Here is a 227,537-nt window from a genome sequence, read left to right as displayed (position 1 = left end):
ACAGTGATCCTCGAGGCTGTGCACACCCACGCCAAACGAGTGGGAGCGCCCGTCGCGCATCAGGCGTACCGCGACCACTCGCCGGAGCAGATCAGGCCGCGGGATGTGGGTCTGCCCCGGCGTGAGAGAGGCACCGGCCGGCCCTCCAAGAAGGAACGCCGCCAACTGGAGCTGCTTCGCGGATACACCAAGAGGTACGGCCCGGATCAGTAGACTGTCGCGCATGTCTGACAAAGTTGCTCTAGGACCTGCCGACCAGCTGCCCGCCGGCGAGGTGATGCTCGCTTCGGGCAAGGACACCGGCTACGGCGAAGACATTGCGGTGGTGCACGCGGCCGAGGGAGGCTACTACGGCCTCGACGACGAATGCTCCCACGAGGCTGTCTCGCTCTCGGACGGCTTCGTCGAGGAGGGTGTGCTGGAGTGCCCCATGCACGCCTCCGGCTTCTGCCTGAAGACGGGCGTGCCGGAGACTCCTCCGGCGCTCGAGCCGGTCAGGACTCACCTGGTCACGGTGGAGGACGGCGTCCTCTACCTTCACCCCGGCACCCCGCACCCGGAGTCGGCCCAGGCTTAGCCGAAGCGGGCGTCCACTGCGTCGCCGTGCGCCGGCAGCCCCTCCTCGTCGGCGAGGCGCCGCACGTGGGCGCTGACCATGCCCAGACCCTCTCTGCCGTAGTGGACCACCTGCTGGGACCGCATGAACGCCGTGACGTTGAGCCCTGAGGAATAGCGCGCCGCGCCGCCGGTGGGCAGAATGTGGTTCGACCCGGCGCAGTAGTCGCCCAGGGAGACGGGCGTGTAGGGGCCCACGAAGATCGCGCCGGCCTCAGTGATCCGCTCCGCTACCCGGGCGTCGTCGCCCGTCATGATCTCAAGGTGCTCGGCGCCGTAGGCGTTGGCCACCGCGATCGCGGCGTCCAGGTCATCCACCACCAGCACCGCAGACTGCGAGCCTGTCAGCGAGGAGCGGACACGCTCGGCATGCTTCGTGACCGCGGCGCGCGTCTCCACGTGCTCGATCACGCGCTGGGCCAGGCTCTCCGAGGGGGTGACCAGCACGGCGGCGGCGAGCTCATCGTGCTCGGCCTGAGAGATGAGGTCGGCTGCGATCAGGTGGGCCGGGGCCGTCTCGTCGGCCAGCACCATGATCTCGGTCGGGCCGGCCTCGGAATCGATGCCCACCGCGCCCTGGACGGCCCGTTTGGCCGTCGCGACGAATATGTTGCCCGGCCCGGTGATGAAGCTGACCGGGGGGCAGTCGAGCTCGCCCGCCTCGCTGCGCGCCCCGTAGGCCAGCATCGCGATCGCCTGGGCGCCTCCGGCCGCGTACACCTCATCGACGCCCAGCAGGTGCGCCGCCGCGAGGATCGTGGGGTGCGGCCACCCCCCGGAATCCTTCTGGGGCGGAGAGGCGATCACCAAAGATTCGACGCCCGCCACTTGGGCCGGAACCACGTTCATCACCACTGACGACGGGTACACCGCCTGGCCGCCCGGCACATAGAGTCCCACGCGCGCCATCGGCACCCACCGGTTGGTGACCCTGGCGTCGGGCCCCGGGGTGATCACGGAGGCGGCGGGCAGCTGAGCGGAGTGCACCTCCCGGGTTCGGGCGATGGCAGTCTCCAGGGCCTCCCGGATCTGGGGGTCAAGGGCTGCTGCAGCCTCTGCGAGCACCTCCGCGGGGACCCTCAGGGCACTGGGCCTGACCCCGTCGAAGCGTTCCGCGAAGTCCATCATGGCTGCGGTCCCGCGCGTGCGCACCTCCTGCAGAATGGGCGCCACAGCGTCCGTGGTGCCGGTGATGTCCGTGCCGGCGCGCGGGAGCAGCTCGGAGTCGGGGCTGAGCGTCAGCGATGAGACGGCGGTGCCGCGCAGGTCTTTGAGGGTCAGCAACGAATCTCCTGGGACGTGGCAGGGCGGGGTGATCAGAATCATTGTTCCAGCATTCGTGTGTTCTTTCCGCCAGCGACAGCGCCGTGGCAGGATGCAGCCATGCTGAATGCCGATCCGAACCTGACCTCTGCGGGGGCTGCGCCCGGCGAAGGCGGCGAGCCCGATGTGCTCGACGAGGCCGTCACCCAGATGGAGGAGCACGTCCCCGAGCAGTTCGAACAGATCGTCTCCGAGGCGGGACCTCTCATGGGGGTGCTGCTCGGCGCATCGATCGTCGCGCTCTTCGCCGCTGCTGTCACGCTGACGATCCACGCGGTCTTCAAGCAGATCTTCCGCAGAAAACCCGCCGTCCGACGGGCGGTCAGCCGAACGCGGCTGCCTCTGTTCTGCGTGCTGCTCTTCTCCGGCTCTGCCCTGAGCGTCTACTTCGCCCTTGACGCATGGTGGCAGGGCCCCGTCTACGTGGCACTGCTCATCGCGTTCATCGTCAGCGTGGCGTGGTGGGCGCTCAGGGCCGTCCAGGTGGTCAAGGCGATCATCCTGTCCAAGTACGTGGGGGAGGACGAGCCCGACCCGGAGGACCGTCGAGGCCGGCGCGTGCAGACCCAGGTGGACCTCATCGGCAGGATCCTTGCTGCGATCATCATCACCGTCGCCGTGGCCGCCGTGCTGCTGCTCAACGAGAATCTGCGGGGTCTGGGCGCCGGTGTGCTGGCCTCAGCAGGTGTGGTCTCTGTGGTGGCAGGCCTGGCCATGCAGTCCACCCTGTCGAACGTGATCGCCGGGATCCAGCTGGCCTTCACAGACTCAATCAGAGTGGGCGACGTGATCGTCATCGAGGGAAACTTCGGCAACGTCGAGGAGATCACGCTCTCGGCCGTCGTGGTGAAGTCATGGGACGGGCGCAGATTCATCTACCCCAGCGCGCACTTCGTCGCGACCCCCTTCGAGAACTGGACCCGCGTGGGCACTGAGCTGATGGGCACCGTCGAGCTCGATGTGGACTGGAGGGTGCCGATGGACGCCCTGCGGCAGCGTCTGAAGGAGACCGTGGGCGCCAGTGAGCTGTGGGACGGCGATACGTACAACCTGCAGCTGACCGAGGCCACGGAGGGCCACGTGCAGGCCCGTGTGGTCGTATCTGCCCGCAACTCCGCGGATCTGTGGGACCTGCGGTGCCTGATCCGTGAGGATCTCGTCAGCTTCATCCGCACTGAGCACCCCTACGCGCTGCTCACCCAGAGGATGCTCTACAGCAGCGAGGAGGCGCTCACCGCAGTGCCGGACAGCAGCCGGAGCGAGACGGCGCCGGAGATCCAGTCGGCTCCCCCCACCCCCAGCGAGGGCGTGGGGCTGTTCACCGGGTCGATCAGCGCCGTTCAGCGCAGCAGGGACCTGGTCGGACCTGGAGAGGACGCCTACCGCGAGCGCAAAGAGCGCCAGGAGGACCAGCACAAGGAGTAGCGGCCCATCTGCTCATCGGGCGGGGCCCGTCCCGGCCTCCCCAGGAGCTCAGGATCGGTCGGCGCGCGGGGATGAGTCCTTCTCCGACTCGTCCGTGCTCTCCTCAGAGCTGTCCTGCCCAGGGATTCCGACTCCGCGCTCGGTGACCCAGTGGACCACCCGGTCAGGCACGAACCGCAGGCCGGTGGTCAGCGCGCGGTAGTGGGCCGAGGGCACCGACTGGGCTGCGCCCTGGGCGTTGTCGGTCAGCGCCTGGCGCACCACGTCGTCGGGCTCGAGCCACATCCATTTCTTCGCGCCTGCGATGTGGATTCCGCCGCGCTCGTGGAACTCGGTGCGGACCAGCCCCGGACAGACGGCAGTGATGAGCACGCCGTCGTGCTTGTGCTGCTGGTGAAGGGCCTTGGAGAAGTTCAGCATCCACGCCTTGGCCGCGGAGTAGGTGCCGGTGGGGGTGAAGGCGGCGACCGAGGCGACGTTGATGATGCGGCCCCCGCGCCGTGCCACCATGTGGCGCAGGGCCGTGTGGGTCAGCTCCATGGTGGTCTGGACGTGCAGCCGCACCAGCCCGCGCTCGGCATCCAGGCTGCTTTCGATGAACGGCTCTCCCAACCCGTGCCCGGCGTTGTTCACCAGCACGTGAACAGGGTTCGATTCGTCGCTGAGGCGTTCCTGCACGGCAGCGACACCGTCTTCGGTCATCAGATCCGCGACGATGGTCTCGGCGTCGGTGTCATAGCGGCGGCGCAGGTGCTCGGCCTGCTCGGTGAGCTTGTCCTCCCGACGAGCGACGAGCACCACTCCGTACCCCTGCGAGGCCAGCTGGCGGGCGAATTCTGCCCCCAGACCGGCGGTTGAACCTGTGACGAGTGCGGTATGAGATGCCATAGGTCCATCGTAGTGGCCTCGGCTAGGGTGGTGGGCGAACAGGCCGCCGTCAGGCGGCGCCCGAGGCGAGGAGAGCAGCTGTGGCTGAGGACAAGCAGGAGACGTTCGGAACCGAGCATTCCACCAAAGGCGCATACGTCACCGGCGGTGAGTTCACCCGGGACACCAACTACATCGAGGACCGTGTGGTCCGTGATCCTGACGCCGTGAGCTCGGCCCCGGAGGAGGAGTCCTCGAAGATCGGGGATCCGAGGATCGGAGGCCTGACCGCTGATGCGCAGGCGTGGCCGGTCGAGCCCGGAAGGTACCGCCTGGTCGCCGCGCGGGCCTGCCCCTGGGCGCACCGCACCATCATCATTCGACGGCTTCTCGGCCTGGAGGACGTGCTGTCCCTGGGGACGCCTGGACCCGTGCACGATGTGCGTTCGTGGACATTCGACCTCGACGAGGACGGCCGGGACCCCGTCCTGGGCACCGAGCGTCTGCGGGAGAACTACTTCGCCCGCTTCCCGGAGTATCCGCGCGGCATCACCGTCCCGGCCCTGGTGGACATTCCCAGCGGCGGAGTCGTGACGAACAACTACCCGCAGCTGACCTTCGACCTCTCCACGCAGTGGTCGGAGCATCATCGCGAGGGCGCGCCGAACCTGATCCCCGATGAGCTCATCGACGAGATGCTCCCGGTGATCAGGCGGATCTTCACCGAGGTGAACAACGGCGTGTACCGGGCTGGGTTCGCCGGCTCCCAGAAGGCCTACGACGAGGCCCACGACCGGCTGTTCGAGACTCTGGACTGGTTGGAGGAGCGTCTGGCCACGCGCCGCTACCTCATGGGGGACCACATCACAGAGGCCGACGTGCGTCTGTTCACCACGCTTGTCCGCTTCGACCCCGTCTACCACGGGCATTTCAAGTGCAACCGGAACAAGCTCGCCGAGATGCCCAACCTCTGGGGCTATGCCCGGGACCTCTTCCAGACCCCCGGCTTCGGCGACACCGTCGACTTCGACCAGATCAAGGCCCATTACTACGAGGTCCACGAGGACATCAACCCCACTCAGATCGTGCCGAAGGGCCCGGAGCTGAGCTCGTGGCTCTCGGATCACGGACGCGAGAACCTGGGCGGCGCACCGTTCGCCGAAGGCGCCTCGGCCCCGGGTCCAGTCGCCCCGGAGGAGCAGCCTCCGGGCGCGAACCCGCTCCACTCCTGAGTCGGAAGTGCTGAGAAGAATCACGGCCGTGCACGCACTGTGCGGGCCACGCAGCGGAGGAATCATCGATACAGGGGAGGACCAATGTCAGCGAAGGATGAGCTGAGCGGACCGTTCAGCCGGCGGTTCGTCGCCGTCGGAGACTCGTTCACCGAAGGAGTGGGGGACATCGATCCCTCGAGCCCCAATGGGGTGCGCGGATGGGCGGACCGGGTCGCAGCGCAGCTGATCAGCAACGACCCCTCCTGGGGGTACGCCAATCTGGCTGTGCGCGGTCGGAAGCTGGAGCAGGTCATTGACGGGCAGCTCGACGCAGCTGTCTCGCTCAACCCCAGCCTGGTGACGATGTATGCCGGCGGCAATGACATCCTGCGGCCCGCGGTGAACCTGGACGCGCTGATGCAGCGCTACCGCTGGGCTGCGGAGCGGCTTGCCGACACCGGTGCCCGGGTCCTGCTGTTCACCGGCTTCGACTCCGGGAAAGCTCCCATGTTCAGGGCCACCCGCGGACGGACCGCCATCTACAACGAAGCGGTGCGCAAGATCGCATCCGATCTCGGCCTGGACCTCGTCGACTTCTGGCACATGAAGCACCTCCAGGACTGGCGGTACTGGGACGCGGATCGGCTGCACCTGTCCATCGAGGGGCACATCGTGATGGCCAAGGAGGTCCTTCGCGTCCTGGGCGAGCCCGACGAGATCGACGAGCCGGAGATGGAGGAGAAGCCGCCTGCGGCGCTCCACCGGCAGGTCTACGACGAGCTGACCTGGACCAGGGACTACCTGGCTCCGTGGGTGCGCCGCCGGATCACACGCAGATCCAGCGGGGACCACCTCGACGCGAAGTACCCCACGCTCACCTCAAGGGTCTGGTGACCCGGAGGCCCGCAGCTCACAGGACAGCGCTGAGGGTCTCCTCCCACAGGCTCAGGGCGTGATTCACTTCGTCCTCGCTCACGACCAGGGCTGGGATGAAGCGGACGTTCTGACCGTGCATGCCGTTGGTCAGCAGCAGCAGCCCGTTCTTGGCCGCATGCTGGTGAGCTCTGGAGGCGGCGGCGCCGTCCGGCTCCCCGTCCTTGTCGGTGAATTCCACGGCGAGCATCAGGCCGAGTCCGTGCACCGCAGTGACGGCGTCGAACTTCTCTGCAATCTCCTCCAGTCCTGCTTTGAGCTGGGCGCCCCGGGCCGCGGCGTTGGCCACCAGGCCCTCCTCCTGGATGACCTCCAGGGTGGCGACCGCCGCTGCGCAGGCGACGGCGTTGGCCCCGTACGTGCCGCCCTGCGAGCCCGGCCATGCCTTGGACATGACAGCCTCGGAGGCTGCGATCCCTGAGATCGGGAAGCCTGATGCGATTCCTTTGGCGAACATCTGGATGTCGGGGGTGAGGCCGAAGTGCTCCTGGCCCCAGAAGGCGCCGGTCCGGCCGAAGCCGGTCTGGACCTCGTCGACCACCAGCAGGATTCCGTGCCGGTCGGCCCTCTCGCGCAGCCCGGCGAAGAACCGCTCATTGCCGGGGACGTAGCCTCCCTCACCCAGCACCGGCTCGACGAGGAACGCGGCCGTGTCGGCCGGGTGGGACTGAGTCTGCAGGACGAGGTCCAGCTCGCGCAGCGCGAAGTCCGTGGCCTGCTCCGCGTCCCAGCCGTAGTGCCGGTAGTGGGCAGGGTTCGGGAAGGGAGAGACGACCACACCGGGCATCAGCGGAGAGAACCCGGCCTTGAACTTGGTGCCCGAGGTGGTCATGGAGGCCGCACCCACGGTCCGGCCGTGGAAGCCTCCCTGGAAGACCACGATGTTGGGCCGTCCCGTGGCCTGGCGGGCCAGGCGCAGGGCGGCCTCTGCGGCCTCCGAGCCCGAGTTTGAGAAGAAGATGGAGTCCAGCCCGGCAGGCAGCACCTCACCGAGCGCCGCGGTGAGACGCTGGAGCGGCTTATGCATGATGGTCGTGTACTGGCCATGGATCAGGCTCCCGACCTGCTCCTGCGCTGCGGCCACGACTTTGGGGTGGCAGTGTCCTGTGGAGGTCACGCCGATCCCCGCAGTGAAGTCCAGGTGCTTGTTCCCTGCTTCGTCGTAGATCCATACGCCCTCGCCGCGGTCGGCGACGACGGGGGTGGCCTGCTTGAGCTGGGGCGAGAGCTGCGCCATGTTCGGCTCCTCAATAAACGCGGGGAAAGGGGGCGTGCGGTGCTACGGTAGCACCACCCGTAAACTGTTAACAGTTTCGTGCACAGGCTTTCCCCACCGATCAGGAGGCTCACTGGTGAGTGCACCTGCCGTCGCGTCCGCAGGCGCGCACGCTTCGTCCGAGCTCCTCCACCACCTGCACCGGGCAGGGATTCCCAGCGCGGACGATTCGCCCCTGACCCGCGGCATGTACGCAGCGGACGCGAGCCTCTACCGCGTGCTGCCCCAGGCGGTCGCTCGTCCTCAGCACATCGACGAGGTGCACGCAGCCCATCAGGTCGCGACGGAGCTGGGCGTTCCGCTGACGATGCGCGGTGCTGGCACCTCCATCGCCGGCAACGCGGTGGGGGAGGGCATCGTTCTTGACCTGCGCGATCTGAAGCAGATCGTCAGCATCGACCCCGAGCTGGGAACGGCCACCGTGCAGCCCGGTGTGGTGCACGCGGATCTGCAGCGGGCCGCGGCGCCTCACGGACTGAGGTTCGGCCCCGATCCGTCCACCCATTCGCGCTGCACCATCGGCGGCATGATCGGCAACAACGCCTGCGGCTCCCGGGCCCTGGGCTATGGGCGCACCGCGGACAACATCGAGGCCGCGACCGTGCTGTTCGGCAACGGGGAGATCGGCAGCTTCGATGCGCGGGTGGGCGGCGCCCAGGGCCGGACGGCCGTGCGGCTGCTGGAGCTCGCCGAGGAGAACCTCGGGCATATCCGCACGCGCTTCGGCCAGTTCGCCAGGCAGGTCTCCGGCTACAGCCTTGAGCACCTGCTTCCGGAGAACCGGGGCCGAGTGGAGCGGTTCATGGCAGGCTCGGAGGGCACCCTGGGGACGATTCTGGAGGCCACGGTGAACCTGGTCCAGGACGACCCGGGCAGGCGTCTGATGGTTCTGGGATTCCCTTCGGTGGCGGAAGCAGCCGACGCTGTGCCGCACATCCTTGCCGCTGGCGACGGCCGCCTGATCGCCTGCGAGGGCATGGATTCCCGTCTGGTGGCGCTGGTGCGCGGGGCCGGCAAGCGCGTCCCCACCCTTCCCCGAGGGGAGTCCTGGCTGTTCGTGGAGGCTGCCGGCGACGGTGCGGGCAGCGTCCTCGACGCGGTCCGCACGGCCTCCGAAGCCGTCGGCCATCGCGCGATCGACGATCCGCGAGAGGCTGCCGCCCTCTGGAAGATCCGCGAGGACGGGGCGGGCCTGGCGGGGATCAGCCTCGAGACTCCGGCGCATTCGGGGTGGGAGGACGCGGCGGTTCCTCCTGAGCATCTGGGCAGCTGGATGCGTGAGTTCGAGGGTCTGATGGTGGAGTTCGGGCTGCAGGGCTACCCCTACGGCCACTTCGGCGACGGATGCATCCATTGCCGCATCGACTTCCCCTTCCAGCACGGCGACCCCGGCAGCACCGGAGTCTTCCGGGAGTTCCTCGCCGCCTGCGCCGAGCGCCTGGCCGTCTACGGGGGCTCACTGTCGGGCGAGCACGGCGACGGACGGGTCCGTTCGGAGCTGCTGCCGACCATGTACGCGGCTGAGTCGCTGGACCTCTTTGCCCAGGCGAAGGAGATCTGCGACCCGCAGAACCTGCTGAACCCCGGAATCATCGCCTCCCCGGAACCGCGAGGCAGTGAGCGGGTCGGCATCGCCTCACCGTTCGAGAGCCTGAAGCCGACACAGCCGAAAGTCAGCCTGCCCTTCCCCGGTATGCGGATGACGCACGACGCCGGCGATCTCGGCGCAGCGGTGCACCGCTGCTCAGGCGTGGGCCGCTGTGTGGCGCCCAAGGCCGCCGGGGTCATGTGCCCCAGCTATATGGCCACCCGGGAGGAGAAGGACTCCACGCGCGGCCGCGGCCGCATTCTCCAGGAGGCTATGGACGGCTCCCTGGTGCATGGCCTGGCCGACCCGGCCGTGCACGAAGCCCTGGATCTGTGCCTGTCCTGCAAAGGATGCGCCTCGGACTGCCCCGCCGGGGTCGACATGGCCGCCTACAAGGCCGAAGCGCTCCACCAGACCTACGACCGCGACGCAGAAGGACGTCCCAAGCGGCGTCTGCGGCCGCGCAGCCACTACGCGATGGGCCGCCTGCCCCAGTGGGCGGCGCTCACAGCCCCCGCGGCGCCGCTGGCCAACCTCAGCATGCGCATTCCGCCGGTCGCAGCGCTGGTCAAGTGGGCGGCGGGCATCGATCAGCGGCGCGGGGTGGCAGCCTTCGCCCGCAGGACGCTGAAGGCCGCGGAGAGGAAGAGGTCGGGCGCGCTCGCCGCCCCGGCGGACGTCTACGTGTGGGCGGACTCGTTCACCGACCACTTCTTCCCCCAGTCCGGCCACGCCGCCCTCGAGTTCCTTCGGTCCCAGGGCCTCAATGCCCACGTCATCCAGAAGAAGGGATGCTGCGGCCTGCCGTGGATCACCACCGGCCAGCTGGACCAGGCGAGGGCGCGCATCGAAGAGGCCGTGGAGATGCTCGAGCCCTACGTGAGCTCAGGCGTTCCGGTGATCGGCATGGAGCCCAGCTGCCTGGCCACCCTCCGCTCCGATGCCCGTGAGCTGACGGATGCTCCCGCCGCGGGCGTGGTCGCCGACGGCGTTCTCACATTCTCCGAGCTGCTCGCCCGGCTGCTCGAGGAGGGCCGCATCGAGCTGCCTGACCTGTCAGGGGTCGACGTGGTGGCCCAGCCGCACTGCCATCAGGAGTCGATCATCGGCTGGGACGCTGACCAGATGCTCCTGGAGAAGGCCGGTGCCGTCGTGACCAAGGTGTCGGGGTGCTGCGGACTCGCAGGGAACTTCGGCATGGAGAAGGGGCACTACGAGACCTCGGTGGCGGTGGCCGAAACGTACCTTCTGCCGGCCCTGCGCGCGCAGCAGGGGCGTGAGGACGCCCCCCGCCGCGTGGTGCTCGCCGACGGAATGTCCTGTCGGGTGCAGCTTGACGACTTGGCGGATGCTCCCTCCCTGCACCTGGCTGAGCTGATGGCAGGTGCAGGCCGGTGACCCTCGAACCCGCAGCGCTGCTGGCATCGCCGCCGCTGGGCGCTCGGCTTGCCCGGCAGCTGAGGCTCCAAGTCCTCGCCGGGGACCTTCCTCCGCACGCACACCTGGTCGAGTCCCGCCTGGCCCAGCAGTACGGGGTCAGCCGGGGCCCGGTGCGCGACGCGCTGAAGGAGCTGGAGCACGAAGGCATCATCTACTCCGCCCGTCAGGGCCACCGTGTCGCCCAGATCGCCCGGCAGGACGTCGACGAGATCTTCGCCATTCGGCACATGGCCGAAAGGACTGCGATCGAGTCTGGGCTCGCCGCAGAGGCCGACTGGGCTCCGTTGGAGCAGAGGGCCGCGGAGATGAAGGCTGCGGCCCTGCGCGGGGACCAGCCCGCCTTCGCCGAAGCGGACCTGAACTTTCACCGCTCAGTCCTGCAGATCGGCGGCGGCAAGCGGCTCCAGGCCGTGTGGCACCTGTTCGAGCCGACCCTGGCTGCGCTCTTCACACTGAACCCCCACCCCGGAGAGAATCTGGCAGTGAGCGCAGAGGACCACGCGGCGCTCCCCAGGATGCTCCAGACCGGCGACGACCGATGGCGCCTCTGGCTGGAGCAGCATCTGGAGAGCGCTCGCCTGCGCTTCCTCGACACCGTGCCAGCACCCGACACCACCCCTCAGGAGACCCCCGCATGAGCGTACCGATCACAGCCGACCGTGAGAACGAAGTCGTCCAGGCCGCCCCCACCCAGCTTTTCATCGACGGTGAGTGGCGGGATGCGCGGCGAGGGCGCACCCTCGAGGTGTTCGACCCCTCCACGGGCAGAGTGCTGACCCGTGCGGCGAATGCTTCCCCCGAGGACGGCTGGGACGCGCTGAAGGCGGCCGAGGCGGCGCAGAAGGGCTTCGAGCGCACGCCTCCCCGTGAGCGCGCCGAGATGCTGATGAACGCGTTCCGGCTCATGCATGAGCGCAAGGACGACCTGGCCCTTCTGATGACCCTGGAGATGGGCAAACCGCTGGCTGAGTCGTACGGCGAGGTGAACTACGCCGCCGAGTTCTTCCGGCACTTCGCCGAAGAGGCCACGCGCATCAGCGGCGGATACCAGACGGCCCCCGCGGGAGGGTCGCGGTTCCTCATCCACAAGCAGGCGGTCGGGCCCTCGATCCTCATCACCCCCTGGAACTTCCCCCTCGCGATGGGCACCCGCAAGCTCGGCCCTGCCATCGCCGCCGGCTGCACCAGTGTGCTGAAGCCGGCCGAGCTGACGCCGCTGTCCATGCTGGCGCTCGCCGACATTCTCCGCGAGGCGGGGGTCCCGGCCGGAGTGGTCAACATTCTGGTCACCTCCTCCGCAGGCGAGGTGATCGAGCCGCTCATCCGTTCGGGCATCGCCCGCAAGCTCAGCTTCACCGGATCCACCCCCGTCGGCCGCAGACTTCTGGAGCAGTGCTCCGAGAAGGTCCTTCGCACCTCGATGGAGCTCGGCGGCAACGCGGCGTTCGTGGTCTTCGAGGACGCTGACCTGGACAAGGCTGTCGAGGGCGCTGTGCTGGCGAAGATGCGCAACTCAGGCGAGGCGTGCACGGCGGCCAATCGCATCTTCGTCCACTCCCAGGTGATGGACGAGTTCTCCCAGAAGCTCGCGGAGCGTCTCGGACGGATGAAGACGGGCCGCGGAGTCGATGAGGAGACCGCTGTCGGCCCCATGGTCGACGCGCGTCAGCGCGACAAGGTGGCTGAGCTCGTGGAGGACGCTGTGAGGTCCGGGGCGAAGGTCGTCCTCGGTGGGGAGCCGGCCGCGGGTGAGGGGTACTTCTACCCGCCGACGGTGCTGACCGGCGTTCCCGAGGGCGCGCGCATGTGGTCCGAGGAGATCTTCGGACCGGTGGCCCCGCTGACGCCGTTCGACGATGAGAAGGAGGTCATCGACCGGGTCAACGACACCGAGTACGGCCTGGTCAACTACGTCTTCACCGAAAGTCTGAACCGGGCCCTGCGGGTGGCCGAGCAGGTGGAGTCGGGCATGGTCGGGATCAATCAGGGGGCTGTCTCCAACCCGGCGGCGCCCTTCGGCGGGATCAAGGAGTCGGGACTGGGCCGCGAGGGCGGCGACACCGGCATCGAGGAGTTCCTGGAGACCAAGTACATCGGGATCGCGATGTAGCCGCACTGCCTAAGGCTGCTGGCTGACTCTGGCCTGCAGCAGCTCAAGGAGGCGTCGGACGGCGGGAGCGCTGTCCGACGCCTCCTTGGTGCGCACGGCCAGCACGCGGTGCAGGCCGGGCTCGTCCAGCGGGAGGGCCTGCACCCCGCTCACCATGCCGGCGACGGTCTGCCAGGACAGCTGCGGCATCACCGTGATGCCGACTCCGGCCTCCACGCATGCGACGGCGGCGGCATAGTCCTGCGTCTCGATCCTGAAGTCGGGTGCCAGGCCCACCCCGGCGCAGGCCTGCATAAGGATCTTGCGGTTGGGCCCGCGCGTGTAGTCGTTGTCGACCCACACTTCGCCGCGCAGGTCCTCCAGCCCGATGCGCTCTCGCCCAGCGAGGCGATGCCCGGCGGGGAGCACGGCTGCATAGGAGTCCTGCATCAGCTCCGTCGTGCGGTAGCCGGCACGGTCCGCCACGTCCGGGTGCCGGACGAATATCTCCGCGTCCGGCTCCCAAGCGGCCGCCTCCTCCAGATCCCAGAGGCGCATCGTAATGCGCAGCTCCGGAAACTCCGAGGAGATCGCGGCCACCAGCGCCGGGATCCATGCGACTCCCACCGAGACGAAGTGCGAGATGAGCAGGGATCCGGTGCGTCCCTGCTGCAGGTCCGCTGCCAGTCCCTGCAGCTTCCCGGCTTCTCGCAGCAGCCGCTCTGCCCGGACCGAGAGCTGCCGCCCGGCCGCCGTCACGGCGATGCCTCTCCCGCGCCGCTCCAGCAGGGTCAGCCCGGTCTCTCGCTGCAGCGCCTGCATCTGCTGGCTCGCGGCCGCTCGGCTGATGCGCAGATTGTCTGCGGCCGCACTGATCGACTCTTCGGCGACGACGGCGAGAAAAGTGCGCAGGCGGCCTACGTCGGGGTCGAAGCTGGGCATCCCACTACTGTAAAGCAATGCTTGACAGTACGTGCGAAAAGTTTGCTTGTGCATGTTTCAGCCTGTCGGAACGATGGGCCGGGACCCCATTCCCATCCTGAAGGAGGAGCCGCCATGCCCAAGCCCACCATCCTCACGTGTGCGCTCACCGGCGCCGGCGACACTGCCGGCAGATCCGAGCACGTTCCCGTGACGCCTCAGCAGATCGCCGAATCAGGCATCGAAGCTGCCCGAGCAGGTGCCTCGGTGATCCACATTCACGTCCGCGACCCCGAGACGACGCAGGGCTCTCGCGAGACAGCGTTCTACGAAGAGGTGGTGGCTCGCGTCCGTGCATCCGACGTGGATCCGGTCATCAACCTCACGGCAGGCATGGGCGGAGACCTCGCCATCGACCCCTCCAGCCCTGCGGAGAGCCTGGGCCGTGTCGAGGGGACCGACCTCGTCTCCGGGTTGGAGCGGCTCAAGCATGTGGAGGTCATCCGACCGGAGATCTGCACCCTGGACTGCGGAACCCTCAACTTCGGCGACGGCAGCCAGATCTACGTGGGCACCCCCGAGATGATCCGGCAGGGCGCCGCCCGGATCAGGGAGCTCGGCGTGAAGCCGGAGCTGGAGCTCTTCGACACCGGCAATCTGTGGTTCGCCAACACCCTCTTTCAGGAGGGCCTCCTGGCCGACCCGCCCATGTACCAGCTGTGCATGGGCATCCCCTACGGCGCCCCCGCCGATCCGGGACTGCTCGGCGCCATGGTGAACATGGTGCCAGAAGGTGTGGAGTGGACCAGCTTCGCCATAGGCCGCAATCAGCTTCCGTGGGTGGCCCAGTCGGTGCTTCTCGGCGGACACGTGCGCGTGGGGCTCGAGGACAACCTCTACCTGCGCAAGGGCGTCAAGGCCACCAACGCACAGCTCACCGCAGAGGCCGGCAGAATCGTCGACTCACTCGGCCGGAAGGTCGCGTCGCCGAATGAGGCGCGCGAGATGCTCGGGCTGGAGGTGCACTGATGACTCGCACCCCAGAAGGCTCTCCCGCCCCTGATGAGGTCACCGCCGTGTGCTGCGCCGGCGCCGGAACCATCGGTGCCGGCTGGGCTGCATACTTTCTCGCGCGGGGCTTCCGGGTCAAAGCCTGGGACCCGTCCCCGGAGGCCGAGGCCAAGCTTCGCCGGCTGATCGACGCCGCCTGGCCCGCGCTGACCGAGCTGGGGCTGCACGAGGACGCTTCTCGGGAGGGTCTCAGCTTCCACACGGACCTCAGGGAGGCCCTCGAAGGCGTCCAGTTCGTTCAGGAGTCGGCGCCGGAGGTGCTGCAGCTCAAGCAGCAGCTGCTGGCAAGGCTCGACGCTGCGGCGGATCCGGGCATCGTCATCGGCTCCTCCACCTCCGGATACTCGATGACGGAGATGGCGCTGAACGCTGAGCGTCCGGAGCGGTTCGTCGTGGGCCATCCTTTCAACCCGCCCTACCTGATTCCCCTGGTGGAGGTGGTCGGAGGTGAGCGCACCTCCGCTGAGGCGGTCCAGTGGGCGGCTGACTTCTACGAGCGCATCGGCAAATCAGTGATCACCATGGACCGTGAGGTGCCCGGCTTCATCGCCAACCGGCTCCAGGAGGCCCTGTGGCGGGAAGCCCTGCACATGGTGGACAACGGTGAGGCCACGGTGGAGCAGATCGACCGATCCATCACCGAGGGTCCCGGGCTTCGCTGGCCATTCCAGGGGCCCATGCTCACCTTCCATCTGGCCGGCGGCGAGGGCGGCATGGCGCACATGCTGGACCATTTCGGACCGTCCCTGAAGTCTCCGTGGACGCGACTGGACGCTCCTGAGCTCACGGAGCGGCTGCGGGACGATGTGGTGGATGGCTGCACGGTCGAAGATGCTCGTCCTGTCACCGAGCTGATGCAGGAGCGGGACCGCGGGATCATCGCCCTGCGTCGCATGATTGAGGGGATGCGCCGTGGACCTTCCTGAGTACCGCACGGCGGTCCGTGAGGAGTGGATCGACTACAACGGGCATCTCTCAGAGGCCTACTACGTGCTGGTCTTCGGCTTTGCCACCGACCAGGCGATGGAGGCCCTCGGGATGGACGCCGCCTACCGGCAGCGCGAGGGTGCTTCCCTGTACACCGTCGAGACCCACGTGCGGTACCTCCAGGAGGTGCCGCAGGGTGCCGGGCTCGCTGTCCGCACAGCGATCGTCGGCACAGGGGACCGCAAGCTCCACCTCGCCCATGAGATGCACGACGACTCCGGCCGCCTCGTGGCGACCGAGGAGATGCTCGGCGTGCACGTGGGCGGGGAGCCTGCCGGCGCTCAGCCTTTCCCCAGCGAGGTGCGGGAGCGTATGGCGATGTGCGGGAGCGGCCGGCCGGATTGGGTCGGCAGAGCAGTGCGCATGTGAGGTGGTCCTGGCCGGACCTGTGCGTGGGAAATAAACCCGCGAGGCACGGCGTTCCGTTCGTGTCAGAGCAAAGTTGAGTCGGGTCGGCTCAAGTCGAGTTGACACTCCCATTCCCGGGATGAAAACTTGAGCTCGTACCGCTCAATACATGGTTGAGTCTCTTCGAAAGGAGCCCGCACATGGCACGTGCAGTAGGAATCGATCTGGGTACCACCAACTCCGTGGTCTCCGTGCTGGAGGGCGGCGAGCCCGCCGTCATCGCAAACGCCGAGGGTGCGCGCACCACCCCCTCAGTCGTCGGCTTCTCCAAGTCCGGCGAGGTCCTCGTGGGCGAGGTCGCCCGCCGTCAGGCCGTCTCCAACCCGGACCGCACATACGCCTCCATCAAGCGCCACATGGGCACTGACTGGAGCACCGAGGTCGACGAGAAGAAGTACACCCCGCAGGAGATCAGCGCCCGCACGCTGATGAAGCTCAAGCACGACGCCGAGTCCTACCTCGGCGAGGACGTGACGGACGCCGTCATCACCGTCCCCGCATACTTCAACGACGCCGAGCGTCAGGCGACCAAGGAGGCAGGCGAGATCGCCGGCCTCAACGTCTCCCGCATCGTCAACGAGCCCACCGCAGCAGCTCTTGCGTACGGGCTGGACAAGGGCAACGAGGAAGAGCTCATTCTCGTCTTCGACCTCGGCGGCGGCACATTCGACGTGTCCCTGCTCGAGGTGGCCAAGGACGAGGACGACTTCTCCACCATCCAGGTGCGCTCCACCGCCGGCGACAACAGGCTCGGCGGCGACGACTGGGACCAGCGCATCATGGACTGGCTCGTTCAGCAGGTGAAGCAGAAGGAGGGCGTTGACCTCTCCAAGGACTCCATCGCCGTGCCTCGCCTGAAGGAGGAGGCTGAGCGTGCGAAGAAGGAGCTCTCCTCCGCCACCTCCGCCACGATCAACATCCCCTACGCCACCCAGAACGACGGCGTCCCGGTGCACGTGAACGAGACCCTCTCCCGCGCCAAGTTCGAGGACATGACCTCGGACCTGCTCGAGCGCACCAAGAAGCCGTTCAACGATGCGATCACCGAAGCCGGCGTGAAGATCAGCGAGATCGATCACGTCATCCTCGTCGGAGGCTCGACGCGTATGCCCGCAGTCGCAGATCTCGTCAAGCAGCTCTCCGGCAAGGACGCGAACAAGACCGTGAACCCGGACGAGGTGGTGGCCATGGGTGCCGCACTGCAGGCCGGCGTCCTCTCCGGTGAGCGCAAGGACGTGCTGCTCATCGACGTCACGCCCCTGTCGCTCGGCATCGAGACCAAGGGCGGTGTCATGACCAAGCTCATCGAGCGCAACACCGCCATCCCCACGAAGAAGTCCGAGGTGTTCTCGACCGCGGAGGACAACCAGCCCTCCGTGGCCATCCAGGTATTCCAGGGCGAGCGCGAGTTCACCCGTGACAACAAGCCACTGGGCACGTTCGAGCTCACGGGCATCGCCCCCGCACCGCGCGGCATGCCGCAGATCGAGGTCACCTTCGACATCGACGCCAACGGCATCGTCCACGTGTCCGCCAAGGACAAGGGCACCGGCACCGAGCAGTCGATGAAGATCACCGGCGGCACCTCCCTGGAGAAGGAGGACATCGAGCGCATGGTGGCCGACGCCGAGGCTCACGCCGAGGAGGACAAGAAGCGCCGCGAGGCTGCCGAGCAGCGCAACGCGGCAGAGTCCGCCGCCTACTCCGTCGACAAGCTGATCAAGGAGAACGACGAGAAGCTGCCGGAGGACGTCAAGAACGAGGTTCAGGCCGACGTGGACGCCGTGAAGAAGGCGCTCGAGGGCGAGGACAACGACGAAGAGATCAAGGCCGCGTTCGAGAAGCTCCAGGCTTCGCAGGGCAAGATCGGCGAAGCCCTCTACGCCCAGGGCGCCGAAGCAGGCGCTGAGAGCGCACCAGGGGCGGACGCTCCCGGCCAGGAGGACGAGGACATCGTCGACGCTGAAGTGGTCGACGAGGACGAGTCCTCCGAGTCCGAGAACAAGTAAGGAGAGCCTGCATGGCTAAGGACCAGTTCAACCCCGAAAAGGGCGAAGACGGCATTCCGGAGAACCCCGCACCCTCCGACGGTCAGCAGGCCGAGGGCCAGGGAGGCTTCGACGACGAGCAGGCCGCGGCCGCCGACCCGGCGGCAGACCCCCTGGCTGAAGCCGAACGGATTCTCCGGGACGCGCCGCAGGGCGCCGAAGAGATCCAGCAGGCTCACCAGGAGGCGGCAGGCCAGGAGGGCACTCAGCCCGACCCCCTCGCCGAGAACCCGGAGCTCGCTGAGGACCCGGAGCTGCGCGAAGTGGGCCTTGACGAGGTCGCCGGCGGAGTCGAGACCGAGCCCGCAGAGCGCATCGAGGCTGCGGAGGAGATGCTCGAAGAGTCCGGCTACAGCCGCGAGGCTGAGCTGGAGGAGGACCTCCGCCGCGTCACCGCCGAGTACCAGAACTACCGGCGGCGCGTGGACCGTGACCGGTCATCGGAGAAGGAGCGGGTCAAGGGCCAGTTCATCTCCGAGCTCATGCCGGTCCTGGACGACATCTCCGGAGCACGTCAGGCCGGAGAGCTCCAGGAGGGTCCGTTCGCACACATTGCGGAGCGCCTGGAGACCGTCCTGGCTCAGCAGGGCCTCGAGCGGGTCGGCGAAGTGGGCATTCCCTTCGACCCCAACGAGCATGAGGCGATCATGCAGCAGGCCAGCGATGAGATTGAGGCTGAGCACGTCGCAGTCGTCGTCCGCTCCGGCTACCGCATCGGCGATCGGCTGCTGCGCGCAGCTCAGGTGATCGTCAGCTCCGGCTCGGAATGAGCCGATCGCAGCTGAGCAGCCCGCCGGCCCCCCACAGCGGCTCATCCGCTGATCGGGCCGGCGGGAGCTCAGCTGAAGACCCCGTACAGCAGAGAGGAGGCGCCTGATGGCTTCGCAGGAGTGGCTCGAAAAGGATTTCTACAAAGTATTGGGCGTCTCCAAGGACGCCACGGCCGAAGAGATCAAGAAGGCATATCGTCGGCTCGCCCGCGAGAACCATCCGGACAAGAATCCGGACGACCCCAGCGCTGAGCAGCGGTTCAAGGACATCTCTGAAGCGCACACGGTTCTGTCTGATCCGGAGAAGCGGCGCGAGTACGACCAGATCCGCGCCATGGGCTCCGGCGCCCGCTTTTCGGGCGGTGCCGGACCGGGCTCAGCAGGCGGCTTCGAAGACATGTTCGGCGGGCTCTTCGGAGACAGATTCGGCCGCAGCGGCGGTGCCGGGACATTCTCCGGCGGCGGCTTCGAGGACCTCTTCGGCGGACGCTTCGGCAGTGCCGGAGCCGCCCCGAAGGGGTCGGACCGCACCGCGAAGACCACCATCTCGTTCAAAGGTGCCGTGCGCGGCACCACTGTCGGGCTCCGCGAGCCCAACGGCAGCGTGATCGATGTCCGGATTCCTCCGGGCGTCAAAGAGGGACAGAAGGTCCGGGTCAAAGGCAAAGGCTCTCAGGGCCCCGGCGGCAGCGGAGATCTTCTTGTCGAGGTCTCCATCACCGCGCATCCCTTCTATGAGCGCGACGGCGACAACATCCGCATCCACCTGCCCGTGAGCTTCGACGAAGCTGTCCTCGGCGCCACCGCAGAAGTCCCGACGGTCCACGGAGAGAAGGTCCGGATCCGCATCCCGGCCGGCACCTCCTCAGGGCGAACCCTGAGGCTCAAAGGCCAAGGGATCAGAACCAAGAAGCATCAGGGCGACATGCTGGTCGTCGTCGATGTGGCGGTGCCCAAGGACCTGCCCGACGAGGCGATGGAAGCGGTCAGGGCATATCAGGACGCCACATCCGGCATCGACCCCCGGTCCGGTCTGGAGGGGAGGGCGGCGCTGTGAGGCCTGAGCCTTCGATGCCCCCGCATGCGAGGTCCAACCGTCACGCGCCCTTCTTCGTCATATCCGTCGCGGCCGAACTGGCCGACATGCACCCTCAGACCCTGCGGCAGTACGATCGCATGGGCCTGGTCACGCCCAAGCGGCAAGGAGGCCGCCACCGCAGATACTCTGCCTACGACATCGACCAGCTCCGCCAGATTCAGCAGCTCTCCCAAGAAGGAGTCTCGCTGGAGGGGATCCGGCGGATCATCGCGCTCCAGAACCACGTCGAAGAGCTCGAGGACGAAGTCGCTGAGCTGCAGAACCAGCTCAGAGAGATCCAGCGCAGCGGAGGGTCCAGGGTCTTCGCCGTCGGGCCCCACGGCGACGTCGTCACCATGGCCCGAGGGCAGCGGCCCCGTCCCGCCAGCCGCGAGATAGTCCTCTTCCGCCGCTCGGCGTAGCCCGCCCTCCGACGCCCCGCAACGGTGCGCCGGCATGTCCGTCCGCTGGCCCATACTGGTCAGGTGAAACTTTCGTGGGGACGACTTCCACTGCTCGCCGCGGCCGCGGCCGCATCTGCGCTGCTGTCGGCCTGCTCGGAGGAGCCTGATCCGGCTGAGAGCCTCGGCCCTGCGGCCGAGCAGCTCGCCGACGCTCTTCAGCAGGGAGACCTCGAAGGCGTGCCGCTCGCCTCGGGCGATCTCCAGTCCCTGAACACCGCCGCCGATCGGCTGCATGACTCCCTCGACGAGCTGTCCGTGCAGGTCGAGGTCCAGGAGACGGAGCTCGATGTTCCGCCCGAGGAGTCCCCGCGGGCTCCGAGTGCGGTCGTCACCTACCTCCATGCCTGGGACCTCGAGGCCCTCGGCGTCGAGGACGAGGAGTGGGACTACGTCACCGAAGCCGCTCTGACATACCACGAGGAGTCTGAGACCTGGTATCTGGACGGAGAGTACGACCTCTTCCTTCCGGAGTATCAGGGGCACGAGGAGATCGGCGTCAGCACCGCCGCAGCCGACCGGGGACGGATCATGGACGGTGAGGGCCGCGCGATGGTCTACAACCGCGACGTGGTGATCCTGGGCGTGGACAAGACCCAGTTCGGAGCGGATGAGGACGACGAGCTGGAGGCGTCGGCCCGTCAGCTGGCCGACGCTGTCGGCATCGACGCCGCATCCTACGCCGAGCAGGTTGAGGCCTACGGCGATGAGGCCTTCGTCGAGGCCATCACCGTGCGCCGCGAGGGGGGCCATGTGACGGTCGACGATGTGGAGGACATCCCGGGGGTGCATTGGCAGGAGTCCCAGATGTCCTTGGCCGACAGTCCGGACTTCGCCCCGCTGCTGCTGGGCCGGGTCGGCCCCGTGACGGCCGAGCACCTGGAGGAGGATCCCACGCTGCAGGTCGGACAGACGGTGGGCACGTCGGGCCTCCAGGCCGTCCACGAGCAGACCCTGCGGGGCACCCCCGGAGTGAGGATCTACCGCGGGGAGGAGACTCTCTTCTCCACTGAGCCGGAGGCCGGAGGAGACGTGAGCACCAGCCTCCTCCCGCGTCTGCAGAATCTCGCACAGGACATTGCCGCAGACCAGGACACCACCGCAGGAATCGTGGCCGTCCGACCCTCCGACGGGGGGATCCTCGCGTCGGCCAGCCACAGCCCCGATGAGTCGGCTGTGGAGGCGGCCACCCAATCGGCCTATGCGCCGGGGTCCACCTTCAAGATGGTGTCCTCACTGGCCATGCTCAGAGACGGTCTCAGCGCGGACTCGACCATCAGCTGTCCCACCAGCGTGACCGTGCACGGCCAGGAGTTCCGCAACGTCGCAGGATACGACGAGACCGGAAGCATCACCTTCGCAGAGGCCGTCGCCCACTCCTGCAACACCGTGTTCGCGGCGTCCCACGACGAGGTCAGCTCAGCGGACCTGCGGCAGGCCGCAATGGACCTCGGCATCAACAACGATGTGGGCATCGGCCTGCCGGCCATCAAAGGCACCGTTCCTGAGGACGCAGAGCTCAACGAGCACGCCGCAAACCTCTTCGGGCAGGGAACAGTCCAGACCTCCGCCCTCGGCATGGCGGCCGTGGCCGCGTCCATCGCCGATGCTCGGACCGTCCACCCATGGCTGGTGGAAGGCTCAGGGGAGCCGGACGACGATGCGGGACCGGGCCTGACCGAGGAGGAGGGCGCCCAGATGCAGGCGCTGATGGCGGGCACCGTCTCGTACGGCACGCTGGACTTCCTCGACCCCATCCCCGGCGCGCGTGTCTACGCCAAGACAGGCACCGCCGAGTCCGGGGAGGACCTGCCGCACACCTGGGTCATCGGATTCCAAGGAGACCTGGCTGTAGCGATCTTCCTCGAGGAGGGAGAGTGGGGCTCAACGGACAACGGGCCCCTGCTGCGGGAGTTCCTCGTCGGCGCGCAGGATATCCTCGACGACTGATGCCACAGACTTCCGCACCCGATCCCGCGTCCGAGCCGTCGCCGCAGCACTACCGCCGCCCGCTCTCCTTCGTCCGCCGCTCGAACCAGCTCAAGCCCAGCTACCAGCGCGCCTGGGACGCAGCGCTGGGGCGAGAGCTGCTCGATGTTCCGGCCGGAAGCCGGGACACCTCCGTGGCCGAAGGGTTCACCATCGACTGGCAGGAGGAGTTCGGCCGCAGCCACAGTGTCGACTCAGGCGGGAGCCTGACCGTGGAGATCGGATCCGGCTCCGGCGAGGCCGTAGCGGCCGCAGCCGCGGCCAACCCCCACCGGGACTTCATCGCCGCAGAGGTCTACAGGCCCGGAGCCGCCCAGCTGGCCGCGCGGGTGCGCCGCGAAGGGCTCACCAACGTCCGCGTCGCCTGCCTCGACGCGGTGGAGCTGCTCGACAATCTGATCCCCACGGCCTACCTGGACGAACTGTGGATCTTCTTCCCCGACCCCTGGCACAAGAAGAAGCACAACAAACGGCGGCTCATCCAGCCGTCCTTCACCGCCAAAGCCGCCCGCGCGATGCGGCCCGAAGGCCGCATCCGCCTGGCCACCGACTGGCCGCACTATGCGGTCCAGATTCGGCGAGTCCTCACCGAATCGCCCGATTTCGCCAACGAGCACGCCGGGTGGGCGCCGCGCTTCGCCGGGCGTGTGCTGACCGATTTCGAAGCCAAGGCAGGCGCGGCAGGGAGAAAGTCATTTGATCTGACGTTCACACGTGTCTGTGTATAGTCAGGGGCTGAAGCCCCGGATGAAATTTCAGAATCACACGCACTTGAGGTCAGAAGCACAATGTCGGACGAAAAACTGCATAATACCGACCCCAGCAGGCGCGGTCGTCTAGGAGCCGAAGCACGCCGTGCAGGCGGGATGCTGAGAACGCTCGACTACAGGCGCCCGAACTACCCTCACGACACCCACCCGGCGCTGGTGCCAGGCATCGGCATCGACGAGCAGCGACGCTGGTACAGCGTGGACAAGCTGGTCCTCATCATCGCCGGAGCGCTCACCGTAGCGTTCGTCATCTGGGGGCTCACCGCCCCGGCCCAGGTCGCCTCCGTCGCCGACGCAGCATTCACCTGGGTCACCTACAACGTCTCCTGGCTGTTCAACATCACTGCGGCCATCATCCTCGTGGTGATGCTCATCCTGGCCTTCTCGTCCTACGGGCGCATCCCCCTGGGCAAGGACGACGAGGAGCCGGAATTCTCCACCTTCGCGTGGATATCCATGCTCTTCGCCGCCGGACTGGGGATCGGAGTGCTCTTCTTCGGCCCATCAGAGCCCCTCGACTACTACACCGACCCGCCGCCGATGACCAACGAGGCCGAAACCACAGAGGCCCTGCACTACTCGCTGGGGCAGACCTTCTACCACTGGGGCTTCCACGCCTGGGCGATCTACGCCCTGGTGGGCGGCGCCGTCGCGTACGCCGCCTACCGCCGCGGGCGGGTGCTTCTGATGTCCTCGATCTTCGAGACGCTCTTCGGCAAGCGGCGCACCGAAGGCTTCGCGGGACAGATCGTCGACATCTTCGCGATCGTCGCCACGCTCTTCGGCACGGCTGCCACCGTCGGCATCGCCACGATGCAGGTCCAGCAGGGCGTGACCATTGTGACCGGGTGGGGTGAGACCGGAAATACGGCACTCATCGTCATCATCGCCGTGCTCGCCGTCGGGTTCATCCTCTCTGCCGTATCGGGCGTCGCACGCGGCATCCGCTACCTCTCGAACATCAATATCGTGCTGACCCTGGGGGTCGTGGCCCTGGTCTTCATCGCAGGGCCTACCCTCTTCCTGGCCAACCTGCTCCCGTCCGGGCTGATGTCCTACCTCGGGAACCTGCCTGACATGATGAGCCGCTCGGCGTCCTGGGGCGAAGAGACGCAGGAGTTCCAGTCGTGGTGGACCGTCTACTACTGGGCCTGGTGGATCTCCTGGTCGCCGTTCGTCGGAATCTTCATCGCCCGCATCTCCCGGGGCCGCACCATCCGCCAGTTCGTCCTGGGTGTGATCACCATTCCCACCCTGCTGCTGGTCATCTCCTACGGGGTGCTGGGCGGCACCGCGATGTGGATGCGCAGCGAGGGCTATCCCGGGTTCGAGGACGACGCGGACGGGAACCTTGCTCTGGCCCCGCCGGAAGTCTTCTACACCGTGGTGGAGAACCTGCCCGCGCTCGCGGCCTGGGTTCCGCTCCTCAGCATTGCGGTGCTGCTCGTCTTTGCGATCACCGCACTGGACTCTGCCTCGACCGTCATGGGCATGCTGTCCTCCAAGGGAAGCCAGAACCCCCGCTCGATCATCGTCGTCTTCTGGGGGCTGGTGATGACCGGCATCGCGCTGGTCATGCTCCTGCTCGGAGACGAGTCTGCCCTGGAAGGCCTGCAGCAGCTGGTCATCATCACCGCTGCTCCCTTCGCAGTGATCATCCTTCTCATCATCGTCGCCTGGTTCAGCGAGCTTCGGACCGACCCCCGAGCGATCCGGCTGCGCTACGCCGACCGGGCGATGCGCAACGCCGTGATCGACGGCGTGGACCGCTACGGGGACAACTTCGCTCTTGAAGTGGTGCCCAGCGAGCCCGGCCAGGGCGCCGGGGCTGTCATCGACTCCGCCGACTCCGCCTACACCGACTGGTACCAGCGCACCAATGCGGACGGTGAGCCGGTCGACTACAACTACAGGACGGGCGAATGGGGCGACGGCTGGGATCCTGCCACCGGCGAGTTCAAGGCGATCATCGCCGAGCAGGACTCTGACCCCAAGGAGCCGGAGGGCGAGGGCGCTCCGGATGCAGAGACGCCGCGGAGCTGAATCGTATGACCGCGACACTGATACTGCTGACGCAGAGGCGCCGGCCTCTGCCTCCGGCGAACCGTCCACGCAAGTGTGCTCCGAACCGCGCCGCCGGGTGGGAGAACGACTCCTGGGAGCCTGACGCCATCGGATGGTGGGGCCGCGAGCCGTAGCGACGTCCTCGCTGACATTCGCACGCCCATGCTCGAAGACCACCTGATGAAGGAATTTCAACAATGCGCACAAATACTGCACGCCTTACTGCCCTGACATCCTTGGCCCTGGCCTCCGGACTGGCGCTCAGCGCCTGCGGCGACGCCGGAGAATCCGGCGAGGATGCCGAGGCCGCCGACGGCATCACCCTTGAGCTCGGAGAGTTCAACTGGCTCGCCTCCGAATTCCAGGGCGCAGTCATCACCCAGATCATCGAGGACTACCCGGAGCTCGGCATCTCTGATGTCAGCACCACGCAGTTCGACCCCGCCGTGGGCTGGACAGGGCTCGGCTCCGGCGACGTCGACCTGCTCGTCGACGTGATCATGCCCAACCACGAAGGCTTCGCGGAGGAGAACGAGGACACCGTCGAGATCGTCTCCGAGGTCTACGGCGGTGCTGCCCAGGGGTGGTTCATCCCCGAGTATGCCGCCGAAGGCGAGCTCTCCGGGCTGGAATCCGTGGACCAGCTCTCCGATTCGGAGTATGCCGACGCCGTCGGCAACACGCTCTACGACGCCGAGGCCGGCTGGGTCACCACCGAGCACAATGCGGAGCGGCTCGAGGGCTTCGACCTCGATCTGGAGCACCTGACGTCCTCCGAGGCGGCGCTGATCGCCGAGGTGGAGAGCCACTACAGCGACGAGGAGCCCATCCTCTTCTTCTTCTACCAGCCGCACTGGCTGTTCAGCCAGCTCGACCTCGTGCAGCTCGACGAGCCCAACGAGTACAACGAGGACTGCTTCGACGGGGGCCAGCAGGACTGTGCCAGCCCTGAGCTCTCCGGCTGGACGGCAGCCCACACCGACCTGCGGGACGAGGCCCCCGAGTTCGTGGCCATGCTGGAGGAGTTCGAGATCCCCCTCGAGGACATCGAGGAGGCGATGCTTCAGGACGAGGATGAGGACGTCGACGTCGAGGACCTCGCTGCCGATTGGGTTGAGGAGAACGCCGACACGGTCGAATCCTGGGTCAACGGCTGATCGAGCCGTTCTGAGGTGCGGGCCGGGGCAGCAGCCTCGGCCCCGCACCTGTTCAGAGGGCCAGTCGGTAGCCCCGTTTGACCACGGTCTGGACCACTGCGGCCTCCGGAAGTGCGTGCCGCAGGCGAGAGATCCACATCTCCAGTCCGTGCGCAGAGCCGCACTGGGGCAGCATGCGCAGGAGATGCTCGCGCGAAATGACTGCGCCCTGCGCCCGAGCCAGCACCCGCATGACGGCCATGGGTCCCGGGGCGAGCCGGATCGGCGGGCACCCCGGAAGGGTGACCGTGTTCGTCGTCATCTCCACGACGCCGCTGGCGGTCTTCACGCGCAGGAACTGATCGTCTGCGATGACTTCGGCCGGGGGTTCCACGATCACCGCCTTGGGGTCTCTTGCCTGCGGAGAGAAGCAGCGTTCGCCTCCTACAGGGGGTTCGGGGCAGCGGCTGCGGCTCCGCACTCAGGCTAGGGGGGTGCCGTTTCTCGCCCTTGTCGGCGGTGTAAAGCAGGTGTTGCCGAGTTTTCACGATTCGGAGCGCAACTCGTTATTGAGAACGATTTGCGATGAGTGGAACTTTTTGATGATAATGATTCGCATGAACACCGCATCGAAGACTGTGACATCTCTTGCCCTTGTCTCCGCCCTGGCGCTGAGCGCCTGCGCCGGGGAGAACGGCGAGGAGGCTGAGGAGCAGAACGACTCAGACCAGAACGCCGCCGCAGAGGACACCGGCGCCGATGAGGCGGAGGGAGCTGCGGACGCTGACGACGACGCTGATGCTGAGGGTGAGGACGACATGGACCCCTCCGAGCGTGAGCAGCAGGAGGCCGGCGGCGCTGAGCCGCGCGTGGCCGTCACCTATGACGGAGGCGCGGCAGTCCTGGACGGCGTCTCCCTGGACGTCATCGACGAATTCGACGCCGACGGGTTCCTCCGGATCAACGAGGCCGGGGACGGTCGGCATGCCTTCCTGACTGAGGGCAGCAGCTTCCGCCTCCTGGACGCCGGGACCTGGGGAGAGCCGCACGGCGAGCACAACCACTACTACACCACCGAGCCCTATCTTTCGGATGTCACGGTGGACGGGGACACGCCCGCCCACGTCGTCTCCCACGACGGCATCGGCACCCTGTTCTTCGACGGAACGGGAGAGTACCGCTCCTTCGACCTGGCGGAGCTGGACGTCGAGGCGGAGAGCCTGGAGACCGAGAGCTACGAGAGCGAAGGCGAGCACCATGGTGTGGCCGTGGTGCTCGAGGACGGCTCACGCTTCGAAACTCTCGAGGACCGCTCGGGTGCGCGTTTCCTCGACGCTGACGGCGAGGAGATGGATCGGAACGAGAACTGCCCCGGCGTCCACGGCGAGGCGGCCGGGCCGGAGGGGGTCATTGCGGTCGGCTGTGAGGACGGCGTCCTGGTCTGGGACGGCGAGCAGTTCGAGAAGCATGACACCGGCGAGGACTACTCCCGCATCGGAAACCTGTTCCCCTCGGAGGGCTCTCCCATCTTCCTGGGCGACTACCGCACGGATCAGGACGGCGAGGAGCCGATGACCGAGGTGGCCCTGGTCAACACGGAGTCCGGCGACATCTCGACCGTCAACGTGGATTCCCCCTATAACTTCCGGAACCTGCAGCGCGGCCCCGACGGCGAGGCGCTGGTGCTGACCGAGGACGGCCAGCTCCACATCATCGACCCGGAGACTGGCGAGCACCTGGAGCACATCGACGTCATCGACGAGTGGACCGAGCCGGAGGATTGGCAGGAGCCGCGTCCGGCCATCCGTGCCCACGATGACCTCGTCTACGTCACGGACCCGGACAGCCAGGAGATCCACCTCCTGGACCTGACCGAGGGCGAAGTGATCACCACCGCCGAGTTCGACTTCGAGCCCAACGAGATCATCGTCATCGACGGCCGCCCCGTCGGAGGCGTGTCCTCCGACTACGACGAGGACCATGAGGACGACGATCACGCCCACGACGATGATGACCATGATCACGACGAAGACCACGACGACGACGATCACGGCCACGACGATGATGGCCATGATCACGACCACGAGGATGACCACGATCACTGAGTGATCCTCGTCCAAGACCTCCTCTGTCAGGTGCGATAAGGGGAACGGTGAGCGGCCTTCGGCCCCGATCTCGGGAGCCGGGGGCCGCTCTTCCGTCGCAGAGGGAACACCGCGCGACGGCCTGACGTTTGAGAGCGTATGACCAGCCCACAGGTGTACACAGTGACGGGAATGTCGTGCGCGCACTGCGAGACCGCAGTGCGTGAGGAGCTGGAGGACGTCGACGGCATCGCCGAGGTCCGCGTCAGCGCATCCTCCGGACGCCTCGAGGTGACCCCGCAGCCCGACGCGCCCGTCGCAGACGCAGCGGTTGAGGCGGCCGTCGAGGAGGCCGGCTACACGGCGGTGCGGGCAGCATGACCGGCCGCCTGAAGGAGCAGACGACGGATGCGCCCGCCGAGGGCGAACGGATCGAGCTGGCCATCGGCGGGATGACCTGCGCGGCCTGCGCCCAGCGGGTGGAGAAGAAGCTGAACAAGATCGACGGCGTGACCGCGCACGTCAACTATGCGACGGAGAAGGCATGGATCTCTGGTGGAGCTGACGATGTCCGAGAAGACTTCGTCAGCCAGCTGATCACCACGGTGGAGAAGGCGGGCTACACCGCTGAGCGCCCCCCGCAGAGCGGGGTCGGGCAGGAGAGCGACGGGTCGCGCAGGGACATGAGGTCTCTGCGGCTGCGGCTCATCATCGCATCGGTGCTCTCCGTGCCGGTGGTGCTGTGGGCCATGGTTCCCGCCTCCCAGTTCGACTACTGGGCCTGGGCCTCCCTGGCGCTCACTGCCCCGGTGGTGCTGTGGGCCGGGTGGCCCTTCCACCGGGCGGCGGCGCTCAGCGCGCGCAGCGGGACTGCCACCATGGACACCCTCATCTCGATAGGAACCCTCGCCGCGCTGGGGTGGTCCCTGTACGCCATGCTCTTCGGCGCCGCCGGGGATCCCCAGCTGCGCCACGAGTTCGTCCTCTTCGACACTCCCATCTGGGCCGGCGGCGGCACCCACGGTGCCGGCCACGTCTACTTCGAAGTGGCCGCGGCCGTCACCGCGTTCCTGCTCCTGGGTCGGTACCTCGAGAAGCGCGCGAAGTCCCAGGCCGGACAGGCCCTGCGCTCACTGCTGAATCTGGGCGCCAAGGAGGTCACCCTCATGCGCGGGGGGCAGGAGGTCCAGGCCCCGGCCAGCAGCCTGGCCGTGGGGGACGAGTTCGTCGTCCGCCCGGGAGAGAAGATCGCCACCGACGGCACGGTCCTCAGCGGCGCCTCCGCAGTCGACATGTCGATGCTCACAGGAGAGTCGGTGCCGGTGCAGGTCGCAGAGGGCGACGCCGTCGTCGGCGCCACGGTCAACGCCTCCGGCCGGCTGCTGATCCGGGCGGACCGGGTCGGCGGCGACACCCAGCTCGCCCAGATGGCCAAACTGGTGGAGAAGGCGCAGTCCGGCAAAGCTGCGGTGCAGAGGCTGGCGGATCGCGTCTCCGGCGTCTTTGTCCCCGCAGTGCTGCTGCTCGCGCTGATCACCCTGATCGGCTGGCTGGTCCTCGGCGCCTCGGGGGAGGCGGCGTTCACCGCGGCCGTGGCTGTTCTGATCATTGCCTGCCCATGCGCCCTGGGGCTGGCCACGCCGACCGCCCTGCTTGTGGGCACCGGGCGCGGCGCGCAGCGAGGCATCCTCATCAAGGGGCCGGAGGTGCTCGAGTCCTCCCGCCGGCTGGATGCGGTGCTGCTCGACAAGACCGGAACGGTCACCACGGGTGCGATGCACATGAACGCGCTCCACGTCGCCGAAGGCTTCTCGGAGCCCGAGGTGCTGCGTCTGGCCGGGGCGCTGGAGTCCTACTCGGAGCACCCGGTGGCCCGAGCGGTGACGAATGCGGCCCGCGAGGCCCACGGCTCGCGCGCCGGAACCCTCCCTGCGGTGGAAGCATTCACCAACCACGAGGGCCATGGAGTGAGCGGCGAAGTCCTCGGCGCCGACGGCGCTGCCCGGCGCGTGATGGTGGGGCGACGCGCCCTCATCGAATCGCAGGGGATGGGCATCCCCGCCGGCATCGGACAGCTCGCTGCGGCGGCCGAGGCAGGCGGCAGCACCCCCGTGCTCGTCACGGTCGACGGTGTGCTCGCCGGTGTGGCGATCGTTGCTGACGCGGTGAAGCCCACCAGTGCCGAGGCGGTGTCGCAGCTGAAGGCGCAGGGGGTGCGGGTGCTGCTGCTCACCGGAGACAACGAAGGGGCTGCCCGACGAGTCGCCGACGAGGTGGGCATCGACGAGGTGCTCGCTGAGGCGATGCCCCAGGACAAGGTGGCTGCGATCAGGCGGCTGCAGTCGGAGGGCAGCCGCGTGGCCATGGTGGGCGATGGTGTGAACGACGCCGCGGCCCTGGCCCAAGCGGATCTCGGCGTGGCCATGGGGACCGGCACCGACGTGGCCATCGATGCGGCGGACATCACCATCATCCGAGGTGACCTGCGCAGCGTCGGAGAGTCCCTGAAGCTGGCCCGCCGCACCCTGCGGACCATTCGCGAGAATCTCTTCTGGGCGTTCCTCTACAACACGGCGGCGCTGCCTCTGGCCGCCCTGGGGCTGCTCAGCCCGATGCTCGCCGGTGCCGCGATGGTGCTCAGCTCCCTGAGCGTCGTGGCGAACTCCCTGCGCCTGCGCCGATTCTCAGCTGTGTGAAGAGGGTCTCACTCGTCGCGGGCTGATCGGCAGGCGCAGGAGCAATAGACTTCCGGGGTGATTTCCCCGGGGCGCGGTGTGCTGCTGATGCTGGTCGGTACGTTCGCGCTGGCGGCGTCCGCCGCGATGATCGCCGCCATCGATTCGGAGCCGATGAGCGTGGCCGCCTGGCGCTGCCTGCTGGCCTGCCCCATGCTGCTGCCCTTCGCCCTGTGGGAGCTGCGACGCGTGGACCGTGCGGCCGCCCTGCCGCGGCGCACGCTGCTGGGCGCTGTCATCGGAGGCATCGCCATCGGCGCCGACTACGCGTTCTACAACACCTCCATCGTCGTCATCGGCGCCGGCATCGCCACCGTGCTCATCAACATCCAGCTGGTGGTTCTGCCGCTGCTGGCATGGGCAGTCGAAGGCGTACGGCCCATGCGCTCGCTGCTGTGGATCGTTCCGATGATGCTGCTGGGGGTGGCGTTTGCCGCGGGCGCCTTCGGGGACGAGGCGCTCAACTGGGGCGGGGTCGCAGCCGGTCTGGCAGCCGGCGTCTGCTACGCGGCGTACCTGGCCATCATCCGGCGCACCGCCCCGCGCACTGTCCGTCCGGCCCCGTTCACCGTGCTGGCGGTGGTCTGCCTCTCGGCGGGCCTGGTGAGCCTGGCCGCTGCGGCGGGCACCGGCCGTCTGGTCATGCCCGCAGGATGGGAGGGCTGGGCGTGGTTCGCCGCTCTCGCACTCGTCGGGCAGGTCATCACGTACCTGAGCTTCAACATTGCCATGACCGGCATCACGGAGGTGACCTCCTCAACCCTGATGCTGCTCAGCGCCGTATTCGCCGTGGTGCTCGATGTGATCATCTTCGGGCGGATCCCCACCGTCTGGCAGCTGCTCGGCTGCGGCCTCATCATCGCCGGCGCCTGGTGCGCCTCCGTCCTCTCCGCCAATCGCCGGGTCAGGCAAGAAGCGGCTGTGCGGACTCCCAGATCTCCACGAATGCGGGGATGAGGGACGCCACCAGCAGCAGCGCCATGACCACGTTGAACACGCGCATGTGGGCCGGCCTGCTGATGATGCGGCCGGCGCCCACCCCCATCACGGCCCACGCTGTGGTGCAGGGGGCGCCGAAGACCATCGCGAACAGCGCGATGACCACCACCTCGGCGAAGAACGAGCCCCAGAACCCCGTGTAGGTCGACAGGGCCGCGATCACCAGGGTCCAGGCCTTCGGGTTGACCAGCTGAAAGAGCGCCATCTTCACAAAGCCCGGAGGCCTGCCCTGCGTGCCGGGTTGGACGTGCGTCGGAGCCGCGGCGATGTTCCATGCCAGCCACAGCAGGTAGACCACGCCGATGGGACGCAGTATGTCCAGCACGAACGGCCACTGGGCGAGGACCCCGCCGAGCCCCATCCCCACCAGGATGATCATCAGCGGGAACCCCACGTTCACCCCGGCGATGCACGGCACCGTTCGACGCAGCCCATAGTTGGCCCCGGACGCCAGCGCGATGGCGTTGTTCGGCCCTGGGGTGCCCGCGCCGGCGAGGATGAAGGCGATCAGCGACAGAAACGACATTCGATGAATGTACTTCCTCGAAGCGGTGCGACCACGCATGCTCGCCCGGGCCGATGAGCTTCGGCGTCGGTCCGTCGCCGCGGACGTGGCTTAGGGTTCTCCGCAGGAGCATCGGCAGACCGTTGAAGGAGCAGAACGATGGGCTATCCCATGCCGGGAATGTGGGTTGAGGAGCACACGCTGAGAGTGCCGCTGGACTGGTCGAGCCCCGACGGGGAGGACATCGACCTGTTCGTCCGGGAGCTGGTGGCACCGGAGAAGCGGCGCGAGGACCTGCCGCTGCTGCTGTTCCTCCAGGGCGGGCCCGGGGGCGCGAATCCCCGTCCGACCCGCCCCGGCTCCTGGATCGAGGAGGCGCTGGCGCATTACCGCATCGTGCTGGTGGACCAGCGCGGCACAGGACGCTCCACCCCGCTGGAGGCTGAAGACGTCTCGGGCCGCGGCGACGCCGAGGCGGGAGCCGAGCACCTGTCTCTGTTCCGCGCAGACTCCATCGTCCGAGACCTCGAGCGCGTCCGCAGCACCCTCTTCGGCGGCCGCCGGTGGGCAACCCTGGGACAGTCCTACGGAGGCTTCCTGACTCTCACGTACCTGTCGATGCACCCCGAAGCGCTGACGGCCTGCTACATCACCGGGGGAGTGCCCGGCACGCCTCCCCAGGCATCTGAGGTGTACGCGCGGACCTTCCCGCGGGTGGAGGCCAAGACCCATGAGTACTACAGCCGCTACCCCCAGGACGTCGAGACCCTCGCAGCGGTGGCCGACGTGCTCGCCCAGCAGGATGTGCGCCTGCCCGACGGGGACGCTCTGACGGTCCGCCGCCTTCAGTCCCTGGGCCAGGACTTCGGCATGAAGCCGGGCTTCGAGCGCATGCACTGGCTGCTTGAGACGGCCTTCGCCCGGCCCGGCCGGCTCGCGGAGGGCTTCCTCGAGGAGGTCCAGATCCAGACCTCGCAGGCCGGACGCGTCCTGTACTGGACGCTGCAGGAGGCCATCTACGCGGACGCTGACTCCGGCCCCACCGCGTGGGCCGCCCAGGCGGAGAGGAGCCGCAGGCCTCAGTTCCGGGAGGACGCACGGCCGCTGCTGCTCACCGGGGAGATGTCGTTCCCCTGGATGTTCGAGGACATCCGCGCGCTGAAGCCGCTTCGTCCTGCCGTGGAGGCGCTGCACCAGAAGCAGGACTGGACGCCCCTCTACGACCTGGATCGGCTGGCCGCCAACGAAGTTCCGGTGGCCGCCGCCGTCTACTACGACGACATGTTCGTCGATGCAGGCCTCTCACTGGACACGCTGAGCCGGATCGGCAGCTCCCAAGGGTGGGTGACCAACGAATTCGAGCACGACGGCATCGCCTCCGGCCGGACCTTCACGCACCTGCGCGAGATGGTCGCTGACCGCGGCGGCGAGCTCCGCTGAGCAGAGGCGAGCGGGCCCGGCTCTAGGTCTGCGGAGAGGCCTTCAGAAACGCCTCACGGATGGCTGCCCGGCACGCCTGAGCGGCCGGAGTCTCTGCCGATGCGCGGCGTGCCGTGGTGTAGATGGTGCGCGCGGGCGCGTCGGGCAGCGGCAGCAGGGCCGTGCCGGCGGTGTCCTGATCGGTGAGCAGAAGCTGCGGCAGGAGACCCACTGCCAGCCCTGCGCGTATCAGCCGCAGGTGCGACGTGAGGTCATCGGTGGTGAAGCGGACGTCGGGCTCGAAGCCCAGGGAGCGGCACTGCTGGAGGCACCATTCGCGGGAGGCGGTTCCCGCAGGCTCCATGACCCAGGGGTAGGCGTCCAGGTCCTCCGGCTCGATGCCTGCAAGCTGCTCCGGGACCACGAGCCACAGCCGGTCGCTCCCCAGCTCCTCGATGTCGAACTCGGGCTGACGCGGTCTGCTGACTCCCGGGTACTGCTCCGCGACCACCAGATCATGCCGGCGCCCGGCCAGGTCGAACAGCGCCCGCTCGGGCGGAGCCTGGACCATCTCGACGCGCAGCCCGGGGTGGTCGGCCTTCATGCTGCTCAGCGCTTGGGGCGCCAGCGCCAGGGCGACGGACTGGAACACTGAGAGGCGCAGGACGCCTGAGAGCTCGGGCTCGCCTGCGGAGAGCGAGCGCATCGCCTCGTCCTGGAGGTCGAGCATCGCCTGTGCGTGCTCAGCGAGCCTCAGCCCTGCGTGGGTGAGCCGCAGGGACCTGCCGCCGCGGTGGAAGAGCTCGGCTCCGGCCTCAAGCTCCAGCTGGCTGAGCTGCTGCGACACGGTGGAGGGGCTCAGCCCCATCGCAGCCGCAGCGGCAGAGACCGTTCCGCGCAGCCTGAACGCGTGCAGCAGGCGGAGCCTGTGGAGGTTGAGCATGACGTCGATGTTACTGATTGTCCGACGCCACCGGGAAGGACCTTTCGGTTCTGTCGAAAAGCGGCGCAGGGGTGCCTACTCTTGATGCTATGAGTGAGATCACGTTCGAAGAGACCCGCACCGAGCTGGACGCCCTGGCCGGCGAGGCCGTTGAGCAGGTCCGCCGCTGGCTCCAGCGCACCCAGGCTGTCGGCGCCGAGCCTCACAAGGCCGCCAAGACTCTCTCCGCAGTCCTCTCGCATCCCACCGGCCTCGACTTCACCGTCGGGTTCGTGGACCGCGTGATCCGCACCGAAGACACCAAGGCGGCGGCGTCCGCTCTGAAGGACCTCGGCGGGCTCGCGCCCGACACCCTCGACGCCCTCGAACTGGCGCAGATCCGAGCCGGGTCGGCGCTGGGCACGGCCCTGCCGCAGGTCGTCGTGCCTGCTGCGCGCCGAAGGATGCGATCGATGGTCGGGCACATGGTCGTCGACGCTCGCGACAAGCAGTTCGGCAAGGCCGTCGCCAAGATCAGGAAGGACGGCAACCGGCTCAACATCAACCTGCTCGGAGAGGCGGTGCTCGGCGAGCAGGAGGCCGACAAGCACCTCGAGGACACCGTCCGGCTGCTGCGGCGCGACGATGTCGACTACGTCTCGATCAAGGCCAGCTCCATCGCCAGCCAGATCAGCATGTGGGGCTTCGAGGAGACCGTGGACTACGTGACCTCCCGGCTCGTGCCGCTCTACAGCGAGGCCGCTGCGGCCCCGGCGGGATCCAAGTTCATCAACCTGGACATGGAGGAGTACGGGGACCTGCGCCTGACCATCGAGGTCTTCAAGCGGCTGCTCTCACGGCCGGAGATGAAGCACTACGAGGGCGGCATCGTCATTCAGGCCTACCTGCCCGACGCCCTCGGCGCTGTCCAGGAGCTCACCGCGTTCGCCAATGAGCGAGTCGACGCCGGCGGCGCCGGCATCAAGATCCGCCTGGTCAAGGGTGCCAACCTGGCCATGGAGCGGGTGCACGGCGACATCCACGATTGGCCGGTGGCCACCTGCGAGTCCAAAGAGGCCAGCGACGCCAACTACAAGCGGGTCCTGCACTGGCTGCTGACCGCAGAGCGCATGCGGGGCGTCCGCCTCGGAGTCGCCGGCCAGAACCTCTTCGACATTGCCTTCGCCCACCTGCTGGGCGCACGGCGCGGCGTCTCAGCCAGGCTCGAGTTCGAGATGCTGCAGGGCATGGCCGCCGAGCAGCAGCAGACGCTGCGCGAGGACGTGGGCCAGCTGCTGCTCTACGTCCCGGCCGTGCGGCCGGAGGAGTTCGACGTGGCCGTCTCCTACTTGGTGCGCCGGCTCGAGGAGAACGCCGCGAGCGAGAACTTCATGTCCGGAATCTTTGAGCTCAGCGTGGACGGCACAGGACGCGGCAGCGACGTGTTCATCCGCGAGGAGGGCCGCTTCCGCGCATCCGTGAGCGCTCTGGGAGAGATCCTGGAGCGTGACGGCGAGGACGCACCGGCTCCGAACCACACGCAGAGCCGGCTGGCTGAGGAGCAGGCAGGGGTTCCTGCTGCGAGTGAGGCAGGAGCAGCTGAGCTGCCGCCCTTCAGGAACGAGCCGGACACCAACCCCGCCCTGGAGCCCAACCAGCGCTGGACCGAGCAGGTCATGGCCAGGGCCACCCCGCAGTGGCTCGCGGAGCAGGCCGTGCCGGCCGTCATCGAGGCCGCGGACGTCGACACCGTCGTGGCAGGTGCCCGCGCCGCCGGCGCCGAATGGGCGGCTCGGCCCGCGGCGGAGCGTGCCGGGATTCTGTACCGGGCTGCTGACATCATGGCGGCCCGTCGTGGTCACCTCGCCTCGATCGCGGCCGCTGAGGTCGGCAAATCCCTGGCGCAGTCCGACCCGGAGATCTCCGAGGCGATCGACTTCATGCGCTACTACGCCCACCGGGCCCTTGAACTGGACCAGGTGGAGGGGGCGTCCTTCGCCCCGGACCGTCTGGTGCTCATCACTCCGCCCTGGAACTTCCCGCTGGCCATCCCGACCGGCGGCACGGCGGCCGCCCTGGCTGCTGGGGCAGCTGTGATCCACAAGCCGCCCCAGCCGACGCCGCACTGCTCCATGGCGATCCTCGAATGCCTGTGGGACGCAGGAGTGCCGAGGGAGGTCCTGCTCGGCATGCACCCGGACGAGGGCGACGCAGGCCGGGCTCTCGTCTCGCACGAGGGGGTTGACCGCATCATTCTCACCGGCGCCTCCGAGACAGCGGCCCTGTTCCGCTCCTGGAAGCCGGAGCTGACCATCAACGCCGAAACCTCAGGCAAGGATGCCCTGGTCGTCACCCCCGCGGCTGACCGGGACCTCGCCGTGGCGGACCTGGTCACCTCAGCCTTCGGGCATGCTGGGCAGAAGTGCTCGGCGGCCTCACTGGGCATCCTCGTCGGCAGCGTCTACAGCTCCGAGCGGTTCCGGCGCCAGCTCGTCGACGCCGCCTCCTCCTTGGTGGTGGACTGGCCGCAGAACCTCTCCGCGACGGTGGGTCCGCTCACCGAGGACCCCAGCGACAAGCTGCGGCGGGCCCTGACCACGTTGGAGCCCGGCGAGGAATGGCTTCTGCAGCCCCGCCAGCTGGACGAGACCGGACGGCTCTGGTCCCCGGGCATCAAGTCCGGGGTCAAGCCGGGAAGCTTCTTCCACCTCACCGAGGTGTTCGGCCCCGTGCTGGGCCTGATGGAGGCCAAGGACCTCGACGAGGCCATCGCCCTGCAGAACCAGGTCGAGTTCGGCCTCACCGGCGGCATCCACTCCCTGGAGATTTCCGAGGTGGAGCGGTGGCTCGATGAGGTTCAGATCGGCAACGCCTACGTGAACCGAGGGATCACCGGCGCGATCGTGCAGCGGCAGCCGTTCGGCGGATGGAAGAAGTCCTCCGTGGGGCTCGGCTCCAAGGCCGGCGGACCCAACTACGTGATGCTCTTCGGCCGATGGAGCGACAGCAACGACATCGCCTCAGCGGCCCAGCTGCCGATGCCCGCGGGTGCGGCCGGAGACCTTCTGCGCAGCGCCTCGGAGAAGAATGCGCTCACCGAGGCCGGTCTCGCCTGGCTGAAGGCCGCGGCCGCATCGGATGCGCAGGCATGGGAAGCAGAGTTCGGGACCCCCACCGACCCCACAGGCTTGGGCTCCGAGGCGAACATCTTCCGGTACCTCCCCACCAGCGTCGTGCTGCGTGTGGGCGCGGACGCCGAGCCCCACCATGCTCTGCGCACGCTGCTGGCCGGGCACCGGGCCGGAGCATCGGCCGTGGTCTCGGTGGACAAGGACGCGTCGAAGGAGGTCCGACGCGCGGTGAAGCTCGCCGCCAAGGCATTCGGCATCGACGTGGAGAAGAACGAGACGGAGGACGAGTTCGCCGCGGCGCTCGCCGAGGGGCGATACGACCAGGGCCTCGGGGCTCGCGTCCGCGCCGTGGGGTCGCTCAGCCGCAGCGTCTGGGAGGCTGTCTCGCACAGGCCCGAGATTGCCCTGCTGGATGACCCGATCACTGCGTCAGGACGCGTGGAGCTTCGCCACTGGGTGAAGGAGCAGTCCGTCTCGATGACGCTTCACCGCTTCGGCAACTCCAGCTCCCAGTTCAAGGCTCTGGCCGAGCGGCTGAAGGGGCAGTAGGCAGCTCGAGGCGGGCCCTCGAGTTTTCCTAGTAGAGCTCCTCGAAAATTACTAGTAGAACTCCTCGAGTTTTCCTAGTAGGAGTCCTCGCGTTTTGCTAGTATCCCTGTATGGCAGAGAGTAAGAGGGGTCTGGTTCCCCGTCGAATCAGGGGACTGTTGGAGGATCGTTCTGAGGAGGAGCCGGTCATTGCTCTGCACGGACCGCGTTCAGTCGGGAAGTCCACAGTTCTGCATGATTTTGCAGCTGAGCACCAGGCTGATGTCATCGATCTCGACAATCTCGAGGTGCGAGACGCGGTGGCGCGTAACCCTTCAGCTGCTGTTGAAGTCCCGATCCCGCCGGTGTGCATCGACGAGTACCAGCACCTGCCTGAGGTGCTGGATGCGATCAAGGCTCGGCTGAACCGCACGGGCAGTGAACCGGGCACCGCTGTGCTCACGGGATCTACGAGACATGACGCCCTGCCTCGCACGGCCCAGGCGCTCACGGGGCGTCTCCACTCGATGGTTATTTGGCCGCTGGCCCAGTGTGAGATCGAGGGGCGAGAGAGGTCGCTCCTTGAAGGCCTGTTGGAGGACCCGAGCGGGACGGTGTCTGCCCAGCCTCACTCCACCACCAGTCGTGAAGAGTATGTGGAGCGACTGTGCGCAGGAGGGCTGCCCACTCCCCGAAAGCGTCGGGAGGCTTCGCGTGCTCGCTGGTTCGACGACTATGTCCGCACCTCTGTGGAAAGAGATGCGGTGGAGCTCTTCCGGGTGCGTCAGCGGCAGGCCCTCGCGGAGATTCTGAACCGACTCGCCGGGCAGACGGCTCAGGTGCTCAACCTGTCCAAAGTCGGTGAGGGTGTGGGCATCAGCAGGGAGACTCTCGAGAACTATGTTCGTCTCCTGGAGGACCTTTACCTGGTCCACCGGCTTCCCGCTTGGGGGAAGACGCTCAGTGCCAGAAGCACAGGTAAGCCCAAAGTGCATGTGGTGGATTCAGGGCTGGCAGCTCATCTTCATCGCATTGGAGCCAAAAAGCTTGCCTCGCTGGATACCACGGTGCAGACCGAGTTTGGTCACTTGATGGAGACGTTCGTGGTCGGGGAGCTCCGCACGCAGGCTTCATGGTTGGAGCAGCCCTATGTGCTCGGTCATTGGCGCACCAGTGATGACGAGGAAGTGGATTTCGTCTTGGAGCTGAGTGACGGCCGCGTGTTGGCCTTCGAGGTCAAGGCCTCTGAGCGGATCCCGGGCAAGGACTTCGCCGGGCTCCGAAAGATGCGGGAGGCAGTGGGCGACCGTTTCGCCGCGGGAATAGCACTGAGCACGGGCACACGCTCCTACACCTACGAGGACAGGCTTCACGTGATGCCCATCGACAGGCTCTGGTCCTGAGCGTCCTAAGAGCGGCAGGATCACATGTGAACGAATCCGAGGGTGCTGGTGAACGTTTTCGAGGGAAATCGCTCACAAATTACTAGTAGGAGCCCTCGAGTTTTCCTAGTAGCGTCCGGGTGAACAGGAATGAGAAGGGAGTGATCACCTCGGTGAATCTGGGAGCGATGACCTCGGACGACCCTAGAGACCTTCTCGGGAAAGTGTCCCTCTGACTGGCCCCGCGGCCCCGCACGAACAACTGACCCTGAGAGGACACTGTGCCTGCTTCGCTGATGCTCACCGACGCCCGGCTGCTCGACCGGGACGGAACCTTCGATGTGATGATCGAGGAGGGCGTCGTCGTCGACATCTTTGCGGCCGGGTCCGAGCCGGCTGCCGGTGCTGAGACGCACAGCCTGGGAGGACGGTTCCTCGTCCCGGGACTCTGGGACAACCATGTGCATTTCACCCAGTGGGTGGCTCAGCAGCAGCGCCTCGACCTGTCTGCGGCCGGCTCGGCGGCCGAGGTCCTGGAGCTGGTGCGTGCCGCAGAGAAGCCCGTGGACGGGAAGCCCCTGGTCGGGTACGGGTTTCGAGACGGGCTGTGGGAGGATGAGCCTTCCCAGAAGGACCTCGACGAGGCCGCAGGGGACGCTCCGGCGGTCATGGTCTCCGGGGACCTGCACTGCGCGTGGATCAGCAGCGCGGCGGAGAGGCTGCTCGACGTCCGGGCAGATCCCGACGGCCTGGTCCGGGAGGAGGCCTGGTTCGGCGCCCTGGAGAAGATTCAGAGCCCCGGCGAGCTCACCTCGGACCAGTACCGGGCCGCTGCCCAAGCCGCCGCTGCCCGCGGAGTGGTCGGCATCGTCGAGTTTGAGAACACGGAGAACATCACGCTCTGGCCCCAGCGGGTGGACGACGGTGTGGACCGGCTGCGCGTGGAGATCTCCGTGTGGCCGGACAAGCTGGACGGCGCGATCGCGTGCGGGGTGAAGACGGGGGACCCCCTGGACAGGCTCGGTCTGGTGACCATGGGGCCGCTCAAAGTGGTGGTCGACGGTTCCCTGAACACCCGCACCGCCTGGTGCTGGGACCCCTACCCAGGGCTGGACCCGGCGCACCCGCACGCCTGCGGCATGGAGTCGGTCCCGATCGAGGACCTGAGAGGCCTGATGCAGCGGGCGCGGGACGCCGGCATCGGCGCAGCCATCCATGCCATCGGCGACCGGGCCAACACGGGGGTGCTCGACGCCTTCGAGACCCTGGGGATGACGGGTTCGGTGGAGCACGCCCAGCTGCTGCGGCACGAGGATGTGGCTCGTTTCGCCGAGCTCGGCCTCGCCGCCAGTGTGCAGCCCGAGCACGCGATGGATGACCGAGATGTGGCCGACACGCACTGGAGGGGCCGCACTGACCGGGCCTTTGCCCTGAAGTCCCTGCACGACGCTGGGGTTGAGCTGCGTATGGGGTCGGACGCCCCTGTCTCTCCGCTGGACCCGTGGTTCGCCATGGCCTCTGCGGTGCACCGCAGCCGCGATGACCGGCAGCCCTGGCACCCGGAGCAGAGCATCGACATCCGCACCGCGCTGAGGTCCTCAGCCCGGGGCCGCACGGATGTTCAGGTGGGAGACGTCGCTGACCTTGCCGTTGTCGGCCGGAGCCCCTTCGACTGTGACCGGGACGAGCTGCGCACCATGCCGGTGGCCGCGACCCTGGTGGGAGGCCGCTTCACCCACTACGCGCTGTAAGGGTCAGCCGCTTCTGCAGGTGACGCAGCGGGCTCGCGATCTCCTGTCTGAGCAGGATCTGGGGCGGCTGAGGCCGAAGATGCTGCGGAAATTGGCCTCATGGTGCGGGGCAGGTCAGCCGAGGTCTACGGCGAGCCGGAAGCCGGTGTGGCCGAGGCTGGTGTCGGCGGTGGAGGCAGTGCGGGCTGAGGTCCGGTAGCGGCGGCAGTAGGAGGCGTGGCACATGTAGCTTCCGCCCCTCACCACCGGCCTGGGATCAGTCTCCGACCAGGGACTGGACGTCCACTCCCACACGTTGCCGGTGACGTTGTGCAGCCCGTATCCGTTGGCGGGGAACGCGGAGGCCGGCACGGTGCCCACCGCCGATCCCGGCCGGTCCGGGAACTCTCCGGGGAAGGTGTTCATGCGGGGCTCTCCGTCGGGCTCCCTGACCGATCCCCACGGGAACGGCTGCTGATCGAGTCCGCCGCGGGCTGCGAACTCCCATTCCGCTTCGGCGGGCAGGCGTGCACCGACCCACGCCGCGTACGCCTTAGCATCGCGCTGAGAGATATGGGTGACGGGGTGATCCTCACGTCCCAGGGCTGCCGATCCCGGGCCTTCGGGCCGGAGCCAGGAGGCCCCCGACACCTGGCGCCACCAGGTGGCGCCGGCTACGGAGGGGGAGGACGCCCTCAGCTCATCGGTCAGCAGTCCAGCGAAGACGAGTGAGTCGCCGTGCTTCTCCGCGTCGGTGGTGTGACCCGTGGCGGCGACGAACGCGGCGAACTGTGCCACGGTGACGGTGGTGGAAGCCACGGCGAACGGCGCGATCTCCACGGTGCGCACCGGGCCCTCCCCGTCGTCGGGGTAGGCCAGCGCATCCTCCGAGCCCATGCGGAAGCTTCCTCCTGACAGGCCGACGAACCGCAGGTCCTCGGACGCGGAGGACGCAATGCGCCGCACCAGGTCCGAGTCCTCCGCAGTCCGGAGCGCGTTCACGGGGTCGCGCTCGTCCCTGACCTCGTTGCGGGCAGGTCCGCAGCAGGCGCTCATCCGTAACCTCCACCTCGACACTTCTTCGCACAGCTACTGTAGGGGCTGGAGACCCGTCCCGACATGGGCGTGCCGTCTCCGCGCTATGACGAACCCAAACTCCCGAAGGAGGGACTCAGTATGTCTGATGCCGCATACCCGCAGGGCGACGGTCCTCAGATCAGCCAGAACAACGGAACTGTGTCCCCTCCTGAAGAGGGCGCGCCGGCACGGCCGAACATCGTTGTCATCCAGGCGGATCAGATGGCCGCCCAGTCTCTGGGCGCCTATGGAGACCAGGCAGCCCGAACGCCCACCATCGACGCCCTGGCCCAAGAGGGGGCAGTCTTCGACCGCGCCTACTGCAGCACTCCGCTGTGCGCACCGTCCCGGGCCTCCATGATGACGGGGCGGCTGCCCAGCGAGATCGGCTGCTACGACAACGGGGATGACTTCACCACCTCAGAGCCCACCTTCGCCCACCGCCTGCGCCGGGCGGGCTACCACACCGCCCTCATCGGACGGATGCACTTCATCGGCCCGGACCAGCACCACGGCTTCGAGGAGCGTCTGACCACGGACGTGTACCCGGCCGATCTGGACATGGTTCCCGACTGGAACCTGCCCATGGAGGAGAAGCTGCAGTGGTACCACGACGCTGATGCGGTCTTCACTGCAGGAGCCTCCAAAGCCACGGTGCAGCAGGACTTCGACGACGAGGTGACCTGGCGGACCCTGCGCCACCTCAACGATCGGGCGCGGGCCAACCAGAGGGACCGGCGCGAAGGCCGCCAGGAGCAGCCGTTCCTCATGGTCACCAGCTACATCCACCCCCACGACCCCTACGAGCCCCCGGCGGAGCACTGGGACCGGTTCGACGATGTCGACATTCCTGACCCTGCCCACCCTGAGACTCCGGACGCCGAGGCCGACCCGCACACCCACCGGCTGCGTGCCATGAGCGGCTTCGACAAGCGGGACCCCTCCGCCGACGAGGTGCGCAGGGCCCGCCGCGCCTACTACGCCGCAGTCAGCTACATCGATGATCAGATCGCTGCTGTGACCCAGCGGCTGGAGTACCTCGGCCTGGCGGAGAACACCGTGATCATGGTGACCTCCGACCACGGCGACATGCTGGGGGAGAAGGGACTCTGGTACAAGATGAGTCCGTACGAACGGTCCTCCAGAGTGCCGATGATCATGACGGGGCCAGAGGGGCTGGTGCCCCGAGGTCGGTTCAGCACGAATGTTTCGCTGCTCGACGTCGCGCCGACACTCAGCGCACTCGCCCTCGACGATCAGGGTGAGGCTGAGCTTCCGGGACGTCCGCTGCACGTCCTCGCCGACCAGGAGGCGGCCGCGGGGCCCGAGGAGCGGGACGTGCTCATCGAGTACCTGGCAGAGGGAACCCACCGTCCGCACCTCACACTGGTGCGTGGCAGCTGGAAGCTCTCCATCTGCCCTGGCGATCCGGATCACCTGTACAACGTGGCTGAGGATCCTGAGGAGCTGACCAACCTCGCCGACAGCCCCGAGCACGCCGAGCAGCTGGAGCTGATGCGCAAGGAGCTTCACAGCCGCTACGGCCTGGAGTCGCTGGAGCACGACGTCCTGGCCAGTCAGCGTCGTCGTCAGCTGGTCGCCGACGCGCTTGCCACAGGAGAGCATCGGGCATTCGACTTCGCGCCGAGTCCCGAGCAGCGCTACGTCCGCGGTGACTTCTGGTCGGCGCTGGAGCACGGCAAGATCTCAGATCCGGCACGATGAGCACACTTCCTGGCTGGCAGCAGCGGCTGCTGGGCGAGGGCGAGGACCCCGATCCGCGCTTCACTCTGGCCAACGAGCGCACGTTCCTGGCATGGATACGGACCGCCATGGCTCTGGTCGCCGCAGGCGTGGCGGTGGAGGCGCTGACTCAGGCCGTCTTCTCAGAGACTCTGCGGACGGCGCTCGCCGCCAGTCTCCTGGTGCTCGGGATGCTGCTGGCGGCCGGCTCGTTCGTCCGGTGGCTGAACGTGGAGCGCAGCCTCAGGCGGCGACGGTCGCTTCCGGTGCCGCTCATCGCGCCGCTGCTGGCCGGGGGAGTGGCTGTGGTCACCGCTCTGCTGGTGATCTGGATCATCGCGGTCTGAGCCGCCGATGAGCTCCGCCGATCTCCCGCTGCATGAGGATCCCGGCGTCCAGCCGGAGCGGACGCTGCTGGCCTGGACCCGCACCCTGCTGCTTCTGCTCGTCCTGGCGGGGTTTCTGCTGCGTTGGATTCCCTACCAGGGAGCGGCCGTCCTCACACTGGTGGGAGGCTGCTCCCTGGTGGCCCTGGGCATCTTCGTCGGTGAGCGCGCTCGCTACCGACGAGCGGTGCACGGCATCCTCGATGAGAGCTACCCGGCTGCGGTGCGTTCGGTTCTGGGGCTGACGGCCGCAGTGATGGGCATCGGCCTGGCGGCTCTGATCCTGCTGCTCAGCGGAGAGGCGCCGTGAGGTGCCGTCGGTGAGCGTCGAGGTGCGCCGTGTGGAGCAGCAGACGCCGGATCAGATCGGCTTCAGGATCGGCGGCATGGGCGAGGAGCTGCTCCGCTCGGTGGAGTGGCAGGCGCATGCGCACCCGTTCCATGAGCTGCTGTGGAACCCGCGCGGGGCCTCGACCATTGCCGTAGGGTCTCGGCTCTGGACCGTCGCCGGCGCCGACGGGCTCTGGATTCCGGCAGGCACCGAGCATTCAGGATGGGCTGGGGCCGGGACGCTGTATCGCGCGGTCCTTCTGAGCCCGGAAGCAGTCGAGGCTATGCCTGAGGATGTCGCAGCAGTGACGATGACTCCGCTGCTGACCAGCCTGCTTGACCACATCGACGCGCAGGACCTCACCGATGAGCAGCGAAGTCGGGCGCAGGCAGTGGTCCCGGATCTGATCCGTCCCTCAGGCGCGCAGGTCAGCCTCCGCCTTCCAGCAAGGGACCCTGCACGCACGGCAGCCCGGGCGGTGCTGGAGGATGTTCGTTCCGCGCCCTCCGCTCAGGAGTGGGCGGAGCGGCTGGGCATCAGTAGGCGCACGCTGACGCGCAGCTTCCAGACCGAGACGGGCGTGGGCTACGCCCGGTGGACGGCCGAAGCGCGGGTGCATCGAGCCAGAGAGCTTCTGAGCGGCGGCTTCAGCGTGGCTGACACCGCCGAGGATGTGGGGTTCTCCTCCGCGAGCGCCTTCATCTCGGCCTTCAAGCGCGTCACCGGCGCGACCCCGGGACTGTCAGCGCGGCCGCAGGACAGACCCACGTGAGGGACGTCGTCCGTGCAGGACTGCGCCCCGATTTCACCGCATGAGCTAAGCCTTCCCTGACCTTGCTGCCCGTGAATGAGGCGGATCCTGATGTGACAATCCCCGGAAGTGTCGCAAATGCGACAGGAGGAGTCGCTATGCATCGATTGCACCATGCCCATGGACCTCGTAGCTTATTCGTAGGCCGCATTCGGCCATATGAAGCTTCTCTAATCTCCGAGGAAATATGTCCGTCCAGACCGCACCCCTGCGGAGCCGCGCCCCAGCCCTCCCGTCTGCTGCTCCGCAGCGAGCTGCCGCGGAGCAGCAGACGCGTGCCGCGGCTCCCCGCAGCGCCGGACGACTCCCCGTGATCCCGGCCGGCCTGGCCCTGCTGGCAGGTCTTGCCGTCCTCAGCCTCTTCGTCGGATCCGGCGACCTTCCCGCCGCCCAGACCGCAGAGACGCTGCGTGCATGGATCGCAGGCGAACTTCCCCCGGAGTCTCGCGGCACCGCAGAGCTTCTGGTGCTCGAACGCCGCCTGCCGCGCACTGCTCTGGCGCTCGCCGCAGGCGCTGCGCTGGGCGCGGCAGGAGTGGTGATGCAGGCGCTGGCTCGCAACCCCCTGGCAGACCCCGGCCTGCTGGGCGTCAATGCAGGCGCCTACACCGCTGTGGTCTTCGGCTCCGCCGTGATGGGGCCCAGCGTGGGAACCGGCCACGTCTGGCTCGCCGTCCTCGGGGCCCTCATCACGGCAACTGCGGTCTACGTCATCGGCACCTCTGGGACGATGGGAGCCAACCCGGCGAAGCTCGTGCTCACAGGCGTCGCGATCGGGGCCGTCCTCTCCGGGGTCAGCTTCGCCGTGACCCTGGCCATGCCCGAGGTCTTCGACCGGGTGCGCTTCTGGTCCGCCGGGTCGCTCCAAGGCCGCGGCAGCGACGACGTCACGGCCCTGCTGCCATTCCTCGCAGTGGGGCTGCTGATCGCCCTGTTCCTTCCTCGCGCCCTCAACGCCCTGGCGCTCGGTGACGACGCCGCCTCCGCGCTGGGAGCGCGCCCCGGCCTGACACGCCTAGCCGGTCTGATCTCCGTGACCCTGCTCTGCGGGGCAGCCACGGCCGCCGCCGGGCCGCTGAGCTTCATCGGGCTGATGGTCCCGCACGCCCTGCGGATGCTCGTCGGCCCCGATCACCGGTGGCTGCTGCCGCTGAGCCTCCTGGCCGCTCCGGCGCTGCTGCTGGTCGCTGACATCCTGGCGCGCGTCGCCGCACCCTCGGAGCTTCCCGCCGGTGTGGTCACGGCATTTCTGGGAGCGCCCATGCTGATCTGGCTGACTCGTCGCAGGGCAGTGAGGGAGCTGTGAGCGCCGCCCCGGAGAGCCTCGTACGCCCGCAGCATGCCGGCGCCGATCCCACAGAGCAGGTGACGGTCCCAGGGCTGCTCACGCTGCGCAGCGGGGGACGAAGCGCGCGGCTGCACCTGCGCACCCTCGTCGTCGTGCTGATCCTCACGGCAGCCGCCGCGGGCGTCGGCTGGTGGAACCTCATCAGCGGATCCGCATCACTGGGCGCCGCCGAGGCGCTCGCCGCCTTCACCGGCCAGGCCGACGACGGCACCGCGCGCGTCATCCTCGAGTGGCGCGCCCCCAGGGTGGTATTCACCCTGATCGGCGGAGCCGCGCTCGCCGTCGCCGGGGCCGTCTTCCAATCCCAGACCCGGAACCCCTTGGGCAGTCCGGACATCATCGGCTTCTCCACCGGCGCCTACACCGGGGTGCTCGCCGCGGCCTCCATCGGCATCGCCGGCATCTGGACCGCCCCCCTCGCTGCCATCATCGGCGGACTCGCCACCGGCTCCGCCGTCTATCTGCTGGCCGTCCGACGCAGCGCAGGCGGCATGGGGGCTGCGGGCATGCGGCTGATCCTGGTGGGCATCGGCATCAGCATCTTCCTGGGTGCGCTGAACACCTACCTCGTCACGGTGCTGGATCTTGAGACGGCCATGTCGGTCGCCAGCTGGGGATCGGGGTCGGTCAACACGGTGGGATGGGCGCACGCAGCGCCACTGGTGGCGCTCTGCGCGGTGACGTTCCCCGTGATGCTGGCGCATGCGCGCGACATGACGCTGATCGAAATGGGCGATGACACTGCCTCCGCTCTGGGGATCGGCGCTGAGCGTGTGCGTCTGGTCCAGTTCGTCTGCGGTGTGCTGCTGGTGGCTGCGGTGACAGCGGGGGCGGGGCCGATCGCGTTCATCGCCCTGGTGGCTCCCCAGGTGGCCCTTCGCCTGACCGGCGCCGGGAGCGTCCAGCTCCTCCCCGCCGCAGCGATGGGTGCGCTGCTGCTGACCGCCGCAGACGCCGTCGCACGCACTGAGCCGATGCCCGCGAACCTTCCCGTCGGCGTCGTGACGCTCATCCTCGGCGGGGTATACCTGGTCTGGCTTCTCATCAGCATGAGCAGAAGGAGGATGGCATGACAGCACCCCACCACCGCCTGGAGGCGGAGCAGCTCAGTGCCGGATACGATCAGCGGGCCGTCCTCGAGGACCTCAGCGTGCAGATCCCGGAAGGCTCCTTCACCGTCATCATGGGGCCCAACGCGTGCGGAAAATCGACCCTGCTGCGAAGCCTCGCCCGGCTCATCCGCCCCACCGCCGGGCATGTGCTCCTGGACGGGCAGGCCATCCTCGCCCGGCCGGCGAAGGAGCTGGCGCGGACCATCGGCCTGCTGCCCCAGTCCTCCACCGCTCCCGACGGCATCGTTGTCGCCGATCTGGTCTCCCGAGGGCGGCACCCGCACCAGAGCCTGCTGCGCCGGTGGAGCGCCGAGGACGAGCGGGCAGTGGCTGAGGCCCTCGAACTGACCGGCACTGCGGATCTGGCGTCCCGCCCCGTCGACGAGCTCTCCGGGGGTCAGCGCCAACGGGTATGGATCGCCATGGCGCTGGCTCAGCAGACCCCGCTGCTGCTGCTCGACGAGCCGACCACCTTCTTGGACATCGCGCACCAGATCGAAGTCCTTGAGCTGTGCACCCGCCTGCAGCAGCAGGGACGCACCATGGTGGCGGTGCTGCATGACCTGAACCAGGCGCTGCGCTACGCCACACACGTGGTGGCGATGCATGAGGGCCGCATCGTCGCCCAGGGCCACCCCCAGGAGGTGGCCACCTCGGAACTGGTCAGCAGCGTCTTCGGGGTGGAGGCCCGGATCATCGAGGACCCCGAGACCGGCCGTCCGCTCGTCATCCCGCGTGCGCCCGCCGCGGCGCGCCCCGTCCCTCTGGGCCTGTCCTGAGGCTTCGCACCCAGCATCACCCGGTCCGCGCACCACGGACTGCCACCTTGAAGGAGAACCTTATGAAGAATGCCCACCCGCTCATCGCCGGCGCTGCAGCCCTGACCCTGACGCTGAGTGCCTGCGGCGGCGATGGCACCGACGCTGCTGAGGAGACCGGCGACGACGGCGCCGGCACCGCGACGGCCGAGCACATGTACGGCGCCACGGAGGTTGAGCTGCCGGAGGACGGCGAGCTGCGCGTCGTCGCTCTCGGCTGGTCCGACGCTGAGGTGGCGCTGGCACTTGGCGTGGAGCCCATCGCCGTGCACGACTGGCTCGGCTTCGGCGAGGAGACCCACGGTGTGGGGCCCTGGGCCGCTGACCTCATCGAAGGCGACCCTGAGGTGATTCCCCGTTCGGACGACGAGCTGGACTATGAGCAGATCCAGGCCATGGAGCCGGACCTGATCCTCAATGTGAACTCCGGCTATGAGGAGGGCGAGTACAACCGGCTCTCCGAGATCGCGCCGACGGTCTCCGGGCCCGAGGGGGCAGAGAACTTCAACCCCGGCTGGGAGAGCCACACCCAGCTGATCGCTGACGCCCTGGGCCTCTCGGAGGAGGGCGAGCAGCTCGTCGCCGACACCGAGGAGAGCTTCTCCGCCGCACGCGAGGAGCACCCGGAGTTCGAGGGTGTGGAAGCCGTGACCGGGTCCAAGTTCGGGGAGGCCTACGGGCTGAGCTACAGCGGGGACATGCGCTGGGACGTCATGGAGGAGCTCGGCTTCCAGATGTACGGCCCCGCCGCGGACATGGAGCCCAACCAGGGCTTCTTCGCCGACGTCTCCGAAGAGCAGGTGGAGGTGCTCGATGCTGAGGTCGCCGTGCTCTTCCCCATCGGCTACACCCTTGATGAGCTTCAGGAGGACCCGCTGCTGTCCTCGCTGGACGTCGTCGAGGAGGACCGCGCGGTCCTGCTGCCCGATGACGGGGATCTGGTGATGGCATTCTCCGCCGGCTCTCCGCTGAGCATCGACGTGGTGCTGGATGAGCTGCCGGAGCAGCTCGCCGAGGCCCTCGAGAACCTGGACTGATGCCCTCGCCCGCCGCCGTGGCTGCCGTGCCTGCGACCCGCGCCTACCGCACCACGGTGGCACGGGTCTCCCGCCTGAGCGCGCACTTCGTGCGCGTCACCGTCGCCGGGGAGTCCCTGGTTGACTTCGGCCCCTCTGCCGCCCGTGGACCGGATGCGGCGGAACGGGTTCCCGCATGGGACCAGCGGGTGAAGCTGTTCCTTCCGCGTGCCGACGGCACCTACCCGCAGCTGGGGCTCTTCGATGAGCCCGCACCGACGATGATGGAGTGGTACACCGCTTGGCGGCAGCTTCCGGACGAGGAGCGGAACCCGATCCGTACCTATACGGTGCGGTCGGCTCGTCCTCTCAGCCGCGAAGTGGATGTGGACTTCGTGCTCCATGAGGAGCCGGACGGGAGCATGGGGCCTGCCGCGTCCTGGGCGGCTTCCGCGGCGGTGGGAGATGAGCTGATCGTCATCGGTCCGGACCGCCGGTCGGAGCAGGCCGGCGGCGGCATCGAGTGGAACCCCGGGACTGCTCGTGAGGTGATGCTCGCCGGGGACGAGACGGCCGCGCCCGCCATCTGCGGCATCTTGGAGTCCCTGGCGGCCTCGGATGAGGCGCGAGTGTTCTTCGGCGAGGCCTATATCGAGGTGCCCACAGCCGATGATGTGCTGGACGTGAACCCGCCCTCGGGGGTGGTGGTGCGTTGGCTTCCGCGGGACGGCGCACCCTTGGGCGAACTGCTCGGCGCGGCGGTGCAGGACTGGGGCAGGCGTCGCAGCATCATCTTCGAGGCGCGCCGGGCTGCCTGGGCGCCGGGGCTGTCCCCTGTCGGGGCGCCTGCCGCGTCGAAGGACTACCGCGAGCTGGCCCCTGAGGACCCTGTGTGGGAGGTCGCCGAACCTGAGGGGTTCCGCGAGTACGCGTGGCTGGCCGGCGAGTCCGGCGTGATCACCGGTCTGCGGCGGCACCTCGTGAAGGAGATCGGTCTCTCCCGGGGGCAGGTCTCGTTCATGGGCTATTGGAAGCAGGGTCGCCCCAGCGCGTGACCGTACTTCAGGAGTTCAGGCGGCGAGTGCTCTCTCCCTGAAGTCCTCCAGGATCGTGACGACGGTGTCCACCCGGTCTTCTCCGAGCACTTCGTCGGGCCCGTTCGGTGCGTAGTCTGTGAAGGGCGATTGGTAGAGGGAGGCGGCCTTCATGGTGCCGTTGACTGAGACGTAGTCCACGATCAGTTCGATGAATCGCAGCTGTTCTGCAGAGAAGTTGGCGTTTTGGATGAATTTCTCGAAGGCCTCCTTGGCAACGCTCTTGTCCACGCCGACGATTCTGCGGATAAAGAGGCCGAGGCCTTCAGCCTCCTGGGCTGCAGCCTCGACATCTTCACGCGTGCCGACGCCCGAGTCGACCAGCATCTCCTGTAGAACTTCAATGTCCTGAGCGGTGAGCTGGCGGTTGAATCGCACGCGCTGCAGCGCGACATGGTTCAGGTGCTTCTGCAGGAACTGCTCTGCCTTTTGTCGGAACCGGGCCATATCGGTAGCCGGCGTCGTATGCCGCAGGGAAGCATCCGCAACCGTGACGTCGGTGTCCTCGAAATTCGTGTGAACGGGTTTCCATGTTCGAGGTTCGACGTAGTGAACGATATTGCGCAGAGATGTGCGCACTCTCTCCAGCCGCACGCAGTTCGCCCCGTCCCACCACGCTTCATCCGTCAGGTCGTGAAGAAGCGATGCGTGCTGATCCACTGCCGGAATGCTCCGACGTGTCAGGAGGTCCTCGGCGACGTCCTGAATTTTGTCTCGTTGGGCAGCGAACAGCTCGGCATCGCCTTCTACCTGGGCGGTCTGGGCTTGAAGGATGGTGTAGTCGAAGCTCTTTGCCTCTTCCTTCTCCTGGGCAGAGGCTGAGGGAAGCGGACCGAATGTCTGGGACAGGTGCTGAACTTCCTCCGCGCTTACGTGCCGCCACTTCTCGCGAGGGGTGTATTGCACGAGCAGATCTCGGTGGGGGCGGACCTGGATATAGTCAGGGTTCATGCCGCGGAGGTGCTTAAGTGTACGGTCTAGGACGTTTTCCCGGAGGGTCTTTCGCTGGTCTTCAGAGAGGGCTTCTCCTGGTCCCTCGTCAAGGGAGTTCAGCAGGCGCAGGCGTGACTCGAAGAGACGTTCACTGAGAGATTTTTGGCGGGGGCGCGGCTTTTCTTCTCGCTCCTCGTCGAAGAACGCGAAATTGTCCCCAAAGTCGAGGATCAGGAAGTTCTCCTTGTCCTGGCCTGGCCCGAAGAGGTTCTCGCTGAGCCGGGTGCCGCGCCCCACCATCTGCCAGAACTTAGCCTTGGAGTACACGGTTTTGAAGAACACGAGATTTACCACGGATGGGACGTCGATGCCGGTATCCAGCATGTCCACGGTGATTGCAATATGAGGTTCGGAGTCCCGTTTGGAGAAATCTCTGATGAGCTCCTGGACCCGTTCCACCTCATGGGTTATGACTCGTGCGAAGCTTCCGCCTAGGTGAGGGTACTGCTCAGTGAAACTTTCGTATAGGGCGTAGGCGTGCTCCTGGTTCTGGGCGAAGATGATGGTCTTGCCCAGCCGGTCCCCGCCGGCCACATGGATGCCTTCCTCCATGAGGGTCGCGAGCACTTTGTTGTTGGTGTCCTTGTTGATGACCTTTCGGTTCATGTCCTGTTTGCGGACAACCTCGGGGATCAGTCCCGCATCGTCGGTGCCGGGATCGGTCCATTCCACGGTTTCCCACTGTTCCCGGTCTTCCTCAGACATCTCCTCATAACGCATGCCGTGGCTGAGGAACTGGGTTTCGGCGGCCCGCGGGATGTAGGGGACGAGCCATTTCTCCGCGATCGCTTCTTCGAGTGGGTAAGTGTCGGTGGGCACGCCGTTCTCCTGGCCGAAGAACTCGAAGGTGCTGCGGTGCACGTCTTCGACCGGGGTGGCGGTGAGCCCAACGAGGTGGGCGTCGAAATAGTCGAAGAGTGACTTGTATGAGGCGTAGATAGAACGGTGTGCTTCGTCCACGATGACCAGGTCGAAGAACCCAGGCCCGAACATCCTGCTTTCGGGCTTCAGCAGGTTCATCATGGTCGGGTAGGTGGAGACGAAGACTCGGCCGTCGGTTGTCTTCTCTGTCATCAGGTTGATGGGGGGAGCGTCGGGAAGATGCTGCCGGAAGGCATCTACGGCCTGGTTGACCAGAGCTACCCGGTCGGCGAGGAACAGTACTCGTTTGGCCCAGCCTGCCCGCATCATCTGGTCGGCGAGGGCGATGACGGTGCGGGTTTTGCCGGTTCCGGTGGCCATGACGAGCAGGGAACGCCGCCGCATCTGTGCGAACTGCTGGCCGACGCTGCGGATCATCCGCTCCTGGTAGGGACGCCCTGCGATGGTGCCGCTGATGGGGGTCTCGGCGAGGGACGTCCGGGCAGTTCGGGAGCGGATGCGCCACTGCAGGTTGGCTTTGGTGAGGAACCCGTCGATCCGGCGCGGCGGGTAGCCCTTGTCGCCAAAGGCGGCGTCGTCCCAGAGCATGGTCCGGTAGCCGTTGGTGTAGAAGATGAGGGGGCGCTGACCGTAGTCGCGTTCCATCGCGTCCGCGTAGAGCTTGGCCTGCTCTTGGCCGGCTTCTGCTTTGCGGAGGGTTCGTTTGGCTTCGACGACGGCGAGGGGGAGCCCGTCGTCGGACCACAGCACGTAGTCGATGTAACCGGTGCCGGTGCGTGTCCCGGTGGCGTCGGGCATTCCGGTGACCCGGTGCTCGCGGGTGGCGTCGGGGGTGGTGGTTTCGGGGCCGTCGAGCCGCCAACCGGCCGCTTGGAGGTCGACGTCGATCAGTTTGAGGCGGGTGCCTGCTTCGTCGGTGTCCCGCTGTTCGAAGGTTTGGGCGGCTTGTTGGGCTTGTGCGGTGCGGGCGGCTTCGGCGTGGGCTGCGCGGAGCTTTTCGAGCTCGGCTTCGAGTTCAGCGTTTTTGGCGGCTGATTCTTCGAGCTGCTTCTTGTAGTCCTGTTGCTCTTTTTGAACTTTGACGGCGAGCTTCTGCAGGTCTTCGTAGTGCATGGGCTGCCGTCTGGCAGCGATTTCGGTGTTGAAGGTGGCGGCGGCGGGCACTTTGTGGGGTGCGCTGGAGTAGTGCTGGGCGCCCCACAGCATCACGTAGTGCAGGTCGCGCAGGACTTGGAGGGCGACGTCCGAGCGGATTTGGTTGTGGCTGTGGACGGCTTGGTTGCCGACCTTCCGAATGAGGTTGAGCTTCTGGACGATGGTCTGGCCGGCGCGTTGGACGAAGGCGTCAGCGTGAATATGTGCAGCGAGGTCGTCCCGGTAGGGCTCGGGGAGGCGGGCCCAGGTGTAGGCGTGTTGGATCAGCTGCTCGGTGGCGTAGCGGGCGTGAAAGCAGGCGGCACGGGGGTCTGTACGGATGTACTCCTCAGCGCGCAGGCTCGACTGGTAGATCTGCGGCCATTCGTCCTCGATGAACGCGAAATTGCTCTGCCCTGCCATGTTTCCCCTCTCTGACCGGGCGGTGATCTTCAGCTCACGCTATCGGATGGCCTTGGCATTATGTGGCCGTTGGCACTTTTCGCGCTTGGGGATCACGCGCGAAGGAATGGGACATGAGGTGCAGGGGTGATAAAAGTCTGCATGGGGTGGTGATAATTCTATGCATCGCATGTTGACTTTTTGGGTGTCAGGCTCGATCCTTTACGTATGGTGTATGTGCAGAGGTTCATCGAACCCTTCGTGGTGGAGGCCCTTCAGGACCGGACCCTCTTGATCGTTGAAGGTGCTCGAGCCGTCGGAAAGACGAGCTTGCTGTTGGCGCTCAGGGAGCGCGGCTATGTCAATACGGTTCAGTCACTCACGACCCCTGAGGTGCGAAACGCGGCGGAGACAGACATAGATGGCTGGCTTCGCTCTCTCACGGAACCCTTCGCGATTGATGAAGCGCAGCTCCTCCCCGAGTTGCCGTTGGCGCTTAAGCGCCTCCTCGATGAACGGCAGGATCAGTTGAGTGGACTTCTCACGGGATCTGCCGAAATCGGACGGAGAGGGTTCGGTGGCAGCGATCCTCTCGCGAGGCGAGCGCAACGTATCCGCCTCGAACCTTTGACCGAAGCTGAAATCCATCCTCTCAGGGGTTCTCAGTCCACCAGCAGCGAGCCTTGGTCCGCAGTTGATGCATTGATTTCTCAGGATCCCCACGTGAATGCGCTTGTCGAAGACTCGTCGTGGTGGAAGGCCGGTCTCTGGGAGGGCGGGATGCCCTCTGTGCGGCTCGATGAGAGCCGTAGCTCTCGTAGACAGCGGTCCAATAGGATTCGGGCGGGTGTGGAGGCAATTCTTACGGATGATGTCCTCCCGGGAGAGAGATTTGACCTCACGAACGCGAAACGGGTGCTGGACTACGTTTTGCGTAAACCGGCCGAAGAGGTCAAAGCGAAGACCATCGCTGACATGCTTGGGCTCGACCCCAGAAGTGTGAACCGCTATCTCGATGTACTGGAGAGGCGTTTCTTGACCCATGAGCTTCCCAACTTCCTGCGCTCGTCCAAGACGTCATCTCGTGTGACGGCGAAACTCTATCCTGCTGATACGTCGCTCAGTGCTGAGTGGCTCGCCGCTCAGTCTTTTGATCAACTTGATGACGATGAGCGAGGACACCTTTTCGAGACCTTTGTCGTCCAGCAGTTGCGTGCGCACATGACGTGGTCGGCTCACGGTGTGTCTCTTTACCACTGGCGCGACACGCGTAAGGGGAGAACGAAGGAAGTCGATCTCGTTATTGAGGCAGCAGACGGCTCACTCACTGCCATCGAGGTGGAATCTTCGTTGAAGCCTCGCACGCAGGACTTCAACGGCATCCGAAACTTTCGAGAGCAGTACCCTGACCGGTTCGCGCGCGGTTTCGTCATTTCCCCTGCAGGATCCCCTGCTAAATTCGGCGATGACCTCTGGGCCCTGCCTGTGGCGGCTCTCCGTGACCGCGACGCGTGGGGGGAACCTCGCTTGCCTGCATCTGGACCTGATATTCCGGACCCACCACAAGCGAAGACCGAACGAGCTGAAAAGGTTGGAATGACCCCAAGTCCCTCATCGCACCGAGACAGTGACCAGCCGAGTTCAGATACACAAATTTTTGTCAGCTATGCGCATCGGGATAACGAGGGGCTTTATGAGGGGAAGATCACTCAGTTCGTAGAGGACGTACGTGAAGTTCTTGAGCTTGAGCACGAGTGGTCGGCCAACATCGTTTGGGATGAAACCTTCATGAAATGGGGCGACGATCTTGAGGCGCGCATCGAGAAGGAACTGGCGGACTCCGCCCTCTTCATCCCATTCGTCTCTCCCTCTTATGTCCGCAGTGAATGGTGCCGCCGAGAATTCGTGCAGTTCTCCGACGCCGCAGCTCGTGCCAACGTTCCACTCCAGTCAGCGGCAATGAATTTGGTTCTACCTGTGATCTGGACGCCTCCGAGGGCTTTTCGTGAACAGTCGAGCAACGACCCGGTCCTCGATCGGGTGCGTAGCACCATCTACATTGAGGCCATGGACGCCCGGACAAAGCCTCGAGGGTCCCAGGAGTACCTCACAGTTATTACCGCGGTCGCTGAGGGGTTGGCGGAGATCCTTGAGCAACGAGCCCAGAGCGCTCGTGCCGACGAAACGAGTGGGCCCCTGAATGAGGATTCCCGGGATTTAACTGAAGTTCTCGGGTCGATTGAAGAGCTTCAGTCCAACTTCGAAGCTGATCTTGTGAAGTTTAGTGAATCCTTTGAGGAGCTGAGCCTTGGATTTCAGACGACCACTACTCAGCAGCCATTATCGAAAACAGCCACTGCACGCGATCTCCTGAACTGGGCTGAGCGAGCTCGACGATCCCTGCAGGGTCCCTCAGAGAGGCTGGAGGTCGCCGCGGCGAAGGTCCAGCAGGACTGGGATCAGATGACTCAAGACATTGCAGCATTCGTGGCCATTGCGAACGATTCGGGTCAAGAGGTGCCTGCCGCGGAGTTGAGCGCTCTCGCCGCGGACCTGGAGGAATCCACTAGAGGGCTCCCTGATTCAGATTTGGAGCAGATGGAGACGATTGCTCGAGCCCTGCCTCGTATGTCCCGCAGACTCTCTCCCGTGTCACAGGCCCTGCTGAAGGCCGTTGGCACTATCAGAGGGGTAAGCGTTTCCGCCGATGGTTGGCTTAGTTCGATCTATCGCAGCGCGGGGGTTGGAGACGGCTGACTGCCGCTATGGGCCCGTGCAGAGCGGTCCGCTTCTGACGCTGAAGAGCATGCTTAGTGTGTGACGGTGGGGGCTCTATGCTTTTCGTTAAGCTGCCAGCGCGTACCCGGCTCCGCCTCTGAGGGGTTCTGGGTCTCGGTAGAAGGACCCGGCGCGCAGCATGGCGTATAGGGTGCCGAGGCGTCTGCGGGCCAGGGCGATGACGGCTTGTATGTGGGTCTTTCCTTCGGCGCGTTTCTTATCGTAGTAGGCCCTTGATGGCCGGTGGTGCAGGGCTGCGAAGGTGCTGTTGAACAGGGATGATTTCAATCTCTTGTTGCCGCCGCGGTCGGCGTATTCACCTCGGATCATCGCGGGACTGGGAGCAAACGATCATGCCCAGAAGCCGGAGAGGACAACACAACTTGTCCTGCCGGAGAACTGGTTACCTTAGAAGCTAACGGGGGTAGCGCAGCCAGGCGATGGGGACCGCATCAGCGGGCGGTTCTGTGCGTTCATTTGGTCCGGCCAGCACTCTAGACATCCACGCGAGGTCGAGTGACGTCGTATTCAGTCCACACCTGATTCTGGAGGTGCTCAGGCGTGCGCTGCGCGCCTCCGGCGGATGTCTATTTCAGGTCTCCCTTGGAAACAGTCAGGGTTCACAGGTCCCCACGGAACGCGCGGGACTGGAGCGAGGCGGTTAACGCTTGGACGGTATAGGCTCTGCTGTCGTTTGCAGCCTCTTCGTTCGTCACAGCCTCGCACCTTCGAACGATGTCTCGTTGGACTTCGAGAGCGGGAATCCTTACGGGCGTTCTTCCTAACTGAGTCTTGTTGATGGTGGCAATGCCCGTGGTCTGCTTCGCGTGCCGGAGGAAATATGCCCGGGACTCGGGAGCGCGTAATGCCATCGCCAAATACGCAGGGTCAACCACGTTCCTGTTGGGGCGGACCCTGAAGATGTGGTTCTGATTAATCGCCCCCGGGACCTCGCAACGCCATATGGTGCCTCGGCCGAGTTTGTCTGGGTCGCCACCTTCTGTGAGCAGGACATCCCCATGTTCGAGTCGGTACTTATCCTGCTCAGCCTTGGTGGCGGCTATCGTCTTCACGACAGCGAGAGCGAGGTGCCCGTCCTGCACGTTTGCCACAGTGAGATATGGGGTCTCATACAACTCTCTCGAGGGCGAGGTCTTGCGCCCCTTGGTGATTCCCGAGCCGATCACGGAGCAGTCGTCGAGGGGCACTTGTGCGACGTCTGTGAGGGTCGAGTAATGGGAGTTGAAGGTGGTTTCCCACAATGTGTGCAGAGATGAGCGATATTGGGTGGCCGCTTCCGTGATTTCCGCTGTCTTGTCGAGGATGGCGGCGATACGACGCTGTTCGAGGAGGGGAGGGACTGGGACATCAATATCGAGAAGGCGCTCTCGCTTTAGGGAGGCCTGGTTCACCCATTGTTGAGTCATGGGATTGAAGAAGCCGCGGTTGAACTGCCACTGCAACCACTTGGCGAGGAAGATGCCGAGGATCGCGTCTTTGTATGGGCGGAGCCGCACGAAGTGATTACTGAAGACTGCAGGTTCAGGGAGGTTGCGAATAGGGAGGGTCTTGCCGACAAGCCCGGGGCCGTTCGTCGCGTTGAACAAGACGTCACCGTCTTCCAGGAGGAACTTTTCGAACTTCTTATGCGCCGACGTCGGAACCCGACGCACCTTGCCGAGGTCGAGTGAGCCATCCCGGCGGATGTTGTTCATACGGAACTGGAAGACGCCTTCTTCCTCGTGCTTGCCGTAGGCGAATCCTGGATCGGCGGAAATCACGAGGTTCTTTAGCTTGGCCGAGGTCCACCCCGTGGGCAGCTCGCTCAATTCAGCATCTCCTTGAGGTCGGCGAGGCCCTGGCGCATCTCGTCCTCGAGCATCTCTAGCTCGGCGATGATCTCCATTGGGTCCCGGTGCGCCTCCTCCTCGAAGACAACCTCTTTGTATCGATTGATCGAGAGGTCGTAGTCGTTGGAAGCGATCTCCTCACGCGGCACGGTGAAGGACTGGTCCGTGCGTGCGCGATCTCGCTCCGCATCGTCCTTCTGCTGCCAGCGATGCACCACGTCCGGCAGGTTGTTCTTCCTGTGCTCCTCTTCCGTGAGCTCAGCGGCCGGGCCGATCCTCTCCGCATCCAGCAGCCGTTGGCGCTTGTCGTCCAGGCTCAAACCATCCGCGGTCACGTCGTAGAACCACACATGATCCGTGGAGGACTCGCTGCCAGTGGTGTCGGTCTTGGTGAAGAATAGGATCGCCGTGGAAACACCCGCATACGGTTTGAAGACGCCTGAAGGCAACTTGACTACAGCCTCCAGCTTCTGGTCCTCCACGAGAGCCCGACGCAGATCCCTGTGTGCCTTCGATGAGCCGAAGAGCACGCCGTCAGGAACGATCACCGCGGCACGGCCGCCTGGTGCCAGCAGGCGCAGGAACAGCGCCATGAACAGGAGCTCGGTCTTCTTGGTCTTCACCACCGAAAGCAGGTCCTGAGACGTCGACTCGTAATCCAGGCTACCGGCGAACGGAGGGTTCGCCAGCACCATCGTGAAGTCCTCAGATTCACCGATCGCGCCCTCAGACAGCGAATCTCGGTAGCGGATATCAGGTGCCTCTACCCCATGCAACATCATATTCATCGAACCGATCCTCAGCATGGTCGAGTCGAAGTCATAGCCGTGGAACATCCGCTGGTGGAACTGGTCGCGATTCTCCGGGCGCAACAGTTCCGGCTCATAGCGCTCACGAACATGATCGGCAGCGCACGCCAAGAATCCCGCCGTTCCGCAGGCCGGATGAATGATCCGGTCCCCAGGTTTAGGGTCCATCATCGCCACCATCGTCTCGATGATGTGCCGCGGAGTCCGGAATTGTCCATTAGTCCCTGAAGTGGCGATCTTCGAGAGCATGTACTCATACAGATCACCAGTGGCATCCCGGTTGTCCATAGGGATCGCATCCACCATGTCCACTACACGGCCCAGCAGTGCAGCCGTTGGAATAGTGAATCGCGCGTCCCGCATATGGACCGAATAGGTGGAGGCGCCTGCCGAAGACTGGTTATCACCCAGGGAGCGTAGAAACGGGAAGACCTCCTCCGCCATCACCTCGTGCATCGTGCCAGGATCCAGCTCCTTTAGTTTCGACCAGCGCAGACGGTCCTGGTCCGAGGAGAAGATCGGGTTCTCCGCCGGTTCGCCGGTCCGCTGAGCCCGTTTGAGCCTCAAAGAATGCAACTCATCCAACCTGCGGATGAACAGCAGATACGTAATCTGCTCGATCACCTCAAGAGGGTTCGATATACCACCGGACCAAAACGCATCCCAGAGCCGGTCTACCTTGCTGCGCACGTCACCCGTAACCATTAGCGATACCTTAACCGGCATCGTCCAACGCGACGATCGTTGGCCTGTGGGGAGCCCCCAGCGCGTGACCGTGGGACAATGGCAGGGATGTCTGAGACTTCTGACGCCCGTCCGCAGGTCCGCCCCCAAGCTGAGGGCTGGACCCAGGCCCTGGATGCTGAGGGCAGGCCCAAGCTGCAGTTCGCCCAGTCCAAGCGGATCAAGCAGCCGCCGACGCATCTGGCGGACCTCAGCCTGGACGAGCGGATCGCCAAGGCCAAGGAGATGGGACTGCCCGGATTCCGGGCCAAGCAGCTGAGCGTCCACTACTTCCAGCACTACACCGCTGACCCGGACGCCATGACCGATCTTCCTGCCGCTGACCGGGAGGAGCTCGTGGACGAGTTCCTGCCGCCGCTGCTCACCGAGGTGCGTCGGCTGAAGACTGACGACGGCGCCACCATCAAGTTCCTCTGGCGGCTCTTCGACGGGGCCATGGTGGAGTCGGTGCTCATGAGGTACCGCAATCGCATCACGCTGTGCATCTCGTCCCAGTGCGGCTGCGGCATGAACTGCCCCTTCTGCGCCACGGGCCAGAATGGACTGACCCGCAACATGTCCGCAGCCGAGATCGTGGACCAGATCGTGCAGGCCAACCGAGTCATCGCCGCCGGCGAGCTCGACGCACCCAACGCGGCCGAGGTCGCCGAGGAGGCTGACCACGCCGGTCTGGGCGAGGAGACCGACTTCGCAGACTCCGACATCTCCCCGCTGAAGCAGGGGCAGGCAGCCTCCGCAGACGGGGAGCGGAGTGGTCCGCAGCGGGTCGGCAACATCGTCTTCATGGGCATGGGGGAGCCGCTGGCGAACTACAAGCGAGTGATGAACGCTGTCCGGCGCATGGTCTCTCCCGGCCCTGACGGACTGGGCATGTCCGCCCGCGGCATCACGATTTCTACTGTGGGTCTGGTGCCCGCGATCCGGAAGCTGGCCGCGGAGGATCTGCCCATCACGTTCGCACTGAGCCTCCACGCTCCGGATGACGAGCTGCGGGACGAGCTGATCCCCGTGAACGACCGGTGGAAGGCTGATGAGGCGATCGACGCCGCTTATGAGTACTACGAGCGCACGGGCCGCCGCGTCAGCATCGAGTACGCGTTGATCAAGGACATGAACGACCATCCGTGGCGGGCTGATCTGCTTGCGAAGAAGCTCAACGCCCGCGGGCGGGGCTGGGTGCACGTGAACCCGATCCCGCTGAATCCGACGCCGAATTCCGTGTGGACCTCCTCTGAACCCGCCGTCATGCGAGAGTTCATCCGCCGCCTCAACGCCGCCGGGGTCCCGACGACGCTGCGCGACACTCGCGGCAAGGAGATCGACGGTGCGTGCGGCCAGCTGGCCGCAGCCGAGGACTGAGCCTCTGCGGCACCCCTGATGGGGTGAACGGAGGTGCCGAGAGAGGGCGGAGCACCGGAGCCTCGATTCGAAAAAATGACAAGTTCTCTTGACATCGCATGTCAAAGGAGCTTTGCATGGAGTCATGGTTTCGCAGGTCGCTGAGAAAGCTGCCCCGCGAGTGCGGGCAGCGCGCAAGGCGTGCGGGCTGACTCAGGCTCAGCTGGCGAATGCGGCAGGTGTAAGCCGCCAAACCGTCATTGCCATGGAGCGCGGCGACTACGCGCCGTCGGTATACCTCGCCCTGCGCATCGCAGCCGAGCTGGGATCCACAGTCGAGGAACTCTTCGGCGGAGCGCCGTCCACTGAAGGGGATCACCCATGACCAAGCTGAACGCGATCGACCGGGCCGCCGCCAGGCTGGCCGACACCCGTGAGGGTTCACGATTCGACGAGCGCGAGCGCGCCGTCTACAACGAATCTGCCACCTTCGCCAATACTCTGGGCACCCTCGTTGCGCTGGTGCTCAGCGTGGCGCTCGCCAGCATCGGGCACTTTGTCGCCTCCTTTGTGGTGCTGTTCGCCATGGTGGTACCAGACGCCGGCGCCGCCTGGTACTCGATGCGGCGCGGAGTGGATCCCATGAAGCTGCGCGACAGTCGACGAGACAAGATCATCGTGTGGAGCGCCATCGTGCTGGTCGCACTGCTGTTTGTGGCGTGGGGCGCCCCCATCTTCGCCGACCGTCCCCTCTTCGAGGCAGGGATCGCCGCTGATACGCAGCCCACTGACTCGGCGTTCGTCGTATGGGCAATAGTTCTTTCCTGTCGTGCGCTGACTCTGTGGACACATCTTCAACGACGCAGGATCCGCAGGGCCGAACGCTCCGATCAGGACGAGTGACCGTCCGAAGGCTCAGTCGTCTCCGCGCGTGCCCTGCTCGGCGGGGCTGTGCTGCGCTGAGCGCATGCGCTGCAGCCGGTGCTCCTCCCGCTCCTGCATAGGGATGAGCTCACTGGGCTTCTCATAGGCGACGATCAGAGTCAGCATGGGTCCGAGAAGGGCAGCATCACACTGAGGACGCCCAGGGCGAACTTGTTGGCGAAGCTGAGGTGCTTGGCTCGAAGGATCAGCGCGAGCAGAGCCCAGCCTGCTGCCGCGACCGCAGGGACGAGCATGAGGGTCTCCACAGCGGTGGGCATCAGGGGACTCGCCAGCAGCATCATGTCTGCACGCTATCGGATGCAGGGGGCATGGGGTATTGAGGCCGAGGTGCTCGGAGTGGGACGGTGGAATGTATGACGCGAAGCATCACCGCCGGGATCGGGGTCGTCAGTGTCGTGACGCTCGCCGCGTGCGCACCCGACGAGGAGGCCGCCCAGCCCGAAGAGCCCCAGGAGACAGTCACCGAGACGGCCACCCCGGCGCCGGAGACTGAGCAGCCGGCCGAGACGGAGACGGTCACCGAGGAGCCGGAGGCCGAGCCGACCGAACCTGAGGCAGAGGAGCCGCCGGACCGCAGCGACCTGCCGCCTGAGGAGCAGGACTACCCGGAGGGCGGTGCGGAGCAGGTCCCCGACGAGGAGCTGCCCGGCGACGGGGAGCCGGAAACCCTGTTCTACGGAGAAGAAGGCGATGAGCTCGGCGTCGCAGGACTCGACCCGGAGGATGCGCCCCTGGAGGTCTACGCCGCGCCCGCACCCAACGGTGAGGCTGAGGTAGTCGGAGGGCTTCATCCCACCGACGCGGTCATCATGACCGGCCGCGAACGTCATAGCCCTGGTGACGACGACTTCGGAACGTGGGCTGAGATCGAACTCGCTGACGGATACGGCTGGGTCGATGGGGACCTCAGCCACTTCGGGGGAACCGACGATGTCACGTCGAACTACATCGACGACGTGCCGCCGGCTGAAGACCCGCAGGTGATCGCGGAAGGCGTGGCCGAACGCTCCCTCGGGGCCGACATACAGGATGTCGACGACGGGGAGCAGGCAGGACCTGATTGGACGCTCATCTCTGCCCCGGCGGACTATGGCGAGGACTTCTACCGCATCGACACCACCGGCCTGCGGGACGACGCGCAGATGGGCGATCGCCTCTTCGTCTACGTTGAGGAGAGTGCGGACGGCTATGAGCTCACTCAGGTGGAGGCCACGAATCTCTGCCGCAGGGGTGTCACCGACGACGGCCTGTGCCTCTGAGTGCAGGATAGCCGCATGTGCGGTTGATAGTCTGGATCCGTGCCGCATATACGGATCAGTGACGCCGCTCAGTTCTTAGGTGTCAGCGACGACACCCTCCGCCGATGGATCTCCGCGGGGGATCTTGCCGCGCAGACCGACGATGCCGGCAGGAAGGTGGTCGACGGAGCGGAGCTCGCGCGCTTCTCACGCCGGCGCAGCGCCCAGCTTCCTCACCCTGAGGGCGCCTCCTCGGCCCGCAACCGGTTCGTAGGGCTGGTCACCCAGGTGACCTCCGACGCAGTGTTGTCCCAGGTGGAGCTGCAGTGCGGGCCCTACCGCGTCGTCTCGCTCATCAGCACGGAGGCCGTCCGAGACCTGGGCCTGGAGCCCGGAGTCGTGGCGACCGCGTCGATGAAGGCCACGAATGTCAGCGTCGAAAGGTCCTGAGGCGCGGCTGAGGCGGCGAACTGCTCTGCTGCCTCTGGCCGCCCTGGCTCTGACGGGCTGCGCCCAGGCCTCGGATGAGGACACTGTGACGGTGTTCGCCGCTGCGAGTCTCAACGAAGCGTTCGAAGAGATCGGGAGCCTGTACACGCAGGAGACCGGCACCGAGGTCGAGCTGAGCGTCGCGGGGTCCTCCGGCCTGGTCGAGCAGCTGGAGCACGGTGCGCCCGCCGATGTGCTCGCGACTGCAGACGAGCAGAGCATGGAACGAGCCGCCGAAAGCGGCCTCCTCGCTGCGGAGGCCGAGCTCTTCGCGTCGAACACCCTCGTGATCGCAGTTCCCGCAGGGAACCCTGCCGAGGTGGAGGCCCTTGAGGATCTCCAGGCTGACGCAGTGGATGCAGTCCTCTGCGCTGAGGCAGTTCCCTGCGGCGCAGCATCGCAGCGTCTCGCCGCGGAGCACGGTGTGAGCGTCACCCCGGTCTCGGAGGAGATGTCCGTGACGGATGTGCTCGGTAGGGTGCGCAGCGGACAAGCCTCAGCCGGCCTCGTCTACACGACGGACGTCATGCAGGCCGGGGACGAGGTCGAGAGCATCGAGATCGAAGGCGCCGATGCGAAGCCGAACCAGTATCCGATCGCACTGCTGCGGAACGCTCAGAGCCCGGAGGCGGGCCGAGAGTTCGTGGACTTCGTCACCGGCAGCGAGGACGCCCAGCAGGTCCTTCACGATGCTGGGTTCGGCGAGCCCCGGTGAGTGCGCTGAGCATCAGCCGTCCGCCGGTCTGGGTCCTGGTGCCCGGTCTGCTGGGCGCTGCGCTGATCCTGCTGCCGGTCACCGGCATGCTGACTCGTATCAGCTGGTCCGAGCTGCCTGCCCTGCTGACCTCCGAGTCCTCCCTGGCCGCACTGCGCCTGTCCGTCTGGACAGCGTCGGCGGCCACCGCGCTGTGCGTCATTTTCGGACTGCCATTGGCGCTGATGCTCGCTCACGCCCGGTTCCGGGGACTGACGGTCGTCCGTTCCCTGGTGCTGCTGCCGCTGGTGCTGCCGCCGGTGGTGGGCGGCCTCGCGCTTCTCTACACCTTCGGCAGTCAGGGGCTGCTCTCGGGTGCCCTGGATCTTTTCGGGGTGCAGATCGCGTACACGTCCATCGCCGTGGTGCTGGCCATGACGTTCGTGTCTATGCCCTTCCTCGTCATCAGCGTGGAGACCGCCGTGCGAGGCATGGACCGTCAGGTCCTCGAGGCGGCCGCAGTGGACGGCACCGGACGGACCGGGATCCTGCGCCACATCATCCTGCCGCTCATCGGCCCCGGCCTTGCCTCCGGGGCGGTGCTCGCCTTCGCCCGCAGCCTGGGCGAGTTCGGCGCGACCCTCGCCTTCGCCGGCAATCAGCAGGGGGTCACACGAACGCTGCCCCTGGAGGTCTACCTGCAGCGGGAGACGGACCCCGATGCAGCCGTCGCGCTCTCCCTGCTGCTGATCGGGGTCGCAGTCATCGTGATCAGCGCCGCCTACTCACGGCGGCCGCAGTCGCAGCAGTGAGTGCTCAGCCGCGTGCGTGGAAGCTGAGGATGCGCTCCAGGCCCTCAGCGACCTTCGCCGGGCCGGGTGCCAGCGAGACTCGGATCCACTCGTGACCGTTGACGCGGTCGAAGTCGGTTCCCGGGACCACAGCCACCCCTCCGCGCTCCAGGAGGGCCTCAGCGTAGGCCGTCGCGTCGCGGTGCTGCCCTGGGTCCTCGCCCAGGTGCTTGCCCAGGTGTGCGTAGACGTAGAACGCGCCGTCGGCCGGAGCCAGATCCCCCCATCCGAGATCGGGCAGGGCGTCGAGCACGTGCTGCCGCGCCTGGGCGTAGCCGGCCGCCTGAGTCCTGCAGAACTCCATCGACTCCGCGCTGAAGGCCTCCGCCGCAGCGAGCTGCGAGCCGTGAGGGGCTGAGAGGGTCACGTTCCCGGCCAGCCGCTCCACCGCATCCGTCAGATGCTCAGGCAGGACGGCCCACCCCAGCCGCCAACCCGGCATGCCCCAGAACTTGGAGAACGAGGACACCACGATGGCGTCCTCGGACGTCTCGAGTGCACTGACCGAGGGCTGGGTGTAGCTGATGCCGTGGTAGATCTCGTCGCTGATCAGCTGGACCCCGTTCTCGGTGCACCAGCGGCTGAGATCGCTGAGCTGATCGCGGTCCAGCATGGTGCCCGTGGGGTTCGCCGGGGAGGCGACGACGAGGCCCTTCAGGGGCCTTTCGCGGTGGACGGCGCTCAGCTGCTCCACGGTGGGCTGGAAGCGTGCCTCCGGGCCGCAGTCGAGGTCTTCGACGATGATTCCCAGGCTGCTCAGGATGTTTCGGTACGCAGGGTAGCCCGGCCGGGCCAGGGCCACGCGGTCCCCGTGGTCGAACGCGGCCAGGAAGCTCAGCACGAAGGCGCCCGAGGAGCCGGTGGTCACCGCAACCCGCTCCGCAGGCACATCGACCCCGTACCAGTCCCGGCAGTGGGCGGCGATGGATTCGCGCAGCGGCCTCAGGCCGAGCGCGGGAGCGTAGTTCAGCACGGTCTGGGCGGAGTGGACCCGGGCTGCCGCCTCGTTGACGCCTGGAGGGGCACCGCCGCCGGGCTCGCCGGCGGTGAGGGAGACGATGTCCCTGCCGGCGGCACGAAGCTCCTCAATGCGCCCCACGATTCGCATCACCTCGAAGCCGGGTATGCCGGAACGTTCAGAGGCCTGACGCTGGGGGTGGGGGTGCATAGAGGCAAGCCTAGCGGGCGGCCTATGGGCGCTCCGAAGGGCTTAACATCGGCTGAGCAGTGCGTTGTGGTGTCAGTGCTAACGTGCCCGTTCAACCACACGCTTTAAGGAGCACTTTCGTCATGAAGAAAGCACCGCTGACCAGTCTTGCCCTGGCGGGCCTTCTCTTCGGTCTCGCAGCATGCGGCAACGGCGACGCCGAGGGTGACGCCGACGAGGCCCAGCAGGACCAGGGCCAGGAGGAGACCCAGCCCGAGGGCGCCGAAGGTGACGCCCAGATGCCGGAGCCTGAGCTGGATGATGTGCCGGACGTCGTTGCTGAGGTCAACGGCGAGGACATCTCCGGGGAGGACTTCGAGGCCGCCTACGAGTCGCAGTTCATGAATGCCCAGATGCAGTCGCAGATGACGGGCGAGGAGCCGGACGAGGAGGCGCTCCAGGAGCAGACCCTGGAGCAGCTCATCGGAAACCAGCTGCTGATCCAGGACGCTGAGGACCAGGGCTACGAGGCCTCCGAGGAGGACGTCGAGGAGCAGCTGGAGGAGACTGCCGAGAACAACGGCCTCTCCTCGGTGGAGGAGCTCTATGAGCTCGCTGAGGAGCAGGGCGTCAGCGAGGACGAGCTCCGCGACGACGTGGAGCAGCAGGTGCGCGTCCAGCAGCTGATCGAAGACCTCGACTACGACGAGCCCACGGATGAAGAGGTCGAGGACGCCTATGACGAGGCCGTCGCGGCCCAGCCCGAGGCTGAGGGCGGGGACGATGCCGAGACCCCTGAGTTCGAGGATGTCCGCGCGGAGCTCGAGGAGCAGCTCGTGAACGAGCGGCAGAACGAGGCGGCTCAGAGCCACGTGGAGCAGCTGCGCGACGAGGCCGACGTCGAGACGCACATCTGAGCCGCACGCACAGCGGTAGCCTGAGCGCATGCTGTGGCAGCGCTCCATCACTGTTCGTATCCTCCACGCGCTGACAGCGCTGCTGACCCTCACCGGGCTGGTCACATCTCTGCACCTGGGCTGGACCCGGGACAGCGACCTCCCGGTGGGGGTCGGATACGGGCACAGCTTCGCGGCCGGCTGGGAGCACATGCTCAACCAGCTGGCCTATTTCACGTTCATCTCGGCCCTGATGGTCTTCGTCAGCTCCGTGTGGACGGCTCTGCGGCCGGCTTCGACGTCCGCGGTTCTGAGGACCGTCCGGCTCTCGGGACTGGTCTGCGTCATCATCACCGGCCTGGTGTTCAATGTGCTTCTGCGCGAGCCGGTTCCCCTGACTGGGGTCATGCTCTTCAACGACACAGTGCTGCACGTTGCAGTGCCCGTGCTCGTGCCGCTCGTCTGGGCGGCCATAGGCCCCCACGGCACACTCAGCGCACGCATAGTCCTCGCCTCCATGGCGATTCCAGTGGCCTGGCTGGCAGCGACGCTCCTGCGGGGACCACGGCTGGACTGGTACCCCTACACGATCCTTGACGTCCCGACCCTCGGCTACAGCGGGATCAGCGTCTACGTGGTGTCGATCCTGGCCCTCTATCTGATCCTGGCACTGGGATTCCTAGGCTTGGACCGCCTGCTGCTGCGTGCTCACAGCGGGTCGGAGGCCAGCGCGCTGCGCAGCGGGACGCGCTGACCGGTGCGCAGCAGCGAGCGGCTGTAGATCCTGGCCGCCAGCATCATGACCAGGCCCGCACAGGCGATGAGTCCTACCATCGCCGCGACGGGCTCGAACCATGCCACCTCATCGAAGTAGAGCCGGACCGGCATCGCCACCGGTGCGGTGAAGGGGACGTAGGAGGCCACGCGCATCACCAGCTCGTTCTGCGAGAAGAACAGCACGAGGAAGTAGGGCAGCATCACGACCATCATGGTCGGGAGCATGACTGGGCCTGAATCCTCCTGCCGCGACACCAGGGAGGCGCCTGCGGCGTACATCGCCGCGACGAGGACGAAGCCGGGCAGGAAGAACAGGACGAACCAGAGCATGGGCGCCGAAAGCACGCCGAGAAGGTCCGTCTGCCCGGTGAGGGTGAGTCCCAGCGCCGTTGCACCGGCGATGACGGCAGCCTGGCCGATGGCCATCGCCGTGTTCCCGAGCACTTTGCCGACCAGCAGAGAGCGTGCCGAGATGGCGGAGAGCAGGATCTCCACCACGCGGGACTGCTTCTCCTGGATGGTGTTCTGCTGAATGATCGTTCCGGATCCGATCGCGAGCATGATGAAGACCAGGCCGAAGCCGAAGGGAATCAGGAATCTCATGGCCCCCTGATCCTCGGAGTCCCGGAGCGTCTCCGTGGTGGGCTGCTCGGAGAGCATGGTCACGATGCCGATCGGCACCGAGTCGCGGCCGATGACATGCAGGCCGGTCGGCGACTCCCCGCGTGAGGTGATGACTGCCTCCACCGAGCCCCCGTCGAGCTGGTCGAGGGCCTGGCTGCGCGTGTCGGCGGGCTCTGCGCTGAGGGGCAGATCGTCCAGGCTCTCCAGCTGCGGCTCGGAGAGTCCCACCACGGCGACACGAGAATCCTCGGCCTCGCTGCTGCCCGCCGCGGACATCAGCAGGATCCCGCCGAGCACGACGGTCACGATCACGCCCAGGCTGATGAGGAAGGCTTTCGACCTCAGCTGGCTGGTGAGCTCACGTTCGGCGACCAGCAGCGAGGCCCTCCACGGGGTCAGTGCTCGGCCGGGCCGGGATGCGGGCGGCGGCTCCGGGGCGGAACGGGTGCTCACGCGTGCGCCTCCTGAGCGTCGTCGGCGGCCACGTCTTTGAAGATCTCGGCCAGGGTGGGCAGGACAGGGCGGAAGCTGCGGACCGGACCCCGCTGGGAGGCAGCGGAGAGCACATGCTGCGCCGCCTCGTCGGATGCGCGGAAGAGCGCACCACCGTCCTCCATGGTGTCCACCGAGATGTCCGGCATCCCGGACAGCCACGTCGGAGTCTCGTCCATCACCAGCTCGAAACGTCGGGTGCCGTGCTGACGCCGAAGCTCCTCGCGGGGCCCTGCGGCCAGCACCCTGCCGGAGCCGATGATCACCAGGTCGTCGCAGAGCCTCTCCACCACATCCAGCTGGTGGGAGGAGAACAGCACCACCGCACCCTGGGCGGCCTGCTCCTGAAGGACGCCGCGCACCACATCCACCGCGAGGGGATCCAGTCCGGAGAAGGGCTCGTCGAGCACCAGAACGTCCGGCTCGTGCACCAGCGCCGCCGCAATCTGGACGCGCTGCTGATTGCCCAGGGACAGCGCCTCAAGCGGGTCCTTCATCCGCGAATCCAGGCCGAGCCGCTCAAGCAGGGCCTCGGCGCGTCCGCGCGCATGCGCCCGGGAGTACCCGTGAAGACGCGCGAGGTAGGAGAGCTGGTCGCCCAGGCGCATCTTCGGGTACAGGCCGCGCTCCTCGGGCATGTACCCGAACCGGGTGCGCGCGCTGGGCGAGAGCTCCTCCCCGTCGAGCAGCACTCGCCCCGAATCCGCGTGCAGGACCCCCAGGATGATACGCATCGCTGTGGTCTTTCCGGCACCGTTGCCGCCCACGAAGCCCGTCAGCTGACCCCGGCCTGCGCTGAAGGACACGTCGTGGAGCACCTGCCGCCCGGAATATGACCGGCACATGCCCTGCAGCTCGAGCATGCGACTCAGCCGAACCGGCGTGCCAAGTGGGCGGCCAGGCCGGTGTACTCGGCGGGGGTGAGGCTCTTCAGGCGGGCCTCGGCGCCGGGGGAGAGACCCAGCCCCCCGACGAACTCTTGGAGCTTCTCGGCGTCCACACGGCGTCCGCGGGTGAGCTCCTTGAGCCGCTCGTACGGGTCCTCCATGCCGGGGGTGCCTGCGATCGCCTCAGCCCGCATCACCGTCTGGATCGCCTCACCGAGCACCTCCCAGTTGGCGTCGAGGTCGGCGGCGATCGTCTGCTCCGCCACGTCGAGCTGCTTGAGGCCCTTGGTGACGTTGGAGAGTGCGAGCACGGAGTGGCCCAGGGCGGTTCCGATATTGCGCTGGCCGGACGAATCGGTGAGGTCCCGCTGCCACCGCGATTCCACGAGGGTGGCGCCCAGGGCGTCCAGCAGGGCGTTGGAGATCTCCAGGTTCGCCTCGGCATTCTCGAAGCGGATGGGGTTGACCTTGTGCGGCATCGTGGATGACCCGGTGGCGCCTGCGACGGGGATCTGCTTGAAGAACCCGATGCTGATGTAGCTCCACACGTCGACGCAGAGCCCATGCAGAATGCGGTTGAAGCGGGCGATGTCGGCGTAGATCTCTGCCTGGAAGTCGTGCGACTCGATCTGTGTGGTCAGCGGGTTGAAGCTCAGGCCCAGCTTTTCGACGAAGCTCTCCGCGATGCTCGGCCAGTCGGCGTCGGGAGCGGCGGCGAGGTGAGCGGCATAGGTGCCGGTGGCGCCGTTGATCTTGCCCAGGTACTCCTGCTGCTCGATGCGCCGCACCTGGCGCCCCAGTCGGTGCACGAAGACCGCAATCTCCTTGCCCAGGGTGCTCGGGGTGGCCGGCTGGCCATGGGTGCGGGAGAGCATCGGCACGTCGGCGGCGTGCTCGGCGAGTGCGCTGAGGCCCTCGAGCATCGCTGCGGCGGCCGGCAGCCAGACCTGCTGCACGGCGTCTCTGATGCCCACGGCGTAGGAGAGGTTGTTGATGTCCTCCGAGGTGCAGGCGAAGTGCACCAAGGGCTTGAGCTCGCCGAGCCCCAATCCGTCCAGGCGCCGGGCGATGAAGTACTCGACGGCTTTGACGTCGTGGACGGTCTGCGCCTCGATAGCACCCAGCTCGGCGATCTCCTCCGGCCCGAAGGCGGTGACGATGCCGCGCAGGCCCTCGATGTCCTCGTCGGTGAGGCGGGGGAGGCCCGGCAGCACCTGCTGCTGGCACAGGTGGATGAACCATTCGACCTCGATGTGGATCCGGTTGCGGTTCAGCGCAGCCTCGGAGAGGTGGTCCACCAGCGGAGCGACGGCTGGACGGTACCGGCCGTCGAGGGCTCCGAGCGCGATGGTCGGCTCGGCGTCGGCCAGGGAGACGCGGTTCTGTGCGGCGGAGTGAGCGGAGGTCAGCATGAGCGCCATTCTTTCATCACCCCGGGCGAGCGGGCCGTTCAGTCCGTGAAGTCGGGGCATGTAAGCGCCTGCCTGCCACGGCTGCCGCTGCGACGGCCGAGTTCTAGGTCACCGGTGCCGGTGCAACGGGCTCCAGGTCCTCCCTGGGGGAGCGATTGGCCTCAACATTCAGGTGCCGCATGCTCAGCAGGGCCGCGGTCGCGATCAGCATGACCCCGCCTACAGACATATAGATCGCCGTGGGGGTCCAGCCGGCGTCGGTCATGACTCCCACTGCTGTCGGTGCCACGATCGCGCCTATTCGGCCGATGCCCAACGCCGCTCCCACGCCGGTTGCCCTCAGCATGACGGGGTAGGACTGGGGCGTCAGTGCATAGAGGCCGGCGATGCACCCCTGGGCGAAGAAGCCCACCGCGGTCCCGGCCAAGAGCATCAGCGGTGTCCACTGCGTGGTGAAGACGAAGACTGCCATGAGCACCCCGGCGAGCACAGTGAACCAGGTCAGGACCAGCCGGGTGGACCAGCGGGACGTTGATATCCCGAAGATCACGCAGCCGACAGTGCCTCCCACCGTGAGCATCACGGTGACATACAGCCCCAGTGAGTCATCCAGGCCGCTCAGGCTCATGAGCCTCGGGGTCCACGTGCTGACAAAGTAGTAGCCGAACATCACCATGAAGAAGCCGATCCAGATCACTGCGCTCGCCCGCCGGTGATCAGCGGCGAGCAGCTTGGTGATCTTCACCTTCTCAGCCAGGCTGCTGCTCCCCTGCTCGGGCCGAGCGTCCAGCTCCACCGGCTCGCTGTGCCCAAGTCGCCGGGCTATCTTCTGCAGCTTTGCCTCTGCACCAGGTGGTCTGCGCTGGTAGAGGAAAGAGGGAGACTCGGGCAGGAGCCACAGCACCAGGGCAATGGCGATGATTGTCATGATGCCGCCGAAGACATAGACCGTTCGCCACCCGAACGCGTCGATCAGGTAGATCATGGTGGAGCCGCCGAGAGCGCCGCCGATTCCGAAGCCGGCCCCGTAGATGCTGATCGCCAGTCCCCGCCGGCGGCGCGAGGAATATTCCGAGGCGATGACGTTGGTGCCGACCAGAATTCCTCCGACGCCGAGTCCCGTGACGAAGCGCCAGAGCGCAAGCTCTTCGGCGCTCTGAGCCGTGGCTGTGAGGAAAAGTCCAGCTGCGTTGACGACCAGCGAAATCAGCGTCAGCCATCGGCGTCCCATGATGTCGGCCACATTGCCCAGCCCGAAGGCGCCTACGGCCATGCCCACTAGGGCTGCGCTCATCACCATGCCCAAGACGGTGCCGCTGAGGGCGAACTCCTCCGTCACCGCGTTGGAGGTGAACGAGATCGCCAGGACGTCGTAGCCGTCGAGCGCATTGAGGAGCACAACCACTCCGATGATGAGCCATTGGTGGAAGCCCATCGGTGAGGTTTCGATCTTCTGTCTCAGATCCATTGACGCGACCCCTTCTGGATGATTGTTACGAGCGCTCGCTTACAGGCGAGTGTTGCTCCGGTATGCGGTGCGGGCGTAGTCGTGGAGCGGCGCCGGCGCGACGGTGGCCCGGACGCGCACTTGCCGGTGCTCTTCGACAGAGCCCTTGTCGGAGTTCGGGTCCTCGCCCCACAGAAGCTCGACTTCGGAGCCCGAAGCGGCATGCGCCTGATCGACGCAGGCGAGTGACGCATAAACCTTGTCGTTGGCGACGTATCCAGGGTCGGTGGACACTCCGATTCGCTTTCCGCCGGCCAGGACTTCGTCGAACTGGTGGAAGGCGTAGCGGGACTTGGGAAAGTCCAGGAATTTGGCGGGCAGACCATCCCGCAGCTGAGATGTGACAATCTCGGCTACGTCCTCGGGATTCCAGATCAGCGTGACCTTTTGTCGGGCCGGAGACGACGCCATGTCCTGGAGGGCCTGTTTTCCGATGAACTCATGGTCGAAGTTCACCGAGCGCCCGTAGCCCAGGTCATACGGGGTGAGGTAATAGTCCTGCACGTCCGCAGAGCGAAGAGATCCGCCCAGAGATCCGACGCGTGAGGCCGGGAGCCACGTCCGGTAGTCCCGGAGGTCGTCCCCGAAGATGGCGGGAAGGGGCGTCGGAACCCAGCCCGATTCGATGGAGGCGCTGGAATAGGCTTTGGAGCCGACGGGCAGGATCCCAAATTCCTCCCCCGCATCCAGAATCGCCTCCCGGATGCGAGCGCCTTCGCTGAAGGGTCCGAAGAACTCGAACCCCGGCTCCCCTGCCATGCCATGCCGTAGGCCGCGGACGCTCGTCCCTGCAAACGTGAACTCGTGGACGTGGAAGAACTTGACCTGGGGAACCTGCTCTCCCGTGAGCTTCTCAATGATGTCGTAGGCGCGGGGGCCTTGAAGCTCATACCGGTAGAACACGGGGTCGCCGTCACGCACCGCAGAGTTGGGGTCTTCGGTGACCTCAATCTCCAAGCCGGATTTCTCCACCTGATACTTGACCCAGTCGGCCAAGACATGGTGGCCGACCAGATCCACGCCGTCCCCCAGGTGAAAGAGGATGCCGTCGCCTATGACGTATCCCTGCTCATTGACCGAGATCATCTGTTTGGCCACTCCCGGCCGGAAGTTTCGGTAGCTGTTGACGCTGATGCTGCTGAGCAGTTCGATGAGCCCCTCTCCGCGCAGGAAGAGATCAGTCATGTGGTGAGACTGGTCCAGCAGCGCGGCTGAGCGCCGCCAGGCCCGCTGCTCGCTCCGCCAGTTGCTGAATTCCGGTGCCACAGGAAAGGTAAAGGCGCGAAAATCAGCATTTCGCAGCAGTTCCACAGGATTTCCCTGACGGGTGATGGCCTGATCCAAGCTTTCGATGGTCATTGACGTGTCCTCCTTGTGAATGAGCGTTCGGCCACGAGACTATGAGTGGCACAGGTCACACGACGATGTGGGATTCGCTTGATACGAAATCAAGACGCGACGACGAGGGGCGACGAGCGGGATGGCGCGATCATCTGGGGGAGTCTCGGCATTGAGCCGTGCTCTCAGGGTTCTGGATACGTTCACCCTGGATGCCCCATATCTGACCCTCAGCGAGATCATGCAGCGCACCAGCCTCCCTCTTTCGACCGTTCACGGCGTGGTGCGTGAACTGCAGGCCCAAGGTCTGCTGGAGAGGATGGACGACCACACCTATCGCCTGGGAAACCGCCTCTGGGAGCTCGGCACGCGCACCCCCGGTGCCCTAGGTCTGCGGGAAACCTCCCTGCCTCATCTGCAGGGCCTGCACTCAGCCGTCCGTCAGCACGTGCTGCTGCATACCCGACTGGACCTCGACGCTCTGGTCGTAGAGCGCTTTTCGGCGCGGGATGCGGTGGTGAACCTTTCTGTGGTGGGCGGGCGCATCCCTATGCAGCACTCCGGGGGAGGGCTCGCCATTCTGGCCCATGCAGGAGAGGAGGTGGTGCAGGCGGTGCTGGAGCGCGGGTTGGATCCCGTGACAACGGCAGGCATTCAGGATGAGAAGCATCTGCGGTCTGCCCTCGCACGCATCCGCGATGACGGGTTCATCGCTGCTGACGGCTTCATCCATCCCGGCTCCATGATTGTCTCTGTGCCAGTCTTCGGGGCTGAGAATGCCGTTGTGGGGGCTGTCGGGCTGGTCGTAGCCAGCGAGTCGCCCTCTCTGGAGGCCTATCTGACTCTTCTGCGGCGCACGGGCGCGGCGATCTCAGCCTCGCTGCGCCGGAGCTACCTGCCGCCGGATCACCCCGTGCGCACCCGGGGGCAAATACCGGCAGATGGTGAATTCTTCCGAGATGTCGATGAAGCAATTGGGTCTGAGCTAAGGGTTCGTATCAAGCGGAGGAGGCTCCTCAGGACCGCCTCGCGCAGCCGGATCGCTGGTCTGAAGCTCCTCACCGGTCATGCCCCAAGCTGGACCTTCCACACCTGCTTGCTGGCAGACCTGACATGCGCAGTTCTCCCCAGGCCCGGACGCGTCCCGTTTCTCCACCGCCGATCGCACCGAGACTGGCACCGCACAATGATCGCGGTTCAAGGGGCTCGGGAGGGCAGGCATGGTGGCAGGCGCGGCGGTCCAGCAGCTGGAGCAGCTGTCGCAGAACTACGCCACGGCCGCGCAGAAGCTGCTGGAGGCGGCGGGCCTGTATGAGAAGCAGCAGGGCCACGTGGTGCAGGCCTTCACCGTCGAGTGGGAGTCTCAGGCCGCAGGTCTGTTCCGCAATGCGCTCCTGCCGCTGGCGGCGGGCAGCAAGCACGCTCGGGATGAGGCGGAGGCTCTGGCCGCGGAGGCGCTCCTCATCTCCCAGGAGCTCGCAGGCCTGGCCGACCAGGCCAGGCACTGGCAGGCAGTCCTCGGCGCCCTCGGCGGCATCGACATCAGCGGACTCCTCGGCACGGCCGCGGAGGAGCTGAGGCCCGCGCCGCTCGGGCCGCACTGGAGGGTGCGATGAGCTCATCCGAAGCCTTCGTGGAGTTCGTTCAGGCGATGCCTCCGCTTCGTTTCGTCTCACACTGCAGCGCCTCGGCGCCCAGGTCCTCTGAGAAAGGGTTCCTCTATGCCTTTGTCGTCCGCATGGCAGCCGTCGTCCTCGACGTACGAGGAGGGCAGCTTCAGCGTCACCGCCCGCGGCGGCCCCAGCCGGATCAACCTCAACTGGGAGTCGCTCATCAGCGCCTCAGTGCATCTCGGCGAAGCAGTCACAGTGATGAACGAGCAGCGCACCCACCTCATCGACGCAGACCGCGCCTCCCTGCCGGCACCGGTGTGGCGATGCGTCGGCTTTCAGACGAGGCTCCTGCTGCTGTGCAGCGCGGTGACCACGGGGCAGTGGAGCATGGAGCAGACGCTCATCGGTGTCGAGGCCGCGCACGAGGCCTATCGCGAGGCGGAGAGCTCAGCGCAGCGCTGGATCGATCAGCTGACTCGCGGCAGCCTTCCGGCGCAGCTCTGGGGTCGGCTTCAGGGCGGCGGGTCGGACGAGTACGACTCAGATCGGCTCGCCTCGTCCGTGATCCAGGAGACCTATGGGGTTCGAGAGGCTGCGGCCCTGTTCGGAGGATTCATCCCCATGGGACGCCAGGCCCACACCGCAGCGATGCAGGCGGAGGGGACTCTTCGCATCGCCGGCGCCGGAGCCGGCCGGTGGACAGAGGACCTGATGCGTCGGAACCGGCTGGTGGTCCAAGGCGCCGAGGAGCTGCCGCAGGTTGCCTACACCGGGCCCCTGTCGAACTACCTGGAGAGCGTCGAGGGGCCGCTGAGGCGGAAACATCGTCATCAGCACAGTGGACAAGGGTCAGGAGGACGATGTCTATGTCGTCCACCTGCCCGGACTGGACCCTGAGGCGGTGACGCCCGGCAGCGCTGATCGCTCATCCGGACGAGGGCGCTGACCACCACCGACGCGTTCTTCAACGACGCTGATCGCCTGGGCGACGCTGTTCTCGAGGCGCTCAGACAGCAGGGTGCGCCCGCCGGAGCCTCTGTGGTCCTCACCGGGCACAGTCAAGGAGGGCTGGCGGCGGTGAAGCTGGCGGACGGCTCCTCCGCCGTGTCGCAGAAGTACTCCGTGAAGCACACGGCCACCGTCGCGGCGCCCGCCGTCAGCGGCCACATCAGCTCTCAGTCACCCATCAGCCACTTCCTGGATGAGAAGGATCCCGTGCCCAAGCTCGGAGGCGGGTTCAACGGGGTCTCATCCGACCGGCACGAGTACCGCTACGACTACAGGCGCCCGGAGGAAGCGGCCGAGGACTCGGACTCCGGACCGCTGGACTTCCTCTCCCACGACTACGGCCACAACGTGGAAGGCATCCGGTCCACAGAGTCTGACCCGCACGGGGAGCTGAGCGATGAGGACCGCCTGAACCTCGACGAGCTCGAAGCGCTGCTGCGCGGCTCAGCCTCCGTCACCGCCTACGACACCGGCTGGGAGCCCGTGCCGTGAACCCCCTCAGGCGCGCTCGGGCTGCAGGAACCGGCCCAGGAGCGCGGAGACCAGCGCAACAACGATCGCCCCGAGGACGCCGGCCCAGAGGAAGCCGTCGATCACGAACTCGACCCCCGGAATGAACTCCGTGACAAGCCACCCGGTGAGCATCAGCATGGCGGCATTGATGACGATCGCGAACAGGCCGAGCGTCAGGCACGTGATCGGCAGGGCCAGCAGGGACAGGACAGGCTTGATGACAGCGTTGATCACGCCGAAGACGGCCCCCACGACCAAGTAGGCCAGGACCACCATCAGCGGATCCTGACTCCACCCGCTCACCCAGATGCCGGGCACCAGCGTGGCGGCCCAGACGGCCAAGGCATTCAGAAGGATCACCAGTAGGATTCTCACAGCCACGATCCTAATGGTTTGTACCTTGTCAGCACCTGGAAGCCGCGATCGGCTATGAGAGGGTGAGCGGGACCGCCGTCGTCGCCGAGAGGAGCCCCACCTGTGCAGCCAATCCAGCTGCTCGCCGAAGACGGCACGCTGAAGGAGCACGAGACGTACACGCCCTACCTCGAAGGGCTCGACGACGCCTTCCTGCGGGACCTCTACCGGCACATGGCCGTAGAGCGTCGCTTCGACGCCGAAGCCACGAGCCTCCAACGCCAGGGGCAGCTCGCCCTATGGGCCCCCGCGACCGGCCAGGAGGCCGCGCAGATCGGGACCATCGCGGCGCTGAAGAGCACCGACATGGTGTTCCCCACCTACCGCGAGCACGCCATGGCGCTCTACCGCGGCATCAGCGCCGAAGAGATGATGACTCTCTTCCGCGCCACCGCCCACTCCGGGTGGGACCCCAACGCTTACAACTTCAACCTCTACGCCATCGTCCTCGCCTCTCAGGCGCTGCACGCCACGGGCTGGGCCATGGGGATCCAGCAGGACCTCAGGCTTGATGCGGTGCCCCGAGACCGGGCAGCCGACGAGATCGTCCTCGCCTGCCTCGGCGACGGAGCCTCGTCCCAGGGGGACATCCACGAGTCCATGGTGTTCGCCTCCTCCTACGAGCTGCCGCTGCTCTACCTGATCCAGAACAACCACTGGGCCATCTCGGTCCCCAGCCGCACTCAGTCGCGAGCACCCTTGGCGCACCGGGCCGCCGGCTACGGATTCGAAGGCATCCGGGTCGACGGCAACGACGTGCTGGCCAGCTACGCGGCGGCCGCGGCCTGCGCCGACAGCATCCGTGCAGGCAGCGGGCCCAAACTCATCGAATCTGTGACCTACCGGATCGGCGCCCACACCACAGCAGACGACCCCACCAAGTACCGGCCCGCCTCAGAGGTCGAGGAATGGTCCGCCAAAGACCCCCTGGTCCGGTACCGCACCTGGCTGACCGCATCGGACAAGGCCGACCAGAGCTTCTTCGACGAGATCGACTCCGAGGCGGAGGAGCTCGCCTCCGAGCTGCGCCGGATCGTTCCAGCCATGCGCCCCATAGACATCGAACGCGTCTTCGACACCGTCTACTCCGAGCCGCACAGGCAGGTCGAGACGGAGAAGGCCTGGCTCAAAGACTACGAGGCAGGCTTCGCAGACGAGGAGGAAGGCCGATGAGCCCCCAGCAGTCGTCCGCCGTTCAGGCCGAAGCCCCCCGCCGAGAGGCGTCGGGCAGCTCCCCAGCCCCCGACACCGCCGTACGGACCATGCCGCTGGCCAAGGCGATCAACGCCGCCCTGCGCGACGAGCTCGCCGCCGACGAGAAGACCCTCCTCATCGGGGAGGACATCGGAGCCCTCGGCGGCGTATTCCGGGTGACGGACGGGCTCCAGGCAGACTTCGGCGAGCACCGCGTGATCGACTCCCCCCTGGCCGAGTCCGGAATCATCGGAGCATGCATCGGCATGGCCATGCGGGGATACAGGCCCGTCGCCGAGATGCAGTTCGACGGATTCGTCTTCCCCGCCTACAACCAGATCACCACCCAGCTGGCCAAGATCCACAACCGGACCGATGGTGCGGTGCGAGTGCCGGTGACCGTGCGCATACCGTACGGCGGGCACATCGGCTCCATCGAGCACCACTCAGAGTCGCCCGAGGCACTCTTCGCCCATACCGCAGGGCTGCGCATCATCACCCCCTCCTCCGCCCAGGACGCCTACTGGATGACCCGTCAGGCCATCGTCTCGGACGACCCCGTCATCATCTTCGAGCCCAAGCGCCGCTACTGGCTCAAAGGCGAGGTCGACACCGCCAACCCGGCCCCCGACGCATTCAGCGCCCAGATCCTGCGCGAAGGCCGCGACGCAACCATAGCCGTCTACGGGCCGCTGGTCCCCGTGGCGCTCGCCGCCGCCGAAGCGGCCGCAGCGCAGGGCCGAAGCATCGAGGTGGTGGACGTCCGCTCCATCAGCCCGCTCGACGACGAGACCATCGCCCGCTCAGCGGCCAAGACCACGCGCCTGATCGTCGCCCACGAGGCGCCGACCTTCGGCGGCTTCGGCGCAGAGATCGCAGCCCGCGTCACCGAGCGCGCCTACCACCGGCTCACCGCCCCGGTGCTGCGCGTGGGCGGCTTCCACATGCCATACCCGCCCTCAGGGCAGGAGCACCGCTACCTGCCCGACATCGACAGGATGCTCGAAGCCGTCGAACGGGCCTTCGCGTACCAGAAGGGAGCCGCGCGATGACGCAGACCTTCATGCTGCCCGACGTCGGAGAGGGCCTCACCGAAGCTGAGGTCACCTCCTGGAAGGTCGCCCCCGGCGAGACCGTCGAAGTGAACCAGATCATCTGCGAGATCGAGACGGCCAAGTCTCTGGTTGAGCTCCCGGTGCCGTTCGCCGGCGAAGTCGCGGAGCTCCTCGCAGAAGAAGGGGAGACCGTCGAGGTGGGCAAGCCCCTCATCCGCATCGCAGGGGAGGGCGACGACAGCAGCGAGCCCGCCTCGGACCGCAGCGTCGAGACGGGCTCAGAGGCCGCAGACTCCAGCGAGGGGGAGCAGGCCCTTGTCGGCTCAGGCCCCAAGGCAGACCCCGCCAAGCACCGCCGGCGGCTGCGCCCCACGTCCCCCGACGTCATCGACGCCGCGGCGCTGGGGCTGGAGGAGCAGGCCCCGGCATCCCGGGCCCCCGGTCTGCACACCACCGACCTGGCGGAGATCGTCTCCCGGGCAAGCCCTCCCGTCCGCGCCCTGGCCAAAAGGCTGGGCGTCGCCGTCTGGGAGCTTGTCGGCTCCGGGCGCAACGGTCAGATCACCCGGGATGACGTCGAACGGCAGGCTCGCGCCAAGAAGGCTCAGCAGGACCAGGGCCAGACGCCCCGTGCCGGCGCCCCCACACCCCAGGGCAGGCCGCCGACGCCGCAGGAGGTGGGCCTTCTCTACGACGGGCCTCGCGAGGAGAACGTGCAGGTGCGCGGCGTGCGCAAGGCTACGGCGCTCAATGTCGCCGCCTCGGCGCAGAACGTGCCCCACGTCTCGGTGTTCAAAGAGGTGGACGTCACACGCACCATGGAGCTGCGGGCAGCCCTGAAGCAGGACCCCTCCTACCAGGGCCTGAGCGTGTCACCGATGCTCTTCGCCGCGAAGGCGATCATCTGGGCCGCACGCCGGAACCCCCAGGTCAACGCCACCTGGCACGAGACGCACTACACGCTGCGGAACTATGTGAACCTCGGCGTCGCAGCAGCGACGCCTCGCGGACTGGTGGTCCCGGTCATCCACGAGGCCCACACCTACAACACGCAGGGCCTCGCGGCAGCCATCACCCAGCTGACCGTCGACGCGCGGGATGGCCGCACCACTCCCGGCGAAATGCAGGGCGGGACCATCTCCATCACCAACATCGGAACCTTGGGGCTGGACTCAGGGACCCCCATCCTTCCGCCCGGCCAGGCGAGCATCATCGCACTCGGTGCAGTGCGCAAGAAGCCGTGGGTCGTCGACGGCCAGATTGTTCCGCGCGATGTGATGGTCATCGGGGGATCCTTCGACCACCGCCTCATCGACGGCGACAAGGCGGGGGCCTTCATCTCCGATGTGGCCTCGGTGATGGAGCAGCCCGGCCTGCTCATCAACTGAGGTCACTGCCCAGAAGCCATGCTCCTGTCGGGGGCGGAGCTCCCGGTCAGGCGTTCCACAGACCGTAGCTGTCACCCAGGCTTGCGATCTTCTGCGCCCGAGCCAGGCGGGGAAGGTATGAGCCGTCCCCGATCGCCGCACCCGACTCATGAGCCTGGATGACCTCCCTGGCCCACTGCAGCTCCTCGTCCGAAGGGGCCAGCCCTCGATTCACCTGCTCGACCTGGGTGCGGTTCAGCGAAAGCTTGCCGGTCATTCCCATCTCGGCGGTGACTCGGCAGGCCTCTGCGACGGCCTCAGCAGAGGCATTGGCCTCCGCGGGTCCGTCGATGGCCCCGGGCAGGCCGCCCACACGAGAGGCGATGACCAGGCGCGAGCGTGCATACGCCAGTGCCATGGGGTCGGATGAGACGCCGACGTCCTTGCGGAAGTCGTTTGTTCCGAATGCCAAACGGAACGTACCCGGCGAAGAGGCGATCTGAACGGCGTTCTCGACACCGAGAGCGGATTCGATGAGCGCGATGACTGGGGTGCCCGCCCTGAGGCGCATCGCTGTGTAGGCCACCTGGTCAGGCCGCTCGGTCTCGGCGAGCATCACGCCCCGGAGGCCGTCCGCCTTCGACAGGGCCTTGACATCATCCTCCCAGTGCTCGGAGGTCGTCGGGCTGATCCGAACCCATGCAGTCATCCCGCCGTTCAGCGCACCGAGCACCGACTCCCGCGCCGCCGCCTTGCCGTCAGCGGGAACGGACGCCTCCAGATCAAAGATCACCGAGTCCGCCTCCGATGCCAGCCCCGGTGCGAAATCGTCCTCCCTCGAGGCGTTGATCAGCAGCCACGAACGCGACAGTTTGGCGGGCAGAGCGGCAGCTCGGCGGTTTCGGATCGGCATGCCTCCAGCCTAGCCTGAGGGGAGCTCGTGGAGCGGCACCTTCTGCTTGACACACCCCTTCCCAGCGCCGCACACTTAGTCCACAGCGGGTGCTTCAGACTCTGAAGAAATCCGCGGGAATGACTTCTACGTTGTTCTCGTTACCCCTGGATACAGACGTGACTCAGAGCATCCGTTCCCTCTGTGTCACACTCTGAATAGTTGAGAAGTTGAGGCTGGGTGCCAACCATCCCACCCCCTCCGTGCGGCATCCGGACTCCTTCTCAACAGAGGTGGGGGCGGCCCCCGTTCACCGCCCCCACCTCGCCCGCCCTTCTTCGCGCAGACCACCCGCGTCAGGCTGCGCCTGTGCCGCGGCGGTTTCCTGCCCCAGGGCCCTCTGACGTACTCTTTTCCGGTGCTTACCTGCCGGCTCTCATCCATTCTCGGTGCTGCTCTCGGCCTCACGCTGACCCTCAGCGCATGCGGAGGAGGTCAGGACGACGGAAGCAGCTCGCAGGGCAGCGGAGACCAGGGCTCCCAGGAGCAGGAGTACGACAACCCGGTGCCTGCCCCGGAGTACGAGGATGACGACTCAGTGCGTCTGCCTCTGGGCTTCATCAGCCCGGTGGGGCAGAACGAGGCAGCACCGCTGGAGGACGGCGGCATCGGCGAGGCTGATGACGCTCCCGGCGATCCCTTTCAGGCCCAGCCTGAGCAGTCGGAGCCGCACCTGACGGAGATCGCCAGAACGGACGCCTTCGGATGTGAGGACCGCATCTCGGTCATCCAGACGGTGCCGATGGTGGTGGATGACCCCGCCGGAGCGGCCCTTGAGTTTCTGCTGGAGGACCAGTACGGCCAGCACGGCAGCCCTGAGTTCGTGAATGCCCTGGCCGTCACTGATCTCAGCATCGAGAGCGTCGAGCATTCGGGAGGCACCGTGACGGTGGAGCTTTCGGGCCAGCCCCCGGCAGCAGGCGGCTGCCAGGCGTGGCAGGTGCTGAAGCAGATCGAGACCACAGCCCGGATGGCCACGGGCGCGGATGAGGCAGAGGTCCTCCTCGAGGGCGCGAGCCTGGCCGAGCAGCTGGGCATCAGCGAGGACTCGCCGCTGCAGATCAACGAGATCGAACCCGAAGTGGAGTACTGAGCGGCCTGAGCGCACCGGCTGAGGACGCACGTGCCTCAAGCCGGGTGCTCAGCTCCTCCTGAGATCGAGGTCAGCTTCGGCGAACTCCGCACCGGGCTCGGCAGGCTCCTCGCCGGATGCCCGCCGGATCTCGAGATCACGCAGCTCCACCCGCCGGATCTTTCCCGAGATGGTCTTGGGCAGCTCTGCCTCTTCGATCCTGCGCACCCTCTTGAATCCGGGCACAGAGTCCCGGCAGTGCTGAAGGATGGAGGCGGCCGTCTCCCTGCTCCACTGCGCATCCCGGGTCAGGGACACGAAAGCTTTGGGGACAGAGAGCCGCAGGGCGTCAGGAGAGGGAACGACGGCTGCCTCGGCGACCGCAGGATGCTCCACCAGCACCGACTCCAGCTCGAACGGGGAGATGCGGTAGTCGGAGGACTTGAACACGTCGTCGGAGCGCCCGACGTAGGTCAGCACGCCCGACTCCTCCCGTCGGACCACATCGCCGGTGTGGTAAACACCGTCGCGGAAGGCCTCCGAGGTGCGCTCCTCGTCTCCGAAGTAGGCCTTGAAGAGGCCCGCAGGCCGATCCGGGCTCTGCTCCCGCTCCGCCCGCAGACAGAGCTCACCCTCATCGGAGGCCTCGCCGCTCTGGGGGTCCACGATGACGACCTCGTAGCCCGGCAGGGGACGCCCCATGGAGCCGGGCACGACGTCCTGCCCCGGAGTGTTGGCCACCTGCAGAGTGGTCTCCGTCTGGCCGTAGCCGTCGCGGATGGTGGTTCCCCATGCTCGCTCCACCTGTGCGATCACTTCGGCGTTGAGCGGCTCGCCCGCGGAGACGGTCACCCTGGGGGGAGTGGTCAGCTGGGCGAGATCGGCCTGGATGAGCATGCGCCACACGGTGGGCGGTGCGCAGAAGCTGGTGACGCCGTGCTTCTCCATGGTCTGCATGAGAGCGACCGGGTCGAAGCGGCCGTAGTTGTAGACGAAGATCGTGGCTTCGGCGATCCACGGCGCGAAGAAGCTGGACCATGCGTGCTTGCCCCACCCGGGGCCTGCGACGTTGAGGTGCACATCGCCCGGCCGGATGCCGATCCAGTACATGGTGGTCAGATGCCCCACGGGGTACGAGGTGTGCGTGTGCTCCACCAGCTTGGGCAGGCTCGTGGTCCCGGAGGTGAAGTACAGCAGGAGGGTCTCGTCGGCTGCGGTGGCCCGATCGGGGGCGAACTCCGGGGATGCCTCGTATGCCTGCGGAAACGAGAGGATGCGCCGGGCCCCTCCCTGAGGGGAGTCCACCGCCGGGAGCGAGGCATCCGGGGTGTATTGCCCGGGCACGTGGATGAGCGTGAGGTCGCCCTCAACCGCGGAGAACTTCTCGCAGTCTGCCGCACCGGCGACGGCCCACTGAGCTCTGCCGCGCGCCACGCGGTCCTGCAGGTCGGCCGGTCCCATCTGGGTGGCGGTGGGGATCAGCACGGCGCCGAGCTTGATGCCGGCGAGCATGATCTCCCACAGCTCCACCTGGTTGCCGAGCATCAGGATGATTCGGTCCCCGCGCCGGACTCCGGCTGCGCGCAGCCAGGTGGCCGTCCGGTTCGATCTGTCGGCCAGCTCGGCGAAGGTGCGCCGCAGGACTGAGCCGTCTGCTTCGGCGATCACCAGGGCATCCTGGTCGCGGCGCTCGGGGCTTGCAGCGATCACGTCGAACCAGTCGAGGCCGAAGTTGAAGTGCGGGATCTCGGGCCAGCGGAACTCTGCGCGAGCCCGGTCGTAGTCCGTTCGGCAGTCCACCAGCTGGTCGCGTGCGGTGCGGAATGCGTCAGCTGCGGGGTTCTGGCTGGTGTGTGTCACGACGCGGGTACGTCCTTCGATTCGGCGGACAGTGCGGCTTCCGTGACAGCCTAGGACTGTATGCGAGCCCCGCACTGGTGCGGTGCCCATGAGTCCGCATAGTGATCCTTATATGATCGGGACAATATTTCTACTGGTGGGAGGCTGAATGCAGAGCGTTGAGGAGGGCTTCAGCGTCGGGCTGCGCATCTCCTCACCGGTGCTCATTCTGGCCGGACCATCCCCCGCCTCGAGTGAGCTGACGGCGCGGCTTCGGAGCCTCGACGTCAAGGTGCTCACTGCCTCTGCCGCTGACGCGGCGGTGCAGCTCGCCGAGGAGGAGGACGTGCATCTGGTGGTGGCCGACGCCCGCGCGTCACGTCGGATCGCGGAGCTCGACGACGCGGTCGCTCGTCTGCGCGAGGGGCGCGCCGAGATGGCGGGCCTGCTGTGGTTCGATTCGGATGCCCCCGACGCCGAGATCCTCAGCCTGTGCACCTCCGCAGATGATCACATGGCTGCTCATATCGGTGTCGACGAGTCGCTGCGGAGGCTGCACCTGCTCACCGGGCGCATACCTGAGAGCAGGGACGGCGAGCGCCTGGTGATCGGAGATCTTGAGCTTGACGCCCACAGCCGGACGGTCACGCGCGCTGGTGTGGACATCGACTTGTCCGACACGGAGTTCCGGCTTCTGCGCCTGCTGATGCGCCACGCGCGCACAGTGCTTCCCAAGTCTCAGATCCTTCAGGAGGTGTGGGAGTACGAGTTCGCTGGCCAGGCCAACCTGGTGGAGCTGTACATCTCGTACGTGCGCAAGAAGATCGAGAACGGCATGCCCCGAATGATCCACACCGTTCGGGGCGCCGGCTACGTGCTGCGGCCGGCCTCGGACTGAGCGCGCCGTGAGGCCCTGACGGCCCCGAGTCCCAGCGAGAGGGCGAGCAGGGCGAGTATGGCTGCCCACAGGGTGGCGCCGGTCTGGGCCAGACCGATCTCCTCGCTGGCCTGCGTGCCCTCCGTCTCGAACGGCCCCTCAGCAGCGTCCTCGCCGGCTCGCGCGCCCTGCTGGAGTCCGGTGAAGGGGTTCAGTGTGCCGGTCATCCCCGGCATGGTCAGCGAGTAGCTGCCCTCCGGAACTTCGAGGCTGTCCTCAGGTGCGGGGTTGGGCGCTCCAGGAAGCGAAAGTCCTGCGGCCGGGGACGAAGGAGTGCCCTGCGGCCCCTCCTCTGTGGGCGTCGGAGCCGCGACCGCGTCGTCGGCGGTGTCGGTCTCGTCGTCCTCACCGTCCTCCGGGACGGTGGCGTCCGGCCCTTCAGTGTCGGGGGTCTGGGCGTCTTCGTCGAGCTGGGTCTGTGTGGGAGTGGACTCCGGCTCCGTCTCCGTCTCCGGCGTTGGGCTGGCTGCGGCGTCGCCGTTGACGGTGATGACGGCGGAGCACCCGGAACGTCTCCCCGTCCGCGGAGGTCCCGTTGATCGTCAGAGTGTCCTGTTGGGTGCCGGTGACTGATTCAGGGGCCGTGTATGTGAGCTGGCTGCCGCTGAGCGAGACGGATGCGCCCAGGGAGGAGCCGCCGGGGCCTAGGCTCAGCTGCGTTCCGCTCGGCGCGTTGATCGTCAGAGTGGCCTGCTCGCCGGCATTGATGCTGGTGCGAGGGCATTCAAAGCTGAACGCCTCGGGCTCCTCCGGCTCGGTCTCATCCGGCACATCAGTGTCTTCCGCCGGGTCGGTCTCGAGCTCCGGCTCCGGCTCCGCATCTGCCTCCTCGGGCTCGGGCTCCAGAGGCTCTTCCGGCGTAGGCGTCGGAGTAGGTGTGGGCGTTGGGGAGGCGTCGACGGTGGGCTCGGGAGCCCCCTCATCGTCCTGCGTCACGGAATCGTCCTCTTCGTCCTCTGACACACCGTCCTCAGTGCCTTCGGCGGTCTGAGCGGGCGTCGGCTCCGCAGTCTCAGAGGCATGCGAAACCGCTGCCCCGGGGATCAGGAGGAGGGCGGCGAGGAGGGGAGCTGCCGCAGCTGGACGTGCACGCACGCCGAGGAGTCTACAGGCCAGTAACAGCTGGTATCACGCGAGACGCTCCGGAGGGGACGCAGTCAGCGACGGGTCGGTCTGGGCCAGGTGCCCCACGGCTTCCTCGATCGCTGAGATGGTCTCTGCGGGCAGCGTCACACCTGCGGCGGCCGCGTTCGAGGCGATCTGCTCGGGCCGCGAGGCGCCGACGAGCGCTGAGGCCACGTTGGGCCGGTTCAGGACCCACGCGATGGCCAGCTGGGCCATCGTCAGACCCTGGTCCTCGGCGATGGGGCGCAGCTGCTGGACGGCGCGCAGGACCTCGTCGTTGAGGTACTTCTCGACGAAGTGTCCGGATTCCTCGTGGGCTGCCCTGGACCCCTCCGGATACGGCTCCCCGGGCTTGTACTTGCCGGTGAGGACGCCCTGGGCAATGGGAGACCAGACGATCTGGCTGACCCCCAGCTCCTCGGAGGCCGGAACGACCTCCTCCTCGATCACCCTCCAGAGCATGTTGTACTGCGGCTGGCTGCTGATGAGCTGGATGCCCAGATCCTCGGCCAGTGCATGGCCGGCCCTGATCTGCTCCGCAGTCCACTCGCTGACGCCGATGTAGAGCGCCTTGCCCTGGCGCACCACGTCGGCGAAGGCCTGCATGGTCTCCTCCAGCGGTGTGGCGTAGTCGAACCGGTGCGCCTGATAGAGGTCCACGTAGTCGGTGCCGAGCCGGTTCAGCGAGCCGCTGATCGACTCCATGATGTGCTTTCGGCTCAGGCCGGTGTCGTTCGGGCCCTTGGGGCCGGTGGGGAAGTAGACCTTGGTGAGGATCTCCAGGGATTCCCGCCGCTGGCCCTTCAGAGCATCGCCGAGAACCTGTTCGGCGATGGTGTTGGCATACACGTCCGCCGTGTCGAAGGTGGTGATCCCTGCGTCGAGGGCGGCGTGCACGCACTGCGCGGCCACTTCGTTCTCCACCTGGGACCCGTGGGTCAGCCAGTTGCCGTAGGTGATCTCTGAGATCTTCAGGCCGGAATTGCCGAGGTGTCTGAACTCCATGATCGCCAGCGTAGGCCACGCCCTCGGCAAAGTCTCCCCCTTCTGGGCCGCCCCCGGGCGCCCTCGGTCCCGCACTGGGTCGCTGGTAGGTTGCTTTCATGGCAGAGCTTCCTGTGATCACAGTCCTGCACCCCGCCGACGCCTCAGGGCCGATGGCCGTGCCCCCTGGTCTGGAGCGCCTCGAGGGGCGGGCCGACATCCGGCTCACCGCCCCCGAGGGCCTGTCTGAGGCAGTCCGCGGAGCAGATGCGCTCTTCCTCTGGGACTTCTTCTCGGAGGCTGTGCAGGACGCATGGCCGCAGGCGGACCGACTGGCCTGGATCCACGTGGCGGCAGCAGGAGTGGACAAGCTGATCTTCGACGAGCTCGCCGCATCCGAGGTGACGGTCACCAACGCTCAGGGAACGTTCGACCGGCCCATCGCAGAGTGGGTGCTCGGGGCAGTTCTGGCCGAGGCCAAGGACTTCGCCGCCGGGTACGAGTACAAGTCGCAGAAGGTCTGGAAGCACCGTGAGACGCGTCGGGTGCAGGGGCTCTCAGCGATCGTGGTCGGCACCGGCGCGATCGGACGCGAGACGGCTCGTCTGCTGAAGGCTGTGGGCATCGAGGTGCGCGGCGCAGGCCGGAGAGCCCGCCAGGGCGACCCGGACTTCGGCGAGGTGGTGCTCTCAGAGAGCCTCGAGGAGCACGTCGGCGACGCGGACATCCTCGTCAACGCTGCGCCTCTGACCCCGCAGACGCACGGGCTGATCGGCCGCGGCGTCCTGAGCGCCATGAAGCCTGGGGCCCACTTTGTGAACATCGGCCGTGGCCAGTCGGTGGATGAGGCCGCACTGGCTGACGCGCTGCGGCAGGGGCCTGTGGGCTTCGCCTCGCTCGACGTGTTCGAGACCGAGCCGCTGCCTGAGTCCTCGCCGCTCTGGGAGATGGAGAACGTGCTCATCAGCGCGCACATGTCAGGCGACGTGGTGGGGTGGCAGGAGACCCTCGCAGAGCAGTTCCTCGACAACGCCGAAAGGTGGCTCGAGGGGCAGTCGCTGAACAACGTGGTGGACAAGGAGAAGGGCTACGTGCCCCAGCCCCGGTGACTGGTCTGTGTCCGTGGCGGGGCACAGGCGCGCCGCGTGGCACACTGACCGCAGAACGTGTTCGGCGACACCCTGATCGAGGAGGCCCCCATGACCGATTTGGCAGACCTGACCGCAGCGGAGCTGCTCGACGGCTATGCGTCGGGACAGTTCACACCTGTCGACGCGACGGAGGCAGCCCTGACCCGCATTGAGGAGCGGGACGGCGACCTGAACGCCTTCGTCCTGGTGGACAGGGAGTCCGCACTGGCCTCGGCGCAGGAGTCCGCCGCCCGATGGCGATCGGGGGAGACGCTCGGCCCCGGCGACGGGGTGCCCACCAGCATCAAAGACATCTTCGGCACCAAAGGGTGGCCCACCCTGCGCGGCACCACCCTCATCGATGAGGCAGGTCCCTGGGAGTGGGACGCTCCGTGCGTGGCGCGCCTGCGTGAGACCGGCGCGGTCCTCCTGGGGAAGACCGCCACCCCGGAATTCGCGTGGAAGGGCGTGACGGACTGCAGTCGGTTCGGCGCCACATCCAACCCCTGGGACGCGTCCACCCACGCAGGCGGCTCCTCCGGCGGGTCGGCGGCGGCGGTGGGCGCCGGCATGGGTCCGTGGTCGGTGGGCACCGACGGCGGCGGCTCCGTCCGAATCCCGGCCTCCTTCACCGGGACGGTGGCGCTCAAGCCCACCTACGGCCTCATCCCGATGTACCCGTCCTCGCCCTTCGGCACCCTCGCGCACGCCGGTCCGATGACCCGGACCGTCACCGACACTGCGCTCCTTCTTGATGTCATCTCGGGGTACGACCCTCGGGACTGGTCCTCGCTGCCGACGCCGCACACCTCGTTCGTGCAGAGCCTCGAGGGCGATCTGAAGGGGCTGCGCATCGCCTTCAGCGCTGACCTCGGGTTCGGCACAAACGACCCTGAGGTGGACCGCCTGGTCCGGGATGCCGTGAAGACGCTGGAGGAGGGCGGTGCGATCGTCGAGGAGGTGGATCCCGGCTTCGAGGACCCGGTGGAGCCGTTCCACGTGCTCTGGTTCACCGGTGCCGGCAAGGTCCTCGAGGCCTATGAGGACGACGCCATGGAGAAGATCGATCCGGGCCTGCGGGAAGGAATCGAAAAGTATCAGGACGCCACCGCCCGCGACTACCTGCAGGCGGTGCAGGTGCGCATGAACATGGGCGTGCAGATGGGCGCCTTCCACCAGAAGTACGACCTGCTCGTGACTCCCACCATGCCGATCACCTCCTTCGACTGCAGCCGGCAGTCCCCCCAGGGCTGGTCCTCGGACCTGTGGACCTCCTGGACCCCCTACACCTACCCGTTCAACATGACGCAGCAGCCCGCCGTCTCGGTGCCCTGCGGAGTGGCCGACAACGGCCTGCCGGTGGGACTGCAGTTCGTCGGCGCGCGCAACCAGGACGCCGCAGTGCTGCGGGCCGCAGCCGCCTACGAGCAGCTGGAGGGCAGCAGCTTCGCCCGGCCCAGAGCCTGACCCCATGGGCAGGCTCACAGGAGCCGGGCAGTCGGCAGGCGGGGCTCCGTGCGCCCTTCGCTGAGGGCGGTCCTCACCGGCCTGTGCATCACACAGGTCACCGCGTGGGGCACGCTCTACTACGCCTTCCCCGTGCTCTCGGCGCGCATCGCAGAGGACACCGGATGGACTGTGGCGCAGACGACCGCCGCATACTCCGCCGGGCTCGTCGTGTCGGCTCTGCTGGGGATCCCCGCAGGCAGGCTGCTGGACCGGCGCGGACCGCGCCTTGTGATGACCGCGGGCTCCGTCGCGGGAACCGCTGCTCTGGTCATCATCGCCGCGGCCCCCAACTACCCCGTCTTCGTGGCCGGCTGGCTGCTCGCCGGGGTCGGCATGGCAGGCACTCTCTATCCTCCGGCGTTCGCGGCCGTGACGAGGTGGTACGGACATCGGCGGGTGTTCGCCCTGACCGTCATCACGCTGATCGGCGGTCTGGCCTCCACGGTCTTCGCTCCGGTGACGGAGGCGCTCGCGGGAAGCCTTCCCTGGCAGCACGTCTATCTGGTGCTCGCCGGAATCTACGCCCTGATCACCCTGCCGCTGCACGCCGTCGTCCTGAACCGCGCGTGGCCCTCGGACCAGAGCGCATCATCGGCCGAGGGAGCGGACGAGACCGACCAGCAGTACGCGCGGGCCGTGATGCGCTCCCCGTCGTACGTGCTGATGACCGTCGGCATGACGCTGGGGGCGCTGTCGATGTTCGCGGCGATGATCAATCTCGTGCCCATGCTCATCGACCGAGGGGTGTCCTCGACGCTCGCCGCGTGGGTGCTGGGCCTGGGAGGCGCCGGCCAGGTGCTGGGGCGGCTGTTCTACTGGGCGATGGAGCGAGGCATGAGCGTGCGCGCCCGGACCCTGCTGATCTACGGCATCACGGCAGTGGCCACGGGGCTTCTTGCCCTCGATGCCTCGAATGCGGTGTGGCTGGTGATCGTCTCAGTCGGGGCAGGCGTGGGTCGGGGGCTGTCCACCCTGCTGAAGGCGACGGCCGTGACGGATCGCTGGGGGCCGCGGGCCTACGGACGGCTCTCCGGGGTGTTCAACGCCCCGGTCATGCTGGCCATCGCGGTCGCGCCCGCCGCCGGTGCGTGGGGAGCTCAGCTGCTGGGAAGCTGGGAGCTGATGTACGTGGTGCTGGCTGCGGTGGGCGCTGCGGCCGTGGCGTCGCTGGCGCTCAGCGTGCCCCGCCCCCCCCCGTGAGGGCGGCGCGTAGCGGCTTTGCAGCCGGTCCGCTTCCCGCGTAGTATGAGTCGTTGTCCGCTTGGCTGTGCTGTGCCCCTTCGCGGGGTTCAGCGCCCGGAAAGCAGCTCAGGCGCCAAAATTTTGCACCGTCCGCGTGGTCTCCGCGCGTCCGCAGGCAGCTTCGGTTGGATCTCACCCAGCCTGGTCGCTCGTACCGGTGCCAGTGAAGCGGTTCGCACCGCGGACCGAAAAACAGCATCTACGTACTCATCAGCTCAAGGAGTGATCATGGCAGCACGTTGCCAGGTGACGGGAGTGGTGCCGCAGTTCGGCAACCAGATCTCGCACTCGCACCGCCGCACCAAGCGCCGGTTCGACCCGAATATCCAGAAGAAGACCTACTGGGTCCCCTCCCTCGGACGGAAGGTGACTCTGAACATCTCCACCAAGGGGATCAAGACCATCGACGTGCGCGGGATCGACGCCGTCGTCGCCGACCTGCTTGCGAAGGGTGAGAAGCTCTAATGGCAAAGGACAAGGACGTACGTCCGATCATCAAGCTGAAGTCGACGGCCGGCACAGGGTTCACCTACGTGACCCGCAAGAACCGCCGCAACAACCCTGACCGCATTGTGCTCAAGAAGTATGACCCGGTCGTCCGCAAGCACGTCGACTTCCGAGAGGAGCGCTGATCATGGCCAAGAAGTCCAAGATCGCAAAGAACGAACAGCGCAAGGTCATCGTTGAGCGCTATGCCGAGAAGCGCGCCCAGCTGAAGAAGACCCTGATTGACCCCAACGCCTCCGACGAAGAGCGTGAGGCCGCACGCGTGGGTCTGCAGAAGCTGCCCCGCGACTCAAGCCCCGTCCGCGTCCGCGACCGCGACAGCATCGACGGCCGCCCCCGCGGCACGTTCCGGAAGTTCGGCATCAGCCGCATCCGCTTCCGCAACATGGCTCACAACGGCGAGCTCCCCGGCATCACCAAGTCCTCCTGGTGACCGCTTAGGCGAGCAGCCGTTCAGAAGGGATCCTCCCGAGGGAGGGTCCCTTCTTCTTTGCCCTGAAAGTGTCGGAATCACTCAGCTCGGAGCGGAAAAGCCCGCCGAATCGCCGCACCAGCGCGTTTCGGGCTTGCAGGCTCAGGCGGTGGTGGTAAGTTGCCGTTCTGACAGCCCGCTGGGCCGAGATCCGCGGAATCATGCGGAATTCGGCGGTCCACGGGACCTATTGAGGAACAAGTCCAGGAGGACAATCACCATGGCACTTAACCGCAGCGAGCTCGTCGCCGCCGTCGCTGAGAAGTCCGGCAACTCCCAGGCCGCCGTCAACGGTGTGCTCGACGCCGTCTTCGAGGTCTTCTCCGAAGAGGTCTCCAACGGCTCCAAGGTCTCCGTCCCCGGCTGGCTGTCCGTGGAGCGCACTGAGCGCGCCGCCCGCACCGGCCGCAACCCCCAGACCGGTGAGAGCATCGAGATCCCGGCCGGATACTCCGTCAAGCTCTCCGCCGGCTCCAAGCTGAAGGCTGCCGCCTCCGGCAAGTGATCCGCCCGAGCGTGCCCCCTCAGCCGTGCTGAGGAGGGTGCAGAAGAGCCCGTGACGTGAAGATCGTCACGGGCTCTTCTGCGTCCGGAGCCGGTAGAATTCTCACCATGCACCTCGCAGCTCTTCACGCCTCCGCGGCAGCGAACGCACAGCCGGACAGCCCCACGTGGGCGCCCATCCTCTTCGCTGCGGGTGCATTCGCGTTCATGGTGGTCGTGCTGCTGACCATGTGGAAGAAGATTCGGACCAACGAGCAGTGGCACCAGGCCGAAGAGGACACCGAGGGGAACGACCACGGCACCGGACATGACCGCGAGGACTGAGCCGAAGCTCTGGGCAGCCCCGCTGCCCCTCACCGCGGCGGCCCTCTGCCTCGGCCTGCTCGTCCTTGCTGCGACCGGAATGCTCACAGGCCTCGGCGACGCCGACCGCATCCAGGACCCCGGTGCCGCTACGCGCTGGGGTCTTCCCATCGCGCGGTACATCCACCACATCGCAATGGCCGCGGCAGTCTCCGCAGCCCTCCTCGCCGCCGTGGCCGTGCCGCCTCGCACCGGGCCCCGCAGCCGCCAGCAGCGCAGATCCCGCGGCCCGGAGGGGGCGCCGGAGCACCCGCTCTACTCCAGAACTCTGCAGATAGCGACCGTCGCCTCGATCGTCTGGACGGTCGCGGCGATCGCGGTGCTCGTGCTCTCCTTCTCCTCGCTGGCCGGCATGGCCGTCACCGCCGAGGAGGAGTTCTCCGCAGGCTTCTTCGACTACGCCACCAACATCGCCACCGGCCAGGCGTGGCTGGGCATCGTCATCCTGGCGGGGCTCTTCTCCACACTGGTCACGGCGGTGCGCCAACCGGCAGGCCTGGGCTTCGTCGCACTGCTGGGACTGTGCGCTCTGATCCCCATGGCGATGGTGGGCCACTCGGCCTCCGGCGATGATCACATCGCCGCGGTGAACTCGCTGCTGCTGCACCTTGTGGGTGTGGTGATCTGGGTCGGGGGAGTCGTGGTCCTCGCGCTGCTGGCTCCTGAGCTGCGCAGAAGCGCCCTCACGCTGTCCGCCCGGGATCAGGGCGGTGCCGAGCTGCTGGGCACTGTCCTGCGCCGGTACTCGGGGCTGGCCGGCATCGCTCTGGTGCTGGTGGCGGTCTCCGGGGTCATCAACGCCGATCTGCGCGTCTTCGGGCTGGCGGACCTCTTCAGCACCCCCTACGGCCTGATGCTGGTGGCCAAGACGGTGCTCACCCTCGCTCTTGCGCTCATCGGCTGGGCCCACAGATCCTGGATCATCCCGCGGCTGGCCGGGGACTCCCGAGGAGCGGGTGCCGGCGGAAGCGGGCAGCCTGTCACCTCCTACGGCACCAGCCGCCTGCTGTGGCAGCTCATCCTCGTCGAGGTCGCGCTGATGGCCGCGGTCGTGGCCGTCTCTGCAGTGCTGGGCCGCACCTCCCCGCCGGTGCCCGAGGAGCTGCCGGACGACGCCTCAGCGGCTCGCACGCTGACCGGCTACGACCTGCCTCCGGAGCCCGGACTGGCCGAGTACTTCACCCTGTGGCGCATCGATTGGCTCTGGACCGCCGTCGTTCTGCTCCTCGCCGTCTGGTATGTGCGGGCCTTCCTGCGCGTGCGCCGACGCGGCATCGCCTGGCCTGTGATGCGGACCGTGTCCTGGCTGACAGGCTTGGGGGTGCTGCTCTGGGTCACCTCCGGAGGGCCCGCGGTGTACGGAATGGTGCTGTTCTCCGGGCACATGATCCAGCACATGACGCTGACCATGGTGGTGCCCATCTTCCTGGTCCTCGGCTCACCGGTGACGCTTGCGATGCGTGCGCTGACCTCCCGCACGGACGGCTCCCGCGGCCCCAGGGGATGGATCCTGTGGCTCGTGCACTCGCGATGGTCCCGGTTCGTGACGCACCCGATCGTCGCCTGCGTGAACTTCGCCGGCTCCATCATCGTCTTCTACTACACGCCGATCTTCGGCTTCGCCCTCGAATACCACCTGGGGCACGTCCTGATGGTGGCGCACTTCCTGATCACCGGGTACATCTTCGCGCTCGTCCTCATCGGGCGGGACCCGCTGCCCCAGCGGCCGCCCCACTTCGTCCGGGTCATCATTCTGCTGGCCACCATGGTGTTCCACGCGTTCTTCGCCATCGCCCTGATGCAGGCCGAGCAGCTCATCGAGGCCAGCTGGTTCGGCAATATGGGCCACGGCTGGTTCCCCGCCATCCAGGACCAGCACAACGGCGCGGAGCTGATGTGGGGACTGGGTGAGATTCCTGCCGTGGTCCTGGGCGTCATCGCCTGCATCCAATGGGCCAAGGACGACACCCGCGAGATGAAGCGCGTCGACCGGGAGGCCGACCGCACGGGCGACGCCGACCTTGAGGCGTACAACCGAGTCTTCGAAGAGATGGCTGAGCACGACGCGCGCCGATGAGGAATGCGCACCGCACCACCGGAGTTGGGAACGACTATGACTGAGACTGCAGCAGAGCGCACCATGCCGCGCACCCGTATCCGCGCCTCGGAGCTGGTCGGCCGAGGCTGGCTGAACACCGGCGGGGAGCAGGTCTCCCTGGAGGACCTGCGTGGGAAGATCGTCATACTCGACTTCTGGACCTTCTGCTGCATCAACTGCCTCCACGTCCTCGACGAGCTGCGGCCGCTGGAGGAGGCCTTCCACGACGTCCTCGTCACGGTCGGCGTGCACTCGCCCAAGTTCGAGCATGAGGCGGACCCCGACGCGCTCGCCGCCGCGGTGGAGCGCTACGAGATCGAGCACCCGGTGCTCGACGACCCCGAGCTGACCACCTGGCAGGCCTACTCGGCGCGCGCATGGCCCACCCTCGTCGTCATCGACCCCGAGGGCTACATCGCCGCGAACCTCGCGGGCGAGGGCCACGTGGCCGGCCTGACGTCCCTGGTGGAGGAGCTGGTCGCCGAGCACGAGGCCAAGGGCACCCTGCACCGGGGACAGGGGGTCTATGTGCCCCCCGAGCCGGTTTCGCGCACCCTCCGCTTCCCGAGCAAGGCGGTGGAGTCCCCGGGGGGCGAGGGACGCTTCCTGGTCGCGGACACCGGCCACCACAGAATCGTCGAGCTCGAGGATGATCTCCAGACCGTGGTTCGAGCCTGGGGCTCGGGCGAGCGCGGCCACCTGGACGGACCTGCCGAGAGTGCCCGCCTGAACGAGCCTCAGGGACTCGCAGTGCTGCCCGCCGCGGTGGCGGAGCAGGTCGGATACGACGTGCTGGTCGCCGACACCGTCAACCATCGTCTGCGAGCCCTGAGCACAGCCACCGGTGAGATCCTCACGCTGGCCGGCAACGGTGTGCAGCGTCTGATCGACGGCGACCGGGCCAAGGAGAACCAGGCTGAGTCGGTCGGCCCGCTGGCCGGCGGCGAGACGGGCACTGCCCCGGCGCAGGTGTCGCTGTCCTCACCCTGGGACGTGGTGTGGTCCGAGAAGCTCCAGCGAGTGGTCGTCGCGATGGCGGGCACCCATCAGATCTTCACCTACGAGCCGATCGCCGGTGAGCTGTCCCTCTGGGCGGGCACCGGTCTGGAGGGCCTGACGGACGGAGCCCCCGAGGAGGCGTGGTTCGCCCAGACCTCCGGGCTGGCCGTCGATGCTGCGGGCGACATCTGGCTCGCGGACTCCGAGACCTCCAGCCTGCGGGTGATGCGCGCGGCAGCCAGCCCCGATGCGCCGATCACCGAGACGCTGGTGGGGGAGGGGCTCTTCGACTTCGGCTTCCGCGACGGGGATCCCTCGCAGGCGCGCCTGCAGCACCCCCTCGGAGTCACCGCCCTGCCGGATGGGTCCGTGCTGATCGCAGACACGTACAACGGTGCCATCAGGCGCTACGCCCCGGCCCGCACCGCCGCCGATGGTCAGCAGCTGCCCGCAGAGGTCTCCACGGTGGCGCGGGGCCTGAAGGAGCCCAGCGACGTGATGGTCGACGCCGACGGGACGAGCCTGCTGGTTGTCGAGACGAATGCCCACCAGCTGGTGCGGGTGGCCGTGCCGGAGCACTACCTCACGGTCGATGAGGGGGCTGCGCAGACTCAGCGGCCCGCGACGCAGGTCGCAGCCGGCGAGTTCGACCTCCAGATCGGGTTCAGCGCGCCGGCGGGACAGAAGCTGGATGACCGCTGGGGGGACCCCACGCAGCTGAAGATCTCATCGACGCCGCCTGAGCTCATCACCGACGGCGGCGGCAATTCGGAGGGGCTCCGCCGCACGCTGCGGCTGAACCCGGAGGTCGTCGAAGGCGTCCTGCACATCACAGCGCGCGCCGCCGCATGCGACGGCGCGCCCGGCGAGGACATCCCGATGCATGCCGCCTGCCACCTGTACCAGCAGGACTGGGGCATCCCCGTCGTCCTGGGCGAAGGCGGGGAGTCGCACCTGGAGCTTGACCTGCGCGGAGTCAAGTGAGCCGGGCGCGCCCGCGTCGATTAGGCTGGGGTTCAGCACCCGGACCCGGCGAAAGGCTGAGAAGACGATGACGACTATGGTCGTGGTGGCGAGCAAGCATGGCTCGACGGCTGAGATCGGCGAGCGCATCGCCTCGACGCTTTCTGCCCGGGGCGTGGCCGCCCACGTGAAGGACGTGGGCGAGGCCGGAGCGTGGCTCTACGAGTCCGACAACGTGATCGTCGGCTTCCCCGTGTACCGGCAGAAGTTCCTCAGCGAGGGGCCGCTGTTCCTGGACGCGCATCGTACGGAGCTGCAGGGCAAGCCTCTGTTCATCTTCGCGGTGGGCGGCGGTCCGCGGCTCGCCCCGGAGCTCACTGCCGAGCTGCGCCGCTTTCCCACGCGGGAGGTGACCTACTTCCGCGGCGCGATCACCGAGGAGACCCTGTCGTTCTTCGAGAAGCTCCAGCTGAAGGTGGCCAAGCAGCCCTCCGACGCGGATTATCGGGATTGGCCGGCGATCGAGGAGTGGGCAGACGGCCTGCTCGCCTACGGAGTCGCATAGGCCTGGCTGCTCCCTCGCGCCGTCGGGGTGAAGCACTAGAATGACCCGGGTGACTGAAGAGCACGGCGACGCCGAACAGCCTCCCGGCCAGGACCTGCGTGAGGAGTACGCCCAGCTCACCGAGCAGGTCAGCGCCCACCAGGTGGCCTACCACGTCGAGGATGCACCGCAGATCCCGGACGCGGACTACGACGAGCTCGTCCATCGGCTCCGCCAGCTTGAGGCTGAGCATCCTGAGCTGATCTCCGCGGACTCGCCCACCCAGCAGGTGGGCGGTGCGCCGTCCTCAGCGTTCGCTCCGGTGCAGCACCTGCAGAGGATGTACTCCCTGGAGGACCTGTTCTCGCTGGAGGAGCTTCGGGTCTGGTACGACCGGGCCGTGGCGTCGCTGGCTCGCATGCGTCCGGACGAGCAGCCTCGCTGGCTGGCGGAGGTCAAGATCGATGGCTTGGCCGTCAGCCTGGTGTACCGCCGCGGGGAGCTGGTGCGCGCCGCCACCCGCGGTGACGGAGCAACGGGTGAGGACGTCACCCACAATGTGCTCACCATCGACGACATCCCGCAGCGGCTCACGGGCGAGGGGCACCCCGAGGAGCTCGAGGTCCGCGGGGAGATCTTCATGCCCACCCAGGAGTTCGCCGCCCTGAACGAAAAGCTTCGGGAGGCCTCCGAGAAGGAGTTCGCCAACCCCCGCAACGCCGCCGCAGGCTCGCTGCGGCAGAAGGATCCCGCCAAGACGGCCGAACGGCCCCTGTCGATGTTCGTCCACGGCCTGGGCGCCCGCTCAGGCCTCTCCCTGGACAGTCAGCATGAGGCCTACGACCAGCTCGCCGAGTGGGGCCTCCCTGTCTCGCCCTACACGAAGGTCCTTGAGACCTTCGAGGAGCTCGAGGCATACCTCCACGAGCACGAGGCCAACCGGCACAGCCTGCTCCACGAGATCGACGGCGTCGTGATCAAAGTCGACGGGTTCGAGGGTCAGCGGGCACTGGGGCACACCTCTCGGGTGCCGCGCTGGGCGGCGGCGTACAAGTACCCGCCGGAGGAGGCGTCCACGGAGCTGCTGGACATCCGAGTGCACGTGGGCCGGACGGGCAGGGTGACTCCGTTCGCCATGCTCGAGCCGGTGAAGGTGGCCGGCTCCACCGTGGAGAAGGCCACGCTGCACAACCAGGAGGTCGTGAAGCTCAAGGACGTCCGCATCGGTGATCGGGTCACCGTCCGCAAAGCTGGCGACGTCATCCCTGAGGTCCTGGGTCCCGTGCCGGCCGAGCGTGAGCGCCGCGAGGCGCAGGGTCTGCTGCGCGAGTTCGTGTTCCCGGAGCTCTGTCCTGCCTGCGGCGCCTCGCTGGCGCCGGCCAAAGAGGGCGACGTGGACTACCGGTGCCCCAATGCCGAGACGTGTCCTGCGCAGCTGGCTGAGCGGGTCATCCACGTCGGCTCCCGCGGCGCACTGGACATCGAGGCCCTGGGCGAGGAGTCGGGACTTGCGCTGACCAACCCGGATCCTGAGGATGTGCGTCCCCCGGCGCAGCTGATCCACCGGGAGAAGACGGCGGAGTCCGGAGCTCCGGTGGAGTTCGACGATGAGGGTGAGCCTCTGCCGCAGACTCCGGTGCTGCGCAATGAGGCTGGCCTCTTCGACCTGACCCCGGAGGCTCTGAAGGGGGTCTACCGGTGGCGTGAGGTGCTGGAGAAGTCCTCGCAGAGCGGGAAGTTCGAGCCGACGGGGCGCTACGCCCCGGTGCTCTACTTCTGGACGAAGCCGCAGTACGGAGGGAGCGGTGAGGTCAGTCAGCCCTCCAAGCCCCGCGAGAACACCAACACCCTGTTCAGCGAGCTCCAGAAGGCCAAGGAGCAGCCCCTGTGGAGGGTCCTGGTGGCCCTCTCCATCCGGCACGTGGGGCCCACGGCGTCGCGGGCTCTTGCCAACGCCTACGGTTCGATGGAGAAGATCCGCGCTGCCAGCCAGGAGGAGCTGGCAGGGATCGACGGTGTGGGCCCGATCATCGCCTCCTCCATTCGCGACTGGTTCGACGTGGACTGGCACTGCCGCCTGGTCGACGCCTGGGCCGCCGCGGGGGTGCGGATGGAGGATGAGATCGACGAGTCCATGCCTCGCACCCTCGAGGGGCTCACCGTCGTGGTGACCGGCTCGCTCGAGCGGTTCTCCCGGGACGAGTCCAAGGAGGCGATCCTCGCCCGAGGGGGCCGCGCCTCAGGCTCGGTGTCGAAGAAGACCCACTATGTGGTGGCCGGCGGCTCCGCCGGTTCGAAGCTTGCCAAGGCGGAGCAGCTGGGTGTGCCCGTCCTGGATGAGGACCAATTTGAGATTCTGCTGAAGCAGGGTCCCCAAGGACTGGAGGAAAGCGCATGAGCACTGACCTGAGCACGCTGAACGAGCTGCTGAAGATCGCAGGCGAGGCCGCCCGCGCCGGAGCGGATGTGCTCGCCGGGCGGGCACAGACAGCTCCGGCGGGAATTCCTCTCACCGCGGAGAACTCCGGCCTGGAGACCAAGACCTCAGCGGCCGACTTCGTGACGGACTTCGACAAGAAGGCCGAGGACGCTGTGCGGAATGTGATCACCTCCTACCGGCCCCATGACGTCATCTCGGGCGAGGAGTACGGCACCACCGAGGTGGCGGACCCGTCCGGCTACCGCTGGTCCATCGACCCGCTCGACGGGACCACCAACTTTGTCCGCGGCATCGCCTACTACGGCACCTCCGTGGGGCTTCAGGCGCCTGACGGGGCGTGGATCGTCGGGGTCGTGGACGCCCCCGCCCTGCAGAAGATGTGGTGGGCCTCCGCAGGTCAGGGCGCCTGGACGGCGTCCTACACCTCCGAGCCGGTGCGCATGCACGGCCCCAGCGGGGAGCTGTCGGCGGGTCTGCTGGCCAGCGGCTTCGCATACGACGCGGAGCGGCGCGAGGAGCAGGCCGCAGCGGTGACGGACATGCTGGCCCAGTTCGGCAATATGCGCCGGCTGGGTGCGGCCGCCCTGGACATCTGCATGGTCGCAGAAGGGACCATGGACGCCTACGCGGAGTACGGCATTCAGGAGCACGACTGGGCTGCGGCCGCCGTGATCGCCGAGGAGGCGGGCACGCCCATGCGACGGCCCGCCCATGTCAACGGCAATGAGCACCCGGACTGGACGATCGCCGGGAACCTGGGCGTTCCGCATGACCGCCTGCGTCCGCGCCCCGAAGGTCTCTGATCCGGCATGAGCTTCACCAAGAGCGCTGAGCCGCCTGAGGCCGCGCGTGTGGAGGCAGCCGGCCTGCGCTGGCTGAAGGAGGCGGAGGCCCAGGGCGGGCCCCGCATCGCGGAGGTGATCGCAGCGGAGCACGGCCGCCTGGTCATAGAGACTGTTTCGGCGGACGGGCCCTCCTCACAGGCTGCCGCAGCGTTCGGGCAGGCGCTGGCCCGCATGCACGGATCCCTGCCGGAGGAGGCCGAATTCGGCGAGCTTCCGACGGAGCACCCGGGGGGCGTGCCTCCGCTGTTCGGTCCGGCTGACGCCCTGTTCGAAGTGGGTGCCGATGCGTACGAATCCTGGGGCGTCTTCCACGCCAGGGAGCGGCTCGATCCGGTGCTGGAGCGGCTGAGCGCCAGCATCAGCATGGAGGACGCTGCCTTTCTGGCCAAGGCGCGGAACCGGATCGCCTCAGGCGAGCTGGACTTCGAGGAGCCGGCCTCACGGATTCATGGTGACCTGTGGGCTGGAAACGTCATCTGGAGCGCAGAGGGAGTCGTACTCATCGACCCCGCCGCGCATGCGGGACACCGGGAGGCGGACCTCGCGATGCTGTCGCTGTTCGGGCTTCCGCACCTGGACACGGTGCTCGAGTCCTACCAGGATGCCTGGCCGCTCACCGACGGCTGGCAGGAGCGGATCCCTGCGCACCAGCTGTTCTACCTGGCCACGCATTGGCTGCTGTTCGGCGGGAGCTACGGCCCGTCGACCGTGGAGGCGGCTCGGAGAACCGTGGAGCTCTGACAGACGCAGAGAGCGGGACCGGCCATTCGGTCCGGTCCCGCTCTCTGCGTCTGCTCTATCAGGCGTGCGTGCGAATCAGTCGATCTGGTCCGTCGGTGCCTGGTAGCGGAGGATGGCAGCGACGTTGTCCGTCACGCTGGCCCCGACCAGGGCGGCCGAGGCGTCCACACTGGCCGCAGCGGCCAGCAGAGTGTCCTCGTTCTCGGCCGGTGCGTCGTAGCGCAGCAGGATGGTGTCGACTGCTCCCAGCTGCACGGCCTTCATGATCTCGTCGTATCCTTCGACGGCCTGACCGTTGCCCTTGTTCTCCTTGTAGCGCTCCGTGACCTCACGGGCACGCTCCAGGGTGATCTCACGGGCCATGCGGCCGAGGCTCTCGTACAGCGAGTTCTCAACGCCCTCATCCGCGGAGTCCGACGGGATGCCGCCTCCAGCTTCGACCTCGCGGGCGATGGACTGAAGGTCGTTGGGGAGCTCATCCAGCAGGAGCTTGCGGCCTTGGACCTCGCCGGCCACGACGACGACGTCGGGGTTCCATGCCGAGGCGGCCTTGGATACCCGCTCGGTGATGTCGCGGATGTTCAGCGCGGCTGCCTCTTCGGCCCGCTGCTGCATTCTGCGGTGGTGCTCAGCACCCTCGCGGGGCTTGTTGACGCTCTCGGTGGCTGAGCCCTCGACCTGCGTCTCGGGAGCGGCGGCAAGGACTTCCTCGGAGGTGAAGACCTCGCGGCGAAGCACTGCCTTCTCCTGGTCGGTGATGACGACCAGTGCGCGCACGGAGCGGGCCCGCTGGCGGATGTAGTCGCCCAGGGCGGCGGGTTCGCCGAGGATGGCGTAGTCGCCGCTGTCGCGGGTGGAGTCGAAGTCCCGCTCCAGCAGCAGGCCGTCGCGGTTGGCGACCAGCACACGGCCTTCGGTCTGAACGGCCGTGATGTTCTCGGTCATGATGGCGTCGTCGAGGGCCTCGATCGCCTCGTCATGGGCGCCGGCATCCTCGAGCTGTCCGCGCAGCGAGTCCCAGCGCAGGCGCACCTCGTGCTCGGCCTCTGCGGATGCGGGCTGAGCCTGCAGGTAGACGGTGGCGAAGGGGCCTTCGGCCTCGTAGATGCCGCGAATCTCGGAGAGCTGCATGCGATCCACCTTTCGTTGTGACGTATGTGAACTGTGGGGAACGCTAGGAGACCGAGGTCGGCACCGGGTGAAAGAATCCTGGATGCTTGCTGGATGCACAGGCCGGTGTGAGGAAGCTCGCGGACGCCGGCGGCTGGGGCGCCCGGAAGACCAGGGCCCAGCGGGTCAGGCTGTGCGGCGCAGCAGGCCGAGCTCAGGCAGGCGGTCCACGGAGAACTCTCCGGGCCTGTGGAAGCGGCAGAAGCCGCCCTCGGGGACCTGCTGGAGGTAGGAGGCCATCTGGGCGAGCTCGGCGGCGGAGAAGTCCTCCACGCGGCGACGCCTGGCGGGCGCGGTGCGCTGGGACTCCTCCGGGGGGTCCACCGCGAGGCCGAAGAGGGCTTCGAGGGCGGCGACGTATTCGTTCGTCCGCCCCTCGGAGGCCAGCTCGCGGGCACGCACTGTGGGGGTGTGCAGGAGCTTCCGCACGATCCGTCGGGCGGCGAACTCCACCTCTTCGGCGGCGGCCGTGCAGCCGTGCTGCTTGCGCACCTTCTCCATCTCGTCGTCGAAGAGGGACTGTGTGTGCTTGCGCAGAGCGACGATGGCCTGGTCTGCGGTGCGCTCCCTGCGGGCGGCGAGGTACTGCTGCACCGAGTCCGCCACCACCGCGCGGGCCTGCTCCACCGAGGCGGAGGTCTCGTCGGGGGCTGCGAGCTTCACCGACTCCAGGGTGACGAGCTCCACTCCGGGCAGCTCGGCCACGTCCGGGGTGAAGTCGTGCGAGAGGGCAAGGTCGATGACGATCAGCGGGGGGCGGCCCTCAGCCTGGCGGCGCTCCAGCTGAGCCAGGCTGCGGATCTCGCCTGCCGTGATCCGCCGGTTTCCGCCGGACGCTCCGATGACGACGTCAGCGCCGGCCAGGGTGGGGGCCAGCTCGTGCATCTGCAGGTGACGGGCGGAGCCTCCTCGGGCGGCAAGGTGCACCGCGCGCTCCGCGAGGAACGCCTCGGCCCGTCCGGAGCCGGAGAACACGGAGATGTCCTGGACGCCGCGCTCGGCGAGCTGGGCCAGCGTCGTCCCTGCGTAGGCGCCGGTGCCGATGAGCAGTGCGTTGGCGGCGGGATAGAACGCGTCCGATCCGCCGCGGATGTCCCCGGCGATGTCCAGTGCCACGGAGACGATGGAGCGGCCGCGCGCTCCGAGCGCCGTGCGGGCGCCCACATCCTTGGCCGTGCGGGTGGCGGTTTCGAAGAGCTTGGTCAGATTGGCCGAGACCGTGCCGGCCTCCTGCGCCTCCGTCAGTGAGCGCCTGACCTGCCCGGCGATCTCACGCTCCCCGATGACGGCGGAGTCGAGGCCCGCTCCCACTTCGAAGAGGTGGCTGACGGCGTCGTCGTCCACGAGCACTTTGAAGCTTCGGGCGACGGTCTCCGTGTCCAGCTGGGAGGACTCCGCGACCGCCTCGATGAGGGTGCGGCAGGATGCGTCGATGCCTTCGGGGGTGTCCGACTGGGACTCCGCGTAGATCTCAAGACGATTGCACGTGGCCAGGGTGACGGCAGGCAGAGATACAGAAGCGGCGACATCGGCCGCTCCTGACGAGAGGGTTCCGACGGTCTCGAGGTCGAGGTCGGAGTGGGTTGCGACAAGTGAGAACAGAACCACGGCGTCCTACAGTCTAACTCCTCGATCTCCCGGGGGCACTTCAGGGGCGCACGCGCGCCGGGGGCCAGCGTGCACTGGCAGAATGGGCGCCATGACTCTGACCGGCCTCCCTGAGAACCACCCGCTCGCCTCCGGTGCCACCGCAGACTCCCCGCTGCTCAACCAGTACCGCGGCGGTCGCGACGCAGCCGGTGAGACGGCAGCTCCGCACCGTCGCCCGGTGTGGTTCATGCGGCAGGCGGGACGTTCGCTCCCGGAGTACCGCAGGCTCCGCGAGAACACCACCATGCTGGGTGCGTGCCTCGACCCTGAGATGGCCTCAGAGATTACGATGCAGCCGGTCCGGCGGCACGACGTCGACGCGGCGATCTTCTTCTCCGACATCGTGATCCCGCTGCGCCTGGCAGGCATCGACGTGGAGATCCAGCCGGGCGTGGGCCCTGTCCTGGGGAGCCCGGTGCGCACAGCCGCAGATGTGGCGAAGCTGCCGGAGCTGGATGAGGACGCGTTCGCTCCCATCGTCGAGGCCGTGCAGCTCACCACAGCCCAGCTGGGCTCCACTCCGCTGATCGGATTCGCAGGGGCCCCGTTCACCCTCGCCGCCTACATGGTGGAGGGCCGGCCCTCACGGGACCACCTGGGGCCGCGCACCATGATGCACGCCGACCCGGACACCTGGAGGGCGCTCGCCGAGTGGGCTGCAGCCGCCTCCGGCGCGTTCCTGCGCGCCCAGGTGAAGGCCGGAGCCTCCGCGGCTCAGCTCTTCGACTCCTGGGCAGGCTCGCTGGGCCGAGCCGACTACGCCGAACATGTCATGCCGCATTCGACGGCTGCCCTCTCGCAGGTCAGGGACCTGGGTGTGCCCCTGGTGCACTTCGGCACCGGCACCGGCGAGATCCTGGATCTGATGAAGGAGGCGGGAGCTGACGTGGTCGGCGTGGACTATCGCCTGAACCTGGCGGAGGCCACTCGTCGCCTCGGGGCCCAGACCCCGCTGCAGGGGAACATCGACCCGGCGCTGCTGACGGCGCCCTGGGAGGTCCTCGAGGCCCATGTGCGTGCGGTCGCCGAAGCAGGGTCCGGCGCAGCCGGGCACGTGCTGAACCTGGGGCACGGTGTGCCTCCCGAGACTGACCCCGAGGTCCTCACCCGCGTCGTAGAGCTGATCCACTCCCTGTGACCGTCGCCGTCGTCGGGGGCGGGGTCGCCGGAATGGTGGCCGCCTGGGAGCTTGCGCGCACCTCCGAGCGCGACGTCGTGATCTTCGAAGCATCTGACCGGCTGGGCGGGGCTCTGGCGCCTCTGCGGTTCGGCTCCGTGACCCTGGACGCCGGGGCCGAGGCGTTCGCCACCCGCGGGCCCGAGGTGCGGGACTTCGTCGAGCAGCTCGGCCTGGAGAGCCTGCTGACCGACCCCCACCCCGTCGGCGCGTGGCTGCAGCTCCCGCACACCGCCGGGCCTCTGCCGCTCGCCGGAATCCTCGGCATCCCCGCGGATCCTGAGGCTGAGGATGTGCGTGCCCTCATCGGAGACGCAGCCGCCGAGCGTGCGGCGCAGGACCTGCACGCACCGATGAGGTGGACCGCACAGGACCGCCCCTCGGTCGGAGCCGTGGTGAGGGATCGCATGGGCGATGCGCTCGCCGACACCCTGGTGGCCCCCATCACTGCTGGGGTCTACTCCGCGGGCCCGGACGCCCTGGATCTGAGGACGGTCGCACCCGGGCTGTTCGAGACGATGCTCACGGAGGGCTCGCTGGCGCGTGCCGTGGGCGCGCAGAAGGGGCGGCAGGAGGCTGCGGCGAAGGCCGGGTCCGCTGTGCAGTCCCTCAGGGGAGGGCTCTGGGGCCTGGTCGACGTGCTGGAGCGGCAGCTGCTCGCCGCAGGGGTCAGGATCGAGCGCGGTCGGCGCATCGAGGATCTTGCTGAGATCTCCGACTGCGAAGACATCGTCATCGCCCTCGACGCACCGGAGGCCTCGGACCTGCTGTCGAGGGCGCTGAGCTTCCCTCCCCTGCCGTCCGCGTTCGGCGGCCTCGGCACGACGATCCCGCGGTCCAGCGGAAGCGGACTCCCTCCGTGGCTCATCGATGACGCTACGCGAGGAGTCGCCCTGGTCACGCTGCTGCTGAACGCGCCTCAGCTCGATGCCAGGCCCCGCGGCACAGGCATGCTCGTCTCGCCCAAGGCGGAGGGCATCACGGCGAAGGCCATGACGCACATCTCCGCCAAGTGGGGGTGGGCGAAGGAGGAGCTCGACGCGCAGCTCGGAGCTGGTCATCACGCCGTGCGACTGTCCTACGGCCGCATCGAGGATCCGCACGGCCCCGGTCGGGGCTCCTCCGACGAGGAGCTGATCGCACTGGCGCGACGGGACGTGGTGACCCTCTTCGGCCAGGATCTTGTGGGAGGCCCGATCTCTGGGGAGCAGATCCTTGATGCCCGAGTGGCGCGATGGCAGAGGGCGCTGCCGGGCACAAGCGCCGTCCAGGCGGCCCGGCTCCGTGAGGTGCAGGCGGCGCTGCGGCGCAGCGGCAGGATGTCCGGGACCGGCCGTCCTCGGCTGCATCTGGCGGGAACGTGGTTTGCCGGAACAGGCCTGGCGCGCGTCGTCCCTCACGCGCGTAGAGTGGCGACGGACATCGCGCGGATCTCTTCTACGTGACGTAGAAGAGCCGCTAGAATGACGAATTGCGAATAACTCAGAAAAGCCTGTGCCGAAGGAGGCGCCCCCTATGAGCTACGGACGCAATGCGCAGCGGACTCCCGAAGAGGTCAACTCGTCCGGCAAGGATTGGTTCACGCTCTATGCCGTGTTCAAGCGCGCCTCCTGGCGCGGCTCCCTGGCGGGGCAGGGACGGCTGCCGTCTCAGCTCCTGCCCCGGAAGAAGCACGTCAAGGAGTTCGACGCCGAGGTCGCCTCCTTCGCGGGCAAGGGATTGGGCCGCGACGACGACGCTGTGGAGCTTCGGGGCGTCTACGACGTCTCCGGGATGCGCGCCGACGCGGACGTGATGGTCTGGCTGGTGGGGCACAAGGCGGAGAACATCCAGGCCGCCCTGCGCGCTCTGCACCGAACCCACCTGCTCGCGCGCACCGAGATCGCGTTCTCGGCGATGGGCGTGCACCGCACTGCCGAGTTCGCTCGCGGCCATGTGCCGGCCTTCGCGCGCGGCGTCGAGGCTGAGGAGTGGCTGTGCGTCTACCCGTTCAACCGCTCATACGACTGGTATCTCATGGACCCGGCCAAGCGCGGCGCGCTGCTGCGTGAGCACGGCGAGCTGGGCCAGGAGTTCCCCTCTGTCCTGGCGAACACCACGAGCGCCTTCGCCCTCAACGACTGGGAGTGGCTCCTGGCGCTCGAGGCCCCGGAGCTCCGCGATCTGGTGGACATGATGCGCCGGCTCCGGGAGTCGGAGACCCGCTATCACGTGCGCGACGAGACCCCGTTCTACACCGGGCGTCGGCTGGGCTCCGCTGCAGAGCTGCTGGAGGTGCTCCGGTGATCGTCCTGCTCGCTGCGTCTTCCGAAGCGGCCGCATGAGCCCCAACGGTGCCGCACTGCGCGTGGGAACCCGCGCGTCGAGGCTTGCCCTGAAGCAGACGGGCACGACCGCTGACGCACTGTCGGATCTGGCCGGTCAGGAGTACGAGCTCGTCACCATCAGGTCCGAGGGCGATGTGCTCACCGGTCCGCTCTCGCAGATGGGCGGGACCGGAGTCTTCGCGACGGCCCTTCGGCAGGCCCTCTTCGATGAGCGCGTCGACGTGGCCGTCCACTCCATGAAGGACCTCCCGTCCAAGGACCTCGAGGGCCTCTCCATCGCGGCGGTTCCGGTGCGCGAAGAGGTGCGCGACGCCCTGTGCGCAGCAGAGGGCATGATGCTGGAGGAGCTTCCCGAGGGCGCGACGATCGGGACCGGATCCCCGCGCCGGGCTGCGCAGCTCCGGGCCGCGCGTCCGGACCTGAATGTGGTGGACATCCGAGGCAATGTGGGCACCCGGCTTGCACGGGTCCGCGGCTTCGAAGACGCGGCGGAGGCGTCCTCGCAGGCTCCCGATGCTGCACGCGGCGACCTGGATGCCGTGGTGCTGGCCGGCGCCGGTCTGGGCCGACTCGGCCTGGAGGACTACATCTCTGAGCTCATCGACCCGGAGGTCATGACCCCCGCGCCAGGGCAGGGCGCCCTGGCTGTGGAGGTGCGGGCCCCTGATGCCGGCGGCATGACTGGTCTGAGCATGGCGCTGGCGCAGCTGGAGGACATCCCGTCGCGCCTGGAGGTCACAGCGGAGCGGGCTCTGCTCGCCCGGCTGAACGCTGGGTGCTCCGCCCCTATTGGTGGGCTGAGCCGCTGCGTCGATGAGCCTGACGGTGGGGTGCGCCTGCGCCTGGACACTGTGGTCTGCGCACCGGACGGCTCGGACGTCCAGCGCGCGGGTGAGGAGATCACCATGGAGGCAGGGCTGACCCGAGAGGCCGGGATGGACGCCGCTGCGAAGCTCGGCACGCGCGTCGCAGAGACGCTCCTCGCCGAGGACAGAGGCCTGCTGAAGCACGTCATCGACACCTGAGGAGCAGCGCATGGGTGATGCGGCGCCGCACGCTGCGGACATTCTGCAGAGACGACATGTCGACGAGGCCGGCTGATGGGCAGTCTCCGGATCGTCCTGACGCGACCGGCGTCCGGTGCTGGGCCGTTGGAGGACGGGCTCGAACAGGCGGGCCTCGTTCCGGCCCACCTGCCGCTCACGCGCCAAGCGCCCCCCGAGGACGGGAGTCGGCTCACCGAGGGCATCGATCGCCTGGCCGCCGGCGAATGTGACTGGCTGCTGCTGACCTCAGGCAATACTGTTCGGTTCCTCCTCGAGGCCGGGTGGGCGGGCGCCGTCCCCCCGGGCACCCGAGTGGGTGCGGTGGGTCCCGGCACTGCCCAGGCGCTGGCCCGGCTCACGGAGATCGACCGCCCATGGGTGCCCGCGCTCCACAGCGCACAAGGAATCCTCGACGAGTTCGGGCAGGCCGGCGCAGCGAATCGGATCTTCCTTCCGCAGTCGGCCCAGGCCCGGCCGCTGCTTGCGGATGGTCTTCTGAGCAGGGGCTGGCAGGTTGTCTCGGCCCCCGCCTACAAGACGGTCCCCGTGCAGGGACCTCTGCCCTGGCGGCCCGAAGCCGAGGACGTCGTTCTGGTCACGGCCTCATCGGCGGCTCACGAGTGGGTCCGCCGTGGTCTCAGCGCCCGGGCGGTCCTGGCTATCGGTGAGCCCACCGCCCGGAGTCTGCGCGAGCTGGGCGCACCGGCGGATGCTGTTCTCGCAGAGCCGACCGCCGCAGGCGTGCTCGCGGCGGTCGAATCGTTAGGCTGAGCCCATGCCTTTCCCCGCTGATCGTCCCCGCCGTCTGCGCCGGACGCCTGCCCTTCGCCGGCTTGTCGCCGAGACGCGCCTGCACCCCGCTGACCTCATTCTTCCGATGTTCGTGCGGGAGGGCCTCTCGGAGCCGTCGCCGATCATTTCGATGCCCGGCGTCGTCCAGCACACTGAGGCGACCCTCCTGGATGCTGCGCGGGAGGCCCGTGACCTGGGCCTGGGCGGCATCATGCTCTTCGGCATTCCCTCCGCGCGGGACCCGCAGGGCAGCGCCGGCACCGATCCCGACGGCATCCTCAACCGCTCGATCCGCGCTGTGAAGGATTCCGTGGGAGAGGAGCTGCCGGTGATGAGCGACCTGTGCCTGGATGAGTTCACCGACCACGGGCACTGCGGCATCGTGGATGAGACTGGGTATGTGGACAACGACGCCACCCTGGAGATCTACGCGCTGATGGGCGTGGAGCAGGCCAGGGCGGGTGCTGACGTCGTGGCGCCGTCAGGGATGATGGACGGCCAGGTGGCAGTGATCCGGGAGGCTCTCGACGACGCCGGCTTCCAGCACGTGCCGATCCTCGCCTACGCCGCGAAGTACGCGTCCGGCTTCTACGGACCTTTCCGGGAAGCAGTGGATTCCCAGCTCAAGGGAGATCGCAGGCAGTATCAGATGGATGCCCCGAACCGCCGGGAGGCGCTCAAGGAGGTCGAACTGGACCTTGCCGAGGGCGCGGACATGGTGATGGTCAAGCCTGCCTCCGCCTACCTGGACATACTGGCCGATGTCGCTGCGACGTCCGATGTGCCCGTTGCTGCCTATCAGGTGTCGGGGGAGTACGCGATGATCGAGGCCGCCTCCGCCCAAGGGTGGATCGACCGGAAGCAGGTGGCGATGGAGTCGCTGATGGCCATCCGCCGTGCAGGAGCCGACGCTGTGCTGACCTACTACGCCGCTGAGGCGGCTCGATGGATCAAGGAGACACCATGACGACCAACGCTGAGCTGTTCGAGACCGCGCAGACGCTGATGCCCGGCGGGGTGAGCTCCCCGGTGCGGGCCCACGGGTCCGTGGGAGGCACCCCGGTGTCCATGGTCGCGGGCGATGGCGCCTGGCTGACCGACGCCGAGGGCAGCTCCTATGTGGACCTGGTGGGGTCGTGGGGCCCTGCCCTTCTGGGGCACAGGCACCCTGCGGTGATCGAGGCGGTGCGGTCGGCGGTCGACTCCGGCCTGGGCTTCGGCACGTCGCACCCTGGTGAGGCCCGGCTGGCCTCATTGGTGAGGGACAGGGTGCCGGGCGCAGAGCGGGTGCGGTTCGTCTCCACGGGCACGGAGGCCACAATGACGGCGGTCCGGCTGGCCCGTGGCGCCACCGGCAGAAACATCGTGGTCAAGTTTGCCGGCTGCTACCACGGGCACTCTGACGGGCTGCTCGCCGCGGCAGGTTCGGGCGTGGCCACCATGGGCCTGCCGGGATCTGCGGGAGTGACCTCGGCGCAGGCCTCCGAGACGATCGTCATCGAGTACAACGACCGGGGAGCCCTCGAGCAGGTCTTCGCTGAGCACGGCGAGAGCATCGCTGCGGTGATCACGGAGGCGACCCCCGCGAACATGGGCGTGGTGCCCCCCGATGAGGGCTTCAACGCGTTCATCCGTGAGGTCACGCAGAAGCACGGCGCCCTCATGATCTTCGATGAGGTCATGACCGGCTTCCGCATCACGGAGGCCGGCTATTGGGGAGCCTCCGGCCGTGTCGAGGGGTGGGCCCCCGACCTGTTCACCTTCGGGAAGGTCATCGGCGGAGGTCTTCCGACGGCGGCGCTGGCAGGCCGCGCCGAGCTGATGGAGCACCTGGCGCCCACCGGGCCCGTCTATCACGCGGGCACCCTGTCCGGTAACCCAGTGGCGATGGCTGCCGGGGCGGCCACGCTGGAGAACGCCGATGCTGCGGTCTATGCGCATCTCGACGAGACGGCTCGGACTGTCGCTGACGCACTCACTGCGTCCCTGACCGCGGCCGGGGTGGACCACTCGCTGCAGAAGGTGGGCAATCTGTTCTCGGTGGCTTTCGGGACCTCGGAGAGCGGTGTGAGCAACTACGCACAGGCTGGGGCGCAGGAGGCCTTCCGCTACGGCCCGTTCTTCCACGCGATGCTGGATGCTGGGGTGTACCTGCCGCCCAGTGTCTTCGAGGCATGGTTCGTGTCCGCGGCCCACGATGAGGCCGCTGTCGATCGGATCCTGGAAGCGCTGCCCACGGCGGCAAAGGCTGCCGCACAGGCCGGCTAGCGAAGGGCCGGGAGGCTGAGCTGTTCGGCGGCTGCGCCGAGCAGGCCGTAGTCGACGCGGTCGCCGAGCCAGCCGCTGACCAGCAGGTAGAGGCCGATGAATGCCAGAACGGCGAGGATGATGATTCTCACCGGAAGCCCTTTGCCCGTGTCCTCCTCGGGGCGCTCATCGTCGTCGTTGAGGTGCGGGTAGTTGCTCATGCGGCTGACACCTCCTGCTGCACGGGCCAGGCAGGGTCCACGACTGCTTCCGGCTTGGCCCGCCTCAGCCATTCCTGAAAGTCGGCGGCCTGCTCCGCCTTCCAGCTGACCTGCATCTCGTGGAGCTGAGCAGCTGGGACCTGAAGCTGCGGGTACTGCTTCGCCAGGCACATGGCCACCTCCACGGCGGCTGCGGCGTCGGCGGCTGCTGAATGGGCTGCGTCCAGGACCACCTTGTACACCCCGCACAGGTCTCCGAGGGTGCGCTTGCCGCGGCGGAACTTGTCCACCTGCTTATCGATCACCAGAGGATCGATGACGGGGAAGGGCAGCGGAAAGCCCACGCCGTGCCGGGCCGCCTCGTGCTTGAGGACAGTGAAGTCATAGGGGGCGTTCATCGCCACCACAGCGGCTCCCGCATCGAACTCTTTGGCCAGCTCCACGACGAGCTGCCGGACAGCTTCGCCCGCAGGCATACCCTCTGCCTGGGCGTATTCGGTGCTGATTCCGTGAATCTCAGTGGTCTCCGGGGGGATCTCGACCCCTGGGTCCACCAGCCATTCGCGGATCTTGACGGCCTCAGCGCCGGGCTCGAGCTCAGCCAGGGCAGCGGAGACGATGCGCGCTTGGGCCGGGTGCCGGGACGTGGTCTCCACGTCGAACCCGACCACCCGCCCCGTGTGCCACGAACCGGCGGCGGGAGTGATCTCAAACAGGGCATCGCTCATGATCCAGCACTTTACAGCGCGGCCGGGACATGCCGCAGGACTCGCAAGGCAGCTCCGAGTGTGTGCGCAATTCGCGCGCGGCGAAGTGGGCTCAGGCCGCTTCACACAGGCATGGGCCTGGCGTAGCGTGGTGAGCACCGAGACGTGCAGAAGAAGACTGAGCGCGCTGAACCGAACCGTTATGAGGTAATTGAGATGTCCCAGGAAACTGCAGCTCCCCAGCCAGATCTGAAACAGGCCCTGCTGACCGCAGCAGACGGTGAGACCAAGACGGAGGAGCTGGTCGACGTCGTCAACGCCTTCCTGCAGTCGCAGGTCTACCTGCCCACGGTGGAGCAGGCGTCTGAGGACGGCACGATCAACCCGCTGATGCTCCAGGACACTGAGGAGAACGCGGTGATGCCGCTCTTCAGCTCCGAGGACGCCATCCCGGCGGAGTACGCCGAGCGCGCCCCGCACACTGCAGTGGTGACTGGAGTGGCCATCCTGCAGTCGGTGGACAACGCCGGCGTGGTCATCGACCCGGGCGCAGATCACCAGTTCCCGCTGAGCCAGGAGCAGATGGCAGCCATCCGTCAGCAGATCAGTGAGGCAGCCGGCGACGACGCAGCCGAGTGAGCGCTGAGCTGAACCATTCACCGTGGGGCGGTGGGCCGTGTGCCCGCCGCCCCACGGTAGGTTTGGGAGCATGACGGATCAGACCCCGAGACTGACCATGACCTCTCCGACCTCAGGAGCGTCCTGGTGGCCTCCGCCGCCAATGCCGATGCCAACAGCAAGCAGTACCTCGATGACGACATCAGCGCCATCTTCACCTCCTTCCTCCAGGTGGACGTATTCATTCCCAGCGTGAGCGCGGCCGATGACGACGGGTTCTCGCCGCTGCTGATGAAGGGTCTGGACGGCGGGCCCATCCTCCCCGTGTACACCTCGGACGAGGCGGTCCCCGCAGAGCTGCGGGAGCAGGTCGAGACCGTCGCAGAAGTGCCGGGGCAGGGGTGGTCCAGTCGCTGGCCAACGTCATGGTCGTTCTCGACCACGGGACAGGCCACCAGTTCTTCATCACGGCCGACCAGTGGTCCTGGTTCCGCTCCCAGGTCCTCGACACTGAGGAGGCATGAGTGAGCGCTGATGTCCCCGGACGCCTGCGCGGCGTCCCCGAGCTGGTGGCAGCGGCCCGCGCTCAGGAGAATGAGCATCGCGCATCAGCGGAGAAGATCACCCACCTGCTGGCGTTCCGGGAACGCATCTGGAACGACGCAGAGGCTGCCGCTGAGGCCGCAGGCGTCCAGGGCGCCGAGCTGGAGGCGCGGCTGGAGGCCGCCGATGACGGGGTGGCCCGCGATATAGAGGCCGCACTCGGCCCCCGCGGGTACGGGGAGCCTCTCCGCAACCCCGAGGTCACCATCCTGCAGGCCCTCGATGCCGCCGAATGGGTGCGGGAGGAGAACCCCAACGCCTGGGCAGAGTTCGCCGCCGGACGCACCGACCTTGCCTGGGTGCGCCGCACCTTCGAGAAGTCCCGCGCGCCGCTGCCTGCCTCGGCGGACCCCCAGGCTATGGCCGAGGCGGCGAAGAAGGCTGAGGCGGTGGAGGCGGAGCTCGTGGCTCGCCGGAACAGCCGGATCCGCAGCTGCGTGCTGCTCTTCGCTCTGGGAGACGCATGGGGCAGGAAGCTCCTTCCGTCACGGCCGATGAGCCGCCGGTCGCCGGCGCTCCGCCGGTTCCCCAGGAGCTGAGGATCACCGATGAGACGCAGATGGGACTCTGCACGCTCGATGCCATCAGGACGCTGCGCCGTCGCGGCTTCACGCTGGAGGGGCTCTCGACCGACGCCGGAATGCAGAACACAGTGCGGCGGGCCTTCGCGGATGCCTACCTCGAGTTCGCCCATGACCCGGACAATGACCGCGGCACGGGAGCGACGGAGATGGCGGCGCTCGCCGGCTACGAGGCGGCGATGGACAAGATCACCGGCGACGAGGGCGCTGACAACAGCAGCCTCGGCTCCGGCGCTGTCACCCGCGCGCCCTGGCTGGGGCTGCTGCCCTACACCCGGCCGACCCTGATGAGCCTTGCGGTGCTGCAGGCGCAGACCACCCACGGGCACCCCAGGGGATGGGCCGCTGCGGCAGTCACCACTCTGCTGATCAACGATCTGCTCAACGGGCGCGTCTCAGCGCCTGCCGAGCCTGAGCTGCTGCTGCATGCGGCGAGGATCGTCGACGAGGTCCGTGAGATGGACTCGCCCCTGATGCAGGTGATGGTGGAGGAGCTCGATGCCCTGGAGCGGGAGCTGCTCGGCTTCGCGGCGCGCTGGTACGCCGTGGAGAAGACCCTGACCCGGCCAGAAGCCCGCAGGCAGATGTGAGCACGGTGTTCGGCGAAGGAGAAGCAGCCGATGCGACGCTCTACAGCGCGGTGGGAGTGCCGTCGGTCTATGCCGGCGAAGCGGTCATCCCCACTCTGCGCCGGCTGGTCTCAGTTCGGGGCGATTCCACGTCGACTGCGGCATTGGGCGGCGCAGTGATCGGCCTGCGGCATCCGAGGAACCGGGCGGCGCTGAACATGATTCGCGGGCGGCTGGAGCCCCGCTATCGCAGGGAGCTGGACGACGCCGCTGAGTTCCTCATCACGCACCATCTCTGATGCTCGGCGGGGCCCTGAGCATGCGGAGGGACGGAGCCGATGCGACCGGTTCGGCCCCTGCAGCTCTGTGCGTCGGAGGAGATGTCCGTAGGGGCGTCTACTGTGGTGTGCCATGGGAAGCGTCGATGGGAGCCGCGTGGCTGAGCTGAGCGAGAGCAGGACGGCGGACGCTGATCAGGTGAAGGTCCTTCAGCTGTCCGGCGCTGAGCATGGCCCAGTGCTGGTGTGGGGCGGCCCCGGGACCGGGAAGAGCACCTTGGCCGAGGAGCTCTGCGTGCGCTTCCTGGCCCAGGGCCACGATGCCCGTCGGACGGTGCTGCTCTCTCCGACCCGAGCCTCCGCGGCGCGCATGCGGGAGCGCATCGAAGATCGATGGGCTGCCGAGACCCCGGACGCAGCGCTGAGCGACCAGCCCTCCCGCTCCTTCGCCTCCTACGCCTTCTGGCTGCTCGGCGAGGCGCGGCGCCGTCGCATCCTGAACTTCGCCGCCAGGAGCCCCCGGCTGCTCTCGGGCGCTGAGCAGGACCGGATCATACGGGAGATCCTCACCGACATGCATACGGCTGAGGCCGAGCATTGGAAGGGATCGCTCGCCGACGCGGCCACCACCGAGGGCTTCCGCAAAGAGATCCGTGAGCTGATCGATCGCACCTCGGAGCACGGCATCTCCCCGGAGCTCCTCACGCGCCTCGGACAGCAGCATGGGAAGCCGGAATGGGAAGCAGGGGCTGAAGTCTGCCGCCGATACGCAGAGGTTCTCAGCAGCCCTGCCTACGCCGACGCCTTCGACCCCGCCGGACTCATCAATGCGGCAGTTCGGCTGCTTCAGGACAGTCCTGAGCTGCTGGCCGCTGAGCGCGAGCGGCTCCAGCTCATCATCATCGATGATCTGCAGGAGGCAGGGGCCAGCACCTTCCGACTTCTGCGCCTCATCGGTGCCGGCCGGCCCGTCGTCGCCTTCGCCAACCCCGACGCCGCCGTCCAGGGCTTCCGCGGCGCTCGCCCCGACAGGCTCCGCGAATGGACCGCCGCCGGTCAGGCGGGAGCCATGCAGCCCGACGCTGCCGCAGGGCTTCCGGGCAGGGAAGCCTCCGTGCTCACACTGAGCACCGGCTACCGCCTCAGCCCGGGACTGGCGGACATCTATGCCCGCACTGTGCAGCGGATCGGAGCTGTCGGGCCGGCAAGCCTCCGCCGCCCCCGCCTCGCTGCCGCTGACGAGCGAGTCGATGTCCCGGCGTCAGCGGTGACCGCCGCAAGCGGCCACGTGGCCGAACAGGCCCTTGTTGCGGAGATCCTCACCCGCTCCGATGATGCGGGGGTCCCGTTCGACCAGATCGCGGTCATTGCGCGAAGCGGCGCAGCTGCTCACCATCTTGGGCAGGTCCTGCGTGCGCACAGCATCCCGGTGATCCAGCCCATGAGCGAACTCGTCCTCAAGCAGGAGCCCGCGGTGGCGCCCCTGCTCAGCATCCTCGAGCTCGTCACCGCCGACACCCTGCCCTTCGCCCAGGAGAGCGACGTGCCGAGCTTCCGCGTGGAGCTCGAGAGCCTCATCGACCTGCTCGGCAGTCGGTACGGGGACACGGACCCGTTCAAGCAGCGCCGACTGCGGCAGCTCCTGCGCCAGGCGGAGCGCCGCCGCGTCCAGGAAGCCGGGGCCTCGGCACGGGACTCGGATGCGCTGCTCGTCGAAGCCGGCAACAATCCGGACGCGGAGGTGCTGCGCGACGTGGCAGAGAGCTTCCCCGGCATGGCCTACGGGATCAGCCGCGTCGCGCGGATGATCCGCGCGGCCCGAGAGATCGTCGAGACGAATCCGCACGGCGTCGGCCCCGAGGAGGTTCTGTGGGCCGCGTGGGAGGCCGCAGCCGTCTCCGACCGCTGGGCGGAGACCACGCGGGCAACCGGATGGGAGGCTGAGCGAGCCGATCAGGATCTCGACGCCGTGCTCGCTTTGTTCCATGCTGCGGAGCGCTTCGCCGACCAGAATCCCAGAGCGTCGGCTGCGAGCTTCGCCGATCACATGAACCGTCTCGAGCTGCCGATGGACACCCTGGCCGAGGGTGCCGCCCCAGATGATGCCGTTCACCTCCTCACCCCCGCGACCGCGGCGGGCCGGGAGTTCGACACGGTGATTCTCACCGGCCTCCAGGAAGGCGTCTGGCCCAATCTCAAGCCGCGCGGGCAGATGCTCAGCAGCACGGACCTGGTCGAGGTGGTGGAGCATGGAGCCTCGCCGGAGGACAGCAGCCCGCTGGTGCGCCGCATCCGCACGCTGCAGGACGAATACCGTCTCTTCGCCGCCGCGGCGTCCCGGGCGCGCGCCCGCATCTTCTCCGTTGCGGTGGAGGCGGAGGAGGAGCAGCCCAGCATGTTCCTCGACCTGATCACGCCCGCCCACCAGCGTCCGCCCGTCACCGCACTTGCTCCGGACCCCGTCACGGGCCCACGGCTGGTCGCCCAGCTCAGACGCCGCCTCGAGGCAGACCCAGAGGATCGTGCCGCCGCCGAAGCGCTGGCAGCGCTCGCCGAACACCGCATCAGCGGAGCAGACCCGCTGCAGTGGTGGGGCCTCCATCCGCTGAGCCACGATGGGCCGCTGCTCGACCCGGATGAGGAGGTCCGAGTCTCACCCTCCAGCGTAGGCGGCGCGGTCGCCGATCCGCTCGGATGGTTCACGGCCGAGGCGGGCGGCACCGAGCCCACCGACTTCAGCCGCATGCTGGGCACCCTCATCCACGAAGTCGCCGAGAACCACCCGGAGGAGACCGACCCCGAGGAGCTCAGCGCCGCGCTCGCCTCTCGATGGAGCCAGCTGGCGCTCGACCCGGGGTGGCAGGCAGAGGCCGAATGGGCGCGCGCCCAGGACCTGCTCCGGCAGCTCGCCCAGTATCACCGGGAGTCACGCGCTGCGCGCGAGCTGGCCCACGTCGAGCTCAAAGCGGCTGCAGCCACCACGCTCACGCTGTCCCACGGCGAGCGGGACGTCATCATCAGCGGCATGATCGACCGCGTGGAAAGAACCCCTGAGGGCGGACTGTGGGTCATCGACCTCAAGACCGGCCGCAGTGCGGCCACCGCCCAGGCGACCGCCCGCCACGGCCAGCTGGGCACCTATCAGCTGCTGCTTGCCCATGCAGAGCTTCCCGAGGGTCTCCGCGCTCCGCTGGAGAAGGCCGCCCTGCTGTACGTCGGCGTGAACAGGAACCCGACGACCCGAGAGCAGGATGCCGCGCCCCTCGACAACCCCGAGGCGTGGCCGCACCGCATGCTGCGCTCCGCCGCAGAAGTGATGACGGGCGCCCGCTTCGTCTCCCGCCGCACTCCAGGGGGAGGCTGGAGCGGGCCCGGCCAGGCCGTCAGTCCGCTCAGCCCCCTCGCCGATGAGAACAAGCAGGTGACCCAGCCGTGAGCGTTCAGCCCCCCTTACCGCGATACACATCCGCTGAGATTGCTGAGCGGCTCGGAGCGAACCCGCCCACGCCCGAGCAGAAGGACGTCATCGAGGCGCCCCTTGAGCCCACACTGGTGATCGCAGGCGCCGGATCCGGCAAGACCGCAACCATGGCGGACCGGGTGGTCTACCTGGTGGCAAACGGCATGGTCCGCCCCGACCAGGTCCTCGGCGTCACCTTCACCCGCAAGGCCGCCGGCGAGCTTCGGGAACGTGTGGTCCACAAGCTCAGCCAGCTCGTCAGCGTCGGCATGGTCGACCGCGACGCGCTCCTGCCCGAAAACACCCTGGGCGAAGACGTGGTGCTCGATCCGGAAGGGCTCGTCGCACCCGTCATCTCCACCTATCACTCCTACGCACAGTCGCTCGTCGCCGAGCACGGCATGCACATCGGGCTGGAGCCCGAGACGGCACTCATCGGCCAGGCCGCAGCATGGCAGCTCGTCACCCCCCTCATCCGCCGCTACGAGCGGGGGCAGGCTTTCGTCGATGCGGGAACAGCTGCCTCCTCACTGCCGAAGCAGGTCCTCACACTCGCCGGCGACTGCGCTGAGCATCTCGTCGCCCCCGAGCAGGTCACCCAGCACCTCAACGAGGAGATTGCTCGAGGCGAGCGGCTGGCCGAGCAGAAGGGGAAGGCTCTCACCAACGGAGAGCAGCGCCTCCTCGACCTGCTGCGCACCCGCCGAGAGCTGCCCGAACTGGTGCGCCGATACCACCAGGCCAAAGAGGCCGAAGGGCTCATGGACTTCGGCGACCTGCTCCGTCACGCAGTCAGCATCGCCCAGAACGTGCCTGCGGCCGCGGCAGCCGAACGCAGCAAGTACAAGCTGGTCCTGCTCGACGAGTTCCAGGACACCTCCTACGCGCAGCTGGAGCTCTTCGCGAAGCTCTACGGCGAAGGCGCGGGCACTGCGGTCACCGCGGTCGGGGACCCCAATCAGTCCATCTACGGCTTCCGGGGCGCCTCGGCCGGGCAGCTCTTCGACTTCTCGCACAGATTCCCCACGGTCCATCCCGGCACAGGCGCACGTGCCCCCGCCCAGCTGCGGCAGCTCACCGTTGCCTGGCGCAACGGCCGCGCCATCCTGCGCATCGCCAACACCGCTGTGGAGCGCTTCGCACAGGATGCGCGCAGCCCGCAGCAGCGATGGCATCGATCCACAGCTCACCTGCGGCAGAAGCTCAAGCCCCTGCGCACCCCCGACGCGGCCGGCATCCTCCCTCAGAGCAGCGTCCCGAACGGCGAGGTCCGGTACGGCTTCTTCACCTCGGACGCCGACGAGGCTCAGACCATCGCCGCTCACCTCACCCACGAGATCGACTCTGCTCGGAGTCAGGGACAGAAACCGCCCTCGTGTGCGGTGCTGGCGCCCACCCACAGCCAGCTTGCCGACATCGCCGAGCATCTGCGCCGGGCGGGCCTGGAGTACGAGCTCCTCGGGCTGCGCGGCCTGCTCTACGTTCCCGAAGTCGCCGAGACGCTCGCGCATCTGCGGGTCCTTGCAGATCCGAGCCGGTCCGACGCCATGATCCGCATCCTTGCCGGCGCCCGCTGGCGGATCGGGCCCAAGGACCTCCGCACCCTCGGACAGTACGCATCCGGCCTGCAGAGCCATCGGCGGCGCCAGCCCCGCCCCGAGACGGACGAGGCCCACGACGCCGAGCGGCTCCCGACCTCCGAGCTGGAGATCGACGAGCTCTCCAGCCTCGTCGAAGCCCTTGACTCCCTCCCGCGAGACCCAGTGCGTCTGACGGAGCAGCACCGCTTCAGCGAGACCGGCGCACAGCGCCTCCTGCAGGCGCAGGACGACTTCCGCGCCCTCCGCGGACTCGTCGGCCTCGAACTCGGCGTCCTCATCCAGCGTCTCGTGGCGCACATCGGCCTCGACGTGGAGGTTGCCTCCCGCCCCTGGGAGGCCCAGCACCATGCGACTCGCCAGATCGACGCGTTCATCGAGCAGGCACAGTCCTACAGCTCCGGCGCCGATCCCACAGATCTCCGCGGCTTCCTCGAGTGGCTCGACGCCGCCGCTGCCCAGGAGAAAGGCCTGGAGCAGGCTCCCAAAGATCCGATGCCCGGTGCGGTCCAGCTGCTGACAGTCCACGCCTCCAAAGGCCTCGAATGGGACGTGGTGGCCGTGGCCGGCCTCCGCGAGGAGAAGTTCCCCCAGCCCAAGGGCAAGGCCCAGAACTGGCTCAACAGTGAGGCGAATCTGCCCTGGCCCCTTCGAGGAGACCGGGAATCGATCCCGCAGTGGGACTCCGACCAGGAGACCGCCCAGTTCTGGGCCTGCTCCGCAGGGGTGGCCAGCTCCACAAAGTACGAAGGAGGCATCTTCAAGGAGGACTGCGTCTCCTTCGCACGGGAGGAGCAGCGCCGCCTGGCCTACGTCGCCTTCACCCGAGCCCGACGGCTGCTGCTGTGCACCGGCGCCAGCTTCTACGGCTCGGCAGGGGGCAAGGAGCCCTCCGAGTTCCTCGCCGAGATCCGGAAGGCTGCTGAAGCGGCCGGGGGAGAGGGCTTCGCCGAGCTCAGCTGGTACGAGTACGACCCCGACGATCAGCCGGAGAACCCAGACGCCGGGCAGCTGGCCGTCGCCGAATGGCCCTACGACCCGCTCACCGAGGTGACCATTCGCCGTGTCGAGCATCGACAGGCCGACCCGGAGGACCCCACCTCCATCGACGAGTACGTGGACCTGGAGGATGACGCCCCCGTCCCCAAGACCCGACGGCCCGCCCTGGAGGCCGCCGCGCAGCTGGTGCGCGACGCGCAGACAGCCGTCGGCAGCGCGGACGTGCCTGCCGAGAACCCCTGGGCGGAGCGGGTCCACCACGTGATCAGACGGGCCGAGCTCGCACGTCGCGGCGCCCGGCGGCCCGACCTGCCCAAGCACCTCAGCGCCTCACGGCTCATCGCCCTGGCCCAAGACCCCGCCGAGGTGGCGGAGCAGGTGCGGCGCCCCGTGCCCCGGCGGCCCTCGCGAGCAGCCCGGCGCGGCACAGTCGTCCACGCCTGGGTGGAGCAGCAGTTCGACGCCACAGCGCCCTTCCCCGAGATCGACGACGCTGTCTCAGCCGATAAGGATCTCGAGCGCCTCTTTGATCTCGACACCGTCCGGGAGAGCTTCCGGGCCACCGAATGGGCGCGCCGGCAGGTCTACGCCATGGAGATCCCCGTAGAAGTCTCCGTCGCCGGAGTGACCCTGCGCGGACGCCTCGACGCGGTCTTCGGCACAGACCCAGAGGGGCGGCAGCTCGGCACTGCCGACTACGACCGCTGGGAGCGGCTGCCCCAAGCCGACCGCAACGCGGCCATGGCCCAATGCACATGGGACCTCGTCGACTGGAAGACAGGCAGGGTGCCCACCGGACGGACCCTCCACGAGAAGCAGCTGCAGCTGGCCGTGTACCGGCTCGCCTTCAGCCGGCTCTACGGGGTACCCGTCGAGCAGATACGCACCCACTTCGTGTACCTGGACCACGGGCAGACGCTGACCCCCGAGGCCCTTCAGACCGAGGACGAGCTCGAAGCACTCATCCTCGAGGCGCGCTCAGCATTCGGCTGAGCCCAGATCCGCTAGGGTGCAGGGCATGTCTGCCATCACCATCAGCGCATCCTGGATCGACCGGTACACCTCCGCCCTCGAGGCGAAGAGCCTGAGCCACCAGGTGGGCCCGTTCAACGACATCACCGTGACCGTCGAAGACGCCGAATACGTCATACGCAACACCGCGAGCGTGGTGCCCCAGCGCATCCACCTCGTCGGCTACCCCACCGAGCCCATCACCGCGGACCCCGACCAGCTCGAGAGCGTCACAGTCAAGCAGCAGTTCGACGACATGACCATCCGAGCGCGAGGACGCGCCCTGCCCGACCACCAGGGCCGGGTCTACTTCGACCTGATCTGCGTCGCAGGCGAACCCGGCGACGTCCCCGCCCAGGAGCGCCTCGAACGGCTCCTGCCCCAACTGTTCGTCCTCATGACCCAGATGCAGCAGCAGCTCAGAGACTAGAGGCCACACCGGCTCAGACCGGGTGGCCCCCTCGGCGGGCCATCCGGATCGCAATGAAGGCGATGACGACGCCCGCCGCCGCGGCGATCGCACCCGCATAGGCAGGCGAACGCAGCGGCTCGTCGCCGATCTGCAGATCGATCACCATTCCTCCGACGAAGGCGCCCATCGCGTTCGCCGCATTGAACGCCGAATGGTGGAACGTCGCAGCGAGCTGCGGCGCCTTCGGCGCCACATCGATCAGGTGGGTCTGCAGGGTCGGGCCCAAGCTCGACGCAGAGATCCCCACCAGCACCAGCAGAGTGATCATCAGCCACGGAATATGAGCGAAGAGGCCGAACGCCGTCATGAAGACCGCCACCAGGGCCATCGCGACCAGCGCGGTCCACAGCACAGACTTGTCCGACATCCAGCCGCCCACAAAGTTTCCCAGCAGCCCGCCCACTCCGAACAGGAGCACCACAATGGGCAGCGCCGATTCCGCCAGGCCCGTCACGTCCACCGCGATGTGAGAGATGTAGGCATAGATGGCGAACATGCCGGAGAAGCCGATGACGCCCATCGCGATGCCCACCCACAGGCGCGCGTTCGCCAGCCCGCGCAGCTCTCCCGAAAGGGAGGCGCCCGCAGGGGGCTGCTGCTTGGGTGCGAAGAGCACGATGGCCACCATGGTCACCACAGCCAGGGCCGCCGTGACCAGGAACATGGCACGCCAATGAGTGTTCTGGCCCAGCCACGTCACCGCGGGCACACCAATGACGTTGCAGACCGCCAGGCCCGAGAGCACCGTCGCGATGGCCTTCGCTCGCTGCGCGGGACCCGCCATCTGCGCGGCCATCAGGGCGGCCACAGCGAAGTACGCGCCGTGCGGCAGCCCCGAGAGGAAGCGCGCGACGAGCATCAGCTCGAAGCTGGCGGTGAAGAAGCTGATGATGTGAGCGGCGATGAACAGCACCAGAAGCATCAGCAGGAACGACCGGCGCTCACGCTTGGCGCCCAGCAGGGCGAGCACCGGTGAGCCCAGCACCACCCCCAGCGCGTAGAAGGTGACGAGCATGCCGCCCTGCGAGATCGAGATCCCCAGGTCCTCCACGGCTTCGCGCTGAAGGCCCATGATCGCGAACTCGGTGACCCCGATGGAGAACCCTCCGAGGGCCAGAGCGAGGATCGCGACCATCACCTGCCTGCGCGAATAGGGCGTCTGACTGCCCGGCGCGGCGGGCTCCTGGCCCGTGATCGCCGGCACCGAACCGGTGACAAGCGGAACCGGCCCGCTGCGGGCGTCGATGGAGGCGCCGGACCGCGCGCCTGAAGGCTTCTGTGAGCCCTCAGGCCCCTGGGGATTGCTCAGACTTTCAGTCCTTCTCGCTTCGTCAGGTGGATTGCATACAGCGTAACGACAACGCCCAGCACCGCGAAGAGCGCGCCGGCGAAGGCAGGGGCGCGCAGCCCGAGTCCCATGTCGATCACCAGTCCGCCCATCAGGGCGCCCAGGCCGTTGGAGGCGTTGAACGCCGAGTGCTGGAAGGTCGCCGCCAGCTGCGGCGCCCTGGGCGCAGTGTCGATGAGGTGGGTCTGCATGGCTGGCCCCAGGCCGGCCGAGGCAGCGCCGAGAAGGAGCAGCAGCAGGATCATGACCCAGCCCACGCTGGCGAGCAGGCCGAAGAGGGTCATGGAGATGGAGACGGCGATGGCCATGCCGAGCACGGTGTAGAGGACGGACTTGTCCGTCAGCCAGCCGCCGACGAAGGTGCCGATGACCATGCCGGTGCCGAAGATGAACGTGACGAAGGGCAGGCTCGAGTCGCTGAACCCGGCAAGGTCCACGGCGATGTCTGCGATGAAGGAGTACACCGCGAACATCCCCAGGAAGCCGAACACAGCCAGGAAGACGCCCACCCAGAGGCGCTGATTCTTCAGGCCCTTGAGCTCAGAGGCGACGGAGGCGCCGGGTGCGGCCGGCTGCCGGGGCGCGGCGAAGCCGACGGCCACCATCGTCCCGATCGCGATCAGCGCCGCCACCAGGAACATCGTCCGCCAGCCCCACAGCTGGCCCAGCCAGACCACCAGGGGCACGCCCGCCATGTTCGCAATCGTCAGTCCGGACAGAACGGCGGCGATCGCCCGGGCACGCCGGGTTGGACCGGCCATATGCGCGGCGATGAGGGCGGCGGTGGCGAAGTACGCGCCGTGGGGCATCCCCGAGAGGAAGCGGGAGACCAGCATCATCTCGTAGTTCGGGGCGATGAAGCTCAGCAGGTGGGCGACGGCGAAGAACCCGAGGAGGAACATCCCGTAGGACTTCCGCTCCCGGCGCGCACCCATCAGCGCCAGCACCGGGGAGCCCAGCACCACGCCGAAGGCGTAGAAGGAGATGAGCAGTCCGCCTTCGAACTCGTTGATTGCGAGGTCCGCGCGGGCATCGCGCTGGAGCCCCATGATGGCGAACTCGGTCACACCGATCGCGAATCCGCCCATGGCCAGCGCGATCACGGCGACGACGATCTGCTTGGTGGAGTACTGCGGGCCCGTGCGCCCGGAGACGGTGCGCATCGCCCCGGTGACCGCTGGGATGGACCCGGTCAGGATCGACAGCGGGCTGGTCATGGGCCCGATCGGTGAGGTCTCGGGCTCCACGTTGCTGTAATCGGGCTTGTTCGTCTTGGGCATGTCTGGCTCGACCCTTCGGTACGGCGTTCATCGAAAAGGGGGTGTCGCCATCGACACGAACTGCTTCAACGCACAATGCGCGCAGAAATTTCCGGCTGATCCTAGAAGCTTTAGGCGCCGGGCGGGCGCAGGCCCGGGTGACGATCATAGATGCCAGAGGGGTTTGAACGCGACATCGCGTCCTGAGGCTGATCGTCGGCGGTCTCGTCCGTGCCCGCGTCGGCAGGTGCCGCGGGCGTCTCGTCGGCGGTGCTCCCGGCGTCCGCCGCAGAGCCGGCCGAGCGCGCAGAGGCAGCCGACTGGGCCGACCCGGCCGACTGTGCGGAGCCGGTGGAGCGCGCGGACTCCGCCGATCGGGCAGAGCCTGCCGATGCTGCGGAGGTGGGGAAGAACTTCTTCTGCTTGGCGCGCTTCTCGCTCACCGCGTCAGGCTGAATGGGGAGCGGCTCGCCGTTCGCGGAGTTCCCGATGACCGGCGCCTCACCGGTGTCGAACTCCGAATCGTCCACGTAGGCGGGGATCTCCTCAGTGGGGGGATCCTCATCGAAGGTTCGTCCGTGCCGGGGCCGAAGAGGTGCCACCTTGTCGGTGGGCTGAGCATCATCGGCGTATTCGTCGTAGTCCTCGTGCTCCTCGGCCGAGTCGGCAGAGAGGCCGTATGCGTCGGAGTCTGTGATGACGGCCGGCTCGCCGTCGTCCTCCGGCTCCCCGAAGCCTGCCACCGTGGCGGCGGAGCCGGCGCGAGCCACCGGCTGGGAGTCCATGCGGCCTGCGGGGCCTTCGTCCTCGCCCTCCAGAGGAGTGGCGGAGATCTCGCGGCCTCCGTAGGTGTCGATGTCCGCTGCGAGCTTCTCCAGCAGGGCCTTGGCCTCAGCGACCATGTCATCGTTCTGCTCGGCTCGGCCGCGCACGAGCCACTGGGCCAGGGAGAACTCGGCGGAGAGGGCCGCGCGTCGCATCACATGCTCATCCGCGCCGGCGCCGGATTCGGTCCGATGCGTGCGATAGGCGGCGAGCACGGTGTCGACGAAGCTCTGCTGGGGGGAGGAGACCAGCCATGCGAGATCCAGCGCCGGATCCCCGAGGTGCAGGTCGGTCCATCCGGTCACCGCGACCACGCGTTCGCCCTCGACGAGGAGGTTGTCCTCGTGCAGATCGCCGTGGACGACGGTGGGCGCGAAGTCCCAGAGCTCCTTGTCCTCCATGGCGTGCTCCCACCGGCGCAGCAGCTCGGCCGGCACCTCGCCGGTGGCGGCAGCGTTGTCCAGCTCGTTGAGGCGGCGCTGCCTGAGCTGCTCCGAGGAGTATCGGGGCAGCTCAGCATGGTCCACGACGGCCTCGGTGAGGCAGTGCACCGCTGCCAGCGTGCGCCCGACGTCGTCGACCAGAGCCTCGGGCGACTCCACGAGCTCGTCCAGGGTCTCAGCGCTGCCCGGCAGATGGTTGTAGACGAAGACGCGCATCTCATCGACCCTCGCCGCTCCTGCCACGCTCGGCACGCGGAAGGGAAGCTCCGCGCGGATCGAGGTGGAGAAGCCGCGCAGGACCTGGACTTCGGTCTCCAGACGCATAGCTGCTTGGGCATGCTGAGGCGCACGGACCCGCCACCGGTTCTCGGCGGCATCGGTGACGACGGCGGAGGCGAAGTCACGGGCGTCGTCAGCCGCGGAGGCCACCCCGGTGGGGGCGAGCCCCGGCACAGCGCGCGTCGCCAGCGCCGCCAGTTCCATCGATGTCCATCGCACGGATGCAAGCCTAGGAGCGCGGAGGGCCCGTGCTCGGCTGAAACGCCGGGGAGGGGGCGTGCAGTGGAGAGGGGCGGGCCTGTGGATCGACCCGGCAGCTCGTCAGCTGCGGCGGATACGGTAGAGGCCATGCAATCAGCCGAAGCAGTCCTGCACGGACTCGACGACGAGCAGCGCGCGGCCGCATCCACTCTCACCGGGCCCCTGTGCATCCTTGCCGGGGCGGGGACGGGCAAGACGCGGGCGATCACGCACCGCATCGCCTATGGGGTCCGTGCGGGCGTCTACGATCCGCACCGCGTGCTGGCCGTGACGTTCACCGCTCGCGCTGCCGCAGAGATGAGGTCACGGCTCACGGGTCTGGGCGCGCCCGGGGTTCAGGCGCGCACCTTCCATGCAGCCGCCCTGCGGCAGCTCCAGTACTTCTGGCCCATTTCGGTGGGAGGCCAGATGCCGCAGCTGCTGGACCACAAGGTCCGGCTGATCGCCGAGGCGGCCAAACGCCTGCGGCTCACCACGGACAGGGCCTCCCTGCGGGACTTCGCCTCGGAGGTCGAGTGGGCGAAGGTCTCGACCATCACCCCGGAGGACTACGCGGCGGCGGCAGCGGGCCGGGATCAGCCGGCAGGGCTGGACCATGCGAGCTTCGCCCGCCTCTATGCCGCCTATGAGGAGCTGAAGGACGACCAGCACGTCATCGACTTCGAGGATGTGCTGCTTCTGACCGCCGGGATGCTCACTGAGGACGAGCGTGTCGCCGCCCAGGTCCGGCAGCAGTACAGACACTTTGTGGTGGACGAGTTCCAGGACGTCTCCCCTCTGCAGCAGCGGCTCCTGGACCTGTGGCTCGGCGGCCGCGAGGAGATCTGCGTGGTGGGCGATGCGGCTCAGACCATCTACTCCTTCACCGGGGCCAGCCCGCGGTACCTCCTGGAGTTCCGCCGGCGCTACCAGCAGGCTGAGGTGGTGAAGCTGGTGCGGGACTATCGGTCCACGCCCCAGGTGGTGAAGCTGGCCAACACTCTTCTGGCCGAGCGCAGCGCCGAGCAGCCCAGGCTTCAGCGCCGCACCGACTGGAAGCGGTCGACGGGCGAGCAGGCAGAGGACCCGCCCGAGTGGCCCGACCCGCTGCAGCTGATCTCTCAGCGCGACGCGGGCCCGGACCCCAGCATCACCCAGCACCCCGACGATGATGCGGAGGCCGCCTGGATCGCCTCGGAGATAGCCCGCCTCTCCGAGGAGGGGACGCCGCTGAGCGAGGTTGCGGTGCTGTACCGGACCAATGGGCAGTCGCAGACCTTCGAGCAGGCTTTGGCCACCGCCGGGATCTCGTACCAGCTGCGCGGCTCCGAGAGGTTCTTCTCGCGCCGGGAGGTCAGGGAGGCGCTGGCGGCCCTGCGCACCACCTCGATGGTGGACTCCGACGAGACGGTGCCCCAGGCGGTGCGGGCGGTGCTGTCCTCGCTGGGCTGGGCCGAGAAGGCACCGACCTCCGCCGGTGCGGTGCGTGAGCGGTGGGAGTCTCTGGCCGCACTGGTCTCGCTGGCGGATGACCTCTCGGCTGAGCGCGAGGGATTCACGATGCGGCATCTGCTCGCTGAGCTGGAGGAGCGATCCGCGGCTCAGCATGCGCCCACGGTGGAGGGGGTCACGCTGGCCTCGCTGCATTCGGCCAAGGGCCTGGAGTGGGACGCTGTGTTCCTCGCAGGCCTGTGCGAGGGCCTGATGCCGATCAGCTTCGCCCAGACGCAGGCTGAGGTGGACGAGGAGCGGCGCCTTCTCTATGTGGGCATCACACGGGCGCGGAAGCATCTGTCGCTGAGCTCATCCGCGGCGCGTCATGCGGGCGGCAGGGGGCGGCGCAAGCCCTCGCGCTTCCTCGAGCCGCTCCGCGCGGAGCTGGGACTGGAGCCGACTGTGCGGAAGATCGCGCCCGGGTCAGGACGGCCGAGCCCGAATGCGGCGTCGCGGAAGAAGACGGCCGTCTGTGCGACATGCGGGACCGTGCTCACCGCCGCGACCCAGGTGCGCCGCCAGCGCTGCGAGGACTGTCCGCCCAGGTACGATCCCGAGCTCTTCGAGGCGCTGCGGGAGTGGAGGCGGCAGGCCGCTCAGGAGGCGGGCCGCCCGGCGTTCATGATCTTCGCGGACGCGGAGCTGGAGATCATCGCTGAGCACCGGCCGGAGGCTTCCGATGAGGCGCTGCTGAAGCTCCCCGGGATCGGCCCGAAGAAGCTTGAGGCGCATGGCGACGGCCTCAAGAGCGTGCTGCAGGAGCATGCTCCCGAGGTCGCATAGACGAGCGGGCCCGAAGCACACGGCCCACTGAATCGCCGGGCAGGTACCTGCCCATGAAGAGGTCGGTGCCCTCCTCAGTGAGGATGGCCTCCCACCAGCCCGGGCCTCCGCTCGGCCCGTCCTGCGGCCTCATATGCGCCAGAGGCAGCTCCCAGCCGTCATCGCCGCCGTCCCCGACGAAGAGCATCCTCTGCGCGCCCTCACCCTCGATGCGGGGGTCTGACAGGCATACGTCGAGCATCTGCTGATGACCCGTAAATCGCAGCGTGCCGGAGAACCGCTCGTCCTGCGGCCCCAGCGGCGGGCGGCCCTCGAAGCAGAACAGGTCGAGGCCGGACTCCTCGTCGCGTCGGCGGGCTCCCGTGTGTGTCACGGCTCCGTCGGGGAGCGCCTCGATGTACTGGGTGAAGGAGGGCTTGAACTCCCACCACAGTGCGTCGGCTGGGTCGGCTCCTCTCATGCGAGCGTCATCTCCAGCGGGAGCCGCTCCCACCCCTGGAGCGTGTTGTTCAGGTGGCGAGTGGGCTCTTCGGGGAGGCGGAGGCTCTCGACCCGGGGCAGGATGGCCTGGAGGAGGCAGACGGCCTCCAACCGCGCGACGTGCTGTCCGACGCACTGGTGCAGCCCGCTGCCGAAGGCGACGTGTCCGGAGGGGTCGCGTGACAGGTCGAATCGGTCCGGGTCCTCCCATCGCCGGGGGTCCCGGTTCGCGGAGCCGAGGAACATCAGGATCTTGTGCCCGTCGGGGATGACGACGTCGCCGACCCGGACATCGCTCAGAGCGGTGCGGAAGAAGGTCTGCACCGGCGACTCCAGTCGGAATGCCTCCTCGACGGCCGCTCGCGCCAGCTGCGGTTCGCGGCGCAGCCTCTGGTACTCCTCCGGGTTCGTCGCCAGGTGGTAGAGCACCGCTGCGATGCCGTACACGGTGGTGTCCACTCCTGCGGTCAGCAGAGATCTGACGATCAGGGGGGCCTGCTCCTCTGTGATGTCCAGGCGGTCAGCGGCCTGCCAGATGTCCGCGCCGAAGCCCTTGTCGCTCAGCCGTTCGCGGCGGCACTGCTCGTTCACCCACCCGATCAGCTGGGGAAGCTGCTCTGCGCGCTGGGCGACGAGCTCATTGTCCGGTCCGAAGGCGTTGAAGGCATGGTCGCCGTAGGGGAGGAGGTGCTCGAGGCCGCTGCCGTCGAGCCCCACTGCTCGTGGGAAGACGCGCAGGGGGTACGCCTCGGCGAGGTCTTCGACGGCCTCCAGGGAGAGGACTCCGCCGGAGGGCGCTCTGCGGTCGATGATCTCGGAGACGAGGGACTCGGCCGTCTGCGACCAGGACTCCCTGAACCGGCGCAGCTGACGGGGCCCCAGGACTTTGGAGAGGACCGCTCGCGGCGCATCGTGCCGGGGCGGGTCGGTTTCGAGCAGGACGCTGGGCGGGCGCCACGGCTTCTCGTAGCGGAAGTTCGACAGGCCGACGCCGGCTCCGCTGGAGAACTCCTGCCAGTTCTCGAGGGCCTCCCTGACTTCCTCGTACCGAGCCATGGCGTAGACGTTGTAGGCGGAGAGGTGCACCACGGGCCCGAGCTCGCGCAGCTGATGGTGCATCGCACCGGGGGCCCCGAGGTTCTCAGGAATGAACGGGTCCAGCTCCGAGACCGGGGCTGGGCGGGTGTGCTGTTCGGCGGCGAGGCTCATGGGAGCTCCTTCACAGGTCGAGGACGAGGGTCTTGGACAGCGACCGGGAGACGCAGGGGTAGACGCAGGCGCCCTCGTCGCGCTCCTGCTCATCCAGGATGCTGTCGCGGTGGTCCGGCTCCCCGCGGAGCACGGAGAGCTCGCAGGTGCCGCATACTCCCTGGCCGCAGGACATGACGACCTCCGTGCCGCCGGCGCGCAGCGCTTCGCCGATCGTCTGGTCCGCTTCGGCGCGAATCACCCGGCCGCTCTGCGCCAGGGTGATGTCGTAGGGGGAGGAGTCGATGCTCTGGGACTGTGCCCGTCCCGTGAACCGCTCGGTGCGGATGCGTGGGCCTGAGAACCGGTCACGGAGGGCCTCCGCGTCGTCGAGCAGGGGGTTGGGGCCGCACGCGTAGACGAGGCAGTCATCGGGCATCTCGCCCAGCCATGCGGCGATGTCCTGCCGTCCGGCATCGTGCGAGCAGTGGACCTGGACCCGGTCCCCGTGAGGGGCGAGCTCCGGCAGGTAGGCCAGTGCGGAGCTGCGGCGTCCCAGGTAGAGCAGGCGCCAATCTGCTTCGAGCTCCGCGGCCTGCCGAATCATGGGCAGCAGAGGTGTGATGCCTATTCCCCCTGCAATGAAGCGGTAGCTGGAGGCGGGGCCCAGGCGGAAGTTGTTCCTCGGTCCGCCGAATCGCACGGCCGTCCCCGGAGTCAGGGTGTGGGCCTCGGCGGAGCCGCCTCGGCCGTCGGGGGTGCGCAGCACGGCGATCCGGTATGAGAGGGGATCCATCCGGTCGCCGCACAGTGAGTACTGCCTCACACTGCCGCTGGGCAGGATCAGGTCGATGTGGGATCCGGGCGTCCAGTCGGGCAGTCGGCCCCCTTCGGGCCTGCCCAGCGTCAGTTCGACGATGTCGGACGTCAGGGTTCTCCGGCTGAGCACCGTGAGCGTGTCGGCCGAGGCCTTCGGTGAGGTGCGATCGGCCGACGGGGAGGGGTGAGGAGCAATGGTCATGGTCACTCGGCCTCGAACACCATGTCCTCGATGCTGAAGCTCTCATCGAGCATGCCGTAGCCCTCCATGAGCTCAACCATGCGCTGAAGCCATTCGAGGTCCAGATCCGACTGGTACTGCGGCAGCTCCATGTCTTCGATGAGGTCCTCCTCGAGCATGGTGAAGGTGGGCACCAGGTCGCGGGTGATGTCGCCGTCGTCGTTGAGCTCCTGGGTGGACTCGCTCATCGCTGCCTGGAAGGCGCGGAGTATCTCGGGGTTCTCTTCGGCGAACTCCTCTGTGGTGACCCATCCGGCGACGGGCGCTCCCTCCATCTCCCCGGAGAACAGGTTGTCGATGCGCTTGTAGCCCTCGTTGGCTGCCATGGTCTGGAAGGGCTCCACCTGCCAGATCGCGTCGACGCTGCCGCTGTCCAGGGCGCTGCGCATATCGGGGTTGGGCATCTCGACGAGATTGATGTCCTCCGGCGACTCTCCTGCGGCCTCCATGTGTGAGTAGTAGGCGATCGTCCCGATGTTCTGCAGGTTGTTGACCGTCGCGGTCGTTCCTGCGAGGTCGTCGAGGGATTCGATGTCCGAGTCGGGGGAGACGAACACTCCGTGGTCATCGGCTCCGACGTCGTTGGCGGCGACGATGACGAGCGGCAGGCCCTGAGCGTTCGCGAGGACCGCCGAGGTGTAGTTCGAGTAGGTGATGTCGTACTGGCCTGAGACCAGAGCCGCGATCGCTTCGGCTCCGCCTTCGGTCTCGACGAGCTCGACGTCGAGGTTGTGCGCGTCGAAGAGCCCGTTCTCGACCCCGTGCACGGCCGTAGCTGTGTGGGCCAGCGGGAAGTATCCGACGGCTGCCTCTGATGTTTCGGCAGGCATCTCCTCCTCGTCATCTGCGACGGCGTCGGAGCAGCCCGTGAGGGCGAGGGAGGCGATGCTGACGAATGCTGCGGTGCGCAGCGTCCGGTGGTTGCTTGTCATGGTGCTCTCCTTTGAGCGTGCCGATCATGTACTCCTGAGTGTGAGCTGTGACACACTTTGCGCATAGGTCGATTTCGACTGAGCGGAAAGACCGGAGGGATCCTGATGCCCGGAGCTGAGCAGTCCGAGTCGGTGCTGGCCCGCCACCTGCGCGTGCTGGACGCCTTCAACATGGATGCCGCTTTCCTGACCCTGTCCCAGATAGCAGCGCGCACGCAGCTCCCTGTGTCCACCGTGCATCGCCTGATCGGCATCCTTGAGCACGAGAAGCTCGTGGAGCGGATGCCCGATCGCAGCTACCGGCTGGGCATCAGGCTGTGGGAGCTTGCCAGCCGAACGCCCGGGGCGCTGGGCCTGCGCGAGATCGCCATGCCCTTCATGCAGTGGGCCCACAACCAGGTGCGGCAGCATGTGCAGCTGGGCGTGATGAGCGAGTACGACGTTCTCTTCCTCGAGCGGCTCTCCGCTCGCTCTGCCGTCGTCAACGCCACGGTGATCGGGGGCCGCATTCCCCTTGCCGCCTCAAGCAGCGGCCATGTCCTCCTCGCCCAGATGAGCGAGGACTTTGTGGAGCGGCTCGTGGCGGCGGGCGTCCCCAGACTGACTTCCAAGACGCCGACCACGGTCGAGGAGATCAGGGCCATCCAGGCCCAGGTGAAGAGCCAGGGCCACGCGGTCGGCAACGGTCTGGTCCATCCCGACGCGCGCGGCATTGCGGTGCCCATCCGCAGCAGCGACGGGGCGGTCGTGGCCGCATTGGGGGTGGTGGTCGCCAACGATGACGAGCCGGCAGGTCCTTATGTGGAGCTGCTGAAGCGGGCGGCCAGGGGGATCGCGGGTGCCCTTCGTGCATCCTATCTTCCGCCCGGTCATCCCGGGGCCCTGCCCGGCGCCCGCTATCGGGCTCTGGTGAACTCTTCGGACAAGTCGATGGAGTACTTCGAGCAGCTCGGGGGCCTAGGACGGTGAGTGCGCCTGCGTCGGCGCCGCGTCGAGGTGCTGCTCCGCCCAGCTGACCCCGGCGAGGAAGGCGTCGGCCTCGGCAGTCCGCGGGTACTTGGCGACCAGACGGACGAACGCGGGCCCGTGGCCCGGCTCGATGAGATGAGCCAGTTCGTGGACGAGCACCGAGTCCACCACCCACCCGGGCATCTCCTTCAGACGGGAGGAGAGTCTGATGGTCCTTGAGGCAGACGTCGTGGAGCCCCAGCGGCGGAGCTGCTGGGCGGACCAGGTGACGGATGCCGGCTCGGCCTCACCGTCGAGATATTCGGCCGAGAGCCGCCGTGCGCGTTCGGCCAGGGCGTGATCGCCGCCTGCTCCGCCGGAGCCCCGGGCGCTGAGCCGCTTGCGGAAGGCCCGTGCGTGCTTCTCGATCTCTCTGCGGCTTGTGCGGGCAGGTACGCGGAGCCGGAGCACGCCCCGGACCTGGTCGCCTGAGATTGTTCGTCGGCGACGTGCCGACCGAATGATGATGACGTCGGCGCCGTCCACGGTGATGCGCTCTTCGCTCTGCCTCTCTGCGGTCACAGCCGCCCACTGTAGTGCCTGTGGACAGCGACGGCGGCGGAGGCCGTTTCGACCCAGAATGTCCTCATGACTCCTCGCGCCGCGCCCCGTGTCCATGCTCGCCGCCAACTGGCCACCGTCCTCATCGACGGGGCATCGCCGGTGGGCCTGCGGGTCGCGGAGCACCTGGCGCGCTCAGGGCTCGGAACGCTGCTGCTGCGCGACGCAGCCCCGGTGGGAGCGGCGGATCTGCGGCAGGCTGCAGGCGCTCTCGGCTTTCGGGCGCTGCATCAGGGGCGGCGGCGTGAGGATGCGGCCGTGGAGGAGCTGAAGCTGGTGGGAGCCGACGCCGCGGTGCTGGCTGCGCCGGAGGACTTCGGCACCGCGGGTGTGGATCTGCACATTGCTCTGGGCGACTCCCTCGAGAAGCTTCTGGGCCGTGTGCGCCCAGCGGTGGAGGAGGGGCAGGGGCGCTGCCGGTGGTGATCGGAGGCCGGGAATGGCGGATCGGCCCGCTTCTGACGCGTGAGGGCGGCGTCTGTCCGGACTGTCTGCTGGCGGAGGCGGCGCCTTCGGAGGATCCGCACGGGGGGCTGGACGAGGCGGATGCTTCGCTGGTGGCCGCTGCGGTGGCTCAGCAGGCGCTGCGGCTGGTCGACGGCAGCACCGCGGCGGCGGTGGAGCAGCACACGCTGTGGGGAGGTCTGGAGTCGGGACGGCTGGGCTGTTCGGAGGCAGAGGCCGCCGATCGCTGCGACTGTCTGTTCGCTCGCCTCTGAGGGGTGATCGGTCTGCGGCTTATCCCTTCGGCGAACTGAGAGGCGGTGCCTCGGGTGTGGGGGCTACCCTTGGTCACAGAGGTCAGCACGCCCAGACCAATGCCTCAAGGAGCGTGACGCGTGAGCGACAACAGCCAGAACCCAGGCCAAGGGGACAGCCAGGACCCCGAGGAGATGCTGCGGCGCCTCTTCGGCGAGGCCTTCCCCGACGGGGACAAGGACGAGCCGGACGAGGAGTCGAAGACCGACGAGGACTCCGAGCAGAGCGGAAAGAGCCGGGGCCCGAATATGGGCTTCACCGGCACCCCCGGCAGTGGGGGATCGCAGGGCGGTCAGCAGAACCCCTTCGCAGGGTTCGACCCCTCGATGCTCGGCGGATCCGGACCGTTCGGAATGGACCCTAACAACCCGATGATGCAGCAGATCATGGGGCAGGTGCAGGCGATGTTCTCCGCCATGCAGAACGATGAGGGCTCCGGTCCGGTGAATTGGGAGGTCGCCGAATCGGCGGCACTCTCGGCGGCTGCGGAGGACGACCCGTCGGTCACTCCGGGCGAGCAGCACCAGATCGATTCCGCCCTGCGACTGGCTGACATGTGGCTCAATGAGTCGACGGTCTTCGAGGCGCAGAGCCAGATCGGACAGGGCTGGACACGCCGGCAGTGGATCGAGCAGACCTCCGAGTCATGGCAGCGGCTGAGCCAGCCGGTGGCGGACTCCACCGTGGAAGCCCTCAGCAGCGTCATGCGTGAGCAGCTGGAGGAGAACGGTGGTCCTCAGGTGCCGGAGGAGCTCAAAGGAATGATTCCTCCCGAGGCTCTGGGCCAGATGACAAGCATGATGGAGCGCATGACGGGGATGTCCGTCGCCGGGCAGATGGGCCAGGCGATCGGGAAGCTCTCCGCCGAGGTGCTCTCAGGCTCGGACGTGGGCCTGCCGATGGCCGGATCCCGTGCGGTCCTGCTGCCGGCGAGCATCCGCGAGTTCAGCAAGGGCCTCGATGTCGAGGACGAGGAGGTCATGCTCTACCTGGCGCTTCGCGAAGCGGCCCGGATTCGGCTCTTCACCCACTCGCCGTGGCTGACGGATGACCTGTTCAACGCTGTGGTCCAGTTCGCGGCCGATCTTCGGGTGGACATGACCCGCCTCGAGGAGATCGCCCAGGGCATCGACCCGCAGGATCCTGAGACCCTCGAGATCGACTTGGGGGTGGACCTCTTCGCCGAGCACACGGACATGCAGAAGGCAGCTCTGCGGCGCATCGAGACCACCGTGGCGCTGGTGGAGGGGTGGGTCGACGATGTGGTCGGCCAGGCGGGTGCCCACCTGCCGTCGGCCGAGCGCCTCCGGGAGATGATGAACCGCCGTCGCGCCACCGGCGGCCCAGCTGAGGACGCCTTCGCGGCCCTGGTCGGCCTGGAGCTGCGCCCGCAGCGCCTTCGCGACGCTGCCGCCCTGTGGGCGCACCTGCGCGAGAGCGGCGGCATCGAGGCCCGGGACGAGGTGTGGTCGCACCCCGACGTTCAGCCGGACGAGGCTGATTTGGACGACCCCTCCACGTTCTACACGCGCCGCAAGGAGCAGGAACAGGCCAGTGCCAGCATGGACGATGAGCTCAAGAAGCTTCTCGACGATGAGCTCGGCGGCGAGCCCGGCAAGGACGATTAGTGGGTCTTCGCAGGACCGTCCAATGGGGGTCGGCCTCTGTGGCAGCCGTCGGGGGCATCGTCGCGCTCGCCCTTCCTGCTCCGTACATCAGCGAGGCGCCTGGCCCGATCTTCAACACCACCGCAGAGGTGGAGCTGGAGAATGACGGAGATGGCGCCGAGCCGGTGATCGAAGTCGCGGGCGCGGAGACATACGACACGGACGGCGCCCTGGCCCTGACCACCGTCTACGTCAACGGCGCCCCCACCGGAACGCTCTTCGTGCCCGACGCGGTGCGAGGCTGGGTGAGCCCCAGCATCGACCTCATCCCCGAGGAGCTTGTATATCCCTCCGGCACCACTGCCGAGGAGGTTCGGGAGCGCAACACTGCTGCGATGGCCTCCTCACAGGATCTCGCCTTCGCCGCAGCCTTGGACCAGCAGGGCATCGACTTCGGCCTGGAGCTGTTCGTCGAGGGCTTCACCCCTGAGGCGGAGGAGGCCGGCGTGGGCGATCAGCTTCAGCCGGGAGACCGCATCCTCAGCGCCGGCGGAGAGCAGATCACCGGCATTGAGGGTCTGCGCGGCGCGGTCAATGACGCTGCGGGCGAGCCGGTTCGGCTGAGCGTGCAGCGCGAGGGCGAGCAGATCGACGTGGAGGTTCCCACGTACCAGGAGACCGACGGCGAGTACTACATCGGAACCCTCATGGGCACTCAGTTCGAATTCCCGGTCGAGGCGCAGATCCGGCTTTCAGAGAACGTGGGCGGGCCCTCTGCCGGGCTGATGTTCGCACTCGGTGTCATTGACACCATGAGTGAGGAGTCCCTGACCGGGGGCGAGAGCTGGGCGGGCACGGGCACTGTGGACCCGGACGGCACAGTGGGCCCCATCGGCGGCATCCCGCAGAAGATTGTGGGCGCCCGGAACTCCGGAGCGGACCACTTTTTGGCCCCCCGAGGAAACTGTGATGAGCTGAACGGCAGGCTTGTGGACGGCTTGGACGTCTACGGCATCGAGACGGTCGATGAGGCAGTGGACGTGCTGGAGGCCGTTCGTGACGACGATCAGAACTTTTTGAGACAATTGGAATCCTGCGGACGCTAGATGAGGCAGTAGGGGTTCGCAGATCACTCCCCTTGAATAAGTACAAAAGATAGAGGACAACACACGCGTGAGCTCCAACCCGGGCTTCGGCTCCCAGAACCCCTTCGGCAGGGGCATCTTCGGCAATTCCGGCGGCCCCGGCCGCGGCAGTGACGGTGAGGGCGGCTCCAACGGCGGCGGCCGCGCCTCATCCGATGAGTCAGGAGGATTCCGCAGGCCCTCTGCGCTGATTCTGACGATCATCATCATCGTGGCCCTGCTGGCCGCGTTCGTGTTCTTCGCCGGCATATACGCCGACGTGATGTGGTTCAGCCAGCTCGGCTACCAGGAAGTCTTCTGGACCGAACGCATCGCCCGCGTCGCCGTGTTCGCCGCAGCCTTCCTCATCATGGCGGTGCTGGTCTGGCTCTCCCTCTTCATCGCCTTCAAATACAGGCCGGACGGGGTGCGGCAGGTCAGCGAGTCGGTGGCGCAGTACCAGCGCTCGCTGACCTCGATGCGTCGCCTGCTGATGTTCGGGCTTCCCGCCCTGATGGGCGTCTTCGCCGGCACCGCAGCCCAGGCCAACTGGGACGGGGTCCTGCTGTTCTTCAACCAGCAGCCCTTCGGCCAGACTGACCCGGAGTTCGGCCTGGACTACGGCTTCTACGTCTTCACGCTTCCCTTCCTCACGTTCGTCGTCGGATTCCTGATCTCGGCGCTGCTGGTGGCGGGAATCGCCGGAATCCTCTGCCACTACCTGTTCGGCTCCATCCGGATCGAGCAGTCGGGCAAGTTCGTCGTGGAGAAGGCGGCCCGCTGGCACATCGCCATTGCCGCAGCGCTGTTTCTGCTTCTGCAGGGCGCCAACTGGTTCCTCGGCCGCTTCGGCACGCTGCAGGACCAGAGCGGCAACTGGGCCGGCGCCATGTACACCGACGTCAACGCGGTCATCCCCGCCCAGACCATCCTGGCTGTGGCCGCGGTGCTGGTGGCGCTGATCTTCATCGTCACAGCGATCACCGCGCGGTGGAGGCTCTCCCTGGTGGGTGCGGCCATGCTGGTGATTACGGCGATCGTCGGCACCGGCGTCTACCCCTTCCTGGTGCAGGAGTACCAGGTGGGCCCCACCGAGCAGACGCTGGAGTCCGAGTACATTGAGCGGAACATGGACCTGACCCGGTTCGCCTACGGGCTCGACGACCTCGAGCAGGAGGACTACCAGGCCACTCCCCAGGCCCAGCAGGGCGCCCTGGCGGGCGATGAGGCCAACATCGAGAACCTCCGCCTCCTGGACCCGAACCTGGTCTCACCGGCGTACCGGCAGTTCCAGCAGTTCCGTCCCTACTACCAGTTCCCGGACACGCTCAGCTTCGACCGGTACGAGATCGACGGCGAGATGCACGACACCGTGATCGCCGCACGTGAGGTCAATGCGCCCACGGAGGGCTCGTGGGTCAACCAGCACCTCATCTACACCCACGGCTACGGCCTGGTGGCGGCCAGCGCCAACACGGTGACGGATGAGGGTCGTCCTGAGTTCACGCTCCAGGGGATCCCCACCACGGGCGAGCTGGCATCGGATGATGACTACCAGCCCCGCATCTACTTCGGCGAGAACTCTCCTCAGTACTCCATCGCCGGTGCTCCTGAGGGGACCTCACCGATGGAGCTGGACCGCCCGGCGGCTCAGATCGTCGAGGATGAGGACGGCGAGGCTGTTGAGGAAGGCGACGACGGCCAGGACACGCAGTACACCTTCACGGGCGACGGCGGCCCCTCGGTGGGGAACCTGTTCTCCCGCCTGGTGTACGCCATGGAGTTCGGCTCCCCGGAGATCTTCCTCTCGGGCGATATGAACGAGGAGTCGCAGATCCTCTACAACCGTCACCCGCGTGAGCGTGTGATGGAGGTGGCTCCGTATCTGGAGGTGGACCAGAACATATACCCCGCCATCGTCGACGGCGGCGTGAAGTGGATCATCGAGGGGTACACCACCTCCAACAGCTTCCCGTACTCCACTCAGCAGCAGCTGGAGTCGGCGACGGAGGACGCACTGACGGACGGTCCGGCGCTGACGGGCCAGGTCAACTACATGCGGAACTCGGTGAAGGCCACCGTGGACGCCTACGACGGCTCCGTTGAGCTCTATGCGTGGGACGACGAGGACCCGATCCTCCAGGCGTGGCAGGACGTGTTCCCGAGCAGCCTGCAGTCCTACGAGGAGATGTCGGCCGAGCTGCTGGACCACATCCGCTACCCGGAGGATATGTTCCGGATTCAGCGCCAGCTGCTCACTGAGTACCACGTGGACAACCCCGGCACGTTCTACGAGGGCAACGATGCGTGGTCCATTCCGTCGGACCCCACCGGGGGCGACGACGCGATGGCTCAGCCTCCGTACTACATGACGATGCAGATGCCTGGGCAGGAGGACCCCAGCTTCCAGCTGACCTCCACGTTCATTCCGGCGACTGAGGCGGACGGCCAGCAGCGCAACGTGCTCTACGGGTTCCTGGCAGCGTCCGGGGATGCAGGCACAGGCGAGGACGGCGTCAAGAACGAGGGCTACGGTGACATGAGACTGCTGGAGCTCCCGCGTGACACGGCGATCCCTGGACCGGGGCAGACGCAGGCGAACTTCGACTCGAACTCGACGATCGCGTCCCAGCTGAACATCCTGGAGCTCGGCGGCTCCGAGGTGCTCCGAGGCAACATGATCTCCATGCCTGCCGGTGACGGCATCCTCAATGCTCAGCCGATCTACGTTCAGGCCACCGGCACCGGCGCCGCCTACCCGGCGCTGCGCATGGTGCTGGTCGCCTTCGGCGAGGAGGTCGGCTACGGCGACACCCTCCAGGAGGCGCTGGACATGATCTTCGACGGTGATGCAGGGGTTGAGGCGGCCGAGGGTGCCGGCGTCGACGCCGAGGCTGTCGAGGAGGACCTCGACGGCGTGGATCCTGAGGCCGTCGAGGACGAGGAAGCGGTCATGCCTGAGGAGGACGAGGATGACGACGCCGACGAGCCTGCCGAGGAGGCAGCGCCTGCTGAGCCCATCGACGGTGACATGGAGGAGCTCCTCCAGCGCGCCGGTGAGCTCATGAACGAGTCGCAGGAAGCGATGTCCGAGTCGGACTGGACCGCCTACGGAGAGGCCCAGGACGAGCTGGACCAGGTCATCGAGCAGATGCTGGAGCAGCAGGAGGGCTGATAGAGCCCGCCACCAGCTGACTGGAAGCGCCCCGGAGCACGTATGCTCCGGGGCGCTTCCTTGCTCCCAGAACCGATCAGCACCCCGATTTTGTGTGCTGTTCATGTGTATGTAAGATAGACAAGTCCCGTTCAGGGAAACCCAACGCGGGGTGGAGCAGTTCGGTAGCTCGCCGGGCTCATAACCCGGAGGTCGCAAGTTCAAATCTTGCCCCCGCAACTGAAGCAGCAGGAAAAGCCCTCATCCATCGGATGGGGGCTTTTCTCATGCATGGGCTGCTCATGACGGGCAGGTCAGCAGGACTCCGGCGACTGCTCCCATCGGTGCAGAATGTCGTGTCTCTGAAAAGTTGCCTATTGTGCATCACTCGCTGGGGCCGTACTGTCACAGTATCTAGGAGCACCAGGGCTGACCGGCGCGTAGCGTGTCTCATTCTGGAGGAAAAATGAATAGGCATGCCGACTCCAACCAACGTGCGTTGACAGGACGGAGGCTTACTGTCCGTGCGTGGCCAGTCGCTCTTGTCACTGCTGTTCTTGCCGTCCTTTTGTCGATGGCGGCATTGTCGCCGTTCACCTCTGACGCTCACGCAGCGACTACCCCTCCGAATCTCGGCACGGCGGCCTCGTTCTCAGTGCTCGGCGCGGAGACTGTGACCAACACCGGGCTCACGACTTTGAGCAGTGACGTGGGTGTGAGCCCAGGAACAGCGGTCACAGGCTTTCCGCCAGGGATAGTAGGCGGCACCATCTATGAGGGCAGCGCCGAAGCCGCGCAGGCACAGTCAGACCTGGGGATCGCCTACGATGATCTCGCGGGCCGTTCTTCCACGGCGACTGTCACCGGCGACCTGGGCGGACAGACCTTCGAGGAGGGGGTCTACTCTTCAGGGGGAGCACTGAGCCTCACTGGCACTGTCACGCTGGACGCTCAGGGAGATCCTGATGCAGTTTTCATTTTCCAGGCGGGGTCGACGCTGATCACGGCCTCATCCAGCAACGTCTTGCTCGCCAATGAGGCACAGGCCTGCAATGTTTATTGGCAGGTTGGAAGCTCCGCAACGTTGGGGACCGGCTCCACGTTCGCGGGGTCCATTCTTGCCCTGGCCTCCATCACAGCCAATACGGGAGCTGCAGTGGAGGGACGCGCCCTGGCAAGCACCGGCGCAGTCACCCTGGACACCAACACATTCGTCGATCCGGGCTGCGACACTGCCGCGCCACCGACCGAGGATCCCAGTGAAGACCCGACTGAGGGCCCCACGGAGGGTCCGACTGAGGGCCCCACGGAGGGTCCCACAGAAGGTCCAACTGAGGGCCCCACAGAAGGTCCAACGGAGGGTCCCACTGAGGGCCCCACGGAAGGTCCGACTGAGGGCCCCACGGAAGGTCCAACTGAGGGCCCCACGGAAGGTCCGACTGAGGGCCCCACGGAAGGTCCGACTGAGGGCCCCACGGAAGGTCCAACGGAGGGCCCCACGGAAGGTCCAACTGAGGGCCCCACGGAAGGTCCAACTGAGGGCCCCACGGAAGGTCCAACTGAGGGCCCCACGGAAGGTCCAACTGTGGGTCCCACGGACGCGCCAACCGACGGTCCCACCGACGGACCCACGGAGGCTCCCACGGAGAGCCCAACGGAGGGTCCCACGGACGCGCCAACCGACGGTCCCACGGAGGGTCCCGCTGAGGGCCCAACGGGCGGTCCTTCGGGCGGTCCTTCGGAGGGTCCAACGACCGGCCCCACCGACGATTCCAGTGGCTCCCCAACAGGTGCCTCAGACAGTGGAGCGGGCAGCAGCCCGACAAACGTGACGTCGGAAACTTCGACGGATGCTGCCGCAGGACCAGAAACGTCACTGGAGACCGGAGGAACCACCGCAGACTCTGGCGGCGATTCTCGTCAGGACTCGTCCGGTGGTCCCCTGGCTGCCACCGGAGCCAACGGCTCTATTGGCGTCATCCTCGGAGCAGGGGCACTACTCGTCCTTGCGGGAGTCACGGTCCTTATGATCAGGCGATCACGGCACCGCTCGCTGGATCAGTGAGCCGCGACCGCGGTGGTTCACCTCCTCAGGGGGCAATCCGTCCGCGCGTCGACCAGCATTGTCGGCCTGACCTCAGACTACGTGGAGACCGTCCGCCGCTAGTTGTACTGACCTGACAGGTCAGTACAACTAGCTCAGCGGCCCTGTTTTGCGTCTGGGGGAACGTAGACCCTTGGTGTCCCACCCGTGCCTCGCCCAGACCCGTGCGTCGGCCACGTTGCTGGCCGCCGCAGTCTGCAGCGGCGCCATGTGAGAACCTGAACCGGACCGCATCGAACTGAGCCGTGCTGAATCCCACCGTCCCGATCCAGGGTCGTGAACTTGAGAGTCGAAGGAGCAGGTCATGAGCTACACCCACACGATCACCGTGCCGATGTCCTATGCCCAGGCGGTCGAGGCCACCCGCGAAGCTCTGGCGGATCAGGGTTTTGGGATCCTCACCGAGATCGACGTCAAGGCGACCTTCACCAAGAAGCTCGGTGAGGAGACTGGCGACGCTGTGGGGGACTACGTCATCCTCGGCGCCTGCAACCCGACCCTGGCCAGCAAAGCGCTGGCCGCTGAGCCTCAGCTCGGCGCCCTCCTGCCCTGCAACGTGGTGGTCCGGCGAGGAGCCGACGAGGATCACGCCACCATCGACGCGATCGACCCGCAGACCATGGTCCAGCTCAGCGGCGCACCTGCGGTCCGCGAAGTCGCCGAAGACGCAGAGCAACGGCTGCGCGCAGCACTGAGCAGCCTCGGTGCTGAGGGGAAGAGCTGACCTCAGAGCGCACGCAGGATCGTCGCACTGCCCTGCCCGCCCCCACCGCAGATCCCTGAGGCGCCCACGGCCCCGGGCCCGATCTGGGCAAGCTGACGGGCCAGGGTGCCGATGATCCGGGTGCCGGAGGCTCCGATGGGATGACCAAGTGCTATGGCTCCTCCCATCCTGTTGACCCGTGATGGATCAACCTCCAAGGCCTCGGCCGAACGGACGCTCACTGCGGCGAATGCTTCGTTGATCTCCAGAGCGTCCAAGTCCCGTGCTACCAGGCCCGTCCTCTCCAGAGCCGCAAGAATGGCGCGGGACGGCTGCTCGTGCAGCGAGACGTCAGGTCCGGCCACGAACGAGTGCGAAACAAGCTCAGCCACGGGAGTGACGCTGAGTCTGTCCGCCGCTCGCTGGCTGACGAGGACGAGCGCCGCCGCGCCGTCGCTGAGCTGAGACGAGTTCCCTGCAGTGATGGTCCCCGCGCTGCTGAATGCGGGGCTGAGCTTCGCAAGGGTCTCCGACGTGGTGTCGGCACGTACGCCGTCGTCGCCGGCGACGCGAACCTCACCGCGGCGCGTATCCAGTGTGAGGGGAGCGATCTCCGCAGCGTGAAAGGACGACGCGGCCACGGCCAGACGGTGCGAGCGAGCGGCCCATTCGTCCTGCACCTCGCGGGTGATGCCCCTGCTCGTGTTGCCCTGTTCCGTCGAAGCGCCCATGGACTGAGACTCGAATGCGTCGGTGAGCCCGTCCAGCTCGAGCGTGTCGATCATCTCGATGGCGCCGTATCTGGTTCCCGCTCGCGCCGCGTGCGCGTGAGGCGCACGTGACATCGACTCCTGTCCGATGGCTACGACGATGTCGACCTCACCGCCGGTGATGAGCCGTTCTCCGGCGATCACTGCCTCGGCCCCGGAGAGGCAGACGGCGTTGAGCGTCAGGGCCGGGACCGTGAACCCGATGCCCGCCGCCACGGCAGCCTGCCGGGCGGGATTCTGGCCGGCCCCCGCCTGAAGCACCTGGCCGGCATGGACGCGCTCCACAGCATCGGGGGAGATCCCGGCGCGTTCCAGCGCGGCGGCAGCTGCGTGTGCGCCCAGCGCGGATGCGGGCACCGTGGCCAATGCGCCGTTGAAGCGGGCGAAAGGAGTCCGGGCATATCCTGCGATCTGCGCGCTCAACGGGCCAGCTCCACTGTCGGATCCACGGCGAATTCCGCCCCAGTCACCCGGCGGAGAGAGTCGAGGCTCTCGCCTGGTGCTGCGCTGCGCAGCACCAGGGAGGCATCGACCACGTCGAAGACCGCTCGGTCCGTAACGATCCGGTCCGCCACTCCGGCCCCGGTGAGGGGCAGGGTGCAGCGCTCGACGATCTTTGGGGTGCCGTCCTTAGCTGTATGGTCGGTCACCACGATCACCCGGGGTGCTCCCACGACGAGGTCCATGGCCCCACCCATGCCCTTCACGAGTTTGCCGGGCACCGTCCAGTTCGCAAGGTCACCGTTGGAGGCCACCTGCAGGGCACCGAGAATCGCGGTCTGGACGTGGCCGCCGCGGATCATGCCGAAGGAGGTGACGGAATCGAAATAGCTGCCGCCGGGCAGCAGGGTCACCGTCTGCTTTCCCGCGTTGATCAGATCCGGGTCCTCGTCCCCCTCGAAGGGAAAAGGCCCCATCCCCAGCAGTCCGTTCTCACTCTGCAGCGTGACCTGCACCCCCGGCGGCAGGTTATTCGCGACAAGCGTGGGGATGCCGATCCCCAGGTTCACATACTGCCCGTCGGTCAGCTCGCTGGCCGCGATGGCTGCCATCTCATCTCGTGTCCACATGGGTCTACGCCTCCTGGCGGACGCGCACGGTCCGCTTCTCAATGTCTTTCGTCCTGTCGGCCTCGACGACGCGCTGGACGAATATGCCGGGAGTGTCCACCAGTGAGGGGTCCAGGTAGTCAGCCTCGATGACCTCAGCTTCGGCGAAGGTGATCCGACCGGCCATGGCCACCAGAGGGTTGAAGTTTCGGGCAGTCATCCGGTACCTCAGGTTTCCCTCGACGTCCGCCTCATGAGCGCGGACCAGGGAGACATCTGCGACGATGCCGCGCTCCAGGATCGCTGCGCGACCGTCGAACTCCTGGACGGGCTTGCCCTCTGCGATCGGCGTTCCCACACCTGTAGGCGTGAAGAAGGCCGGGATGCCTGCGCCTCCGGCTCTGAGCCGCTCCGCCAGCGTCCCTTGGGGCACGAACTCGACCTCAAGCTCACCGTTCAAGAACTGCTGGGCGAAGAGCTTGTTCTCGCCCACGTAGGAGGCCAGGACCTTGGAGACCTGGCCGTTCTCCAGCAGCAGGCCGAGACCTTTGCCGTCCACGCCCATGTTGTTCGAAACGATGGTCAGTCCCTTGGCCTCGGAATCGCGCAGGGCCGTGATCAGGCGTATGGGAATGCCGCTGAGCCCGAAGCCTCCCACGGCGATGGTCATGCCGTCGGTCACGACCGCCCCCAGCGCCTCGACGGCATCATCCACGAATTTCATGGGTTCGTTCCTCTCATATGTCCACGCTGCGAACATCAGCAGTGATGGCATGAAGGTAGCTTTCAGCTGCTACGGCGGGCAATAGGATCGAGCTCTTCGCGCACATACTGCTCGATGCATGACGTGATGAGCTCGGAGCGCTCATAATGTGAACATGAGTGGTTCTTTTCCTGGTGCTCAGATGGTCGGCAGGCTCGCAGCGGTGATGCGCGCGGTCAGCAGCGGGATGCCGAAGGGGATCTCCGCGATCGAGGCCTCGCGGATCACCGGCCTGCCGCGACCCACGGTTCACCGTCTGCTCGGGGCGCTGGCGGCAGAGGGCTTCTGCGACCAGGACCATCGCAGCGGACGGTGGATGCTTGGCCCTGAGGTCTACCTGATGGGCGCGGTGGCGGCCGAGCGCTATGACATCACCTCGATCGCTCGCGAGCACGTGGCAGGGTTGGCCGCCGCCACGGGTGAGAGCGCCTTTCTTTCAGTCCGGCGCGGAGATGAGACGGTGTGCCTGCTGCGCGAGGACGGTGCCTTCCCGATCCGTTCCTTCGTGCTCTACGAGGGTGTGCGCTTTCCGCTGGGCGTGGCCTCGGCGGGACTGGTGATGCTGTCCTTCATGGACCAGAGCGCTATGGAGAGGTATCTCGGGAGCCGCGATCTCAGCGCTGAATATGGCGAGGCTCATGCTCCGGAGTCGCTGCGGCAGCGCATCTCTCAGACGCGCAGCGACGGTTGGGCGCTGAATCCCGGGCTGATTGTGGAGGGCAGCTGGGGGATGGGTGCGGCGGTCTTCGATCAGGCCGACCAGCCTGCATGGTCTTTGAGCCTCACGGGGATCGAATCTCGATTCCGCTCGGAGCGACGCGCCGAGATGGGGCGTCTGCTCCTTCATCACGCGCATGAGCTGACCAAGAAGCTGCGTCAGAGTGGGTCGATGTCGGTGCGATGAACGAGCGCCTGTGGGCGGCCCTGCTAGCACAGAGCTATCAGCGATTCCGATGGTGGCGATAGCTGATAGCACGTTCCCTTATTGTTCGTGTCTAGGGATGCTGGTAGTGATCCACCTCACACATTGGGGTTGTTCGGCACCGTCCGGTGCGGATGACCCTGCCTCATCTAAGGAAGCTGATATGAATCCTCGTCGCACCTCCAAGACTGCGGCTGTCGTGACCGCAGCGGCACTGTTCCTGAGCCTCGCAGCATGTGCGGACACGGCTGAGGGAGGAGCCGAAGCAGAAGAAGCGGCCGAAGAGGAGACCATCGAACTCGGCGTCGCTCGCAGCGGCGTCAGCATTGAAAATGTCCTACTGGCTCATGAGCAGGGGTTCTTCGAGGAAGAGGGGCTCGAAATCAGCGAGATCCAGACGGCCGGCATGGGAGGCGCGACGGCAAACTCGGCCGTCATCTCCGGTGAGTTCGATGTGGCGGCCACTGATGCCGTCACGGCCATCCGCGCAGTGGCTGAGGACATGCCGATCAAAGTCGTGGCCGGCACAAAGTCCGCCGATCCGGACCAGGAAGGAGAGGCTTCCGACGGGGTCATCGTGCCCCCGGACAGCGACATCACCGAATGGACCGACTTGAAAGGCAGCAAGATCGGTGTGCCGGAATTGGGGGCTGCCCCATATGGCGACGATGACGGGACTGCTGGAGAACGGGGTCGACATCGACGACGTCGAGTTTGTCCCTCTGCCGACGGATGCGCTGGTCGAGGCTGCTGCCAGCGGTCAGGTCGACGCCGTGTTCTCCTTCAGCATCTTCCTGCTCAGCGCCGTGGACAATGGGTTCACTCGAGTGGGGACGGGCGTGCGGGAGTACCTCCCCAACGCGCCGCAGGTCGTGTGGATCGCCAGCGAACAGTTCGCGGAGGAGAACTCAGAGGCTCTCGAACGCTTCCACTCGGGGCTCGAACAGGGCACCGAGTATGGCAATGAGAACCCTGATGCAGCGCGACAGGTCTACCACGATCACACCGAGCTGCCTCCAGCGTTCATCGACGAACGGATGGTGCTCGACACCCTGAACGTCGAGTTCGACGAGGAGGGCTGGAGCCGGCTCCTTGAGGTGATGAAGGAGGAGGGCGACCTCGAGGAGGAGCTCACCTACGAGGAGGTCGTCTGGGAGGGTGCCCGCTGAGGGGCCCGCTGTCGCCCTGTGCTCCGAGCTCAGAATGAAAGGCAATCTTCGTGACGTTGACCAAAGACATACGAGCGCCGGCCCGCCCATCCGCGGCACGGCAGAAGCCCCGAGGGGTCCGGCAATGGCAGATGTTTATCCTCCTCGGCATGCTGGCCCTGTGGCATCTCGTCCACCTGAGCGGGTCCCTCCCAGACTCGCTTCTGCCCAGCCCGATCGCGGTAGGCGCCGAGCTGTTTCAGGCGCTGCTGACGGCGACCTACTGGACCATCCTCTGGGAGACTGTGGCTGGCGCGCTGGTCGGTCTGGCGTTCGGTGTGGTGGTCGGAATTCCTGTTGGAATTCTGACAGGACGGTTCGTCGCGGCCGAGCTTTCGCTGCGCTTTCTCGTCGACTTCGGCAGGGCGTTCCCTGCGATCGCCCTCGTCGCGGTGCTCGTGCTCATGATCGGACGGGGTATAGAGCTCAAGGCGGTGCTGGTCTTCGTAGCGGTGGTCTTCCTGATCATCCTGCAGACCCAGCACGGTGTCCGGAGCGTGAGTTCGTCCATCGTGGACACGACCCAGGCCTTCCAGATCCCCAGTGGGCTCTTCGTTCGCAAGGTGCTGCTGCCCAGTGCCGCCCCGTCCATCATGGCGGGCCTGCCGCGGCTGGCCGCCTCGGTCGCCGTGCTGGTCACGATCTCCGTTGAGGTCCTGACCGGATCCCCGGAATCGGCGCGCGGATCGGGGACGCTCAGGTCGGCGGCAACCCGCAGCTCGCCTACGCCTACATCGTCACTGGAGGCCTGCTGGGATATGCGGTCAACTTAGGCCTTGGGCGCGTGCAGGCGAGACTGCTGCGCTGGCAGACGACCGGATCGGGGGCATGAGATGAACAGCAGGTCTTACAGCCCGGCGACGTCACTTCTGCTGCAGGCATGGCTGCCGGTCAGTCTGATCGTTCTGTGGTTTCTGCTCTCCGCCTCCTCGACCTCGGCGTTCTGGCCGCCGCTGACGGAGATTCTGAGCGCCATGGGTGATTGGGCATTGAGCGGGGAGCTCTGGAATGACGCTGTGTACAGCTTCACGAATTACTTCCTCGCGCTCTTCCTCTCGCTTCTCGTCGGACTCGGCTTCGGCATAGCCATCGGGCTGATGCCAGAAGTGGGCAGAGTCCTAGACCCGTTCCTGGACTTCCTGCGTTCGCTGCCCGTCGTGGTCTTTGTGCCGATCATCATCCTGTCCCTGGGCATCGGACGTGAGCCCAAGGTGTTCCTCATCTTCCTGGCCTGTGTCTGGCCGATCCTGCTCAACGCCATCGTGGGCGTACGGTCGATCCACGCGGGGATCTTCGAAGCCTCCGACGCATACCGAATTCCGCTGCGGCTGCGCATTCCGAAGGTGGTGCTCGTCGGCGCGCTGCCGCAGATCGTCGTGGGCGTGCGCCTTGCGATCACCATCGGAATCGTGATGCTGGTCGTCAGCGAGATGTACGGTGCCACGGAGGGCATCGGCTACTTCATCCTGCAGAGTGCGCAGCGCTTCCAGCTGTCCTCCGCATGGGCCGGCACGCTCGTCATCGGTGTCATCGGTTGGGCGTTCACCGCGCTGTACGCCGTCGTCGAAGATCGCCTGCTGCGGTGGTACCACCAGCAGGATGCATGACTCGCCCCCACTCACTCGAAGAGGAGCCAAACCATGACCCGTGAGACTCTCACCAGCCCCGTCGCGCTCTCAGCGACACACGTCAGCAAGTCCTTCGGCTCCGGACCGGACAGGGTGGATGTCATCGAAGACCTCCATCTGAGCATCCGTTCCGGGGACGTGACTTGTCTGGTCGGACCGTCCGGGGTGGGCAAGACGACCCTGCTGCGACTGCTCGCCGGGCTGGCCTCGCCGACCTCAGGGCAGGTCTCGATGGACGGTGTGCCGATCACGGGGGCCGTTGAGCAGATCGCCGTGGTGTTTCAGGACTACCGCGGCTCGCTGATGCCTTGGATGAAGGTGCTGCAGAACGTGGCTTTTCCTCTGGAGGGACGAGGAGTCTCCAAGTCCGAACGGACCTCCCGTGCGGCTGAGGCTCTGGCCGTCGTGGGGCTGTCGGACAAGATCAGCAGCTACCCGTGGCAGCTCTCCGGCGGTATGCAGCAGCGCGTCGCGATCGCGCGAGCGCTCGCGTACGAATCGCCGATCCTCCTGATGGATGAGCCCTTCGGCTCACTCGACGCGCAGACGAGGTTCGAACTGGAAGATCTCGTGCTCCAGCTGCGCAGGGACTTCGGCATCACCATCGTTGTGGTGACCCACGACATCGACGAGGCGGTGTATCTCGGAGACCGAGTGGTCGTGGTCGGAGGCCGCCCTTCTCGGATCGTCGATGATATCGATGTTCCACTCGGTCGTGAGCGAGATCAGATCACGACTCGAGCTGAGCCCGCGTTCATCCAGCTTCGATCCCACGTGCTGAACGAGATTCAGCTCTAGGGGGCCCGGAGCCGGTCACCTGAGGGCCGCGTCCGAGGCGCCTGCAGGCGTCGGCTCCGCGCCGGCGATGCTGAGCTCGGTGCTTGCTTGGGCGAAGACCTCACGCAGCCATCGGTGCTCTGGGTCGGGTTCGTGCACCGCATGCCACCAGAGGGCGTTCAGCAGGGGCACTGGCTTGAAGGGCAGCTCCAGCACTTGAATGTCCGCCATGCGCTTCGCGAGCGGGGAGAGGTGTCGCTGAATGAGCGCCAGACGTGGGGTGTTCTCGACGAACAGGGGCAGCATCACGAAGCTCTCCACCTTGGCTTCGACCCAGGGGTCCACTCCAAGCTGCTCAAGCTGGCGCCCCACTGAGGTGAAGGCGAACCGGGTGTGGTACGTGAACACCACGGGCGATTCCGCGAGGGTCTTCATCGTTAGGCCGCCCGAGACTCTAGTGTTCTCCGAAGCTGCCAGTGCTACCCAATCATCGTGGAAGAGATCCATGTGCGGGAGCTGAGACAGCACGCCGTGGGGAAGGATCAGTGCGTCGATCGAAGGCAGGCGCATGCGCAGGTCATCGATCGTCTCAGGGGTAGTGGGCACGAACCGCAGGCGAACGCCGGGTGCCTGCTCGTGCGCGATCCGCGCGGCTCGCGGTCCTATGGTCGCCATCGCATAGTCCGAGCCATGGATGACGAACTCACGCTCGGACTCCGACGGGTCCCACTGGGACTGACTGTCGAAGACTCGTCGCGCCGCCTCCAGGGCCATGGTCGTGTGCTCTGCGAGCCGCGCCGCCAATGGGGTGAGCTCGTATTGGTTGCCCCGTCTGGCCAGAATCGGATCGTCGAAGTGCCTTCGCAGCTTGGCCAGCGCTGCACTCAGCGAGGGCTGACTGAGGCGCAGCCGTTCAGCCGCCCGCGTGACGTTTCGCTCGACGAGCAGAGCGTCCAGGGCGACGAGCAGATTGAGGTCCAGTCGGGAGAGCAGACGTTCGTCAGGCATGAGGTGCATCCTTCCACGGTCCAAACCTGGCTATCGGATTTTCTGATAGTGAGGATAGAGAATAGCGGCTTTCCTAATGAGTGTGACGCAGGGCACTATGAGAGTCACGCGGCCCACTCGGGGACGCTGCCCCTTGCGGGTCACCGAAAGGACCGAGAATGATCACACTTCTTTCCCACCTGTCATACGTGGCGCTTGTCAGTCCTGATGTTGAGGCATCGGTGGACTTCTACGTCAAAAAGGTAGGTCTCACGGAGGTTGCGCGGAAGGACGGCAGGGTATATCTGCGCTGCTGGGGCGACTACTACACCTACAGTCTGGTGATCGAGCACGGCGAGGAGCCGGCTCTGGCGACCATGGCATGGCGCACCTCCAGCGCTGAGGCTCTCGAAGAGGCCGTCAGCCGCATTGAGGCGGCGGGTGTCACAGGTGAGTGGTTCGATGGTTTGGACATCGGTCGCGCCTACCAGTTCGTGGGGCCCTGGGGCCACAGCATGACGCTGCACTGGGACGCGCGGCACTTCCGCTTCGAGGAGGGAGAGCACGCCTCGGTCTTCCCCGACCGCCCGCAGAAACGCAGCAAGGTCGCCGGCGCTCCCCGCTATCTGGACCACGTCACCATCTGCGCCAGCGACGTGGACGCCTTCGCCGAGTGGTACAGCGAGGTGCTCGGCTACCGCATCATGGCGCGTACGGTTCTCGAGGACGTTCCGCTTTCGGTCTTCTCGGTCATCACCACCAATGAGAAGTCCCATGATCTCGGCATCGTGCTCGACGGGTCGAGCCGCTCCGGTCGCGTCAATCACTTCGCCTTCTGGGTCGACACCCGCGAAGAGATGCTCATCGCCGCCGACACGCTCATCGAAGACGGTGTGCACATCGAATACGGCCCCACGATCCACGGGATCGGCGAACAGTCCTTCCTCTACTACCGCGAGCCGTCCACGATGCGCATCGAGCTCAACACCGGCGGATACCGCAACTACGTGCCGGATTGGGAGCCCAACACCTGGAAGACGTCGCAGGGCTCCTACGACATCTATCAGAACGGCACCATGCATGCCTCGCTGTCCGAGTCCTTCCCGCCGGCTGACGGCCCCAGCGCCACCGAGGAGGGCATCACGGAGGAAGTCCGTGACCAGCTGGTCGCCGGATCCTCGAGTGATCGCTGAGAGGACGGCAGCCGTGACATTCACTCCGGGGCTCACCGCTCCCTATGCGCTGGCACGCTTCCGCGACGGTGAGGCAGTGCGCCTCGGCCTCGTCGCAGGAGAGCAGATCCATGCGCTCGGCGCCGAAGAGCTTGGCGCGGAGAGCCTCAATGAGTTCTTGGCAGCGCCTGACTGGGACCGCTTGGAACGGCTGGTGGACACCGGCGGACCATGGAGGTCGCTCAACGAGGTCAGCCTGACGGCCCCGGTAGAACCGCAGCAGATCGTGCAGACCGGCGCCAACTACCGAACCCACGTCATCGACCTGGTGGCAGCAAGTATGCGCAAGGACGACTCGCGTTCGGAGACGGAGATCCGCGAGGCTGCCGCCCGCATGATGGATGAGCGGACGGCAACTGGCGAGCCGTACTTCTTCATCGGACTTCCGGCATGCGTAGTGGGCGATGACGTTCCCCTGGAGCTCCCGGCCTACAGCGACCAGCACGATTGGGAGCTGGAGCTGACCGTGGTGATCGGCAGGGGCGGGTTCCGCATCACCCGCGAGGACGCGATGTCGCACGTGGCCGGCTACACCATCTGCAATGACATCACCACGCGGGATCGGGTCTTTCGTGAGGATTCGAAGGGGCTCGGCGCCGACTGGTACCGCTCGAAGAATGCGCCCGGCTTCCTGCCCACCGGTCCCTTCCTGGTCCCCGCACACTTCGTCGATACGGAGGATCTGGGGGTGGTGCTCAATCTCAACGGCAGTCGCATGCAGGACGCCTCCACCTCCGATCTGCTGTTCGATCTGCCGGCGCTCATCTCCGCAGCGTCGCTCAATATGCCGCTGAATCCAGGAGACCTGCTGCTGACCGGCAGTCCGGCCGGCAACGGCGCCCACTGGGGGCGCCTGCTCAGGGACGGGGATGTGATGGAGGGCTCCATCGAAGGTCTCGGCACCCAGACGGTTCGCTGCATCGCAGAGGATGCGCAGAAAGGCACACCATGAGCTCATTCTCCACTGATCCGGCAGACCTGGACCCGAACGATCCCGCAGGGGAGGTCACGCTTCGCGCAGAGGCGTACCGCAACTGGGGTCGCTGGGGCGAAGACGATGTCTTGGGCACCCTGAACTTCATCGACAGCGCCAAACGCACCCAGGCAGCCCGACTGGTGACCGAGGGCATCACCGTCTCGTTGGGTCAGGAGTTCAACGAGGACGGCCCGCAGAAGGGATGGAAGAAGCGGAACAACCCGGTGCACACCATGACCGGCACCGGTCTGGATGCCGAGCGCAGCCTCGACGCCTTTCCCCACGGCATCGGAGGTGCGGATGACCTGATCATGATGCCGCTGCAGTGCTCCACCCAGTGGGATGGGCTCGGCCACATCTTCGACCGCGGCTACGCGTGGAACGGCCGTCGAGCCGGAGATGTCGTCACCACGCAGGGCGACGGGGTGACCGGCATCGAGAAGGCAGCGTCGGTCATCGTCTCGCGGGGGGTGCTGCTCGACATGGGCCGGCACCTGCGTCCGGAGACCGGTGAGCTCGAGGACGGGTACGCCATCACTGAAGAGGATCTGGACTCGTGCATCGCTGCCCAGGGAGCCTCCTCCGCGGTCGGCCGCGGCGACATTCTGCTTGTTCGAACCGGCCAGCTCGCGCGGGTTCGTCGCGAGGGATGGGGCGACTACGCAGGGGGACCTGCGCCGGGCCTCTCGATCACCACGGCCCGCTGGCTCTACCGGAGCGAGATCGCCGCGATCGCGACCGATACGTGGGGGTTCGAAGTTCGTCCCAATGAGTTCCACGAGTCCTTCCAGCCGCTGCATCAGATTGTCATCCCCAACATGGGACTGACCGTCGGCGAGATGTGGGACCTGGAACGGATCGGGCAGGCATGTGCTGAACGTGGCCGCTTTGATTTTCTGCTCTCGGCCCAGCCGCTCCCCATCACCGGGGCGGTCGGTTCGCCGATCAACCCGATCGCAACACTCTGAGCACCCCTGAATCCGAAGGAGTTCCCGTCATGACCGCAGCAAAGAAGGTGGCCGTCGTCGGCACCGGCGTGAGTGGACTTGCCGCCGCCATCCAATTGGCCAAAGGAGGCGTGGCAGTCGACGTCTTCGAGGCCCACCACGAACTGACATCTGTCGGATCGGGAATCTCTCTGCAGGGCAATGCGCTGCGCGCCTTCGAAGAGCTGGGGGTCTGGGAGGAGGCCCGCGATGCGGGTTTCCCCTTCGATGGGATGGGTCTGCGCGCCCCCGGTCCAGAGGCTCCGGCCATCGCCCGCATGAAGGACGGAGAGCACCCTCAGACGGGACTGCCCTCGGCCATGGGGATGCCTCGCGCGGAGCTCACCCGAATCCTCTATGAGCACGCCGTCCGCGCCGGGGCACACGTGAAGTTCGGCCGGCGGGTGGTCGATCTGATCAACCACGAGGACTCCGTCGAGGTCATCCTCGAGGCGGATTCGGCGGGCCGCTACGACCTCCTCATCGGGGCAGACGGCATCCATTCCACGGTGCGCTCGGCCATGGGCATCGAATCCGGGCCTGAGCGCACCGGGATGGGGATCTGGCGCGCCTTCGTATCTCGCCCTGCTGAGGTCGAATGCACCGAGCTGTACTACGGTGGTCCCTGCTACATCGCAGGGTATACACCCACTGGGCACGATTCGATGTATGCCTTCCTGGTCTCGGACGCGCAGGACCATTTCGACATGCGCCCCGATGATGCAGCTCAACTGGTGATCGAGCAGAGTCGCGGATACGGAGGGCCCTGGGAGCAGGTGCGTGCGGACCTCACCGCCGGAGCCGCGCAGGTGAACTACACCTGGTTCACCAAGCACGTCGTCCCCGGGCAGTGGAACAGGGGCCGTGCAGTGATCATCGGAGATGCGGCCCATTCGTGTCCGCCGACCATCGCGCAGGGAGCTGCCCAGGGCCTGGAGGATGCGCTGGTGCTGACGGAGCTGTTTCTCGCTCACAGCGCAGTGGATCAGGACCTGTGGGATCAGTTCCACCAGCGACGCGTCGAGCGGGCCGCGGCCATTGTGAATGCCTCGGTCCAACTCGCGGAGTGGCAGCGCGACGGCGAGGACCACTCTTCCGACGTGCCCCAGCTCCTGGCGTCGGTGGCCCAGCGAGTGGCGGTGCCGGCATGATCGTCGACGTTCACGCACATGTCCTGCTCCCCTCGCTTCATGCTGAGGTCGAGTCTCGAGCGCCCGAGGGTGTGGCTGCTGCAGCGGAACTCGACACTCGCCGCAACGGAGCCGCCAGCCAACGCGTCTCCGGTCCCATGGTCGCCGCGCGCATTCCGCGTCTGATCGACGTCGCGGAGCGGCTGCGCGTGATGGATGAGCAGGGAGTGGATCGTCAGTGGGTCAGCGCCTCGCCCAATCACTACTACCCATGGGCGGGGGAGGAGCTGGCCGTGTTCGCCTGCGGGGAGGCCAACCGGCTCATCGCCGAACATGCGGCCCACCAACCTGAGCGGCTGCTGGGGCTCGGCCTCGTACCGCTGCAGTGGCCCGAACGCGCGCGCGAGCTGCTCGACGACGCCGTCATCGCACGTGGGCTGCTCGGTGTGGAGATCTCCTCAGGCGCCGGAGACGTGGAACTCTCAGATGAACGTCTGGAGCCCTTCTGGGAGCGGGCGGCCGAACTCGGCGCTCCGGTCTTCATCCACCCTTTCGGGTGCAGCCTCGATGAGCGTCTGGATCGCTTCTATCTTGCGAATACCGTGGGTCAGCCGGTGGAGAACGCTGTGGCGCTCTCGCATCTCATCTTCTCGGGCGTCTTGGACCGCCATCCGGACCTGCGGATTGTGGCGGCGCACGGCGGCGGCTACGTGCCCACCGCGATCGGTCGTTCTGACCATGCGTGGCGAGTCCGGGCCGATGCTCAGGGGTGCCAGCATCCGCCCTCTCACTACCTGACGAAGATGTGGTTCGACACTGTGGTGCATGACCCCCGTGCTCTGCGGCAGCTGATCGAGGTCGCGGGAGAGTCTCAGGTGCTGATGGGCAGCGACTACCCATTCGATATGGGCAGCGAGGACCCCGTCGGGTTCGTCCGAGCGAGCGGGCTGAGCGCCGAGGCCGAGCGCGCTGTCCTCGGTGACAACGCGGCTGCGCTCGAAGCGCCGAAGAGAAGGGATGAGCGATGAGGATCGCGCGTTGGAACCACGCGGGCACCACGGGTGAGGGCTTCGTGATCGATGACGGGGTCGTGCCGTTCCCTGACGGCTTCACCGTGGCGGACGTTCTTTCGGCGGGACTCGGCACGGCGTCGGAGCTCCATTCCCGCGCCGACCCTCACCGGGCGACCCCGCTCTCAGCGGTGACGCTGCTGGCGCCCCTGGTCCCTGCATCGATTCGTGACTTCGCCGTCTTCGAGGAGCATGTTGAGGGCATGAGCGCTGATGAGAATGGCAATCCGCGGGTCGGCGCCGCCTGGTACGAAGCTCCGACGTTCTACTTCACGAATCCGCACCAGGTGTTTGGGACGGGTCGTCGAATTCGGCCGCCGGCCACCGAGAGGCTGGATTTCGAGCTGGAGGCTGCGGTGGTGGTCGGAGGGGTCGAGGGCCGCTCCGGGGAGGACCTGGATGTCGAGGCAGCCGAGGAGCATGTGTTCGGCTACGTCATCATGAATGACTGGTCGGCCCGCGACATCCAGGCTGCTGAGATGCGGAACAGCCTCGGGCCCGCGAAGGGTAAGGACTTCGCCACATCCCTGGGGCCGTGGATCGTCACCGCCGATGAGATGGCTGTCCACCGTGATGCCGACGGGTTCCTCGCCGTGCGCGCCGAGGTCTACGTCAACGACGAACTTGTCGGTGAAGACCTCGTCTCAAACATGGCCTGGACCTTCCCGGAACTGATCGCCTACGCATCCCGCGCGTCGCGAGTGGTCCCCGGCGATGTGCTCGGCTCAGGAACGGTCGGCAACGGCGGGTGTCTCGCTGAGCTGTGGGGCAAGGCCGGAGGAGATCTGGTGCCCCCGCCGTTGTCTGAGGACGACGAAGTGCGCATGGTCGTGGAGGGCCTCGGAGAGCTGGTGGGCACTGTCGGTCGAGCGCGGCACCCGCACGCGCTGCCCCCCGCGCGGCGTCGCCCAGCACCGCGTGCTCGCCGTCGAACCGGCTGAACGTGCGCTGCGGGGTAGTCTCAGCCCATAGATATGTCGCTGAGCCGGGGGAGATGGTGGCGCAATGGATGAGCGGGGTGTAGGTCTGCGGATTCGGCGGGTCTTTCTCTGGGCAATGGTCGTCTCGTTCTGCGTGGCGGCAGGCGCAGGGATCTTGGTCCTCCTCGGAGTGAGCTTCGGGGAGACCGGGGGAAAGGTGCTGCTGAGCACCGTGACCGTGGGACTCTTCAGCCTGGCGATGCTCTGCTGCGGGGCCACCTTCGCTCGTGCCGGCAGATCCCTCGGGGTGGCGGGCGTGGTCGTCAGCATGCTCACCCTGGGGTGGAGCCTCGTGCTGATCTGGAGAGAGTGGAGCTGGGACTTCGAACCGTTCCAGGTTCTCTTCTCAGGAATCACGCTGACCATCGCGCTGAGCTTCGCGAACCTGGTGGTGGCGTCGACGGCCCACCGCGACCAGCTGATCCGCCTCCTGCTGGCAGCATGTTTGGGCCTCACAGCGGTGGCAGTCCTTCTCACGCTGCTGCTCATATGGGACTCCGGATGGGAGGGGGAATCATTTCCGCGCCTGTACGGCGTGGTGCTGATCCTCGCTGTTCTGTGCGGAGTCTTGGCGCCCCTGCTCTCGAGCCTGCGGAAGCGCGCAGGCCGAACCCCCGGGCCGGGCCACGCGGTCGCCGAGCCGCCGATGGCAGAGGGCGCCGCCGTCGAGCGCGAACCCGTGAGCCGCCCTGGTGAGCCGCTCGACCCCGCATTGGTGGCTGCTCTGGAGCGCGAGGCCGCACGACGCGGAGTCAGCGTGGTGCAGCTGGTGCACCAGCAGTGGCCGCGCGAGAGGGAATAGGCCGACGGGAGCCTGGCCGGACCGCCGTGATGGTGGGCCCGCTGCGCCTACGCCGGCTCGTCAGGCTGGGCGAGGGGGAAGGGAGTCAGCCCTCCGCCATCGACGATCAGTGTTTGGGCTGTGACATAGCCGGCCTGTTCGGAGGAGAGATAGGAGACGGCGGCGGCGACGTCCTCCGGCGTGCCCACCCGACCGACCGGGATCTTCCGTCCCCTGCTGGCCAGGTAGGAGTCAACATCAAGATCTGCTGGATTCTGTCGAAGAAAGGCCCGGCTGGTCCCGATCAGTCCAGGGCAGACTGCGTTGACGGTCACACCCCAGGGGCCCACGTCCATCGCGAGGGAGCGGGTCAGGCCGAGCACTCCTGCCTTGGAGGCGGAGTACGCAGTCGAGTGCGGCGCCGCGTCAACTCCCGCCATGGATGAGATATTCACGATCCGGCCATACCGCTGACGGCGCATGACGCGCACCGCAGCCCTCGACATGAGATACGTTCCGCGCAGGTTGACCTGCATCTGCTGGTCCCAGAGCTCCAGCGGGATCTCCTCGATATCCTGTCGGTCCAGTCCCTGGGGCGCCGCTGCGTTGTTGACCAGAATGTCCAGTCTGCCGCCGAAGTCAGCCGCCTCCGCGATGAGTCGGTCGGCGTCCTCCGGCTCAGAGATGTCTCCCAGAACGGCCAAGGCTCTGCCGCCGGCGTCCTGTATCTGCTGAGCCAGAGCATCGACGCCCTGCCAATCGCTGTGCTGATCGCGCGCGGCCTGCGCGTGATTGGGGATCCCAGCAGCCTGCCGGTCAGCAACGACAACGCTGATCTCCTTCGCGGCCAGATTCCGGGCGATGGCCTGTCCTATGCCATCAGCCTTCCCGCAGCCGGTGACGAGCGCGACCCGGGGGCTCATGAGGTGGCACCTGAGCGCCGGAGCTGCAGGGTGGTCATAGTGATCAGTCCAGTCATGTGTCGAGGGGCGTCGGGTGCGGACGGTGACGGCGGGCGGATGTGCTTCACCGCTGTGTGACCACTCTGGGGCACCGAGGGACGGCTGGCCAGGGACTGTTTCGTCCGACGGAAGGCCGTCGCGCTCGCCGAACCACCGCCGTGTCCGATTCCCGCTAGTGGAGCGGATGCATCCGTGAGATGTTGATGGGATGACGATGGTCCCGCGAAGCTTTGACGAGCGCTACAGGGCTGTCGAGGCACGTGACAGCCGCTTCGACGGTCAGTTCATCATGGCTGTGCGGACCACCGGCATCTACTGCCGTCCGTCGTGCCCTGCGCGTACTCCGAAGCGCGAGAACGCGGAGTTCTACCTCACCAGCGCCGCCGCGCACGAAGCCGGCTATCGGGCATGCAGGCGCTGCCTGCCGGATGCGGTCCCCGGATCCCCGGAGTGGAACGTGCGGCAGGACACCGTCGGCAGGGCGATGCGGCTCATTGCTGAAGGGGTCGTGGAGCGTGACGGCGTGCACGCGCTCTCCGCTCGACTCGGGTATTCTCCCCGGCACCTCACCCGCCTGCTCACCGAAGAGCTCGGAGCGGGACCGCTCGCTCTTGCCCGTTCCCACCGAGCGCACTCTGCGCGGCTGCTGCTGACCAGCACAGAGCTGACGATCGCCGACGTCGCGTTCTCAGCAGGCTTCGGCAGCATCAGACAGTGCAATGACACCCTCCGCGAAGTCTTCGGCATGACCCCCACCGAGCTCCGAGCACGCCGCCGCGGGCCGGCCCCAGCCCCAGGCTCCATACACCTCGTCCTTCCGGTTCGTGAGCCGTTCGACCTGAGGGGAACACTCCGCTGGATGGCCGACCGAGCGATCCCCGGCATGGAAGCTGCGGACGCGACCGGCTTCGCCCGCACACTCCTTCTGCCGGGCGGACCCGCGCGGTTCGCACTGCGCGAAGATCCCGGCAGGACCGACCGTCTGAGGCTGCAGATGCACGTCACCGAGCTGAGCGATGTCGGAATGCTCGCGGCTCGGGCGCGACGCCTCTTCGACCTCGACGCTGACCCGCTGGCCATCGACGCGGCACTCTCGGGCGACCCGCGGCTCAGCCCGCTGGTCGCACGCACTCCCGGCATCCGTGTGCCGGGGGTCAGCGACCCCCACGAGATGCTGATCCGGGCCATGATCGGCCAGCAGATCTCCGTGGCCGCGGCGCGCACCATGGTCACCTCGCTCGTGCACAGCCTCGGGGACGTCGGCGAGGACGGGACAGGCGAGCCGCAGCGGTTCTTCCCGTCGATGGAGACGATCGCTGAGCGGGGCCACGAGGCGCTGCGCGGGCCGGCTGCCCGAATCCGCGCGATCACGCGAGCTGCAGCGGCCCTTGCCGACGGCACACTGACGCTCGGGGTGGCCGACGATTCGGCTGAGCTGCGCGCCAGACTCCTCGCACAGCCAGGCATAGGACCCTGGACCGCAGACTACGTCCGCATGAGGGTGGCGCATGACCCGGATGTGTTCCTGCCCGGCGACAGTGCAATGCGCGGCGGGGCGCGCCGCGCAGGCCTGCCCGCTGAGACCAAGGCGCTGACCGAGTGGGCCTCGCGAAGCGCGCCGTGGCGCAGCTACGTCACCGCCCACCTCTGGCGTGCGGCCCTGAGCCCTCGCCAGACCACGTCCCCCACACCACCAGCGAGAGAGAAAGTGACCTGATGGCCGAGAGCGCGATTGCCCAGACCATAGATACGCCCGACGGCGCGTTCACCCTGATCGTCGACGCTCAGGGGCAGGTGCTGGCGTCAGGTTGGACCGCCGATCCGCACGCAGCAGCGCAGCGGATCCACCCCAGCCTCCGACCGCAGAGCATGGTCGCAGGGGCCACTGCCGCGGCAGAGGCAGTACGCGCCTACTATGCGGGAGACACCGAGGCCGCAGCCGCCGTGCCGGTGGCCCATCGGGGGACCGCCCTGCAGCAGCGAGGCTGGTCCGCGCTCCGCGAGATACCGCCCGGTCTCACTGTGAGCTACACCGAGTTCGCCGAGCTCCTCGGAAGCGCAGGAGCCGTGCGAGCAGCGGCGTCGATCTGCGCCCGCAACGCGGTGGCCCTCTTCGTCCCCTGCCACCGGGTCCTGCGTGCCGACGGATCCCTCGGCGGCTTCGCATGGGGGACAGGCCTGAAGCAGTCGCTGCTGGACCGAGAGGCGCACCCCGCGGGGCGCCTCGCCCAGTGACGCGACCGGGCCGTGTGCCGGGCTGTCACCGACCACCTGACTGGTCGGCGCGTTCGAGACGCCGCAGACGCTTGTAGATCTCATCGCTTCCCCACACGAGAAAGGGCAGAGGAATCAGCAGAAGGAGGAGCCAGGGCTGAGGGGGAGCAGTCCCGAAGACGGCCTGCAGAGGGGGGATGCCGACGATGGCGGCCGCCAGGACCACTTCGAACAGGATGCCCCACAGCAGGAGTCTGTTGCTCAGTGGGCCGATTCTCAGGAGAGACTCAGTATGAGTTCGGGATGCCATAGCGGTGCCGATCTGGCACGACACGATGCCCAGGAAGGTCATGGTGGTGGCCTCCTGCCACAGACGCTCGGGCTGGGCCGAAGCGGCGGCGTCGAACGTCCATCCGCCGACGTGGAGGCTCATCAGGAACAGCGACGTGACCAGAGCTGCGGAGACTCCGCCCATGACCGCCCACGCACGGATGAGCATGTCAGAGCTGATCACATTTTCGTCGCGCGGACGGGGCCCTCGATCCATCAGCCCGGGCTCAGCGTCTTCCCGACCCAGGGCCAGAGCGGGAAGCGTTTCGGTCAGGAGGTCGATCGCGAGAATCTGCATGACGGTCAGCGGAAGCGGGATCGCTCCCCCCGAGACCGCGTAGAGAAGCAGGGGGATCACCTGCGGGGTGGCGTGGGCGAAGATATAGACGATGAATTTCCGGACGTTGTCATAGACCCGTCGGCCAGCCTCCACCGCAGCCACCAGGGAGGCGAAATTGTCATCGGTCAGAACCATCGTCGCCGCCTCGCGTGCGACGTCGGTCCCAGACCGTCCCATCGCGACGCCTATGTCAGCCTTGCGCAGAGCAGGTGCGTCGTTGACGCCGTCGCCGGTCATGGCCACGATGTGGCCCAGACTCTGCAGAGCGTCCGTGATTCTCAGCTTGGCCTCGGGCGATGTGCGGGCGAAGACCAGCTCCTCGGGCCCTCCCAGAATCTCGTCAAGCTCGGCTTCGCTCATGAGGTCCAGGTCAGAGCCGCTGATCACGTGAAGACCCTCAGAGCCGATGCCCACCTGTCGTGCAATGCCTGCGGCGGTCAGTCCGCTGTCCCCTGTGACGACGATGAGTCGTATGCCCGCGGTGTGGCATCGCTTGACGGCGTCCGCGGCTTCTGGTCTGGGGGGATCGGAGAGCCCGACCAAGCCGAGGAGCGTCAGGTCCCTCTCCGCGTCTTCGCGGGACATCATGCTCGGGTCGCTGCTGCGGATCGTCCGGTCTGCAGCGGCGATCAGCCGCAGCCCCTCTGAAGCCCACTCATCGATGAGGGCGGACAGCCTGCGGAGGTCGCGGTCCTCTAAAGGGCGATCTCCTTCTGCGTCCGAAATGCGGGTGCACAGTCGGAGCACCTCCTCCGGGGCTCCCTTGGTGTGAAGCACTGCCTCCTCTCCGACCCGGTCAAGAGTCGACATGCGCCTGAGGACAGGATCGAAGTGGAAGTGGGTGATCCGTTCGACGTCCGAGCGGTCGCCGACGGCGCCGAGGCTCACCGCGTGACGCAGCATCGCGACCTCCGTGGGGTCCCCGCTGTCCCGATTCTCAGAATCCTGCGGCTCGGACGGGCCAGCCTCAGCAGGAGCCTCGCGCGCGTTCAGCGCAGCCGTGGCTGCTGCTGTGTGGGACAGGCGAGCGTTCGAACAGGCCGCAGACGCTCGCGCGAAGCGCCGGGCGAGGGAGTCTGCTGCGGCGATCCCAGACGCCGTATGTCCTGACTCGTTGCCGTTCAGCGGCGCAGCGGCAGTGCTCTGCAGATCGGCGGGCGTCCAGAAGGCAGTCACCTGCATGCGGTTCAGCGTGAGAGTTCCGGTCTTGTCTGTGCAGATGACGCTGGTGGAGCCCAGCGTCTCGACAGCGGAGATGCGCTTCACCAGCGCACCGCTTCGGGCGAGCACTCGCACCCCGACGGCCAACGCCAAGGTGATGGTCGGAAGGAGGCCTTCCGGCACGTTGGCAACCAGGAGGCCGATGGCGAAGGTGACGGTGTCAGTCAGCGGAAGGTCCGCCAGCAGGAGGCCGACGGGGAGAAACGCTGCGCCCATGCCGATGGCTATGAGCGCGATCATCCGGGCCGCTCGATTGACCTGGTGCTCCAGGGGGCTGTGGTCCTTCGTCACCCGTTTGGACAGTGCCGCGATGCGCCCGAGCTCCGTGTGCATGCCGGTTGCGTACACCACTGCAGTGGCTTCGCCGCCGACGCAGGTGCTGCCGCTGAAGACGACGTCGGTCGCCTCCAGCAGGGGAGTCCCCGGGCGCAGTCCGACCTCGGGGGTTCTCAGCACCGCTTGAGATTCCCCTGTGAGCGTCGACATGTCTATCTCCACCGACCCACTGATGATTCTTGCATCAGCTGACACGCCGTCCCCCTCCTGGATGAGGACCACGTCTCCGGGGACCAGATCGACGGCATCGATCACCGTCGGCTCTCCTTCGCGCAGCACCTGCGCCCGCTCCGGAAGGTAGGACGCCAGAGCCTCAACTGCTCTCTCTGCGTGCAGCTCCTGGACGAACGCGAAGACTGCGTTGAGCAGGATCACCGCGACGATGGCGATGGCGAGCTCGGCAGTGCCTGTGACGGCGGAGAGGAGTGCGGCCGCCCACAGAAGCAGGGCCAAGGGATGGATGAGCTGCTTCAGCAGCTCTCGGGACCGCCGGCGCGTCTCCCCGCGGATCAGGTGATTGGGGCCTGCGGCCTGCAGACGGCGGGCGGCTTCCCTGCTGGACAGGCCGGCGGGGCGAGATCGGAGATCCAGGAGCAGTCGTTCGAGGGCTTCCGCAGGATCTCTGACCTCGAAGTCGGGCCGCTCCTCCGCGTCAGCAGCCCGCCTCGGACCGTGCTGGGGTGCACCTGCGCTCATGGCCTCATCTCAGCGCGTTCGCGGGGGCTCCGCCAGAGTCCTAAGACCTAGTGCAGCTGCTTCCCCTGGGACAGCGCCAGCCAGGTCTGGACGACCGTGTCCGGTGTCAGGGAGAGCGAATCGATGCCCTGGTCCACCAGCCACTTCGCCAGGTCAGGGTGATCTGAGGGCCCCTGGCCGCAGATGCCCACATACTTCTGCTGGGCTCGACAGGTCGCGATGACGGAGGAGAGCACTTTGAGCACCGCTGGGTCGCGCTCGTCGAACAGATGCGCCACAAGGTCCGAGTCCCTGTCCACGCCCAGCACCAGTTGGGTCATGTCGTTGGACCCGATCGAGAAACCGTCGAAGTGCTCCAGGAACTCCTCCGCCAGCAGGGCGTTGCTGGGCAGCTCGCACATCATCATGATCTTCAGACCATGGTCTCCGCGGCGAAGCCCGTTCCGGGCCATGAGGTCAAGGACGGCGCGGGCTTCGTCGACGGTTCTTACGAACGGCACCATGACGGACACGTTGTCCAGGCCCATGTCGTCACGAACGAAGCGCAGTGCTTCGCATTCCATCGCGAAGCTCTCGCGAAAGCCCTCGGAGACGTACCGGGACGCGCCACGGTAGCCCAGCATCGGGTTGGCCTCCTTCGGCTCGTAGCGCTCTCCGCCGAGCAGATTCGCGTACTCGTTCGTCTTGAAGTCGCTGAACCGGACGATGACCTGCTCGGGCGCGAAACTGGCTGCAATGGTGGCCACACCTTCGGCGACTCTGCGGACGAAGTATTCCTTCGGGGAGCCATACGGACCGATCATGCTGCTGATGAGCCCACGCATCTCGGCGGGAAGCTCGTCATGCTCCAGCAGGGCGCGCGGATGTATTCCGACCTGGTGGCTGATGATGAACTCCAGCCGGGCCAAGCCCACTCCCTGGTGCGGAAGTCGGGAGAATGAGAAGGCTCGATCAGGCGCGGCCACGTTCATCATCATCCTCACGGGTGGCGAAGGCATCTGGTCGAGGTTCGTCACCTCCTCATCGAATCGAAGCTCACCCCGGTAGATGACGCCTGTGTCGCCTTCGGCGCAGGAGACTGTCACCGTTTCTGCGTCGACGAGCCTCTGGGTGGCGTCGCCGGTGCCGACCACGGCGGGCACCCCCAGTTCGCGAACGAGGATCGCAGCGTGACAGGTGCGCCCCCCTCGCTCCGTGACGATCGCAGACGCACGTTTCATGATCGGCTCCCAGTCAGGGTCCGTGACCTCAGCAACGAGCACATCGCCCGGCTGCAGCCGATCCATGTCCTGCACAGATCTGAGAACCTTCACACGCCCGGTGCCGATGCGCTCCCCGATCGCCCGGCCGGTTGTCAGCACCGTCCCTCGCTCGTGCAGGACGAAGCGGCGGACTGCCTGCTGCGAGCTCTGGGAGACCACCGTTTCGGGACGTGCCTGGAGGATGTAGAGCCTGCCGTCGATCCCGTCCCGCGCCCATTCGATATCCATGGGTCGCCCGTAGTGGTCCTCGATCACCACGGCGCAGCGAGCCAGCTCGGAGACCTCCGCATCTGTGATGGAGAAGCGTGCTCGGTCTGCGGCCGCCACGTCGTCGAAGACGGTGCTGCTGTGCGTTCCTCGTCCGCCTGCGTAGCGCATCGCCACGGCCTTCGCGCCGAGGGTTCGGCTCAGGATGGCCTGGTGGCCCGTTCGCAGTGCGGGCTTGTGCACGTAGAACTCGTCGGGGTTCACCGCACCCTGAACGACAGCTTCGCCCAGTCCGTAGGAGCTTGTGATGAGCACCGCACGGTCGAATCCGGTTTCTGTGTCGACGGTGAACATCACCCCCGAAGCTCCCACGTCGGAACGGACCATGCGCTGCACTCCGGCGGAGAGGGCGACCTCACGGTGCTCAAACCCGTGATGCACACGGTAGGCGATGGCCCGGTCGTTGTAGAGGGAGGCGAAGACGCGGTGAAGGGCGTCCAGAAGATTGTCGGCACCTCCAATATTGAGGAAAGTCTCCTGCTGGCCCGCGAACGAGGCCTCGGGGAGGTCCTCCGCGGTGGCGCTTGAGCGAACAGCCCACGTCACGGAGTCTGGCTCCGGGTCCTCCGCGATGAGCTCGGCATAGGCTCGGCGCACGTCGTTCTCGAACTCGGCGGAGAAGGGCTGCTGCTGAACCCACGATCGAATCCGGGCTCCGACGCGTGCGAGCTCGGCGACGTCTTCGATGTCCAATGCGCTGAGCTCTCTCTCGATGCGCTGATCGAGTCCGTCGGCAGCGAGGAGTTCGCGATAGGCGTCAGCTGTGGTGGCGAAGCCCCCGGGGACCCGCACACCTGCTTCCGAGAGGTTCGCCACCATCTCTCCGAGGGAGGCGTTCTTGCCGCCGACCTGCCCGACGTCGGCCAGAGAGATGCTGCTGAACCAGACTAGGCGTTTCATCATCGTCTCCTCATCGCTGGACTGGGGATGCTGACGCCGCGCAGGTTCATGGCCTGCAGGATCGTCGCGGCGATCTCTTCGACGCTCGTGCCTGCGGAGCTGACACTGGGAATTCCGTGTCTGCGGTAGAGGCTCTCGGCCCAGCGGAGCTCTCGTCGGCATTGGGCCAGGCTCGCGTACTCGCTGCCGGGGCGGCGCTCCTCCCGCAGCTGGCTGAGTCGCTGGGGAGTGCTGGTGAGTCCGAAGCACTTCGCGGCGTAGGGTGCGATCGCCATCGGCAGCTCAAGGTCCGGTCCGTCGTCTTCGGTCAGGGGATAGTTTGCGACCCGCAGGCGGTGCTGGAGCGCCATATACATCGCCGTCGGAGTCTTTCCGCACCGCGACGGAGCGATGAGGAAGAGGTCCGCCAGGTTGAGCATCCTCACGCTTTGGGCGTCGTCGTGCTCCATGGTGTACTCGATCGCCTGGATGCGCGAACGATAGTGGTCCGCATCACCGGCACCATGGTGTCTTTCCGGGGCTTCGGATCTTCTCAGGCCGAGGGCGGCCTCCAACGTTCTGAGATGTGCGCTCAGCAGATCCATCACCAGGCACTCACCCGTATTCAGGGCCGTCGCCACTTCGGGGATCCGCACGGTCGTGAGCATGACCGTGACCCGATCCGAGGCGCGGGCCTCTGCGAGCACACGCTGCGCCCGCTCCGGAGAATTGACGAAGGGAAACGTCCGTCGCACGACGTGAGCATCCGGGAACTGGGCCAGGAGCGCGCTCCCCATCGTCTGCGCAGTGATGCCGGTCTGATCGGACACGAAGAAGGCCGAGATCGAGACGTTCGCGGCACTGGTCATGGCTCAGGCGATCCCAGCTGTGCTGCTCATGACCCGAACCCCTTATGTGAGTGGATGGTGCTGCCGCTGAGCTCATCCTGCCCCCACGGGGGGTGCACGTGTAGGGCCGAAGGTCCCGTCAGTCGGCTACTCAAGCCCGGACCGAGTCGCGTCCTTCAGCGAGAGATCCCAGGCGTGCGGCGCTCCGATGGTGAACCGTCGGCCAGTGACCTCGTCGGGCACGATGCGGACGAAGTGGTCCTTAGGGCCTGCCTGCCACGCACGAAGGCGGTAGGCCGGACTGTCCTTGAACTCATCGGTGTGCTCAAGGGCGATCGCAGTGCCCTTGACGACAACGCTCCAGGCTGTGTTTCTGGCAGTGTCGATTCCGTCCGTCTCAAAGGCGACGGGTGCATCGCTCATCGCGGCGGTCAGCTTCGTCCCCGGCCCTGTGCGAAAGACAACAGACTCTCGCTCGGTCAAGTAGGTGACAGGGAATATCTCGGGCCGCCCATCGGGACAGACAGCCAGTCTTCCCAGCGACTCGGCCCGCAGCAGCTCCCAGCACTCGCGTCCGTCCAGAATCTCGGTCTTTGAAGCTGACGATGAATTCCTCATGACTGAAATTTCACTCCTCGTTATTATTAAAAAATATATGAATAGGGAAAGCTTTTCATTGCATGCCTATGAGCGCAGAAAAGGAGTGTGGGCCCATTCCTCGAGGTGCTTCTGCGGTGCCGAAGGTCGGGCGAGGAGGATGAGCACGATGAGCCACCCCACCAGGGGGATGAGCCCGACGAAGAATGCCGTTCCAGGAAGGCCTGAGTCGTGAAGCCGACGCCATGTGACCGCGAGCAGGGGAAGGAGGGTCACCACGATGAGGGTCAGGTGCAGTGCTGCGGCGGCGAACACCACCAGGGCTTCGGGCTCGTCGAGGCTCAGCGGAGCGAGCAGCTCTGCCGAGCTGGTGTCTCCCAGGCCAGCATCTTCGGAGAGCAGCCAGCCTGCGATCATCCACGCGGAGAGACCGATGACGGAATGCGCCGCCAGGAGGACGAGAAGAGGCCACCAGAACTCTTCGCGAGTCGAAAAGCCCTTGAACTGCGCATAGTCTTCCAAGAAGAAGGACAGCGCCTTATCCGGACCGCAGGGCAGTGCCGACAGCTCAATCGGAGTGCTCTCGTACTTTGACATCAGGTATTCCTAGATCGCGAAGAATAGGCGGCGTGCAGCGACGTCACTGTTCTGCGACCGATTCATGGCGCGCTGCCGCGCGTCGACTGTGAAAGTCCAAGAGCTGAGCGCCCACGCCGAAGAAGAGCATCGCAAGCCACACGGCGATGCCGACCCAGGGGATGTTCAGCGCAAGGATCAGAAGGAGCCCGCCCACCAGGGTCTGCGGGATAGGGCGTGATGTCTTCCTGAGCACGACTCGGCCGACGAAGTGGGAGCCGTACACGAACGTCGCCAGCACGAGAACCGTCCACAGCAGAATGCCGGCAAGGCCGAGCGGGGCGCCGACGATGGTGATGAGGAGGAAGAGCAGCACCAGGGGAACGAGGAGGGAGGCGGCGAAGCCCACTATCAGTGCCTTCCACGGTGTGCGGAAGAGCTGGTCTGTCACCCGGCTCAGCTGCCGCGGCATGAGCGCGGCAGCCAGCACGGTGATGAGGCTCAGCGCGACGAGGGAGTAGAGCAGCCCGAGAAGCCAGCCGAGAACGCTCTCCCACGGAGAATCAGGCCCCGCCTCCGAAGCGGGGGCTGCTTCCACACGTTCAACGGAACCCGCCACGGCACCGTCGATGGTCGCTTCGCGATCGCTGTAGTAGGTCACGTCCCCGCCGACGGGGCCGACCAGGGTGAGCCTGCTGACGCCGACCAGAAGATCGCGGCCGATGTCCCCGCTGATTCTGATCTCTGTGGCTGCGCCCACCAGGTCGGTTCCGAAGGAACCGTCCTGCGGGATGCTGATCGTTGAGGCGAGCACGGTGCCGCTGCCGCTCACGGCACCGATGATCGAAACGTTCTGCGCCGCGATCCGCACATCACCATCGATGTCTCCTGTGATGCTGACGGTCTGTCCGGCGGCGATCACATCACCGTCGACGTCTCCGCTGATGGTGATGCTCTGCCCCGAGGCGTAGACGTCGCCTTCGATCTCCCCGTCGACGTCCAGGACGGATCCGCTGTAGAACTGCGGTCCTGGCTCTCTCTCGTCAGTCTCATCCGCAGTCGATGCCGAAGCGGGCACGAGCGCCGTCTCTGAGGATGCGCCTATCGCCAAAGGGGCTGACACGAGCCCCAGAAGTCCCAGGGCGAGGACTATGGGCAGTATGCGCCTGCTCTGTGACAGAAGTTTCATGGTGCAGCCACTTTCATCGTCTGGGCTGCCGCTTATCGCTGAGATTCGCGGAGCGATGCAGGAAGCCGATGCTCACGATGAGTATCGGTGTGAGGATGAGGGACCAGAAGAAGAAGAAGTTCCACATCGCGCTCCAGAAGTAGGTCCAGTCCAGCATGTGGTTCTCCCGGGGCAGATCGACTAGTCCGTGCTGCCGGTCTCGATGGCGATTTTGGTGGGAGGCGTGAGTCCCTTCAGCGGCACAGCGACCTTGAGGACTCCGTTGCGGAAGGTGGCCTTGATGCTCTGGCTGTCGGCCTGCTCGGGAAGGTCGACTCGACGGTAGAAGCTGCTGCTGCTTTCGTGCAGGACGTACGTCTTCTTCCTGTCCTCCTCGCGCTCGTGCCGCTCGGCGTGGATGACAAGTGTTCCGTCGTCGAAGAGCTCACGACGGAGCGTGTCGAGGCCGGCGAAGGGATCGAATCGAATGAGGCTATGCGTCATGTCTTTGTCCTTTCCTTGCGGTGAATCAGAAGGTGTGTGAGGGCTTGCTCAGGGACGCATCACGGGACCGTCTCGCTGCTCAACCCCGTTGGGTCTCCCATGCCCATGGTGTGCGGGCACGCCTCCACAATGGACTCGTCGCGGCGTCTGTCCCAGGGCCATTGGTCACATGGGTTCTCTGCAGAGCGGCACGACGGGGGCTCGGGGGTTGGTCGCTGATATGCGCGCTCGATGGCGCCGCCCTCGGTGACACGTGGTGGGCTGATCACTTGCGCCGCAAGCCGCTGTGAGCGTGGTGGCTGTGTGCGGCCATCACGCTCCGTCCGGCTGCCTTGATCGCCTCGATGATGAGGAAGCATGCGAGTGCGTATCCAAGCGCACTTCCCCATTCTGCGGGGGTGAGGGGTGCGGATCCGAACCATCGGTGGAACGGGGGCAGGTACGTGTAGGCGATCTGCAGCATCGCGAACGTGGCGATGCATATCCAGATGGCCCGATTCCCGGTGAGCACCCGAAAGGTGACGCTGGAGCGCCCGAGGTGGCGGACGTTGAACAGCACCGCGACTTGGGCGACGACGAGCACGGTCACTGCTGCGGCGCGCGCGGTGCGCAGGTCCGCGCCTGCTGAGATGTGGACGAAGAACACCGTGGTGGTTGCGGCTGCGACGACGACGCCGGCTCCTGCGAGCAGGAGCAGGCCGCCCGAAAGGAGGGACTCCCCGGCCGGTCTGGGGGCTCGTTTCATGGTTTCGGGTTCGGCGGGTTCGTAGGCGAAGGCCAGCGAGAGAGCCACCGCGGTGATGAGATTGACCCATAGGATCTGGGTCGGCTGCAGAGGGTCCGGAAAGCCTGCCGCCACGGCGGTGAAGACCACGAGGGACTGCCCAAGAGTGGTGGCGAGGATGAACACCACAGATTTGCGCAGATTGTCGTAGATGCGCCTTCCTTCGCGTACGGCCCGCTCGATGGTGGCGAAGTTGTCGTCGGCAAGGACGAGGTCGGCGGCGTCCTTTGCGGCCTCTGTTCCCTTCATGCCCATAGCGATGCCGACATCGGCCTGGGTCAGAGCCGGAGCGTCGTTGACCCCGTCGCCAGTCATGGCGACCACGTCGCCGCGCGATCGGAGCGAGGCGACAATGCGCAGCTTGTGCTCTGGGCTCGTCCGCGCAAATACATGAACGTCCGCGAGACGGTCCCGCAGCTGCACGTCGCCCATCCGATCGATATCGGCCCCGCTCAGGACGGGTGCGCCCTCTTCGACCAGGCCCATCTCACGGGCGATCGCGCGCGCAGTGCGGGCGTGGTCGCCCGTGATCATCTTCACGCGTACGCCCCCCTCCTGGCATTCGGAGATCGCGGCTGTCGCTTCGGGCCGCGGCGGGTCAGTGATGGCTGCTATGCCCAGCATCACCAGTCCGCTCAGATGCTCGGGCTTCAGGGCCGCAGCATCGGCCGGCATGTCGGCGCGAGCTGCGGCGAGCACCCTCATCCCCTGCGCCGTGTACTCATCGACGAGTGCACGCCATCGATCACGCTCCACCGGTCTCTGCCCTCCGTCCGCAGTGCGCTCATGCTCACAGAAGGTCAGCAGGCGGTCAGGGGCACCCTTGACGAACACATGCCGCCTGCCTGAGGCCGATTGTTCGAGCGTGGCCATGAACTTCGCCTCAGCATCGAAGGGAATCTCGTCCATACGCGTGTATTCGGAGGCATCGGCGTCGGCCTTGCGGCCGAAGGCGATGAGAGCGCCTTCAGTGGGGTCCCCCACCACGCGCCACCCTTCGGCTCCAGTGCGGTCGATCCGAGCGTCGTTGGGGAGAGTGAGCGCGAGAGCCAGTTCGCGCACGTCTGCTCTGCTCCCGGAATCGGTTTCGCCGTGGGGCGAGATCATCCCCGCGGGACCGTAGCCCTCGCCGGTGATCGTATACCGTGAGTCGGATGTCGCAGCCGCTCGCACGGTCATCTCATTCTTGGTGAGCGTTCCGGTCTTGTCGGAGCAGATGACGGTGACCGATCCCAGGGTCTCCACGGCGGCCAGGCGACGGGTGATGGCTCGCTGAGCAGCCATGTGCCGTACCCCGAGAGCAAGGGTGATCGTCACGACCGCCGGGAGACCCTCCGGGGCGGCGGCGACTGCGAACGCAATGGCGGAGGAGAGAAGCAGCTCGGGGGGCTCGCTGTGCAGCACGAAGCCGAGGCCCACCATGACGACGCACAGTATGAGCACGGTGACCGTCAGCTGACGCCCGAGGCGGTTGATGGAGCGGATGAGAGGTGTGTCCGTGCGCTCGACATCGCGGACGAGCCTCTGGATGCGTCCGAGCTCCGTGGAGCTGCCGGTCTCGGTGACCACTGCAACACCTCGGCCCGCGACCACTACTGACCCGGCGTGGAGCATATTGTGCCGGTCCGCAAGGGGCGCGTCACGCGCCGCTGGGAGGGGATGCTTGGAAGCCGGGACAGCTTCGCCCGTCAGCGCGGCTTCGTCTGCCAAGACGCTGCGCGCTTCGATCAGCCGCGCATCGGCAGGGGCGCGGTCTCCCGCGTGCACGCGGATGATGTCGCCGGGGACGAGGATGCTGGCGGCGACTTCATGCCATTCTCCGTCGCGTCTTACAGTCGCCTTCGGAGCGAGCATCCGGCGGATGCCGCGCAGAGCCTTTTCCGCCTGTCCTTCCTGGACGAATCCGATGATCGCGTTGATCAGTGCGACGGCCAGGATCACCGACGCGTCGATGTAGTCGCGAGTCGCGAGCTTGATGACCGCCGCACCCAAGAGGATGTAGATGATGGCGTTGTTGAACTGGGCAAGGAACCGCAGCATCGCATTGCTGCGGAACGGCTCGGGGAGGCTGTTCGCCCCGAAGTGCGCCTGCCGGCGCTCCGCTTCGTCCGAGGTGAGACCCGACCGGGCGGAGGCGAGTCCGTCGAGCACCCCTGCAGCCGTCTGAGCATGCGGCGAGCTCAAGGAGCCCCACGCCGCGGACGCCTGTCGATGCGGCTCCGCTGGCGATCTCCCCGACTCACCTGACCGGGTTCCTTCTCGGCTCACGTCAGCGGCCCTCTTCCGGTCTCGTCGAATCCGCTGCGAAGCGTGTCTCCTGGCACCAGCGTCCCTCCCACCATGTCTGGCCGGGCGGTCATCCGGTAGGGACGATGGTCCCTCCGGCAGGACCTCCGGCCCTACCTGCGACGTACCCCGCCCGGCATGGTGAAGCCAGCCGAAGGAAAGCTGCCACGGCGCCAACAGGCTCAGGATTCGTCGTTCGTGACGCTTCCGCTGGCAGCCGGAGTACGGACGCGAGCGAAGGAGCAGGAGATGCAGGCACCCATTCTCACGCTGACGATGAATCCGGCCCTCGATGTGTCGAGTTCGGTGGATCGAGTGCGCGGCGAGCGCAAACTGCGGTGCGGTCCGGCCCGCTTCGATCCCGGTGGGGGCGGGGTCAATGTGTCGCGGGCGATTCGCAGCCTCGGGGGCAGCTCCACCGCTGTATACCCACTGGGCGGCCCCACTGGCGACGCATACAGCCGGTTCGTGGCGGACTCAGGGATCGCGGGGCATGTGGTCACGATAGCGGGCGATACGCGCCAGAGCCTCACCGTGGATGAGACGAGTACGGGGGAGCAGTACCGGTTCGTCCTGCCTGGACCGGTCCTCTCCGAGGCTGAGTGGAAGGCGTGCCTCTCCGCGGCGGCAGACCGTCTGTCACCCGGCGGCTTCCTCGTCGCGAGCGGCAGCCTCCCCCCTGGGGTGCCCGAGGATCTGTACGCCACGCTGGCCGGCATCGCACAGGCGCGGGGGGTTCGTCTTGCGGTCGACGCCTCGGGCCCGCCGCTGGAGGCCGCACTGTCTCACGGGGTCTTTCTCATCAAGCCGAGCCGCGACGAGCTCGCCGACCTCGTGGGCGCCGACCGTGACCTGAGTCCGGACGAGCAGCTTCACGCTGCCCGCCGACTCGTCGCCGAGGGGCGGGCCGAGGCTGTTGCCCTGACGCTCGGATCTGAGGGAGCGCTGCTGGTCACCTCGCATGCCGCCCTGCGGCTGCCGACGCCGAGAGTCACGGTCGCCAGCACGGTAGGAGCCGGCGACGCCTTCCTGGCCGGAATGGTCCTGCGGCTCGCAGAGGGCATCCCCCTCCCGCGTGCCTTCCGCACAGCCGTAGCGGCCGGAAGCGCTGCCGCGATGATGCCCGGCACGGGCGTGTGCAGGGCGGAGGACGTCGCGCGACTGGCCCACGAACTGGCACCCACGGAGGGACCAAGGTCTCTGTCGCCCGCACGGCTCGGGGCTGACGATGGGAATCTCACCGCAGAGACGCATAAGGAGCGATCATGAAAGCAATGGTGCATCAGGGTCCCGGCTCGTTCGTCTGGCAGGAGCACCCCACTCCCCAGATACGGAAGCCGACGGACGCGATCGTGAAGATCGAAGCCACAACGATCTGCGGAACAGACCTGCACATCCTCAAGGGCGACGTCCCAACCGTGGAGCCCGGACGGGTCCTCGGCCACGAAGGAGTCGGTGCTGTCACCGAAGTCGGTGCCGCTGTCACCGAGATCGCCGTCGGGGACCGCGTCATCGTCTCGTGCATCTCGGCCTGCGGAAAGTGCAGCTACTGCGCAGACGGAATGTTCTCCCACTGTCTCGCTGATGAAGGAGCATCCGGATTGGGCTGGCTTCTGGGGCACCTCATCGACGGCACGCAGGCCGAGTACGTGCGGGTGCCCTTCGCGGAGACCTCGCTCCACAGGGTGCCGCAGGGCGTCGCGGCCGAGGACGCTGTGATGATCAGTGACATTCTCCCCACGGGCCATGAGATAGGCATCCGGTACGGCGCCGTGAAGCCGGGCGATGTCGTCGCAGTCATCGGCGCGGGCCCCGTAGGCCTCGCTGCGATGATGACGGCGTCCCTCTATGGGCCGAGCAGGGTGATCGCTGTCGACATCGATGCGAATCGGGTCGAGCAGGCAGAGCGTTTCGGCGTGAGCGACGGCGTGATCTCGTCGGACCCGGAGTGGAAGGAGCAGATCCTCGCCCTGACCGACGGGCTGGGAGTGGACGTCGCCATTGAGGCAGTCGGGGTGCCGAGCACGTGGGACATGTGCTTGGAGATCGTCCGGCCGGGCGGTCACGTCGCCAACGTCGGGGTGCACGGCAAGCCGGTGAGCTTCCCTCTGGAGTCGGCGTGGATCCAGAACCTCACGATCACCACCGGACTGGTCAACACCAACACGTCGCGGATGCTGATCAAGCTGCTTGCGCAGGGCCGGCTCGATGCGGGCGCCTTCATCAGCCATCGCTTCTCGCTGGACGACATCGAGAGCGCCTACACCACGTTCAGCAGCGCGGCAGAGACCAAGGCGCTGAAGGTCATCCTCGCTGCTCGGCGCTGACATCATCTCTCGCCGAAGGACTTTGGACCCTACTCCGAGCCTCGAAGCAGGTCTACGGTCAGGCTATGGATCCTTCGAACGAAGCACATGATGACCGCACCCCCGGCGTCCTGGTGGGGCTGGACGGCTCTGCAGACAGCGAGCGAGCATTCCGCGCCGCATTGCGGATCGCGGAGAAGCGGGGACTTCCCCTGCGGCTCGTGGGAGCCTTTGCGTACCCGGCAGTGGTTGGTGCTGACTACGTGCCCGAGGTGGACCAGTTCCTCGACACAATGGCGACAGCAACCAAGAGCGTGCTTGAGTCATACGCGGCGCAGGCCCAGGAGGCCGGCGTTGAGGTCACCATCCTCGCGGTGAAGAGCGACCCGGCAGCAGCGCTGGTGAAGGAGAGCCGCTCCGCAGAGGTGGCGGTGGTCGGCAAGCGCGGTCGGAACAGGTTCACCGGGCGCATGCTCGGCAGCGTCTCGGCGAAGCTGGCCGCGCACAGCCATTGTCCGACGCTCGTCATACCGGCCAAGTGGGAGGCCGGGTCCGCGGAGGAGCTTCTCGCCCCGGCCCAGGAGCACCCCGCTGCTGAGGGGGCCCCGGATGAGCCGATCACCTCGATGGAGGAATCCGCACCTCGAACGCATCAGCGCCGCAGATTCTCCAATGTCGTCCAGAATCTGAACTTCGACTCAGAGGTCGTGGCAGGCGTCGACGTCGACAGCGCCTCCACCGACGTGGTGGATGCGGCGGCTCAGGCGGCTCAGCTGTGGGAGTGGCCCCTCACGCTGGTCTCGGCAGCACCGCTCGACGGGGCGCACTGGTACCCCAACCCGGTGCAGTACAACCTTGAGCTGCCGAGCCTGCGCCGCCAGTACACCGCCCACCTGCAGGAGATGGCGCAGTACGTGGCCGAGAAGTTCCCGGATGTGGCGGTGCGGTGGCAGTTCATCGACGGCTCACCCTCCGGGGCGGTCTCCGAGGCCTCCCGGACCGCGGGGCTGGTGGTGATCGGCACACGCGGCCGCGGCGGATTCGCCGGGCTGCTGCTCGGATCGGTCAGCCAGTCTGTGCTGAACCGCTCAGCATGCCCCGTGCTCGTGGTGCCCACTCACAAGCAGCGATCATGAGCCCCGAGCGCCAGAAGGGCGAGCCGGTGCTTGTGCTGGACGCCGAACAGGCATGGAATCGACTCGAGGGCGCCCGGGTCGGGCGACTCGTCCTCGTCGTCGGGTCGAGGGCGGACATCTTTCCTGTGAACTATGCAGTGGCCCCGGACCGCACGCTCATCTTCAGGACAGCGCCGGGCAAGAAGCTGGCCGAGCTGACGGTCAACGATGAAGTCCTCTTCGAGGCGGATCAGATCTCCACAGATGAAGGCTGGTCCGTCATCGTCAGAGGGCACGCCCATTGGCTGCAGGGAGCAGCGGAGATCGAGCAGGCCGAGTCGCTGGGGCTGCAGCCCTGGGTGTCCACTCTGAAGGACTACTACGTGCAGATCCGGCCCACCGAGATCAGCGGAAGGCACTTCACCTTCGGCCCCCACCCGGAGAGAGAGCTCGGAGAAGGCTCGGAGGGAGGGTGAGGCTCTCCTCACGGACGGTCCGGCGCGAGCACCCGAGCCGGACCCCTTGCGAGTGCGCTCTGCACCGTTCCCAAGAGGCTTAACTGGTGATACCGTTGACAATACTCAATCGGCAATTGGGTTTAGTTGACTGGTTGCACGCTCTTTTGGTGAGAGTTTTTCATTGATCGAAGGGAATGTCATGACGGAATCAAACCTTCAGGGAAACGAATCAAACCAGCCTCATGAAATTGGTGACTGGGCCGATCTGGGACGTGAGATGTGGGCCTATCTCACCGGCCGCGGAGCAATGGTGGACTACACGCTGGTCGATATGACGGTGGAGGTTCCCCGCGATATCGGGCCTGACGCACCACGAGCCGTCTGGAAGTTCGACGGCACTCTGCGCGTGTCCACCACTGACAACGAAAGCTGATCCTTCCGATCACTGGACCGAAAGGTGACCCATGGTGCGCCTGGACATCGATATGACCTTCAGCTGGTCTGAGCCTGAAACCAATGGGCGCACCCCGGCACCGCTGGAAGGGTCCATCACGGCCTCCGGGAAGCACATCACGGTCACCCTGACCAGCGAAGGTCCCGTCCTGCAGAGGTCTCGGGCTCTCACCGAGGCGGTGCGGACGCTGGCTGAAGGCTTGGCCGGTCAGGGGATGACACTCTCGCTGGTGGTGCCTCAGGGCAAGGTTCTGACCATCGGCGATGTCTCGGCGCGACTGCCCCAGCGGATCCTCTCCCGCTCCAAATGGGTCCGCTACGAGTCGCTGCGGACCCTGTCGCGGATGACCAAGCCCAGCGCCGACGACGACTCCGCCGGGGCAGCATTCCTGCCGCCGCCGACGCCGTGGCCCCTGGTGCCCACGGTCAACCGCCGCATCCGTCGCAGGGTCACCACCACCCACAGCGCCCCCGGCTCGGGCCGTCCCAGGCTGCGACTGGTGAAGAACCATCCGGAGCTCGGTCCGGGGCCCCTGATGGAGTTCAACCTCGAGAAGGGCCGCACCCTCATCGGCAGCGCGGACCACTGCGACCTTCAGCTGAGCGACATCTCCGCCGAGCACGCCGAAATCATCCACGATGAGCGCGACGAGTACATCGTGGTCAGTCGCGGCGTCACCACAGGCAGCGTCAACGCCGACTCGACGGACCGAGTCGTCCTGCGGACCGGTTCACGCCTGCAGATCGGGCCGTGGAGAATCATCTTCTTCCGTGAGGAGTACGCCGATCACGGCAGGCCCTTCGGGGGCCGCCAGGGTGGAGAATTCTCCTATCAGCGTCCGCAGTACGACCCGTACCGGCAGCGCGTGGAGTAGTTGCGAAGGGGGCCGCGACGACCGGCGCCCGCCGGTGCGTCGCAGCCCCCTCATCGCATCAGAGGATGGGGTCAGCCCCTGACGTCGTCGTCGACCCAGTCGAAGGTGCGGGTCACGGCCTTCTTCCACAGCCGCAGCTGCCGCTCGCGCTCCGCTGCGTCCATCTGCGGCTCCCAGCGCTTGTCCTCGGACCAGTTGGCCGTCACCGCGTCGGTGGTCTCCCAGTAGCCCACAGCGAGCCCAGCTGCGTAGGCCGCGCCCAGGGCCGTGGTCTCCACGACCTTCGGTCGGATGACAGGGATTCCCAGAATGTCGGACTGGAACTGCATGAGGGCGTCGTTGACGACCATGCCGCCGTCCACGCGCAGATCCTCCATGTCCACGCCCGCGTCGGCGTTCGCCGCGTCGAGGACCTCCCTGGTCTGGAACGCGGTGGCCTCCAGGGCGGCCCGAGCGATGTGCCCCTTGTTGACGTACCGGGTGAGCCCGACGATGACGCCCCGAGCGTCGCCCTTCCAGTAGGGGGCGAAGAGGCCCGAGAAGGCGGGGACGATGTAGACGCCTCCGTTGTCCTCGACGGTCCTGGCGAGCTCCTCGACCTCCGGGGCGGTTCTGATGAGGCCCAGGTTGTCCCGCAGCCACTGAATCAGCGAGCCCGTCACCGCGATGGCGCCCTCCAGGGCGTAGACCGGCTTCTGGTCGCCGAGCTTGTAGGCCAGAGTGGTGAGCAGCCCGTTCTTGGACTGGACGATTTCTTCGCCGGTGTTGACGATGAGGAAGTTTCCCGTGCCGTAGGTGTTCTTCGCGCCGCCCTTCTCAAAGGCTGCCTGGCCGAACGTCGCCGCCTGCTGGTCCCCGAGGATGCCGGCCACCGGCACCTCGCGGAGCAGCTGGCGGCCGTGCACCGTGCCGTACACCTCAGACGATGACTTGATTTCAGGGAGCAGCGACTTGGGAACCCCGAAGATGTCGAGGATCTCGTCGTCCCACTCCAGCGTCTTCAGGTCCATGAAGAGGGTGCGTGAGGCGTTGGTGACGTCGGTGATGTGCACTCCGCCGTCTGTGCCTCCGGTGAGGTTCCACACCAGCCAGCTGTCGGTGGTGCCGAAGAGCAGGTCGCCGGCCTCTGCACGCTCGCGGGTGCCCTCGACGTTGTCCAGGATCCATTTGATCTTGGTTCCGGCGAAGTAGGTGGCCAGCGGCAGCCCGACGCGGTCCTTGAAGCGCTCCGATCCTCCGTCGGCGGAGAGCTCGTCGACGATGTGCTGGGTCCGGGTGTCCTGCCAGACGATGGCGTTGTAGACGGGCTCTCCGGTGTGGCGGTCCCAGATCACCGTCGTCTCGCGCTGGTTGGTGATGCCGACTGAGGCGATCTCGTGGCGCGTCAGGTTCGCGCTGGACAGGGCCTGTCCGATGACTTCACGGGTGTTGGCCCAGATCTCGGCGGGGTCGTGCTCCACCCAGCCGGCGTGCGGGAAGATCTGCTCGTGCTCCTTCTGCCCGCTGGAAATGATGGTTCCCTCGTGGTCGAAGATGATCGCACGAGTGCTGGTGGTGCCTTGGTCGATGGCAATGATGTAGTTCGACATGGTGCTCTCCTTAGGGTCTCGGGTTATGCGACGCGGGGCATCGCGCGGCATTCAGGTCATGCGGTGCTGTGGGGCGAGATGGATCACCCGCCGTTGGCCATGGTGAGGAGGGGTGCGGTGAGCCCTGCGATGGCGCCGCCGATGACGGGTCCGACGATGGGGACCCAGGAGTAGCCCCAGTCGCTGGCGCCCTTGCCCTTGATGGGCAGCAGGGCGTGGGCGATGCGGGGGCCCAGGTCACGGGCCGGGTTGATGGCGTAGCCGGTGGGTCCACCGAGGGAGGCGCCGATGCCGACGACGAGCAGCGCGACGGCCAGAGGGCCGAGACCGCTGGGTGTGTTGGCGAACATGATGACGACGAACACCAGGACGAACGTGGCGATGATCTCGGTGACCATGTTCCAGCCCTTGGACCGTATCGCTGGCCCGGTAGAGAAGACGCCGAGCTTCGCGGCGGGGTCCGGCTCGGCGTCGAAGTGCTGCTTGTAGGACAGCCATGCGAAGACGGCGCCGAGGGTGGCGCCGACCATCTGGCCGGCGAAGTAGATCAGGGTGGTGGCCACGGTGATCTCGGCCCCGGGGGCGTACTCGGCGGTGTCAGGGTTGACCAGGAGTCCGATCGTGACAGCAGGGTTGATGTGCGCGCCGGAGGCGAAGGCGACGTAGACGCCGGCGAAGACACCCAGGCCCCAGCCGAAGTTGACCATCAGGAACCCGCCGCTGTTGCCTTTGGTCTTGGTCAGGACGGCGTTGGCGACGACGCCGCAGCCGAGCAGGATCAGGATCCCGGTTCCGAACATTTCGGAGATGAATATTTCTAGCAGTGACATGTGCTTTCCGATCTCATCGAAGGTGTGGGGCTGTGCTGATCAGAGCCGAATATGGTGCCGTCGGCTCAGGAGGTGGCGGGTGGTGGCGATCTCGGATGCCTTCTCGGCGTCGCTCCAGCTGAGGTGCTCACCCATGAGCGAGGCGAGCTCGTCCAGCAGCTCGTCGCTGACGCGTCCGGTGAAGGCGAGGTCAGTGCGCCGCTGGAGGATGTCGGTCAGGTGCAGGGCCTGTTCGCGCTCGATCATGCGTATGACCTCGGCGGTGCCCAGCTCCGGGGCTGAGGCGAGCGGCCGGTCGTCGTGGCGCTGCAGGTGGTCGAGCACCTCAGGGGCGCGTGTGCCGTATCGCTCGAAGAGCTGAACGGCACGTGGGCGGCTGACACGGTCGGAGAGGTGCTGATCGATCCACACGGCCGCCTCGTCGGGGGAGACGGGGTAGTCCCGGCCGCCGCCGATGGGCAGGCCCTGGGTGGTCGTCTGTCGGCTCATGCCGAGCATGGGCAGCACCTCGTCCGCGAGCTGGGCCCCCAGGGCGCGGAAGGTGGTCCACTTGCCGCCGACGACGCTGATGATGGCCTGCGTGCCCTTCGGAGCGGTCTCCTCGTTGCGCTCCAGCCGGTAGTCCCGGGAGATCAGCCCGGGCTCGAGATTCTCGTGGCTGGGCAGGGGGCGCACTCCGGAGAACGAGTAGACGATGGCGCTGCGGTCCACCGTGATGGCGGGGAAGACGTGTGCGATCAGGTCGAAGAAGTAGTCGATCTCCTCCTCGGTGCAGACCGCCTCGCCCACAGGCTCGTCCTCCGAGGGTTCGATGTCGGTGGTGCCGACCAGCACGCGCTCGCCGATGGGGTAGATGAGCACGATCCGCCCGTCGGAGTGCTCGAAGAACACCTCCCGGCCCGCGCAGGCCTTCAGCAGCAGCGGGTGGTCCAGGACGATGTGCGAACCTTTGGTGCCGCCCATGTAGGCGGTGGGGCTGCCGGAGGCGGCATTGGTCTCGTCGACCCACACGCCGGTGACGTTCAGGATCACATCAGCGGTGAATCCGAAGTCCGTCCCGGTGCTCTCGTCCCGCAGGAGGATGCCGTCGGGCCCCATGGACCGGACGCTCACGTAGTTGGAGGCCCGCGCCGAGGGGTTCGCCTCCAGTCCGCTGGAGAGCACGTCGAGGGTGAGTCGCTCCGGGTTGTGCACGGAGGCGTCGAAGTAGGTGGCTGCGTAGCGGAGGCCCGGGTGCAGCATGGGCATCTCGCGCAGCGCGGTCGTGCGGCCCACGAATCGATGACGGGGCACGGAGCCGCGCCGGCGGGAGAAGGCATCGTAGACGGTGAGGCCCACTTTGATGAGCGCGGCGCCGCGTTCGGTGCGCTCTGCGCGGCGACGCGAGAGGAAGCCCACGGAACCGGAGAGCAGTCCGGAGAAGGTCGTGAAGATGGGAATGGTGGTCTTGAGGGGTTTGACGTAGTGCGGTGCGGTCTTCAGCAGGTCGTTGCGCTCGTCCACGGATTCCGACACCAGCCGGAACTCGCCGTTCTCCAGGTAGCGGATGCCCCCATGAATCATGTGTGACGAGGCGCCGCTGGCTCCGCTGCAGTAGTCATTCTTCTCGACCAGCGCCGCATCGACCCCCTGCAGAGCCAGGTCGCGGAAGACGGAGACCCCGTTGATGCCCCCGCCGATGACCAGAACCTGAGCGTGAGGCCGTGAGGCGAGGGCCTCCGCCGACGGGCGCAGACGGGACGAACGAAAAACATCTTGAGAATCAGATGAATGCGAACTCTTAACACTCAAGATGATCGTCCTTAGATTGATATTTCTTGGGAGCGAAAATTCGCCTATGACTATTGTGAGGAGGCTCACATTCGACAGTCAACGAAACTGCACGTACGTGCAGAGGGTCGCTATGGTGCCGCACTGGACTTTTCTGGTAAGTCATCGAAAAGCGCAGGTCAGCGGCGAAAAGCCGCGTCTGGCGTCCTTGAGCGCGTGGGTGTCCTGCGAGCGTGAAAGGGCTCTGAGGCTGCACGAATGCGCCATGGCCTCTCGAGGGAGACGGGCGTGACTGCTTCTGAGGGGGGCGCCCCGACCTCAGGTCGACGGTCCGCCCGGCGAGTGCGGAACCAATTCTGCTGGGCGAGTCCGTGCTGAGCGGCACGCTGGCGCCGTCGGATGGCATGCAGTCGTTCGACCCGCGGCAGGGGAGTGCGGGCACTGTCACCTAATTGTCTTGACAACCGGACATCACGAAGTGGAGAGTGTTCTACGACACGTTGTGATGTCCGCGTCCCCGGCGCGGCATCCCTGAGGACGGATCCGAGGAGGTCTCCGGTGACGGTGAAGCCCACGCACACACCCTCCGCGGCGCAGGACGGCACGGCATCGCCCCTCCTCGTCGGGACCGCCCCCGACTCGTGGGGAGTCTGGTTCGCCGAGGACCCGCTCCAGACCCCCTGGCACCGCTTTCTCGATGAGGTGGCCGAAGCCGGATACCACTACGTGGAGCTCGGCCCCTACGGATACCTGCCCACCGATGCGGCGCGGCTGCGGGACGAGCTGGCCGCACGCGATCTGCAGGTGAGCGCAGGCACCGTCTTCACCGGATTCCACCGCACTGACGCTGAGGAGCGGGAGGCCGTCTGGCGGCAGGTCCACGAGGTTGCCGAGCTCACGGCAGCCGTCGGCGGTCAGCACATCGTCGTGATTCCCGCGATGTGGCGCGACGACGTCACCGGCGAAGCCGTCGAGGAGGAGCACCTCGGCCCACAGCAGTGGGAGAGTCTCTTCGCCGGCCACAACGAGCTCGGGAGGGTTCTTCAGGAGGAGTACGGCCTGCGGCAGCAGTTCCATTCCCACGCCGACTCCCACGTGTGCAGCCAGGATCAGATCACCCGGTTCCTGGAGGGGACGGATCCCCAGTTCGTGACGCTGTGCCTGGACACCGGCCATGCCGAATACGGCGGCGCATCCTCCGCGGAGATCCTCACACAGCACCCGGAGCGTGTGGAGTACCTGCACCTGAAGCAGGTCGACCCCGCAGTTCTGGAGACTGTTCGCCGCGAGAGCATGACGTGGGCAGAGGCCAACAGGGCAGGGGTCATGGTGGAGCCGCCGGCCGGGCTGCCTGACCTGTCCGAGATCGTCGAGGAGCTCGAAAAGCTCGGCCGCAGCTTCTTCAGCATTGTTGAGCAGGACATGTACCCGGTCTCCTCCTTCGACGCTCCGCTGCCCATCGCCGCACGAACGCGCCGCTATCTCTGCGGCTGCGGCTCCCGCACCCGAATCCGCTGAGGAGAGACAGTTGAACTACGACGTCATCACAACCGGTCGCATCAGCGTCGACATCTACCCCCACGACATCGGAGTCGGCCTCGGGTCCGTCGAAACCTTCGGCAAGTACCTCGGAGGCTCCCCCTCCAACGTGGCAGTCGCCGCGGCCCGGCACGGTCGTCGCACAGCTCTCATCACCCGGACCGGGGACGACCCCTTCGGAGACTTTCTCCGGTCCGAGCTCTCCCGCTACGGCGTGGACCCAAAGTGGGCCACGCCTGTGCCGGACCTGCAGACCCCCGTCACCTTCTGTGCGATCCAGCCGCCCGAAGACTTTCCTCTGTACTTCTACGGGCGGCGCCCCACCGCACCGGACTGGGAGATCGACGCCGCTGAGGTGGACTACCAAGCGGTGCGCGAGGCATCGATCTTCTGGTCCACCGTCACCGGCATGGTGCGCTCAGCATCCCGCGAGGCCCAGGTCGCGATGCACAGGGTGCGTCCGCGGGACATGCTCGCCGAGGGGCAGCACACCATCCTCGATCTCGACTACCGGCCGATGTTCTGGTCGTCCAAGGAGCAGGCCCGTGAGCAGGTCCAGCGCATCCTGCCCTTCGTCACGGTCGCAGTGGGCAACTCCGAGGAGTGCTCCGTCGCTGTCGGCGAGGGCACGGCGGACGAGCAGGCGGACCGGCTCCTGGCCGCGGGGGTGCAGCTGGCGGTGGTCAAGCTGGGCTCCGCCGGCGTGATGGCGGCGACGCCTGACGAGCGGGTCGTCTCGGAGCCCATACCCGTGGAGACGGTCAACGGCCTGGGGGCCGGGGATGCCTTCGGCGGCGCGCTCTGCCACGGGCTTCTGGCCGGCTGGCCGCTGCGCAGCATCCTCGACTTCGCCAACGCCGCCGGGGCGCACGTGGCGGCCCGGATCGCATGCTCCGAAGCGATGCCCGCAGAGGCCGAGCTGCGCGCCATGCTGCAGGGGCGAGGCCGCGAACTTCCTCCGACCGCCGCAGCCCAGCCGTCGGCGCCTCAGGGTCAGGGCTGAGCCGATGACGAACGAGACCCTGACCCTCAGCGAACCCGGCGATGACAGCCCCGCGCGCTACGAAGCGCTGACCCGCATCCGTCTCGAAGATCCCGACGCCGTGCTCCGTGCCGCGCGGGCCCGTCGCCCCCACCCGGGGCCCGTCTGCGGACGGCAGAACTTCATCATCGCCGCCGACCATCCGGCACGCGGCGCGCTCGCCGTGAAGGACGACGTCCACGCCATGGCCGACCGCCGGTCCCTGCTGGACCGCCTGCGCATCGCGTTGGCCAACCCCATGGTCGACGGGGTTCTCGCCTCCCCGGACGTGCTGGACGACCTGCTCCTCATCGGGGCGCTGGAGGGCAAGCTGCTGTTCGGCTCCATGAACCGCGGCGGGCTGCCCGGTCTGGTCAACGAGATCGATGACCGGTTCACCGGCCACACGGCTGAGGCCCTCGCCGAGATCGGAGCCGACGGGGGCAAGATGCTGACCCGCATCGCCTTCGACTCCGAGCACACCACCGCGGCCCTCGAGGCCACGGCGCGGGCGGTCGACTCGCTGCATGAGAGGCGCATGATCGCCATGGTGGAGCCCTTCCTCTCCACCGCCCGGGGCGAGCGTGTCACCAACGTGCTCACCACAGAGGCGGTGATCCAGTCGGTTGCCATCGCCCAGGGCCTGGGCGCGCGTTCGGCGCGCACCTGGATGAAGCTGCCCGTGGTCGAGGAGATGGAGCGGGTCATGGCCGCCACCACTCTTCCGACGGTTCTCCTCGGCGGCGACCCCAGCAGCAGCACCGACGAGGCGCTCGAGTCGTGGCGCAGCGCCCTGCGCCTTCCCGGAGTGCAGGGGCTCACCGTGGGCCGCACCCTCCTGTACCCGGACGACGGCGACGTCGCCTCCGCCGTCGAGACCGCCGCATCCCTGCTGACTCACACCACCCAGGAGACCCGATGAGCACGCGCACCCGCACCCTCACCGTCGCGCAGGCGACGGTGGAGTTCCTCGCCAACCAGTGGACCGTGGACGTCGTCGACGGCGAACGCGTCGAGGTTCGCACCATTCCGGGCATGCACGGGATCTTCGGCCACGGCAATCTTGCCGGAGTCGGTCAGGCGCTCAAGCAGTCGCAGGTCAAGGCGTCCGGCCTCATGCCCTACCACCAGGGTCGCAATGAGCAGGCTCTGGTGCATCAGGCGGTCGGCTACGCCAGGCATACCCGCCGCCGGCAGACCTACGGTGTGACGGCCTCCATAGGCCCCGGCTCGACGAACATGGCCACCGGTGCCGCCCTGGCCACCACCAACCGTCTGCCCGCCCTGCTGCTCGCCTCCGACGAGTTCGCCACCCGTGCCCCGGACCCGGTGCTTCAGCAGCTGGAGCTGCCGCATTCCTACGACGTCACGTGTGCCGACATCTTCCGGCCGATCAGTCGGTACTTCGACCGGGTGCAGCGGCCCGAGCAGCTGTTCTCCGCGCTGCTCAGCGGGATGCGCGTCCTGATGGACCCGGCCGAGACCGGTGCGGTGACGATTGCGCTTCCCCAGGACGTCCAGGCGGAGCGGCTGGAGGTCCCGGAGGCGTTCCTCGCTCCCCGCCGATGGCGCATCCGGCGGCCCGGTCCTGAGGCCGAGGACATCGCCGCGGCCGTTGAGGCGCTGCGCGATGCGAAGCAGCCGCTCATCATCGCCGGCGGGGGAGTGCACTACGCGTTCGCAGCGGAGAGGCTCCGGGAGTTCGCGGAGGCCACCGGCATTCCCGTCGCGTACACCCAGTCCGGCGTCGGAAGCATGGAGTGGGACCACGAGCTGTGCCTGGGCGCGATCGGGTCCACCGGGTCGACGGCCTCGAACGCGTACGCCAGGGACGCTGACGTCATCCTCGGGATCGGCACCCGGTACGAAGACTTCACCACAGCCTCGAAGACTGCGTTCCAGAACCCGGATGTCCGATTCGTCAACGTCAACATCGCGGGCATGGATGCCTACAAGGCCGGGGCGTCGGTGCAGATCGTCGCGGATGCAGGCAAGACGCTCCCCGAGCTTCAGGATGGGCTCAGCGCCGCGGGGTTCCGGCTGCCGACGGGGGCAGCGGAGCTGGTGCGCAGGGAACGGGCCCGGTGGAATGCGGCCGTCGACGAGTCCTTCAGCGTGCGCCATCAGCCGCTCCCCGCGCAGACCGAGATCATCGGCGCCGTGAACGCGGCCATGGATGATCGCGACGTCGTCGTCTGCGCGGCGGGCTCCCTTCCCGGTGACCTCCACAAGCTGTGGCGCGTCAGGGACCCCTACGGATATCACGTGGAGTACGCGTTCTCCTGCATGGGCTACGAGATCGCCGGCGGCCTGGGGCTCAAGCGTGCCGCGCTGCATGAGGCCCTCGCCACGGCGGGAAGCCCCGACGGTGGGCGCGATGTGGTGGTGATGGTCGGCGACGGCTCCTACCTCATGATGCACACCGAACTGGTGACAGCAGTGGCCGAAGGCACCAAGCTGATCGTCGTGCTGCTGCAGAATCACGGGTTCGCCTCCATCGGCTCCCTCTCCGAATCTGTGGGCTCAGAGCGATTCGGAACGAAGTACCGGTACGCGCAGCAGGGCAGCCCCGCCGACGGGGAAGGGGAGGCTCTTCCCGTCGATCTTGCCGCCAACGCCGCATCGCTGGGCGTCAGCGTGCTGCGCGTGGAGCCCGGCGCCGATGCCGTCGACCGCCTGCGGGCAGCGGTGGCCGAGGCGAAGGCCCGGCCGGAAGGATCCGGCCCGGTCCTCATCCACATCCACTCCGACCTGTACCTGGACTCCCCGGACTCCGAGTCCTGGTGGGACGTGCCCGTCGCCGACGTCGCAGAGCTGGACTCCACCATCTCCGCCCGCACCACCTACGCAGAATTCAAATCCCGGCAGCGTCACCTGCTGGGCGAGGAAGGAAAGAGCTCATGAGCATCACCGACATCACACACTGGATCAGCGGCACGCCGGACCCCGGCGAGGGCGAGCGCCGGCAGGAGGTGTACAACCCGGCGACGGGCGAGGTCAGCGGCAGTCTGCACCTCGGAGATGAGCGCGACCTCCAGAAGACCCTGGAGGCGGCCCGCGCCGCCGCCGACTCATGGTCGGAGGCCTCCCTGTCCCGGCGCATGGCAGTCCTCTTCAAGTTCCGCGAACTGGTCCACAGCCATACCCAGGAGCTCGCTGCGATCATCACGGCTGAGCACGGCAAGGTGCTCTCCGACGCTGCCGGCGAGGTGGGACGCGGCCTTGAGGTCGTCGAGTTCGCCTGCGCCCTGCCGCAGACGCTGAAGGGCGAGTACACCGAACAGATCTCCTCCGGGATCGACGTCTTCTCCTTCCGGCAGCCGCTCGGCGTCGTCGCCGGCATCACGCCGTTCAACTTCCCTGCAATGGTTCCCCTGTGGATGGCGCCCCTGGCCATCGCCACCGGCAACGCGTTCGTGCTCAAGCCCTCGGAGCGCGACCCCTCAGCGTCGCTGCTGCTGGCCGAGCTCTGGAAGGAGGCAGGGCTGCCGGACGGCGTCTTCCAAGTGCTGCACGGGGACAAGGAGATCGTCAACGGTCTGCTGACCCACGAGCTGGTCGACGCGATCTCCTTCGTGGGGTCCACCCCGATCGCACGGCATGTCTATGAGACGGGCACGCGGCACGGAAAGCGGGTGCAGGCCCTCGGGGGCGCCAAGAACCACGCGGTGGTCATGCCCGACGCGGACCTCGACCTCGCAGCCGATCACCTCTCCGCCGCGGCGTTCGGCTCCGCCGGCGAGCGGTGCATGGCCGTGTCCGTGGCTGTGGCAGTGGGCGACGCCGCGGAGCAGCTGGTGGCGAAGGTCGGCGAGCGGGCCCGGTCCATCACCGTGGGCGAGGGCACCCAGGACGGAGTGGAGATGGGCCCGCTCATCACCCCGGCGTCGCAGGATCGGGTGCGGCGGCTCGTCACGGAGGCTGAGCAGGACGGAGCGGCCGTCGTCGTCGACGGTCGGGACCTCGTCGTCACGGGGCACGAGGAGGGCTTCTTCGTGGGGCCGACGGTCCTGGACAGGGTCACGGAGGCGATGTCCGCGTACGAGGAGGAGATCTTCGGGCCGGTCCTGGCCGTGGTGCGCGTCGACACGCTGGAGGACGCCATCTCCCTCATCAACGCGAATCCCTACGGGAACGGCACGGCGATCTTCACCGGCTCGGGCCACTCCGCGCGCACGTTCCAGAGCAGGGTCACTGTCGGGATGATCGGCGTCAATGTGCCGGTGCCTGTGCCGGCGGCCCAGCACTCGTTCGGCGGGTGGAAGGACTCGCTGTTCGGCGACCACCACATCTACGGCCCCGACGGGGTGCGCTTCTACACGCGGGGCAAAGTCGTCACCCAGCGCTGGCCCGCCCAGAACGACGAATCTGGGGCGTCCCTGAACTTTCCGTCCAACGGCTGAGGAAGGATCATCATGACCCAGGAAGAGCTGCGCGTCGGAGTGGTCGGTGCCGGCCGGATGGGCGCCGACCACGTCGACAGGCTGGCCCACCACATCCTGCGCGCGCGGGTGTCCGCGGTGGTGGACGTGGATCCGCTCCGAGCGGCCGAGGTTGCCCAGACGGCTCCGGCAGCGGAGAGCTTCACCGCGCTCCAGGAGATGCTTGACGCCGATGCGGTGGACGCTGTGGTGCTGGCCACGCCGGGGTTTCTGCACGAGGAGGCGCTGCTGCGCCTGATCCACGCCGGCATCCCCACGCTGTGCGAGAAGCCCCTGACGCCCGATCCGGAGTCGTCGATGCGGGTGATGGAGGCGGAGGCCGTCTCGGGCCGGCAGCTCATCCAGGTGGGCTTCATGCGCCGGTTCGACGCCGGGTACCGTCAGCTGAAGGCCGTCATCAACTCCGGCGAGTACGGGGAGCTTCTGATGCTGCACCTGCAGCACCGGAACCCCTCCACGCCCCCTGGGTTCACCAACGAGATGATCATCAACGATTCGGTCGTCCACGAGTTCGATGCGGTCCGCTTCTTCACGGGCAGCGAGATCGACTCTGTGCAGGTCCGCGTCGGCCGCACCACTTCGCTGGCTGCTCCCGGGCTGCAGGATCCGCAGCAGGTGGTGATCCAGACCTCCTCCGGGCTGCTGGCGGACGTTGAGATCTTCTGCTCCGCCCAGTTCGGGTACCAGGTGCGGACGCAGGCGGTGTTCGAGCGCGGCGTGGTGGCCGTCGGCGAAGCGGGGGAGCTGGAGGTCACCGCGGATGGTCGCCGCGGCACTGCCGTGGACGCGGGCTTCGTCTCCCGTTTTCGGGATGCCTACGACGTCGAGGTGCAGGCTTGGGTCGATGCGGTGCACCAGGGCCGCATCGCCGGGCCCTCCGCATGGGACGGCTATGCCACGGCGGCCTGCTGCGCGGCAGGCGTGGCAAGCCAGGGCGGTGACGGTATCGTCAGCGTGGAGCTTGCGGCACGTCCGGAGTTCTACGGGTGATGGTCACCCCGCAGCGTGATCAGGCGCGCTGTCGCAGTGAGGAGCAACCATGTCGGAGGACACCTCAGAGCTGACGCTGGGAGTGCTGGGAGCAGGGCGCATCGGCCGCATCCATGCCGCGCATATGGCGATGCATCCGCAGGTCGGCGCCGTCGTGCTGCTCGGCCGGGATCAGGGACGGCTGGAGAGCGCGCTCCCGGAGATCCTGCGCATCGCCGAGGAGGCTCCGCGACCCTCCGATCAGGAGCAGGTCGCAGCGAAGCTTCGCCCGCGCGTGCTCCCGGAGTCCGCAGGGCGCGTCGGGGCGTATGAGGGACTGGACGGACTGGTCGTGGCCGCCTCCACGGAGGCACACGGGCCTCTCATCACCGAGGCTGTCGCCTCTGGGATCCCGCTGCTGATCGAGAAGCCTCTGGCCGCCTCCGTGGAGGAGCAGCTCGAGCTCATCCGGCTGATGGAGTCCCGCGGGATCCGAGCGATGATGGGCTACAACCGGCGCTTCGACGACGCTCACCGGCAGCTGCGCAGCCGGGTGCTCTCCGGCGTCCTGGGAACCCCCGGGGTGCCGTGGCGGTGAACCTGGACTATCTGGACGCCGACGAGGCGTTCGTGCCCCTCGTCCGGGGCCTGTGGCGCGACCTGGCCGTCCATGACTTCAATGCCCTGGCGTGGATCTTCGATGACCGGATCGTCTCCGTGTCCGCGCACAGCTCCGTGGCGGAGAACCCCATGTATGGGCGCCACGGAGATGTCGACACGGCCTCGGCCGTGCTGAAGTTCTCCTCGGGCGCCGTGGCCACCCTGCTGTGCGGCCGGCGCATGGGGTGGAGGCAGGAGACCCGGATGGAGGTGCACGGCACGGAGGGCTCTGAGAGCACCGACGTCGCGGCCACGGGCTCGCGCACTCACCGCCTCGACGGGCATGAGGAGCAGGGCGAGCCGTTCACCAGCGCCATGACCCGCTTCAAGGAGTCCTACCTCAACGAGACGGACGAGTTCGTGAGGCTCGTGCTGGGCGCCGAGAGCACCTCGCCTCCCAGGCAGTGCTTGGCCGCCCTGCAGGTCGCGCTCGCGGCGGAGGAGTCGGTCCGAACGGGCCGCACGGTTGAGATTGCCTGAGGCCCTCCCGCTCTGCGCTGTCAGGAGAGAGGCCGGCGTCCCAGAGAACCTGCCCCTTTCCTGACCATATGTCTTGACATTAGTACTAACGACTCATAGCCTACATTTCATCAGGAAAATGTGACTCGGCTCACGTTAGCGTTGTCTCGTGGCTCACGCTGACGCTGTCTCGGACTGAGAGGCTGTTCGGGACAGCAGCAACAGACAGGATGGTTGATATGAGTGCAAGGACTGGAAGCAGTCATCAGCTTCGGCTGGCGCTGACGGCCGTACGTATGGGGCCGGCGCTGATGCTGCTCATCATCGTCCTCGTGCTGAGCCTGCTCAGCCCGGTCTTCCTCTCGGGCCGCAACCTCGGAAACATCGGCCTGGAGACCTCGGTGGTGGCCCTGCTGGCGCTGGGCCAGCTGCTGGTCATCATCACTGCAGGCATCGACCTCTCGGTAGGCTCCCTCATCGCGCTCTCCAGCGTCCTCGGTGCCCTGTGGGTCCGAGACCTGGAGCTGGTGGAGGGGTGGCTGGTGATCCCCTCCATGATGCTCGGCGGCGCCCTGGCGGGAGCAGTCAGCGGAACGCTCTTCGTCAAGGGAAAGCTGCCCCACCCGTTCCTGGCCACCCTGGCCATGATGATGATCGCCCGCGGCGCGGCCCTTCTGATCTCAGGCGGTCAGCCCATCACAGGAATGCCGGAATCGGTGCGGCTGGTCGGAACCTACCGGCTGTTCGGAGTCCCTCTGGCCGTGATCGTCGTGCTGGTGCTCGCGGTGCTCGTCCACCTGCTGCTCACGCGCATCACCTGGGGCCAGTGGATCTACGCCGTAGGAGCCAGCAAGGAAGGTGCCAGGCGCGTCGGAGTCCCCGTGGACCGTGTGCTGATCTCGGTCTACGTGATGAGCGGCTTCTTCGCCGGAACAGCCGCGATCGTCGTCAGCGGTCAGACCAACTCGGCCTACCCCACGGCCGGCAACCTGCTCGAGCTCTCCTCCATCGCCGCGGTCATCATCGGCGGAGCCAGCTTCTTCGGCGGCCGCGGCACCGTGTTCGGGGCCCTCGTCGGCGCCCTCATTCTGGGCGTCATCCAGAACGGACTGAACCTTCTGAACGTCAACCCGTCATGGCAGTACGTCGCTCTCGGCGTCGTGGTGATCCTCGCCGTCGAACTCGACGTCGTCCGAAGCCGGCTTGAGACGCGGCTGCGGTCGGTGCAGGTCGAAGAGAAGCTCGAGCGCAAGGAGGCGCAGGAATGACCTCGACAGAGAACATGGGTGCTGAGAGAGCGGCGGGGGCGGCCCCGACGGCCCCGGTGCTCGAGGTGAGGAACGCGAGCAAGATGTTCGGGCCCGTCAAGGCGCTCAACGGCGTGAATCTCCGGCTGGAGCAGGGAGAGGTCCTGGGGCTGCTGGGCGACAACGGCGCCGGCAAGTCCACGCTCATCAAAGCGATCACCGGCGTGCACACCATCGATGACGGGGAAATACTCGTCGACGGCAAGCGCGCCCACATCCGCAGCCCGAACGATGCACGCGCCTTCGGCATCGAGGCGGTGTATCAGGACCTCGCGCTGTTCGACAATCTCGGCATCGTCAACAATCTGTACCTCGGCAATGAGCTCACCAAGCCGCGCCGATTTCGGGCCCTGGGCTGGCTGGACAAGAAGGCGATGGAGAAGGATGCACGCCGGCGACTGGACTCCCTGCAGGTGCACCTGCCGAGCTTCAACGCATCGGTGGGCCTCATGTCCGGCGGTCAGCGCCAGGCAGTGGCGGTCGCCCGTGCGGTGGCCTTCGCCAGCCGGGTGCTGATCCTCGACGAGCCGACGGCAGCTCTGGGCCTCCGCGAGACCAGGAATGTTCTCGATGCGGTCAAGAGGCTTCCGGAGCAGTTCGGCATCTCCATCATTCTTATTTCACACAATATGGATCATGTTGTCGAAGTGTGCGACAAGGCGATGATCCTGAGGCAAGGAGGGGTCGTCGGAGAGGTTGAGCCGCACGCAGACACTATGGAGCAGATGGTCGCCATGATCGTGGGGGCCCAGAAGAAGAAAGAGGAATAACGATGTCCACAAGACTTATGCGTTTCGCTGGACTGTTCGGCGTGGGAGCCCTCGTCCTCACGTCATGCGGCAATGATGCCGACGCGGGCGACGAATCCGATGAGGAGTACGACATTGCGGTCGTGCTGAAGACCACCACCTCGCCCTATTGGCTCCAGGTCATGGGCGGTGTCGATGACGGCGCGGAGGAGCTGGGATCGAACGTGACCATCGGCGGCGCCACCCAGGAGTCCGAGGTCCAGGAGCAGATCGACCGCATCAACACGGACCTGACCAGGGAGCCTGACGCCCTGGTGGTCTCGCCGACGCAGGCCGAGCAGCTGGAGCCGGTGCTTCAGAGTGCGGCCGACGAAGGCGTTCCGGTGGTCCTGGTGGACACCAGCGTTCCCGGCTGGGACGGGGCCGAGACCTTCATCGGCACCGACAACCTCGATCTCGGCCGTTCCCTCGGGGAGTTCGTCCTGGAGGAGCGCGACGAGGGAGAGATGCTCGCGATCCGCGGAGTTCCCGGAAACCCATCGACCGATGACCGGATCGACGGTGCCATGGAGGTCCTCGAGGACAGCGGCGTGGAAGTGGTCGCGGAGCTGGCCGCCGACTCGGACCGAGCGCAGGCCCGTGCAGCGACGAGCGACGCGCTGCAGTCGAACCCCGACCTGTCCATCATCGTGGCCGCCAACGACGACATGGCCCTCGGGGCAGTCGAGGCAGTGCGTGCCGCCGGCCTGGACTTTGAGGACTTCCTCATCGTCGGCGTCGACGGGACCGAGGACGCGGTCGACTCGATCATCGCCGGTGAGCTGGATGCCACCATGGCCCAGGGCGCCTACGAGATGGGCCACCGCAGCATCGAAGAGGCGGTCCGGGTCATCGAGGGCGAGACGGTCGAGGAGGAGATCGCCATCGACGCGACGCTCGTCACCGGCGACAACGCTGAGGACTTCCTCGAGCAGCTGCAGGACCAGTCAGCCGAGTAGAGCACGTCGGCGAAGGAGCGGGGCGGCCCGGGCGCATGTCAGGCCGGCCCCGCTCTCTCGTCCGCGCGAGGACCTCGGGCATCCGCCCGGGCAAGCCGGCGGGCGGGGTGGTCCTGGGCCAGATGGGGCCCAGCGCCCAGCAGCGACTCTCGCAGGGTCAGCGGAGTCTCAGGGCGTTCCGGCAATAGGCCGCGGCGGCGGAGCTCGGGGGTGACGAACTGCTCGAATCGTTCGAAGTCAGCCGGGCGCACGGCGGCGGAGATGTTGAAGCCGTCCACTCCGGAGATCCGCTGGTACTCCAAGAGCTGGTCCACGACCTGCACGGGATCGCCGATGATGGTGGGGCCTCGGCCTCCGATGGAGATGAACTCCGCGACCTCCCGAACCGTCCACCTCCTGCTGGGGTCCTTGGTGAACATCGCCAGCGCGGACTGGTTCGCCTCGGTCTGCACGTCGGCCACATCGTCGTCTTCGTGCAGATCGGAGAGGTCGACTCCGGTCCAGCCGCCGAAGAGGGTGAGCGCGGCCTCCGTGTCGACGTAGGCGGCGTACTCCTGGAACCTGGCATGCGCCTCAGCCTCAGTGTCCGCGACGATGATGGTCACCATCGCGGAGAAGATGACCGAGGACGAGTCTCTGCCTGCGTCGGTCAGCTGGGCACGGGTGGATTCGACCTGCTGGGCCAGCTTCTCCGGCCTGGCGTTGATGACGAAGATCGCCTCTCCGTGGTCGACGGCGAACGTCTGGCCGCGAGCGGAGGAGCCGGCCTGGAACAGCAGGGGCGTGCGCTGCGGGCCGGGGTGGGTGAGCATGGGCCCTGGTACGGAGAACCACGTGGATTCGTGCTCGATGCCGCGGACCTTCTCCGGGTCGGTGAAGACTCCTGACTCTTTGTCGGCGATGACGGCGTCGTCGTCGATGGAGTGCTCGAAGAGCTTGTACATGACCTCCATGAACTCATCGGCGCGGTCGTAGCGCTCATCGTGGGGGATCTGCCCCTGCATTCCGAGGTTGCGGGCCGCGGAGTCCTGGTAGCTGGTCACCACGTTCCATGCGACTCGCCCCTGGGTGAGGTGGTCAAGGGTCGCGAAGCGGCGGGCGAGCAGGTAGGGCTGCTCGTAGGTCACCGAGGCGGTGAGGCCGAACCCCAGGTGGGTGGTGGCGGCTGCGAGCGCCGGCACCAGAACCTGCAGGTCCAGCAGCGGATACTGCACCCCGCCGCGCGCCGCGGAATGATGGCTGGAGCCGTAGACGTCATAGACGCCGGGGACATCGGCGAGGAACAGGCTGGAGAAGCCGGCGCGCTCCAGCGTCTGGGACAGCCCGGTCCAGTACTCCAACTGGTCGAACTGGTCGATCCGGGATTCGGGGTGCCGCCAGAGCCCAGGGCTCTGGTGAACCGGAACGAGCATGTCGAAGGCGTTGAAGTGGATGGTCATCGGCTCTCCTCGGATTTCGCATCGCCGATGGCGTTGAGGCCCTCGGGCAGGGTTCCGTTGATCTCGTAGTCCCCCACGGATCGGGCGCGGAACACGATGGGGTTGTGGGTGGCGATCGTGCGGGCGTTGCGCCAGTGGCGGTCCAGCGCCTTGGTCCGCAGCACTGCAGAGGCGCCCGCGGTGTCGAACAGTTCCTGGGTGATGCTGAGCACCAGCTCGGGCACGGTGATCTGGGCCTTCTCCACCGCCAGTTCGGACTCGTAGACCCCTTCGGGCAGCTCACCGGAGAACTCGGGGTTCCAGGTTCCGGCGGCGAAGCCTGCTTCAAGGGCCCGATCATGGGCACGGGCGGTCTCGGCCACGATGGCCTGTGCGGCATAGGCCTTCGCGGCCATCTTCCCGACGATCTGCTGGATCAGCGGGTCCTGCTTGAACGCGGCCCCGGACGCTGAGGTGTTGAAGGTGCGGGTGCGCCTGCGCAGCGTCTCGGCGGCGTCGCGCACTGCGGCGTGGGCGATGCCGACCTGCACGGCCAGCAGGTAGAGCTGGAAGAACGCCGCTTCGTGCACCGCCTCATGGGATCCGTGCACCCGGCGGAGAATGCCGAGACTCTCCACCGGGGCGTCGTTCAGAACCGTCGTGCCGGTGCCGGTGAGCTTCTGGCCGAAGCCGTCCCAGTCGTCATGCACCGTGACCCCCTCACCGTCGGTGGGCACGACGGCGAAGCGCCGGCCTTCGATCCCCTCCTCCTGAGAGGCGGAGACGCGTGTGTAGTCGCTGAAGATCGTTCCGGTGGAGTAGAACTTCTCACCATTGAGCCGCCATGTGCCGTCGGCGGCGGTCGTGAGCTTGGTGTTCAGCGTCCCCAGTTCGTTGCCGCCCTTCTCGGTGGAGGCGTTGCCGACCGTGGTGCCGGCGAGCACGCGCGGGTACCAGGTCTGCTGGATCTCCTCCGGCTGGAAGCGCAGCGATTCCACGAATCCGAAGTGCCCGCGGTAGAGATGGGCGATATTGGAGTCGGCCTGCGCCAGGCGGATGACGTCGACGATCAGCTCCTCGATGCTCAGGCCCGGGCCGCCGAACGCCTCGGGCACTCTCAGGGCTCCGAAGCCGTGGCGGTCCAGCTGGCGGACCGGCTCGAAGGGCAGCACTCGGTGCAGCTCCCGCTCAACGGCCCCGGAGGCGATGTCCTCCAGCACGTGGTTGGGAAGCTGGGCTGAGGCGGTCGGTGCGGCTGCGAGTGTCATCGGCTGTTGGCCTCTTCCCATGCTTGGTCGATGTCGCGGTCGAATGCCGGGGTGAGGAGGCCGTCGAGGTACTCCTGGTACCAGTCCCTGACCTCATCGGAGTGGTAGGCCTCCCTGAGGGCCTGGTACTTCTCCGGCTCCTGCTCGCGGAACCCAGGCTGCGCCACGATCGTCATGGCGAAGGGCAGCGCCTCGTCCTCGTTCTCGATGATCAGGGCCTCGTCAGGCATGACGTCCACTTCTGCGAGCAGCCGCGCGAAGCCGAAGACGGCGTCGACGTCGTCATAGACCGTGCCCACGGACTGCTGGTCGACCTCGATGAACTCCAGGCTGCGCGGATTCTCCTCGATGTCGTCCACGCTGAGCTCCGGAGTGCTCTTGGACTCGTCCACCTCGATGAGCCCGGCGCGGGCCAGCAGGCTGATGCCGCGCCCGTTGTTCGCGGTGTCCACGGGCAGCGCCACCTGCGCCCCGTCGGGGAGCTCCTCCAGCGAGCTGTGCTCCTGGGAGTAGATGCCTGAGGGCTGCTCGAACATGAAGAGGATCGGCTCCAGATCCAGGTCGTGGTCCTCGTTGAACTGCAGGAGATAGGTGAGGTTCTGGAAAAAGTTGACGTCGTATTCGCCGTTGTCGACCGTGTAGTTGGGCTGGATGATGTCAGTGACGTACGTGGTCTGCACGTCCCACCCGTCCTCCTCCAGCAGCTGTTCGGCGATCTCGGTGGGCTCCTGGAAGGGCGCATTCTCTGTGACCACCATCGTGATGGTCTGGTCATCCCCGTCGATGAGTCCGCAGCCGGTGACGGCCAGGGACGCGGCACCGGCGGCACCAGCGGCGGCAGCCAGTGCCGGTGGCCTGCGGCTGGGAGCGTCGGCCCTCATGCGTCGCCCTCGGTGAACTCTGTCCAGATCTCGTCGCTGTTCTCCAGGGTGATGTCGTCGACGTAGTCGATCACGCCGCCCTGGTACTCATGGAACCACTGCTCGACCTCCTCCGACTGGAAGGCGTCCTGCAGGGCCTGGGCCTGCTCATCGGTCACGCTGTCCGGCGCCGCGGCCACCACACAGGTGAAGGGGATGCGCACCTCGTCGCGTCCGTCCTCAATGGCCAGCAGCGTGTCGTCGACATCGTGGCCGGCTTCGGCGACGAGGCGGACGAAGGCGAACCCGGCGTCGACATCGGGCAGGGAGGCGGCCCCCTGCTGCTGGTCGGTCTCGACGAACTCGAAGCCCCGGGGGTTCTCCGTGATGTGGTTCTGAGTCAGTTCGATGACGGAGACCTCGTCATCGATCTCGATCAGGCCCTCATCGGCCAGGAGCTGGAGGGCACGGCCATTGTTGGAGGGGTCCACCGGCAGGTTGATCTGGGCGCCGTCGGGGAGATCCTCCAGGGAGTCGTGCTCCAGGCTGAAGAGGCCGGCCGGTGCGTAGTAGACGCTGAACAGCGGCTCCACCTCAGTCTCGTTGGACTGGTTGAAGTTGTTCAGGAAGGCCAGGTGCTGGAAGTAGTTGGCGCTGTACTCGCCGTTGTGGACCACCTGGTTGGGCTGATTGATGTCCGTGACGTAGTTGACGTCCACCTCGTAGCCCTCGTCCTCCAGCAGCTCCACCGCGATCTCGGTGGGCTCCTGGAAGGGGGCGGATTCGGTGACCATGATGCTGATGGTGTCCTCATCCTCGACGAGGCCGCAGCCGGTGGCGGTCAGGGCTCCGGCCGCGGTCAGGGCGGCGATGCTGAGGAGCCGAGGGTGGGCACGGTGGACGGAAGAAGGCATAGGGGTGTTCTCTTTCTGCTGCTCTGCGGGGCGAGTGAGGGATGTCTCTCAGGCGGAGACGCGTTTGTCCGTCATGCGGGCGATGCGGGTGCCGCCGTACTGGACGATGCTGACGAGGAGCACCATGAGGATGCAGGCCACGATCATGGTTTCGGTCTCGTACCGGTAGTAGCCGTAGCGGATGGCGAGGTCGCCGATGCCGCCTCCGCCCACCAGGCCGGACATCGCGGAGTAGGAGATGAAGCTGACCGTGGTGATGGTCATGGAGCCGATGAGGGCGGGTTTGGCATCCACCAGCAGCACGCTGCGGATGATCTGCCCGCTGGTGGCACCCATCGCTCGGGAGGCCTCCACGGCGCCGGAGCCCAGCTGTGTGATGTTCTGCTCCACGAGACGCGCGAAGTATGGGATGGCGTTGATCGTCAGGGGAACGATCACCGCGGCCGTTCCCACCGACGTGCCCACGATGAACCGGGTGAACGGGATCAGGGCGATCAGCAGGATGAGGAACGGGAAGGAGCGGACCATGTTGACGATCGCAGAGACCACCGTGTGGCTCTTGGGCGTGGGCTTCAGCCCGCCGGGGGCGTGGCTCCACAGCCAGATGCCCAATGGGGTGCCCAGGAGCACTGCCAGCGGGATGGAGACCCCGATCATGGCGAACGTCTCCAGCATCGCGTGGTTGATCTCCGGGATGCGGTCGATGATGAGCTGGAGGTTCATCAGCGAACACCCCCTTCGACGGCGGCGAAGATCTTCTGGTCCCGCTCGTCGGCGATCTCTTCGAAGGTGTCCTGATCATCCTCAGCCGCGGCGGCGGGGACTGTGCGGCCGTCGCGATTCACGCTGATGCCGTCGGAGGTCAGATACCGCCCGATGGAGGTTCTCGGGGCGAAGTCCTCGCGGCCGAGCTCTGCGGCGGGGAACTGCTCCACCACAGCTCCGTCCTCCATGACCGCTACGTGGTCCGCCAAGGCCTTGATGACCTCCATCTCGTGGGTGACGATCACCACGGTGATTCCGAACTCACGGTTCACGTCAGCGAGGTACTGCAGCACGGTGGCGGTGGTGAAGGGGTCCAGGGCGCTGGTGGGCTCATCGCACAGCAGCACGTCCGGCTGGGTGGCCAGCGCGCGGGCGATGGCCACCCGCTGCTTCTGGCCGCCGGAGAGCTGGGCGGGGTAGTTCTTCGCCTTGGGGGAGATGTCGACGATCTCCAGCGCCTCGGCGGCCCGACGCCGGCGCTGCCTCTTGTCCTTCTGGCCGGCGAACTTCAGTGAGAGCTCCACGTTCTGGGCCACGGTGAGGTTGTTGACCAGGTTGAAGCCCTGAAAGACCATGCCGATCTGGTGGCGGGCCTGGCGCAGCTGCTCGTGCTTCAGCCCGGTCAGCTCGGTGCCGCCGACCCAGACCTCGCCCTCCGTGGGGCGCTCCAGGAGGTTGATGTTGCGCAGCAGGGTGGACTTTCCGGCGCCGGAGAATCCGATGATGCCTTGGATGCTGCCGCGGGGAATCTCCAGGCTGACGTCCTGCACCGCCCGGACAGGCTCCTTGCCGCGAGCCGCGAAGGCAGTCGAGACATGGCGTAGCGAAATCATGAAGCACTCTCCATCGGTCCTGGCGTTAGCACCGAAGGATTCCCGCAGCCGATGAGGGCAATGCGGAGATCCAGGTTGCTGCGTCGTCGTCGGGCCAGGTCCCTCAGTCGCTCTGGATGGTTACAGCGGAGACTCTACGTTCACACGCCGCGCATGAACAAAATGCGAGCACATATATTGCGCGCCGTTGCGCCGACCTGTTCGGTGAGGCTGCTGAGCTCACTCCAGCGGGGTGAGGCCCTTGAACCGGCTCTGGTGGAAGACCAGCCCCTCGGAGGCTTCGTCGTAGCCGAAGTCGAGGATCTCCAGGACGGCCACGTCGTGGTCGCCGGCGGTGAACTGGCTGTGCATGCGCGTGGTGAACCACAGCGGAGAGCCCTCCAGGACCAGCGCCCGTTCACCGTCGATCCTGCGTTCCACCCCGTGGAAGCGGCCGGCACGATCCGTGGAGGCCAGCTGGCGGGTGAGCTCGGACTGCTGCGCACCCAGCACCGAGATCCCCAAGCGGGACGCCCGGTCACGCAGCTTGGGCCAGGTGGAGGAGGTGTGCTGCACCGCGACGGTCACCAGCGGGGGCTCCAGGGAGACCCCCACGGTGAAGCTGGAGGCCACGAGGACTTCCGGGTGTCCGTCGACTTCGGCCGCCACCGCGACGATGCCCTGCGGGAACTGCCCCAGGGCCTTTCTGAGCTCCAACGGGTCGAACTCCGCAGGCGCGGGGATGTCTTCGGCGCCGTCATCACGGGCAGCGGTGATCATACCGATCAACTCCCATCGCTCGTATCGGCAGCCAGACCGCAGAGCCGGTCGAAATGTTCATTCCCGAGACTACGTCCGCGCCGTCAGAGCGGGCAAAACGCCTGTCACATTCCGAGACAGACCCCACGGGCGCCTCCGAGCTCGGAGGACACCGCGGTGCGCTGATGCCTGCCGGACTCGCCTGGGGCGATCTCATCGTCGCACGCGCTCGGCTCGGCCTGTCTCAAGGGACAGCTGTGCGGCATCGGCGACCCGTGACGCATCCACGGCCTCCGCCGCGGGGCAGGGGTTCGGGCCTTCTCCGCGCGCGAGCTGCACGAAGGCTCGGATCTCCGCACGGTAGGCCTCAGCGAACCGTTCATGGAACGTGCGGTGCGGGATGTCGGCGGGAAAGACGAACCCGGGCTCCGCGGAGACTCCCGAGTAGCTCGCGTCGAGTCCCACGTGCACCGTGCCGGCGGACCCGTGCAGTTCGAGGCGAACATCGTGGCCCGCTCCGTTGTAGCGGGTCGCTGACACCGACCCCAGCGTTCCGTCGTCGAGGGTGATCAGTGCGGTGGCCGAGTCCACGTCCCCCACCTCGCCGATGGCGGGGTCGCCGTTGTTGGACCCCCGCGCGCAGACCTCGACGATCTGCTGGCCGGTGAGCCACTGCAGGGCGTCGAAGTCATGCACGGAGCAGTCGCGGAACAGGCCGCCTGATCCGGCGATGAACTCAACGGGAGGGGGCCGCATATCGGCGGTGATGGCACGGATCGTGTGCAGCCAGCCGAGGTCCCCGTTCTCGTAGGCCCGCTTGGCCTGGACGTAGCCGGCGTCGAGCCTGCGCTGATGGCCCACCTGGACCGCGGCGCCGGTCTCCTCGATGACGCGCAGCACCTGCTCCGATGCGGCGGTCGACTCCGCCAGCGGCTTCTCGCACAGCACCGGGATGGCCGCGTGCGCCGCCCGCACGATCAGCGGTGCGTGGTGGGCGGTGCCCACGGCGATCACGAGCCCGTCCAGCGGCATGTCGAAGAGGGCGTCGACCGAGGGTGCGGCACGCGCTCCCAGCTGCCCGGCGACCTGCTGCGACCGCGCGGAGTCGATGTCGGCCACGATCAGCTCGACGCCGTCGGGGGCGAGCAGGCTCAGATGTGCGGCATGCATCGTCCCGATGCGGCCTGCTCCGACGAGTCCTACAGCAGTGGGCGGCATGCGACCTCCCTGGCCAGGGGCTTCATCAGCCTGTGAAGGGAAGCCGGTCGTCGATGGCGGATTCGTCCCAGGTGCGACGGATCCAGCCGTGGTGCGGGTCGTCGCTGATCAGCCACTGGCGGACGGGCCCCGGCCCCGCCATGACGTTGAGGTAGTACATGTCGTGGCCCGGCGGGGTCATGGCAGGGCCGTGCCAGCCGTAGGGGACCAGCACCACATCGCCGGTGCGGACCTCTGCCGTGACGTCGATCGGGCGCTCATCGGAGGCGTAGACGCGCTGGTAGCCGATCACATCGGGTCCGCCGTCTGCCGCAGAGGGCACGGGGGCGCCCTCGGTCGGCTGCATCTCGAAGTAGTAGATCTCTTCGAGGGAGGTCTCGCCCTCCTTCTCCTCGTCGTGCTTGTGCGGCGGGTAGGAGGACCAGTTGCCCGCCGGGGTGAGCACTTCGCAGACGATGAACCGGTCCGCCTCCAGGACCGCAGGCGCGCCGAAGTTGTGCACCTGGCGGGACGCGACGCCGGCTCCCCGCAGCTCCACGGGCACCTCCTCCCGGGCGATGTGCCGGATGGGGTGGTGTGCGCTCGCGGGCGCAGAGGCGACGGCCATCCGCCCGCCTCGCTCCGAGGAGAGCGTGATGGCTGTCTCGATCCCGGTGTACAGGACGTCGCTGGGGCCGTGGAACACGGAGGGGCGGCCGCCGAGGGCGTACGTGTCGCCGTCGATGCGCACCTCGAAGGACCCGGACAGCGGAATGATGATGCGCTCCTCCGGCTGGGCGGCCAGCCGCACCGAGGCCCCGGCGGCGAGGCCGGTGACGCGCAGCCCGGTGTGCGTCCAGCCGGGCGGCTGCACCTCGGAGTCAGGGGTCCCCACGTCGACGGTCCAGTCAGCCGTGCTGGCCGTGCCGGAGGGGTGCACCCACGGCGCTTCCCTCGGGTCCTGTCGGGTCGCTGATGTGTGAGCGGACATGGGCGCGCTGCCTTCCGATGGGGGTCTGGGTCTAATCCACAAGCATGATGTCGAAGGAGTACCTGTCGGCGCGGTAGACGTGCTTGCCGAACTCGACGGGCGCTCCGCTGCTGTCGAGGGCTGTGCGCTCCATCAGGACCAGCGCGGAGCCCTGCTCCACCTTGAGGCGGCGAGCCTGCTCGGCATCGGCGATCCTGGCGCCGACCTTCTGGTGTGCCATGCGGAAGTCGACGCCGGCGCGCCGCAGAATGTTGTACAGCCCGTCGGTCTCAAGGCTTCTGCTGTCCAGCTCGGCGACGGTGAGCGGCAGCCAGTTCTCCATCAGAGCCAGAGGTCGGCCGTCGACGAGGCGCAGGCGTCGCAGGTGGTGCACCTCCGAGCCCTCGGGGAGGCCGAGCTGCTCGCACACCTCCTGCTCGGCGGTCACGGTCTCCAGCGAGAGCACGCGCGTCTGAGGCTCTGCCCCCTCGTCCTGAAGATCGTTGTAGAGGCTGGAGAGGCGCAGGTTTCGCCGCACGGGAGGGCCGATGACCTGCGTGCCGACTCCGCGGCGCCGCATCACCAGTCCGTCGCGGACGAGCTGGTCCATGGCCTGGCGCATCGTGGGGCGCGAGAGGCTGTACCTCTTGGCCAGTGCGATCTCGTTCTCGAGCTTCGTCTCGGGAGGAAGGACGCCTTCGCGGATCGCTGCGGTGAAGGCTGAGGCGACCTGGTGGTAGAGGGGCACCGGTGAGGATCGGTCCAGCGCGATGTCCAGGTCAACCATGAGGGCTCTCCTTCAGCATAAATGACAGTTTGTCATGACATTTGCGCTGAGAAAAGCGGGCAGCCTGTGCGGGGCTACAGTGAGCGTTCGTCCGGGCCGCTGTACTCGCTGAGCGGGCGGATCAGGGTGTTGTCCGCGCGCTGCTCCATGATGTGCGCAGTCCACCCCATGATCCGCGAGGCGATGAACAGCGGAGTGAACATCTCGGTGTCGAACCCCATGAGGTGGTAGGTGGGCCCTGCTGGGTAGTCGAGGTTCGGCTTGATGCCGGTGGCCTCGTCCATCGCGGACTCCAATCCCTCGTAGAGCCCCATCAGCTCATGGCGGCCATAGTGCTCCACCATTGCATCGAGGGACTCCTTCATGGTGGGGACCCGTGAGTCCCCGCGCTTGTACACCCGGTGGCCGAATCCCATGACCTTGCGCTTCTCAGCCAGGGCGTTCTCCATCCATTCCCGCGACCGCGCGGCAGCCTCTTCGCGGGTCTCGCCCGGGCGGATCCCGATCTCGGCGAAGGTGTGCATCACCGCCTCGTTGGCGCCGCCGTGCAGGGGGCCCTTCAGGGCGCCGATCGCCGCGGTCACCGCCGAGTGCAGGTCCGAAAGCGTCGACGTGACCACGCGCGCGGTGAACGTGGACGCGTTGAAGGAGTGCTCGGCGTAGAGAACCATCGAGACGCGGAAGGCGTTCACCACCTCGGCTGCCGCCTCCTCGCCGAACGTCATCCACAGGACGTTCTGCGCATAGTCCAAGTCATCGCGAGGAGCCACCGGGTCCTGACCGCGCCGGCGCCGCTGATCGTAGGCGAGGACCGCTGGGAACGCGGCGAACAGCTTCTTGGCCTTCTGCAGCTCTGCAGCCGGGTCGGAGGTCTGTGCGTGCGGGTCGTTCGCGCCCATCACAGAGACGGCGGTGCGGCCCACATCCATGGGGTGGCAGTCGGCCGGGAGCAGGTCGACGGCCTCGCGGACCTTGGGGTCCAGACCGCGGTGGCTGCGTTCGAACTCCTCGAACTCAGCGAGCTCCTGCGTGCTCGGCAGCTCCCCGCTCCACAGCAGCAGGGCAACGGCCTCGACGCTGAGGCCTGCCGCCAGCTGCTGCACGGGGTAGCCGCGGTAGAGCAGAGAGTTCGTGTCAGGGTTCACTTTGGAGACGGCGGTCCGGTCGGCGACGATGCCGGCCAAACCTTTGTGAACATCGGTGTCGGTCACGTCTGAGCTCCTTCGTCATTGAACGGTTCAGGCACATCGAAAGTGAAGATGTCGGAGTCGAAGCTGCTGTATCCCTCATAGTCGACGAGTTCGTAGAGGCGGGCGCGGGTCATCATCTGCGGCACTGCAGACTGTTGGGTGCCTTCGGCGGCCAGCGTGTCCAGGGTGCGCTCCACCGCGCCCATCGCTGCCCTCAGTGAGGTGACCGGGTAGATGACGAGCGCCACCCCCGCGTCAGCCAGCTGCTGGCGGGTGAAGAGGGCCGATCTGCCGAACTCGGTCATGTTCGCCAGGACGGGCACGTCCACGGCGCGGCATATCGCCTCGAATTCGCTCAGGTCCTTCATCGCCTCGGGGAAGATCGCGTCGGCGCCTGCGGCCACCAGGGCCTTGGCGCGCTCTATTGCGGCATCCAGGCCTTCGGCAGCGCGGACGTCAGTGCGCGCCATGATGAGGAAGTCCTCATCCCGCCGGGCCTGGGCCGCGGAGCGGATGCGCTGGGCGGCGGTCTCCGCGTCCACGGTGGATTTGCCGTCCAGATGCCCGCAGCGCTTGGGGTTGACCTGGTCCTCGATGTGGCAGCCGGCCAGGCCCGCGCTCTCCAGCTCGTGGATGGTGCGCGCCACGTTCATGGGCTCGCCGAAGCCGGTGTCGGCGTCGACGAGGGTCGGCAGGTCGGTCATGCGTGCGATCTGCCCTGCCCGCTGCGCGACCTCGGTGAGCGTGGTCAGCCCGATGTCCGGCAGTCCCAGCTCGTTGGCGATCACCGCCCCGGAGACGTAGACGCCGTCGAAGCCCTTCTCCTGGATCAGCGGTGCGCTCAGCGGTGTGAACGCACCCGGAAACTGCCGGGCAGCTCCGGGGGTGAGGATCTCGCGCAGGTGCTGACGCTTCTGCTGAGGTGTCGTCGCGGCGTAGAGCATCAGAACAGGCCCTTCGGCGCGGGGGACTGGTCGAGGATTCCGCCGGCGGCTGCGATGTTCAGACCGTCGAGCTCCTCCGGTGAGAGCTCGGGGAGGCGCTGCACGGTGTCGAGGAAGCGTCGGATCTCGGCGTCGTCGATGATGCCTTCGGCCAGTGAGCGGAACTTCGCGATGTACTGCTCGCGCTCGAAGGGGCGCGCGCCCAGGGGGTGCGCGTCTGCGACGGCGATCTCGTCGGTGATGGTGCGGCCGTCCGTCAGACGGATCTCCACGGAGCCGCCGAAGGCCTTCTCCGCAATGTCCGCCGAGTGGTACCTGCGGGTCCACTCGGGGTCCTCCTCGGTGGTGACCTTCTGCCACAGCTCCACCGTGTCCGGTCGTCCTGCGCGCTCCGGGGCGTAGGAGTCGGCATGGTGCCACGCGCCGTCCTGCAGGGCGACGGTGAAGATGTACGGAATGGAGTGGTCGAGGGTCTCGCGCGAGGCGCGCGGGTCGTACTTCTGCGGATCGTTCGCGCCGGAGCCGATGACGTAGTGGGTGTGGTGGCTGGTGCGGATCACCACGGACTCCACGTTCGCAGGGTCGGTCAGCTCAGGGTGCTGGTGGTGCAGCTTCCGGGCGAGGTCGATCCAGGCCTGGGCCTGGTACTCGGCCGAGTGCTCTTTGGTGTAGGTGTCGAGGATGGCTCGCTTGGGCTCTCCGGGGCCGGGCAGGGGGACCGTGTACTCGGCGTCGGGGCCGTCCAGGATCCAGGCGATCACTCCGTCCTCGCCCTCATAGATCGGGACGGGGGAGGTCTGACCTCGCATGGCCCGGTCGACTGCCTCGACCGCCATCTTGCCTGCGAAGGCGGGGGCGTGGGCCTTCCATGTGGAGATTTCGCCCTTGCGGGACTGGCGGGTGGCGGTGGTGGTGTGCAGCGCCTGCCCGACGGCTTGGAAGATCGTCTCCGTGTCCAGATCCAACAGGGTGCCGATGCCTGCAGCGGCCGAGGGGCCCAGGTGGGCCACGTGGTCGATCTTGTGCTTGTGCAGACAGATCGACTTCACCAGATCCACCTGGATCTCATAGCCGGTGGCCACTCCGCGCAGCAGGTCTGCCCCGGAGCGCCGGGTGTGCTGCGCGACGGCGAGGATCGCGGGGATGTTGTCGCCGGGGTGGGAGTAGTCCGCGGCGAGGAACGTGTCGTGGAAGTCCAGTTCGCGCACGGCGACTCCGTTGGCCCAGGCCGCCCATTCGGGGGAGGTCCTCTGGGAGGTGCCGAACACTGACGCGCCGCGTCCGTTGGCGGAGACCGTGTGGTCGAGGGCCTGGGCGCGGGCGGATGCCACGGGCGCTCGGGCCAGGGACGCCGCTGCCACGGAGGCGTTGTCGATGATTCTGTTGATCACCATGTCTGCGACGTCGGCCTCCACGGGCACCTCGTCGCGGGCGACGCGGGCGATCTTGTGGGCCAGCTGGTCCTCACGGGGCAGGCTGTCCGTGCTGGGACGGACTCTCACGGTGTGCTCGATCATCGACGGGGGCGTCCTCTCATGGGCTGGGCTGATCCTTCTAGTTCCTGAGCGCGGAGATGTAGGCGAGGCTCCGGCGCAGGTGCAGCGTGGTGGCCGCCTGGGCCATCTGCTCGTCGCCGGAGGCGACGGCCAGGCAGATCTCGCGGTGCTCAGCGGCTGACTGCGCAAGCCGCTGCGGCTGGTTCTTTGCCATGCGGCGCACACGGATGAGGTGCACCCGGAGGTTGGCGAGCATCGCACTGAGATACGGGTTCTGCGCCGCCTCGTCGATCGCCTGATCCATGCGGGATGCCAGCGTGTAGTGAGATTCCGCCTCAGCTGACTGCTGAGCGTGCTGGAACTCGTCTGCCAGGTGAAGGAACGCGTCGGGGGCGCCTCGTGCGGCGGCCAGGCCGGCGGCCTGAGTCTCCAGCGGGATGCGGGCTTCGAAGAGCAGGTCCACGTCCTCCAGCGAGATCTCGCTGACGACGGTTCCGCGCCCTGGCTGCTGTACGGCCAAGCCGGCAGCGATCAGACGAGAGAGAGCCTCTCGGATAGGGGTGCGAGACACGCCGAGGCGTTCGGACTGGCCCACCTCGCCCAGGACAGTCCCGGGTGCGAGGTGACCTTCGAGGATCTCCTCCTGCAGGGAAGTGTACGCCGCATCACTTGCTCGCATAGCCTCACTGTATACATAAACAGGGCCTGGCGGAACCCAGGAGGGCGAATACTCCCGCATCGCGCCGGTTTCGCATCGTTTCTGTATACAGAGAGGGTGCCTAAGAGAGGGAGAGGAAGAGCTTCTCCAGCTCCTCGACGGTCAGTCCGTCCTCGGACGCGGCGGCCGCCTCCGGGTCCGTGATGCAGAACTGCATCGCGGAGGAGACCACCACGAATCCCGCACGGTCCAGAGCGGTGGACACTGCCGAGAGCTGCGTGACCACGTCACGGCACCCGTCGCCGCTCTCCACTGCGGAGATGACGGAGTCGAGCTGCCCGCGGGCCCGCTTGAGCCGGTTGACGATGCGTCGCTGCGTCTCCGGATCTGCTTCTTTCACGCTGCCGCTCCTCCTTCTCCTATTGCTCGTCGGCGTCCCCGGAGCATCAGTCCCGCGAGGAGAATGAGGACCGCTGCCGCAGCCCCCAGCCCCACGCTCAGCGGCAGCTCCTGGAGGAACACCACGATGCCCATCGCGAGCACCAGGTACCCGAACGCCTTCTTCAGAGCCTTCTCCGGCACGTGCTTCACCAGCGCGGAGCCCACCAGCGCCCCGAGCACGGTGACGCCGGTGATCATGAGCACCGGAACCCAGTCGATCGTCACCGTCGTCAGGTAGCCGGCCAGGCCGGTGAACGACTTCAGCGAGATGATGAGCAGCGAGGTCGCCACCGCGGTGGGCATGGAGAGCCCGCCGAGCAGAACGAGCGCGGGCACAATCAGGAACCCGCCGCCCGCGCCGACCATGCCGGTCACCGCCCCGACCACCAGTCCCTCCAGGAGGATCTTGACCAGCGGGAGCTTCTTCTGGGGCGCCCCGGACTGCTTGGCCCTGCGGTCGAGAACCATCGCCAGTGCGGTGGCGACCATCATGATGCCGAAGCCGACCATGAGCACCACGGCGGGAAGCTGGCTGCCCAGCAGGCCGCCGCCGAAGGCTCCGACCATGGCTGCGGCCCCAAAGATGAACCCTGTTCTCCACTGCACGGTCCCGCGCCTCGCGTGGGCGATCACGCTGACTGCTGAGGTTACCCCGATGATGAACATCGAGGCGGCGATCGCCTCCTTGGGAGGCATTCCTGCCACGTAGGTCAGGAGCGGGACGGCCAGGATGGTGCCCCCGCCGCCGAGCAGGCCCAGGGAGAGCCCGATCCCGACGGCGAGGACCATCGCCAGAATGAGTCCGGTGGTCATCGCTGCGCAGACTGCTGCGGGACCTTCACCTGCAGCGACTGGGGAATCTCGGCCAGCAGCTTCTCCACTGTCGGGTCAGCTTCCACCTTGTTCCACGGCATCCTGTTCAGTGCCGCGGCCATCGCGCAGGAGTCGGTCAGCGCGGAGAAGGTCAGGCCGGCGCCGATCGCTCCGGCGAGATAGCCCACCTTGGGGGAGATCAGCTTCCCGCCCACGAAGCCGGTGAGCACCAAGGACCCGGCGACCATGCGCACCTGCCGGTCCATGGCCCAGCGCTGCTGACCGCGGCGGGTGTGCTGGCTGTGCTGCGACTCCATGGCGACGACGCCGCCGTCGAGGACCCGTGCGGTGTCCACTCCTGCGGCACGCAGGTGCTGCAGGGCCTGGTTGGCGCGGTTTCCTGTCTGGCAGATCAGCACGATGTCTCCGGTGAACTGTTCGGCCAGGGTCTCCCTGTTCTTCTGGAGCAGGTCCAGCGGAACGTTGTGGGATCCGGGGACCCGCAGCGACTCGTGCTCCGCCGGGGTGCGGACGTCGACCAGCAGAGGGGGCTGCTGAGACTGGAGCTTCTCAGCCAGCTCTGCGGGGCTCATGGGTGCGGCGTGAGAGGATGCGGGCATAGAGGTGCTTTCCTTTCGGGATGACATGTCAGTTGGACTGCTTCCACTCGGTCCAGCCGGCGTAGCTGCCGACGAGTTCGCGGACGTCGTGGCCTTCGCGCCTCAGCGCGCTCGCCGCCACCGAGTTCCGGGTCCCGGACTGGCAGTAGGTGACGATAGGACCGCTGGTGGGCAGCTGGTCCTGGTGCCAGAGGACCCGTCCGGCGCTGAGCTGCTCAGACCCTGGAATGTGGCCTTCTGCGTGCTCGGACTTGTTGCGCACGTCCAGCAGCAGGGCGGGCTCGAAGTTCTCGAGCTCGGCGGGGGTGATGGTCGGAGGCTGGGTCCTCTGCAGGCCCTCGAGGCTGGTGATGTAGCCCTTGACCCGGTCGATGCCGACGCGCATGAGGTGCTCACGCAGGGACTCCGCCTGCTCGCCGTCTTCGGCGAGAAGGATGAGGGGACGGGTCTCGCGCTCGGGGTCGTAGGCCCAGGCGCCGAAGCTTGCGGTCTTGCCTCCGGCGGGGATGTTGAGGGCTCCCACGGGGGTGCCGTGCTTGACCTCATCCTGGCTGCGGGTGTCCACGAAGATCGCGCGTGACTCTTCGAGGGCGCTGCGGACCTGGTCAGCCGTCATCTCCACGAGGGGGCCCTGGGGGCCGAGCACGTGGGGGCCGTCCTTGTTCTCCCGCTTCATGCGTCCGAAGTAGGCGTGGGCATCGGGCTGGCCGTCGAGGAGCTCGTCGATGAAGCCCTGCTCGTCGTCGTCAGCGACGTACTGAGCCCACCATGCATTCTCGCGCTCGTACCCGACGGTGGTGGAGGGCAGGGCGCCGAGGGCTTTGCCGCAGGCGCTGCCGGATCCGTGGCCGGGGTGGACCATGACGTGGTCGGGCAGCGTGATGAACTCGTTCTTCAGGCTGCGGAACAGCTGCTGCGCGCCCTCGAAGCGGGTGTCCTGCCCGCCGGCGGCCTCATCGAGGAGGTCCGGCCGGCCGAGGTCTCCCGCGAAGACGAAGTCCCCGGAGATCATGTAGCCGGGGTCGTCGCTGAATGCGCCGTCGGTCACGAGGAAGACCAGGTGCTCCGGCGTGTGGCCCGGGGTGTGGCGGGCTTCGATGCGGATGTTGCCGATCGAGACGGCGTCGCCGTGCTTGAGCCGGTTGGCGTCGAAGCCGTACTGCCAGTCCTCACCGCCCTCACCGGAGACGTATGCCTCGGCGCCGGTCGCGGCGGCGAGCTCGCGGGTGCCGGAGAGGTAGTCGGCGTGGATGTGGGTCTCGGCCACCGCGGTGATGCGCATGCCGTGCCGGGCGGCGAGGTCGAAGTAGTCGCTGAGGTCGCGGCGGGCGTCGATGACGACAGCCTCGCCCTTGGCCTGGCAGCCGATGAAGTAGCTCGCCTGGGCCAGGTCTTCGTCGTAGATGCGTTCCAGAAGCATGGGACAGTTCCCTCTCCGTAGACATTTCTTGGATACCCTAGGGGGTATGCAGACGAGTATGACATATACCCATGGGGGTATACAAAATCCTTGGTCTGCCCCGAAATGCCTGCGGGTGGAGAGGTCGTTCGCTGGGGGGCTGCTACAGCACGCAGCCGGAGAGCACGGCTGCCAGTGCGGCCCCATGCGCCGCGGAGCTGGTCACGATGAGCACCGTCATGAGCGCCACGATCGCGGCGGCGCCGAGCGCGCCCCGCCGGGGGTCGGCGGGGCGGACGAGCTGCCGCACCCGCTCCGGCCCTGAGGCCAGCATCATGCGGTCCGGGCCGAGGTGCCGCGCCGCGCTGCGCCGCTCGTGGCTGTCCTGGCCCATCGTCAGAAGCGCAGAGGCCAAGGGGCGCGTGCCCACGCGTCGCTGAGCCGCCCGGTCCGCCGAGATCTCCAGGTAGTGCGGGACTGAGTCGGCGATGGCTGCGGCGAAGGGGATCCACCGCAGGGGGCCGGTGAGGCTTTCGATCACGTCGAGGATGAGGTGGTGCCGCTCGCGCACGTGGGCGGCCTCGTGCTCCACGACGGCCTCCGCCTCTGGAGCGCTGAGGGCCTCCAGCAGGCCCGTCGAGACGACGATCCCGCACCCTCGGCCCAGCGCGAAGGCTGAGGGCTGAGGGTCGGCGACCACCGTCACCGTGCGGCCGCCGATGGTTTCCCGGCGTCCGCTCGGCAGCAGCGATCGGCACGTTCCGCGGAGGCGTCGGCGACGTGTCAGCACCGAGCGCAGGCCCACCGCCGCCACAACCGCCACAGCGAGCGCGGGGGCCGCGAGGAAGACCACGGAGGGGACGGCGCTCTCCGCAGCCATCCCCGAGGAGAAGGGGTTGGATGCGTCGAGGCAGCGCCGGCACACTTCGGCCATCGGTTCGGGCAGCGGGCTCGGCCCGGTGAGCGACCAGGCGAGGAACAGGCCTGCGGCGATCACCGAGGCCATCCAGAGCATGAGGCTGGCGCCGAGGGATATCACGGCCAGGCGCGGGAAGCGCATCAGGGTCGGCGCTGCGGCGCGTATCAGGGGGCTGCCGAGGCAGGCCGTCGCCAGGACGACGCCGACCATCAGCAGGGCCAGGGTCAGGGAGCTCATGGGTCGCTCCGGCGCGCCTCGTCGTCGAGGTAGGCGCGGAGCAGTCCGCGCTCCTCGTCGGGCATGGAGTCGACGAAGTGCAGGATGGAGGCCCGTCGATCACGGCTGACGCTCAGTGCCTGGCTCATCAGGGCAGCCGTGTGCTCTTCGCGGGCAATGCGCGGCTCGTACTGCACAGAGCGCCCCTGACGTCTCGCGACGACGAACCCTTTGCGGTCCAGATTGGTCATCACTGTGGCGATGGTGGTGTAGGCGGGCCGGCTCGGCAGCTGGTCCATCACCTCCCGCACGGTGTGGGAGCCGCTGTCCCACAGAAGGTCCATGACCTGCTGCTCAAGCGGTCCGAGTCGGGCTCCGGCGGATTCGGCCCGGTCATCCGATGTCATGCGGCGAATGCTCTCTGTGGTGCGGGCAGTGTGCAGGCGACCTGACCCTTGAGTCGCCAGGTGAGGGCCGCAGCAGTCAGCACCATGGCGCCTGCGGCGAGGAAGGGCTGGATGGGCGCAAAATAGGTGATCGCACCAGAGTAGCCGAGGGCCACCAGGGCGATTTTGTTGCACACCGGGCAGCCGACGGCGAACCATGCCATGAAGGCTCCCGCGAGCCCGAGGCGGCTGCTGCGCCGTCCCTGGGGCGCATCATCGGCTGCGCTGCCGTCCTGCTGAGGCGTCGCTCCTGACCCCGCTGGTGCGGATGCCCGGACGTAGGTCGCCAGAAGCATCCCGCTCAGCACCGATGTGATCAGCCATACAGGGTAGTTCCACCACACTGGGGGGATGTCCCGGGCGAACATGGGGTTGGGAATGAGCACGGTGGCGATGCCGATGGCCAGCGCGACGACGGCCGAAGCTGCCGCGGCCACGACGATCTGGCGCGGAGTCCACGCTCGCAGGGCCTGTGCGGCCTGAAGCGCGGTGATTCGCCACGTGCTGAGGCGGGTCGCAGAACGGATCATGGGCCTACTCTGCCGCACTTCTACTATTTTGCATAGTTACTACGTTCAATAGTTACTATGTGTCTTAGTAATATTCCGTTCGCGAAAGGCCCAGCCACCATGCCTGACCACAGCCCCACTCGGCAGAGGCAGCCCCTGCGGCTCTCCGTCGTCATTCCCATCCTTGTCATCGTCGTCTCCGTTGCGCTGACCGCATTCGTGCTGCAGCAGGCAGCGACCGGCGGCCCCGCAGAGCAGGATCCCGAGGGCGCAGCGCAGGGCACTGAGCTCGAGCTCGGGGCGCAGCCGACAGACGCGGATGCTCCTGAGGCCGACCCTTCCGAAGGTCCAGGGGCCGCGGACCCCGGCGCTGCGAATCCTGGCGGAGAGGACGCCGGCCCAGAGGCCGAAGGCCCCGCAGCGGGCCCTGAGGCCGAGGAAGTCCCCGATATGAGTGATGTCGAACGTCGCGACCCGGATGATCCCCTGGCCGTGGGCCCCGCCGATGCCCCGGCGGCGATCGTCATGTTCACGGACTTCCAGTGCCCGTTCTGCGCCGTCTGGCACGAGGAGACGCTGCCGGTGCTGATGGACTATGTCGAGGACGGCGACCTCAGAATCGAATGGCGCGACGTCAACGTCTTCGGCGAGGCGTCGGAGCGGGCAGCCCGCGCCGCATACGCCGCAGCGCTGCAGGACGAGCTCCTGAGCTATCACGCGCTGCTCTTCCCTGACGGCGAGACGCTCCCAGAGTCGCAGCTGAGCCAGGACGGGCTGACCGAACTCGCACGCGAGGCAGGGTTGGACGCCGCTCAGTTCGACGAGGACATGAATTCGCCGGAGACGGCCGAGCAGGTGGCGCAGAAAGAAGAGGAGGGCATGGCCATCGGAGCCTTCTCGACGCCGTCATTCATCGTGGCGGGCGAGCCCATTGCAGGTGCGCAGCCCACAGGCGTGTTCGTCGAGGCCGTGGACCGCGGCCTCGACGAGGCGGACTGATGGAGATCAGTCTCGTCACAGCGTTCCTGGGCGGGATGCTTGCGCTGCTCAGCCCCTGCAGCGCACTGCTGCTGCCGGCATTCTTCGCCTCCGCCATCGGTGCGCGTCTTCGGCTCCTGGTCCACGGAGCGGTCTTCTACGTCGGGCTCTCCGTGACGCTGGTGCCGCTGGGACTGGGCCTGGGCGCCATGGGCTCGCTGCTCACGGAGCATCGCGAAGGCCTCATCATCGCCACCTCGGCGCTGCTCGTGGCGCTGGGAGTCGTTCAGATGACGGGGTTCGGCTTCGATCTCTCCAAGGCTCTGCCGGGGACTGATCGTCTGCAGCAGGCGGCGCACTCCCGCAGGGGATGGCTTCGGACGTTTCTGCTCGGCGCGGCCAGCGGGGTGGCCGGCTTCTGCGCGGGTCCCATCCTTGGTGCGATCCTCACGCTCTCCTTCGCGCAGGGCAGTGTGGTGCAGGCAGGCCTCATGCTGGCGGTCTACGGGGTCGGGATGGTGTTCCCGCTGGTGATTCTGGCCGCCCTGTGGAATCGGATCGGGCCTCGGTCCATGACGCTCATCCGAGGGCGCGGGTTCTCGCTCCTCGGGCGGCGGCTGCACAGCACGTCAGTCATCGCGGGGGCTGTCATCGCCGGCGTGGGGGTCCTGTTCTGGACCACCAACGGTCTGGTGACAGCACCGTCGCTGGTTCCCTATCAGACGCAGCAGCGGCTGCAGGACCTCAGCATCTCAGCCGCCGGTCCCACGGCCGACATTCTCCTGATCGCCGGCGTCGCCGTTCTCGCGCTCCTTACCTGGGCCGGTGCACGCCGGGCGGCGGTACGGCGGAAGCAGCGTCCCTCCTCAGCCTCAGCGGACCACTTCGCGCAGTGAGGAGTCGACGCGGCGCGTCCAGCCCCGGGAGTCCAGGTGCTCCAGCAGGGGAACAGCCACCCGGCGGGTGGTGCCGAGCGCCTTCCGTGCGGCGCTGAGGGTGAAGGGCTGCTCCAGCGCCGCAAGCTCCCGCATCGCGCGGGCGGGTGCACTGGGCAGCAGCACCAGGCCTTCGGCCAGGCGCACGAGCCGTCCACGGCTTTCGGCGGCGGCCAGCTCACGTTCGCCGAGGCCGAGCTCTGCGAGCCTGTGAGCCTCGGGCGCATGGAAGGGGCTGCGGCTGAGGTCCTGCTCCAGAGCGGCGATCGAGGCCTCGGCCGGGCCCAGGCCCCGCTCTGCGTCGCCGGCTGTGATGCGCCCGGCTGACTGGTGGAGCCCAGCCTCCGCCACGAGGGGGATCAGCACCTTGGGCTCGGGCAGGTCCAGCAGGTCGGCGGCAGCGCCTTGGGACAGGCCTTTCGAAAGCGGGTCCTGGCGCATGTGCTTCTCCACGGCGGCCCGGAGCGTCTCGCTCCAGCGGGTCACCTGAGCGGCCTCCACCAGCCAGCCGTCGAGGCGGCGGACCTGCTCCGGCAGATCCTCCGGCACCTCCACGCCGATGCGGCGCAGCGCCTCGGACCGGACTGCTCCGCGGCGGCGCACTTCACCGATGAGGTCGCCCTCGGGTGACGTCTGTGCCAGGGCGTCCGCTCGGCGTGCTCCCTCACCCCGCCGTCTCAGCGAGGGCGGGTCCGGGTCCAGCACGAGCGCACCTGCCAGCACGGTGCGCCTGCCGGAGGTGCGCAGCAGCACACGATCGCCGATCTGCAGGGGCAGCGGCCTGTCGAGGGAGAGCCGGGCATGCGCGTCGTCGAAGGGACGGCACCTCGCGGCCGTCGCAGCTGTGCCCACGTGGACGGTGACGCTCTGCGGAGTGTGGGAGAAGTCGTCGCCGCTGGTGTGCCGCACATCGATCGTGTCGGTGAGGTGCCAGTCGCCTGGGGTGAGCAGCACATCGCCGCGACCTGTGCGCTCCGCGTCGACCCCTCGGAGGCTGACGGCCGCCCGCTGGGCGGCTGCCAGGGAGTCCACGTCGGAGCCGTGGGCCTGCAGGCCGCGCACCACGACCGTCTCGTCGACCTGCTCGCCGACCAGCCGCAGCCGCTGCTCGCGATGGAGCCGGCCGGCGGCGAGCGTGCCGGTCACGACGGTGCCGGCCCCGGCGACGCTGAAGGCCCGATCCACCCAGGTGCGCACCGGGCCGTCGGCTGCGGGCGGCCGGGATGCGGCGAGCACGCTGTCGAGGGCGGTGCGCAGCTCGTCGAGTCCTGCACCGGTGGCGGCGGAGACCACGACGGCCGGCGCCGATGCCAGGCCGGTGGAGGAGAGCTCCTCGCGCGCCTGCTCCAGCACGTGCTGGGCGCGGTCGGGGGCACGGTCGGCGCGGGTGATGACGATCAGGCCGGTGTCGATGCCCAGGGCTGCGACGGCGTCGCGGTGGTCGCTGGACTGCGGCTGCCAACCCTCGTCGGCGGCGACGACGAAGCACACCATGGGGGCCGGGCCGAGCCCGGAGAGCATGTTTCCCAGGAAGCGCTCATGCCCGGGTACGTCGACGAATGAGACGACGCGCCCCGAGGGCAGGGCGGTGGCCGCGAAGCCCAGATCGATCGTCAGCCCGCGACGGTGCTCCTCGTCCCACCGGTCAGGCTCGGTTCCGGTGAGGGCGCGCACCAGAGTCGACTTCCCGTGGTCGACGTGCCCTGCGGTCGCCATGACGAACATGCTCAGGCATCACTCCCGCGTGCTGAGGAGAGCTCCTCCAGTGCCCAGCGGGCTGCTTCCAGGACGGTGGGATCGTCGCCCGGGGGCACGCAGCGCAGGTCGATGAGGCACGTCTTGTCGTGGGTGCGGGCGAGGACGGGCGGCTCGTGCCGGCGCAGCAGCGATGCGGCCGCCTGGGGCAGCTGCACCGCCCACCCGGGCAGCGGAAATTCTGGGGCCCCGCCGCCTCCCACGCGGCCGTCATGGGGCACAGTGCGCGCATCCAGAGACTCGGCCATGCCCTCGGTGCGCCGGCGCAGCTCCTCGGGGTCTGCGTGCAGAGCGTCGCTGACCGGAGTCCTCCCTCCGTTGAGGGTGGCCTCCATCGCGGCGAGGGTGAGCTTGTCGGTGCGCATCGCCCGCGCCATCGGGTGTGCGGAGAGCTGAGAGATGACGGCCGAGGAGCCCAGCAGCAGGCCGGCCTGCGGGCCGCCGAGCAGCTTGTCCCCGCTGGCGATGACGAGGTCTGCGCCGTCGGAGAGGGTGGTGCTGAGGTCGGGCTCCTCCGGCAGAGCCGGCTCATGGGTGAGCAGCCCGCTGCCGATGTCGGCGACCAGCGGAAGTCCGTGGTGCTTGGAAAGCTCGCTCAGCTCGGCCACCGTCGCTCCGGCGGTGAATCCGCTGATGCGGTAGTTGCTCGGGTGGACCTTCAGCACGCAGGCCGGGGTGCCTTCGGGTATCCGGCCCAGGGCCCGGGCATAGTCGGTGATGTGGGTGCGGTTGGTGGTGCCCACCTCGAGCAGCTGCGCCCCGGCGGACTCGATGAGCTCGGGCAGACGGAAGCCGGCCCCGATCTCCACGAGCTCGCCTCTGCTGATGACGACGATGCCTCGGCCCACCAGTGCGGCGCAGGCCAGGGCGAGGGCGGCGGCCCCGTTGTTGACGATCAGCGCGTCCTCAGCCGGCGGGCAGGCGGCGAGCAGAGCGCTGCGGGCGGAGGCGCCGCGTCGGGAGCGGCGGCCCGTCTCCAGGTCCATCTCCACGTCGACGTAGCCGGACGCGTCGACGATGGCGTCGCGCGCCGCGGCAGACAGCGGCGCTCGTCCGAGATTGGTATGGACCACCACGCCGGTGGCGTTGATGACCGGCCGCATGGAGGAGGGGCGGGCGCTGTCCAGGCGGGCAAGAACTTCCGCCTCGACCTGGCCCGGGGGCAGCTCACCGCGGCGGGCGCGCTCCTGGGCGCGGTGAATGGTCTGGTCGATCACATGCTGGCTGAGGGCGGCGCTGCGCACGCGCGGGTGGGCCAGGAGCGCGGCAGTCGAGGGAATGAAGCGTCGGGGATCGTCTCCGACCATGTCGTGCCTCCCTCCTGCCGGTGGTGGCGGAGGTGGACGGGAATCGAACCCGCCAGACCGAGGTACTCGGTCTCAACGGTTTTGAAGACCGTGGAGCCCACCAGGACTCATACACCTCCGCAAGCAACTTACCACGGCGCTGGGGACACGCATCCCCAGGTCAGAGGCGGACGCAGCCTCCACGGCCCCAGGCTGTGACCCGGGTCTCCGCCGCTCCTATACTCGCCCCATGTCTGCACACTCGGCAACCCGTCTGACCACCTACGCCCACGGCGGAGGGTGCGCCTGCAAGATTCCGCCGGGGGAGCTTGAGGAGGTGCTGAGCGGCCTGCCCTCCCCGCACCACGACGAAGTCCTGGTGGGGCTCAACAACGGGGACGACGCTGCAGCGGTGCGGCTCGACGGTGACACCGCGCTGCTCTCCACTGCTGACTTCTTCACCCCAGTGGTCGACGATGCCTACGACTGGGGCCGGATCGCGGCCGCGAACGCCCTCTCAGACATCTACGCCATGGGCGGCACTCCGAAGGTGGCGATCAATCTGGTGGGGTGGCCCCGGGAGACACTGCCGATGGAGCTGCTCGCCGAGGTGCTGCGCGGCGGTCTCGCCGTGGCCGAGCAGGCCGGCTGTCCACTGATCGGCGGGCACACCGTCGATGATCCGGAGCCGAAGTACGGACTGTCGGTGACGGGCATCGCGCCGGCTGACCAGCTGCTGCGCAATGATGCCGCCGAGCCGGGCATGCCGCTGACGCTCACCAAGCCGCTGGGCCTGGGGCTGCTGAACAACCGGCACAAGGCGACTGCTGAGGTCTTCCCTGAGGCGGTCGAGACGATGGCTTCCCTGAACCGGGACGCCGCCGAGGCTGTCGTGGCCGCCGGCCTGAGGGCGGCCACCGATGTGACCGGCTTCGGGCTTCTGGGCCACCTGTTCAAGATGTGCCGGGCCTCAGGAGTGGGCGCGCAGCTCGATGCGCAGGCCGTTCCCATGCTGGAGGGCGCGGCGGAGGCCCTCCGGGACGGCTACGTCTCGGGCGGCACGCGCCGGAATCTGGACTGGGTCCGAGACCATCTCAGCGCGGGGCCCGGCATCGGTGAGGACGATCTGCTGAAGCTCGCCGACGCTCAGACATCCGGGGGGCTGCTGGTGGTCGGCGAGGTGCCGGGCTACCCCGTCATCGGATACACGGTGCCGAGCGGTCCGGATGGCCGCGCCGGAGGGATCAGCCTCCGCTGACCCCGGCCGGTGCTCAGCTGACGGTGGTGATGGAGTCGTCGACGATGCCCTGGGCCCGACGGGCTGCCAGGCGGGCCTTCTGCGGCTCGATGGTGTGGCGCGGGTCGTCCGCAGAGGCGATGCCGGCACGCAGGATGCCCAGGCGCGTGAGCGCTGAGGCGCTGAGCATCATGAGGCCGCTGGCCGCCGCGGCCGTCCGCCGGCCGCCCAGCAGCGTCGAGCCTGCGGCGCCGGCGATGGTCAGCCGTTCCGCCCACTTCAGCATGGTGCCCGCTGGGCCCTGCTCCAGAGGCTCCGCCTCGGCGGGGTGCATGCGCTTCTTCATGATCTTCATCGAGACGACCTCGCCCACCGCCGCGACGGCCGCCAGCGAGCGGGCCGGGCCGGTCTGCGCCGTCGGCGTGGTCACCATGGCTGCCCCGGAGGCGGCCATGCAGGCGGAGGAGACGAACACGAAGGGCAGCTCGTCGCGTGCGGCGTTCCACGTCGGGACTGCGGTGTCGGACAGCAGCGCGCCGGTGTAGCTGGCCAGCGGGGCGGCGAGCAGGGCCGTGCCCGCCTCGGCGGGCACTTCGGCGAGCCGCAGGATGCGGCGGCCGGGCCCCAGCGGGAGCCGGTGGCCGAGGAGACGGTCGGCTTCGATGGTTGCCGTGACGCCTGCCATGGTGCTGAAGGTGCTCAGCAGCCAGCTGCCGACGCTCATCGGCGAGGTGGGCTTGAAGGTGCGCAGCATGTAGAGGAAGCGCTCGGGCCGTCCGAGGTCGTGGATCAGTGCGACTGTCCCCAGGCTCACCGCACCCAGTGAGGTGAGCCTTGCGTTGCGCTGAAGGACTCGCCGGCCTGTCAGCTGGGCGCCGACCGAGAGGAGCGAGGAGCCGCCTGCCAGGCCGCCGAGGAACAGGTAGGCGCCTATCTCGTCGCCCCAGGGCGGGGCTTTGACGACGGGCCGTCCGTAGTAGGACGTGAAGTTCGGCTTCTCGACCACGGGCACTTCGCGCCCGCCCTCGTCGGTCTTCCTCTTTCGCCCTCCCGAGGCGGGGGGCTCCGGCGGCCGGTAGGCGTCGTGCTGGGAGGTCGTCACCGGCGGCCTCCTGAGGCGAAGGACGCGGCGAAGGAGGCCCCGACTGCGGCGATCATGGCGCCGGCGGCCATCGCGGTGTGCTTGTACATCCGTGGAAGGTCCTTGGTGGGAACGCGGGGGTCGGGCGGCAGGCCGTAGACCTCGGGCTCGTCCAGCAGCAGGAACACCGATCCGGTGCCGCCCACCCCGTCCTTGGGGTTGGCGCCGTAGAGGCGGGCCTCCGTCATGCCCTGGGCGTGCAGCTCAGCGACCCGGGCGCGGGCGTCCGCGACCATGTCCGTGTGCTCGCCGAACTTGATGGACGTGGTGGGGCAGGTCTGGGCGCAGGCAGGGGTCTGGCCGTCGACGAGGCGGTCGTGGCAGAACGTGCACTTGTTGGCCGTGCCCTCGTTCGGGATGTCCTGCGCGTACTTGGACTGGTTGCGCTCGACCTTGGCGCGGATGATGCCTTCGTCGCGCCGCTCGATCACGCCGAACGGGCAGCCGCCGACGCAGGTGCCGCAGCCGTTGCAGATGTCCTCCTGGACCTTGACCGTGCCGAACTGGGTGCGGAACAGGGCCCCGGTGGGGCAGACGTCCAGGCAGCCGGCGTGGGTGCAGTGCTTGCACACGTCCGAGGACATCAGCCAGCGGAACTCGTCGGTGTCCGGGGGAGCGGTGCCGGTGCTGGTCTCTGAGGGCGGCGGCGGGCCGACGCTGGGCATGCCGAGGCTGACCAGCTTCCGCCCGGATTCCCGCGCGGTCTCGATGCGCTCCTGGTCCTGCTCGACGAAGGCGACGTGGCGCCACGTGTTGGCGCCGAGGCCCTCGGTGTTGTCGTAGGAGGACTCCGAGAGCTCGAGGTCGCTGTCGGCCGGGTTGCGGTTCCACTCCTTGCAGGCCACTTCGCAGGCTTTGCAGCCGATGCAGATGGAGGTGTCGGTGAAGAACGATTTGCGCGCCTCAGCCGCGTCGCCGTGGGCTTCGGCGCTGCGCTGCGGGTCTTCGACGAGATGATCCGTCATGTCTTCTCCTGACTGGTGGTCCGGTCGGACTCGACGTAGGGGACGGTGAGCCGGGTGTTGCCCGTCTCCACGGAGAGGCCGGCTTGCTGCCGGTACTCCTCCACCAGGGTGAGCAGCTCGGGGCCGCGGGGGCGGCGTCCCGGCAGCACGGCGCACTGGGCGGCCTTGGATCCCTGGATCTGCACGTTGGGGTCAAGGACGATGCCGAGGAGGTCGTTGGCTGAGTCGCCTTCGACCACGGCATCGGTGCCGCTGCCCCAGTGGTAGGGCAGTCCCACCTGGTGGATCCGTCGTCCGCCTGCGGTGAGCGCACGCACACGGTTGGTGACCAGGACGCGGGCTTCGATGGCGGAGCGGGGCGAGATGATGGTGGCCCAGCCGTAGTTCTCCAGCCCGACCAGCTCTGCGAACTCTTCGGAGACTTCGCAGAACATCTCCGGCTGAAGCTCCGCCAGATAGGGCAGGAAGCGGCTCATGCCGCCGGCTGTGTGGTGCTCGGTGAGCCGGTAGGTGGTGAAGACGTGGGGGTAGACGTCTGCCCCCGGCTGCTCCGAGGAGGGAGCCAGCAGGTTGTCCCGGCGCTGGAAGACGA

208 protein-coding genes, 2 tRNA genes, 2 pseudogenes and 1 riboswitch (2 of these 213 cut by a window edge) are annotated in these 227,537 nt (G+C 67.2%); of the genes and pseudogenes, 130 read left to right on the top strand and 82 right to left on the bottom strand.

Translation table 11 applies throughout. The features are described from left to right. Together FS388_RS04255 and FS388_RS04250 are read left to right on the top strand one after the other, a co-directional pair. Positions 1-213: the 3' portion of an RNA-binding S4 domain-containing protein gene (locus FS388_RS04255; RefSeq protein ID WP_146340018.1), read on the top strand. 186 nt of this gene lie to the left of the window's left edge; the window shows 213 of its 399 coding nt (coding positions 187-399); its start codon lies beyond the left edge, outside the window; its stop codon occupies positions 211-213. Between the two features lie 10 nt (positions 214-223). Next, a complete protein-coding gene (locus tag FS388_RS04250; protein WP_146340016.1) occupies positions 224-577 on the top strand; it encodes a Rieske 2Fe-2S domain-containing protein in 354 nt (117 codons plus the stop codon). Here the strand turns inward: FS388_RS04250 and hisD are convergent. Continuing rightward, positions 574-1,899 carry a histidinol dehydrogenase gene (hisD, locus tag FS388_RS04245; RefSeq protein WP_371708658.1) on the bottom strand — a complete coding sequence of 442 codons (1,326 nt, stop codon included), beginning with the start codon at positions 1,897-1,899 and terminating at the stop codon, positions 574-576. The genes FS388_RS04250 and hisD overlap by 4 nt on opposite strands. 99 nt (positions 1,900-1,998) lie before the next feature. Between hisD and FS388_RS04240 the strand changes: the two genes are divergently transcribed. Beyond that, a complete protein-coding gene (locus FS388_RS04240; protein WP_146340012.1) occupies positions 1,999-3,363 on the top strand; it encodes a mechanosensitive ion channel family protein in 1,365 nt (454 codons plus the stop codon). A gap of 48 nt (positions 3,364-3,411) precedes the next feature. Here FS388_RS04240 and FS388_RS04235 read toward each other — a convergent pair whose 3' ends face one another. Next, positions 3,412-4,251 carry an SDR family oxidoreductase gene (locus FS388_RS04235; protein WP_146340010.1) on the bottom strand — a complete coding sequence of 280 codons (840 nt, stop codon included), beginning with the start codon at positions 4,249-4,251 and terminating at the stop codon, positions 3,412-3,414. Positions 4,252-4,331: 80 nt separating this feature from the next. On the opposite strand from FS388_RS04235, the gene FS388_RS04230 reads away from it, so the two are divergent. Next, on the top strand, positions 4,332-5,462 hold the full coding sequence (locus FS388_RS04230) for a glutathione S-transferase family protein (RefSeq protein WP_146340008.1): 1,131 nt from the start codon (positions 4,332-4,334) through the stop codon (positions 5,460-5,462). Between the two features lie 84 nt (positions 5,463-5,546). Then, positions 5,547-6,338, top strand: a complete 792-nt coding sequence (locus tag FS388_RS04225; RefSeq protein ID WP_146340006.1) for an SGNH/GDSL hydrolase family protein — start codon at positions 5,547-5,549, stop codon at positions 6,336-6,338. 16 nt (positions 6,339-6,354) lie between these two features. Here FS388_RS04225 and FS388_RS04220 read toward each other — a convergent pair whose 3' ends face one another. Next, positions 6,355-7,614, bottom strand: coding sequence for an aspartate aminotransferase family protein (locus FS388_RS04220; RefSeq protein ID WP_146340004.1), 1,260 nt, complete (start codon positions 7,612-7,614; stop codon positions 6,355-6,357). Positions 7,615-7,729: 115 nt separating this feature from the next. Here FS388_RS04220 and FS388_RS04215 point away from each other — a divergent pair, with 115 nt between their 5' ends. From FS388_RS04215 to FS388_RS04205, 3 genes are read left to right on the top strand one after another with little or no spacing between them, the layout of a single operon-like run. Continuing rightward, a complete protein-coding gene (locus FS388_RS04215; RefSeq protein WP_246836290.1) occupies positions 7,730-10,639 on the top strand; it encodes an FAD-binding and (Fe-S)-binding domain-containing protein in 2,910 nt (969 codons plus the stop codon). After that, on the top strand, positions 10,636-11,319 hold the full coding sequence (locus tag FS388_RS04210) for a GntR family transcriptional regulator (protein ID WP_146340002.1): 684 nt from the start codon (positions 10,636-10,638) through the stop codon (positions 11,317-11,319). The genes FS388_RS04215 and FS388_RS04210 overlap by 4 nt, the downstream gene beginning before the upstream one ends. Further along, positions 11,316-12,791 carry an NAD-dependent succinate-semialdehyde dehydrogenase gene (locus FS388_RS04205; RefSeq protein WP_146340000.1) on the top strand — a complete coding sequence of 492 codons (1,476 nt, stop codon included), beginning with the start codon at positions 11,316-11,318 and terminating at the stop codon, positions 12,789-12,791. Before FS388_RS04210 ends, FS388_RS04205 begins: the two co-directional genes overlap by 4 nt. A gap of 9 nt (positions 12,792-12,800) precedes the next feature. On the opposite strand, the gene FS388_RS04200 is transcribed toward FS388_RS04205, so the two are convergent. After that, a complete protein-coding gene (locus FS388_RS04200) occupies positions 12,801-13,712 on the bottom strand; it encodes a LysR family transcriptional regulator (protein ID WP_168198588.1) in 912 nt (303 codons plus the stop codon). Positions 13,713-13,826: 114 nt separating this feature from the next. Here FS388_RS04200 and FS388_RS04195 point away from each other — a divergent pair, with 114 nt between their 5' ends. The 12 genes from FS388_RS04195 to FS388_RS04145 all read left to right on the top strand — a co-directional run bounded on the left by FS388_RS04195 (position 13,827) and on the right by FS388_RS04145 (position 26,494). After that, the gene (locus FS388_RS04195; protein WP_146339996.1) at positions 13,827-14,720 is read left to right on the top strand and encodes a 3-keto-5-aminohexanoate cleavage protein; all 894 of its coding nucleotides are present in this window, start codon (positions 13,827-13,829) and stop codon (positions 14,718-14,720) included. After that, positions 14,720-15,688, top strand: a complete 969-nt coding sequence (locus FS388_RS04190; RefSeq protein WP_146339994.1) for a 3-hydroxyacyl-CoA dehydrogenase NAD-binding domain-containing protein — start codon at positions 14,720-14,722, stop codon at positions 15,686-15,688. The genes FS388_RS04195 and FS388_RS04190 overlap by 1 nt, the downstream gene beginning before the upstream one ends. Continuing rightward, the gene (locus tag FS388_RS04185) at positions 15,675-16,118 is read left to right on the top strand and encodes a thioesterase family protein (protein ID WP_210410233.1); all 444 of its coding nucleotides are present in this window, start codon (positions 15,675-15,677) and stop codon (positions 16,116-16,118) included. Before FS388_RS04190 ends, FS388_RS04185 begins: the two co-directional genes overlap by 14 nt. A 179-nt stretch (positions 16,119-16,297) precedes the next feature. Then, on the top strand, positions 16,298-18,166 hold the full coding sequence (gene dnaK / locus FS388_RS04180) for a molecular chaperone DnaK (RefSeq protein WP_146339990.1): 1,869 nt from the start codon (positions 16,298-16,300) through the stop codon (positions 18,164-18,166). A gap of 11 nt (positions 18,167-18,177) precedes the next feature. After that, complete coding sequence (locus tag FS388_RS04175; protein WP_146339988.1) at positions 18,178-18,975, top strand: nucleotide exchange factor GrpE; 798 nt, start codon at positions 18,178-18,180, stop codon at positions 18,973-18,975. Between the two features lie 106 nt (positions 18,976-19,081). Then, the gene (locus FS388_RS04170) at positions 19,082-20,032 is read left to right on the top strand and encodes a DnaJ C-terminal domain-containing protein (protein WP_146339986.1); all 951 of its coding nucleotides are present in this window, start codon (positions 19,082-19,084) and stop codon (positions 20,030-20,032) included. 14 nt (positions 20,033-20,046) lie between these two features. Then, a complete protein-coding gene (locus tag FS388_RS04165) occupies positions 20,047-20,475 on the top strand; it encodes a heat shock protein transcriptional repressor HspR (protein WP_146339984.1) in 429 nt (142 codons plus the stop codon). Positions 20,476-20,538: 63 nt separating this feature from the next. Next, positions 20,539-22,464: a penicillin-binding transpeptidase domain-containing protein gene (locus tag FS388_RS04160; protein WP_146339982.1), complete on the top strand. Its 1,926-nt coding sequence runs from the start codon at positions 20,539-20,541 to the stop codon at positions 22,462-22,464. Then, positions 22,464-23,231 (top strand): tRNA (guanosine(46)-N7)-methyltransferase TrmB, encoded by a 768-nt coding sequence (gene trmB / locus FS388_RS04155; protein ID WP_146339980.1) that lies wholly within the window; start codon positions 22,464-22,466, stop codon positions 23,229-23,231. Before FS388_RS04160 ends, trmB begins: the two co-directional genes overlap by 1 nt. Positions 23,232-23,369: 138 nt before the next feature. Next, on the top strand, positions 23,370-25,316 hold the full coding sequence (locus FS388_RS04150) for a BCCT family transporter (RefSeq protein WP_246836289.1): 1,947 nt from the start codon (positions 23,370-23,372) through the stop codon (positions 25,314-25,316). Between the two features lie 5 nt (positions 25,317-25,321). Next, positions 25,322-25,471, top strand: coding sequence for a hypothetical protein (locus FS388_RS12995; RefSeq protein ID WP_168198587.1), 150 nt, complete (start codon positions 25,322-25,324; stop codon positions 25,469-25,471). Between the two features lie 63 nt (positions 25,472-25,534). After that, entirely contained in the window at positions 25,535-26,494 is a 960-nt protein-coding gene (locus FS388_RS04145) for a glycine betaine ABC transporter substrate-binding protein (protein ID WP_146339976.1), read from the top strand. A 52-nt stretch (positions 26,495-26,546) separates the two neighbouring features. On the opposite strand, the gene FS388_RS04140 is transcribed toward FS388_RS04145, so the two are convergent. After that, positions 26,547-26,867, bottom strand: coding sequence for a winged helix-turn-helix domain-containing protein (locus tag FS388_RS04140; RefSeq protein WP_246836288.1), 321 nt, complete (start codon positions 26,865-26,867; stop codon positions 26,547-26,549). Positions 26,868-27,090: 223 nt separating this feature from the next. Here FS388_RS04140 and FS388_RS04135 point away from each other — a divergent pair, with 223 nt between their 5' ends. The 4 genes from FS388_RS04135 to FS388_RS04120 all read left to right on the top strand — a co-directional run bounded on the left by FS388_RS04135 (position 27,091) and on the right by FS388_RS04120 (position 32,249). Then, the gene (locus tag FS388_RS04135; protein WP_210410231.1) at positions 27,091-28,578 is read left to right on the top strand and encodes a carotenoid oxygenase family protein; all 1,488 of its coding nucleotides are present in this window, start codon (positions 27,091-27,093) and stop codon (positions 28,576-28,578) included. Positions 28,579-28,716: 138 nt separating this feature from the next. Then, entirely contained in the window at positions 28,717-28,938 is a 222-nt protein-coding gene (locus FS388_RS04130; RefSeq protein ID WP_146339972.1) for a heavy-metal-associated domain-containing protein, read from the top strand. Beyond that, positions 28,935-31,253, top strand: coding sequence for a cation-translocating P-type ATPase (locus tag FS388_RS04125; RefSeq protein WP_246836287.1), 2,319 nt, complete (start codon positions 28,935-28,937; stop codon positions 31,251-31,253). Before FS388_RS04130 ends, FS388_RS04125 begins: the two co-directional genes overlap by 4 nt. Before the next feature lie 57 nt (positions 31,254-31,310). Further along, the gene (locus FS388_RS04120; RefSeq protein WP_146339970.1) at positions 31,311-32,249 is read left to right on the top strand and encodes a DMT family transporter; all 939 of its coding nucleotides are present in this window, start codon (positions 31,311-31,313) and stop codon (positions 32,247-32,249) included. Here FS388_RS04120 and FS388_RS04115 read toward each other — a convergent pair. After that, complete coding sequence (locus FS388_RS04115; protein ID WP_168198586.1) at positions 32,197-32,817, bottom strand: LysE family translocator; 621 nt, start codon at positions 32,815-32,817, stop codon at positions 32,197-32,199. The two genes, FS388_RS04120 and FS388_RS04115, sit on opposite strands and share 53 nt — an antisense overlap. A 138-nt stretch (positions 32,818-32,955) precedes the next feature. On the opposite strand from FS388_RS04115, the gene FS388_RS04110 reads away from it, so the two are divergent. Beyond that, positions 32,956-34,236 carry an alpha/beta fold hydrolase gene (locus FS388_RS04110; protein ID WP_246836286.1) on the top strand — a complete coding sequence of 427 codons (1,281 nt, stop codon included), beginning with the start codon at positions 32,956-32,958 and terminating at the stop codon, positions 34,234-34,236. A gap of 22 nt (positions 34,237-34,258) precedes the next feature. Here FS388_RS04110 and FS388_RS04105 read toward each other — a convergent pair whose 3' ends face one another. Beyond that, positions 34,259-35,158 carry a LysR family transcriptional regulator gene (locus FS388_RS04105; protein ID WP_146339966.1) on the bottom strand — a complete coding sequence of 300 codons (900 nt, stop codon included), beginning with the start codon at positions 35,156-35,158 and terminating at the stop codon, positions 34,259-34,261. An 89-nt stretch (positions 35,159-35,247) separates the two neighbouring features. Between FS388_RS04105 and FS388_RS04100 the strand changes: the two genes are divergently transcribed. From FS388_RS04100 to FS388_RS04090, 3 genes are all read left to right on the top strand, one after another. Beyond that, entirely contained in the window at positions 35,248-38,817 is a 3,570-nt protein-coding gene (locus FS388_RS04100) for a bifunctional proline dehydrogenase/L-glutamate gamma-semialdehyde dehydrogenase (protein ID WP_146339964.1), read from the top strand. Between the two features lie 110 nt (positions 38,818-38,927). Further along, positions 38,928-40,199: an ATP-binding protein gene (locus FS388_RS04095; RefSeq protein ID WP_146339962.1), complete on the top strand. Its 1,272-nt coding sequence runs from the start codon at positions 38,928-38,930 to the stop codon at positions 40,197-40,199. A gap of 260 nt (positions 40,200-40,459) precedes the next feature. Continuing rightward, on the top strand, positions 40,460-41,929 hold the full coding sequence (locus FS388_RS04090; protein WP_146339960.1) for an amidohydrolase: 1,470 nt from the start codon (positions 40,460-40,462) through the stop codon (positions 41,927-41,929). A 114-nt stretch (positions 41,930-42,043) separates the two neighbouring features. Here the strand turns inward: FS388_RS04090 and FS388_RS04085 are convergent, their stop codons facing one another. Next, entirely contained in the window at positions 42,044-42,964 is a 921-nt protein-coding gene (locus FS388_RS04085; protein ID WP_146339958.1) for an SUMF1/EgtB/PvdO family nonheme iron enzyme, read from the bottom strand. A 120-nt stretch (positions 42,965-43,084) separates the two neighbouring features. Here FS388_RS04085 and betC point away from each other — a divergent pair, with 120 nt between their 5' ends. The 9 genes from betC to FS388_RS04040 all read left to right on the top strand — a co-directional run bounded on the left by betC (position 43,085) and on the right by FS388_RS04040 (position 51,605). Further along, positions 43,085-44,710 carry a choline-sulfatase gene (gene betC / locus FS388_RS04080; protein WP_146339956.1) on the top strand — a complete coding sequence of 542 codons (1,626 nt, stop codon included), beginning with the start codon at positions 43,085-43,087 and terminating at the stop codon, positions 44,708-44,710. Next, positions 44,707-45,075, top strand: a complete 369-nt coding sequence (locus FS388_RS04075) for a YidH family protein (RefSeq protein ID WP_146339954.1) — start codon at positions 44,707-44,709, stop codon at positions 45,073-45,075. Before betC ends, FS388_RS04075 begins: the two co-directional genes overlap by 4 nt. 7 nt (positions 45,076-45,082) lie before the next feature. Continuing rightward, on the top strand, positions 45,083-45,424 hold the full coding sequence (locus FS388_RS04070; protein ID WP_146339952.1) for a DUF202 domain-containing protein: 342 nt from the start codon (positions 45,083-45,085) through the stop codon (positions 45,422-45,424). A gap of 10 nt (positions 45,425-45,434) precedes the next feature. Next, entirely contained in the window at positions 45,435-46,217 is a 783-nt protein-coding gene (locus tag FS388_RS04065; RefSeq protein WP_146339951.1) for an AraC family transcriptional regulator, read from the top strand. A gap of 226 nt (positions 46,218-46,443) precedes the next feature. Further along, positions 46,444-47,562, top strand: a complete 1,119-nt coding sequence (locus FS388_RS04060; RefSeq protein WP_146339949.1) for an iron ABC transporter permease — start codon at positions 46,444-46,446, stop codon at positions 47,560-47,562. Then, entirely contained in the window at positions 47,559-48,677 is a 1,119-nt protein-coding gene (locus tag FS388_RS04055; RefSeq protein ID WP_146339947.1) for an iron chelate uptake ABC transporter family permease subunit, read from the top strand. Before FS388_RS04060 ends, FS388_RS04055 begins: the two co-directional genes overlap by 4 nt. Then, positions 48,674-49,495 carry an ABC transporter ATP-binding protein gene (locus FS388_RS04050; RefSeq protein WP_146339945.1) on the top strand — a complete coding sequence of 274 codons (822 nt, stop codon included), beginning with the start codon at positions 48,674-48,676 and terminating at the stop codon, positions 49,493-49,495. Before FS388_RS04055 ends, FS388_RS04050 begins: the two co-directional genes overlap by 4 nt. A 62-nt stretch (positions 49,496-49,557) precedes the next feature. Further along, positions 49,558-50,571 (top strand): iron-siderophore ABC transporter substrate-binding protein, encoded by a 1,014-nt coding sequence (locus FS388_RS04045; protein ID WP_146339943.1) that lies wholly within the window; start codon positions 49,558-49,560, stop codon positions 50,569-50,571. After that, complete coding sequence (locus tag FS388_RS04040) at positions 50,571-51,605, top strand: siderophore-interacting protein (protein WP_146339941.1); 1,035 nt, start codon at positions 50,571-50,573, stop codon at positions 51,603-51,605. Before FS388_RS04045 ends, FS388_RS04040 begins: the two co-directional genes overlap by 1 nt. Positions 51,606-51,620: 15 nt before the next feature. On the opposite strand, the gene FS388_RS04035 is transcribed toward FS388_RS04040, so the two are convergent. Beyond that, entirely contained in the window at positions 51,621-55,076 is a 3,456-nt protein-coding gene (locus FS388_RS04035; RefSeq protein ID WP_146339939.1) for a DEAD/DEAH box helicase family protein, read from the bottom strand. A 207-nt stretch (positions 55,077-55,283) separates the two neighbouring features. Here FS388_RS04035 and FS388_RS04030 point away from each other — a divergent pair, with 207 nt between their 5' ends. Beyond that, positions 55,284-57,812 carry a DUF4143 domain-containing protein gene (locus tag FS388_RS04030; RefSeq protein ID WP_146339937.1) on the top strand — a complete coding sequence of 843 codons (2,529 nt, stop codon included), beginning with the start codon at positions 55,284-55,286 and terminating at the stop codon, positions 57,810-57,812. An 87-nt stretch (positions 57,813-57,899) separates the two neighbouring features. Here FS388_RS04030 and FS388_RS04025 read toward each other — a convergent pair. The 3 genes and pseudogenes from FS388_RS04025 to FS388_RS04015 all read right to left on the bottom strand — a co-directional run. Continuing rightward, a pseudogene (locus FS388_RS04025) lies at positions 57,900-58,172 on the bottom strand (IS110 family transposase); the annotation flags it as partial. 281 nt (positions 58,173-58,453) lie between these two features. Further along, a complete protein-coding gene (locus FS388_RS04020; RefSeq protein WP_146339935.1) occupies positions 58,454-59,662 on the bottom strand; it encodes a restriction endonuclease subunit S in 1,209 nt (402 codons plus the stop codon). After that, the gene (locus FS388_RS04015; protein WP_146341856.1) at positions 59,659-61,197 is read right to left on the bottom strand and encodes a class I SAM-dependent DNA methyltransferase; all 1,539 of its coding nucleotides are present in this window, start codon (positions 61,195-61,197) and stop codon (positions 59,659-59,661) included. The genes FS388_RS04020 and FS388_RS04015 overlap by 4 nt, the downstream gene beginning before the upstream one ends. A gap of 78 nt (positions 61,198-61,275) precedes the next feature. On the opposite strand from FS388_RS04015, the gene rlmN reads away from it, so the two are divergent. The 3 genes from rlmN (at position 61,276) to FS388_RS04000 (ending at position 63,477) form a co-directional block, all read left to right on the top strand. After that, positions 61,276-62,595 (top strand): 23S rRNA (adenine(2503)-C(2))-methyltransferase RlmN, encoded by a 1,320-nt coding sequence (gene rlmN, locus FS388_RS04010; protein ID WP_371708642.1) that lies wholly within the window; start codon positions 61,276-61,278, stop codon positions 62,593-62,595. A gap of 124 nt (positions 62,596-62,719) precedes the next feature. Further along, complete coding sequence (locus tag FS388_RS04005) at positions 62,720-62,959, top strand: helix-turn-helix transcriptional regulator (protein ID WP_146339931.1); 240 nt, start codon at positions 62,720-62,722, stop codon at positions 62,957-62,959. Further along, positions 62,956-63,477 carry a hypothetical protein gene (locus FS388_RS04000; RefSeq protein WP_146339929.1) on the top strand — a complete coding sequence of 174 codons (522 nt, stop codon included), beginning with the start codon at positions 62,956-62,958 and terminating at the stop codon, positions 63,475-63,477. Before FS388_RS04005 ends, FS388_RS04000 begins: the two co-directional genes overlap by 4 nt. A 12-nt stretch (positions 63,478-63,489) precedes the next feature. On the opposite strand, the gene FS388_RS13340 is transcribed toward FS388_RS04000, so the two are convergent. Beyond that, positions 63,490-63,624, bottom strand: a complete 135-nt coding sequence (locus FS388_RS13340; protein WP_256369562.1) for a hypothetical protein — start codon at positions 63,622-63,624, stop codon at positions 63,490-63,492. Next, entirely contained in the window at positions 63,618-63,800 is a 183-nt protein-coding gene (locus FS388_RS03995) for a hypothetical protein (RefSeq protein ID WP_146339927.1), read from the bottom strand. The genes FS388_RS13340 and FS388_RS03995 overlap by 7 nt, the downstream gene beginning before the upstream one ends. Before the next feature lie 72 nt (positions 63,801-63,872). Between FS388_RS03995 and FS388_RS03990 the strand changes: the two genes are divergently transcribed. Genes FS388_RS03990 through FS388_RS03975 form a run of 4 tightly spaced genes read left to right on the top strand, consistent with a single transcriptional unit; the run spans position 63,873 to position 66,752 of the window. Further along, entirely contained in the window at positions 63,873-64,778 is a 906-nt protein-coding gene (locus FS388_RS03990; RefSeq protein ID WP_146339925.1) for a hypothetical protein, read from the top strand. A 39-nt stretch (positions 64,779-64,817) separates the two neighbouring features. Further along, positions 64,818-65,207 (top strand): molybdopterin-binding protein, encoded by a 390-nt coding sequence (locus FS388_RS03985; protein WP_146339923.1) that lies wholly within the window; start codon positions 64,818-64,820, stop codon positions 65,205-65,207. Further along, positions 65,185-65,961 (top strand): molybdate ABC transporter substrate-binding protein, encoded by a 777-nt coding sequence (gene modA / locus FS388_RS03980; RefSeq protein WP_146339921.1) that lies wholly within the window; start codon positions 65,185-65,187, stop codon positions 65,959-65,961. The genes FS388_RS03985 and modA overlap by 23 nt, the downstream gene beginning before the upstream one ends. Beyond that, positions 65,958-66,752, top strand: a complete 795-nt coding sequence (locus FS388_RS03975) for an ABC transporter permease (RefSeq protein ID WP_371708638.1) — start codon at positions 65,958-65,960, stop codon at positions 66,750-66,752. Before modA ends, FS388_RS03975 begins: the two co-directional genes overlap by 4 nt. Before the next feature lie 4 nt (positions 66,753-66,756). Here FS388_RS03975 and FS388_RS03970 read toward each other — a convergent pair whose 3' ends face one another. After that, positions 66,757-67,959: a pyridoxal phosphate-dependent aminotransferase gene (locus FS388_RS03970; RefSeq protein ID WP_146339919.1), complete on the bottom strand. Its 1,203-nt coding sequence runs from the start codon at positions 67,957-67,959 to the stop codon at positions 66,757-66,759. A 122-nt stretch (positions 67,960-68,081) separates the two neighbouring features. On the opposite strand from FS388_RS03970, the gene FS388_RS03965 reads away from it, so the two are divergent. Continuing rightward, entirely contained in the window at positions 68,082-68,855 is a 774-nt protein-coding gene (locus FS388_RS03965) for a SurA N-terminal domain-containing protein (RefSeq protein ID WP_146339917.1), read from the top strand. A 28-nt stretch (positions 68,856-68,883) separates the two neighbouring features. Beyond that, the gene (locus FS388_RS03960) at positions 68,884-69,588 is read left to right on the top strand and encodes a Pr6Pr family membrane protein (protein ID WP_146339915.1); all 705 of its coding nucleotides are present in this window, start codon (positions 68,884-68,886) and stop codon (positions 69,586-69,588) included. On the opposite strand, the gene FS388_RS03955 is transcribed toward FS388_RS03960, so the two are convergent. From FS388_RS03955 to FS388_RS03935, 5 genes are all read right to left on the bottom strand, one after another. Then, positions 69,543-70,688 (bottom strand): ABC transporter permease, encoded by a 1,146-nt coding sequence (locus FS388_RS03955; protein ID WP_146339913.1) that lies wholly within the window; start codon positions 70,686-70,688, stop codon positions 69,543-69,545. The two genes, FS388_RS03960 and FS388_RS03955, sit on opposite strands and share 46 nt — an antisense overlap. Further along, positions 70,685-71,590 (bottom strand): ABC transporter ATP-binding protein, encoded by a 906-nt coding sequence (locus FS388_RS03950; protein WP_146339911.1) that lies wholly within the window; start codon positions 71,588-71,590, stop codon positions 70,685-70,687. Before FS388_RS03950 ends, FS388_RS03955 begins: the two co-directional genes overlap by 4 nt. A 5-nt stretch (positions 71,591-71,595) precedes the next feature. Continuing rightward, complete coding sequence (purB, locus tag FS388_RS03945) at positions 71,596-73,026, bottom strand: adenylosuccinate lyase (protein WP_146339909.1); 1,431 nt, start codon at positions 73,024-73,026, stop codon at positions 71,596-71,598. A gap of 103 nt (positions 73,027-73,129) precedes the next feature. After that, positions 73,130-74,494: an MFS transporter gene (locus FS388_RS03940; protein WP_146339907.1), complete on the bottom strand. Its 1,365-nt coding sequence runs from the start codon at positions 74,492-74,494 to the stop codon at positions 73,130-73,132. A 39-nt stretch (positions 74,495-74,533) separates the two neighbouring features. Continuing rightward, positions 74,534-75,892, bottom strand: a complete 1,359-nt coding sequence (locus FS388_RS03935; RefSeq protein ID WP_146339905.1) for an aminomethyltransferase family protein — start codon at positions 75,890-75,892, stop codon at positions 74,534-74,536. Between the two features lie 121 nt (positions 75,893-76,013). Between FS388_RS03935 and FS388_RS13420 the strand changes: the two genes are divergently transcribed. The 4 genes from FS388_RS13420 to FS388_RS03915 all read left to right on the top strand — a co-directional run bounded on the left by FS388_RS13420 (position 76,014) and on the right by FS388_RS03915 (position 78,984). Then, positions 76,014-77,186 (top strand): IclR family transcriptional regulator C-terminal domain-containing protein, encoded by a 1,173-nt coding sequence (locus tag FS388_RS13420; RefSeq protein ID WP_146339902.1) that lies wholly within the window; start codon positions 76,014-76,016, stop codon positions 77,184-77,186. Beyond that, positions 77,092-77,487 (top strand): hypothetical protein, encoded by a 396-nt coding sequence (locus tag FS388_RS03925; protein WP_146339900.1) that lies wholly within the window; start codon positions 77,092-77,094, stop codon positions 77,485-77,487. The genes FS388_RS13420 and FS388_RS03925 overlap by 95 nt, the downstream gene beginning before the upstream one ends. Positions 77,488-77,592: 105 nt before the next feature. Next, positions 77,593-78,381, top strand: a complete 789-nt coding sequence (locus FS388_RS03920; RefSeq protein WP_146339899.1) for a hypothetical protein — start codon at positions 77,593-77,595, stop codon at positions 78,379-78,381. 180 nt (positions 78,382-78,561) lie between these two features. Continuing rightward, the gene (locus tag FS388_RS03915; protein WP_146339897.1) at positions 78,562-78,984 is read left to right on the top strand and encodes a hypothetical protein; all 423 of its coding nucleotides are present in this window, start codon (positions 78,562-78,564) and stop codon (positions 78,982-78,984) included. A gap of 6 nt (positions 78,985-78,990) precedes the next feature. Here FS388_RS03915 and FS388_RS03910 read toward each other — a convergent pair whose 3' ends face one another. After that, positions 78,991-79,365, bottom strand: coding sequence for a phage holin family protein (locus FS388_RS03910; RefSeq protein ID WP_246836284.1), 375 nt, complete (start codon positions 79,363-79,365; stop codon positions 78,991-78,993). 117 nt (positions 79,366-79,482) lie between these two features. Here FS388_RS03910 and FS388_RS03905 point away from each other — a divergent pair, with 117 nt between their 5' ends. The 3 genes from FS388_RS03905 to FS388_RS03895 all read left to right on the top strand — a co-directional run bounded on the left by FS388_RS03905 (position 79,483) and on the right by FS388_RS03895 (position 83,056). Continuing rightward, a complete protein-coding gene (locus tag FS388_RS03905) occupies positions 79,483-80,592 on the top strand; it encodes a thiamine pyrophosphate-dependent enzyme (protein WP_146339893.1) in 1,110 nt (369 codons plus the stop codon). Between the two features lie 89 nt (positions 80,593-80,681). Then, positions 80,682-81,665: an alpha-ketoacid dehydrogenase subunit beta gene (locus FS388_RS03900; protein ID WP_146341854.1), complete on the top strand. Its 984-nt coding sequence runs from the start codon at positions 80,682-80,684 to the stop codon at positions 81,663-81,665. Then, positions 81,662-83,056, top strand: coding sequence for a dihydrolipoamide acetyltransferase family protein (locus FS388_RS03895; RefSeq protein ID WP_146339891.1), 1,395 nt, complete (start codon positions 81,662-81,664; stop codon positions 83,054-83,056). The genes FS388_RS03900 and FS388_RS03895 overlap by 4 nt, the downstream gene beginning before the upstream one ends. Before the next feature lie 46 nt (positions 83,057-83,102). Here the strand turns inward: FS388_RS03895 and FS388_RS03890 are convergent, their stop codons facing one another. Further along, positions 83,103-83,948: a CoA ester lyase gene (locus FS388_RS03890; RefSeq protein ID WP_146339889.1), complete on the bottom strand. Its 846-nt coding sequence runs from the start codon at positions 83,946-83,948 to the stop codon at positions 83,103-83,105. Positions 83,949-84,345: 397 nt separating this feature from the next. Between FS388_RS03890 and FS388_RS03885 the strand changes: the two genes are divergently transcribed. Further along, positions 84,346-85,080: a hypothetical protein gene (locus FS388_RS03885; protein WP_146339887.1), complete on the top strand. Its 735-nt coding sequence runs from the start codon at positions 84,346-84,348 to the stop codon at positions 85,078-85,080. 48 nt (positions 85,081-85,128) lie between these two features. Here FS388_RS03885 and FS388_RS03880 read toward each other — a convergent pair whose 3' ends face one another. Next, on the bottom strand, positions 85,129-86,919 hold the full coding sequence (locus FS388_RS03880; protein ID WP_246836283.1) for an AMP-binding protein: 1,791 nt from the start codon (positions 86,917-86,919) through the stop codon (positions 85,129-85,131). 148 nt (positions 86,920-87,067) lie between these two features. Between FS388_RS03880 and FS388_RS13125 the strand changes: the two genes are divergently transcribed. Beyond that, a complete protein-coding gene (locus FS388_RS13125) occupies positions 87,068-87,796 on the top strand; it encodes a response regulator transcription factor (protein ID WP_210410228.1) in 729 nt (242 codons plus the stop codon). On the opposite strand, the gene FS388_RS03870 is transcribed toward FS388_RS13125, so the two are convergent. The 3 genes from FS388_RS03870 to FS388_RS03860 all read right to left on the bottom strand — a co-directional run bounded on the left by FS388_RS03870 (position 87,769) and on the right by FS388_RS03860 (position 89,965). Further along, positions 87,769-88,002: a hypothetical protein gene (locus FS388_RS03870; protein WP_146339884.1), complete on the bottom strand. Its 234-nt coding sequence runs from the start codon at positions 88,000-88,002 to the stop codon at positions 87,769-87,771. The two genes, FS388_RS13125 and FS388_RS03870, sit on opposite strands and share 28 nt — an antisense overlap. Positions 88,003-88,213: 211 nt before the next feature. Continuing rightward, complete coding sequence (locus FS388_RS03865; protein WP_146339882.1) at positions 88,214-88,930, bottom strand: hypothetical protein; 717 nt, start codon at positions 88,928-88,930, stop codon at positions 88,214-88,216. 33 nt (positions 88,931-88,963) lie between these two features. After that, on the bottom strand, positions 88,964-89,965 hold the full coding sequence (locus tag FS388_RS03860; RefSeq protein ID WP_146339879.1) for an aldo/keto reductase family protein: 1,002 nt from the start codon (positions 89,963-89,965) through the stop codon (positions 88,964-88,966). A 98-nt stretch (positions 89,966-90,063) separates the two neighbouring features. Here FS388_RS03860 and FS388_RS03855 point away from each other — a divergent pair, with 98 nt between their 5' ends. The 14 genes from FS388_RS03855 (at position 90,064) to FS388_RS03790 (ending at position 104,301) form a co-directional block, all read left to right on the top strand. Next, positions 90,064-91,053 (top strand): D-2-hydroxyacid dehydrogenase, encoded by a 990-nt coding sequence (locus FS388_RS03855; RefSeq protein ID WP_146339877.1) that lies wholly within the window; start codon positions 90,064-90,066, stop codon positions 91,051-91,053. A gap of 90 nt (positions 91,054-91,143) precedes the next feature. Further along, a complete protein-coding gene (locus FS388_RS03850) occupies positions 91,144-92,541 on the top strand; it encodes an amidase (RefSeq protein WP_146339875.1) in 1,398 nt (465 codons plus the stop codon). A 48-nt stretch (positions 92,542-92,589) separates the two neighbouring features. Then, on the top strand, positions 92,590-93,783 hold the full coding sequence (locus FS388_RS03845) for an MFS transporter (protein ID WP_146339873.1): 1,194 nt from the start codon (positions 92,590-92,592) through the stop codon (positions 93,781-93,783). A 270-nt stretch (positions 93,784-94,053) separates the two neighbouring features. Next, complete coding sequence (gene rpmB, locus FS388_RS03840) at positions 94,054-94,290, top strand: 50S ribosomal protein L28 (protein ID WP_146339871.1); 237 nt, start codon at positions 94,054-94,056, stop codon at positions 94,288-94,290. Next, on the top strand, positions 94,290-94,457 hold the full coding sequence (rpmG, locus tag FS388_RS03835) for a 50S ribosomal protein L33 (protein WP_022872124.1): 168 nt from the start codon (positions 94,290-94,292) through the stop codon (positions 94,455-94,457). Before rpmB ends, rpmG begins: the two co-directional genes overlap by 1 nt. Positions 94,458-94,459: 2 nt before the next feature. Beyond that, positions 94,460-94,765 (top strand): 30S ribosomal protein S14, encoded by a 306-nt coding sequence (rpsN, locus tag FS388_RS03830; RefSeq protein WP_146339869.1) that lies wholly within the window; start codon positions 94,460-94,462, stop codon positions 94,763-94,765. A gap of 259 nt (positions 94,766-95,024) precedes the next feature. Beyond that, positions 95,025-95,309, top strand: coding sequence for an HU family DNA-binding protein (locus FS388_RS03825; RefSeq protein ID WP_146339867.1), 285 nt, complete (start codon positions 95,025-95,027; stop codon positions 95,307-95,309). Between the two features lie 107 nt (positions 95,310-95,416). Next, positions 95,417-95,632: a hypothetical protein gene (locus FS388_RS03820; protein WP_146339865.1), complete on the top strand. Its 216-nt coding sequence runs from the start codon at positions 95,417-95,419 to the stop codon at positions 95,630-95,632. Next, the gene (locus FS388_RS03815) at positions 95,616-97,748 is read left to right on the top strand and encodes a cytochrome c oxidase assembly protein (RefSeq protein ID WP_146339863.1); all 2,133 of its coding nucleotides are present in this window, start codon (positions 95,616-95,618) and stop codon (positions 97,746-97,748) included. Before FS388_RS03820 ends, FS388_RS03815 begins: the two co-directional genes overlap by 17 nt. Before the next feature lie 36 nt (positions 97,749-97,784). Beyond that, positions 97,785-99,752: an NHL domain-containing thioredoxin family protein gene (locus tag FS388_RS03810; protein ID WP_146339861.1), complete on the top strand. Its 1,968-nt coding sequence runs from the start codon at positions 97,785-97,787 to the stop codon at positions 99,750-99,752. A gap of 67 nt (positions 99,753-99,819) precedes the next feature. Then, complete coding sequence (locus tag FS388_RS03805; protein WP_146339859.1) at positions 99,820-100,296, top strand: flavodoxin domain-containing protein; 477 nt, start codon at positions 99,820-99,822, stop codon at positions 100,294-100,296. Between the two features lie 40 nt (positions 100,297-100,336). Then, on the top strand, positions 100,337-102,673 hold the full coding sequence (gene ligA / locus FS388_RS03800; protein ID WP_146339857.1) for an NAD-dependent DNA ligase LigA: 2,337 nt from the start codon (positions 100,337-100,339) through the stop codon (positions 102,671-102,673). Beyond that, positions 102,670-103,518 (top strand): inositol monophosphatase family protein, encoded by an 849-nt coding sequence (locus FS388_RS03795; protein WP_146339855.1) that lies wholly within the window; start codon positions 102,670-102,672, stop codon positions 103,516-103,518. Before ligA ends, FS388_RS03795 begins: the two co-directional genes overlap by 4 nt. 6 nt (positions 103,519-103,524) lie before the next feature. Beyond that, positions 103,525-104,301 carry a fructosamine kinase family protein gene (locus FS388_RS03790; protein WP_146339853.1) on the top strand — a complete coding sequence of 259 codons (777 nt, stop codon included), beginning with the start codon at positions 103,525-103,527 and terminating at the stop codon, positions 104,299-104,301. Positions 104,302-104,376: 75 nt separating this feature from the next. Here FS388_RS03790 and FS388_RS03785 read toward each other — a convergent pair whose 3' ends face one another. Together FS388_RS03785 and FS388_RS03780 are read right to left on the bottom strand one after the other, a co-directional pair. Next, entirely contained in the window at positions 104,377-105,432 is a 1,056-nt protein-coding gene (locus tag FS388_RS03785; protein ID WP_146339851.1) for a hypothetical protein, read from the bottom strand. 165 nt (positions 105,433-105,597) lie between these two features. Further along, complete coding sequence (locus FS388_RS03780; protein WP_146339849.1) at positions 105,598-107,079, bottom strand: glutamyl-tRNA reductase; 1,482 nt, start codon at positions 107,077-107,079, stop codon at positions 105,598-105,600. A gap of 82 nt (positions 107,080-107,161) precedes the next feature. On the opposite strand from FS388_RS03780, the gene hemE reads away from it, so the two are divergent. The 7 genes from hemE to hemL all read left to right on the top strand — a co-directional run bounded on the left by hemE (position 107,162) and on the right by hemL (position 114,731). Then, complete coding sequence (hemE, locus tag FS388_RS03775) at positions 107,162-108,259, top strand: uroporphyrinogen decarboxylase (RefSeq protein WP_146339847.1); 1,098 nt, start codon at positions 107,162-107,164, stop codon at positions 108,257-108,259. Beyond that, positions 108,256-109,743: an NAD(P)/FAD-dependent oxidoreductase gene (locus FS388_RS03770; protein WP_146339845.1), complete on the top strand. Its 1,488-nt coding sequence runs from the start codon at positions 108,256-108,258 to the stop codon at positions 109,741-109,743. The genes hemE and FS388_RS03770 overlap by 4 nt, the downstream gene beginning before the upstream one ends. Positions 109,744-109,813: 70 nt before the next feature. Next, the gene (gene hemQ / locus FS388_RS03765) at positions 109,814-110,584 is read left to right on the top strand and encodes a hydrogen peroxide-dependent heme synthase (protein WP_146339843.1); all 771 of its coding nucleotides are present in this window, start codon (positions 109,814-109,816) and stop codon (positions 110,582-110,584) included. A 34-nt stretch (positions 110,585-110,618) separates the two neighbouring features. Further along, positions 110,619-111,650 carry a hydroxymethylbilane synthase gene (hemC, locus tag FS388_RS03760; protein ID WP_146339841.1) on the top strand — a complete coding sequence of 344 codons (1,032 nt, stop codon included), beginning with the start codon at positions 110,619-110,621 and terminating at the stop codon, positions 111,648-111,650. Between the two features lie 75 nt (positions 111,651-111,725). Then, positions 111,726-112,442, top strand: a complete 717-nt coding sequence (locus FS388_RS03755) for a uroporphyrinogen-III synthase (RefSeq protein WP_146339839.1) — start codon at positions 111,726-111,728, stop codon at positions 112,440-112,442. A 4-nt stretch (positions 112,443-112,446) separates the two neighbouring features. After that, on the top strand, positions 112,447-113,430 hold the full coding sequence (hemB, locus tag FS388_RS03750; protein ID WP_146339837.1) for a porphobilinogen synthase: 984 nt from the start codon (positions 112,447-112,449) through the stop codon (positions 113,428-113,430). Then, positions 113,427-114,731 carry a glutamate-1-semialdehyde 2,1-aminomutase gene (gene hemL / locus FS388_RS03745; protein WP_146339835.1) on the top strand — a complete coding sequence of 435 codons (1,305 nt, stop codon included), beginning with the start codon at positions 113,427-113,429 and terminating at the stop codon, positions 114,729-114,731. Before hemB ends, hemL begins: the two co-directional genes overlap by 4 nt. On the opposite strand, the gene FS388_RS03740 is transcribed toward hemL, so the two are convergent. Together FS388_RS03740 and FS388_RS03735 are read right to left on the bottom strand one after the other, a co-directional pair. After that, a complete protein-coding gene (locus FS388_RS03740; RefSeq protein WP_146339833.1) occupies positions 114,728-114,931 on the bottom strand; it encodes a hypothetical protein in 204 nt (67 codons plus the stop codon). The two genes, hemL and FS388_RS03740, sit on opposite strands and share 4 nt — an antisense overlap. Then, positions 114,928-115,659, bottom strand: coding sequence for an exonuclease domain-containing protein (locus FS388_RS03735; protein ID WP_146339831.1), 732 nt, complete (start codon positions 115,657-115,659; stop codon positions 114,928-114,930). The genes FS388_RS03740 and FS388_RS03735 overlap by 4 nt, the downstream gene beginning before the upstream one ends. Before the next feature lie 195 nt (positions 115,660-115,854). Here FS388_RS03735 and FS388_RS03730 point away from each other — a divergent pair, with 195 nt between their 5' ends. The 8 genes from FS388_RS03730 to FS388_RS03695 all read left to right on the top strand — a co-directional run bounded on the left by FS388_RS03730 (position 115,855) and on the right by FS388_RS03695 (position 125,785). After that, a complete protein-coding gene (locus FS388_RS03730; RefSeq protein ID WP_146339829.1) occupies positions 115,855-116,277 on the top strand; it encodes an SseB family protein in 423 nt (140 codons plus the stop codon). 126 nt (positions 116,278-116,403) lie between these two features. Next, a complete protein-coding gene (locus tag FS388_RS03725; RefSeq protein WP_146339827.1) occupies positions 116,404-116,784 on the top strand; it encodes a hypothetical protein in 381 nt (126 codons plus the stop codon). Next, positions 116,781-117,398, top strand: coding sequence for a hypothetical protein (locus tag FS388_RS03720; RefSeq protein WP_168198584.1), 618 nt, complete (start codon positions 116,781-116,783; stop codon positions 117,396-117,398). The genes FS388_RS03725 and FS388_RS03720 overlap by 4 nt, the downstream gene beginning before the upstream one ends. Next, positions 117,323-118,030, top strand: coding sequence for an ADP-ribosylglycohydrolase family protein (locus FS388_RS03715; RefSeq protein WP_146339823.1), 708 nt, complete (start codon positions 117,323-117,325; stop codon positions 118,028-118,030). Before FS388_RS03720 ends, FS388_RS03715 begins: the two co-directional genes overlap by 76 nt. Continuing rightward, positions 118,027-118,308, top strand: coding sequence for a hypothetical protein (locus FS388_RS03710; protein ID WP_146339821.1), 282 nt, complete (start codon positions 118,027-118,029; stop codon positions 118,306-118,308). Before FS388_RS03715 ends, FS388_RS03710 begins: the two co-directional genes overlap by 4 nt. A gap of 136 nt (positions 118,309-118,444) precedes the next feature. Beyond that, entirely contained in the window at positions 118,445-121,723 is a 3,279-nt protein-coding gene (locus FS388_RS03705; protein WP_168198583.1) for an ATP-dependent DNA helicase, read from the top strand. Then, a complete protein-coding gene (locus FS388_RS03700; protein ID WP_146339817.1) occupies positions 121,720-125,337 on the top strand; it encodes an ATP-dependent DNA helicase in 3,618 nt (1,205 codons plus the stop codon). Before FS388_RS03705 ends, FS388_RS03700 begins: the two co-directional genes overlap by 4 nt. A 25-nt stretch (positions 125,338-125,362) precedes the next feature. After that, positions 125,363-125,785: a hypothetical protein gene (locus FS388_RS03695; protein WP_146339815.1), complete on the top strand. Its 423-nt coding sequence runs from the start codon at positions 125,363-125,365 to the stop codon at positions 125,783-125,785. A 13-nt stretch (positions 125,786-125,798) separates the two neighbouring features. Here FS388_RS03695 and FS388_RS03690 read toward each other — a convergent pair whose 3' ends face one another. From FS388_RS03690 to FS388_RS03680, 3 genes are all read right to left on the bottom strand, one after another. Next, positions 125,799-127,031: an MFS transporter gene (locus FS388_RS03690; protein ID WP_246836282.1), complete on the bottom strand. Its 1,233-nt coding sequence runs from the start codon at positions 127,029-127,031 to the stop codon at positions 125,799-125,801. 101 nt (positions 127,032-127,132) lie between these two features. Continuing rightward, positions 127,133-128,455 carry an MFS transporter gene (locus tag FS388_RS03685; protein ID WP_246836281.1) on the bottom strand — a complete coding sequence of 441 codons (1,323 nt, stop codon included), beginning with the start codon at positions 128,453-128,455 and terminating at the stop codon, positions 127,133-127,135. A 110-nt stretch (positions 128,456-128,565) separates the two neighbouring features. Next, the gene (locus tag FS388_RS03680) at positions 128,566-130,200 is read right to left on the bottom strand and encodes a phosphotransferase (RefSeq protein ID WP_146339812.1); all 1,635 of its coding nucleotides are present in this window, start codon (positions 130,198-130,200) and stop codon (positions 128,566-128,568) included. A gap of 129 nt (positions 130,201-130,329) precedes the next feature. Between FS388_RS03680 and FS388_RS03675 the strand changes: the two genes are divergently transcribed. Then, a complete protein-coding gene (locus FS388_RS03675) occupies positions 130,330-132,498 on the top strand; it encodes an ATP-dependent DNA helicase UvrD2 (protein WP_146339810.1) in 2,169 nt (722 codons plus the stop codon). Here FS388_RS03675 and FS388_RS03670 read toward each other — a convergent pair. From FS388_RS03670 to FS388_RS03655, 4 genes are read right to left on the bottom strand one after another with little or no spacing between them, the layout of a single operon-like run. Continuing rightward, on the bottom strand, positions 132,458-132,958 hold the full coding sequence (locus tag FS388_RS03670) for an HtaA domain-containing protein (protein WP_146339808.1): 501 nt from the start codon (positions 132,956-132,958) through the stop codon (positions 132,458-132,460). The genes FS388_RS03675 and FS388_RS03670 overlap by 41 nt on opposite strands. Continuing rightward, on the bottom strand, positions 132,955-134,187 hold the full coding sequence (locus FS388_RS03665) for a cytochrome P450 (RefSeq protein WP_146339806.1): 1,233 nt from the start codon (positions 134,185-134,187) through the stop codon (positions 132,955-132,957). Before FS388_RS03665 ends, FS388_RS03670 begins: the two co-directional genes overlap by 4 nt. Before the next feature lie 10 nt (positions 134,188-134,197). Further along, positions 134,198-135,187, bottom strand: coding sequence for a PDR/VanB family oxidoreductase (locus FS388_RS03660; protein WP_146339803.1), 990 nt, complete (start codon positions 135,185-135,187; stop codon positions 134,198-134,200). 2 nt (positions 135,188-135,189) lie between these two features. Beyond that, a complete protein-coding gene (locus FS388_RS03655; RefSeq protein ID WP_146339801.1) occupies positions 135,190-136,158 on the bottom strand; it encodes an ABC transporter substrate-binding protein in 969 nt (322 codons plus the stop codon). A 105-nt stretch (positions 136,159-136,263) separates the two neighbouring features. Between FS388_RS03655 and FS388_RS03650 the strand changes: the two genes are divergently transcribed. Further along, positions 136,264-137,127: an IclR family transcriptional regulator gene (locus FS388_RS03650; RefSeq protein WP_146339799.1), complete on the top strand. Its 864-nt coding sequence runs from the start codon at positions 136,264-136,266 to the stop codon at positions 137,125-137,127. Here FS388_RS03650 and FS388_RS03645 read toward each other — a convergent pair. Continuing rightward, positions 137,116-137,688, bottom strand: coding sequence for a M48 family metallopeptidase (locus tag FS388_RS03645; RefSeq protein WP_246836280.1), 573 nt, complete (start codon positions 137,686-137,688; stop codon positions 137,116-137,118). The two genes, FS388_RS03650 and FS388_RS03645, sit on opposite strands and share 12 nt — an antisense overlap. A 66-nt stretch (positions 137,689-137,754) precedes the next feature. Here FS388_RS03645 and FS388_RS03640 point away from each other — a divergent pair, with 66 nt between their 5' ends. The 8 genes from FS388_RS03640 (at position 137,755) to FS388_RS03605 (ending at position 147,199) form a co-directional block, all read left to right on the top strand. After that, the gene (locus FS388_RS03640; RefSeq protein ID WP_146339795.1) at positions 137,755-138,153 is read left to right on the top strand and encodes a hypothetical protein; all 399 of its coding nucleotides are present in this window, start codon (positions 137,755-137,757) and stop codon (positions 138,151-138,153) included. Continuing rightward, positions 138,147-138,446: a hypothetical protein gene (locus FS388_RS03635; RefSeq protein WP_146339793.1), complete on the top strand. Its 300-nt coding sequence runs from the start codon at positions 138,147-138,149 to the stop codon at positions 138,444-138,446. Before FS388_RS03640 ends, FS388_RS03635 begins: the two co-directional genes overlap by 7 nt. A 120-nt stretch (positions 138,447-138,566) precedes the next feature. Then, entirely contained in the window at positions 138,567-140,114 is a 1,548-nt protein-coding gene (locus tag FS388_RS03630; protein WP_146339791.1) for a zinc-dependent metalloprotease, read from the top strand. Continuing rightward, positions 140,114-141,199: a PDZ domain-containing protein gene (locus FS388_RS03625; RefSeq protein ID WP_168198582.1), complete on the top strand. Its 1,086-nt coding sequence runs from the start codon at positions 140,114-140,116 to the stop codon at positions 141,197-141,199. Before FS388_RS03630 ends, FS388_RS03625 begins: the two co-directional genes overlap by 1 nt. A 67-nt stretch (positions 141,200-141,266) precedes the next feature. Continuing rightward, a complete protein-coding gene (locus tag FS388_RS03620; protein ID WP_146339787.1) occupies positions 141,267-144,392 on the top strand; it encodes a UPF0182 family protein in 3,126 nt (1,041 codons plus the stop codon). Positions 144,393-144,537: 145 nt separating this feature from the next. Next, positions 144,538-144,611 (top strand) — tRNA-Met (locus FS388_RS03615). Positions 144,612-144,837: 226 nt separating this feature from the next. Then, positions 144,838-146,436, top strand: coding sequence for an ice-binding family protein (locus tag FS388_RS13415; RefSeq protein WP_371708616.1), 1,599 nt, complete (start codon positions 144,838-144,840; stop codon positions 146,434-146,436). A gap of 343 nt (positions 146,437-146,779) precedes the next feature. Beyond that, positions 146,780-147,199, top strand: a complete 420-nt coding sequence (locus FS388_RS03605) for a DUF302 domain-containing protein (protein WP_146339785.1) — start codon at positions 146,780-146,782, stop codon at positions 147,197-147,199. 2 nt (positions 147,200-147,201) lie between these two features. Here FS388_RS03605 and FS388_RS03600 read toward each other — a convergent pair whose 3' ends face one another. From FS388_RS03600 to FS388_RS03590, 3 genes are read right to left on the bottom strand one after another with little or no spacing between them, the layout of a single operon-like run. Further along, entirely contained in the window at positions 147,202-148,371 is a 1,170-nt protein-coding gene (locus FS388_RS03600; protein ID WP_146339783.1) for an acetyl-CoA C-acyltransferase, read from the bottom strand. Further along, on the bottom strand, positions 148,368-149,018 hold the full coding sequence (locus FS388_RS03595; RefSeq protein WP_146339781.1) for a CoA transferase subunit B: 651 nt from the start codon (positions 149,016-149,018) through the stop codon (positions 148,368-148,370). The genes FS388_RS03600 and FS388_RS03595 overlap by 4 nt, the downstream gene beginning before the upstream one ends. 4 nt (positions 149,019-149,022) lie before the next feature. Then, positions 149,023-149,721, bottom strand: a complete 699-nt coding sequence (locus tag FS388_RS03590; RefSeq protein ID WP_146339779.1) for a CoA transferase subunit A — start codon at positions 149,719-149,721, stop codon at positions 149,023-149,025. 154 nt (positions 149,722-149,875) lie between these two features. Between FS388_RS03590 and FS388_RS03585 the strand changes: the two genes are divergently transcribed. From FS388_RS03585 to FS388_RS03560, 6 genes and pseudogenes are all read left to right on the top strand, one after another. Then, complete coding sequence (locus FS388_RS03585; protein ID WP_210410227.1) at positions 149,876-150,664, top strand: IclR family transcriptional regulator; 789 nt, start codon at positions 149,876-149,878, stop codon at positions 150,662-150,664. Positions 150,665-150,713: 49 nt separating this feature from the next. Further along, positions 150,714-151,313: pseudogene (locus FS388_RS13410) on the top strand (ABC transporter substrate-binding protein); the annotation flags it as partial. Positions 151,314-151,341: 28 nt separating this feature from the next. Continuing rightward, a complete protein-coding gene (locus tag FS388_RS13330; RefSeq protein ID WP_146339775.1) occupies positions 151,342-151,851 on the top strand; it encodes an ABC transporter substrate-binding protein in 510 nt (169 codons plus the stop codon). 149 nt (positions 151,852-152,000) lie between these two features. Beyond that, positions 152,001-152,663, top strand: a complete 663-nt coding sequence (locus FS388_RS03570; protein ID WP_168198581.1) for an ABC transporter permease — start codon at positions 152,001-152,003, stop codon at positions 152,661-152,663. Positions 152,664-152,723: 60 nt separating this feature from the next. Then, a complete protein-coding gene (locus FS388_RS03565) occupies positions 152,724-153,497 on the top strand; it encodes an ABC transporter permease (RefSeq protein WP_146339771.1) in 774 nt (257 codons plus the stop codon). A 33-nt stretch (positions 153,498-153,530) separates the two neighbouring features. Next, entirely contained in the window at positions 153,531-154,316 is a 786-nt protein-coding gene (locus FS388_RS03560) for an ABC transporter ATP-binding protein (RefSeq protein WP_146339769.1), read from the top strand. A gap of 15 nt (positions 154,317-154,331) precedes the next feature. Here FS388_RS03560 and FS388_RS03555 read toward each other — a convergent pair whose 3' ends face one another. Next, complete coding sequence (locus FS388_RS03555; RefSeq protein ID WP_146339767.1) at positions 154,332-155,303, bottom strand: LysR family transcriptional regulator; 972 nt, start codon at positions 155,301-155,303, stop codon at positions 154,332-154,334. A 158-nt stretch (positions 155,304-155,461) separates the two neighbouring features. Between FS388_RS03555 and FS388_RS03550 the strand changes: the two genes are divergently transcribed. The 7 genes from FS388_RS03550 (at position 155,462) to FS388_RS03520 (ending at position 162,458) form a co-directional block, all read left to right on the top strand. Then, on the top strand, positions 155,462-156,475 hold the full coding sequence (locus tag FS388_RS03550; protein WP_146339765.1) for a VOC family protein: 1,014 nt from the start codon (positions 155,462-155,464) through the stop codon (positions 156,473-156,475). Between the two features lie 13 nt (positions 156,476-156,488). Further along, positions 156,489-157,466 carry a fumarylacetoacetate hydrolase family protein gene (locus FS388_RS03545; RefSeq protein ID WP_246836279.1) on the top strand — a complete coding sequence of 326 codons (978 nt, stop codon included), beginning with the start codon at positions 156,489-156,491 and terminating at the stop codon, positions 157,464-157,466. Continuing rightward, on the top strand, positions 157,463-158,458 hold the full coding sequence (locus tag FS388_RS03540; protein WP_146339761.1) for a cyclase family protein: 996 nt from the start codon (positions 157,463-157,465) through the stop codon (positions 158,456-158,458). Before FS388_RS03545 ends, FS388_RS03540 begins: the two co-directional genes overlap by 4 nt. A 29-nt stretch (positions 158,459-158,487) precedes the next feature. After that, positions 158,488-159,627 carry an FAD-dependent monooxygenase gene (locus FS388_RS03535; RefSeq protein WP_146339759.1) on the top strand — a complete coding sequence of 380 codons (1,140 nt, stop codon included), beginning with the start codon at positions 158,488-158,490 and terminating at the stop codon, positions 159,625-159,627. After that, positions 159,624-160,634 (top strand): amidohydrolase family protein, encoded by a 1,011-nt coding sequence (locus tag FS388_RS03530; RefSeq protein WP_146339757.1) that lies wholly within the window; start codon positions 159,624-159,626, stop codon positions 160,632-160,634. Before FS388_RS03535 ends, FS388_RS03530 begins: the two co-directional genes overlap by 4 nt. Next, a complete protein-coding gene (locus FS388_RS03525) occupies positions 160,631-161,617 on the top strand; it encodes a fumarylacetoacetate hydrolase family protein (RefSeq protein WP_146339755.1) in 987 nt (328 codons plus the stop codon). Before FS388_RS03530 ends, FS388_RS03525 begins: the two co-directional genes overlap by 4 nt. Positions 161,618-161,681: 64 nt before the next feature. Next, entirely contained in the window at positions 161,682-162,458 is a 777-nt protein-coding gene (locus FS388_RS03520) for a hypothetical protein (protein WP_146339753.1), read from the top strand. Positions 162,459-162,505: 47 nt separating this feature from the next. Here FS388_RS03520 and FS388_RS03515 read toward each other — a convergent pair whose 3' ends face one another. After that, positions 162,506-163,360: an SDR family NAD(P)-dependent oxidoreductase gene (locus FS388_RS03515; RefSeq protein WP_146339751.1), complete on the bottom strand. Its 855-nt coding sequence runs from the start codon at positions 163,358-163,360 to the stop codon at positions 162,506-162,508. Between the two features lie 247 nt (positions 163,361-163,607). On the opposite strand from FS388_RS03515, the gene FS388_RS03510 reads away from it, so the two are divergent. Next, positions 163,608-165,116, top strand: a complete 1,509-nt coding sequence (locus FS388_RS03510; RefSeq protein WP_146339749.1) for an AlkA N-terminal domain-containing protein — start codon at positions 163,608-163,610, stop codon at positions 165,114-165,116. Next, positions 165,116-165,634 carry a methylated-DNA--[protein]-cysteine S-methyltransferase gene (locus FS388_RS03505; protein ID WP_146339747.1) on the top strand — a complete coding sequence of 173 codons (519 nt, stop codon included), beginning with the start codon at positions 165,116-165,118 and terminating at the stop codon, positions 165,632-165,634. Before FS388_RS03510 ends, FS388_RS03505 begins: the two co-directional genes overlap by 1 nt. Before the next feature lie 25 nt (positions 165,635-165,659). On the opposite strand, the gene FS388_RS03500 is transcribed toward FS388_RS03505, so the two are convergent. The 9 genes from FS388_RS03500 to FS388_RS03465 all read right to left on the bottom strand — a co-directional run bounded on the left by FS388_RS03500 (position 165,660) and on the right by FS388_RS03465 (position 177,605). Further along, positions 165,660-168,536 carry a cation-transporting P-type ATPase gene (locus tag FS388_RS03500; RefSeq protein WP_146339745.1) on the bottom strand — a complete coding sequence of 959 codons (2,877 nt, stop codon included), beginning with the start codon at positions 168,534-168,536 and terminating at the stop codon, positions 165,660-165,662. A 47-nt stretch (positions 168,537-168,583) separates the two neighbouring features. After that, the gene (gene ppsA / locus FS388_RS03495) at positions 168,584-170,965 is read right to left on the bottom strand and encodes a phosphoenolpyruvate synthase (protein ID WP_146341848.1); all 2,382 of its coding nucleotides are present in this window, start codon (positions 170,963-170,965) and stop codon (positions 168,584-168,586) included. After that, positions 170,965-171,813, bottom strand: a complete 849-nt coding sequence (locus FS388_RS03490) for a pyruvate, water dikinase regulatory protein (protein WP_146339743.1) — start codon at positions 171,811-171,813, stop codon at positions 170,965-170,967. The genes ppsA and FS388_RS03490 overlap by 1 nt, the downstream gene beginning before the upstream one ends. A 126-nt stretch (positions 171,814-171,939) precedes the next feature. After that, complete coding sequence (locus tag FS388_RS03485; RefSeq protein WP_146339741.1) at positions 171,940-172,410, bottom strand: pyridoxamine 5'-phosphate oxidase family protein; 471 nt, start codon at positions 172,408-172,410, stop codon at positions 171,940-171,942. Positions 172,411-172,476: 66 nt separating this feature from the next. Then, positions 172,477-172,986, bottom strand: coding sequence for a DUF805 domain-containing protein (locus FS388_RS03480; protein WP_146339739.1), 510 nt, complete (start codon positions 172,984-172,986; stop codon positions 172,477-172,479). A 43-nt stretch (positions 172,987-173,029) separates the two neighbouring features. Next, positions 173,030-174,154, bottom strand: a complete 1,125-nt coding sequence (locus tag FS388_RS03475; RefSeq protein ID WP_146339737.1) for a polymer-forming cytoskeletal protein — start codon at positions 174,152-174,154, stop codon at positions 173,030-173,032. Positions 174,155-174,167: 13 nt separating this feature from the next. Then, entirely contained in the window at positions 174,168-174,311 is a 144-nt protein-coding gene (locus tag FS388_RS12990) for a hypothetical protein (RefSeq protein ID WP_168198580.1), read from the bottom strand. A gap of 23 nt (positions 174,312-174,334) precedes the next feature. Continuing rightward, positions 174,335-174,637, bottom strand: coding sequence for an Hsp20/alpha crystallin family protein (locus tag FS388_RS03470; protein ID WP_146339735.1), 303 nt, complete (start codon positions 174,635-174,637; stop codon positions 174,335-174,337). Between the two features lie 265 nt (positions 174,638-174,902). Further along, the gene (locus FS388_RS03465) at positions 174,903-177,605 is read right to left on the bottom strand and encodes an HAD-IC family P-type ATPase (RefSeq protein WP_146339733.1); all 2,703 of its coding nucleotides are present in this window, start codon (positions 177,603-177,605) and stop codon (positions 174,903-174,905) included. A 351-nt stretch (positions 177,606-177,956) separates the two neighbouring features. Here FS388_RS03465 and FS388_RS03460 point away from each other — a divergent pair, with 351 nt between their 5' ends. From FS388_RS03460 to FS388_RS03435, 6 genes are all read left to right on the top strand, one after another. Then, on the top strand, positions 177,957-178,976 hold the full coding sequence (locus tag FS388_RS03460) for a 1-phosphofructokinase family hexose kinase (protein ID WP_146339731.1): 1,020 nt from the start codon (positions 177,957-177,959) through the stop codon (positions 178,974-178,976). Continuing rightward, entirely contained in the window at positions 178,973-180,034 is a 1,062-nt protein-coding gene (locus FS388_RS03455) for a zinc-dependent alcohol dehydrogenase family protein (RefSeq protein ID WP_146339729.1), read from the top strand. Before FS388_RS03460 ends, FS388_RS03455 begins: the two co-directional genes overlap by 4 nt. Positions 180,035-180,099: 65 nt before the next feature. After that, positions 180,100-181,149 (top strand): universal stress protein, encoded by a 1,050-nt coding sequence (locus FS388_RS03450; RefSeq protein ID WP_146339727.1) that lies wholly within the window; start codon positions 180,100-180,102, stop codon positions 181,147-181,149. Continuing rightward, the gene (locus FS388_RS03445; RefSeq protein ID WP_146339725.1) at positions 181,146-181,604 is read left to right on the top strand and encodes a pyridoxamine 5'-phosphate oxidase family protein; all 459 of its coding nucleotides are present in this window, start codon (positions 181,146-181,148) and stop codon (positions 181,602-181,604) included. The genes FS388_RS03450 and FS388_RS03445 overlap by 4 nt, the downstream gene beginning before the upstream one ends. 181 nt (positions 181,605-181,785) lie before the next feature. Further along, complete coding sequence (locus FS388_RS03440; RefSeq protein WP_146339723.1) at positions 181,786-182,019, top strand: hypothetical protein; 234 nt, start codon at positions 181,786-181,788, stop codon at positions 182,017-182,019. A 31-nt stretch (positions 182,020-182,050) separates the two neighbouring features. Next, positions 182,051-182,914: an FHA domain-containing protein gene (locus tag FS388_RS03435; protein ID WP_146339721.1), complete on the top strand. Its 864-nt coding sequence runs from the start codon at positions 182,051-182,053 to the stop codon at positions 182,912-182,914. A gap of 71 nt (positions 182,915-182,985) precedes the next feature. On the opposite strand, the gene glpK is transcribed toward FS388_RS03435, so the two are convergent. The 3 genes from glpK to FS388_RS03420 all read right to left on the bottom strand — a co-directional run bounded on the left by glpK (position 182,986) and on the right by FS388_RS03420 (position 187,124). After that, positions 182,986-184,503, bottom strand: a complete 1,518-nt coding sequence (gene glpK / locus FS388_RS03430; RefSeq protein WP_146339719.1) for a glycerol kinase GlpK — start codon at positions 184,501-184,503, stop codon at positions 182,986-182,988. 83 nt (positions 184,504-184,586) lie between these two features. Beyond that, positions 184,587-185,333 (bottom strand): MIP/aquaporin family protein, encoded by a 747-nt coding sequence (locus tag FS388_RS03425; RefSeq protein ID WP_146339717.1) that lies wholly within the window; start codon positions 185,331-185,333, stop codon positions 184,587-184,589. Positions 185,334-185,372: 39 nt separating this feature from the next. Further along, entirely contained in the window at positions 185,373-187,124 is a 1,752-nt protein-coding gene (locus tag FS388_RS03420; protein WP_371708605.1) for a glycerol-3-phosphate dehydrogenase/oxidase, read from the bottom strand. A 537-nt stretch (positions 187,125-187,661) separates the two neighbouring features. Here FS388_RS03420 and FS388_RS03415 point away from each other — a divergent pair. The 11 genes from FS388_RS03415 (at position 187,662) to FS388_RS03365 (ending at position 199,247) form a co-directional block, all read left to right on the top strand. After that, positions 187,662-188,621 carry a sugar phosphate isomerase/epimerase gene (locus FS388_RS03415; RefSeq protein WP_246836278.1) on the top strand — a complete coding sequence of 320 codons (960 nt, stop codon included), beginning with the start codon at positions 187,662-187,664 and terminating at the stop codon, positions 188,619-188,621. Positions 188,622-188,631: 10 nt separating this feature from the next. Further along, positions 188,632-189,645, top strand: a complete 1,014-nt coding sequence (gene iolC / locus FS388_RS03410) for a 5-dehydro-2-deoxygluconokinase (RefSeq protein WP_146339713.1) — start codon at positions 188,632-188,634, stop codon at positions 189,643-189,645. Between the two features lie 4 nt (positions 189,646-189,649). Then, positions 189,650-190,585 carry a deoxyribose-phosphate aldolase gene (locus FS388_RS03405; RefSeq protein ID WP_146339711.1) on the top strand — a complete coding sequence of 312 codons (936 nt, stop codon included), beginning with the start codon at positions 189,650-189,652 and terminating at the stop codon, positions 190,583-190,585. Next, positions 190,582-192,567: a 3D-(3,5/4)-trihydroxycyclohexane-1,2-dione acylhydrolase (decyclizing) gene (iolD, locus tag FS388_RS03400; protein WP_146339709.1), complete on the top strand. Its 1,986-nt coding sequence runs from the start codon at positions 190,582-190,584 to the stop codon at positions 192,565-192,567. Before FS388_RS03405 ends, iolD begins: the two co-directional genes overlap by 4 nt. Then, complete coding sequence (locus FS388_RS03395; protein ID WP_146339707.1) at positions 192,564-194,066, top strand: CoA-acylating methylmalonate-semialdehyde dehydrogenase; 1,503 nt, start codon at positions 192,564-192,566, stop codon at positions 194,064-194,066. The genes iolD and FS388_RS03395 overlap by 4 nt, the downstream gene beginning before the upstream one ends. Positions 194,067-194,078: 12 nt before the next feature. Next, the gene (locus FS388_RS03390; RefSeq protein WP_146339705.1) at positions 194,079-195,095 is read left to right on the top strand and encodes a Gfo/Idh/MocA family protein; all 1,017 of its coding nucleotides are present in this window, start codon (positions 194,079-194,081) and stop codon (positions 195,093-195,095) included. Positions 195,096-195,144: 49 nt separating this feature from the next. After that, entirely contained in the window at positions 195,145-195,672 is a 528-nt protein-coding gene (locus FS388_RS03385; RefSeq protein ID WP_146339703.1) for a Gfo/Idh/MocA family oxidoreductase, read from the top strand. Beyond that, entirely contained in the window at positions 195,669-196,214 is a 546-nt protein-coding gene (locus FS388_RS03380; RefSeq protein WP_146339701.1) for a Gfo/Idh/MocA family oxidoreductase, read from the top strand. The genes FS388_RS03385 and FS388_RS03380 overlap by 4 nt, the downstream gene beginning before the upstream one ends. 218 nt (positions 196,215-196,432) lie before the next feature. Beyond that, complete coding sequence (locus FS388_RS03375; RefSeq protein WP_168198579.1) at positions 196,433-197,461, top strand: ABC transporter permease; 1,029 nt, start codon at positions 196,433-196,435, stop codon at positions 197,459-197,461. Beyond that, positions 197,458-198,270 carry an ATP-binding cassette domain-containing protein gene (locus FS388_RS03370; protein WP_210410226.1) on the top strand — a complete coding sequence of 271 codons (813 nt, stop codon included), beginning with the start codon at positions 197,458-197,460 and terminating at the stop codon, positions 198,268-198,270. Before FS388_RS03375 ends, FS388_RS03370 begins: the two co-directional genes overlap by 4 nt. Positions 198,271-198,272: 2 nt before the next feature. Next, complete coding sequence (locus tag FS388_RS03365) at positions 198,273-199,247, top strand: sugar ABC transporter substrate-binding protein (protein ID WP_146339697.1); 975 nt, start codon at positions 198,273-198,275, stop codon at positions 199,245-199,247. A 38-nt stretch (positions 199,248-199,285) separates the two neighbouring features. On the opposite strand, the gene FS388_RS03360 is transcribed toward FS388_RS03365, so the two are convergent. The 21 genes from FS388_RS03360 to FS388_RS03260 form a co-directional block, all read right to left on the bottom strand. Continuing rightward, positions 199,286-200,686 (bottom strand): LLM class flavin-dependent oxidoreductase, encoded by a 1,401-nt coding sequence (locus tag FS388_RS03360; RefSeq protein WP_146339695.1) that lies wholly within the window; start codon positions 200,684-200,686, stop codon positions 199,286-199,288. Beyond that, positions 200,683-201,933: an acyl-CoA dehydrogenase family protein gene (locus tag FS388_RS03355; RefSeq protein WP_246836277.1), complete on the bottom strand. Its 1,251-nt coding sequence runs from the start codon at positions 201,931-201,933 to the stop codon at positions 200,683-200,685. The genes FS388_RS03360 and FS388_RS03355 overlap by 4 nt, the downstream gene beginning before the upstream one ends. Next, the gene (locus FS388_RS03350) at positions 201,930-202,814 is read right to left on the bottom strand and encodes a MetQ/NlpA family ABC transporter substrate-binding protein (RefSeq protein ID WP_146339691.1); all 885 of its coding nucleotides are present in this window, start codon (positions 202,812-202,814) and stop codon (positions 201,930-201,932) included. Before FS388_RS03350 ends, FS388_RS03355 begins: the two co-directional genes overlap by 4 nt. Continuing rightward, positions 202,811-203,707 (bottom strand): MetQ/NlpA family ABC transporter substrate-binding protein, encoded by an 897-nt coding sequence (locus FS388_RS03345; RefSeq protein WP_146339689.1) that lies wholly within the window; start codon positions 203,705-203,707, stop codon positions 202,811-202,813. The genes FS388_RS03350 and FS388_RS03345 overlap by 4 nt, the downstream gene beginning before the upstream one ends. 48 nt (positions 203,708-203,755) lie before the next feature. Next, positions 203,756-204,430: a methionine ABC transporter permease gene (locus tag FS388_RS03340; RefSeq protein ID WP_146339687.1), complete on the bottom strand. Its 675-nt coding sequence runs from the start codon at positions 204,428-204,430 to the stop codon at positions 203,756-203,758. Continuing rightward, positions 204,430-205,305 (bottom strand): methionine ABC transporter ATP-binding protein, encoded by an 876-nt coding sequence (locus tag FS388_RS03335; protein ID WP_146339685.1) that lies wholly within the window; start codon positions 205,303-205,305, stop codon positions 204,430-204,432. The genes FS388_RS03340 and FS388_RS03335 overlap by 1 nt, the downstream gene beginning before the upstream one ends. Positions 205,306-205,312: 7 nt before the next feature. Then, positions 205,313-205,428: riboswitch (SAM riboswitch) on the bottom strand. 96 nt (positions 205,429-205,524) lie between these two features. Next, the gene (locus tag FS388_RS03330; protein ID WP_146339683.1) at positions 205,525-206,064 is read right to left on the bottom strand and encodes a flavin reductase family protein; all 540 of its coding nucleotides are present in this window, start codon (positions 206,062-206,064) and stop codon (positions 205,525-205,527) included. A gap of 192 nt (positions 206,065-206,256) precedes the next feature. After that, positions 206,257-207,261, bottom strand: a complete 1,005-nt coding sequence (locus tag FS388_RS03325; RefSeq protein ID WP_146339681.1) for a Gfo/Idh/MocA family oxidoreductase — start codon at positions 207,259-207,261, stop codon at positions 206,257-206,259. Positions 207,262-207,286: 25 nt separating this feature from the next. Beyond that, the gene (gene iolB / locus FS388_RS03320; RefSeq protein ID WP_146339679.1) at positions 207,287-208,231 is read right to left on the bottom strand and encodes a 5-deoxy-glucuronate isomerase; all 945 of its coding nucleotides are present in this window, start codon (positions 208,229-208,231) and stop codon (positions 207,287-207,289) included. Between the two features lie 31 nt (positions 208,232-208,262). Then, the gene (locus FS388_RS03315) at positions 208,263-208,997 is read right to left on the bottom strand and encodes a GntR family transcriptional regulator (protein ID WP_146339677.1); all 735 of its coding nucleotides are present in this window, start codon (positions 208,995-208,997) and stop codon (positions 208,263-208,265) included. Positions 208,998-209,071: 74 nt separating this feature from the next. Beyond that, entirely contained in the window at positions 209,072-210,208 is a 1,137-nt protein-coding gene (locus FS388_RS03310; RefSeq protein ID WP_146339675.1) for a bifunctional 2-methylcitrate synthase/citrate synthase, read from the bottom strand. Next, positions 210,205-211,131, bottom strand: coding sequence for a methylisocitrate lyase (prpB, locus tag FS388_RS03305; protein WP_146339673.1), 927 nt, complete (start codon positions 211,129-211,131; stop codon positions 210,205-210,207). The genes FS388_RS03310 and prpB overlap by 4 nt, the downstream gene beginning before the upstream one ends. Then, positions 211,131-212,648, bottom strand: a complete 1,518-nt coding sequence (locus tag FS388_RS03300; protein WP_146339671.1) for an MmgE/PrpD family protein — start codon at positions 212,646-212,648, stop codon at positions 211,131-211,133. The genes prpB and FS388_RS03300 overlap by 1 nt, the downstream gene beginning before the upstream one ends. 37 nt (positions 212,649-212,685) lie before the next feature. Continuing rightward, the gene (locus FS388_RS03295) at positions 212,686-213,306 is read right to left on the bottom strand and encodes a GntR family transcriptional regulator (protein WP_146339669.1); all 621 of its coding nucleotides are present in this window, start codon (positions 213,304-213,306) and stop codon (positions 212,686-212,688) included. Between the two features lie 100 nt (positions 213,307-213,406). After that, entirely contained in the window at positions 213,407-213,685 is a 279-nt protein-coding gene (locus FS388_RS03290; RefSeq protein ID WP_146339667.1) for a metal-sensitive transcriptional regulator, read from the bottom strand. Further along, positions 213,682-214,539: a sulfite exporter TauE/SafE family protein gene (locus tag FS388_RS03285; protein ID WP_146339665.1), complete on the bottom strand. Its 858-nt coding sequence runs from the start codon at positions 214,537-214,539 to the stop codon at positions 213,682-213,684. The genes FS388_RS03290 and FS388_RS03285 overlap by 4 nt, the downstream gene beginning before the upstream one ends. After that, entirely contained in the window at positions 214,536-215,159 is a 624-nt protein-coding gene (locus tag FS388_RS03280) for a rhodanese-like domain-containing protein (protein WP_210410225.1), read from the bottom strand. The genes FS388_RS03285 and FS388_RS03280 overlap by 4 nt, the downstream gene beginning before the upstream one ends. Positions 215,160-215,187: 28 nt before the next feature. Continuing rightward, on the bottom strand, positions 215,188-216,579 hold the full coding sequence (locus FS388_RS03275) for a rhodanese-like domain-containing protein (protein ID WP_146339663.1): 1,392 nt from the start codon (positions 216,577-216,579) through the stop codon (positions 215,188-215,190). Positions 216,580-216,721: 142 nt separating this feature from the next. Next, positions 216,722-217,714 carry a M56 family metallopeptidase gene (locus FS388_RS03270; RefSeq protein ID WP_146339662.1) on the bottom strand — a complete coding sequence of 331 codons (993 nt, stop codon included), beginning with the start codon at positions 217,712-217,714 and terminating at the stop codon, positions 216,722-216,724. Further along, entirely contained in the window at positions 217,711-218,100 is a 390-nt protein-coding gene (locus FS388_RS03265) for a BlaI/MecI/CopY family transcriptional regulator (RefSeq protein WP_146339660.1), read from the bottom strand. The genes FS388_RS03270 and FS388_RS03265 overlap by 4 nt, the downstream gene beginning before the upstream one ends. Then, entirely contained in the window at positions 218,097-218,669 is a 573-nt protein-coding gene (locus tag FS388_RS03260; RefSeq protein WP_146339658.1) for a hypothetical protein, read from the bottom strand. The genes FS388_RS03265 and FS388_RS03260 overlap by 4 nt, the downstream gene beginning before the upstream one ends. A 99-nt stretch (positions 218,670-218,768) precedes the next feature. On the opposite strand from FS388_RS03260, the gene FS388_RS03255 reads away from it, so the two are divergent. Together FS388_RS03255 and FS388_RS03250 are read left to right on the top strand one after the other, a co-directional pair. Beyond that, complete coding sequence (locus tag FS388_RS03255; RefSeq protein ID WP_146339656.1) at positions 218,769-219,647, top strand: thioredoxin domain-containing protein; 879 nt, start codon at positions 218,769-218,771, stop codon at positions 219,645-219,647. Next, the gene (locus tag FS388_RS03250; protein ID WP_146339655.1) at positions 219,647-220,522 is read left to right on the top strand and encodes a cytochrome c biogenesis CcdA family protein; all 876 of its coding nucleotides are present in this window, start codon (positions 219,647-219,649) and stop codon (positions 220,520-220,522) included. The genes FS388_RS03255 and FS388_RS03250 overlap by 1 nt, the downstream gene beginning before the upstream one ends. Here the strand turns inward: FS388_RS03250 and selB are convergent. From selB to FS388_RS03235, 3 genes are all read right to left on the bottom strand, one after another. Further along, on the bottom strand, positions 220,499-222,286 hold the full coding sequence (selB, locus tag FS388_RS03245) for a selenocysteine-specific translation elongation factor (RefSeq protein WP_146339653.1): 1,788 nt from the start codon (positions 222,284-222,286) through the stop codon (positions 220,499-220,501). The two genes, FS388_RS03250 and selB, sit on opposite strands and share 24 nt — an antisense overlap. A 2-nt stretch (positions 222,287-222,288) precedes the next feature. Next, entirely contained in the window at positions 222,289-223,623 is a 1,335-nt protein-coding gene (selA, locus tag FS388_RS03240) for an L-seryl-tRNA(Sec) selenium transferase (protein ID WP_146339651.1), read from the bottom strand. A gap of 24 nt (positions 223,624-223,647) precedes the next feature. After that, a tRNA-Sec gene (locus FS388_RS03235) sits at positions 223,648-223,742 on the bottom strand. A gap of 110 nt (positions 223,743-223,852) precedes the next feature. Here FS388_RS03235 and selD point away from each other — a divergent pair. Next, the gene (selD, locus tag FS388_RS03230; RefSeq protein ID WP_146339649.1) at positions 223,853-224,860 is read left to right on the top strand and encodes a selenide, water dikinase SelD; all 1,008 of its coding nucleotides are present in this window, start codon (positions 223,853-223,855) and stop codon (positions 224,858-224,860) included. A gap of 13 nt (positions 224,861-224,873) precedes the next feature. Here selD and nrfD read toward each other — a convergent pair whose 3' ends face one another. The 3 genes in view from nrfD to fdh are tightly spaced (each overlapping or abutting the next) and all read right to left on the bottom strand, a layout consistent with a single transcriptional unit that may run on beyond the window. Continuing rightward, positions 224,874-225,941: an NrfD/PsrC family molybdoenzyme membrane anchor subunit gene (nrfD, locus tag FS388_RS03225; protein WP_146339647.1), complete on the bottom strand. Its 1,068-nt coding sequence runs from the start codon at positions 225,939-225,941 to the stop codon at positions 224,874-224,876. Then, positions 225,938-226,945, bottom strand: a complete 1,008-nt coding sequence (locus tag FS388_RS03220) for a 4Fe-4S dicluster domain-containing protein (RefSeq protein WP_146339645.1) — start codon at positions 226,943-226,945, stop codon at positions 225,938-225,940. The genes nrfD and FS388_RS03220 overlap by 4 nt, the downstream gene beginning before the upstream one ends. Then, positions 226,942-227,537 carry the 3' end of a formate dehydrogenase gene (fdh, locus tag FS388_RS03215; RefSeq protein WP_246836276.1) on the bottom strand. Its footprint extends 2,707 nt past the window's final position, so 596 of the gene's 3,303 nt are visible here — the last part of the coding sequence; the start codon falls outside the window, past its right edge — the gene reads right to left on this strand; it ends in the stop codon at positions 226,942-226,944. The genes FS388_RS03220 and fdh overlap by 4 nt, the downstream gene beginning before the upstream one ends.

The organism is Nesterenkonia sp. NBAIMH1 (assembly GCF_007922635.1).
GTDB lineage: Bacteria > Actinomycetota > Actinomycetes > Actinomycetales > Micrococcaceae > Nesterenkonia > Nesterenkonia pannonica.
This window is presented reverse-complemented; position numbering and strand designations above follow the sequence as displayed.

Excerpts from the sequence above, each read along its gene's own strand:
- FS388_RS03385 (WP_146339703.1), top strand. The coding sequence starts at position 195,145 with ATGTCGGAGGACACCTCAGAGCTGACGCTGGGAGTGCTGGGAGCAGGG.
- FS388_RS03585 (WP_210410227.1), top strand. The coding sequence starts at position 149,876 with ATGAGTGGTTCTTTTCCTGGTGCTCAGATGGTCGGCAGGCTCGCAGCG.
- FS388_RS03925 (WP_146339900.1), top strand. The coding sequence starts at position 77,092 with ATGGTGGCAGGCGCGGCGGTCCAGCAGCTGGAGCAGCTGTCGCAGAAC.
- FS388_RS04060 (WP_146339949.1), top strand. The coding sequence starts at position 46,444 with ATGTCCGTCCAGACCGCACCCCTGCGGAGCCGCGCCCCAGCCCTCCCG.
- FS388_RS04200 (WP_168198588.1), bottom strand. The coding sequence starts at position 13,712 with ATGCCCAGCTTCGACCCCGACGTAGGCCGCCTGCGCACTTTTCTCGCC.
- FS388_RS04105 (WP_146339966.1), bottom strand. The coding sequence starts at position 35,158 with ATGCTCAACCTCCACAGGCTCCGCCTGCTGCACGCGTTCAGGCTGCGC.
- FS388_RS03890 (WP_146339889.1), bottom strand. The coding sequence starts at position 83,948 with ATGCCGATCCGAAACCGCCGAGCTGCCGCTCTGCCCGCCAAACTGTCG.
- FS388_RS03595 (WP_146339781.1), bottom strand. The coding sequence starts at position 149,018 with ATGTGGACACGAGATGAGATGGCAGCCATCGCGGCCAGCGAGCTGACC.
- FS388_RS03815 (WP_146339863.1), top strand. The coding sequence starts at position 95,616 with ATGACCGCGAGGACTGAGCCGAAGCTCTGGGCAGCCCCGCTGCCCCTC.
- FS388_RS13420 (WP_146339902.1), top strand. The coding sequence starts at position 76,014 with ATGGCGCGATCATCTGGGGGAGTCTCGGCATTGAGCCGTGCTCTCAGG.
- FS388_RS03285 (WP_146339665.1), bottom strand. The coding sequence starts at position 214,539 with ATGACCACCGGACTCATTCTGGCGATGGTCCTCGCCGTCGGGATCGGG.
- dnaK (WP_146339990.1), top strand. The coding sequence starts at position 16,298 with ATGGCACGTGCAGTAGGAATCGATCTGGGTACCACCAACTCCGTGGTC.
- FS388_RS03960 (WP_146339915.1), top strand. The coding sequence starts at position 68,884 with ATGCTGTGGCAGCGCTCCATCACTGTTCGTATCCTCCACGCGCTGACA.
- FS388_RS04170 (WP_146339986.1), top strand. The coding sequence starts at position 19,082 with ATGGCTTCGCAGGAGTGGCTCGAAAAGGATTTCTACAAAGTATTGGGC.
- FS388_RS03445 (WP_146339725.1), top strand. The coding sequence starts at position 181,146 with ATGAGCCCCGAGCGCCAGAAGGGCGAGCCGGTGCTTGTGCTGGACGCC.
- FS388_RS04195 (WP_146339996.1), top strand. The coding sequence starts at position 13,827 with ATGCCCAAGCCCACCATCCTCACGTGTGCGCTCACCGGCGCCGGCGAC.
- FS388_RS04000 (WP_146339929.1), top strand. The coding sequence starts at position 62,956 with ATGACCAAGCTGAACGCGATCGACCGGGCCGCCGCCAGGCTGGCCGAC.
- FS388_RS12995 (WP_168198587.1), top strand. The coding sequence starts at position 25,322 with ATGACCGCGACACTGATACTGCTGACGCAGAGGCGCCGGCCTCTGCCT.
- hemB (WP_146339837.1), top strand. The coding sequence starts at position 112,447 with ATGCCTTTCCCCGCTGATCGTCCCCGCCGTCTGCGCCGGACGCCTGCC.
- FS388_RS03675 (WP_146339810.1), top strand. The coding sequence starts at position 130,330 with ATGCAATCAGCCGAAGCAGTCCTGCACGGACTCGACGACGAGCAGCGC.
- FS388_RS03860 (WP_146339879.1), bottom strand. The coding sequence starts at position 89,965 with ATGGAGTTCAGACACCTCGGCAATTCCGGCCTGAAGATCTCAGAGATC.
- rpmB (WP_146339871.1), top strand. The coding sequence starts at position 94,054 with ATGGCAGCACGTTGCCAGGTGACGGGAGTGGTGCCGCAGTTCGGCAAC.
- hemQ (WP_146339843.1), top strand. The coding sequence starts at position 109,814 with ATGAGCTACGGACGCAATGCGCAGCGGACTCCCGAAGAGGTCAACTCG.
- FS388_RS03795 (WP_146339855.1), top strand. The coding sequence starts at position 102,670 with ATGAGCACTGACCTGAGCACGCTGAACGAGCTGCTGAAGATCGCAGGC.
- FS388_RS03870 (WP_146339884.1), bottom strand. The coding sequence starts at position 88,002 with ATGACCGGCACACTGAACCCCTTCACCGGACTCCAGCAGGGCGCGCGA.
- FS388_RS03460 (WP_146339731.1), top strand. The coding sequence starts at position 177,957 with ATGCAGGCACCCATTCTCACGCTGACGATGAATCCGGCCCTCGATGTG.
- FS388_RS04030 (WP_146339937.1), top strand. The coding sequence starts at position 55,284 with ATGGTGTATGTGCAGAGGTTCATCGAACCCTTCGTGGTGGAGGCCCTT.
- FS388_RS04145 (WP_146339976.1), top strand. The coding sequence starts at position 25,535 with ATGCGCACAAATACTGCACGCCTTACTGCCCTGACATCCTTGGCCCTG.
- selD (WP_146339649.1), top strand. The coding sequence starts at position 223,853 with ATGTCTGCACACTCGGCAACCCGTCTGACCACCTACGCCCACGGCGGA.
- FS388_RS03315 (WP_146339677.1), bottom strand. The coding sequence starts at position 208,997 with ATGGTTGACCTGGACATCGCGCTGGACCGATCCTCACCGGTGCCCCTC.
- FS388_RS04100 (WP_146339964.1), top strand. The coding sequence starts at position 35,248 with ATGAGTGAGATCACGTTCGAAGAGACCCGCACCGAGCTGGACGCCCTG.
- FS388_RS03490 (WP_146339743.1), bottom strand. The coding sequence starts at position 171,813 with ATGACCAGTGCCGCGAACGTCTCGATCTCGGCCTTCTTCGTGTCCGAT.
- FS388_RS03805 (WP_146339859.1), top strand. The coding sequence starts at position 99,820 with ATGACGACTATGGTCGTGGTGGCGAGCAAGCATGGCTCGACGGCTGAG.
- FS388_RS13340 (WP_256369562.1), bottom strand. The coding sequence starts at position 63,624 with ATGCTGACTCTGATCGTCGCCTATGAGAAGCCCAGTGAGCTCATCCCT.
- FS388_RS03825 (WP_146339867.1), top strand. The coding sequence starts at position 95,025 with ATGGCACTTAACCGCAGCGAGCTCGTCGCCGCCGTCGCTGAGAAGTCC.
- ligA (WP_146339857.1), top strand. The coding sequence starts at position 100,337 with ATGACCCGGGTGACTGAAGAGCACGGCGACGCCGAACAGCCTCCCGGC.
- hemL (WP_146339835.1), top strand. The coding sequence starts at position 113,427 with ATGACGACCAACGCTGAGCTGTTCGAGACCGCGCAGACGCTGATGCCC.
- FS388_RS03300 (WP_146339671.1), bottom strand. The coding sequence starts at position 212,648 with ATGATCGAGCACACCGTGAGAGTCCGTCCCAGCACGGACAGCCTGCCC.
- FS388_RS03950 (WP_146339911.1), bottom strand. The coding sequence starts at position 71,590 with ATGCTCGAGCTGCAGGGCATGTGCCGGTCATATTCCGGGCGGCAGGTG.
- FS388_RS03480 (WP_146339739.1), bottom strand. The coding sequence starts at position 172,986 with ATGTCAAAGTACGAGAGCACTCCGATTGAGCTGTCGGCACTGCCCTGC.
- FS388_RS03605 (WP_146339785.1), top strand. The coding sequence starts at position 146,780 with ATGAGCTACACCCACACGATCACCGTGCCGATGTCCTATGCCCAGGCG.
- FS388_RS03735 (WP_146339831.1), bottom strand. The coding sequence starts at position 115,659 with ATGAGCGATGCCCTGTTTGAGATCACTCCCGCCGCCGGTTCGTGGCAC.
- FS388_RS03640 (WP_146339795.1), top strand. The coding sequence starts at position 137,755 with ATGACTCCTCGCGCCGCGCCCCGTGTCCATGCTCGCCGCCAACTGGCC.
- FS388_RS03660 (WP_146339803.1), bottom strand. The coding sequence starts at position 135,187 with ATGACCATTGCTCCTCACCCCTCCCCGTCGGCCGATCGCACCTCACCG.
- FS388_RS03475 (WP_146339737.1), bottom strand. The coding sequence starts at position 174,154 with ATGAAACTTCTGTCACAGAGCAGGCGCATACTGCCCATAGTCCTCGCC.
- glpK (WP_146339719.1), bottom strand. The coding sequence starts at position 184,503 with ATGTCGAACTACATCATTGCCATCGACCAAGGCACCACCAGCACTCGT.
- FS388_RS03370 (WP_210410226.1), top strand. The coding sequence starts at position 197,458 with ATGACCTCGACAGAGAACATGGGTGCTGAGAGAGCGGCGGGGGCGGCC.
- FS388_RS03990 (WP_146339925.1), top strand. The coding sequence starts at position 63,873 with ATGACGCGAAGCATCACCGCCGGGATCGGGGTCGTCAGTGTCGTGACG.
- purB (WP_146339909.1), bottom strand. The coding sequence starts at position 73,026 with ATGCTGACCTCCGCTCACTCCGCCGCACAGAACCGCGTCTCCCTGGCC.
- FS388_RS03525 (WP_146339755.1), top strand. The coding sequence starts at position 160,631 with ATGAGGATCGCGCGTTGGAACCACGCGGGCACCACGGGTGAGGGCTTC.
- FS388_RS03810 (WP_146339861.1), top strand. The coding sequence starts at position 97,785 with ATGACTGAGACTGCAGCAGAGCGCACCATGCCGCGCACCCGTATCCGC.
- FS388_RS04085 (WP_146339958.1), bottom strand. The coding sequence starts at position 42,964 with ATGAGCGCCTGCTGCGGACCTGCCCGCAACGAGGTCAGGGACGAGCGC.
- FS388_RS03250 (WP_146339655.1), top strand. The coding sequence starts at position 219,647 with ATGGAGATCAGTCTCGTCACAGCGTTCCTGGGCGGGATGCTTGCGCTG.
- FS388_RS04075 (WP_146339954.1), top strand. The coding sequence starts at position 44,707 with ATGAGCACACTTCCTGGCTGGCAGCAGCGGCTGCTGGGCGAGGGCGAG.
- FS388_RS03715 (WP_146339823.1), top strand. The coding sequence starts at position 117,323 with ATGGGGCAGGAAGCTCCTTCCGTCACGGCCGATGAGCCGCCGGTCGCC.
- FS388_RS03340 (WP_146339687.1), bottom strand. The coding sequence starts at position 204,430 with ATGAACCTCCAGCTCATCATCGACCGCATCCCGGAGATCAACCACGCG.
- FS388_RS03935 (WP_146339905.1), bottom strand. The coding sequence starts at position 75,892 with ATGACCATCGAAAGCTTGGATCAGGCCATCACCCGTCAGGGAAATCCT.
- FS388_RS03740 (WP_146339833.1), bottom strand. The coding sequence starts at position 114,931 with ATGAGCAACTACCCGCACCTCAACGACGACGATGAGCGCCCCGAGGAG.
- FS388_RS03730 (WP_146339829.1), top strand. The coding sequence starts at position 115,855 with ATGTCCCAGGAAACTGCAGCTCCCCAGCCAGATCTGAAACAGGCCCTG.
- FS388_RS03685 (WP_246836281.1), bottom strand. The coding sequence starts at position 128,455 with ATGCCCAAGACGAACAAGCCCGATTACAGCAACGTGGAGCCCGAGACC.
- FS388_RS04135 (WP_210410231.1), top strand. The coding sequence starts at position 27,091 with ATGAACACCGCATCGAAGACTGTGACATCTCTTGCCCTTGTCTCCGCC.
- FS388_RS13125 (WP_210410228.1), top strand. The coding sequence starts at position 87,068 with ATGCAGAGCGTTGAGGAGGGCTTCAGCGTCGGGCTGCGCATCTCCTCA.
- selA (WP_146339651.1), bottom strand. The coding sequence starts at position 223,623 with ATGGTCGGAGACGATCCCCGACGCTTCATTCCCTCGACTGCCGCGCTC.
- FS388_RS03695 (WP_146339815.1), top strand. The coding sequence starts at position 125,363 with ATGTCTGCCATCACCATCAGCGCATCCTGGATCGACCGGTACACCTCC.
- hemC (WP_146339841.1), top strand. The coding sequence starts at position 110,619 with ATGAGCCCCAACGGTGCCGCACTGCGCGTGGGAACCCGCGCGTCGAGG.
- FS388_RS03965 (WP_146339917.1), top strand. The coding sequence starts at position 68,082 with ATGAAGAAAGCACCGCTGACCAGTCTTGCCCTGGCGGGCCTTCTCTTC.
- FS388_RS03785 (WP_146339851.1), bottom strand. The coding sequence starts at position 105,432 with ATGCAGCTCTCCGAGATTCGCGGCATCTACGAGGCCGAAGGCCCCTTC.
- FS388_RS03255 (WP_146339656.1), top strand. The coding sequence starts at position 218,769 with ATGCCTGACCACAGCCCCACTCGGCAGAGGCAGCCCCTGCGGCTCTCC.
- FS388_RS13415 (WP_371708616.1), top strand. The coding sequence starts at position 144,838 with ATGAATAGGCATGCCGACTCCAACCAACGTGCGTTGACAGGACGGAGG.
- FS388_RS04175 (WP_146339988.1), top strand. The coding sequence starts at position 18,178 with ATGGCTAAGGACCAGTTCAACCCCGAAAAGGGCGAAGACGGCATTCCG.
- modA (WP_146339921.1), top strand. The coding sequence starts at position 65,185 with ATGTCAGCGTCGAAAGGTCCTGAGGCGCGGCTGAGGCGGCGAACTGCT.
- FS388_RS03260 (WP_146339658.1), bottom strand. The coding sequence starts at position 218,669 with ATGATCCGTTCTGCGACCCGCCTCAGCACGTGGCGAATCACCGCGCTT.
- FS388_RS04250 (WP_146340016.1), top strand. The coding sequence starts at position 224 with ATGTCTGACAAAGTTGCTCTAGGACCTGCCGACCAGCTGCCCGCCGGC.
- ppsA (WP_146341848.1), bottom strand. The coding sequence starts at position 170,965 with ATGAAACGCCTAGTCTGGTTCAGCAGCATCTCTCTGGCCGACGTCGGG.
- rlmN (WP_371708642.1), top strand. The coding sequence starts at position 61,276 with ATGGCAGGGATGTCTGAGACTTCTGACGCCCGTCCGCAGGTCCGCCCC.
- FS388_RS03895 (WP_146339891.1), top strand. The coding sequence starts at position 81,662 with ATGACGCAGACCTTCATGCTGCCCGACGTCGGAGAGGGCCTCACCGAA.
- FS388_RS04225 (WP_146340006.1), top strand. The coding sequence starts at position 5,547 with ATGTCAGCGAAGGATGAGCTGAGCGGACCGTTCAGCCGGCGGTTCGTC.
- FS388_RS03530 (WP_146339757.1), top strand. The coding sequence starts at position 159,624 with ATGATCGTCGACGTTCACGCACATGTCCTGCTCCCCTCGCTTCATGCT.
- FS388_RS03650 (WP_146339799.1), top strand. The coding sequence starts at position 136,264 with ATGCCCGGAGCTGAGCAGTCCGAGTCGGTGCTGGCCCGCCACCTGCGC.
- FS388_RS03535 (WP_146339759.1), top strand. The coding sequence starts at position 158,488 with ATGACCGCAGCAAAGAAGGTGGCCGTCGTCGGCACCGGCGTGAGTGGA.
- FS388_RS04240 (WP_146340012.1), top strand. The coding sequence starts at position 1,999 with ATGCTGAATGCCGATCCGAACCTGACCTCTGCGGGGGCTGCGCCCGGC.
- FS388_RS03485 (WP_146339741.1), bottom strand. The coding sequence starts at position 172,410 with ATGAGGAATTCATCGTCAGCTTCAAAGACCGAGATTCTGGACGGACGC.
- FS388_RS03555 (WP_146339767.1), bottom strand. The coding sequence starts at position 155,303 with ATGCCTGACGAACGTCTGCTCTCCCGACTGGACCTCAATCTGCTCGTC.
- FS388_RS04110 (WP_246836286.1), top strand. The coding sequence starts at position 32,956 with ATGGGCTATCCCATGCCGGGAATGTGGGTTGAGGAGCACACGCTGAGA.
- FS388_RS03550 (WP_146339765.1), top strand. The coding sequence starts at position 155,462 with ATGATCACACTTCTTTCCCACCTGTCATACGTGGCGCTTGTCAGTCCT.
- FS388_RS03390 (WP_146339705.1), top strand. The coding sequence starts at position 194,079 with ATGACCCAGGAAGAGCTGCGCGTCGGAGTGGTCGGTGCCGGCCGGATG.
- FS388_RS03520 (WP_146339753.1), top strand. The coding sequence starts at position 161,682 with ATGGATGAGCGGGGTGTAGGTCTGCGGATTCGGCGGGTCTTTCTCTGG.
- betC (WP_146339956.1), top strand. The coding sequence starts at position 43,085 with ATGTCTGATGCCGCATACCCGCAGGGCGACGGTCCTCAGATCAGCCAG.
- FS388_RS03325 (WP_146339681.1), bottom strand. The coding sequence starts at position 207,261 with ATGCCGCCCACTGCTGTAGGACTCGTCGGAGCAGGCCGCATCGGGACG.
- FS388_RS04005 (WP_146339931.1), top strand. The coding sequence starts at position 62,720 with ATGGTTTCGCAGGTCGCTGAGAAAGCTGCCCCGCGAGTGCGGGCAGCG.
- FS388_RS04095 (WP_146339962.1), top strand. The coding sequence starts at position 38,928 with ATGGCAGAGAGTAAGAGGGGTCTGGTTCCCCGTCGAATCAGGGGACTG.
- FS388_RS03435 (WP_146339721.1), top strand. The coding sequence starts at position 182,051 with ATGGTGCGCCTGGACATCGATATGACCTTCAGCTGGTCTGAGCCTGAA.
- FS388_RS03670 (WP_146339808.1), bottom strand. The coding sequence starts at position 132,958 with ATGAGAGGAGCCGACCCAGCCGACGCACTGTGGTGGGAGTTCAAGCCC.
- FS388_RS04035 (WP_146339939.1), bottom strand. The coding sequence starts at position 55,076 with ATGGCAGGGCAGAGCAATTTCGCGTTCATCGAGGACGAATGGCCGCAG.
- FS388_RS03395 (WP_146339707.1), top strand. The coding sequence starts at position 192,564 with ATGAGCATCACCGACATCACACACTGGATCAGCGGCACGCCGGACCCC.
- FS388_RS04130 (WP_146339972.1), top strand. The coding sequence starts at position 28,717 with ATGACCAGCCCACAGGTGTACACAGTGACGGGAATGTCGTGCGCGCAC.
- FS388_RS04220 (WP_146340004.1), bottom strand. The coding sequence starts at position 7,614 with ATGGCGCAGCTCTCGCCCCAGCTCAAGCAGGCCACCCCCGTCGTCGCC.
- FS388_RS03220 (WP_146339645.1), bottom strand. The coding sequence starts at position 226,945 with ATGACGGATCATCTCGTCGAAGACCCGCAGCGCAGCGCCGAAGCCCAC.
- FS388_RS03470 (WP_146339735.1), bottom strand. The coding sequence starts at position 174,637 with ATGACGCATAGCCTCATTCGATTCGATCCCTTCGCCGGCCTCGACACG.
- FS388_RS03855 (WP_146339877.1), top strand. The coding sequence starts at position 90,064 with ATGGCAGAGCTTCCTGTGATCACAGTCCTGCACCCCGCCGACGCCTCA.
- FS388_RS04190 (WP_146339994.1), top strand. The coding sequence starts at position 14,720 with ATGACTCGCACCCCAGAAGGCTCTCCCGCCCCTGATGAGGTCACCGCC.
- FS388_RS03820 (WP_146339865.1), top strand. The coding sequence starts at position 95,417 with ATGCACCTCGCAGCTCTTCACGCCTCCGCGGCAGCGAACGCACAGCCG.
- FS388_RS03280 (WP_210410225.1), bottom strand. The coding sequence starts at position 215,159 with ATGCCCGCATCCTCTCACGCCGCACCCATGAGCCCCGCAGAGCTGGCT.
- FS388_RS03505 (WP_146339747.1), top strand. The coding sequence starts at position 165,116 with ATGGCCGAGAGCGCGATTGCCCAGACCATAGATACGCCCGACGGCGCG.
- FS388_RS03330 (WP_146339683.1), bottom strand. The coding sequence starts at position 206,064 with ATGATCACCGCTGCCCGTGATGACGGCGCCGAAGACATCCCCGCGCCT.
- FS388_RS04125 (WP_246836287.1), top strand. The coding sequence starts at position 28,935 with ATGACCGGCCGCCTGAAGGAGCAGACGACGGATGCGCCCGCCGAGGGC.
- FS388_RS03790 (WP_146339853.1), top strand. The coding sequence starts at position 103,525 with ATGAGCTTCACCAAGAGCGCTGAGCCGCCTGAGGCCGCGCGTGTGGAG.
- FS388_RS03515 (WP_146339751.1), bottom strand. The coding sequence starts at position 163,360 with ATGAGCCCCCGGGTCGCGCTCGTCACCGGCTGCGGGAAGGCTGATGGC.
- FS388_RS04015 (WP_146341856.1), bottom strand. The coding sequence starts at position 61,197 with ATGGTTACGGGTGACGTGCGCAGCAAGGTAGACCGGCTCTGGGATGCG.
- FS388_RS03295 (WP_146339669.1), bottom strand. The coding sequence starts at position 213,306 with ATGCGAGCAAGTGATGCGGCGTACACTTCCCTGCAGGAGGAGATCCTC.
- rpmG (WP_022872124.1), top strand. The coding sequence starts at position 94,290 with ATGGCAAAGGACAAGGACGTACGTCCGATCATCAAGCTGAAGTCGACG.
- FS388_RS03590 (WP_146339779.1), bottom strand. The coding sequence starts at position 149,721 with ATGAAATTCGTGGATGATGCCGTCGAGGCGCTGGGGGCGGTCGTGACC.
- trmB (WP_146339980.1), top strand. The coding sequence starts at position 22,464 with ATGCCACAGACTTCCGCACCCGATCCCGCGTCCGAGCCGTCGCCGCAG.
- hemE (WP_146339847.1), top strand. The coding sequence starts at position 107,162 with ATGGGCGCCATGACTCTGACCGGCCTCCCTGAGAACCACCCGCTCGCC.
- FS388_RS03540 (WP_146339761.1), top strand. The coding sequence starts at position 157,463 with ATGAGCTCATTCTCCACTGATCCGGCAGACCTGGACCCGAACGATCCC.
- FS388_RS03450 (WP_146339727.1), top strand. The coding sequence starts at position 180,100 with ATGGATCCTTCGAACGAAGCACATGATGACCGCACCCCCGGCGTCCTG.
- iolB (WP_146339679.1), bottom strand. The coding sequence starts at position 208,231 with ATGTCCGCTCACACATCAGCGACCCGACAGGACCCGAGGGAAGCGCCG.
- FS388_RS03350 (WP_146339691.1), bottom strand. The coding sequence starts at position 202,814 with ATGAGGGCCGACGCTCCCAGCCGCAGGCCACCGGCACTGGCTGCCGCC.
- FS388_RS03365 (WP_146339697.1), top strand. The coding sequence starts at position 198,273 with ATGTCCACAAGACTTATGCGTTTCGCTGGACTGTTCGGCGTGGGAGCC.
- FS388_RS03335 (WP_146339685.1), bottom strand. The coding sequence starts at position 205,305 with ATGATTTCGCTACGCCATGTCTCGACTGCCTTCGCGGCTCGCGGCAAG.
- FS388_RS04150 (WP_246836289.1), top strand. The coding sequence starts at position 23,370 with ATGCTGAGAACGCTCGACTACAGGCGCCCGAACTACCCTCACGACACC.
- FS388_RS04045 (WP_146339943.1), top strand. The coding sequence starts at position 49,558 with ATGAAGAATGCCCACCCGCTCATCGCCGGCGCTGCAGCCCTGACCCTG.
- rpsN (WP_146339869.1), top strand. The coding sequence starts at position 94,460 with ATGGCCAAGAAGTCCAAGATCGCAAAGAACGAACAGCGCAAGGTCATC.
- prpB (WP_146339673.1), bottom strand. The coding sequence starts at position 211,131 with ATGCTCTACGCCGCGACGACACCTCAGCAGAAGCGTCAGCACCTGCGC.
- FS388_RS03850 (WP_146339875.1), top strand. The coding sequence starts at position 91,144 with ATGACCGATTTGGCAGACCTGACCGCAGCGGAGCTGCTCGACGGCTAT.
- FS388_RS03920 (WP_146339899.1), top strand. The coding sequence starts at position 77,593 with ATGCCTTTGTCGTCCGCATGGCAGCCGTCGTCCTCGACGTACGAGGAG.
- FS388_RS03755 (WP_146339839.1), top strand. The coding sequence starts at position 111,726 with ATGGGCAGTCTCCGGATCGTCCTGACGCGACCGGCGTCCGGTGCTGGG.
- FS388_RS03265 (WP_146339660.1), bottom strand. The coding sequence starts at position 218,100 with ATGACATCGGATGACCGGGCCGAATCCGCCGGAGCCCGACTCGGACCG.
- FS388_RS13330 (WP_146339775.1), top strand. The coding sequence starts at position 151,342 with ATGGCGACGATGACGGGACTGCTGGAGAACGGGGTCGACATCGACGAC.
- FS388_RS04040 (WP_146339941.1), top strand. The coding sequence starts at position 50,571 with ATGCCCTCGCCCGCCGCCGTGGCTGCCGTGCCTGCGACCCGCGCCTAC.
- FS388_RS12990 (WP_168198580.1), bottom strand. The coding sequence starts at position 174,311 with ATGCTGGACTGGACCTACTTCTGGAGCGCGATGTGGAACTTCTTCTTC.
- FS388_RS03345 (WP_146339689.1), bottom strand. The coding sequence starts at position 203,707 with ATGCCTTCTTCCGTCCACCGTGCCCACCCTCGGCTCCTCAGCATCGCC.
- FS388_RS03995 (WP_146339927.1), bottom strand. The coding sequence starts at position 63,800 with ATGATGCTGCTGGCGAGTCCCCTGATGCCCACCGCTGTGGAGACCCTC.
- FS388_RS04070 (WP_146339952.1), top strand. The coding sequence starts at position 45,083 with ATGAGCTCCGCCGATCTCCCGCTGCATGAGGATCCCGGCGTCCAGCCG.
- FS388_RS03565 (WP_146339771.1), top strand. The coding sequence starts at position 152,724 with ATGAACAGCAGGTCTTACAGCCCGGCGACGTCACTTCTGCTGCAGGCA.
- FS388_RS03270 (WP_146339662.1), bottom strand. The coding sequence starts at position 217,714 with ATGAGCTCCCTGACCCTGGCCCTGCTGATGGTCGGCGTCGTCCTGGCG.
- selB (WP_146339653.1), bottom strand. The coding sequence starts at position 222,286 with ATGTTCGTCATGGCGACCGCAGGGCACGTCGACCACGGGAAGTCGACT.
- FS388_RS03425 (WP_146339717.1), bottom strand. The coding sequence starts at position 185,333 with ATGTCACTGCTAGAAATATTCATCTCCGAAATGTTCGGAACCGGGATC.
- FS388_RS03405 (WP_146339711.1), top strand. The coding sequence starts at position 189,650 with ATGACGAACGAGACCCTGACCCTCAGCGAACCCGGCGATGACAGCCCC.
- FS388_RS03455 (WP_146339729.1), top strand. The coding sequence starts at position 178,973 with ATGAAAGCAATGGTGCATCAGGGTCCCGGCTCGTTCGTCTGGCAGGAG.
- FS388_RS04115 (WP_168198586.1), bottom strand. The coding sequence starts at position 32,817 with ATGTCGTTTCTGTCGCTGATCGCCTTCATCCTCGCCGGCGCGGGCACC.
- FS388_RS04235 (WP_146340010.1), bottom strand. The coding sequence starts at position 4,251 with ATGGCATCTCATACCGCACTCGTCACAGGTTCAACCGCCGGTCTGGGG.
- FS388_RS03500 (WP_146339745.1), bottom strand. The coding sequence starts at position 168,536 with ATGAGCGCAGGTGCACCCCAGCACGGTCCGAGGCGGGCTGCTGACGCG.
- FS388_RS03560 (WP_146339769.1), top strand. The coding sequence starts at position 153,531 with ATGACCCGTGAGACTCTCACCAGCCCCGTCGCGCTCTCAGCGACACAC.
- FS388_RS03375 (WP_168198579.1), top strand. The coding sequence starts at position 196,433 with ATGAGTGCAAGGACTGGAAGCAGTCATCAGCTTCGGCTGGCGCTGACG.
- iolD (WP_146339709.1), top strand. The coding sequence starts at position 190,582 with ATGAGCACGCGCACCCGCACCCTCACCGTCGCGCAGGCGACGGTGGAG.
- FS388_RS03360 (WP_146339695.1), bottom strand. The coding sequence starts at position 200,686 with ATGACCATCCACTTCAACGCCTTCGACATGCTCGTTCCGGTTCACCAG.
- FS388_RS03940 (WP_146339907.1), bottom strand. The coding sequence starts at position 74,494 with ATGGATCTGAGACAGAAGATCGAAACCTCACCGATGGGCTTCCACCAA.
- FS388_RS03355 (WP_246836277.1), bottom strand. The coding sequence starts at position 201,933 with ATGACACTCGCAGCCGCACCGACCGCCTCAGCCCAGCTTCCCAACCAC.
- FS388_RS03900 (WP_146341854.1), top strand. The coding sequence starts at position 80,682 with ATGCCGCTGGCCAAGGCGATCAACGCCGCCCTGCGCGACGAGCTCGCC.
- FS388_RS03970 (WP_146339919.1), bottom strand. The coding sequence starts at position 67,959 with ATGCACCCCCACCCCCAGCGTCAGGCCTCTGAACGTTCCGGCATACCC.
- FS388_RS03510 (WP_146339749.1), top strand. The coding sequence starts at position 163,608 with ATGACGATGGTCCCGCGAAGCTTTGACGAGCGCTACAGGGCTGTCGAG.
- FS388_RS04165 (WP_146339984.1), top strand. The coding sequence starts at position 20,047 with ATGCCCCCGCATGCGAGGTCCAACCGTCACGCGCCCTTCTTCGTCATA.
- FS388_RS03275 (WP_146339663.1), bottom strand. The coding sequence starts at position 216,579 with ATGCTTCTGGAACGCATCTACGACGAAGACCTGGCCCAGGCGAGCTAC.
- FS388_RS03440 (WP_146339723.1), top strand. The coding sequence starts at position 181,786 with ATGACGGAATCAAACCTTCAGGGAAACGAATCAAACCAGCCTCATGAA.
- FS388_RS03665 (WP_146339806.1), bottom strand. The coding sequence starts at position 134,187 with ATGAGCCTCGCCGCCGAACAGCACACCCGCCCAGCCCCGGTCTCGGAG.
- FS388_RS04205 (WP_146340000.1), top strand. The coding sequence starts at position 11,316 with ATGAGCGTACCGATCACAGCCGACCGTGAGAACGAAGTCGTCCAGGCC.
- FS388_RS03655 (WP_146339801.1), bottom strand. The coding sequence starts at position 136,158 with ATGACAAGCAACCACCGGACGCTGCGCACCGCAGCATTCGTCAGCATC.
- FS388_RS04050 (WP_146339945.1), top strand. The coding sequence starts at position 48,674 with ATGACAGCACCCCACCACCGCCTGGAGGCGGAGCAGCTCAGTGCCGGA.
- FS388_RS03570 (WP_168198581.1), top strand. The coding sequence starts at position 152,001 with ATGCTGGCCCTGTGGCATCTCGTCCACCTGAGCGGGTCCCTCCCAGAC.